Here is a 230,686-nt window from a genome sequence, read left to right as displayed (position 1 = left end):
CAGAACATCCGCAGCTGAAAAAATATTTCCCCTCACAGCGGCTGAAACGGCTGGGAGACTATGTATCCCGCAACCTCGGGGGCATTATCGGAAACATATGTCTTGGTTTTATGCTGGGCTACGCGAGCCTGATCGGCAGTTTTTTCGGCATTCCTTTTGACATCCGGCACATCACCATCTCTACAGCCTATTTCGGCTTTGGTGTAGCGGGACTGGATAACCAGGTGAGTGCCTATGACTGGATATGGACCACAATAGGCGTAATCGGTATAGGTTTTTTCAACTTCGCCGTCAGCTTTAGCCTGGCATTCTTCGTGGCCCTTAAGTCGCGCAGCGTATCTATTACGAAAGTACCTATAGTGCTGCGTTATATCGTACGCTATTTCCGCCGCTACCCGGCAGACTTTATCTTCCCGCCTTCTAAAGAGCGCAGGGAAGCGGATGTATTTGACAAAAAGAGAAAAAAAGAAATGTAAATTATCAGATAGCAATATATTATTATGATCACTTTATTCGGAATACCTAATTGCGACACCGTAAAGAAAACACAGAAATGGCTTGAAGCCCATAAGGTAGACTTCAGCTTTCATAACTATAAACAGGAAGGTATTGATGCCGCTACATTAAAAGACTGGTGTGCACAAACCGAATGGGAACGCCTGCTGAATAAAAAAAGCACTACCTGGCGCGCCCTGAGCGATGCCACAAAAGAAAGTGTAACCGATGCAGCATCTGCCATACCGGTGATGCAGGAACACACCAGCCTGATCAAACGTCCGGTAATCACCAAAAACGGCAAAGTAGTTGTGGTCGGATTTGACGAAAATGCGTTGAACAGCCTGCTCTCCTAAACACTATTTTTCTGTTAAAAACAGTTTCATGACTGTAAAGGAGTAATAATTATTTATTTTTGCTAAAAATTTTTAATATGAAAAAAATCTTCGGAATAATACTGTTCAGTGCATTGACTTACACTGGAGCTATGGCTCAGGGAAATATTACACCTGCTGCTAAAGGCGTTGTATACGGAGCAAATATCGGAGAAAAGAAAGTTGTTGCTGGCAATGACTTTGAACAGAAACTGAAAGGTGAAACTCCTGTAAAAATGCAGGTAAAAGGTAAAGTAACCTCTGTTTGTGAAAAAAGAGGCTGCTGGGCTAACGTTGATCTCGGAAACGGTAAAACGGTTTTTGTAAAAATGAAAGATTATGCCTTCTTCGTACCTATGGACCTGATCGGAAAATCTGTATTGCTGAGCGGCGAGGCTTACCAGGAGAGTACTTCTGTTGAAGAACTGCGTCACTATGCCGAAGATGCTAAAAAATCTAAAGAAGAAATTGAAGCCATTACCCAACCTAAAGTAAATAACCGCTTTACGGCTGCCGGTATCACTGTTTTAGATTAATGTGTCTGTGTTTGCAATAATTTCATGCACGACCATATTAAAATTTACGCTATTTTTGCGGCTCAAATAAAAACTTAAGTATCCATTTATTTTATGGCAACAAACAGAACGTTTACAATGATCAAACCTGATGCAGTTGCAGCAGGTCACATCGGTGCGATTTTAGCTGAAATCAACAAAGCTGGTTTCAAAATCGTAGCAATGAAATACACTAAACTGACTGCAGAAGCAGCAGGTCAGTTCTATGAAGTACACAAAGAGCGTCCTTTCTATGGTGAGCTGGTTGACTTCATGAGCAGCGGTCCTATCGTAGCAGCTATCCTGGAAAAAGATAACGCTGTTGCTGATTTCCGTACAACTATCGGTGCTACTAACCCTGCAGAAGCAGCTGAAGGTACTATCCGTAAAATGTTTGCAAAATCTATCGGTGAAAATGCCGTTCACGGTTCTGACAGCGATGAGAATGCAGCAATCGAAGGTGATTTCTTCTTCAGCAAATTAGAGCGTTTCTAATTTCTGCTGAAACAATATAAATAATAAAGCCCGCAATATTGCGGGCTTTATTATTTATATATAAACTGATCTGATCCTTATCGCAGGTTACATTTCAGTCCCAATGTACACCATCTGCCCGGCAATGGTACTACACCAGTCTCGATATATTGTACATTGTTGATATTATTCACATCGGCATAGATACCAAACTTAGACCAGTTATACGCCACACGTGCATCCAGCAGGTTATAACTACCCAGACGGTATGCGCCGGAAGTCTCCGGAGTATTCAGTCTGCTCAGGTAGCGATTTTTAACCGACAGGCTGAATCCCTTGCCCAATGACAGTTCTACACCAGTCACCCATTGATGTGCCAGGCTGTTGATCGCGTATTTAGACTGCGCCGACCCGTCATCATTCAGCGTTGGCTTCAGATAAGTATAAGCAGTATTCAGGTTTACTTTTACGGTATTGCTGATAGTCCACAGATAGTATGCCTGCGCTCTCAGACCTAGGGTCTGCACTTTGGCATAGTTCTGCGGTTGCCATGGTTGTGCAGTATCTATACGCGTCCAGTCGATAAAGTCTATTCCCTGGCGGTAAAAGCCCGAAAGCTCTGCACGCAATCCGTTTTCAGCATATTTCAGTCCCAGCTCGGCTGTAGTAGCCCATTCCGGAACCAGGTTAGGATTACCTACATTACTTGGCCCTACATAATACAGATCTGTAAACGTAGGCAGGCGCTGGCCGGTACCTACATTGACATACAGGCGCAGCTCCGGCTTGATCTGCCAGCCGATATCCAGTCCCGGATACAGTTTAAAACCATAAACAGAGTTGTAGTTGGCAAATGCACCGATGCTTGCATCAAATTTATCATTAAAGAGGTAGCGGTACTCTGCAAACAAGCCATAATTCTCTCTGGTACCTTTGCCCAGGTTAGTACTATTGATCTGCTCACTTCTGTAATTCAGCCCTACACCCAGCGTTCCTTTTCCGAATGCAACGGCATTGTTCAGAGAGAAATCCATGGTATTGGTCTCATGAATATTGCGGTACACACCAGGATTCTGACGAATGAAGATATAATCGTCTTTTCCGTAACGGTAGCTCAGTATCGGACTGATGGTCCACTTATCTGTAGCTTTTATTTTCCCCGAGATGCTTCCAACTGCAATCTGGGCCTGCTCTGTAGCTTCCTTATCTTTCGGCGCTGCATAAAACAGGTTTGCCCCGAAATCATTATTTACATAACCTCCCATAATATTGAAGGTTGCTTTTTGTGAGGGAGTATAGACACCATTATACATCAGCTTTACATTCTGATATTCGGTATTGTAACGATATCCGTTTCCTTTATCAATACCCAGAGACACCTGGTTGCCCAATTGTTCATTGCCAGAGAAAGAAGCTGTAGCATTAGCACCATAACTCAGGTAAGTCTGCTGTGTGCTATCATCTTTCTGAAAACTGGATCCTGCATATACCATAGCATCTACTCCAGTTTCCATAGGGCTTTGCGTAACGATATTGATCACGCCCATCATGGCATTCACACCATATATTCTGGCTGCAGCACCTTTTAATACTTCAATGCGCTGGATAGCAGAAAGGCTTACCGGCAGATTCATCATATTATGTCCCGTCTGCGGATCGCTCATTTTCACACCATTCACCAGAATCAGCGTCTGGTCAAAGCCTCCTCCATCGATACCTATATCGGCCTGAGACCCATTCGGTCCACGCTGACGCACATCAATACCGGCAATATAACTCAGCAGTTCGTTTACAGAACGCGCCGGCATTTTGGCAATTTCGTCTTTGGACAGCACTACCACATTGCGGTTTTGCTGCGACAAGGGTATGTCCAGACGATTAGACAATACCGTAACATTGTCCAGCACTATTTGTTGATTTTGCTGTGCCCAGGCACCCGAGCTCAGCAGAAACATTCCTGATAATTGACCCAGTAAACGTTTATTCATTTCCAGCTATAAAATTTTAAGGCGCAAAACTACGGCAAGAACACAGATATATAATCAGCCAATTGTCATATATAATATATGAACATAGAAAATGACAGCCGGTTCACATTTGTTTTTACATATTTGAGGTGTTTGATATACGGCAAAGCCGTAACTTTGCACCCAATTAAAGACATAGCGTTTTATGCCCCAAATTTCGAATCGTGGCGAACTGATGCCACCTTCACCTATCAGAAAGCTGACTCCTTATGCTGATGCAGCTAAAAAATCCGGTGCTACCGTATACCATTTAAACATTGGCCAACCGGATATCGAAACTCCTCCGAGCATCCTGGATGCTGTTAAGCATACAGATCTTAAGGTACTGGCGTACAGCCCGAGCGAAGGTTTTGAAAGCTATAGAGAGAAACTGGCTGCATACTACGTCCGTCAGCAATTAAACGTTACCAAAAACGATATCATTATCACTACCGGTGGTTCAGAAGCCATCTCTTTTGCAATGATGTCCTGTCTGAATCCTGGTGATGAAATCATTATTCCGGAACCATTCTACGCTAACTACAATGGTTTTGCTGTTGCGGCTGGTGTTAAAGTAGTGCCGATCGGTTCTACTATTGAAGAGAACTTCGCCCTGCCTTCTATCGAAGCATTTGAAAAAGCCGTAACGCCAAATACCAAGGCGATTATGATCTGTAATCCTAATAACCCTACCGGTTACCTGTACAGCAAAGAGGAACTGATGGTACTGAGAGATATCTGTATCAAGCACAACCTGTTCCTGTTCAGCGATGAGGCGTACAGAGAATTCTGTTATGATGGTCAGAAGCACTTCTCTGCACTGGCACTGGAAGGCCTGGAAGAGCATGCTATCTTACTGGACACTATTTCTAAACGCTACAGTGCCTGTGGTGCCCGTATCGGTGCCCTGGTGACTAAAAATAAAGAAGTATATGCAGCGGTACTGCGCTTTGCACAGGCCCGTCTGTCTCCTCCTACCTTTGAGCAGATCCTGGGCGAAGCTGCCTGCGACCTGCCGGAAAACTACTTTGACAGTGTATTGAATGAATATGCTTCCCGCAGAGACCTGCTGGTTAAACGCCTGCAAGCGATGGAAGGTGTTGTATGTCCTAATCCTGGTGGTGCTTTCTATGCCATGGCCAAATTGCCTATTGAAGATAGTGAGGACTTCTGCGTATGGTTGCTGGAAAGTTTCCGTCATAACAACAGCACAGTAATGATGGCTCCGGCAAGTGGCTTCTACGCGACCCCCGGCTTAGGAAAAAATGAGGTGCGTATGGCATATGTACTGAATGAAGACGCCATCAACAACGCGATGGATTGCCTTGAAGCAGCGCTGAAAGAATATAAAACCCTGAAACGATAATCTCAAAGGCAAAGTCAAAGTTCAAATGAATTTTGACTTTGTTTTTTTAAACATATTTTCTGCTATGTTCCATAAAGACATCTGGATCGACTTTATCCATGATCTGCAAAACCGAATTTGTGCCGCTTTAGAAACCAGCGATGGCCAGGCAAAATTTGTAGAAGATCTGTGGGAGCGACCGGAAGGTGGAGGGGGCAAGACCCGTGTGATCAGCAATGGTGCTGTTTTTGAAAAGGGTGGTGTCAATACATCAGTGGTATATGGTACCGTAACTGACACGATGCGCCGGCAGCTTAATATTGACGGACATACATGGTTTGCCTGCGGCCTGAGCCTGGTATTGCATCCTGTAAATCCTATGGTGCCGACTACCCATGCCAACTGGCGCTATTTTGAATTGTATGACGCAGAGGGCAATGTATGTGACCGCTGGTTTGGCGGTGGTGCAGACCTTACTCCTTATTACCTGGATGAAGGTGATGCCAGACATTTCCACGGCACATTGAAGCTGACACTGGATCATTTCCACACGGATATTTATCCTGTATTGAAAAAAGAGTGTGATGGCTACTTTAATAATGCACACCGTGGTTTTGAAATGAGGGGTATTGGTGGTGTATTCTATGATCATGTAAAACCGGGTGGTGCTGTTCATAAAGAATTGCCACATGTTCAGTTAAGCCTGGATGAGCTGTTTGCCTTCCAGCAGGCCAATGGTAATTGCTTTATCGAAGCCTATATTCCGATTATTGAAAAAAATAAAAACAAGGCGTATACTCCGGAACAGAAGTACTGGCAGGAAATACGCCGTGGCCGCTATGTAGAGTTTAACCTCATTCATGATAGAGGCACTATATTCGGATTAAAAACAAACGGACGTACAGAGAGTATTCTGATGAGTCTGCCGCCGACGGTCCGCTTCGACTATAACTATCAGCCGGAAGCCGGAAGCCCGGAAGCCGTACTTTTAGATGCCTGTATGCATCCTAAAGAATGGGCGTAGTATTATTTATTTGAATTATTGAAATCACTATATTATGTATTTGCAGAGAAGAAATCGTATCAGCAGAAGCAGTACTGCCATCAGAAGCATGCTGGCCGAAACGGTATTAACACCAAGTGACTTTATTTTACCGATATTCATTGATGAGGGTAAGGATATCATCCATGAGATACCCTCTATGCCGGGTTATTACCGCCGCTCACTGGACAAAACCATTGATGAGGTAAAAGAGGTATGGAATATGGGTATCAAATCTGTGCTGCTGTTCATCAAATGTGACGATCAGCTGAAAGATAATACCGGTAAGGAAAGCTGGAACCCGGACGGGCTGATGCAAAGAGCCGTTAAAGCGATAAAGGATGCAGTACCAGGGATGGTTGTCATGACCGATGTGGCACTGGACCCGTATTCTATCTACGGACATGATGGAATTGTAGACCCGGAAAAAGGAACGATCCTAAATGATGCAACGGTTGAAGCGCTTACGCGCATGAGCCTTAGCCATGCCGCAGCCGGTGCCGATTTCATTGCACCGAGCGATATGATGGATGGCCGTATCGGCGCTTTCCGTCATGCACTGGAAACGGAAGGCTATTCCAATGTTGGAATCATGAGCTATACCGCAAAATATGCCAGTTGTTTCTACGGCCCTTTCCGTGATGCGCTGGACAGTGCTCCGGGATTCGGAGACAAGAAGACCTACCAGATGAATTATGCCAATCGCCTGGAAGCACTGACCGAATTATACAATGATGAGGCAGAGGGCGCAGATATTGTTATGGTCAAACCGGCTATGGCTTACCTGGACATTATCCGCGAAATCAAAAACAATACAACCTTGCCCGTATCTGCATACCATGTGAGTGGTGAGTATGCTATGATCAAAGCTGCTGCTGAGAAAGGCTGGATCGACGAACCGAAGGCTATTATAGAAAGCCTGACTTCGATCAAGCGTGCAGGAGCAGATCTTATCGCAACCTACTTCGCCAAAGATGCTGTAGCACTGTTATAAATTACGTTTATTCCCATAATAAAAGAGCGCAGGAAAATCCTGCGCTCTTTTATTATAATTATATCTTTTGCTGCTTACAGTTGTGTAGCACGCATTGGCTTACCTCTTTGAATCTGAGGAGCATCTGCTTTTACCTCTTTGGTATCTTTCTCTACACTTACTGTTTTCTCAGCATCTTTTCCTTTTTTAGCGCAACAGCTTCCACCTTTAGTGCAGCTTTCTGTTTTAGCTTTTTTCTCTTTTTTATCTTTTACACCAGCAAAAGACACTCCGCCTACTAATAATAAGGCACCTAACAGCAATGATACTTTTTTCATGATTATAAATATTTAAACAGTTATTCACTTTAGAACGTGAAGTTAACCATAAGTTTAATACTCCGGCGCATATTAACTAAATTAAAATGTTAAAAAAATGCCCTTAAATAAATAACGAAATACCCTGTTTTTGTATTTAATGCAATGTATAAAGATTCTTAAATTTCCACTGCCGTACAAAGTTTTGCCTACCTTTGTACGCGCTATGTACTAATTTGCGTAGCAGGAATAGTTTATGAATCTGTCTCAGTTATATAAGAAAGCCCTTGATCTGGAGTTTTTATCCGTAGAAGAGGGTATGTATTTATTTGAACATGCGCCATTGACTGAATTGGCTTTTGTAGCCAATGAGATCAGAAAGAAGCAGGTGCCACACGGTAAAGTAACCTGGATCATTGACCGTAATATGAATACGACCAATGTATGTACTGCCAACTGTAAATTCTGTAATTTCTACCGCATTCCCGGACATGCAGAAGGATACATAACCAATATCGAGATCTACAAGCAGAAAATTGAAGAAACCTTTAAATATGGTGGAGAGCAATTGCTGCTGCAGGGTGGTCACCACCCGGACCTGGGCCTGGATTATTATGTAGGTCTGTTTAAAGAATTAAAATCCCTGTACCCTAATCTGAAACTGCATACCCTGGGACCACCGGAGGTAGCACACATATGTAAGGTTTCCGGTATAAGTCATAAAGAAGCATTGATTGCGTTAAAAGAAGCAGGTATGGATAGTATGCCCGGCCCTGGTGCCGAGATACTGGACGACCGTGTACGCCGCCTGATCTCTAAAGGTAAATGCAGCGCGCAGGAATGGCTGGATGTTATGGAAGTCGCGCACCAGGTGGGACTGACCACTACGGCTACTATGATGTTCGGACATATCGAAACAATCAGGGAACGTTTTGAACACCTGGAAAAAATCCGTGCGGTACAGGCCAAAAAACCTGAAGGAGCCAAAGGATTTGTAGCCTTTATTCCATGGACCTTCCAGGATGTAGACACACTGTTGAAAAAGATTCGTCGTGCCAAAAACGATACGACTGCCGAAGAATATATCCGCATGATTGCATTGAGCCGTATCATGTTACCAAATATCAAAAATATACAAGCCAGCTGGCTGACTGTCGGTAAAAAAGTAGGTCAGTTATGTCTGCATGCCGGTGCCAATGACTTCGGTTCGATCATGATCGAAGAGAATGTAGTGAGTGCAGCAGGTGCACCACACCGCTTTACGGCCAAAGGCATTCAGCAGGCGATCCAGGAAGCAGGCTTTGAACCGCAACTGCGTAATCAGCAGTATGAGTTCCGTGCCATGCCGCAGATGGAAGAGCAGGTTATTACTTATTAATTATAGCAGATACATTATGCCATTACTCCAGACACTGGAACATAACGATACGCATATTGCCATCTGGAAGATCACAGAATCGGAAGATTTTTTCAGCCAGGCCCTTGGGTTTGGCTCAGAGCAAAAACATCCCAAAAGGCGACTGGAACATTTATCCGGTCGCTTTTTGTTGCAATTACTGGTACCTGGTTTCCCTTTTGAGCGCATCAGCATTCATCCTCTGGGCAAACCTATGCTGGAGGACAACTCTATCTGGTTTTCCATTTCGCACTCCTTTCCTTATGCTGCAGCCATTGTCAGTACCCAAAAAGCAGTAGGTATAGATATACAGGTATACCAGGAAAAAATACTGCGGCTGCAATCCAAATTTCTTGCTGATGCTGAACAGAAGATTACTGCGGGCGATATGCACCGTATTACACTGGCCTGGTGTGCCAAAGAGGCATTATTCAAATATTATGGCCTGGGGGCGGTAGATTTTAAGGCAGACATGCCTATAGCATCTATGGATCTGCTGAGTGAAGACAGGTTCAAGATTCGCATGTCTTTACAGAAAACACGAGAAGAATGTACGCTGAGCGGGCAATTACATCCCGATTTCGCCATATCATACATGTGATTATTTTTTAATAATCACTTTTTTTAGTTTTTTTGACCACAATTAACGCATCGAATCAAAAAATATTTATACTTTTGCGTACCGGAAGGACAAAAAGTAACATTATTTCTAATTTTTAATAACATTAAATATTTTTCAAATGTCTGCACATCGTTTTGCTTCTATTGATGAAGTGCATTTGCACAACGACAAAAAAATCCTGGATTATTCTGGTAAGAAGATTACAGAATTCTTTGGATCGAATGTATTTACCGGAGCTAAGGTTCGCGAATATTTAAGCGACGAAGCCTACAAAAGCCTGCAGGCTTCTGTAAAAGCCGGAAGCAAGATAGATCGTAAAATGGCAGAGCAGATCGCATCCGGTATGAAAGCCTGGGCCATGTCACAAGGTGTAACACACATTTCACACTGGTTCCAGCCATTAACCGGTACTACTGCCGAGAAGCACGATTCTTTCTTTACCTTAAAATCAGATGGTTCACCACTGGAAACCTTTGATGGTGACGCCCTGATCCAACAGGAACCAGATGCATCGAGCTTCCCTAACGGTGGTATCCGTGCAACATTTGAAGCCCGTGGCTATACCGCCTGGGATCCGGCATCTCCACCATTCATCATGGAGACTGCACAGGGTAAAACTTTATGTATCCCTACTATCTTTATTGCATACAGTGGTGAGTCTCTGGACTACAAAGCTCCATTGCTGAAATCTATTGCTGTTCTGGATAAAGCGGCTGTAGATGTATGTAACTATTTTGATAAAAACGTTTCTAAAGTAACCGCTACTTTAGGATGGGAACAAGAATATTTTGTAATTGATGAGGCCCTGGCTGATGCACGTCCGGATCTGGTACAATGTGGTCGTACCCTGATCGGTCATGCTCCTGCTAAAGGTCAGCAACTGGAAGATCACTACTTCGGTGCTATTCCTGAACGCGTATTTGCCTTCATGCAGGACTTTGAACAAGAGTCTTATAAATTAGGTATTCCACTGCGTACCCGCCACAACGAGGTTGCTCCTGCACAGTTTGAATGTGCGCCGATCTTTGAAGAGGTGAACATTGCAGTAGATCACAACTCTTTGCTGATGGATGTAATGAACCGTGTTGCAAAGCGTCATAAACTGAAAGTATTATTCCACGAGAAACCATTTGCAGGTGTAAACGGTAGTGGTAAACATAATAACTGGAGCTTAGCTACCGACACAGGTATTAACCTGCTGGCTCCTGGTAAAACGCCTAGAACAAACCTGTTGTTCTTAACGTTCTTCATCAACGTGATCAAAGCGGTGCATGATTATGCAGACCTGCTGCGCGCAGCAATCGCATCTGAAGGTAATGACTACCGTCTGGGTGCAAACGAAGCTCCTCCGGCTATTATCTCTGTATTCATCGGTGAATACCTGACCAAAGTACTGGGTGAAATTGAAGAGCGCGTTTCCGGTAAATTTACAGAGCAGGATGAAGTGATCCTGAAATTAGATATTCACAAGCATATTCCTGAACTGCTGATGGATAACACGGATCGTAACCGTACATCTCCATTCGCGTTCACCGGAAATAAATTTGAATTCAGAGCGGTAGGTTCTTCTGCTAACTGTGCTTCTTCTATGAGTACACTGAATACGATTATGGCTAAAACCCTGATCGAGTTCAAGAAAGAAGTTGATGCGAAGATCGCCGGTGGTGAGAAAAAAGAAATCGCAATCCTGCAAACGCTGAGACAATCTATTAAAGACAGTCAGAATATCTTATTCGAAGGCGATAACTACAGTGAAGAGTGGGCACAGGAAGCGGCAAAACGCGGCCTGAGCAATTTCAAAACTACTCCTGAAGCACTGGATGTACTGGCTAAGAAAGAGACTATAGATATGTTTACCGAAATGGGTATCTATAGCGCAAGAGAACTGGCTGCACGTCATGAGATCGTACTGGAAGAGTATGTAAAACGTGTACAGATCGAAGCGCGCGTACTGGGTTACCTGTGTACAAATCATATCTTACCTGCTGCAGTTGAATATCAGAATAACCTGGTAACAAATGTAAAAGGTCTGAAAGATCTGGGTCTGGGTGAAGATACTTATGCTGCACAACTGAACCTGATCAAAGTAATCAGCGGTCATATCCAACAGCTGAATGATAATGTAGAAGCGATGATCGATGAGCGCAAGAAAGCGAATAAGCTGACTGATATGCATAAGAAAGCTTTCGATTACTGCACTAATATCAAAGCGCGCTTTGAAAAGATCCGTTATCATGCAGACAAACTGGAATTACTGGTTGATGATAAGATCTGGCCAATGCCTAAATACAGAGAGTTATTATTCTTAAGATAATCCGAGATTTATAAATAGAATTAAGACAATGCCCGCCTAATGGCGGGCATTGCTTTTTATTATCCAATATACCTGCACTATATTTGCAGCAAACCGAAAAAATTATGATCAGAAAGACCGTATCTCTATTTGCCTTATTTATTTTAACCTCTGCTACCTTGTTTGCACAAGCGGCCAAAATAGGCGCCTGGTATAACTATTTCGGCAACCAGGGATTTGGCAAAGGCTGGAACTGGCATAATGAAATACAGTACCGCAATCATAATCTTGGTGGCGACCTGGATCAGTTACTGATCCGTACCGGTATAGGCTATAACCTTACCCCAAACAATAACAATGTACTGCTGGGTTACGGCTATATTTTGAATCAGCCCTACATTGCAGATACAGATGAAAAAACTGAATTTTCAGAGCATCGCATTTTCCAGCAGTTTACCACGAAACAGGCACTCGGAAGGATTAATCTGCAACACCGTTACAGAATCGAAGAGCGCTTCCTGCAGGACAAATATGCTACCCGCTTCCGTTATCACCTTTCTTTAACCATACCGTTGAACAAAAAGGTTATGGACAAAGGAGTTGTATACCTGAGCGCATATAATGAGCTATTCATTAACGCACAAAAGGAACACTTCGATCGTAATCGTCTGTATGGTGCAGTTGGCTATAATATCCGTAAAGATCTGCGCTTCGAAGTCGGATTTATGCAGCAGGTAGCCCGGGCCAGAACAACCAATCAGTTACAGGTTGCCATTTACAATAATATCCCGTTCAGAAAAGTATCATAATATAAAAAGCCCCGGTTATACCGGGGCTTTTTATATTATCGTTTCGATTTGAAAAAGTCTTTCATCAACTGTGTACATTCATCTGCAAGTACACCATGCGAGATAGTCGTTTTGGGGTGAAAACCATATTGCTCTCCCACCACGCGTTTATAACCACTCTTTATATCTGTACCACCATAGACAACTCTTCCGATCTTGCTCCAGTACAAGGCACCGCAACACATCAGGCAAGGTTCTATCGTAACATAAATAGTAGCATCTGTCAGGTATTTAGCGCCTACTTCGTTGAAGGCTGATGTCAGTGCAATCATCTCAGCATGTGCTGTGCAATCATTCAACTGCTCCGTCTGGTTATGTCCTCTGCTGATGATCCGTTCATTCCATACTACTACTGCACCAATAGGAATCTCTCCCATATCATATGCCTTCTGAGCCTCGCGTAGCGCCTGTTTCATAAAATGTTCATCTGTCATCATACCGTTTGTTTGCTATATTGTTGTTGAATATGTTTACGATGTTTTTTACCCCAGTCGCGCAACATCGCGATTACAGGTTCCAGGCTTTTAGCATGTCTGGTCATTTCATAGGTAACCAGTACCGGTGTACTGTCATGAACGGTTCTTTTGACCAGTAATTGCTGCTCCAGGTCTTTCAATTCTTTATTCAGCACCTTTGGTGTAATGCCCGGAATACTGCGTTCAATTTCGGTAAAGCGATGGTTGCCTGCAGCAATCGCAATAATCACCTGCAACTTCCATTTACCACTGATTGCATCCAGCGCATCTCTCACAGGCAGTAATACATCGGTACATACCGCACAATTGATCTTAGGCATAACTTAAATATTTAACACTTTCCAAAAGGAAAGCACTATCTTTTGGAAAGTAAAGTTACCTAATTTTGTTTAAAATAAATCAACTCAAAAATGAAACTATCCCTGATCGATCTTTCTGTCGTTCCTGTAGGAGGAGATCGTCATCAAGCGGTGCTGAATACTATTGATACTGCACAGAGAGCAGAGGCTTTAGGGTTCGAACGTATATGGCTCGCAGAGCACCATGCCTCTAACGGGCTGATCGGCCGTGCGCCTGAGGTGCTGATTCCTATGGTTGCTGCAAAAACAAATACTATTAAAGTGGGCTCAGGATCTGTGCTGCTGAACCATTACAGTCCTTATAAAGTCGCTGAGAATTTCACCTTGCTGGCCGAAATGTTTCCCGGAAGGATAGACATGGGTATCGGAAGAGCGACCAATGGATTATATGTTGACATAGCCCTGCAGCGTAACCGCAATGATCGGCCACACACCAGCGATTCGGCAGAGCAACTTGCAGAATTAATGGCCTGGATGCACGGTGATTTTGAAACGGATCATCCTTTCCATTTAGTCAACTTCGATCGCAGCTATCAACCCGATGCCTGGTTACTGGGCTCCAGCTCCTGGAGTGCTCAGGCAGCTGCTTATTTAGGCATGCCGTATGCATTTGCAGGGTTCATCAATCCGCAACAGGCTTACTCTATATCCCGTATATATAAGGATCAGTTCCGCCCATCGGAGAAGGCACTGTGTAGCACAACACCTAAAATGATCCTCGCACTTTGGGTATTCTGCGCAGAAACAGAAGAAGAGGCCGCACGCATGGCTGCCCCCATTGCGCTTTCTATGAAACGATTGATGCAGGGTGATACCAGCAGCCTGATGGAAAGTGAAGACCGCGCCATAGAATTGCTCGGAGGTGTTCCGCCTATCGAACCATTGGATGATCCGCGCATGCCGCCACGATTCCTGATCGGCACACCGGAACAGATTGAACAGTCGCTACATGCGATTGCTGAAGTTTTTGAAGTGGACGAGATCATGATCCAATGCGGCTCTCCGCATCATGAAAAACGCATGCGCTCACTGGAGTTATTATCACAACAATTTAAACTGAAGCAATAATAATAAAGGCCAACCTTAATGGTTGGCCTTTATTATTAAAACAAGGTATTCTTTTCTATAAACTTCGGCAGGCGAATATTGATGCCGGCAGCATCGGCCATTTGTTTTGCGAAATATGTATTTAACTCAGGACAGAATTCCTCATCGGGCATATGTGTAAAGAAGTAACATGCTTCTAATCCTTTGTCATACCAGACTTTCAGCCTTCGCACCCAGCTATCGATCCTGTCGTAATCAGTAGGGTGGAGGCTGTTACTGACAAAGCGGACCATTGTTTTATTTGTGGTCAGCCGCATATGGGCACAGTCTCTCCGGCCCGGCGTATCAATGATTACTATCCCGATATTCAAAGTAGAGAGGAAATCAAAAAATGATTGCTGCCCGGCTGCAAACCAATCCCGGTGCCTGAGCTCAAGGAAATAATTAAATCCCTCCGGTAATGCAGACAGGTAATCGGCCAGCTCTTTTTGCCGCGCTGGCGAAAACTGATCACTCAGCTGAATAAAGACCGGCCCCAGATGCGCACCGAACTCTTTCAGTGGATCCAGGAAAGCATAAGTAAGCAACTCTTTTTCATACATAGATCCGGAATGCGTTACTTCTTTATACATCTTAGGCAGAAACAGAAAGTCTTCCTGATCCTTAGCCATTGCTGCCCATTTACGGATAGCAGTATGATCATAAACTTTGTAATGTGTCGCATTCAGCTCAATGCTGTTGAAATGCTTTACATATTCCTTCAGAAAGTCTTTTTCCTTAGTCTGCTCCGGGTATATTTTACCCAGCCATGTTTTGGAAGTCCACTTAGGACAACCAATATAAAGTTCGTGCGATACTGCATTACTGTGTTCCAGTACGGAGGCATTCTGCTCCGGATCGGGAGGTAAAGTAAAATCAATCTTGCTTATGGCTGATGCCGCTACACGTCCGAATTCCATCATTCAAAATAAATAAAAAAGTTTTTATACCAATGGTGCTTTAACAGTTTTAACGGGATTGCCGCGCTCCAGCACATTATGCTCCTGCCAGCGATCCTGCTGTGCTTCTGTAAGCTGCCGGGTATACCAGAGCTCTACTTTCTCTTTCAACCGTGCTGCGCATAGTTTTTTATTCTGCAATTGAGAGCGTGTATCTGCAGCCAGGATTTGGATCCCGGATGGGATGTGCTTTCCTCTTACTGCGGTCTCTACTTTGTTTACATTTTGCCCGCCAGGACCGGATGCTCTGCAGGTTTCAAATACTACATCACTTTCCTTCCAAGCCTGCAATGCATCAACCGGAAAGAAACGCACACCTACAAACCAGTTTTTACGTTTGTGCATTTTGCGATAAGGGCTTTGCGCAATCCATTGCACCGTTCCTTCCCACTCTTTTTGTAATATATCCACATTACCATAAGCCATTATAGTTGCAGAACGCAGCGTTCCTTTTATATCTCCTGGCACGGTATCCGCCACTTCGACCCGGATTCCATTCGCTCTTGCCTGCTTCAGTATATATTCCTGTACTTTGGCTACGACCCTGGTACATTCCTCCGGTCCGCGACCGGAGGTGATCTGTATTATTGTTTTGTCCATTCTAATTAATTTTTAGTCTTTGCACATGCGTACAATTTTAGGCATAAACCGTCCCTGCACTGTTACCAGTTCAGATTGTGCAGCAATGATCTCTTCAATATCTTTGTAGGCTCTCGGGTTTTCTTCCACACTTCCGCCTATAAGGCTTACATCGGCACTAGCCAGCATTTTCTTTAATTCACTGACGGTCATATTTTCTTTGGCACGCTTGCGGCTCATTGCCCTGCCTGCCCCATGTGATGCAGACTGCAATGCTCGTTCATTACCCAGGCCCTCTACAAGGTAAGCAGCGGTAGTCATGCTACCGGGTATAATGCCCAATGTACCCTTGTGTGCTGGTGTCGCTCCTTTTCTGTGCACTACGGCAGATGTGCCATCTGCCAGTACTTCGTTCCAGGCAAAATTATGATGGTGCGATACCTGTGCCAGTGGCTTCAATCCCAGTGCCTGCAAGAGGTTATGATGAATGCGTTCATGACAGGCCTTAGCATAATCACCGGCCAGCTCCATACCCATCCAGTACTCTTGTCCGGCTTCTGCATCAAGATCAAGCCAGGCCAGCGACCTGGCAGATGCGGGCAGTTTGCACTGATCCATAGCAATACGCGTATACTCCATCGCGATATTGGCTCCCAGACCACGTGAGCCTGAGTGTGACAGCAGTGCAGTATAATCGCCGGCAGGCAATCCCATTGCATTATCAGGCTGTAGCGTAATCACTCCAAATTCTACAAAGTGGTTACCGCTCCCGGAGGAACCTAACTGTAATACTGCTTTTCCATGCAGCTTCCGGAACAGTGCTGTCGCCTGAAAGCGGGGATCATCCAGTATCTCATGCTCCTGCGCAAACTCCAGGTGACCATCGGTTCCAAAATGGGTGTATGTTTTTAATGCCTGCTTCAGCTGGTAGGCAAATCGTTTTACATAACTGGCCTCTGCATCAACAATGCTTAATGTCATACGGCAACCGATATCTACCCCAACGGCATAAGGCACGATTGCGTTTTGTGTAGCCAGTACCCCACCAATCGGCAAGCCATAACCGGCATGTGCATCGGGCATCATCGCGCCTTGCAGGCTTATCGGTAATGACATGGCCACTTCCATTTGCTGCCGGGCACTGGCTTCTATATATTTTGCGCCAAATGTGTGTAAGGCACCTGTTTCCTGCAATAATTCATAACTGCGGAACGAACAGGTTTTTTCCTCTGTAATAAAGGTTCTTGCAATCTTTCCCAGGATGGCATCCTGCAGGTATTGCTCCGGTTGCAGCCGTATATCTTTCAGCAGCTGCAACAGCACTGTTGTACTTTCGTGTTTGTAATATTTCGACATCGTCTGTACCACCAGTGCTCTTGCCTGGTTGTCGGTATAGCCCATCTTACTGAGTTCTTTTAATTTTAAATTTCCCATGACTCGGATGGTGGACGGGCATAAATATGCCTCCGGTAGCCACCGTTATTTTTTGTATATATAAAAAAATGAAAATTTCGATTCGTCCTTAAAGGAGATAGTCCCTAAAGAATAATGAAGCAGATAAGTACAGCAGGTATTGCTATTGCAATACGCAGATTTTCGACACCGGAAAACAAAAAGAAAGCTGCCTTATCTAGGCTGCAATAACGAGGGACGATATGTTGAATTGTTCAGTCATGGTATTGTGTATTTAAGAGGTTACACAATGAGATTATATCTGCTGCAAAGTTGAATGTATTTTTTTGAATATAAAAAATTTTTTTTAGCAGCGTATCTTCTTTCAAAAAATAAGGCTGTACTTACGGTGTAAAATCAGGCCGAGAACCTTTATTTTTGTAGATACAACATAGAAATCATGACTGATCATATTTTAGATAAACAACGTTTCTTTTTCGCAGGTGTAGCTGGTGCAGGCATGAGTGCTATTGCCCAGTATCTGAGCGGGAGGGGAAAGCAGGTATCGGGCAGCGACCGCTTGTTCAATACCGATGCTAATGATCACACAAAGGCACAGCTTGAAGCAGAAGGTATACACTGCTTCGATCAGCTGAAAGCACAAATCACTGAACAGGATGAGGTACTGGTGGTCAGTACTGCAATCGAAGACACTAATGTAGAAGTGGCCAGGGCAAAGTCTCTGCATATTCCGATCATTACCCGTGCGCAATTACTGGCACAGATTTGCGCGAGCAAAAAGACGATTGCCATTGCTGGCACCAGTGGAAAAAGTACGACAGCGGCTATGCTGTTTCACTTACTGACGCAAAACGGGATTGATGCCTCACTGATCACGGGTGCGGGCATTGTGTCTCTGATCAAACAAGGCAAAATCGGAAACTGTCATGTTGGAAACAGCGACTGGCTGATTATTGAAGCAGATGAAAGTGATGGCTCCTTAGTGCAATATAAACCTGCTATCGGCGTGCTGTTGAGTATTGATAAGGATCATAAAGAACTGTCGGAGCTGCATGAAATCTTCTCTATTTTCAAAAGCAATACGCAGGAGCATTTTATTGTGAACCGTTCTCACACTTTAGCAGCCAGTTACAGTACCGATACTACATTGGATTTCGGGAAAGGCACGCCTAATGAGGGGCACGATTTCAGACAGGAGGGGTTCAATATTTACTTCGACGTAAACGGCGTTGCCATGCATCTGCCGACCATAGGTACACATAACATGGAAAATGCCCTGGCCTGTATTGCAGTGGCCAGACAGCTTGGTCTGAATGAGGAACAGTGTGCTGCTGCTTTATCCAGTTATCCTGGTATCTATCGCAGACATCAGCTATTAGGTACCGTAAATGGTATAACGGTTATCGATGACTATGCCCATAACCCGGCTAAAATCGCCGCCAGTATTGAAGCCTGTAAACCTGTTGCCGATAAATTGATCGCATGGTTTCAGCCACATGGATTTGCCCCGACAAAGTTTATCCGTACAGAACTGGTAGAAGAAATCAGTAAGGCATTACGTCCGCAGGATGAAATGTGGATGAGCGAAATCTATTATGCCGGTGGTACAACTACCAAAGATATTTCTGCCGCCGATCTGATCGAAGACTTAAAAGCAAAAGGTATCAATGCCTTTTTTGTGGCAGACCGAAACGAACTTATCGCAGCCATGAAACCTCACTTTACAGATGATTGTATTTTACTGTTGATGGGTGCCCGTGATCCTTCACTGGAGCAATTCGGAGATAAGGTGATGAGCAGTTTACAACAACAATAAAAAATGAATGATATGGAGCCGATTTCGGTAAACGATGAATTGCAGGAATTCAAAAAACAAGCCAGGAATTATGGCAAGCAGATTATAAATATAGAAAAGGTCGGTAATGGAAATATGTCTGCCTTCCGTTTGTTCTATAAAGATGCAGGATCGGAAACAGTGAAAGAACAATTTTTCTGGAGACACGATATGCAGAAATTACTGGAGTTGTTTGCAAAAGAAGCACAACAATAAAACAAAAGCCGCTACACTGTAGCGGCTTTAATCTTCTTTACTTCCATCATCTGCCATACGTACCATTTTAGGTTCGAATGTGGCCACAATATCTACAAGATCCGACTGTGCATGCATCACCGCATGAATGTTTTTATAAGCCATCGGCGCTTCATCTTTTCCACCCCCGATCAGGGTTACCTTATGCTGTTGCAGTACCTCCGCAATGGCAGTATTGTCCAGCGTCTTTATAGCCTGTGTACGGCTCATTAATCGTCCGGCACCATGCGCGGCAGAGTTAATCGCAGCTGCAACGCCCTTACCTCTTACCAGGAATCCCGGTGCAGTCATTGATCCCGGAATTATACCCATTACCCCTTTACCGGCAGGTGTGGCCCCTTTACGATGTACGATTACTTCCTCTCCGTTCCATTGCTCTTTCCAGGCGAAGTTATGATGGTTCTCTACGCGGGCCAGTACTTCTGCACCCAGAGCACGGGCTATTTTATGATGAATGATCTCATGACAGGCGGAGGCATAATCTCCGGCCAGGTTCATTGCCAGCCAGTACTCTTGTCCCGCTTCTGAAGACAGGTCAAGGTAAGCCAGGTGCTGTGCTTCATATGGCAGTGTACACAGTTCTTTCGCTAATCGGGTATAATGTCCAGCAATTGTTGCGCCAAGGCCCCGGGAACCGGAATGGGTCAATAAAGCCAGGTAATTGCCTTTCGGAATATTCAAAACTGTATCCTCTTCTTCGAAACGGATAATCCCGAATTCGACAAAGTGATTACCACCGCCGGAAGTCCCTAACTGAGCCCAGGCCTTATCTTTCAGCGATTGGATAAACTGATGCTCTTTAAACAAAGTATTATCCAATACCGCATGCTCAGATCTGTAGGAACCGGTAAATCCTCTTCCTGCGCCGAACATGGATTCTTTTGTCAATATACCCTGCAACAAATCATGGTGCTGAATATAGTAAGACTCCGGCAGGTCATATACAGACAAGGCCATACGACAACCAATATCTACGCCCACTCCGTAAGGAATGACTGCATTTTTTGTAGCTAATACACCTCCTATAGGTAGGCCATATCCCTGGTGGGCATCAGGCATTAAAGCACCAGCCACCGCTACCGGAAGTTTCATCGCGGTATCCATCTGTTTCAGTGCACCCTCTTCGATATTTTCTGCACCATAAGTTACATATGGCAGTGCAGCCGTTCTTAAAGGGATGATATGTGTTTCCTCTTCCACTCCTTTTATGATCAATGCAGCAAGCCTGGCAAAGAGTGGGTCCGCAACAAATTGTTCCGGATGCTCCAGTACCTCTTTATACTTTTGCATCATCTGATCTCGGGTAAAGCCTACTCTTTTCTTATTTATTTTCAGGGCAACACCCAATATGGCATTTTGCTGGTATCCTAATTCAATAAGGTCATTTCCATTTATTCTGTTCATGTTTTTTCGTTTTTAAATTGTTTTAGGGTACGGTTATTATCCGAAAAGTGCTTTATTGTTTTCGCTTTGTATAATGCAAAGATGCACATTCCACTACGCAATGATTCTGCGCAGACAATATTCTATAAATAAGAAATCGGTAAAATACAGTACAGGAAAGGTTATAAATTTAAAAATAAATATTCTTGATCAGATATTGCGCAAATACACTGCGCAGTAAAAAATCAATAGGTAGTAAAAAAAGTTTTAAGAGATGACATGGCATGACGTAGTCCCGCCCTTTCTTTGCTTCAGACACATATTTTAGGATATACAGTACAGCGTAACTAATCCAGGGTCGCGTGCATCTCTGTATCACAGCCATATCATCATCATGCTCCTGTACTGTATGTTCTTTTATGTGTCGTTTTATTAACCCTAAACACCATTTAAAATGCCAACACCATCAGAAAATCCGGCCACCTATCTTATTGAACTGGATGCGTTCAATATTACTAAAGACTGGGTACCGCAGAAACCTTACACCACCAGCGATTACGCTATCGCGAAAAACAATGTTGACGGAATCAACGCTGCTCTTGACTATGCCGTGAATACATTAAATGCATCTATTGTAAAATTGCCCAAGGGCGTATACACGTTTACTTTTTTGAACCGACCACAGGGCCTTCAGGCTGCACGAGAAAACAATACCTGCGTAGCCATTCCTTCCAATACGACATTTGATTTATCGGGTTGCCGTATTGAAATGATGTATGACAGTGTGAATCGCAGTCCTTATGATAATTCGGGTAACCCTGTATATAAATTCTATGGTTTTGCCTTTGGATTCTATCGAGCCAATAATGCCAAAATTATTGGTGGAGAAATTCTCGGTGATGTTTACCAGAGATCATTTGTATCCGGTGAGGTCTATGAAAGTATTAGTTCTGGTATCATCTTTGATCACGGTTCCCGTCACTGTACCGTAGAAAATACAACCATCAGGGGATTTATGAGAGATGCCATTATTATTGGCAATACACCGGTCAGTTATGAAAGCTGGAACCCAGTATTCAGTAAAGGCGATTTACTCACTGAAGGTACTGACAACCTGAATTACGTGCCAGTCGATCTTAACAATACTTATAAAACCAATTTGCTTACCTTATCTGACATTTCTGAGGAGCAACATATTCTGAGTCTTACAAAAGCAATTGGCAATTCTTTAGATGCAGACTTCTACAAAGCTCAAACAGAACTCTTCTGGTATGATTCCATTCAACAATTAATTGCTAAAGAAACAAACCAGGTACTGGAGGAAATTAAACGTCCGGTTAATGCCCAATACCTGCGCATTGTAACCTATAATTATGCCAGCAATGATGCGAATGTATATTTTAATTTTCAGATTGCTTTTGACCCATGTTCCCATTTCACTGTAAAAAACTGTGAGTTGGTTGATAATTATCTGGGCGGCATCAGCGGTGGTACAAATCATACACTCATTGAATCCTGCAAGTTGTATAATAACGGATTGGGCTGGAGAGAAGGAAAAGAAGTCAATGTGTTTGGCCCCGGATACCAGATCAATTTCGGTGGTAGTTTCTGCCTGGACTTAACAGTTAACAATTGCGATATCGGGGAACATCAAGTAGGGATAGTGGCCGGTTCTTATAATACCACTATTACAAATAATCGCTTGTACAATTTAACTACTGCTATTTTTATTGCAGATGCTAATATGGTGCAAATCCATAATAACCAATTTGAGAAAATGACATGGGCTATTTCCTTTAACCAGGATGTCATATATGCGGCACGTAAAGTAAATACTACAAATAACTACTTCAGCAATTTTATTGCCATGGCGTTTCCAAAGGAAATGAACTTTAGCAATAACCATGTTGAAAATGGGAGACTGGATTTTACATTCACCTCAAATATGAAACAAAATACATTTCTGAATTGCAACTTCAACTATTCAAATTTTGGTCCGGGGATAGCGGATAATATTTTTGAAAACAAAATCAGAACAAAGGCATATTTCCAAAGTGCCAGCACGGCTATTCGTAATAACACTTTTAAGAATTACATACTGCAGTGCCTCGCCGGAGACCTTTCTACGATTACTTTCAGTGGATGTACATTTGACAACACAGCCGTTGCCTTTATTGGCTCCAGTTCGATTGCAGAACTGAACTATCTTAACTGTACTTTCAAAAACGGCACCTATCACTTCAATGGCTTTTATGGCAGTCCGCCAAACGGAGCTTATCCGAAAGTATTGTTTGAAGGTAGTACCGTTTACCTGAGTAATGACCGGGGTAGTGATGGGTACGATGCTCAATTCTCTCCGGTAGGTCTTGTGGGTACTTATAACAACAATCCAAGTATGTTTACCAATGAGATCATCCTTAAAAACAGCACCATCTACCTTACTGGTGATGAAACGGCAACAGTATTTGGTTCCAGCTTTGGCTACGGTTACACTTCGATTACCCTGGAGAATGTTACCGTAAAAAAAGAAACAACTAATACGGCTACACCTACCTTCAGATGGTACAATGCGATTGTCGACAATGCTATTACAGTACGTAGTGGTATACATATCGGGGATGGGATTACTTACACGGGCATTCCTGATGCTAAATTCAAAAAGAATACCATTGAACCGGAAAGACTACCGAACTACATTGGTGAGGAGTATATCTGGTTTGATGCAGCAGAGGGTACGACCAACATTCTTAAAGGTATCAATACCAATAATCTTGCTACTGCATGGGTTAAAGTAAATTAAATGCATACCTGCGCCTTAGAAAAGCCGGCCTTATCTGGCCGGCTTTTTGCGTTAAAATCAGTAACTTCACAATGTCTAAAACGCAGTACTTCAATTGATTCGAACACTTATACATAAGCAATGGTTGCCCATATCACTAGATAAGGCTTGGAACTATTTTGCAACTCCGGCTAATCTGCAGGATATTACACCAGAAGATATGACATTTGAGATCATCTCTCCGATACCGGATAAAATGTACCAGGGGCTTATCATCCTTTACGTTATCCGGCCTTTTGCTCATATTCCTATGCGCTGGTGTACGGAGATCACTCATATACAAGAGCATCGTTTCTTTGTGGACAACCAGAAAAGCGGCCCTTATAAGATGTGGCATCATGAACATCATTTTGAAGAACAGGATGGAGGTGTGCTCATGACCGATATTCTGCATTATGACATTGGCAAATCCTTCCTGGGATGGATTGCAGGTGAATTATTTGTCCATAAAAAGGTACAGAATATCTTTACTTACCGTAAAAAGAGGCTGGAACAGATCTTCAGTCCCGATAACAGAGCATAAGAGCATGCTATAGTATCAATTTTCTCTTTAGTGCCATTGAGATTATTATAAATCTCCATTGGTATTTTTTTGTACTTTTGCCATACTCATATACAAAAAAAACATAATCATGTTGAACGCAGCTGGCCATACAATTGTCAGTATTTATACTGAAATGACTCCTAATCCGGAAACAATGAAGTTTGTTGCCAACAAACTTTTGTATCCAGGGCGCAGTATCGATTTCCCGGAAGAAAAAGATGCGAAACCTTCTCCACTTGCTCAGGAATTATTTTCCTTCCCATTTGTAAGAGGTGTGTTTATCGCCAGCAATTTTGTGACATTAACCAAAACTCCGGAAACTGAGTGGACAGAGGTAATCCCTACCATCCGTCAGTTCTTGAAAACATACTTGGAAGAGGGTAAAGAAGTTATTATCGAGGAGCTGATCCCAGAAAAACAAAATGATGGTAACGTAATCAGCGGCGATGATACTGATGTGGTAAAACGCATTAAGGAAATGCTGGAGAATTACGTTAAACCTGCTGTAGAGATGGACGGTGGTGCTATCAGCTTTATCGGTTATGATGATGGTATTGTAAAACTGGCTCTGCAAGGTTCTTGCTCCGGTTGCCCTTCTTCTATGATTACACTGAAATCAGGTATTGAAGGTATGATGAAGCGCATGATCCCAGAAGTAAAAGAGGTAATTGCAGAAAACGACTAAACTCATTCATTATATATTTTAAAGAGGTCGCCGGCTTTAACAGCCGGCGACCTCTTTACTTTGACAGAAGTATAAAAGCCGCTACATTGTTGTAGCGGCTTTTATAATCAGATTAGATATAAGCGGAATCTTTATTTACCAGATTTTTTATACTTAGCCACCAGGTCTATAACTGCCTTACGGTGCATAATATCAGCGTTCAGTTCTTCTACAATTTTAAGCTTGCGTGGCGCTTCTTCCAAAGCATCTTCCAGTTTCAGCATTGCATCTTTGGTTTTGCCTTGTGCAAACAGGATCACAGAGTGATAGTAAAGGAAATCTGCCGATTGCTCACAGAAATTGCGGGACTCGATTAGCTGCTCCAATGCTTCTTCATAGAAGCCGAACAGGTATAAACAACGAATCAAGGCTAACCAGCTTTTCTTAAAATTGGTTTTTAATTTTACTGCAGTAAGGAAGCATGAAATGGCTTCTACACCTTCGTTCAGCGCCAGTAAACAATTTCCTAAAGCCAGGCAATAGGTAACGTTTTCTTTATTCAGTTCATAGGCTTTCGCAAATTGCTTCAGGGCTTTTTCCCATTGCTGCTCCAGGGCATAGGTTTGTCCTATCTTGAAGTATATACCATCATCCGTCGGGTTAAGACGGGTTGCCTCCAGGTAATAGTGCCTGGCCTTGGGATAGTTTTTCTTCTTTTCAAAACAGTGACCGATAGCCTCAAAAATGACATCTTCGGGCTTGCCCAGTTCCAGATTTTTCTCCAGAGACTCGATAGCCTTATCATACCACTTCAGGCGCATATATGCATCAGCCATATTGCGATAAGCAAATTCAAACTTATCATCGATGGCTACACAATATTCGTATGCATCAATAGCTTTTTCATAAAGTTTTAGTCCCTGATATGCCGAGCCCAGGTTGAACCAGGCAAGCGCATTATAAGGAGCATCATCAATCAACTTCTGATGCAGGGCAATACTTTCCTCCTGCTTCTCGGCAAAGTCTGCCCAGTAGCATATTTTATGCAGTGCCTCGTCATTTGAAGGATCGATCTGCAAAATAGCCTTGAGGATATCAAACACAGCATCCAGTTGCTCACATTCATCATATACTTCCGCCAGCTCAAGCATGATCTCAATTTTTTCCTTTCCGGAAAACTGTAACGACATCTGCTCCAGGAACATGGCTGCCTGATCATATTTAAGTTGCGCAACCAGGATATCAGAACGCAGGATTACTGCCTCTAATATAGGCTGGTCTTTTGCTTCCAATTCGTCCAGCACGCTTATTGCCTGCCGGTATTTCTGTGATTGAAAAAGCAGTTCTGCTTTAAGTATATAAAATTCTGAAGAGAAAGGGTGGTGGACCAGGGCAATCTCGCAAGCAATCAGCGCCTCAGCCTCCTGGTTATTTTGATAGAAATAGTCTATGACCAATTCAAATTCCTGCTCGTTCCAGAATCTGACACTTTCACCTTTTTTTATAGATTCGTATTCTTTCAACAGCTCCTCTATACTTCCGGCAAAATCGTCATCATCATTCCATTCATCGTCAAACATATCGTATCATTTAGGTTAAACAAATTTACTTAAATTCTTTTCCTAAAACCAAAACTATTTGATAAAAATAATGTTCCGATCATAGACATAATTTATATATTACACTAAACAATAAAAAATAATAGAAATTGTCTATATGTGTTCCAGACAAGGTTTTAAAGGCCGTTCAAGCGCCTTGGAACATCATAATTTTGTGCTTTTTTATTTGAATAATAGGAATATGATGTACCTTAGCGTTCGCTTTTGACAAAAAGCGGAAATGTTTAAGAATTATTGATCAAAAAAATCTACAAAATTACTGCTAATGAAACTATTAGAAGGTAAAACCGCATTGATCACCGGCGGCAGCAGAGGCATTGGTGAAGCCATTGTACTGAAATTTGCCGAACAAGGAGCGAACATTGCGTTTACATATCTGTCTTCTGAAGAAAGAGCAAAAGCAATTGAGTTAAAGGTTGCTGCTCTGGGAGTACAGGTAAAATCTTATAAAAGTGATGCCGCACAGTTTGCAGAAGCAGAACAACTGGTAAACCAAGTAGTTAAGGATTTCGGTAACATAGATATTTGTGTAAATAATGCAGGAATATCTCGCGATAACCTGTTGCTGCGTGTAACCGAGGATCAATGGGACGAAGTAATGCAGGCTAATCTTAAATCTGTATTTAATCTGACCAAACAAGTAATACGCCCGATGATGAAAGCCCGTTCTGGCAGCATCATCAATATGAGTTCTGTAGTGGGTGTACAGGGTAATGCCGGACAGAGCGCTTATGCCGCTTCTAAAGCTGGTATTATCGGATTTACCAAGTCTATCGCTGCTGAGCTGGGTAGCCGCAACATCCGTTGTAATGCTATTGCTCCAGGTTTTGTAGAAACCGATATGACCCATTACCTGAAAGAGGGTGGCGAAGGAGCCGATAAATGGCTGGCGAAAATACCGCTGACCCGCTTTGCGAAACCGGAAGAAATTGCCAACACGGCATTGTTCCTGGCTTCCGATATGGGTGGCTATATTACTGGCCAGACAATTAATGTGTGTGGTGGTATGACCATGTAAAATAATTAATTCGCTATTTTTTAATATTATTATAAATGAGTAAAACACACGCTGCCATTACTGCAGTAGGAGGATATGTTCCGGATTATGTGCTGACGAACCAGGAGTTGGAAACAATGATCGATACTACTGACGAATGGATCCGCAGTCGCACGGGTATCCTGGAAAGACGCATTCTGAAAGGTGCTGATATGGGTACTTCTGAAATGGGCATTAAAGCGGTAAAGCAAATACTGGAAAAGAAGAATCTTGATCCTACGGAGATTGATCTGATTATCTGTGCTACTACTACTCCGGATATGCAGTTTCCGGCTACAGCTAACCTGATTGCAGCTGGTTGCGGTCTGACCAATTCCTTTGGCTTTGATGTTAATGCTGCCTGTAGTGGTTTTATGTATGCCTTAAATACCGGTGCACAATTCATCGAAAACGGCAGATGTAAGAAAGTAATCGTAGTAGGTGGCGATAAAATGAGTTCTATCATGAACTATGAAGATCGTGCTACCTGCATTATCTTCGGTGACGGCGCCGGTGCGGTATTACTGGAAGCTGATGATTCCGGTAACGGTATCATCGACTCAATCCTGAAAAGTGATGGTAATGGCTGGGTACATCTGCATCAGAAAGCTGGTGGCTCGAGAAGACCAGCTACTATGGAAACTGTAGCCAATAAAGAACACTTTGTATACCAGGAAGGTCAGACAGTATTTAAATTTGCGGTAACGAATATGGCTGACGTTGCTGCTCAGATCATGGACCGTAATAACCTGTCTGGCGAGGACGTGGCATGGCTGGTACCACACCAGGCCAATAAACGTATTATCGATGCAACTGCGAGTCGTATGAACGTTCCGGAAGACAGGGTAATGCTGAACATTATGCGTTACGGTAATACAACTAACGGTACACTACCATTGTGTCTGTGGGAGTATGAAAGCCAACTGAATAAAGGTGATAATATTATCCTAGCTGCTTTTGGTGGTGGTTTTACATGGGGTGCTACCTATGTGAAATGGGCTATCTAAAGAAAGTAGTATATATAAAAAGAAGCGCCGCTATCATAGATTGCGACGCTTCTTTTTATATACGGTTTTTATGTTCTATTTAAGCAGTTCTTCAAGTCTTGCCTTCAGCTCATCTCCCATCAGGTTAATGCCGATTACGTTTCCGCTAGGATCTATAAGCACATTAGAAGGGATCGATTCAATACCATACAAATCTACAATTGAAGACTTCCATCCTTTCAGTTCGCTGGTTTGTGTCCAGGTAATCTGGTCTTCTTTGATGGCGTTCTTCCACTTGTCTTTATCATCATCTAATGAGATCCCGAGAATGTCGAAATTTTTGTCTTTGAATGTATTATACACCGCAACTACATTAGGGTTCTCTTCACGGCATGGAGGGCACCAGGATGCCCAGAAGTCTATGAGCACATACTTTCCTTTATACTTGCTCAATGTTACTGATTGACCGTTGAAGTCTTTAATGTTGAACTCCGGCGCCGGGGTATGCAGTTTTACACTACTGCTTTTAACTTTAGTGCTGCCTCCAAAACTATTGATGAGCTTTTTAAAGTCTGCAACGAGCGTTTGATTACCAAATCGTTTGTCCAGTGAAGTAGTGAACTTATTAAGGAAAGACTGATCATTAAGCAGATCCTCAACACGTAGTGCAGCCAATACTGCTACCGGCAGGAACTTGGTCGTATCGGCATACTGCTTCATATAGCTGCGCATCTCATTCATACGATTGTCGTATTCACTTTGTGCAACAGTCAGCAGGCTGTCATGCTTAGGAGAAGCATTGATACTATCTACAGACATATGCAATGCTTCGAACATTTTGTCATAAGCATACATCTGATTCACCAGTTTTTTAAGGCTGGAAGACCCGGGAGATCCCGCCACTGAATATTGTTCAATATTATCCCAGTCTGCTTTCAGTTTTACGGTCGGTTCGTCATTCAATACCAGGATAAACTTAGTGCCCATTTTCACACGGTACATCTTTTGTTCTTTATCCTTGGTACAGGCAAGCTTAAAACCACCATTAGAACCGCTTTCTGCAGAATCGGTAATCTTTAGTTCATTATTCAGTCCTATTTCTTCCAGATATACCATTGTTTTAGGCATATCCTTAATTGTCCCTTGTACATTAAATGAATCTGTTTTAGGGCTATTGCTACAAGAGCTCAAACCCAGGAAAGCACATCCAATAATAAAAGGAGAATATCTTTTCATACTATCTTACTCTCTGTAAAGGGCAAAAGTACTGAATAGACCGCGTATTTGCATATAAATGTTTGCTAAATTTATATGTTATAAGATTGCTAAATTACACAAGTGTGATAATAGCTCAAATGCAGTACTGGAAAGGGTTTACGTAATAAAAAAGGCCTCCCGGGATAGTTCCTGAGAGGCTTTTAATTCTATTAATATATTTATTAATCCTTAATAAATGGATAATCTTCCTGTACATAGATATGGTTGTACAATTCGCTCATATCCGGCCAAGGGCTTTCTTCTGCAAATTTCACGCATTCATCAACCTCTTTCTTCACCTTTTCATTGATTGCTTCGATTTCTTCTTCTGTAGCAAATTTCTTGTCTTCGATTCTTTTCAGCACGAACTGGATCGGATCCTGCTCTTTATATTTTGCTTCTTCTTCTTTAGTACGGTATTTCGCAGGGTCACTCATAGAGTGTCCACGATAACGGTAAGTACGGATCTCCAGGAAAGTAGGGCCGCCTTTTTCACGTGCACGTGTTACCGCTTTTTCCATTGCCATGTGTACCGCTTCAGGATCCATACCATCAACAGTTTCAGAAGGCATATCGAAAGAATCTGCCATTTTAGAGATATCCAGTACTTTAGATGTACGCTCTACAGATGTTCCCATCGCGTAGAAGTTATTCTCACAAATGAAGATAACCGGCAGGTTCCATAACATAGCCATGTTATAGGTTTCGTGCAGGATACCCTGGCGGGCAGCACCATCACCAAACATACATACAGTAACGCGATCGTTCTCGTTGTAATAATCGGCAAATGCGATACCGGCACCCAGACCGATCTGGCCACCTACGATACCATGACCTCCAAAAAATCTCTTTTCCTTAGAGAAGAAGTGCATTGAACCGCCTTTACCACCGGTGCAACCGGTTGCCTTACCATATAATTCAGCCATACATTCGTTGGCAGTCATTCCTTTTGCCAGTGCCAGACCGTGGTCACGGTAAGCAGTGATCAGGTTGTCATCCGGTCTCAGTGCAGACATAATACCTGCTGATACGGCTTCCTGACCGATATATAAGTGACAGAACCCACGGATCTTTTGCATTCCGTAGAGTTGTCCTGCTTTCTCTTCGAATTTACGCTGTAACAGCATACTTTCGTACCACTCTAAATACTGTTGTTTATCGAATTGTGTTTGCACCTGATTCAATTTTATTTTTGCGAAAATAGTTAAAAATATTGAGTTAGTGTATCAATTTATGCAAATTTGCACTTTACGTAACATTCCGCTTTAATCCGTGAGTTTTCTATCATCCATAAGCCTGACTCAGTTCAGAAATTATGATTTGCAGTCGTTCTCTTTCGACGCAAAAGTGATCGGTATTACCGGAAAAAACGGTATTGGCAAGACCAATCTCCTGGATGCTATTTACTACCTGTGCTTTACAAAGAGTTACTTCCAGTCAAAGGAGATTAATAATGTGCAGCAAGGCAGAGAAGGTTTTCGTATTGAAGGCCATTTTACCGATACAGATGATGCTCGCGAGGCTACCTGCATTGTCTGGAAAGAAGGCAAAAAGAAGATTACGGAAAAGGGTATATTGGTTGAACGGGTTACGGATTATATCGGTAAGCATACTGCTCTGATGATTGCTCCTGACGACATAGAGCTGATCAACGGGGCCAGCGATGTAAGGCGTAAATTCATTGACGGTCTGCTTGCACAAGCAGATAGCCAGTATCTGGAATCACTGCTGTCTTATCAGAAAATACTGATGCAGCGCAACGCATACCTGAAGCAGACTCCGGCTTTTCAAATAAATACAGACCTTCTTGAGGTGTATGATACACAGTTAGCACAGCACGGCAGTTACCTCATCACCAAAAGACAGGAACTGTCGGAACACCTGCCGGAGATGGTCTGCCGGTTCTACGAATCTATTGCATTACATAGTGAAAATATAGGTATAGCTTACAAGCCTTCTACGACTCAACCGGAGCAGCTTAAGGAATTACTGGTATATAATCGCAGAAGAGATATTGAGGCGCGCAGAACCACTGCAGGGCCGCATACCGAAGACTGGCAGATTCTGCTGGACGGTAATCCCTGCAAAACGCATGCCTCTCAGGGTCAGAAAAAATCACTACTCATTGGTATGAAATTGGCGCAACTGGAATGGTTACGCCAATTAGGAAAATCTCCATTGATTTTATTGGATGATATTTTTGAAAAGCTTGACCAGGAACGCTTATCACGCTTCTTTTCATTATTGAATCAACTGGACATTGCCCAGATTTTCATGACGCATACGCAGTCAGAATCTATCGAAATGCTTGCGGGACCTCATTTTGAAGGAGTACAGATTATCAATCTGTAGTGCTACAATTTATCTGCCGCACCTTCTATACTGCCATCCTCATTATTCAATGCTTCGTCTGATTTCTTATTATGGATATGTTCATTAAATAAATAGTTGGCAATAAAAGATAAGGGCCCTTCCATTTTATGCGTACGGTCATCAATCAGGTCTATACCCAAGGTGGAACCGATATTGAGATCGGAAGGCAGATATTTAAGAATATCACTCTGCTGGTTTTCCAATGCACGCATCAGGGCTACTCCCTCTCCGCGATGCTCATCTGTTGCCATCTGGTTTAACACGGCTATAGCTCTTGAAATATATGCTCCGGCTTCTTCTTTGGTGGTGTGTGCGTAATTGGCAATCGCTTCAACCACATTAGAAGATTTCTGTGCAAATACGGTATCCATATCCGGGATATGTGCTGAAGGTTCTTTTTGTTTGGCTAAATGAATGAGGGCTCCGATCAGAACGGAAGGGATAGCCGCCTGTGCCAATGCTTCTGCTTTTCCGGGATGAACGGTCTGATGTAAATCAGGGTCGTTTACATCAATTTTCTCGATATTGGTCTGCAGTCCATGCTGCATACCGGCAATAAGACTATCTGGCATAACGGGAAATTTAAAGGTGAACGATAATTGTTTGTACATTAAAGTTAATCAAATCAACTTATTTATAATGCGTAACATGCCCTAAAGTTTTGTAAAAGCGATGCCTTTAACATAAGAAAAGAGGTGCAGTTATACTGCACCTCTTTTCTTATGTTGTACTGATTATTTTATTTATTTCTGATGGCTTCCACAATGCGACCAGCTCCTTTGGCTAATAGGTCCTGTGCTGCATCGGCCCCTGCTGTCTGCCATTCATGCATAGCAAACGTTTTGCTGGTTTCCAGCAGTTCCTTACCATCCGGGCTACAGATATTTCCCTCGAAAAAGATCTGATCACCATCAATCTGTGCCAGGGCACTGATCGGGGTGGAGCAGCCCCCCATAAGCGTCTTCAGAAAATCGCGCTCTATACGGGTACAGATAGCTGTCACTTCATTATCTAATTTATGGCAGGCATTGAAGGTGTCTTCTTCTCCACTTCTGCAGACGATCATAATAGCGCCTTGTGCAGGTGCAGGCAACATCCAGTCCAATACTTCATAAGTATCCGGAAGTAAATTCATACGGCTGAGGCCAGCCTCTGCAAATATGGCTCCGTCCCAGTCGCTATCCTGCAGTTTTTGCAAGCGGGTCTGAACATTTCCCCTAAGGTTATCTACAGTACAATCCGGATAACGGTGCAGCAGCATAGCTTTTCTGCGTATGGATCCGGTACCAATTTTATCATATTGTTCCTGTCTTTCCTTACCGGAGCGGAACACCAGTATATCTTTATAAGAAGCACGCGGCAGTACTGCAGCCTGCACAATTCCCTGTGCCAGCTGCGTCGGCACATCTTTCATAGAATGTACCGCAATATCAATCTTATCACTCAGTAAATAGGCATCAAGTGTTTTGGTGAATACACCTTCCACACCCATTGCATATAAAGGGGTAACCAGGTCGAGGTCTCCCTCACTTTTAACGGGTACCAGTTCTGCCTCAATACCTGCCGCTGCCAGCAAATCCTTTACCGTATTGGCCTGCCACAGTGCGAGCTGGCTATCCCGGGTACCTATTCTCAATATCTTTTTCATGTAATCTTTTCGTTTTTCTTAAAAGCGGTATACACCTAACCAGTCCATAGCATTTTTGGCCAGGAGCTGCTCTTTCAGTTGCTGGTCTTTAATGTGTGTTTCTATCAGTTTGCCCGGATGGTGCTCTCCCAGCGGGAAAGGGTAATCGCTACCCATACAGATCTTATCTCCACCCATTACATCTACTATAAAGTCAAGCGCTTTTTCATCATGCACCAGGGCATCGATCCAGAACTTACCGATATAGTTACGTGGGTTATGTGGATTATCAATAGCGCACAGATCGAGGCGTACATTGAAGCCATGCTCAATACGGCCTATTGTAGCCGGGAAGCTTCCGCCTCCGTGTGCAAATGCTACTTTAAGATATGGATAGCGTTCGAAAACACCTCCGAATATCATACTGCAGATTGCTCTTGAGGTCTCTGCCGGCATACCAACCAGCCAGGGTAGCCAATAACGCTGCATATCATTTTCGCCCATCATCTCCCAAGGATGCACAAATATGCTGGCACCCAATTTTTCTGCGGCTTCCCAGAATGGATTAAAGTATGGATCACTCAGGTTACGCCCGTTAATATTTGAACCGATCTCTATACCCGGCATTTTCAGCTCTACAATACAACGCTCCATCTCTTTGATGGCCAGATCTATGTTCTGCAAAGGCAATGTACCCAGCCCTACAAAACGGTTAGGGTGCTGCTCTACTACAGAAGCAATATGATCATTAAAGAAGCGGGAGGTTTCCAGTCCGTGCTTAGGATTGGCCCAGTAGTTAAATAGTACAGGAATAGTAGACAATACCTGTACTGTAACTTCAGTATCATCCATTTCCTTCATGCGCACTGTAGCATCCCAACAGTTGTGTTCTACTTCTCTGAAGAATGTATCTCCCTTGATCATTTTGGCACAACAAGGCTTATGATGCTGCAATGTAATAAAATCTCCGTAACCGAATTTTTCAAACCAATTTGGAATCTTATCCGGCATTATATGGGTATGTATGTCTATTTTCATTTGAGCGAAATGTGCTTTAATATTTCAGGTTGTAAAAATACTGAGTTTTAACCGAAGTACCGGGGTTTAACTACCGGTATGTATGCGACAATCAGCCGTTTCTGGTTTTTGCTGATATATTAGAATACCTGAAAACTACAGGAATTCCGGATCAGGGCATTCATTATCCTCATAGAAATATATGATTTGAAAATTATAAAATATGTAATACAATCATTATATTTAAGATATATTTTCCACCTAAAACAAAAAACATGAAAGTACTTAAGAAAATCCTGATCGCCCTACTCATTATTATTGCGATCCCCCTCATCGTGGCATTGTTCGTCAGGAAAGACTATTCTGTAAAGAGAGCAGTCGTCATCAATAAGCCACAGGCTGAGGTTTTTAATTATATAAAGTACCTTAAGAACCAGAATAATTACAGCAAATGGGCTACTATGGACCCCAATATGATTAAAACCTATACCGGTACTGATGCTACTGTTGGGTTTATTTCTGCTTGGGACAGTAAAGATGAGGATGTAGGCAAGGGAGAACAGGAAATCAAGAAAATAACGGAGGGCTCCCGTATCGATTATGAGCTGCGTTTTATTAAACCATTCGAATCTACAGAACAGGCATATATGATCACAGAAGCCGCCAGTCCTGCACAAACCAAAGTGACCTGGGGTTTTGAAGGGAGTATGGCTTACCCTACGAACATCACGATGCTGTTTATGGATTTCGATAAAATGATTGGTGCTGATCTGGCTACTGGATTAGATAAATTAAAAACGGTTATGGAAACACAGCCATAATCCAGGAATATTGATTTTATACATAAAAGGAAGGTCCGGCAATATTGCCGGACCTTCCTTTTATGTATAGTACACTCTTAGTTAAGGGTACGTTTTACTTCTACTTCTTCGTAGCCTTCGATAATATCGCTGACTCTCAGATCGTTGTAGTTTTTCACACTCAAACCACATTCGTAACCTGCATTTACCTCTTTCACATCGTCTTTGAAACGTTTCAGAGATGCCAGTTCTCCATGGTGTACAACTATACCGTCACGGATGATGTTGATCTTCGTATTACGGCTAAATTTACCGTCTAACACATAACAACCTGCGATAGTACCTACGCCGCTGATTTTAAACACTTCACGAACTTCGATATTACCCACAATTTTCTTCTCGATTGTAGGCTCAAGCATACCTTCCATGGCGCTCTTGATCTCATCGATTGCATCGTAGATGATAGAGTAGTAGCGGATCTCAATGTTTTCCTGATCAGCAAGCTTGGAAGCCTGAGAAGAAGGACGCACCTGGAAGCCAAGGATAATGGCATCTGATGCAGAAGCCAGCAATACGTCTGACTCGGTAATCTGACCGACAGCTTTGTGTACGATACTTACCACTACTTCTTCTGTAGACAGTTTTTGTAATGAGTCACTCAATGCCTCTACAGAACCATCGAAGTCACCTTTGATGATTACATTCAGTTCTTTAAAGTTACCCAGAGCCAGACGACGTCCGATCTCATCCAGGGTAATATGTTTACGGGTACGAATACCTTGTTCTCTCAGGATCTGTGCACGACGGTTGGCGATTTCTTTCGCTTCAGCTTCATCGTTATACACTCTGAATTTCTCACCGGCTTGTGGTGCACCATTCAGACCCAGTACCTGTACCGGTGTAGAAGGACCAGCTTCTTTAACGCGCTGTCCTCTTTCGTTGAACATTGCTTTTACTTTACCAAAGTACTGACCAGATACGATCATGTCTCCCATATTCAGGGTACCGTTCTGTACCAGCATAGTTGATACATAACCACGACCTTTATCCAGTGAGGCTTCGATGATAGAACCGGTACCTACTTTTTCTGAGTTCGATTTCAGTTCCAGTAATTCAGATTCCAGAAGGATTTTCTCCAGCAGGTCTTCGATACCGATACCTTTCTTAGCAGAGATCTCCTGGCTCTGGAACTTACCGCCCCAGTCTTCTACCAGGATATTCATTGCAGAAAGTTGTTCTTTAATTTTTTCAGGATTAGCTCCGTCTTTATCTATTTTGTTGATGGCAAATACCATAGGTAAGCCTGCTGCCTGTGCGTGGGAGATCGCTTCACGGGTCTGAGGCATAATTGCATCATCCGCTGCTACTACGATAACCGCTACATCCGCTGCTTTGGCACCACGAGCACGCATCGCGGTGAACGCTTCGTGACCCGGAGTATCCAGGAAGGTAATTTTCTTACCGGAACTTGTTTTCACCTGGTATGCACCAATGTGCTGAGTAATACCTCCGGCCTCACCGGCTACCACGCTCGCATTACGGATGTAATCCAATAATGAAGTTTTACCGTGGTCAACGTGACCCATGATGGTTACCACCGGCGCACGCTCTTCAGTATCTTCAACCAGATCGTCTTCAACTTCTTCTTCATCAGCATCCTGTTGCAGGTTGATGAATTCTACTTCTCTGTCAAATTCGTTTGCTACCAGTTCAATTACCTCTGCATCCAGACGTTGGTTGATAGATACCATAATACCCAGGCTCATACACTTGCTGATCACTTCAGTAAAGCTTACATCAAGCAGGTTCGCCAGTTCGCTTACAGAGATAAACTCTGTAACCTGTATTACGTTGTTATCGCTCTCCGCTTCTGCAGCTGCACGTTTCTCCGCCATTTCCTCACGTTTGTTACGGCGATATTTGGCTTTAAGGTTTTTACCTTTACCACCACCACCTGCGAGTTTGGCCTGTGTTTCCCTGATTTTATCCTGGATTGCTTTAGCATCGACTTCCTGAGGTTGTTGCTGTGCCTGGTTGTTACGACCGGCATGAGGTCCTCTTCTGTCGTTGCCTCTGTTATTGTTGTTATTATTTCTGTTGTTTGGTCCACCCTGGTTACCACCCGGACGATTGCCCTGGTAGCCACCACCGCCGCCCTGGCGATTGCCCTGGTAGCCACCGCCACTACCTTGTGGTCGGTTTCCACCTTGTTGGTTTCCACCACCATGAGGTCGGTTTCCACCACCTTGTCCGGTGTTAGTGTTGTTGTTATTATTATTGTTGTTTCCGCCTGTTTCCGGTTTCTTATCTACAGGAATACGTTTTCTCTTACGTTTTTCTCTGCTATCTCTGCTGTTATCGTTTTTAACCGGCAGTTCAATTTTACCTAAGATTTTTGGTCCGGCCAGTCTCGGTGCATTCATTTCGATATGCTCTGGTTTGGCAGGAGCCGGCGGTGTTGCAGGAGCTGCTGGTTTAGGAGCTTCTGCAGCAGGAGCAGCTTGCGGTTTAGGCGTTTCTGCTACAGGAGCAGGAGGTGCCGGAGCAGGTTGCTCCTCTTTTACCGGAGCTGGCTTAGGAGCAGATGCTTCCTGTACCGGTGCTGCTGGTTTTGGTTCTTCTATCTTTTGAGGCTCTTCTTTTTTCTTGGTTACCGCACCTTTTTTAGGACGGGTAGCCAGGTTCATTGCCTCAAGGTCTATTTTATCTAATACTTTAGGTCCGGAAAGTTTCGGAGATTTTGTGTCGATGTGTTGCGTCTCTTCCTCAGCTTTTTCTGCCGGGGCTGGTGCTGGTGCCGGTTTAGGCGCCTCTTCTGCCACAGGAGCAGCAGGTGCCGGTGCCGGAGCTTCTTCCGCTTTCGGTTGTGGAGCAGGAGCTGGCTTAGGTGCTTCTACTACAGGAGCCACTTCCGGTTTAGGCGTTTCTGCTACAGGAGCAGGTTCAGGAGCCGGAGCAGGTTTCGGAGTTTCCTCTACAGCAGGTTTTTCTTCTGCTTTAGGCGTTTCCGGTGCTTCTGGTTTATCAGAAGGCAGTGCTGCAATCACAACTTTAGCCTTAGGATCTTTCTTGTCTTTTGCGTTAAGATCAAGTTCATCCTTTGGCTTGTTCAGATTTTCCAATAAAGATCCCTTAGGTAAAGCAATGGCATCGCTTTTGCGCTTAGCCGCTTTATCTTTGGCAAACTCGCCCTGCAAGGCACTGTACATGTCTTCGGAGAGCTTAGCACTGGGCTTGGAATCTACTTCAAAGCCTCTTTTTGTCAGAAAATCCACGAGGGTTTCTTTACCAATGTTAAACTCTTTGGCCGCGGCCAGTAGTCTGGGTGTATTTGATGTTTCGGACATTCTTATAATTCGCTTTCAATCGTGTGATTATCGATATTAATCATTTTATAATGTATATATCAAATGTTGGCACGATTGAAAGCCAAAATTCGATATTAATTTTTATGTTTCCATACAATGTTGCTAAAAGTTAACACACATTGCGTATTGTTCAGCTTACTCGGCGGTACCATCATCTTCAAATTCAGCCTCAAGGATGCGGCGTACGTCTTTAACCGTTTCTTCTTCCAGATCGGTACGGCGAGTCAGCTCTTCAACAGAGTGTTCCAGGATACTTAATGCAGTATCGTAGCCCACTTTTTTGAATTCTGCAATAACCCATGCTTCGATTTCATCTGTAAATTCGTCCAGATCGATATCGAATTCTGCAGACTCTTTTACATCACGGTATACATCAATGCTAAAGCCAGACAGTTGCTGTGCCAGTTTAATGTTTACCCCTTTCTTACCAATAGCCAGAGATACCTGATCGGTATCCATGTACACATCAGCATGGTTTTTCTCTGTATTCAGATCTATACGGTTTACTTTTGCCGGAGTCAGCGCACGCTGGATCAGCAGGGAAGTATTGGCTGTATAGTTAATGATATCAATATTTTCGTTGCGCAGTTCTCTTACAATACCGTGAATACGGCTACCTTTCATACCTACACAAGCACCTACCGGATCGATACGGTCATCATAGCTTTCTACTGCTACTTTTGCACGCTCACCTGGCTCTCTTACAATTTTCTTGATCGTGATCAGGCCATCCTGAATTTCCGGAACTTCGATTTCCAGAAGTTTTTCCAGGAAAGAAGAGTGTGTTCTGCTCAGGATAATAACCGGTGCATTGCTGCGCATTTCTACTTTCTTCACTACTGCACGCAGTGGCTCTCCTTTACGGAAAAAGTCGCCGGCGATCTGCTCAGATTTAGGCAATAATAATTCGTTACCTTCTTCATCCAGCAGCATCAGTTCTTTTCTCCAGATCTGGTATACTTCACCATTGATGATCTCACCTACGCGCTCTGCATATTTCTGCAGGATACTGTTTTTCTTTAAATCACTGATACGGGCAGCAAGTGTTTGCTTGGCAGCGAGAATAGCTCTGCGACCGAAGTCCAGTACATCAATCTCTTCATATACTTCTTCACCTACTGAATAATCAGGGTCGATCAGTCTTGCTTCAGATATCTGGATCTCAGCATTATCATCTTCTTCAAAACCATCTTCTACTGCGGTTCTTCTTCTGAAGATTTCCAGGTCACCGGTCTGGTCGTTAACGATTACATCAAAGTTATCATCCGAACCGTATTTTTTTCTCAAAAGCGTTTTGAATACGTCTTCCAGTACTTTCATGAGGGTAGAACGATCTATCCCTTCTGCTTCTTTAAAGTCCTGAAACGATTCAATTAAGTTAATACTAGCCATTGTGATTTAAATATATTGTTTAAAACAAATGCAATTTGCTTTGTAAGGTTTATTAATGTTTTAGAATACAATCTGTACTACTGTTGCTTTGATCGTATCAAAAGGTATTGTCTCAACAACAATCTCTTTCTTTTTACCGACCTGCTTTTCCAGTACTACTGCTTCTTCTGTAGCTGATTGTAATACACCAAGATGTTTGGTATCATCGTTCAGTGTAATCTCCACTGTACGGCCAATATTTTTAGTGTATTGTCTAAAAAACTTCAGGGGCTCATCTACACCCGGACTGGACACTTCCAGAGAAAAATCTCCTTCAGGATACATGCCGGACTCTTCGATCATTTTGTACAAAGCTCTATTGATTTTGGTACAGGCTTCAACATTTACCCCGCTATCCCCATCCATATAAACTTTAATGTTATTGGTGGGTTTCAATTTTACTTCTACCAGAAACAAGGCCGAATCAATAGTCAGCTCTTCTATCTTGTTGGTAACTAAGGTTATGATATCCATTATTTTATTCAACGAAACATGGGGGCTCATGCCCCCAGGTCCTCTTTTTCTGATGCAAAGGTAATACAAATATGATTTACAGCCAAAATATTCTTATTATGAAAGCTATACATGTAAAGATTTTGTGATTTTCCTGTTAAGGCCTGATTTATTAATATTTAATACTATAACTTCACTCAACACTAAATCAAAAAACTAATCGTATGAATTACAAGAACATTATTCCGGCACTGATGATTACAGGTGCTATTGCTGTAATGACTCCATCCTGCTCCTCTAAAGTACCTGATGCAACAGTTAAGACCAATGCTGAAGCTGTTGTAACACCTGGTGTAACCGTAGAGGTGAAAGATGGTGTGGTAACGCTCTCCGGCAACGTAAATAATGATGCAGACAAAGCCAGTGCTGAAACTGCGGTAAAAAACCTGGATAAAAAATCCGGCGTAAAATCTGTGGTAAACAATATTGCTGTAACTCCGCCACCACCACCTCCTCCTGCTTCTGTGACCACTACACTGGACGCTGCTACGCAACAAAAAGTTATGGATGGTATCAAAGATATTAAAGGTGTGACCGTAACCTTTACTGCTGACAAAGCTGTACTTACCGGTGAGGTGAGCAAAGCGGACAGAATGAAAATTATGCAAATGCTTGCTGCTGCCAAAGTCAAATCTGATGTAAGCCAGCTAATGGATAAAAAATAATCTTAAACCTGTAAAAAACGAAATAATTATGTCATTGCAAGATAAATATGCATCATTGCTGGATGCAGCTAAAAATATGGGTGTAGCCAATCTTTCTGTTGCAGAACAAGGAGGAGCGCTGCATGTAAGCGGTACGGCTAATTCAACCGCAGATTATGATGCTTTATGGAATATGTACAGTCAGATCGATCCGAATATGGCCAGCGGAGACCTGATGATGAATATTGACATCAAAGCGGATGCCGGCGCTTCTTTAAAAGTAACTACAGACAGCACAAACCTGAATATCAGGAGTGTGCCGAGCACTGAAGGTGAAATCGTAGGAAAAGCGGCACATAATGAAGTCGTTACCCTGGTTGAAAAAACAGACGATAGCTGGTGGAAGATCAGAACGGCTGCCGGTGAAGAGGGTTATGCTTATGCACAATACCTGTCTCCGATGTAAAAATCAATATCTCAAAAGATACAAAATGCAGATCCTCCGGATCTGCATTTTTATTTCTTACAATAGTGCATTGATATATAATTTACTGTAATTTTAAGAAAATTATATACTTATGGAAAAGAACAGATCTCTTCTCTATGCCGCCATATGGGGCCTGGCTATGATCATTACTGCATTTGTAGTCGGCAAAGGCATTCGTAACCGTAATGCCAACCAGGATGCGATCAATGTTGTAGGCCTGGGTACAAAGGATTTTACTTCTGATGAGATCTTTTGGAAAGGGAGCTTCAGCGCAAGATCTATGGATGCGAAAGAGGCCTATAGTACAATCCTTGCAGACAAGGAAAAGGTACGCCAGTTCTTTATTTCCAAAGGCTTTAAAGAAAGTGAATTTACTTTTGGCGGCGCCAATATTGCAAAGACCTTCCGGACGGTAAGCACCGAGACCAAAGATGGAGATACCAAGTCGGAAGAAGTATTTGACGGATACACTGCTACACAAACTATCAGCTTTTTCTGCCAGAAAAATGATGCACTGATGCGTAAGATCGAACAGGTATCGGATCAGACTTCTGAGCTGATTAATTCAGGCATTGAGTTTAACGGACAGGACATTCAATATACCTATTCTGATCTGCCCAGCCTGAAACATAACCTGATTGAGAATGCCACGAAAGATGCGCGGGAACGCGCACAGAAAATTGTCAAAACGGGCAATGGTGATCTGGGCAAATTGAAAGATGCCAGTATGGGTGTATTTCAGATTACCGGAAAGGGTAGTGTAGAGGAAGACAGCTATGGCGGCAATTTCGATACCCGCAGTAAAGAGAAAACAGCCCGCATTACAGTAAGATTAAGCTATGTATTAGAATAACAGTATATTATAAAACAGATTCCCTACATTTGCAAGACAGGTAAAATATCTCTTGAAGAATGAATATCAGAAAAGCATTAAGACATAAACCGGAAGCACATACATCTGCACTGAACGATGTATTGTTCATCCTTTTATTTTTCTTCCTGATCGTCGCGACACTGGCTAATCCTAATGTCATCAAGCTGGCCAATCCGAAAGCCAATACTGATACGAAGGTAAAACAAACTGTTGTGGTATCGATCAATGCCGATCAGCAATTCTTTGTGGGCACAAAGCCTGTTGCTGCCGATTCCCTGACTGCTGCCATTCAATCAGTTGTTGCTGCGGCACAGGATAAGGAGCCTACTATTGTTATCAATGCCGATAAGCTGGCTACTGCTGATAATATTGTAGCTATTATGCGTTCGGGACAGGAGCTGAATATAAAAACAGTACTGGCCGTACAGAAAGCAGTGGCACAGTAAGATCATATCTAACTATATTTTTATAAATAAAGGGACTTCATTGATGAAGTCCCTTTATTTATTTATCTGAATGAGTAATCTTATGCAAAGCGGCTATGATCATCATGCCATACATTACTCAGTGCACCGATCACGAAATCGTTTTGCAGTTTGCTGATCTGCAGCATTGCCACATCTTCTACCCTTACCTTGCGGTACATCGGATGCATAGTGCCTCCGTTTTGTCCGGCAGGTACAGACGGATCGTACTGAAATGCAGGATCGACCAGGGTGCCTCTCGGATACATAATACCCGGAATGCCTTTTCCCCTGAAATCCAGATCAGTGGGGTGGGCCAGTCCTAAAGTATGTCCGAACTCATGAGCCGCAGTAGTGGAACCTTCGTATAGGTTATCTTTTTTGAAAAATCCGGTATTACACCCCAGCGCATCCACGAAGGAAATGTTTCCGTTTACAAATTCTTCTATTCTGAAGTAATTATTGAGCGGGTTGGTATTCTGCAGGATATCTTCCGGTTGCAGATCGGGTTGCCAGTTGGCTGTAATAGAAAAATTAAGTCTTAATGGCTTGAGGTTATGCAGTATTCTCCCTTCCGGAGCATTCCACATTGCTTCTATCTCAGTCCTGATGCGCTCTGTCAATATTGCATCTGCTGCTGCACCATAGGTTACGATATGGGCACGGAACAATAAAGCATTTGCGGAGATCAGTTCTACAGTACCCATGGTGGGATTATTTACAGGTTGTATTGTTTGGTGGCCTGGCTCATTTCCGCAATCAGGTCAGGATTTTTCTCAATCGCATTACCGACTACCACTACCTGTGCCCCGGCATCTAATGCCTTTTGCAGTCCTTCCACATCGCGGATACCCCCACCGATAATCAAAGGAATCGCAATATTATCGCTTACCTTCTTAATCATTTCTGGTGAGATCGGATATTTGGCACCACTACCGGCATCCATATAGATGAGTTGTTTGCCCTGCATCTCTCCGGCCCAGGCGGTACACAGTGCCAGTTCGGGTTTGTTGTGCGGCAGCGGAGCTGAATGGCTCATATAAGATACAGCTGTAGGCACACCTCCATCAATGACCATATAGCCTGTAGCCATTACTTCCAGGCCGCTGGCTTTAATAGCTGGTGCAGAGATCACATGCTGACCGATCAGCAGATCCGGGTTACGACCTGATATCAATGATAAATAGAGCAATGCATCTGCGCTTTTACAAACCTGTGCCGGACTGCCCGGAAATAAGATCACCGGAATGTCTGATACAGATTTAAAACTGCGGATGCAATCATCCCAATGATCGGATACCATGATACTGCCCCCGAATAATACATAATCGACTCCGGCATCGGCACATTTCTGAGCCAGTATGGCGGCTTGCTCCGGACTGATGTCATCCGGATCGATCAGTACAGCAAAGGCTTTTTTTCCTTCCTGCTTTAACTGCAGCAGTTGCCTGTATATGTTTCGGGTCATTGTAATCATGGTATATAGTTAGTTTTGTTTTATTCTATAATCTTAAGCTTGGCATATTGCAGCATGATTTTCTTCACACCTATACCATTTTCAAAATCAATAGTGGCCATGCGGTTATTAGGATTACCATCGAGGCCACGAATAGTACCAAAACCGAATTTCATATGTTCTACTTTTTGCCCTACTTCCATATCACCAGGATTACTGGCGGTGAAATCGGCAGATGGGGTATGGCTATAAGACGCCGAGGATGCGGTTGCACTCTTCGCCTGAACGATATTACTTCTTTCCTGCGGAGCAGCTGTTTTCGGCTGGATCGCAGCACGCTTACCAAATGTTCCGCCACCACCGGAATTGCCCTGGCCCGAAGAGAATGATCCTCTTGCACCAGCCATTCCTGCATAGCTTTTATCTATATATTCCTGAGGAATCTCATCTATAAAGCGGCTCGGATCATTTTGCACCAGCTGTCCGAAACGATAACGGCTGTTGGCAAATGTAATCCACAGGCGTGCCTTTGCACGGGTTACCACAACGTAGAAAAGACGACGCTCTTCTTCCAGGTCTTCACGGGCATAGAGACTCATTGCGGATGGGAAGAGATTTTCTTCCAGACCAACAGCGAAGGTGCAAGGGAATTCCAGTCCTTTTGCCGCGTGAATGGTCATGAGTTTTACCACATCCTGGTCTTCATCATTTTCTTTATCCGCATCGGTCAGCAGGGTGATGTTCTGCAGATAAGTACCCAGGCTTTTATCTTCTTCCAGTTCTCCGTCTGCGTTTGGTGTCTCTGTATATTCTTTAATAGAGTTGAGTAACTCCTGTACGTTCTCATAACGTTGCAGGCCCTCAACCGTTTTATCTGCGTATAATTCTTTTACCAGACCACTATGCTTACCTACGGCAAATGCCACATCATAGGCATTATGTGTTTTCAGCATGGTCTGTGCACTTTTGACCAGGGTAACGAAAGTTTCTACAGCTGCTGCAGATGCACCTTTAAGGCCATAAGCAGTAGGCGCCTGTATAACTTCCCATAATGGTTTGCCGCTTTCATTTGCTGCGATCACCATTTTCTCCAGGCTGGTTTTACCTATGCCTCTTACCGGGTAGTTGATGATGCGTTTAATCGCTTCTTCATCTCTCGGGTTGGCGGTAACGCGCAGATAGGCGATAAAGTCTTTGATCTCCTTTCTTTGGTAAAACGACAGACCACCGAATATGCGGTAAGGAATGTTCATTCTTCTGAGGCTTTCCTCGAAAGAACGGCTTTGCGCGTTGGTACGGTACAGGATGGCAAAGTCTTTATTACTATAGTGATAACGCAGTTTATGTTCTGCAATAGCATCGGCAACATAACGGCCTTCATCATTGTCGGTCAGGGTTCTGACCAGTTTTATCTTCTCACCTATTTCATTATCAGTCCACAGATTTTTAGGAATCTGGTTCTTGTTGTTTCCGATAATCTTATTGGCTACATTCAGGATACTTTGTGTACTACGGTAGTTCTGCTCCAGCTTGATCACTTTCACATCGTCATAGTCATTCTGAAACTGGAGGATGTTCTGGATTGTTGCACCACGGAAGGAGTAGATACTTTGTGCATCATCACCTACCACACAGATATTTTCCGTTACCGCAGCCAGCATTTTTACAATTTTATACTGCGCAGTGTTGGTATCCTGGTACTCATCAATCATTACATACTTGAACTTATGCTGGTATTTGGCCAGTACTTCAGGCTGTGTTTTCAGCAATTCGTACATTTTAAACAGCAAATCATCAAAGTCCATTGCGCCGTTTTTGAAACAACGGTTGGCATATTGTGCATAGATCTGCCCTGTCAGCGGACGGTTTGCGCGCGCATCTTCCTGGGCAATAGCCGGTTCTCTCAGGTACTGTGCCGGTCCGATCAGACTGTTCTTGGCACCGGAGATACGGCTTAAGATTACATTGGGTTTGTAAATCTTATCGTCCAGGTTATTTTCAGAGATAATGCTTCTGAGCAGGCTCTTCGCATCATCGGCATCATATATAGTAAAGTTGTTGGGATAACCAATTTTTTGCGCTTCGGCACGCATGATTTTGGCAAATACAGAGTGGAAGGTACCGATATACAGATTACGGGCTTCGGAGTTGCCCAGTATTTTCTCGATACGTTCTTTCATTTCTGCGGCAGCCTTGTTGGTAAAGGTCAGTGCCAGTATATTAAAGGCGTCTACGCCATTACGCAGCAGGTGTGCAATACGGGTAGTCAGTACTTTAGTTTTTCCGCTTCCGGCTCCGGCTACGATCATCAACGGGCCGTCAATATGTGTAACGGCCGCTCTCTGCTGTTCATTCAGTTCGCTCAAATATTGGTGCTGCATAAGACTGCGAAGTTAGGTAAAACCCGAGACATAGGGACATAAAAAAAGGGCCATATCTAGACAGATAAGCCCTTAACTAAAACCTACACCTATGAAAAAAACTATTAAAGTACTATTATTTCTTTGCTTTTACATTCATCTGGATTTCGATATCTTTAGAGATACCCCAGTCAGCTGGATTTCCTTCTGTTTTGTAAGTCAATCCCCAATCAGATCTGTTGATTACAAATTTAGATTCAACAGAAACTTCAGTTTCATTTACGCTTACTTTCGCAGGGAAAGTTACGTTAACTGTTTTATCTTTTAATGTCAGGTTACCGCTAACGATGTTAGTAGCACCTTCGATTACGCTTTTCACTTTTGAACTGTCAAAAGGAGCAACGCTGGTAATTTCAAATTTAGCAGTTGGATATTTTGCTACGTCAAAAAAGTCAGGACTTTTCAGGTGGCCATCCAGATCTGTTGATTTTTTACCTTCAGCAGCAGCAACTGCAGCTGTGTCCGTAATCAGGGTGTTCATATCAATGTTGAAAGAACCACCAGTGATTGCATTGTTTTCTACAGAAACAGTACCAGATGCTTTGATGATACCGAAACGAGGATTCAGACCTCCTTTGTGATAACCAGTCCATTTGATAGAACTTGCTGTAGTATCCAGGTTGTACACGGAACCAGATTGTTTCGCTACTTCCTGAGTTTCTGCTGTTTTTGCTTGGTCTCCCTCTGAATTTTTACATGCTGCAAAAGCCAGGGTAGAAGCGGCAGCGAAGATAAAAAACTTTTTCATTAAAAAATATTATTTTTTTTAGTTTTTGTTTCTCTTTGATTAGAATTGCAATGCAAAGATAGAACAAAAGATTGTATCTACAAGTATTTCTTTTTATAAGATTTTTTTCTATTGCGATAGACAAAATCTATTCTCTCCTTTTAGTACCTGAAGCTCATACACTTGTCCGAGCGAAAGGCTAAAATTTTCGTCAATATGTCCGCACGGAATGTCGAAACAGACCGGAATATTCATATCTTTTACGTGGTTCAGGATGATCTCATATACGTTCTGGCCAAACGGACGGGTGGTATCTTCTGTATCGGTAAAGCCACCGCAAACCAGTGCCTTTATGTTAGATAACGCTCCGCTGCGTTTCATATTATATAAAAGACGATCTATATTATATAAATGCTCTCCGATATCTTCTATAAACAAGATTTTATCTCTTGTATTCAGTTCCGAAGCCGATCCGGTAAGGTGTGCCAGCATAGCCAGGTTGCCCCCGACTAATACTCCTTTGGTGGTACCTTCTATATTATATATACATTCCGGAACAGGGTAGTCGACTGCTGTACCCGTAATAACGGATCGGAATGAGTTCAGGAATGACTTCCCTTCATTTTCGGGTTTAAAGCTGCTGCACATAGGCCCGTGCAGGGTGGTGATACCATAATTAGATAATACATGGCTGTGCAGTACAGTTATGTCGCTGAAGCCACATAACCATTTAGGTTGCTGTATAAAGCGGCTGAAATCCAGGTCATCGATAATGCGGCTCATACCATAACCTCCACGACCCATCAGTATGGCCTGTACATCATTGCGGTCCAGGAAGGACTGGAGGTCTCTTCTTCTTACCTCATCCGGTGCGGAGAAGTAATTATCACTTTCGCCCACGGTCTCGCCCAGGATTACCCGGTAGCCCCAGGATTCAAGCATTTGCTGTGCAATGCCTACGGTTTCTTTAGGAATGTAGCCGGAAGGGCAGGTTATGGCAATGGTATCACCTGGTTTCAGGTAGGGTGGTGTTTGCATTGTTGGCAGTTTATTAAACCCAAAATTAGGTACAAATAACCGAAATCATTTACTTTGCGGCTATGAAAAAAATAGCTTTACTCGTCCTTTCTGTTGCCGGCCTTATGCTGGCTTCCTGCGGGGAAGAAAATAATGGTGCCGATAACCAAAAGACACAACAGCAGACGCTCCCTAAACTGAATGTATGGACAGTACCCGCCAAAGGGCAAAAGGTTGCAGATTACTCCAAAGCCATCAAAGATGATCTTAATAAAAGTAAGTTTGAAGTAATTATATCTACTACTGACAGTTCTGCGGCTAACGGTACATTTAAAATTGACCTGAACTACGGTGCCAACCAGAACAGTACAGACAAGCTGTTCCCGAAATGGTATGAAAATAATGTGGTAAAGCCTATTGTAAAAGGTATAGACAGCCTGGAGTACGGTGCGGTGATCGGTTTCGATCCGGGAGATGGTTCTTTTCAGGAATTATACCAGGTAACGGTAAAGGATAAAGAGATCAAATTTCAGCAAACAAAAATGTACGGTACGCAGGTCAATTAAAAACCCGTACTTTTGCATTATGAAAAAATTATCCGCACTGCTTATTGTCAGCGCATGCAGCCTGTCTCAGGCTATTGCACAGGGTTGCGCAGTTTGTACCAAAACCGCTGAAGGTTTCGGTGAGAGTGCAGCGTCCAGCCTGAACACAGGTATTCTGTACCTGGCTGCTATCCCGGTAGGATTTATGGGCACTATGGCTTATTTGTGGATCAAGCGCAGCCGCCAGAAATAAGCCATAGGCTTTTTATAGTTCCTTAATCGTTATTCCCGTAATCTTCCGGAACAGGTCGATGGCGTAAAGATCTGTCATCCCTGAAATATAATCTGTAACGGACTGCAGGTTATGATATAATGATCCCTTCTCCTTATCTATCGGGAACTGCGCCGGTATCAGCTGCAGTACTTTTTCCGACTTGGCATTGCCGGAAGCCAGTAGTGCTTCTACAAAAATCTCCAGTAATTTACCGATTACATTAAAACCGGCAATCTCTATCTCCACCACACTTTTGTGATTGTATATATGCCTGATCGATTGTTCATCTATCTTCTTCAGCAATGCGGTATAGCGCTCCGGCAATACATCCAGCAGGGATTGCTGCAAACCGCCGGCAAGCATTAATGACTCCTGTTGCATAAAGGCGTCTTTACACAGGTCTATCATGCGGGCTATCCACAGTGCACGCAGGTATTCTACTTTGCGGTTGGGATCTATTTTATTGTCCAGCTTCTCTTTTACCTTATTGATGCTATTGTAGGTGTCCCCTTCATCAAAGAATGGCAGGAAGAGTTCCAGTATCTGGTTATAGCTGATTACGCCCAGTCGATGAGCATCTTCCATATCTATGATCCGATAACAGATATCATCTGCTGCCTCGGTGAGGAATACGAATGGATGGCGGGCATACACATCTTCAAATTCATCCAGCTTGGGCAGTGCCAGCTGTGTGGCAATAGCCTTCCAGGCATCACGCTCGCTATCAAAGTAGCCCGATTTTTTGGTGCTGATCAGCCCGGTCTTTTTATTAAAGCCCTCCAGACTGGTAGCCGGATATTTTACAATTGCGGCCAGTGTAGTCTGGGTAATGTTATAGGCAGATGAGGCTTCATTAAAGTTATGGGTGAGTATGCGAAAGGCATTGCTATTGCCCTCGAACCTGCTGAAGTCGGCCCATTGGTTGGGGCTCATATTATCCTTCAGCCTGCGCTGCGTACTATCAGCAAGGTCATTGAAGTAATGCCGGATAGCGTCTTCGCCGGAATGACCGAACGGCGGGTTGCCGATATCATGTGCCAGACATGCTGCACTGATTACCGAAGGTAGCTCGTAAGTATAAAATTCTTTGCCGGCCGGGCTCAGATCATGTGTCTCTGCGATCTGCTGCCCTACAGCCTTACCCAGGGTGCGGCCTACAGAGGCTACCTCCAGGCTATGGGTAAGCCGGTTGTGTACAAATGCCGGTCCGGGCAGGGGGAAGACCTGGGTCTTGTTCTGCAGCCTGCGGAATGCCGAGGAGAAAATAATGCGATCGTAATCGCGCATAAATGAGGTGCGCAGGGTATCGCTATTGGGTGTTTTATCGCTGGCATCATTGGGCCTTGCATCGCTGTAGAGATGTGCCCATTGCATGGTTTGTGGCATAAAATTATTTAATAATCGTGTTAAGATACTGAATTCCTTTGATGCAGGGCTCTTTGAGGGCCTGCACCTCTGGCAATGCAGTATTGGCTTGCAACAGCTCTTTTGCTTTGACAAGGTAGGACTTTGCCTGTTTCAGTTGTTCATTCGTTGCCTTACTATTCCGGGCCAGATCTACACCCTGGTTGTAATAGGTAACGATCAGCGTATTAGGGTTAGCTGGATTATAAGCATATGCGGCTTTGGCCTCTCGCATAGCTCTTGCAGCCGGAGACAATTTCATTGTTTGCTCCGCATAGGCAGTATAATCAACACTATTCAGCGAATGTATACTTTTATCTATAGCATCCAGGCCTGCATTGGTGTAGGATTGCATACTGATCGGGTTGGTCAGTAGTTGAAATGCCGGATCCATAGGAATGGCATGGGTAATATACCGGGCTGGATCGGGCATAAAATAACGGGTGTCCAGTACAGACATGAATCCACTCCGATTTAACATAGTCTGGGTTGAGGAAAACAAGTCACAGATGTACCACTGCCCCTTGATTTTGACCAGGTTCCAGCTTGCATTAGGCTCTTTAAAACCAGATCCTGCAATGTAGTTTTTCATTTTGCTATAGCCCAATACATTCAGGCAGGGTATCTTCAATTCCTTACAAAATGCAGTCGTCAGTTCTGCATAATCTATCCCAAATGCTTTCCTGTACTTCATTATATTGTCCAGCCCTGTAGGCTGATAATTACCGCTATTGTATTTAACCTCATCTACGGTAAGGAAGTTATTCATCCATAACATGAGCAGTCTCAGCTGATCTTCAGCATCTGTTGTTTGTGCGGCAATAGCAGCAGCCAGTTCTTTTACACTCGCGGTTTTGCTCCATTCACTTTTATGGGCCAGGAACATATTGGCAACGGGCATACTGGTATTGTTTTCCTGCGCCGCAGCATAAGATAATACGCCACTACAGAACAAGAGACAACATAATATTTTTTTCATCTGTACTTTTTGAATGGCGCAAAGCTAAGGAAATAGTCTTGTCTTGCTTCTATGCAGGCTACTCTACTCGTCATATCGACTGAAGCGAAGCGAAATGGAGATATCTCCTGATTGCTCTAAGTACTAAGGAGATTTCTCGACGCCGCTTCGCTGTGCTCGAAATGACGGGAACAATACACATAAAAAAACCGCAGGCATAAATGCCTGCGGTCCTGTATATAATTGATTGATGAAAGCTTACATTAAGTTTACGCTTCTCTGTACAAATGCGGTAAGTGCATCGTCGGTAAGCATGCCTTGCGCCAGCAGTGCCAGGTCAAATGCCTGACGGGACAGTTGTTCTTTCTGTGCCTCATCCTGCGTATCAACTATCTTCTGTATCAGTTTGCTGTTACCATTCACCGATACTTTATAGCTATCCGGCAGATTGCCATAGAAGTTCATCATACCACCGCCCATTTTAGACATATCTTTCATGCGGCGCATAAATTCATCCATAGTAATGGTCACCGGCAGATCCTCTGGGCTCATTGCTGTAACCTCTACATTCATCTGCTGGTTGTTGATGGTTTTTTCAAACAGCGCCTTTACTGATTGGCTCTGATCTTCGTTCAGCACGCTTTCGTAATTGTGCTCTTTCTCGATCAGTTTGTCCATCACATCAGCATCTACACGCTTCATGCGGGTCTTTTCCAGTTTCTGCTCCAGCTGTCCGATAAAGTGGTTGTCCAGCGGACCATCCATTAACAGTACATCATAATCTTTCTTGGCAGCGGCCTGGATGAAGGTATTTTGTGCAGCAGGATTGGCACTGTACAGGTACACCACCTCTCCGTTCTTATCGGTTTGCAGCGGGCTTACTTTCTCAGCATACTCCGGCAGGGTATAATATTCTTTTTTTACATTTTCCAGCAGTGCAAAATCTTTGGCTTTATCATTGAATTTCTCTTCAGAGATCATACCATATTTTACAAACAGGCCAATATCTTTCCACTTCTCTTCAAAGCCTTTACGATCGTTTTTAAACATATCGGCCAGCTTCTCTGCTACTTTTTTAGTGATATAGCTGTTGATCTTTTTTACATTACCATCGGCCTGCAGGAAGCTACGGGATACGTTCAGCGGAATATCCGGACTGTCGATCACACCATGCAGTAACATCAGGAACTCTGGTACGATGTCTTTAACCTCATCAGTAATAAACACCTGGCGGCTGAACAGTTTGATCTTATTGCGTTGCAGCTCCAGCTCGTTCTTCACTTTAGGGAAGTACAGTACACCCGTCAGGGTAAACGGATAGTCTACATTGAGGTGAATCCAGAACAGGGGCTCTTCGGAGAATGGATACAGTTCTTTGTAAAAGTTCAGGTAATCCTCATCCTTCAGTTCAGAAGGTGGCTTATTCCAGATCGGGTTACTATTGTTGATGATATTGTCGACAGTAACTTCTTTGTATTGTGGTTTGCCTTCGGCATCCTCACCATCCGGTACATGCTCGGTTTTAGTTCCGAACTGAATGGTTACCGGCAGGAACTGACAGTATTTGTTCAGGATGTTTTCGATGCGCTGCTCTTCCAGGAATTCTTCAGCATCTGCATTAATGTACAGGGTAATGGTAGTGCCACGCTCGCTGCGGCTGCCTTCTGAAATCTCAAAAGAGGTACTGCCATCGCACTCCCAGCGGGCTGCTTCTGCTCCTTCGCGGTAAGACAGGGTATCTATAACTACTTTATCGGCTACCATAAATGCAGAGTAGAATCCCAGACCGAACTTACCAATGATCTCATTAGCGTCTTTGGCATCTTTGAATTTCTCTACAAACTCAGTAGCACCGGAGAAAGCTACCTGGTTGATGTATTTTTTAATTTCTTCTGCGGTCATACCGATACCATTATCATTTATGGTAATGGTCTTCGCTTCTTTATCGACTGCAACAGAAACTTTGAGCTCGCCCAGCTCTCCTTTCACTTCGCCAAGGGAAGAAAGGCGTTTTACTTTCTGACAGGCGTCGACTGAATTGGATACCAGCTCGCGCAGGAAGATCTCGTTGTCTGAGTATAAAAACTTCTTAATAATCGGAAAAATGTTTTCCGTATGAATAGAAATAGTGCCTTTTTCTTGCATTTTTAGTCTCTTTTTACATAAAACAGCTCCAAATTTCGTTCCAATAGCAGAAAATAAGACAAAATGACGCTGTTTGCCTCTAAAGGTGCCATTTTAAACATTTTGTCTATATATGGTTCAGATTCAAGAGACAATACTTATACTAATATTCAGAAATATTTATTTTAAATGATACAAATGTATTGATTTCACATGCTTAACATACTTTATAACAATTATTTCCCCAAGGCTGTACTACCTTTGTACGCATTTTCGGCTTAATTTATAAAGGATCTCTCTCATGTCTGTGGTAAAAAAAATCTTTAAGTTTTTCCTTATCTTTCTAGGTGTTCTGGTGTTACTCTCTGGCGCATTCGCTATATATGTATATAATATCGCTGACGCTACACCACCGGTTCTGACAGAGCAGGAAAAGGTACAGATCGCTGCACCACTGGTTACCGACAGTATGACTACACTGGGCGATAACTGGATCAGCCGCAATGAGCATGGACTATATGAAATGTATGTAAGCGGCAGTCCGTATGAGCGGGGCCTGAAGGCCGGAGCACTGAGCAAGCAGCTGATCGTGGACCAGGAAATAGCCTTTACCAACCAGATCAAATCTATGATACCCTCTGAGGGATATCTCAAATTTCTCAAATACATTATCGGGTTTATGAACAGAGATCTTTCTGATCATATAAGCCGCGAATACAAAATGGAGATCTATGGCATCTCACAATATGCCCTGGACAGCTTTGACTGGATCGGTACCCGATACTCCCGCATCCTGAACTATCATGCGGCACATGATGTAGGCCATGCCATGCAGAATATGATGCTCGTGGGCTGTACCTCTTTCGGAGCATGGGCTAACAAAACGGAGGATAGCAGCCTGATCATCGGTCGCAATTTTGATTTCTGGGTAGGTGATGCCTTTGCCGAAAATAAGATAGTAGAATTTGTGGCTCCGGATTCGGGCTACAACTTTGCCTATATTACCTGGGGCGGCTTTATCGGGGTTGTCTCCGGCATGAATGAAAAAGGACTTACGGTAACCATCAATGCTGCGCCCTCACAGATTCCTTTCGGTGCTGCTACACCGGTATCGTTGGTGGCCAGGGAGATCTTACAGTACGCTAAAAATATTGATGAAGCTATACGCATCGCCAAAACACGCAAAATGTTTGTCAGCGAGAGTTTCCTGATCGGCTCAGCCATTGATAAAAAAGCAGTGGTGATTGAGAAAACGCCTAAGAAACTGGATGTATACTATCCTATTGACAATAGCATAACCTGTACCAATCACTACCAGAGTACAGAACTGCTGAAAGAAGAATCGAACCGGGAGCAGATGAAAAACAGTGCATCTGTCTACCGTCAGAAGCGCCTCTCTCAATTGATGGAGGGTGATTATCCGCTGAATCCTACCAAGGTGGCCAACATTCTGAGAGATCAAAAAGGACTTAACAATTCTGATATTGGTCTGGGCAATGAGAAAGCTATTAACCAACTGATAGCACACCATTCTATCATTATGATGCCGGATAGCCTTCGCTTCTGGGTGAGCACCAATCCCTGGCAGCTGGGCGCTTATGTTTGCTATGATCTGAAAAAGGTGTTTGAACAGAAAGCTAAACCAAGTAAGGGTACCGTGTCTGTAGCACAGTACACCATTCCTGCTGATAGCTTCCTGAATACAAAAGAGTATCAGAACTACCTATACTTCCGCCTGGTCAAAAACAAACAGGCTTTTGGCCATACAGACTATAACTTCAATCCGGATAGCCTGATGTTTGCCAACCCCAGTTATTATGATACTTATCGCATTCTCGGTGACTATTACATGCATTACCGCAATAAAGCCAAAGCTGAGGAGATGTATATTATGGCACTGAAAAAGGATATTGCAACAGAAGGGGAGCGAAAGGCTATACAAAAGAAGCTGAAACAGCTTAAGAATTAATAAATCCAGTACTTTTACCTGATATAATATTTATACATTCAGTATTACATGGGAATTGTAAGAAAGCAGAGTATTTTTTCTTCTATATACATCTTTATCGGGTTTGCACTCGGGGCGGTAAATACCCTGTTGCTGTATACCAAATACCTGAATATGGACCAGTATGGTCTTACGGGTATCTTCAGAGACATATCGGTATTGTTTTCCATGCTGGCAACCTTCGGGACAAATACGGCATTGCTTAAGTTTTTTCCTTTGTACCAGGCCCGGTTGGGGCGGGAGAAGAATGACCTGCCTTTCCTGGTATTAATGGTAGGCTTGTTTGGTTGTCTACTCATCCTGTTTGGCTTCCTGGCATTTAAAGAATTGATTGTACTGAAGTTTGGAGAGAAGTCTCCTTTGCTGGTACAATATTTCAACCTGGTGATTCCGCTGACCATCTCCCTGGTCATGATGGGCCAGATGGAAGGGTTTTCTTTTATGCTGAAACGTACAGCTGTCGGTAACCTGATCAAAGAGATCGGCTTTCGGCTGATACAGACCATAGCTATCCTGCTGTACATTTATAATATCATCAGTATTGATACCTTCTTCCTCATCTTTTCATTGATGTATATACCTTCGGTGATCGCTATGGTCATCCTGATTTCGTATAAGAAGGGTATCAAACTTAATTTTTACATCAGTACGCTTACCAGAAAGATCTACCGTAAAGTGATCAGTTTCTCCCTGTTTCACTTTTCGGGGGTGGTCATCTCTGTTTTACCTTTTGCACTTAACGGTATCCTTATAGCGGGTATCAGTGACAATGGTCTTAAGGATGTGGGTGTTTATACCATTGCTACCTTTATGGTTACGATGCTGGATGTACCGCAAAGGGCCATGCGTGGAATCGGTAGTGCCACTTATTCTGAAGCTTTTCTGCACAATGATCTGGAAAGGGTAGGCCGCATGCAGAAAAGTGCATCTTTAAGCTTACTGATCGTAGGCTTTTGCTTATTCGGACTGATTTTACCTAATATTGAAAATATTGCTTTCTTCAGCAAGGGAAAAGACCTTCACCCGGTGATCAGTATCTTCCTGATAGTAGGTAGCGCAAAGCTGATAGAACTGTCTATGGGTATGAATGATACGCTGCTGAGCTTGTCTAAATACTGGAGAACGGACTTTTTTATTGCGACCATTATCGTTATCCTTTCCATCCCTACCAATATCCACTTCATCAGATGGAACCCATTATTGGGTGCTGCATTTGGTCAGGCGATTATGCTCTTACTCTTCTGCCTGCTGCGTTCGGTAATGATCTGGAGGTATTTTAAGATGCAGCCATTCAGCAGTAAAACACCACTGATTATACTGATCGGTGTCCTGGCCACTTCTGTTGCGTTTTACCTGCCGGATATGCCTAATGTCTGGGCCGACATTTTTGTCAGAGGTACTGTATTTATGGTGCTGTATATCGTACCGGTACTCTACTTTAATATTTCCGGAGAAATGAATGATCTGCTGTTGCTGGCAAAGAAAAAAATCTGGCGCCGGTAGGCATTAGCGGGAATAACAGATATTTTTTCCACAGTTTTTAAGTTGGCAATATTAATGCTTACATTTGTGCCTATTAGTCAAAAAAATATATAAATATATGCAGTGCAGATTATGTGGCGCTCCTTCTACTTTAATTGCAAAAGATCATCATGGTTATCAGGAAGGTAACACCTTTGATATATATGAATGCAAGCAGTGCAATACGAGTTTTGTGCTACCGGTAGATTTCACAACAGAAATATACCAGGCTATTTATAAAAATGCTGAATTTGTACCCGGCTATAACAGATATTACTACTATCGCAAACAAGCGAAGGCCAGTAAAGATGCCTTAAAATTCCTCGCCGATGCAGAGTCTATGTACTGGGCTGTGCAGGAAGTGCTGCATAACTTTAAAGGCAAGAACATACTCGAAGTGGGTTCCGGCTTTGGCTACCTTACTTATGCCATTCATCAGAAAGGATATCATATCAGAGGTGTAGACATCTCTGCCACTGCGGTTGAAGAAGCGACCAATACTTTTGGTGAACTGTATGAATGTGCAGATGTATTTGACTTTTATAAAAACCACCTGGAAGAGTATGACCTCATCATCCTTACCGAGGTGATCGAGCACCTGGAACATCCGGTTGCCTTCATGGAGTGTCTGTACAAAATGTTGAAGAAGGGTGGAAAGATCTTTGTAACTACACCCAATAAATCGGTAAGCAGTCTGAAAGACCCCTGGATGTCGGATTTACCTCCTGTGCACCTTTGGTGGTTCTCAGAAGAATCTGCTGCATACATTGCAAAGCAATTGAACTGTACGGTTTCGCTTGTAGACTTTACTAAGTTTAACCGCAACAATTTCATTAAACCACGCTATAAGATATTCAATGACTATGGTCATATACCGCCACGGTTAGACAGTGCCGGAGCAGTTATTAATCCTGCGCCATGGAATGGTGACCAGATAGGACCGGTAAAGGCACTGGCTCAGAAAATAGTGACCAGGATTATGACAACCAGGTTGCTGGATCCTTTACTTGCCAGACCAACACGCCCTATCGAAAAATCGGATACCCTGGCATTTCTCCTGGAGCCCATCGGCTAACCGGAGCAGGCCAAGCCTAAATTTTTTATCTGACAGCGCTGAGTTTGCGGTATGACTTCATGCCGCTGGTATCAGCCTTAATTGATCACTTCCATTATTTAATAGCAATGATGCCAGTATTAGTTTCCATTTGTATCCCCTGTTATAAAAATGCAGAGAAAGTAAAAAGACTCCTGGAAAGCATAAGGGCTCAAAGTTATACACAATTTGAAATTGTACTGACTGATGACAGCCCTGACGATACGGTAAAGGATATGGTTCTTTCCGATTTTGCAGACCTGCAGATCAGATATTTCAAAAACACACCGAGCCTGGGCTCTCCGGAAAACTGGAACAGGGCCATAGCACTGGCCAATGGGGAGTGGATCAAGATCATGCATCATGATGATTATTTTATGCATCCGCAAAGTCTCCAGCGATTCATGGATCACACCGGCTCGGGTGCATCATTTATATTTTCAGATTATACTTATGTCTACCTGGAATCGGGTAAGCAAGAAGCTGCTTTATTTCCGGAGAAAAGCCTGAAAGATCTGCTGCGTAATCCTATGCTCCTTAATGCAAACAATACTATCGGTAATCCGAGTGTGGTACTTGTGCACAGCAGCCTTAAGGAGGTATGCTATGATAAACGCTTTGTGTGGAAGGTAGATATTGAATACTATATACACCTCATCAAAAAAGGTGCCCGGCTGCAACATATCAGTGAAAATCTGATTGCAGTTGGTATGAGTGAAACGCAGATAACGAGCAGTGTAAAACTGAACCCTGATTTTGAACTCCCGGAAGCCTTACTCTTACTGCAATTATACGGGTTCGATAACCTGAACAATATTGTGGTATATGATGCTTACTGGAGAATGTTCCGAAATATGCATATCTATGATATAGATACCGTGAAGCAGTACGCAGAGGGAGACTGGGGAAAAGCGATTGAACATTTGCTCCGGAGTTTAAAGAAGTGCAATCCCGACCGGCTGAAAAAAGGCGTCTATTCAAAAGCAAAAATGCTGCAATCCTTTGTGGGCAGACCAAGACATTAATGCCGTAATATTCAGAAAAAAACAGATTATGTATACCCAGGAAGAAGAAATAAACCTCAGCAAAACCGCACAGGATTTGCTGCAGATCAATGAAGAACAAACCGATAGTACAAACGTTCCCGATCTCAGGAAGATACTCAACTACCTGGATTGGAAATATTATGTACAGGATAGTCCGGTTCTGGCCGATGTGGAATACGATAAACTGTTCCGCATGCTGAAGCATATCGAAGCAGCGCATCCGGAACTGGTTACAGAAGACTCTCCTACACAGAGAGTGGCCAGGGGCCTGAGCTCCAGCTTTCAGACCGTTGAGCATTTTGTACCCATGCTGAGCCTGGAGAACTCTTATAATGCAGATGATCTGCGGGAGTGGGACAGGAAGTGCAAAGAATTTGCCGGAAAAGAAAAACTGGAATATACCGTAGAACCAAAATATGATGGTGCCGGTATATCTGTATATTATGAAAATGACCGGCTGGCACGCGCCGCTACCCGTGGCGATGGTGTGCGTGGAGAGGATATCACCCTTAATGCGAAACAGATCAAATCTATTCCTTTATCTGCCCATCTTTCTGCCAAAGGCGTATCGGCTATAGAGATCCGGGGAGAAGTGATCATTAAAAAAGAAACCTTCAGGGCCTTTAATGAACAACGTATCGCTGAAGGCTTGTCTATACTGGCCAATCCGCGCAATGCGGCCTCCGGCTCGCTGCGCATGCTGGATGCAGCTGAAGTTGCCAAACGTGGACTGCATGCTGTTTTATACCATGTCAGTTACCATACCAATACAGATAATAAAGAAGATAATGCTGTTCTGGAAAGCCACTATTCAGTACTGAACTGGCTGGATAGTATGGGCTTTGCTACACCTACACGCGATATGCTGCGCACCGATTCTATAGATGATGTGATTGCTTACTGCGATGCCTACGAAACCAAAAGGGATGAATTACCTTTTGAGATAGACGGTATGGTGGTTAAAGTAAACCATCTGTCGGATCAGGAAACGATGGGACAAACATCTCATCATCCACGCTGGGCAATTGCCTATAAATTCAAGGCGAGACAGGCTACCAGTAAATTACTGAAAGTGGAATACCAGGTAGGCCGTACCGGCAATATAGGTCCGGTAGCCAAAATACAACCGGTGCCTATTGGTGGTGTTACCGTTGGTTCCATTTCCCTGTTTAATGAAGATGTGATCCGGGAAAAGGATCTGAAGATAGGCGATACTGTACTCGTTGAACGTGCCGGTGATGTTATCCCTTATATCGTCAAACCACTTACCGAGCTGCGGGATGGAACAGAGACTGACATTATATTTCCTACCAATTGCCCGGTATGTAATGATCCATTATTCAAACCCGAAGGGGAAGCCGCATGGCGTTGCGTGAATATCAATTGTGATGCACAGGTTGTAGAACGACTGATACACTTTGCCAGCAAAGATGCCATGGATATACGCAACCTGGGCGGAGCTAACATTGCCCGCTTCTATGAGCTTGGATTGCTGCGTACGGTTGAGGGCATCTATCAATTGGATTTTGACGCGATCGGACAACTGGATAAGTTCGGCGCAAAATCGGTGGATAATCTGAAGACGGCTATTGAAAACAGTAAAAGCCAACCGCTGCATCGTTTGATCTATGGGCTGGGTATCCGATATGTAGGAGAGACGACTGCCAAGACCCTGGCTAAAGCTGTAACCCATCTGAATGAATTTAAAGAATGGGATGAAGCACAGCTCTGTACGCTCGAAGACATCGGACCAAAAGTAGCCAATGCTGTGTTTCAGTTTTTCCGCAACGAAGACAATATTCTACTGATCGAACACCTGGAACAGCTGGGCGTGAATGTTCAGCGCAAAACATCCGTGAGTACTGAAAGTGCGGAAGGTGGCCTGAGTGGACAGACATTCCTGTTTACCGGTACACTGAGCCATTTCAAACGCAGTGATGCAGAAGCTATGGTGGAAGCCAAAGGCGGAAAGCTTTTGAGCGGAGTAAGCAGTAAGCTGAATTACCTGGTAGTGGGTGCTGATGCCGGCTCTAAGCTGGAGAAAGCAAAAAAACTCACCACCATCAATATACTGACAGAAGAGGCGTTTCTGAGCATGATGGATACCTTATCTTAGGTGCTGGATGTCTGTCGATTATAACGTTTTCGCAAAACGAACGTTAATATAATAGTATACACTTGGTTTTGTAGTTTTATTAACTCAATTTTAGTTTACATTTGTATACTGTTTTTTAATTATATATTATCAAACTGCATTTTATCTAACAAAAAGATTCTGTTACAGGTCGTATACCCGCGTATGTTGCAATTTATGAAAAACAAGATTTTGATTCCCTCTGTAGTATGCGGAGGTTTACTGGCATTTTTATCCTTCCGTTATATCAATGCCAATGCACAGCCCCAGGGCCAGAATGCTATAATCCAGCAGACGGTTATGGCTATTATGCAGGAGGGTCACTATGCTCCGAGAGAAATTAATGACAGCTTCTCCAAAAAAGTATTCGATAAGGTTATCGAAGGGCTGGATTACGATAAGAAATTTCTGCTGCAAACTGATTATGATGAGCTGAAGAAATACCAGTTCATGATCGATGATCAGATTATGGATAATCGTACCGATTTTTTCAATCAGCTGAATGACATATTTGTAAAAAGGATAGCCGAGGCAGAGCAGTATTACAAACCTATACTGAACAAGCCGTTCAACTTTAATGAAAACGATAGCATACAGCTGGATGGCGATAAGCTGAAGTTTGCAAAAAACACAGCGGATATGAAAGCCCGCTGGGAGCAACTGCTGAAATACCGCGTGCTGGCTAAGTATGTAGATCTGAAAAAAACTGAAGAGAAAAAAGCTAAAGACTCTGTAGGTTATGTAGCCAAAACCAGCGCTGTGCTGGAGACGGAAGCCCGCGAGTCAGTGGTTAAGATGCAGGATCGCTATTTCAAACGCCTTAAAAAGCTGAATGAAAATGATCGCTTCTCTTTATATATGAATGGTCTGACCAGTGCCGAAGATCCGCACTCAGACTTCTTCCCGCCAGAAGATCGCAAGCGTTTTGATGAAGCGATGTCCGGTAACTTTATCGGTATCGGTGCACAATTACAGGCGCAGGATGACGGAAAGATTAAAGTACAGATGATTATTACCGGTAGCCCTAGCTGGCAGCAAGGCCAATTAAAAAGCGGTGATATTATCGAAAAAGTAGAAGGAGAGGCAGGACCTGTAGATATCGAAGGATATGAAATAGAAGATGTGGTAAAACTGATCCGTGGTAAAGCGGGTACTGTCGTAAAAATGCACGTAAAACATGAAGACGGTACGAAACAGATTATCCCGATCGTACGCGGAAAAGTAGAAATGGAAGATACCTATGCCAAGTCATCTGTTATAGAGAGTAATGGTAAACGTATCGGTTATATATACTTACCGGAGTTCTATACCAACTTTACCGGAAATGGTGATCGTACCAGCGGTAAAGATGTGGAGAATGAGGTGATCAGACTGAAAGAAGAGGGTGTAGACGGTATTGTTCTGGATTTGCGTAACAATGGTGGTGGTTCCCTGAGTGATGTAGTGGACATGGCCGGTATATTTATCGGCAAAGGCCCTGTAGTACAGGTAAGAGGTCGTGGCGATAATGTCATGACATTAAAAAGCCGCCAATCTGAACCGGTATACACTGGCCCCCTGGCCATCATGGTAAATGGTGGTTCAGCATCTGCTTCTGAAATCCTGGCTGCTGCAATGCAAGATTATGGCAGAGCTGTAATTATCGGTGCCAACACTTTTGGTAAAGGCACAGTTCAGAAACTGGTTCCGCTGGATCCGTTTGTATCTCCTGAGGCCCGTAAGAGTATTATTGATTCCTGGATCGCTGCTAAAAACGGTGATGCTAAATTTGAAGGAATCGGTTCTCTGAAATTAACGATTCAGAAATTCTATCGTATCAATGGCGGTTCTACCCAATTGAAAGGTGTAACCCCGGACATCCTGTTACCAGATGTGTATGAAGGCCTGGATGATATGGGCGAGCGCAAAAATCCTTCTGCACTGACATGGGATAAGATTAAAGAATCTGACTATAGCAAAACAAACAGTATACCTAACCTGGCAACAATGATCGGGGATAGTAAAAAAAGAACCAATACGAGTGAAACCTTTAACCTGGTAAAACAAACCGGTGCCCGATTAAAATCACAGCAGGATCACAATGTATATCCTTTGAATGAGGCCAAGTACATGGCGAAAATTGCGGAAGGTGAGGCTATCAACAAAAAACTGGATCAGATTGACAGTGCTAAAACCAAACTGGTGGTGCTGAACCTGAAAGCTGACCTGGAAAAAGTGAATGTGGACACCAGCACTAAAGAGAAAAATAAAAAATGGATCGATGCGCTGAAAAAAGACGCTTACCTGAACGAAACGGTAAATGTGCTGAATGAGTGGATCAAAGTGGTGGCAATGAAACCAACCACTTCCAACAAATAAGATTTCTGTTCTTATCTATAAAAAGCTACGGGCTGCACTATATAGTGCAGCCCGTAGCTTTTAGTATCAATATATTTATTTAGCGTAATCCTTTACATAAAATTTCTACCAGCATAGAGAGGTTTACCTTAAATGTGCTGAACTTGTTCTGCAGGAAGACTTCCTGTTCAAAACTGCGCAATGCAGTAGTCAGCACTCTCGACAGGAACGTAATATCACGCTCTTTACCGGTATTAATTTCTTTCTGTTCAATAGCCCATTCCAGTATTCTTCTTAATACACTGGCTTCTGCCTCTACCTGCATTTTAGAGATTTCATAAAACACATCTTCATGTGCTTTTATCTCCTCGGCAAGTGAGCTATAGGCAACCAGCAATTCATTGGCACAATCTGCTTTTTTACTGTAATAGTCAATAAGATTATCCTGTATACTTTTTCCTTTGATTACTTCCAGTTCTGCCAGCTGCATAATCCGCTTGAACTCGGTAAAGGCAATGAGTTCAAATACTTCTTTCTTATTTTTAAAATAGTGGTACAGTGTACTCCTGCTTTTCCCTAAAGCCTTGGCAATATCATCCATAGATACTTTATTGTATCCATACTTTATAAAAACAGATTTCGCAGCAACCAGTATCTGCTGTTTCATTTTTTCATATTCAGAAATCGTTTCCATATCGACAAATATAATCATTTTGTCGAACATGTAATTATATAATCGGGAATAAGCATTGGATTAACCAAAAGATAATAAATTATGTAATCAGCCCGTTGGTAGCATCCGAGGGGATATCTGCTCAGAAAAACATATTGTTACAGTCTTTTTTTATATTTGCTATCCTAACATTTTACAAAAACGCGTGCCATGCCACTTTATCCCTGGATTCAATTAAAAAGATACATCGAACAGGTAATTATGTTTCCGTTCGTGCAGGCCGGCAAACTGGTTGCGCGGCTGAATCCACTCCCGGAAAAAGAGTATGATTTATTTTGTTTCTTTCCTATTTACGGACTGGGGGGTGCCGAAAAAGTACATGCTTCTGTTCTGCGGGCTATACCAGATAAAAAAGTAATCGTGTTTTTTACCCGTAAGTCAGACGAGGTGGAAATGAAACGCTTTTTCACCCTGCCGCATGTTACCATAAAAGACATCAGTAGGTATACAGATAATAAATGGCTTTACGGATTCAATTTCCTTTACCGGGGCATATGTGCACAGTACATCAACCAGCAGGATCATGCACCTACAGTCTTTAATGGTCAGTGCAATTTTGCTTATAAATTATTCCCACATATTCGTAAAAGCATATTGAAGACTGAACTGATCCATAATGCCGAAAAGCGTTTTGGCTGGATCACCTTCCCCTACATTCCTGTTATGGATAAGCGGGCAATGATTACACAACTTATCATTGATCAGCATATAAGCTTTTATCGTCAGCTGGGCATCCCTTCTTTGTACGACAGTCGCATCACGCAGATCCAAAATACCGTACCCGTACCGGAGCAATACACGGTCCATTCTCCCGGCGATACTTTAAAAGTATACTATGCCGGCCGTAGCGGATGGCCCAAAAGGTTATACCTGATTTTGGAAATCGCAAGAAAGGCATTAGCCGCTCAGTTACCGATTGAATTTCATTTTGCCGGCAATTTTGAATCTGAGATTCCTGCAGACATACGACCGCATATACACTGGCACGGGCTCATTACTGATGAGAAGTCGATGTATGATCTGCACAAACAGATGGATGTGCTTATTATGACTTCGGCTTTTGAAGGTTTCCCATTAAGCATTATGGAAGCAATGAGTTGTGGTGTCGCTATTGTATCTACTGCGGTAGATGGCATACGGGGAAATATTATTGATGGGGTGGCAGGTCTGTTGATCCATGAAACAGAAGAAGAGGCTATTGTAACATCTGGACTGGAAAAACTAAAAAGATTATCGGCCGACCGGGAATTATTGCAGCAGATATCCCGTAATAATTACGAATATGCAGTAACCCATTTCAGCGAAACGAAATTCAACAAGGCCTACAGAGACTTATTTAATTTTACAGATTAACCATAAGCACTGGCAGCAGGTAAGGAAACCAGGGGATTAGACAAGCTTATAACTGTTTGATAATCACATTAATTATCTAAATATCCTCCCATTCTCCAGAAAACTTTAAACAAGTACGGGCATACATTTGACAATTATATAAATTTAATATAAATTTGCCCCACTTAAAATTATATACAATTCAATAATGGCTCAATCATCTAGAAATAAACCTGGCGTAGAAGTGTTTGGAGAGAACGATAGCAAGATGAAAGCAACAGATGTAGCTTTTGTGATGCAGAACTCTTTTGATAAAAATAAAAAAGTGATTATTGGTGCAGTAGTTGCTGTACTGGTGCTGGTAGGCGGTTACTTTGGTTATAAATATCTGGTACAGGCTCCGGGAGAAGAGAAAGCAATGAAAGACCTTTCTTATGTACAAAAGTGGTTCGAAGTGGACTCTGTAAATACAGTACTGAAAGGAGATGGTCAGCATGCAAGTGCATTATCAGTAATTAAGAAACACAGCGGTACTAAAGCAGCTAACCTGGCTAAATATTATGCAGGTATCAGCTATCTGAAAACCGGTGATGTTAATAACGCAATTAAGTATCTGAGCGAGTTTAATGGTGAAGGTACAGTAGTAGCTAACCTGGCTCAGGGAGCATTAGGTGATGCTTATATGGATGCCGGTAAAACAGATAAAGGTATCGAAAGCTACAAAAAAGCAGCTTCTGACGAAAACGATCAGTATACTTCAGCTTTATATACTTTCCGCGCAGGTCTGGCCAGCGAGAAAGCAGGTAAATTAGAAGATGCTAAGAAATTCTACAAAGAGATTAAGGAGAAATTCCCGAACACATTACAGGCACGCGACGTAGACAAGTACCTGGCCCGTTTAGGCGAAATTTCTATCGACTAATATTATTTATTATTATAGCACATCCCCCAGGGTTAGAACCTGGGGGATTTTTATTTGACATGGTTAAACTTCGGCCAATATTTTAACTCTATGTAAAGAAATTTGCATACCTTAGTCAGCCAAAATTAAAAATTTAACAATTATCTAATTCAAAGATGGATCAAGCAATTCAAGCAAAAAAAGGGCATCCTAAAGGATTGTATCTGCTGTTCTTCACAGAAATGTGGGAACGCTTTTCGTATTATGGAATGCGCGGCATTTTAATGCTCTATTTAACCAAATCCCTTTTCCAGGGTGGTTTGGCAATCGACCCTAAAGACGCCAGTCTTATTTATGGCTTCTTTACCGGTTTTGTATACTTCACCCCTCTGATCGGAGGCTGGCTGGCAGATACTTACCTGGGTCAGCGTAAAGCCATCACTATTGGCGGTACTATTATGATGCTGGGGCAGTTTGTCCTTTTTGCCATGAGCAACCATACTGGTATGTACCTTGGTCTATTCCTTCTTATCATAGGTAACGGGTTCTTTAAACCGAACATATCCACATTAGTGGGTGGTTTATACCAGGATGGAGACAAAAGAAGAGATTCTGCATTCTCTATCTTCTATATGGGTATCAACCTGGGTGCCTTCCTGGCTCCTCTGGTAATCGGTTTACTGACTGATAATATCTTTGCTACCAAAGATGCTGCCGGAACGGTTATCTCCTATGGTTATAAATACGGCTTCCTGGCTTCGGGTGTAGGTATGTTATTAGGCCAGATCATTTTCAATATGCTGGCGGCGAAATACCTAGGCAACCTGGGTCTGAAACCGACTACTAAAAAAGCAAATACAGAAATTGAAGGCGTAAAAAGCAATGCTCCGATGACCAAGGAGGAAAAGCAAAGAATCACTGTTATTTTTGTTTTCTTCTTCTTTGCAATCTTCTTCTTCGCCGGTTTCGAGCAGGCAGGTTCTTCCCTTACTTTATATACAGATAAGTTTATTAACCGTAATGTATTCGGATTTGAAATCCCTACTTCATGGTTCCAGAGTGTAAACCCTGTATTCATTGTATTACTGGCACCTGTATTCGCAGTATTCTGGGAAAGCAGAATCGGTCAGAAATTATCTACTCCTCTCAAAATGGGTTTAGGTATGGTTATTCTGGGTATCGGTTTCTGGTTCATGCTGGGTGCAGTACAGGAAAGAGGTGGCGATATCCCTAATGAAGCGATTAAAGCAAGCATCTGGTGGCTTATCTTAACTTACCTGGTACATACTATCGGTGAGCTGTGTTTGTCTCCTGTAGGGCTTTCTGTAGTAACCAAATTATCACCTCCTAAGCTGGCTTCACTGCTGATGGGTGTATGGTTATTATCCTCTTTCGTAGCAAACATCGTTGGTGGATTCCTGGCTTCTTCTGTAGAAACATTGGGTGCAGGTAAGATATTCCTGTATATCTCTATCTTCGTAATCATCTGCGGACTGGCTATGATCGCCTTAAATAAAGTTCTGGTGAGAATGATGCACGGCGTCAAATAATAAGAAAAATTACATACTTTTAAAGTCTCTAACTCCTGTTAGAGACTTTTTATTTTCATGAATACTAAATCCATTCAATGAGTCAGAATCTTACTTTAGAAGAAATTCAGAGCTTTAAAGGCAAATATCCTAAACAACTATGGCATCTATTCTTTTCCGAAATGTGGGAGCGCTTTTGCTTTTACGGGATGCGCGGCATGCTTACCTTCTTTATGGTACACCAGTTGTCTATGCCAGAAACACAGGCCAATTTGCAATATGGCGCTACTCAGGCATTTGTTTACGCATTTACCTTCATCGGCGGTTTATTTGCCGATAAAATATTAGGATTCAGAAAATCATTATTCTGGGGTGGTATACTTATGATTATAGGTAGCCTTATTCTCGCAGCCGATCCGCATAAATTTTTCTTTCTGGGTATATCCTTTACAGTAATCGGTACCGGTTTCTTTAAACCAAATATCTCTACTATGGTGGGTAACCTCTACAAACAGGGCGATAATCGCCGGGATGCAGGTTTTTCCCTGTTCTATTCCGGTATCAATATTGGTGCTCTGCTGGGCGGTTATGCCTGCGTAGCGATTGGTAAGGGTCAATTATTAGGTAGCATGATACCAGATCATCTGCACTGGAATGTGGCATTCGGTCTGGCAGCTGTAGTAATGGCAATAAGCCTGATTACCTTTCTGAATACCAGAAAACACTTAGGACCAATAGGACTGTCGCCGATTACCAATCCTCCTGTTAATAATACAATGAAACAGGATTTCGATTTCGGCACAATTGGAAATGATCCGAATGCAGCACCGATGAAAGCACGTACAGAATCCGTTAAAAACGGCAAAGCATGGTACGAATATGCTGTGTACATTGGTGCTTTGGCAATGATTCCTGTGGTTATGAAAATGGTAGCTAAAACGGAATATACTGACTGGTTTATGTATATCATTGGTCCGGCTACTCTTATATATCTGATTTATGAAATGACCCGTCATACCGCTGCAGAAGCGAAAAAATTAGGTGCAGCGCTAGTATTTATTATTTTCTCTATTATTTTCTGGGCATTTTTCGAACAAAGTGGCGGATCTCTTAGTTTGTTTGCTGCCAATAACCTGGATGATAAATTATTAGGTGCAATTAAACTGGACCCTAATGGGGTAAACAATGCCGCTAATTCCCTGTTTGTGATCATATTTGCACCTATTGTAGGCCTGATATGGTTAGGCCTTGCAAAGAAGAAAATAGAGCCTAATACCGTTGTGAAATTCGGTTTAGGATTTATATTCCTGGCCCTGGCATTCTATGTATTCTATGCAACACGATTCTTCCAGCTAGTACCGGGTATGGCTAGTCTTGATATCTTTACACTTGCTTACCTGGTAATTACTTTTGGTGAATTATGTTTGTCTCCGATAGGTCTGTCTATTATGACTAAATTATCTCCTGCACGCCTGCAGGGTGTAATGATGGGTATGTGGTTCCTTGCCAGTGCTTATGGTCAATATGTAGCTGGTATCCTGGGTGCTGGTATGGCACAGGCCAATGAGCATGCAAGTCCGGTAGAAAAACTGATTGCCTATACAGATGGTTATAAGCAACTGGCTATCTATGCACTTATAGCCGGTGTAGTATTGATTATAATCTCGCCTGTAGTTAAAAAGCTAATGCAGGAAGTAAAATAAACTATATATTTTAATGAAGTAAAAGATAGTTCTGTATGCAGAACTATCTTTTTTTGTTGCTAAATAAAATACCTTTGCAGCATGAAAAATATCATTTTATTTGCTTCCGGTGCCGGTTCTAATGTACAGGCTATACTTGACTATTTTGAAGGCAAAAACATCGCTAAACCTGTGGCTATTGTTTGTAATAAAGCCGGTGCGGGTGTACTGAATATTGCGGAAAAGCATCATATCCCGGTAGAAATGATCAATAAAGAGCGTTTTTCTTCTGAAGAATTTATAAATAAAATAAATACATATAATCCTGATTTACTGATACTTGCAGGATTTTTATGGAAAATACCATCTGCTTTGGTTGAAAAATACCCAGGTAAAATCATCAATATTCACCCGGCTTTACTGCCTAAATATGGTGGTAAAGGTATGTATGGCATGAATGTACATAATACAGTAATAGAACAGAAAGAGAAGGAGAGCGGTATTACGATTCACTATGTAAATGAACACTATGATGAAGGTAATGTAATTGTACAGGCGCATTGCACCATAGCAGAACATGATACTCCGGAAATGCTGGCACAGAATATCCATAAACTGGAGCATTTCTATTTTCCCAGAGCGATTGAGTTTTTATTGAAATAAAGCAAAAATGGTTTTCAGTGATATACTGAAAACCATTTTTATTATCTATAAAGTCTAGTTTCTGTCTATTATTTCCAGGCCCATTAATTGCTGGTATTTCATCGGAATCAGGGCTTTTTTATCTGTTCCATTCAATTTAAATACATAGGTTTCTTTTGCACTTTTGTCAAATATTTTAACCTCATCTGACCAGGTATTCTGTACATCAAACCGGTCATTAACTTTCAGATATAAGCTTGAAAACAGCTGTGTTTCATAAATCTTATACCCCTTTTCCTGCCTTACTATATACCAATCAGTAATATCCGCTGCTCTGGGAGGATCAAAATTTTCAATTTCATTATTTACCTTATAATATGGTTTCAGGATGGCAATTGCTTCCATTTCTGTACCGGCATGCGCACGGATACTTTTCAGCAATTTAAACTCTTCAGTATACAAATCCACGGTTTCCTTGCCATAGAAAACAGCATAATAATCGAGCCTTTTTTCCTTATCCAGTATCTTAATAATGGAATAATCGGATGCTTTTATTTGTTTATGCAATAGTTTAAAAGATTGATTTGTATTATAAACATCATATCCATCTTTCGACTTTGCAATAATAAATGGCGTGAATAAAAAACTATTTATAGAACTATACAAATAAGGAAAGGTATGGGCTATTTTAAACTGTTGGTCTAAAAGGGCACTTTTATGCTCTTTTGTAGCAATATGCAGATATTCCGTTGTCTTAACATATAAATGGTAATGCTGTTCCGCAGTAGAAAACGGAAATAATTTTCCTGTGGTTTTACTATAAAAATCAAGGTCAGTACCTTTTTCAAAACCCAGATAATCATCAGAAAAAAGTATGTCCTTTGTATAAGAAGGCGCAATATACTCTTCCATGTTTGTGGTATTAACCAGACCAAATTTACTATTTACAGAAAAATCGGTATACTGCTCTTGAGCAGATAAAATGAATGAAGAGGAGAGTGAGGCAAATAGATACAGTAAATATTTGTACATGGATTCAGGGGTTATAATTTTAGGTGTAAATATATTTCAAAAAAAAGAGTTGAGTAATTAGATACCCAACTCTTTTTACATTTTTATAAAATACTATCTTCCCATATGCACCATCAGGATCTGGATGTCGCTCGGGTTTACTCCGGAGATACGACTTGCCTGTCCTAAAGTATGCGGGCGAATTCTGGTAAGTTTTTGTCTGGCTTCGGTAGAGATAGCCTGCACTTTTTCATAATTGAATTGATCCGGAATAATGAGCTCTTCCATGTACCTCATTTTCTCGGCCATTTCTTTTTCTTTTTCCATGTAGATACCATACTTCAAAAGGATCTCCGCCTGCTCAATTTCCTGTTTTGTAAACGGCTTCAGATTTTCCTGGAGCTGGGGTAGGTGCGCAGCGAGCAATTCTATCGAAATGTCGGGCCTTAAGGCCAGTTTTGCCACTTTTTGACGCTCTTTTAGGGCTGTTTGACCATTTTCTTCCAGGAAAGTATTGATTTCTGATGGCTCAATAGGCATTTCAGCCAATATTTGCCTGATTTGCGCTACGTGATCATTTTTGACATTAACCGCATCTAATCTGTCCTGTTTTGCCAATCCCAGGTCAAAACCTTTTTGTGTCAGGCGCACATCTGCATTGTCCTGTCTCAGCAAAGTTCTGAATTCCGCTCTTGAAGTAAACATACGATAAGGTTCATCGGTACCTTTATTGATCAGGTCATCGATCAGTACCCCTATATATGCTTCATTTCTTTGCAGGCTGAATGGCTCCAGTTCGTGTGCATTTCTGCTGGCATTGATACCGGCAATCAGACCCTGGCAAGCCGCTTCTTCATAACCGGTAGTACCATTGATCTGTCCTGCAAAGAACAAATTACGCACCAGTTTAGTCTCCAGTGTAAACTTTAACTGTGTTGGTGGAAAGTAATCATACTCGATGGCATAACCCGGACGGAAGAATTTACAGTTTTCAAAGCCAGGCACTTTAGTAATGGCATTGTATTGAACCTCTTCAGGCAGGGATGTGCTGAAGCCATTTACATAGATCTCAACGGTATTCCATCCCTCTGGTTCTACGAATAACTGGTGGCTATCCTTATCTGCAAAGCGGTTAATTTTATCTTCAATACTCGGACAATAACGCGGACCTGTACCCTGAATTCTACCTTGGAACATAGGAGATTTATCAAATCCGGTTTTAAGAATATCATGTACTTCCTGGCTCGTATAAGTGATCCAGCAATTACGTTGCTTAGAAGGATCGGCTTTAATGATGCTTTCTACATTTTTATAGGAGAATCCGACTACTTCTTCATCACCTTCCTGCACCATCATTTTACTATAATCAAGACTTCTACCGTCTATTCGGGGTGGGGTACCAGTCTTCAGACGGCTTGCTTCAAAGCCTAAACCAACCAATTGTTCGGTAATACCAGTAGCACCACCTTCGCCCATACGGCCTCCTCCAAACTGTTTTTCGCCCACATGAATGATACCATTAAGGAAGGTACCATTGGTCAATACTACTGCCTTACCTCTTATTTCCTGGCCCATTCCGGTCACAATACCTTGTACTGTTCCACGTGAAACAATGAGTCCTTTAACCATATCTTGCCAGAAATCAAGGTTAGGGGTTTGTTCCAGCATCTCTCTCCAGGTAGCTGCAAATACATGTCGATCGCTCTGACAGCGAGGGCTCCACATAGCAGGTCCTTTTGATTTATTCAACATTCTAAACTGTATCATTGACTTATCTGATACAATACCACTATAACCTCCTAAAGCATCTATCTCTCTTACGATCTGTCCTTTACCAATACCACCCATAGCAGGATTACAACTCATCTGTGCAATCGTCTGCATATTCATGGTAACAAGTAAGGTTTTACTACCCATATTAGCAGCGGCAGCAGCAGCCTCACAACCGGCATGTCCTGCACCTACTACTATCACATCATATTCTGGAAACATTGTTTGAAATTAATTTATGCAAAGATATTTATAGTATAGCTATATACCTAATGAATATATCTATATACATATATAATAGGTAGGGTATAATGTAGCAAAACACTGTTCCACGTGAAACAAAATTAACCTCCCACAAGTCAATGTTTCACGTGGAACAATATCAGTTTAAACTATAGTATAATGTTCATAGAGAAAGGTAATACAGTACAAAGTTTCACGTGAAACATATAAGCTATTTTATATTAGCTTAACAATAAAATACGTACTTTTGCGGTTCTGTTTTAAAAAAATAAACAATGTCAGTATTTGATAATTTTGATCCAAACTCAGTGGGATTAAAAGACAACAACATCTTCGGATTGCCTACTACAGAAGACAATTCTTCATTGATCATTATCCCTGCTCCATGGGAGGTAACTGTAAGCTACAGAGCTGGTACATCCAGAGGTCCTGAGCAGATTATGGAAGCTTCTTTGCAGATAGATCTCTACGATCCGGATGGGGTTGATACCTGGAAGAAAGGGTATTATATGTTGCCGATAGATAAGAACATTAAAAAGAAAAGTGATTACTTACGCTCTTGTTCTGAACTGATCATTGGTGCCTTATCTGAAGGTGCACCAATCGACTGCAACAATCAGTTATGTCAAAAACTGACAGAAGTAAATGAAGGTGGCCTGATGTTTAAACAATGGATTAAAGACCTTACCGTATCTTATATGCAGAAAGGTAAAAAGGTTGTTATGCTGGGTGGAGACCACAGTACTCCATTAGGCTATATCCAGGGATTGGCTACAGAACATAAAGACTTTGGTATACTGCAGATCGATGCACATGCCGATCTCCGTATCGCATACGAAGGCTTTACATACTCTCACGCTTCTATCATGTATAATGTATTACAGGAAGTACCGGAAATCAGTAAGCTGGTGCAGGTTGGTATCAGAGATTACTGTGATGAAGAACTGGAGATCATTAATAACAATCCTAAAGTAACTACATTCTTTGATAAGGATATTAAAGAAAGAATGTATGAAGGAGCAACCTGGAAAGTAATCGTTGATGATATTATTGCCAGCCTTCCTGAAAAAGTATATATCAGTTTTGACATAGATGGTTTAGATCCTAAACTTTGTCCGAATACAGGTACTCCGGTTCCGGGCGGATTCGAAGTAGAACAGATATTCTACCTGTTTAAAAAACTGAAAGAAAGTAAAAAAGAAATCATTGGTTTTGATCTGAATGAAGTCAGCTCCGGAGAACATAGTCACGATTGTATAGATCCACTGGTTGGTGCCAGAGTACTGTACAAAATGTGCAACATCCTGATGTCTCAATCTTAATCAAACACTATACTATTATATATGACAACATACCAGCTCTATCTGCAAACAAAAGGAATCAATAAAAAGAATGTAACCTTCTCTCACCTGATGGCCGCATTCTTACTGATTATTATGGGAGCAGTTTCATTCGTGATCATTGCATTATTAGGACAAACCAAAGCTGCTGCTCCTGATGCAGATGCTATGTTATATAAATCCGTTTCAGGCATTTACATAGCTGCTGGTATAGTCTTACTGGCATTGATCATAGGTATGAATAAAAGAATTGTAGAAAAGAAAAACAGTACAATCTTAAGGGTTATAGAAGTGGCTATGCTGCTTCCGGTATGTGTGTTCTGCATCAACAAAGCATGGTATGTACCGGCAGCATTTTCAGGTATTGGTATATTAGGTATTATATATGCCTTCTATTATGAAAATGCTGCTGAGAAACCAAGTATCATTACTATTAATGAAGAGGGGATAGCTATCCCTAATTATCGTACTTCATTCATCAGCTGGGATAAAGTTCTGAGATTAATTGTACGTCACCGTATATTAACTATAGAGGTAAATGGCAATAAACTATTTCAATTAGACCTGTCGGCTGATCAGAATTTAGAAGTTACTGATATAGAAACCTTTGCACTGGAACAGATTAAAAGCAATAAAAAGATAATCAAGAACGACTGGTAATAGTTTGCTTTATTAAAAATATAATCATACATTTATTTATAATAAAACTATTTGATTACCCTATAAAAGCTGTTCTATGACTTTTAATCCGACCCAGGTTTTTGATGAACTTTCCTCAACAACAGAAAAATTATTCAAGGGTTATGAAACCCTGCAGAAAATGGACGATGTAGCTGTAGCTACTACACCTAAAGAATTGGTATTTCAGAAAGATAAAGTTAAGATCTATCACTATTTAAGAGATACACCAGCTACCTGCAAAATTCCTGTACTTGTATCATTCGCCATGCTGAACCGGCATGATGTACTGGACCTCCAGCCAGATAAAAGCTTAATGAAGAAGTTTGTAGATCTGGGACTGGATGTTTATATCATGGACTGGGGTTATCCTACTCAGGCAGATAAATACCTGACTATGGAAGACTATATCGATGGCTATATGAATGATGCCATAGACTTCATCCGTAAGAAGCATAAAGTACCTAAAATCCATAAGATGGCTATATGCCAGGCTGGTACCTATTCAATGATCTATGCATCACGCTATCCGCAAAAGCTTAAAACCTTAACTACATATGTAGCTCCATTTGACTTCGGTGCACGTGAAAACATGCTGTACAAATGGGCAGAATACCTGGATGTGGATACTATGGTGGATACTGTAGGCACTATTCCCGGAGAGATGATAGACAGTGCATTTTCGATGTTAAAACCATCTATGAATATATCTAAGTACTTAGGTATTATGGATAACATCGATGATGAAGATAAAGTATCTAACTTCCTGAGAATGGAAAAGTGGAAATCTGACCTTCCTGCAATAGCAGGGGAGATGTACCGTAAATACATTAAAGATCTGTTTAAGGGCAATAAGCTGATCAATGATGAATTCTATCTTGGAGGAGAACTGGTAGATCTGAAGAAAATGACAGTTCCATACCTGAATGTATATGCTACCGGCGATACCATCATTCCAAATAAAAGTACACTAGCTGTAATGGATAAGATCGGTTCAAAAGACAAAACCGAATATGCCTTCCCTGGTGGACATATAGGTGTATTTGTTGGTGGTAAATCACAAAAAGAACTGGCCCCAACCGTAACCAAATGGATCATGGAAAGAACCAAATAAAGAATATCTATTTAATACTATCAATAAAGCCGTACTATAATAAGTACGGCTTTGTTATTATTAGCAGTTATCAACAGAGATTAAATGTTGATAACTGGTCTGCCAGGCATGTAAAACAACTAACCACTTTTTCCTTAGCACTATACTCCAGGTTAAATAGTGTTCAAAGTAAAGTAAGTAAATATTAATTCATAATAATGAGAATAATAATTATAGACAAATAGATGAGTTATATAGATGAAATACAATACTATAAAGGATTTCAAGCCAAAATACCTTAAATAATAATATGTATAAAATCCAAAAACTACAACATATTATCTCTCAAAAGATATATGTATGTGGATTACCCCTCTAGTTCTTCTATACTTATACACAAAGCAGTGGATAAACCCGTGGGAAGGGTAGCTAATAACTTTAAACAAGTTCCTTAACTTTTCTTTAAATTATAAATAACATTAATTTAATAGTAGAATAGTACACAGATCCCAGGGAAAAATACAGGGTTATCCCAATTCACAAAAAGAATAGTTGTTATACACAGGGCTTATCCACAATGTGGAAGAAGTACAAAGGAATACAGTAAAATCAATACTTACAGCCTGTTCCGATCATGTTAATAATCCACAAACAAGATAGGTATTCTAATAATCGTACAAAGAAGAAGTATAGTTATCCCCTTTTCCACAGTCATAATAATAGTTAGTAATTTTTTTAAAAAAAATATATTATCAACTACTACAGTAAAGGGGAATAGTAAAATTGGCCGCTCATTGTTTTTCGGAATAAACGGCTACTTTTGTCCTCACAACAAACGAAATCAACAGTCTAACCGTAAAAGCCAGAATAATCCAGAAAGAATGCTCACCGTAAAGAATCTCCATATCATGTTCGAAGGCCCGCAGCCCTTCCATGCTTTACAGGGCATATCTTTCCACATCGACAAAGGTCAGACATTGGCACTCATCGGTGCATCTGGTTCCGGTAAGTCACTCACCTCACTGGCCATTATGGGCCTTTTACCGAAGAACACCCAACAGACCGGCTACATCATGCTGGATGATGCAGATGAAGTGATCCTGAATAAGCTCAGCGAAAAGGAATGGCAGAAAGTAAGGGGTAATAAGATCAGCATGGTGTTTCAGGAGCCAATGAGTGCGCTCAACCCTATACAGACTGTAGGCAGCCAATTAAGGGAGTGTATACTGGCACACCAGGACATATCCACAACAGAAGCTAAACAGCAGGCGATTAACTGGTTGCACAAGGTAAAACTACCGGAACCGGCAGTTTTATACGGACGTTATCCACATCAGTTATCAGGAGGCCAGAAGCAAAGGGTTATGATTGCAATGGCGATGTGTAATCATCCAGAGGTCCTAATTGCTGATGAACCTACGACCGCACTGGATGTAACGGTGCAGAAAGAGATTATAGAGCTGATGAAACAGCTGCAGCAGGAGTTCGGTATGGCTATGCTGTTTATTACGCACGATCTGGCGCTGGCTAAGCTTATAGCAGATGATTTCCTGATCCTTGAAAAAGGAAAAGTAGTACAGCAGATGCAAACGCCTGAATTCAGCAGGGAAATTGTGGATAAACCACTTGCAGAAACGATACTTGAAGTAACTAATCTGAAAGTCTATTACCCGACTGAAAAAAACTGGCTTGGGAAAACAACATCCGTATTCAAAGCAGTTGATGATGTTAGTTTTATATTGAACAAAGGAGAGACTTTAGGGCTGGTTGGTGAATCGGGTTGTGGAAAAAGCACCTTAAGCAAGTGTATATTAGGACTACAGGAAGCTACAGACGGGCATATTTTCTTTAAAGGCAAAGATATTACCCATATTTCGCAGCAGGAATGGTCAAAACTGAGAAAAGATATACAGATTATCTTCCAGGATCCTTATGCGAGCCTTAATCCGAGGCTTACAGTAGGTGCCGCGATTGCAGAACCTATAAAAGTTCACCATATACCTGTGGATAAGTCTGTGAAACATAGTGTACTCGAATTACTGGACCAGGTACAGCTGCCAGCCACTGCTTTTGATAAGTATCCCCATGAATTTTCCGGAGGCCAGCGCCAGCGTATATGTATAGCCCGCGCACTTGCATTACAACCGCAATTGGTCATCTGTGACGAATCGGTCGCTGCACTGGATATCAACATTCAGACCCAGATATTGTCCTTACTCAGCGAACTGCAGCAACACCATCAATTGACCTACCTGTTTATAACCCATGATCTGCATGTAGTAAAAGCAATCAGTGACCGTATAATGGTTATGGAAAAAGGTAAAATCATAGAACAGGGACTGGCAGATCAGGTTATGACCAATCCGCAGATGGATTATACCAAAAAATTACTGGCGGCCGCTCCGCGACTTTAAATTATATATAGTATATGGAAAAGAAGCATATATACCTCATCAGCGGCCTGGGTTCCGACGAGCGGGTATTTCGCTATCTGGACCTTGATGCTTATTCAGTACATTATATTCAGTGGATACCCCCGATTCATAAAGAAAGTCTGGCTGCATATGCTGCAAGGCTTATAAAACAGATTACTACTCCCGATCCTGTACTTATAGGATTATCTATGGGCGGTATGATCGCTGTGGAAATCGGTAAGCTGATCTCTACAGAAAAAATTATCCTCATTTCTTCTGCAAAAGGGGCTTCTGAATTGCCCGGTTATTTTGGCTTCTTTGGAAAATTAAAATTGCACCGTTACCTGCCCGATTTTTTACTGCTCCGCCCCAATAAAGTGTTTTATAACCTCTTTGGTGTGTATAACAAGAGAGAAAAAGTGATTTTGCGTGATGTACTGCGCGATACTGATCCAAAATTTGCCCGCTGGGCTATGGATGCGATACTGGAATGGGATAATACAGAAACCAGGGGTACGGTTATCCACATACACGGTACGAATGATAAGATTATACCCCTACGTAATATAGAATCGCCGGATTATATCATTCAGGATGCCGGGCACAGTATGGTTTTTCAACAACCAAAGCTGATAACGACGCTATTGAAAAAAATTATCGGCTGAAGCTAATACGGAAAGAAATATATAAACAGTAATGCCAGACATTGGAAGCCAAGAATACACCATAATGGTGTTTTATCCGGATCACTACTGTCTTTCAGAAACTGCAGTATTTTATTTTTGATGACCATGTCCAGTTTTAATTCCGGATCTGCAAAATCTACATCATCCAGGGAAATACGTTTCAGTGCAAAATGGATAATGCGATTAATCCATTTATGTCCGCCTTCACTTTTAAGCTGTTTGGAGAGCTGTATCCTCACTACAGCAGCATCTATACCTTTTCTTACTGCTCCGGGCTGCAAGGCCTTCGTTCCAGAAATGATTTTATCTAATATCGGAATAATAATAGTTTCCGATTTATCATGCACAATACGGTTTATAAGTTTTGAAATGACGTACTTTCCAGAAAAAAGAAAAACGAGGTATACACATACTAGTATAAGTAACCAAAGTATAGAACCAACCGGTTTTTGGATGAACATTAAAATAAGTGCCGGTGCTGCACCCGCATGACCAGAGTGTCCTGAATCTATATCTTTAAGCAAAAAAAACAGGCCGAGGAAAACACTGATGACAGATATGGATCCGAAAAAGAGATTTAGTTTAAGCCAGGTACCGGTAACCATAGCGGTAAGCCTGGTGAGGTATTTTATATTTTCTTTCATAGTAGTGTAATATAAACAATTTTTACTCCGGTAACTGAACCATAGCCCAGTTTACCTGGTATGGATATTTTTCGTAGAAGCGGCTATCCTCACTAATAGTCATTCCATTATCATAATCGGCTTTTGCTTCGCGTAAGAGGCTGTTATATTTTTCCTGATTTCCGTTTTTTAAGTAACATACTGCTTTATAATATTTGGCATCAGAAAATTGTGGATATTTCCCGATCGACTGCTCAAAGTAATCTATGGCTTTATTATAGTCTCTTAATTCATAATGGATGATGCCCATAAAGAAGAGTTCAAGATAATGCGGAGTATACCCGGAAGGTCTGCCATCGGTTCTTTCTATTTCGGCCAGCAAAACCCGTTTGGCTTCTGCGTACCTTCCTAATTGTAAATGACAGATGGCCATGTAGAAGTCATAAGAGTGATCATTTTCATAACCCAGACCAAATTCTTTTTTTGCTGCTTCAAGGTCGGTAAGTGCTCCACTATAATTTTTCTGGAAAATGCACTTTAAAAATCCTCTCCGGGCCAGATACTCCTTCCTGCTATATTGTACCGCCTTGTCAAAACTGGACAATGCCATTTCATACCGCATTGTTTTCCACAATGGGAGTGCTTTATGATGCCATAAAAGGGCAATTGTAGAATCTTCACCTAAAGCAGCATTAATATAATCTGTCCATTCGTGGCTTGTATAGTGATGCAGGTATGCACCTTTGCTCAAGTACTTTTCTATAATGGCTTCCTGGGCAGGTGTAGCTTGCTGCACCTGAGCTGATAGTTCTGCACAGGTAAACAGTGCTGTACATGAAATCAATGTTATGATTTTCAACATTTCTTTATTATTTATGGTGGAAAAGGGTTAATCCAAATGTAATTCTTAAATGACATCAATTTGTAATCTGGAGCAACGCTAACTTTTTATTTACATAATAGACTGTAGCATAACATAGTACGTAATACAAAGATTTACAGCGCTTAAAATGGAGGTTTGTAATAATTTTTAATTGTAAATCAGTTGCTTAGAAATAAGAAAAAATAAAAAGTTTTCCACATTAAAAAAAAGTGCTATCTTTGTCGACCAAAAATTTCTTATAAAAGGAGGACATTAAACTTGGAAGAAAACCAAATTATTAACAATCAAAACAATGCTCACGACGATTTCGATTGGAGCATTGACAAACGCAACGTTTCTAACTATTCACAGGAGAAGCGTGAAGCTCTTGAAAAAGAGTATGATGGATCATTTAAAGCTATCACTGACGGTGAGTTGATCACTGGTACAGTTGAAGGTCTGACTAAAACTGATGTTATCATTAACATTGGTGACAAGTCTGATGGCTTAGTATCCTTAAACGAATTCCGTGACATGCCGGGTGTAAAAATCGGTGATGCAGTGGAAGTTCTGGTTGTAGAGAAAGAAGACCGTAACGGTAATCTGAATCTGAGCCGCCGTATGGCACGTCAGGTACGTAGCTGGCAGAACGTGGTTGACTACTTCAAATCTGGCGAAGTGGTTACCGGTACGATCACATCTAAAACTAAAGGTGGTCTGATCGTAGACGTTAATGGCCTGGAAACATTCTTACCTGGTTCTCAAATTGATGTGAAACCAGTAACTGATTACGATCAGTACGTAGGTAAGACTATGGACTTCAAAGTTGTGAAAATCAACGAGCAGATCCGTAATGCAGTAGTATCTCACAAAGCGCTGATCGAGAGCGATCTGGAACAACAACGCGGTGAGATCATGTCTAAACTGGAGAAAGGTCAAGTACTGGAAGGTACCATCAAAAACGTAACTGACTTTGGTGCTTTCGTAGATTTAGGCGGTGTAGATGGTCTGTTATATATTACAGATATCAGCTGGGGTCGTATCTCTCATCCGAGCGAAGTACTGGAAAACGGTCAGAAACTGAACGTTGTTGTGCTTGATTTCGATGATGAGAAAAAACGTATCAGCCTGGGTCTGAAACAATTATCTGCTCACCCTTGGGATAGCCTGCCTGCGGAAATCGTAGAAGGTTCTGTAATCAAAGGTAAAGTAGTAAATATCGAAGACTACGGTTCTTTCCTGGAAGTATTACCTGGCGTAGAAGGTCTGGTACACGTTTCAGAAATTACCTGGAGCTCTCAACCAATCAATGCGAAAGAATTCTTCACTATGGGTGACGAATACGAAGCAAAAGTGGTTACTCTGGACAGAGAAGAGCGTAAAATGTCTTTATCTATCAAACAATTGACTGAAGATCCTTGGGAAAACATCGATGATCGTTTCCCGGTTGAAAGCAGACATAAAGGTATCGTTAAAAACATTACTCCTTACGGTGTATTCGTAGAACTGGAAACTGGTATCGGCGGTATGATCCACATCAGTGATCTGAGCTGGACTAAACGTTTCAACCACCCAAGTGAATTCACTAAAGTTGGTGAAGAAATCGAAGTAGTTATCCTGTCTATCGATAAAGATAACCGTAAATTGTCTCTGGGTCACAAACAAATCGAAGACGATCCATGGATCAACTTCGAAGGTATTTTCCCAGTAGGTTCTACTCATCAGGGTAAAGTAATCCGTAAAGATGACAAAGGCGCTAACATCCAGTTAGAGCACGGTCTGGAAGCATTCGTTCCAACCCGTCACTTACGCAGAGAAGACGGTGGTGATATCAATGTAGATGATACATTAGATTTCGTAATCATCGAATTCGATCGCAACGATAAACGTATCATGGCATCTCACGCACGTGTTTGGGAACAAGCTAAAGCTGACGAAAAAGAAGCTCACGCAAAAGAAACCAAAGATTCAGTGAAAAAAGTACAGGATAAAGTTGAAAAACCAACTTTAGGTAACCTGGGTGCTTTAGCGGATATCAAAGCTAAACTGAAAGACGAAGAAGAAGGAAAATAATTCCGACGGAAATCGAAATACTAAAAAGCCCTCACTTGCGTGAGGGCTTTTTTATGTTTATCATATACTGAACAGAACTATCTTTCGGGCAATATGTTTCCATGCTTGTCTATAAGCACCAATGCTCCCTTATACATTACACTGGCATGATCATCAATAAAACTGCCGGCATTATAATACATAAATGGGGTAAGCTCATTGCCCTTCGCATCTATATAACCGTATTGGCCATCTTTATTCCGGGCCAGTATAGGATAATCTGCTTTTTCATCTAGTAAATGCTGCAGGTAATCTCCAATATCGATGTAATCATATTTCTTTACTACTGCATCGGGTTTTGATAAATCAAGTATAAAATGCTCTTTATTCTTGATTACATAAACATGATTGTCAATTACTACTGAAACAATATCATATTTTAACGGCAATACTTCTTTCCCTTGCACATCAACTAATCCGGACAGATTATTTTTGGTGACCAGTGCATAATCACCCGAAAATAGATTTGCTTTGTCATATATAAAATCAGTTACCGGTTTACCCAGTTTATTAATATATCCATAAAGCTGCTTACTGTTTTTCACCGGGGCTATCTTCTTTTTAAATGCAAATGATTCGGCATAATCAAAGGGAATAACCACTTTATTTGTTGCATTTACTACACCCCATAAATTACGGGTATTTTGTACGATGTACATATCCTCATTGATTGCGCTTATTATATGGTATTGAAAGGGGATAACTATTTTACCGGTTCGGTTTACTACTCCGTATATATCCTCTGCATTTTTGACGGCAATATGATCTGCATCCAGAATAATACAGTCCTTATAATCTGAGTTCCATAGTTTCTTTCCTTTATCGTCAAACAGCGTAATCTTCCCATCTTTCATACCTACGTACAGTCCATACTGAGGTCCGGAAATAAATTCGTATTCCTGTGGTACCAGTATTTTATTGCGGATATCGGCCAGTGCGTATTTACCATTATCATACAATAAAAACTGCCGGCTGTATATCGAATTATGGTATACTATGCCATGTTCAAAGGGTATTGCTATACTAAAATCTGGATTCAATACGCCGAATTTGCCCGCATATTTTGCAATATAAAAACTGTCAAAGTGCTGCAGGTGCTGATACTGCAGCGGCAATACTTCTTTCAGATCCCTGTTTAGTATACCGGATTTACCATCTTTACGTACCTGTACAATACTGTCGAGATCATAGATACTGCTGTATGTGGGAGGGAGCAGTATCTGTCCATACTCATTCATCATCCCGGTTTCGAATGATGTTTTGTATATAATATACCGGCCATTTTTAAATTTGCCGATACTCGAATAGGTTGCAGGAACGACTGTTTTACCACTGCGGTCTTTCAGGCCCCAGAGATCCTGTCCCGGAACCTTAAACCGTATGCTGGCCTGGGCAGATAGTATTGCAGGAGTACATAAACCTAAAATGAACAGGTATATTCTTTTCATGACATTCAGATCAATAGTAAATATACAAAAAGAAAACCCCTCGTGAAGAGGGGTTTAAATAATATGTGGTAGTGATTATTTTTTGTTCACTTTGAAATAACCTTTACGGATTTCTATAGTGCCATAATCGTTACCATTAACCCATTTTAAATCTGTATAGAAGTATCCTTCAATTACATCGGTGTTATTAATGGTTATCTTAACACCACCGTTACTTGCTTTATAGGTGCTTAAGACGAGGTTATTTACATTACCAAGCTCTTTATATTCGATGGATACTTTATCAGGGAAGGTATATACCATACCCGGAATAGCATATTCAGGAATAGAAAAAAGCACATTCTTTGTATAATCCACAAAGAATATAATATTATGAAATCCCGGTGTGTGGGCATATTTTACAAAATCTGTGCCAGGTACTTTTAAAGCCCCATTCACTTCCAGGGACATAGGCGCTGTACCGGCCCACCAGGCTCCGGAGGAACTGCTGTTAGGTTCACCATTAATATTCGATTTCTCACAGGAAGAAAAAAACAGGGCTGTAGCCATTACTGCTACGGACAGAATTTTTTTGAACATTGTTTTTTGTTTATTAGTAAAGTATTTAAAATTGCATTTCCCCTTTTATCGCAAAAAAATCCTGTGATAATCAACACTAATAGTGTTTTTAGTACACTATAGAGTGATATTTAGAATTTTCCGCAAAATAATGTTAATATTTCAAATTTTATATTGCAGTAAAGAAATATTAATCCAATAAAAAGTTCCGGCGGGAAATACCCGCCGGAACTTTTTATAAACTACAATTCATTATTTCGCTTTATACACCGGCAAAGGGACAAATTCTGTCTCGCCCGGCACTTTAGGAAAAGTCTGTGCTTTCCAGGCCTGCTTGGCCGCTTCTATTTTCTCCTTATCAGAACTCACAAAGTTCCAGTGTATATAACGCTCTTCAGGAAAGGCATTACCACCGAAGATATACACTGTAGTATTTGGTGCCATATCGAAGCTGCAAAGTGTAGCATCATTGGCGATCAGTATATGCTTTGGTTCATAATTTTCACCATCACTATGTATGCTGCCTTCCAGAATATATAATGCACTTTCGCCAAACAAATGTTCACCAATATTGATCGATGCAGCTTCTTTGTTTTTAATTTCTAAAAAGTATAAAGGACTGTGCACCGGCACGGCAGATTTACGATCAAATAATGTACCGGCAATCAGTTTATAGGACACACCTTCTTCTTCCCAATGCGGAATATCCGCAGCCTCTACATGGCTGAAAGAAGGTTCGCAATCTTCCAGTTCCTTAGGTAGTGCTACCCAGATCTGCAGTCCGTGCATGCTCTTTTCAGAATGACGCAGGTATTCTGGTGTGCGCTCAGAGTGGGTAACGCCTTTTCCGGCCGTCATCCAGTTTACTGCACCCGGTTGAATCTCCATGGCCACACCCATACTGTCGCGGTGCATAATAGATCCTTCAAACAAATAGGTAAGTGTTGAAAGCCCTATGTGCGGGTGCGGAGGTACATCAAGATTTTCATAATCCTTCATTTTTGCCGGACCCATATGATCGATAAATACAAAGGGACCAACCGAACGTTTTTGTGAAAAGGGTAATAAACGACCCACCATGAAATTGCCTATATTGGCCGCACGCTCTTCTATAATTAATCCTACGTTTGACATATTGATTTGAATTTTATGGTTCTAAATATCCGATTTTTATATTATTAAATAGTTAACTGTCCTGTTTATTCCCCTGATATTATACCTGATCTTCCAGGTAGCCAAATTTGCCCTGGTTGTAATCATCAAATGCCTGTAATATTTCCTGCTGATTATTCATCACAAATGGTCCATGTGCCACAATATTCTCCTTGATCGGTTCGCCGCTCATGATCAGCACTACAGCATCTTCGCTAGCCGTTATATGAAAGTCTTCACCCGCATTTCCGAACAGTACAAAATGATCCGTAGCTACCGTTTCCGCATCATTAACTACAATACTTCCCTCCACAACGAGGAGTGCTGTATTATAACTGACCGGAAAACTGAAATCGGCACGACCACCTTTATGAAGGAAGGTATTATACAAATGTACCGGAGTAAAGGTATCGGCTGCACCTTTGCTATCCATATATGATCCGGCGATCACAGCTACCTCACCATTCCCATCGGGCAGGGGTACTCTTGGAATCTGATCTTTGGTAATGGACTGGTATTTAGGTGCAGACATTTTATCCTTAGCCGGCAGGTTTACCCATAATTGTACCATCTGGAACCAGCCGCCTTCTTTGCTGAACTGCTCTTCATGATACTCTTTATGCAATACGCCGGAAGCTGCTGTCATCCATTGTACATCTCCTTCCCTGATCACACCACCACCACCGGAACTGTCGTGATGGGCTACACTGCCTTTGTACGCAATCGTAACCGTTTCAAAGCCGCGGTGCGGATGCACACCTACGCCACGTGGCGTAGCGCTGGGTTCAAAATAGTGCGCCGAGTTGTAGTCCAGCATGATAAAGGGATCCATACGGTACATGCCCGTGCGGCTACCCTGTGGTATAAAATTATGCACCCTGAAGCCGTCGCCTACGAAATGAGGGTCCGGTGGTGCCATTACAGATACAACGTTTTTTATAGCCATAATAATTATTTATTTTTTGTAATACAAAATTACAACACGGCCGGTGCGGTATCCATTGATGTATGGTAATTACTGCTTTTGATGCTTTTTGGTAGCCAGGTCTTTACGTACACGGCTCAGGCTCTCCGGGGTAATACCCAGGTAAGAAGCCACCAATGTCTGTGGCACCCGTAGCAGCAGATCAGGATATATGCGTATGAAATCGAGGTAACGCTCCTCTGCAGTAGCACTCAATAAAAGATTAATGCGGTTTTGCAGATGACGTATATGATTATGCAGCAGTTTATTGTTGAATAAAGCAAAAGACTGATTGTGTAATGACAAGGATGCAAACATATCCACATCAATCATAGTCACTACACTATCTTCCAGTGCCTCAATGAAATACTGTGAGGGCTGGTTGAAAAAAGCACTTTCACGGTCTACTACAAACCAACCTTCCGGTGCAAACTGAAGGATATGTTGTTTACCTTTTTCATCAATAGAATAATACTTTAAAAGTCCTTCTTCCACGAAGAAGGAATGTTTACAGACATCACCCTGGCGCAGCAGAAAATTACCCTTCTTAACCTGTATCTTTTTCAGATTTTCGATATGCTCCCGGATGATCTGTTCATCCATATCTACATTAGAAGTCAAAAAAGTTTTCAGGTTAGAACTGTTCATATCAAAAAAGAGGAATAAGTATACTGCTGTAAAGCTAAGCAGAATGCTGCAACAAATATTTGAACAGGCTTAAAAAATTTGTGTTCCCTGCTTTCGCAGGAAAACAGCATTTTCAGAAGATTCAGTCAGATCAACAAATTCAAAAGCAACATGACGAAAGAACTGTTTGTATAAGTCAAGTTCAATAGAATCTATGTTATGATCGAAAGACCCGTTGACAACCAATCCGACTGCAAGTGCTTTATGTGCCTCTTCAGGCTCAATTGTGAGGCACAAGCCAACGATACATTCTTTGATATTCGGATGAGTAGAATGATAGTGCTGAAATACTTTTTTGAAAGCCTTAAGATCGTCGCGATCAGGTTCTGCGTATAACATATGCGTTTCCTGCAGGTTAACCAGGCCGTTATGAAGATCAGCTTCCGAAAGATTCAGCATCACATCTTCCGTAACATCAACTCCACCTTTATTATTGCAACGGATGTTGGCTATCGTTTTGGTAAGTCCCGGTATGGACCACCAGCCAAACAGGCTGCAAAGGAGATTATATTTTGTTCGAAGTGTTTTTTCTTTATTTCCTGCAGGTACAAAAATGGCAGGAGATATCCGGTGCAGCATGATACCAAGCAGCGAAATGTTATAGGCATAAATCACAAACCGCGCACCATTTTTTATCTCCCGGCGCAGCATATCCATATCGCTGTTTTCAGGTACAATCAGTTTATAAAAGAAAGGCTGCATAAAAATACATTATGCAGCAATATACAGTCTTTGAGGTGTGCAGACAAGCTTTTGCCAGTCTATACCATTTATGCCTTATCAAACTCCCGTATCATCCTGCGGTCATGCCATCTGTGGAAAATAAGCAGGAATGTAATCGCCCCTATACTGGCATACAGCATATCAGATTGGGTATCCCATACATAACCCTGTGTGCCCAGGAAATCTTCAGCAGCGCTGCCGGTGAAGATAGCAATAGCCCATTCGAGGAATTCATAACAAACGCTGATGGTAATACATATACATAAGACGACGTAAGGTATCCAGGATTTGATATTGATTACATTACGGCGGATCAGCAGTTCGCGTATAATAGCAGCCGGTACAAAGCCCTGCATAAAATGCCCTACTTTATCATAGTTATTACGCTCCTGTCCCAATGCTTCTTTGATGGTATCAAAGAGCGGAACCTCAGCATAGGTGTAATGGCCGCCGATAAATAATACCAGGGCATGCAGTAATATCAGTACATAAACGCAGTAAGTAAAACGGAATTTTTCAAATGTAGCAATAAGTACCATAGCACCCAGCAGCGCAGGAAAAACTTCCAGGAACCAGGTAAAGTAATCATGTGGTTGTATACCCGAAATAACAATTCCGAGCACGAAAATAATCAGTAAAAGATAGTATTTCTTCATGTTCCATGCAGTTTTCAATGACCTGGTGTACTATCGGGTATATTATACCGTATTTCGATCAGCACCTGTTTCGTGGTCTGGAAGAAAACAGCATTCTCCTCCCGGTTCGGGAAAAGGATATAGGTAATAACGGGGAATCAATAAAAATGTATATATAAAACAGGTAAATTTTTTAACCGGGATGATTCATGATCCGGAAGGTAAGGTTAATCCGGGGTGCGGATACCTTTGTTGTAGGAGGCAAGCGATGTAGCCAATAGGTCTGTGTGATATCCTTCATCACCAGCAGGCTGCCATGCGCCAGATCCAGTGCTACCGTTTCTTTGGTCTGTTTATGTTTAAATGCAAATTTGCGTACTGCTCCGAAACTGAGCGAGGCTATGGTGCCGTTTTTCTGCAGTTCCCGCTCATCATCACTATGCCATGCCATACCTTCCTGACCATCATGATATAGATTCAGCAGGCAGGAGTTGAATGTCACGCCAAGTATCTTTTCCACCATTGCTTTCAACTCCAGCAGCGGGTCATTCCAGGGTAATGCCGTTTTGGTTACCTGTGAGTAGGTGTAAGAGAACGAATGATCTCCGTACCAGGCTGCCTTCCTTTTGGTCATAATCTTCTTACCGAAAATGATTGCTTCATCATTTTTCCAGTCCACCGTCTGCATCAGCAATTCGTAAAAACGATCGGCCTCATTTGCAGACATAACCGGACCATAATATAATACACAACCCTCGTAAGGAAGCAGGTTGATCGGCTGATCGGCAGAAGAACTAAAGAGGTTGAGCTGGCTCATAATATCGACAATAATGCAGCACAAAAATACGGTATTGTATCGGCTGTCACAATCCGGAACTTGCGGTATAATAAAATAGATGTACGTACAAGTATTTGTGAAAATATAAGGATTATCTTAAACAAGCCTTAACGTTAAAACCGGGTCTTCGGTTTGGCTTATGGGTAACTTTGGCTATCTAAAAAAGCCTCCACCGCATTTTTAAATTCAATAAATTTTTCCAGATGAAAAAATTAGCAGACAAAGTGATCGTCATTACCGGAGCCGGTATGGGCTTAGGTTTGGCGACCGCTATCGTAGCCGCAAAAGAAGGGGCAAAGTTGACATTAGTAGATTATAATGCAGATGCATTAACAGCAGCAGAAGAAGAGATCAGAAAAGAAGCTGGAAATGAGGTACAGATACTGAGCGTAGTAGCAGATGTATCAGATGAAGCTAAGGTGAAAGAATATGTAGATAAGACCGTAGCAATCTATGGTACTATAGATGGTTTTTACAATAATGCTGGTATAGAAGGGCGCCAGGCGCCTATGACGGATTATGACCTGGGCGTGTTTAAAAAAGTAATAGATATTAACCTGATGGGTGTGTATTACGGTATGAAATACATTATACCGGTAATGAAAGAAAAAAATTATGGCAGAATCGTGAATGTCGCTTCTGTAGGCGGTATACGCGGTGTCATGAACCAGACCCCATATGTAGCGACCAAGCATGCGGTAGCCGGTATGACTAAAAATGCGGCACTGGAATATGGTCAGTTTGGTATTACCACAAATGCTATTGCACCGGGTGCTATATTGACACCAATGGTAGCAGAAGCCTTCAAACAGGTCAATGCAGCAGATCCGAAATCTGCGGAGAAAGAATATGCAAAAGCGAATCCGACCAAAAGACTGGGCCTGCCTGAAGAGGTGGCTAAAGTAGTCGTTTTTCTGCTGAGTGATGATGCTTCATATGTAAGCGGACAGGTGATTGCCATTGATGGTGGCCAATCTAATGCTTACGGGAATGTTTAGATAAAATTCAGGATAAATACATAAACGAATAAGCCCGCCACATCGGCGGGCTTATTCGTTTATGTATTTATCTTGACTATCCGCATTTAGTCAACTTATTTTATTCGTCCTTTTGTCCGGCAACAAAAGGACCAAAAATGCCTTTGTTTTCATCAAGGCGATTGTGGAGCACCGCCATTTTGTACCGTTGCGTGCATTGATCGTCTGAGCTTAACGTGTGATGCGTTCGGTGCTCAACGATCGCAGCTCCACTCCAAAATGGCTATCGCTGTGATGAAAACAATAAGCGATCCATACAGAACAGATCGCTCGAAAGGCCTTATAAATCCGGCGTTAATAAAATCATTGGCTCGGTCGATAAAGTCGGAAACCACTGTCTGAGCGCAGCGAGTCTGGTTTGCGACCGGCCGGCACATTGATTTTTAGCCAGGGATTTATACAGCCTTGATTTTTTGGCGATACCTTTTGCATCAAGGCAAAAGGTATCCAAAACCATAATAGCAAATGAAAAATTATGTATGCTTGCTGAAAGCGTATATTCAATTTTTACTTTTTACTTTACATTTTATTGATGCACCTGTGCCTGCTCCCAGCCAATGAGCGCTGTTTTGCGTACCGGGTCCCACATATAACCGCCGAAGTGGCCACTGGACTGTATTACCCGATGGCAGGGTATCAGGAAGGCAACAGGATTTGAGCCAATGGCTGTGCCCACGGCACGTGCAGCCTTGGGTTGATCAATGTTTTGCGCCAGCTTTCCATAAGTGCTTACAGTGCCCATCGGGATTTTTAATAAGGCCTCCCAGACCTTGAGCTGAAATGCGGTTCCTTTCAAATGCAGGTGTATCGGCGTTTCCGGAACAGTATCTGATGTAAAAACCGATAATGCGCTTTGCTGCACAGTATTTTTTTTCATGACTAGTGTTGCATGTGGAAAATAGGCCTGCAGTTTACTCATAGCCTTTTCCCAGTTTTCTTCAAAGGCCATGTAGCAAATGCCAATATCGGTATTGGCAATAATCACCTGTCCGAAAGGTGTGGGATAAAAATCAAATTCAATATGCAATTGGTTACCCCCTGACTTATACACCGCCGGACTCATGCCCTCAATTTTTATGAACAGATCATGCAGCCTGCTGCTGCTGGATAGTCCTGTAGCAAAACTTACATCCAGAAGACTCTGTGCAGGATCTTCTTTCAATAAGGACTTGGCATAATTGAGGCTGATGTACTGCAGGAATTTTTTAGGGCTGATGCCTGCCCATTCCGTGAACATGCGCTGAAAGTGAAAAGGACTCATATGCACTTGCTCTGCAATGGTTTCCAGGTCGGGTTGTTCCTGGAAGTGTGCATTGATAAAGCGTATTGCAGCTGCGATACGCTCAAAGTCCAGGCTTGATTGGGTATGGTCAGAAGAAGTTTGCATCGTTAAATATTTAGTACAAAATTCTGAAAATAAGCCGGCTTGCACAATCCGGAAATTGCGGTATTTACTTTTTGGTATTGCGTGTAAAAACCGACTGAAACGAAGCCGAAAGTATATGTGACCATAAACCATCGCTGCGCTGATAATAATTATACCGCAGGGTCATTCCTTTAAACAGGAAATGCCTGTTCAGTGTTTTGAAAGGATTATAGCGGAAACCCATGCCCACGCTGTAACTATAGAAACGCGAATAATCATAATCGGAGGTATAATGCTGATCCGAAATATCGTGCTGCTTATATGGTTTAAAATAATCAGAAGTACTCTGGGTATAAAAGCGGGCATTGGGTAGTATCGTCAGTACCCGGTTCAGTTTTATGGCCGTCTCCTGTTCCAGTGCCAGTGCGTGAATACCAAAATTGTCTGTATACGCATTAATGCTTTGTTTTAATACGGTTCTGCCACCGGTAAAGCGATTCCATTTCAGTCCCAGGCTGGCCTTCAGCCTTTGCTCCGGTAGCTGCTCCACCATGACCTGTCCGTTGGTAAAATATACCCGGTGAAATGGTGTGGATAACAGGCCCTGTTGCCAGATCAGTTCCGGGTAGATGCCAATTACATTGCGCTTATCCACAATCTGGGTAAAGCCTGCTTTGAAATTGTAAGAATATCGTTTATATCCGTCATACCATTCCCGGTAGCGCAGCTCTTCCGGGTAAATCAGTTTTACCGCTTTATAATAATTTTCATTGATACGGCCCCAGCGCAGATCATCATTGAAGGCCTGTATTTCTGCGAAATAACTACGCTGTTTTTTTACATCCTCTTTCGAAAATCCCAGCCGGCCGCTGTAAGAGAAGTAGTCGCTCTCTATAGAAAAACCCATACCGCCATACAGGTTAAAACCATTGCGGAACTTATGTTCCAGCACACCGTACGTATAACCATGAATATCTGTATAAGAGGCCGAAGATTTTACAAAATCAATATTATCCGTAGAGGCAGAACTAATGATATCCGTACCCACATTAAAAGTGAGGATATTATTTTTCCGGCTGCGTTTAATATTAACAGAAGGACCATACACTGTGAGGGCTTCCGTACCGGTACCACCTGTTACCGCAGAGTGATTGCCATCCTGGATGTAATGGTTATACACCAGTTCAATATCACTCTGATCAACAGTATCTTGCTCCTTTGTATCCTGTGCACTAAGATTATGGCTGCATAATGCAATACTACCCAGCACGATTAATTGTTTGTTCATGTTGCAATAAGATTAGTTACAACCGCAGCCCCCGCTGCCTTTCGGGCCATTGGCCGGAACAGCACCTTCACGAATCGAGTGTACATAGTGATTAAAACGGTTCCCGGCATCATCGCCCATCTGCATTTCTGTATCGTTGACAAATTGCCGCTCATAAGGCTTTACCGTTTTACAGGAAGCAAACAGCAACAAAATTGATAGCCCCAGTATTGTATATGTGGTATATATACTCTTCATAAAATAAATAAAATACAATTATCCTACAGGTTATCTAAATTAGGTAATGCAAATGAATTACCGGGTAAAACTTAGTAATATTATATCCTGATGAGACATAGACTAAAATTACTTCTGGCTGTAATGCTGATGATCAGTGGCTGTACTTATCAGTATACCAAGAATCCTACCTGGGAGCAATGGCATGTCCAGCGAAAAGACGAACCTTCTTTTGTGATCAATGTGAATCTTGAGGATTGCACAGATTGTTTTGATGCCTTTATTGATAGCGGATATGCACTTGTGCCTAAAGATCTAGTTTCTCTTTTCGGAGATACGCTGCGTCGGGATATCATCATTACCGGCATGTTTCCGGACGATCTTTCAGACAATAGCTCCTGGCTATTTGAATCCAGTACTTATGGTTACAGGGTGAAGGGTAAGCTGATTGGCTATGATACCCTTCGCTATCAGGCTACAGCTCCGGTATTTTATATTGAAAGTTGGGAAAAGATTATATGGAAAGATTCAGCTCGGTAGAAGTATGAATGGTATTATATTCATCAATGATGAGGCAATGGGTATGGGGTAATTGATTAATAAAATCCATTCCTTTAGATATACCCTTTACATAAACGGCCGTAGCCAGGGCATCAGACAATTCTGCTGCAGGAGAAAAGACGCTTACACTTTTAATGCCGGATATGGGCAGACCACTATGCGGATCAATATTATGACTGTATCGTCTACCATCATGTATAAAATGCTGTTCATAATCGCCGGAGGTAGCTACAGCCGCATCTTTCAGCGGTATGTATAATAATATCTCTGCAGGATTATCGGGGTTTGCAATACCTACAGTCCAGGGTTGACCGTCCGGCTTGTGGCCAAAAGCACAAAGATCTCCACTGGCATTGATATATCCCGATATTACACCTGCATTTTTCCACAGCATCTTTACCCGGTCTGCAGCATATCCCTTTCCGATTGCTGCAAAACTGATCTGCATTCCTTCTGCGATAAAACCAACAGTCTGTGCAGCTTCATCTGTAAGGATCTTTGTATGTCCGATCGTTTGTAAAGTGCTCCTTATCTCCTCGGGGGTAGGCATTGCAAAAGCAGTATTCTTAAAACGGTATAATTTTTTTAAAGGACCTACAGTAATATCAAAGTCACCTTTGGTAAGTTTCGCCATATCCAGCGATCGTTTGATGATGGCAAAGCATTCTGCAGAAACGGTTACAGGCTTACCTGGCACAGATCTGTTGATCAGACTGGTTTCTGAATCAGGCTTAAACTCAGAAAGTATATCTTCAATACGCCTGATTTCTGCAATGCCCATATCCAGCAGTTGGGCAGCCTGACTATCGGAGGCTGCTGCAATGCCAAGGGTAAAAACAGAACCCATCAGTTTTTCTACTCTGGTATACACCTTCATCTGTTCAAAAATAGGGTATATCTCCAGAATGGAGTTTGTCTTTTTGTAAAATAAAGTGCTGTATTCGCATGTATGAGCAGACCCGATGACATTCCATATATTTTAGATACTTTTGTGTGTCGCTTCAGTGTTTCAAATCGATACTATGGCCTTACTAAAAACTACATACACCTTACGTGCAGCCGCAATGTTGCTCGGACTGTGCGCTACAGCAATACCTGTTGCCGCACAGAATACCTATATCAATTATGGATCTGAAGAGTATGATCTGGTAGACCGGCTGGAAACCCGTTCTGGCTACCTTATCTCTGCTTTCAATACTGCTTCTAAACCCTATTCGCGGAAAGATGTAGTCGACTTCCTTGCCGAAGTGCAGCGCGCGAGCCGCACACGTGGCCTTGTCGTTAATGATATAGATGCCTATAATATAGGCAGGGCTATTTCCATCAGCGGAGAATGGTATACCAATTCTTCAGGAGAGGGCGGAGCCATAGAATCTAGGCGTCCGGTCCTCCGTTATTTTTATAAAAAACAACCGGATCTGCTGCATATTGATAAAGATGACTTCTTCATGGTGGTAAACCCTGTTTTATATCTGCAGGGCGGTTATGAAAAAGACGGCGGTTTCCGTTCTATCAATACAAGAGGGGTAGAAGTGCGCGGCCGTATAGCAGACAGGGTAGGCTTTTATACCATGCTGGCCGATAATCAGGAAAAGGTTCCTGCGTACATAGATGAGTGGGCAACCCGCCACAGGGGACAGTTTCCCGGAGAGCATTACAGTGTAAAGAATGGTAATAATTATGATTTCTTCCTGGCAAGAGGCTATATTGATTTTGCTTTGTGGAGAGATCATGTCGGACTCACCTTTGGCTACGACCGTAACCAGATCGGTTACGGGATCAGGAGCCTGGTCATATCCAATTCAACTGCACCTGCTACCTTCCTGCGTTTGCGCAGCCAGTGGGGAGACTTTTCATATGAAAACCTGTATACAGAACTGGTGTCAAATAATACAGTGCTCTTAAGTGGAGATGGATTGTTACCGCGGAAGTATGCTAGTATTCACCAATTGAATTATACACCCAACCATTGGTTGAATGTGGGTATTTTCGAAAGCACAGTGTTTGCGAAACAGACAGGGGTGCCGGTAGAAATGATTGTACCCGTAATTGGTTATCAGAGCCTGGCGAAACAAATGGGCATAGGCAATACGGTTAATAATAATGCGTGGGGATTACAGTTCAAGGTTTTGCCTTTAAGTGGTCTGCAACTATACGGACAGTTATACATAGATCGTGCCGACTGGTCGGCCCTGGGTAGTGCCTCCTGGAAGAACCAGTATGCAGCCCAACTGGGTGTAAAATATTTCAATGTGGCCGGAGTGCCTAACCTGGATGCACAGGCCGAGTTTAATATCATCCGTCCGTTCACCTATATGGCGCAGGAAGACAGCATAACCAGCTTTACCCATTACAATCAGCCTCTGGCACATCCTATGGGGAATAATTATGCTGAACTGATTGTCCAGCTCAGATACCAGCCGGTACCAAGACTTAATATTACAGCGCGTGCCATTGTATCTAAAAGAGGGGCGGATAGCGCGCAGATCGGAAACGGCATATACGGATTATCAGATCAGCGTATGGCGGGGGACAGCTACCCGATGTTTAGCGGCATTGTAGAAAAAGGAATATTCGGAAATCTGAATGCAGCGTACGAAATACGTCCCAACATTTATGTTGAAGCAGGAGGTAATTATTTCCGTAAAAACAGTGGTGGTATTTCTTCCGGAAACAATTTATTTCTGTATGCCGGTCTGAGATGGAATATCAGCAGAAGGATATATGATATTTATTAGTCAAAAAGATAAACAAATCTATTAAAACGTTAATCAAAATTCAGTTGGTATTATGAGCTTTAATCCCGCAGACAAAATTCAGGATTTACAGTATTTCGGTGAATTCGGAGGAGTCAACCCGTCTATTTCAGATTCTTCTACGTATACCTTTCTTTCAGCCAAAAAGATGTTCGACACTTTTGAAGGCAATGCAGAAGGTTGTTACCTGTATTCAAGACATTCCTCTCCAAGCAACTTATACCTGGGCCAGGCCCTGGCCGCTATGGAAAACACCGAGGCCGCTAATGTAACCGCCTCCGGTATGGGCGCCATTACCGCGACCTTATTACAACTGTGTGGTGCAGGTGACCATATTGTATCAAGCAGGACCATCTACGGAGGTACTTATGCTTTCATGAAAAATTTTCTGCCAAAGCTGAATATACACACCACTTTTGTGGATAGCACCAAACTGGATATTGTTGAAAAAGCCATTACCCCGCAGACCAAAGTGCTGTATTGCGAAACGGTGAGCAATCCCCTTATGGAGATTACCGATATTGCCGGCATGGCAGCATTGGCTAAAAAACATAACTTAAAACTGGTGGTGGATAACACCTTCTCTCCACTGGCTATTGCGCCGGTATCTTTAGGTGCAGATGTAGTCATTCACAGCCTGACCAAGTTTATCAACGGCAGCAGTGATACCGTTGGTGGTGTGGTATGTGGTACACAGCAATTCATCGATGATCTGAGAAATGTAAATGATGGCGCAGCAATGCTACTGGGACCAACCATGGACAGCTACCGTTCGGCCAGTATTCTGAAAAACCTACGCACCCTGCACATCCGTATTCAGCAGCACAGCCGTAATGCTTTGTTCCTGGCAGAGCGTTTTGAACAGGATGGCCTGAAAGTTGTGTATAACGGACTACCAAGTCATAGCGGACATGAACTATACAAGAAAATGTACAATGCAGAATACGGCTTTGGTGGGATGATGACCATTGATGTTGGCAGCCTGGATAAAGCGAATGAGCTGATGGAACTGATGCAGCACCGCAATATCGGTTACCTGGCGGTGAGCCTTGGTTTTTATAAAACACTATTCAGTGCTCCGGGTTCTTCTACTTCGAGCGAAATCCCGGCAGAAGAGCAGGCAGAAATGGGCCTGAGTGATGGTCTGATCCGCTTCTCCATAGGTTTGGATAATGATATCGAACGTACGTACCAGATGATGAAAACCTGCATGCAGGAAGTAGGCGTACTGTAAGAAATAGCGTATAAAAAGAAAGAGGAAATGCACATCGCATTTCCTCTTTCTTTTTATACTTAAGCTTCTCCGTCCATCATATCATCCATTTTGGAATGATCTTTAGGTTGCTGGTTGAAGCGATAATTAAACACCAGTCTTATACTTCTCGGGCGCCACTGGAACATGCTCTCAGAGTAGATCTCAGCAGTTTCTGTAATGCTGCGCCACTTACGGGTATTGAATACATCATTCACATTAAGTCCGATAGTAGCTTTGCTGCGGAGTATGTCTTTTGTCATACCGAAATCGGCAAAATACACTGCCAGAGAGCGACCTTGCGGATTTACCTTAGGCGCTTCATAGTTACCGGATACCTGTATTCTCCAACGTTGAGGCAGAGTAAAGTTAAAGGAAGTCCGGTTTGTCCAGCTAAAGTTATTCACCTCAAAATGTTCGTTCTGGTAGGTACCGAATACTACCTCTTTAAAGAAGTTGAAGCCACTGGTCACGCGTGCCCAACTGCTCAGAGTGTAATTACCATTCAGTTCCAGTCCGTAAGCATTTCTGTCTGCAACATTCAAAGGTATGCGGTATATAATACCGTCACTGCCATAGGATGCCATGCGCTCAATCTTATCGGTGGTTTTGCGGTAGTATACAGATGATAGCAGGGAACCTTTTTCCCAGTTCTGCATAAAGCTGAACTCCAGGGCATCGGTGTACTCCGGATTAAGGTTAGGATTACCCACACGCATTTCACGGTTATCGCCGAATTTCATAAACGGCATCAGATCCCACTGACCCGGACGATTAATGCGGCGGCTGTAGCTCAGCTGGAATGTTTTCTGCTTGCTGTACTGGTATGAAATGGCTGCACTCGGAAACCAGTTCATATACTCCTTTTTGTTCCACTGGCTCTGCGACTGTTGTCTGGTACGGACATCAGAATATTCTCCTCTGATGCCGGCCTGCATACCCAGCTTTCCGAAAGTATTAGATGCCATTACATAGCCTGCATGTACCTTTTCCACATAATCAAAATTATCGTTGAATGCCTGTGGCGTTTCCCAGTTGCCTGCATTCATTTCGCCAAAGCGGAATTCGTTTAGAAAATAACGGTTCTGACTACGGCCACCCAGTTCTACTTTACCATCTTTAGCAAAAGGAATCGTAAGATCGGATTGTATTAATAAGTTCTGTTCCGTTACATAAGCCTTGGAATATTCCAATTCTGTTTCGCTGTAGCGGGTAGAGGTTTCGGTATAATTGGAACGCTCATAGTCCTGGTCACGGAAACCTTTCACTTCCGTTTTCCATTCCATACCCGGTTTGTTGAACTTTCGGGTGTAGGCAATGCTACCTTCAAACAGGTCTTCCATTTCGCGGGCTGTTTCATCCCGCTGATCCGTACTCAGTAAGGTATTATTCAGATCATAGTTTTCATACGTCCGGTAATACACATTATTGCCCAAACCAGAACGTACAGATGCGGTGACGCTGAGGGTATTTTTATCATTGATCATATAATCAAAGCCAAAAGAACCATTATTACCCCATTTTTTGCGTTCATGTCGGTAATCCTGGTGGTAGGCAAAACCTGTATCGGCATTCTGCACCCGCTGATCGGTATAGCTGGTGCCGGGATGTTCTCTGCGACTCAAGGTATAGGAGCCGAAGAAGTTGAATTTCCCCGTACGGTAATTGGCATTAATACCAACACCATGATCGGGGTAGTAACCCGTTCTCAGGGTCACCGAACCGTTAAAACCCGCTTTCTGATTCTTTTTCAGGATAATATTGATGATACCCGATTCGCCCTGTGCATCATATCGTGCAGAGGCATTGGTGATCACTTCGATCTTATCGATCATATCGGATTGCAGTTGCTGCAGCGCATCTGCCGAAGACGCAAAACCTGAAAGCTTGCCGTCAATAAGGATACGCACATTCTGGCTACCCCGCAGACTTACATTGCCTTCAGCATCTACAGTAATAGAAGGAATATTCTGCAACACCTCGGTAGCATTTGCGCCCTGGTTGTTCAGATCTGAGGCCACATTAAATACCCTTTTATCAATCTTGAGCGACATCTGGTTCTGATCTGCAGTTACCGTAACTTCTTTAAGGCCTACAGCAGTTGCTTTCAGGTATACAGAACCGAGATCAACCTCGCCCGTTTGCTTGCTGATAGGAACTATTTTGCTGGACAGACCGAAAAGAGAAACCGTAGCATAGTATTTTCCGTTTTCTGCCTTCATTTCGAAGCTGCCATCCTCTGCAGAAGGCACACCGGATACAAAAGAAGAATCGGCAGAACGGTATAAGCGGATATCGGCATAAGATGCCGGAGCCTTGGTTTCGTCAAATACCTTACCCGTAATGTGCAGCGATGCTGATTGTGCCAGAGACACCATCGGACTTATACACATAAGGCTGACGATCGTATATAGAGATTTCATGGAAATTACTGTTAATATAGTAGTGTAAAAAGGAGCCCGAAATTATTCAATAAATGCTGTTTTTCTGTGATTTATATATTATTTTAGGAATATTTTACATATTTATGTCTTAAAATTGTCACGATCAGTGCAATTTGCTTATATTTTATTAATATATTATGTATCGGAAATTATACATCTCAGCACTTTTATTGTTGCTTACCGCCGGGGCATCTGCTCTGGTACAGCAAAGTTATATCCGCAAAAATATCACCGGAACCTGGCTGCTAAAGGATATTACATTGTCGCCGGATTACTATCGCGAATGTGAGGAATGGAAAACATTCCTTAATGAAATAGAGTATATAGAAGAGGTACCGGATCACCGCCAGTACAGCAGTGTAGAGTCGTATAAAAACTACCTGAAAAAGTATAAATACGATATGATGAAGGAAGAGTTTGAGGAGTATAAAGCCTCAATAGTGGGAAAGTATGCCATGATCATGACCGATCGTAACCGGGTTATTAATATTTTGCCCGATTCCAGAGACACATCTTACTGGTACACCGAACGGCAGGACAGCGTCATCGTGTATGATCCTGCACGTATTGGTAAAGAAGGTGATATTACCCGCTTTATAGTTGAGTATATAAGCGCAGATTCATTGGTTATGCGGCGCATCGATAATGACAATGAAAAAGTATATTATCTTTTTAAGAAGGAAAAGTCTCTGACTGTTAAATAATTATTTTAATTAATATTATTTGTTTATATATTTAGGAATTGGTTAACATCGTAATTCAATCTCATTGACGTATTTCGGTTTTATTATTAACATCTAAAACCGTACAAAATGAAAAAATTACTGGTGCTTATACCCGCCATAGGGATGAGCCTGACCGCCTGTCAAAAAGATGAGGCAAAAAACCCGGCCCGGAGCAAGACTCCAAACATTAACCTCATGACCATACAGGGTCAGGTAGCTACCAGGCATTGGGACAAAGATGCAGAAGATTGTTTAAATGGTGGTAATGACTGTTTTGATGAGGTGGTTTGTACGCCAAGCTTCTGGGATATGTTATGGGATGCCTATTGGAAGTCAAAAAAAGGCGAATACGAAGCATGGAGGGAGTGCTCCACTACCATTTCTGAGGGCACTGACAATCATAATGAAGACTTCCGTAAGCTTATTGGCGAGGACATGTTCCAGAAAGTACTTTCCGGAGAGCTTAAGCTCAAACTCCGCATCAACGAAAACAAGGAGAATGCTTTATTTTTAGGCGTTTTCGATCCATCAGATCCTGCTGCGATCAAACTCGTTATCCCTGTAACCAAATCAAACTAAGCTTATGTCTTTTTGGTTAAAGGATAATAGAAACCTTAATAAACAAGCAGGCAAACCTCTACAATTTTCTGTAGGGGTTTACCTTATTTTTGTACTGTCTGTCACTTTTTTTTCCTGCCATGATGCTCCCGTTAATAAGATAGCACAACATAAACTGCAGTCTACTGATACCTTAAAGATCAGGGCAGAAAATATCTTCAGAATTTATGTAAGCAAGATACCTGCTGCTAACGGAAGGGATTCTTTACTGCTGCTGTTGGATAGAAATGCTTCTTTGCTTTATAAGATTGATGCCTCCAATCAATTGCTCGCTGTAGATACCTTGCCTGAAAAGGTTACGGAGGATCTGAAAGCATTCACTTATTTTAAAGGAAAGTATTGTGTAGAATATGAAGATACATTGAAGATGTTTATGTCTGCTGACTTCAATGCAAAACCCAATGTTTACACATTTAAGAACGGCGATGTATATGCCTACCAATCCATTATCTCTGAATTTAAGATTGACAAGGATCAAAGTTTTTTGATTTTTTGTATGCCAAAGATCAATAATTTAATCGACGCTGCAGGAAGGGAACGATATTTTAGTAGTAAAGTGGTACACAAAGGAGTAATAATCGAAAAAGGTAAAGCACAGATAGAGACAAAGCCAATAGGCGGTATAACTTTTCCTGAGTATTATAAAAAATCATATTATAATGACCTGTATCCTGTTTTCTGCAGCTTTGGAGATAGTATTGCCTACACATACCATTACTGCGATTCCATAGTGCTGATTAGCGGAGGCAAAAAAGAGTACTTTAAGATTCCCGAGCAGTTCTCCGTTATTGCAAAACCAATACCGGCAGAGTATGTACAAAGCAGGACGGAATTAGATGCGTATGCTGCAACACACAGTGCCAACTGCAAATTACTTCAATACAAGCAAAAGATTCTCTTGTTTCAGACCATACGAGTAGACCGGTATTATGATGAGCAAACCGGTATGCTCAATGATTATCTGTCGCAAAAAAAACGGATGCTCGTCTTTGATATGGACAAAAAGCAGTTTGAGCAAACAGCCTATGAGCTGCCGGCAAATTGTGCCCCTGTGAAATCCTGTATTTTTAACGGAATGGTATACCTGCTCTCTACAGACGATACCCGCAAAACAATTTTAGTAACCGCTGTCGAACTGTAACCAACCTTATATCATGATAAAAAAAGCTAGCCTGGCCGTAGTTAGCCTGCTGTGTATTTACTCCTGCCGTAATGCTCCCGTTAATAAGATAGTACAACATAAACTGCAATTTACCGATACCTTAAAGATCAAGGCAGAAAGCATCTTCAGAATTTATATGAGCAAGATACCTGCTGCCAACGGAAGGGATTCTTTGCTGTTACTGCTGGACAGGAATGCTTCTTTGCTTTATAAGATCGATACTGCAACCCACTTGCTCGGTATAGATACCTTACCCGAAAGAGTTACTGATGGGCTAATTGCTTTCACCTTTTATAAAGGGAAGTACCATATGTTGTATGAGAATCTATTGAAAATTTTCCCAGATGGGGACTTCGGGATAAATCCTAAACAGTATTCATTTAGTACTTCAAATGGCGACGCTTATCATTCCGCAATTTCTGAATTTAAGATTGACATTAATGGCAGCTTTCTGATCTATTGCATTCCGAAACTCAATATAGGGGAAGTTACAGGACGAACTCAGTATTTCAGCAGTAAAATTGTACATAGGGGAATCATCAAAGAAGGAAAAGTGCTGATAGAAACACAGCCACTGGAGGATATCACTTTTCCGGAGCGGTATAGGAAGTTTTATTACAACGACCTGTATCCTGTTTTCTGCAGCTTGGGCGAAGACATCGTTGCCTACACTGTTCAGTACTGCGATTCCATAGCGCTGATTAGCGGAGGCAAAAAAGAGTATTTTAAGATTCCTAAACAGTTCTCCGTGGCAGCAGCATCAGCACCTGAAGCCTGTGTGCAAAGCAAGACGGAATCATCTGCATATTTTGCTACACACAGTGCAAACGGCAAGTTGCTCAAGTATAAGCAGAAAATTCTTTTGTTTCAGGTTATTGGAGCAGACCAGTATTATGATGAGCAAAGCGGCATGATAAATGATCTTTTATCAAGAGAAAAGAGGATTGTGATTTTCAATATAGACAAAAAACAATTTGAACAAACAGCCTATGAGCTGCCTAAGCATTGCAACCCCATAAAATCATTTGTTTTTAACGGAAAGGTATACCTGCTCTCAACAGACGATACCCGCAAAACAATTTTAGTAACTGCTTTCCAGCTGTAATCAACCTGACATTATGATAAAAAAAGCTATTCTGGCAATAGTTAGCCTGCTGTGTATTTATTCCTGCAAGCATAAGGACAAAGACACTCTTCTGTTGGAACGATATCTTCAAAAGCAATTTAATAAGGATATTGCAAAGGATAACAGCACCTATGTATTAGTTGCTGATCAGGCGTGCTCCGGCTGTTTAAAATATATTTTTGATAAAGCCAAGTCTCCCCCGGATCATTATATTTTCATCCTGCCAAAGCCCCGTGATAACCATAACTATACCCATCCAAACGTACTCATTGACCCTTCGGGCAACCTTGGACGCCTGAAATTTCATATGGGTAATGTGTGTACGATAAAAACGCAGGATGGCGTTGTTACGGGAGTTCAGGTTTATGACCCTGCACAAGTAGTGAATATTTTTCAATAGGGCAGGTATTCCTGATGTATTTAAAAGCAGAATAAATTATCTGCTACAAAACAAAATAGCCACCCGGATAGAGTGGCTATTTTTAATATAAATGATGAGAAAAATACTATCGTAAATCGATTACTTCAACACCAGGATAAGCCTTTGCATTGAATGTGTATAAAGCATCAGCGCTTGCGCCATTAGCCTGAACACCGGAAAGAGAATAAGTATAGTAGTTACCGTTTTTCTCTTCAACGCTGCCGCTCATAACCATACCGGTCTGATCGATCAGGATTGTTACACTTTTAAAAGTTTTAGCTGCTTTAGGCGTCAGGTAAACGATATCTACTACTTTACCATTAACTGTTTGCTGACCTGCGTAGGTATAATTAAAATCCTTTGCATAGCTTCCGGAAAATAATTTGGCCGGAGACATTGTCATTTCTGCAGGATTGTAGTTAGCTACCTGCACTTCTTTATTACTTTTCATGTAGGTCCACATGGTTTTACCATCAGAGATCATTTCCTGGTTAGGAACGGTCACATGGTATTTCTCACCTTTCATCATGATGGTACCTTTCTGGTTCAGCTGTACCTTACCCTTTGCATCTTTAGCAACAAAGGAGAAGCTGGCTTTAAGGCTGGACATCCCTTTGATTTTCGTACTAAGCTTATCCAGCACGGCCTTAGCTTTGGCATCCTGTGCAAAAGTTGCAGAGGTGCTCAGGGTTAACACGGCCAGGATTAATGCAAATACTTTTTTCATATATTTTGTCTTTTTGTTGTTGATTTAGAATGTAAAAATAAAGCAGCGTTTAATGTATTAAAAGCCAAGCTTATGTGAAATGCTGTTAATTAAACTCCAATGCTCACGGTTTCGGCTACTACGGAACTGAAGTTTTTGGCTGCAGCAACAATGGCCTCCTTGTCATAACCGCATAAATGATGCAGTTCTTCCGGCTTACCATGCTCTACGATTTCATCAGGGATACCCAGGATCGTAACAGATGGTTTATAGTTATGTTCATTGAAGAATTCGAGTACAGCACTGCCCATACCGCCACGGATACAGCCATCTTCTACCGTAATGATTTTGCTGAAACGCTTACCGATCTCATGCAGCATTGCCTCATCCAGTGGTTTTACGAAGCGCAGATCATAATGCGCCGCATCAATACCCAGTGTAGTCAGCTCTTTACAAGCCTCAACTGCGAAGTTACCGCAGTGCCCCAGGGTGATAATCGCCATTTCACTACCGTCTTTGATCTTGCGGCCGGTACCGACAGTGATTTTTTCCATCGGTGTCTGCCACTCCGGCAATACACCTTGTCCGCGTGGGTAGCGGATCACGAACGGATGCGTATTTTCATCCAGTTGTGCTGTGTACATAAGGTTACGCAGCTCTGATTCATTCATCGGGGAGCTAACGATCATATTGGGAATACAGCGCATATAGGCAACATCATAAGCGCCGTGGTGCGTGGCACCATCATCACCTACTACTCCGGCACGGTCCAGGCAGAAGATCACCGGAAGATCCTGGATCGCTACATCATGAACCACCATATCATAAGCACGTTGCATAAATGAGCTGTAAATGTTACAGAACACCTTCATTCCCTGTGTGGCCAGTCCGGCACTTACCGTAACGGCATGCTGCTCGGCAATACCTACGTCCAGTGCACGATCGGGCATCTCAGCCATCATATATTTCAGCGAACAACCCGATGGCATAGCAGGTGTAATACCCATAATCTTAGGGTTTTGTTCTGCCAGCTCAATAATGGTCTTACCGAATACGTCCTGGTATTTCGGAGGCTGAGGAGTATTAAAAACTTTAGTATTGATCTGACCGGTCACTTTATCAAACAATCCCGGGGCATGCCACAGGGTCTGATCTTTTTCCGCCAGGTCATAACCTTTACCCTTAACCGTTTTGATGTGTAACAGTTTCGGGCCAGGCAGGTCTACGATATCTTTCAGCTGATCGGCCAGTTTAACCACATTGTGGCCATCTACCGGTCCGAAATAGCGGAAGCCCAGTGCCTCAAACAGGTTACTGGCTTTAGATACTACCCCTTTCAGGCTGGCTTCAATCTTAGAAGCCATACTTCTCTGGAAGTTCGCCGCCGGCAATTTGCCCAGCAAGTGCCAGAAATCATCGCGGAGTTTATTGTATGTTTTAGAAGTAGTGATGTCGGTAAGGTACTCTTTCAGTGCCCCAACATTCGCATCAATACTCATATTATTATCGTTCAGGATAACCAGGATATTGGCATTAGCCACACCTGCATGGTTCAGTGCCTCAAAAGGCAGTCCGGCCGTCATAGCACCGTCACCGATCACGGCAACATGCCTGCGGTCCGTTTCTCCCTTCAGTTTAGACGCAATGGCCATACCCAGGGCAGCAGAAATAGACGTAGAAGAGTGGCCTACGCCAAACGCATCATATTCACTTTCGCCGATATTCGGAAACCCGCTGATGCCTTTAAATTTACGGTTTGTGTGGAAAACCTTTCTTCTGCCGGTCAGGATTTTATGTCCGTAAGCCTGATGGCCTACATCCCATACCAGTTTATCGTAAGGAGCCCTTAACACATAATGTAAAGCTACGGTAAGCTCCACAACGCCAAGGCTGGCGCCGAAATGGCCCCCGTTTACACTCACACAGTCAATGATAAATTGTCTGAGTTCGTTACATACTTGTTGCAGTTGGAGTTTGTCCAGCTTCTGAAGATCAGAAGGGTATTCTATGGTGCTGAGTAAAGGGCCTGCTGCAATTTCTTCCATTATGTATTTTTTATGCTATGCAAAAATAGGAAAATATACATTGTAATGACAGCGTAAACATAATATTGACAAATTTTATGATTTGTTTTAGCGGTGTGTCTATACTTAAAAAGGGTCGGATATCCGGCCCTTTTTAAGTGAAATATGGTTTAAATTAATACATCAGTGTAACATCACCTTTCTTCACCACTTTGCTGCCATCACTGAAGTACACTACAATATAGTAGAAATATACATCGGCAGCGGCTCTTTTCCCGTTCACATAACCATCCCAACCGCTTTTGTCTCCGGCATTGTAACTGCCGAATACTTTATTGCCCCAGCGGTTGAAGATTTCGAAAGTAACGACATTATAATTACGCTTCATGCGGAACTTAGGTTCAAATATATCATTCTTACCATCACTGTTCGGAGTGAACGCATTCGGCATCATAAAGTCGGTAGAGAAATCGGTACCGGCGATGACCAGCACAGCTGTGTCTGTACAGCCGATATCATTTTTAGCAATAACCTTAACTGTTGCCTGCTCCGGTGCCGGTATACCCTGGCTGTAGGCCTGCTGGTCCGGAAACAGTTCTGCCGGAGACCAGCCGATAACCTGGTAGTTCACATCGCTGGAGGCAGTCTGCAGATTGATCGATTCCCCGATATTAGGATTCGGAATATCGCTGCTCAGGCTTACCGTAAAATGATCAATGATCAGGTTGGTTACATGATAAATACTATCGCAACCGCTCATATTTAAGAGCGTATCCCTCACTATCGTACTGTTAGTATATGTTTTACCCTGGAAGGTGATGCGTTTACAGTCTCTTAAATTCTGGCTGATCACCTGGGCACTGTCTGTAATGCGCAGGTCGAGGAAAATGATACTGTCACAACCATGCACATTGCTTACATATACAGAATCGAACCGGGCGTTGCTCACTGCATTGGAAGGAAGCTGTTTGCCCCTCCATACAGTACCAGGCAGCAGGTTACGGCAGGTACTGATCACCTCAGTCTTAGAAGGAGAAGGGCTTATCGTTAGATTAAGCGTAATCACACTATCACATCCACTTCCCTGTGGTATGGTTACACTGGTATAGTTCGGATTGCTCACTGCAGTAACCGGAATGGTAATACCACGCCATACATAAGGCAGTTGCAGGGCGCAGAGGCTCAGGCTTTCTGTTTTTTGTCCGGAGGTATTGTAGTGTATGGTGAGATCTGCAGTATCCTTATACCCACAGGCATTGTTTGTACTATATACCACCTGCACCAGGTCTCCGTTCAGTAAAGTATTGGAATTGTAAGAAGGAGTAACGGCACCCGGTATCAGGTTACCATTACGATACCATTGGTACGTTCCTCCGGCCACATTATTGATAACCGTAGTACTCAGGTTTATCTGGTTGGAGCATGGAGCCGTAAGGTTATTGATCGTAACTGTAGATTTAGGACAATCGGTCGTCAGCGCAATACTGTCAATAGCTGCCGGGGGTTGTATACCCAGTGTATTACCATTTTTCCAGGTAAATACCAGTCTGCGGCTGGTACCGGCAAGATTGGCCGGTAGCGTCAGGTTTGCTGTAGTGCCCGATGGATTCGTACAGGAGTGAAATGCACCCAGCAAAGTCGCCGTACCGGTTCCGGTCCAGGATGCAGGGTTATTGGAAGTACCATAAGGAGAGTTGGTTACCGGCGTAAGGGTAGTCGGGCAGAGGTATACATACAGTACATCATATGCCTGCGAACTCGTCCCTTCTCCCTTAGCATTCCAGCGGAACTTCAGGTTAATAATCGTTTGTCCGGCCGGAAACGTAACATTTTTATAGAAATGGGTAGTAGAGTATTCATTGATATTATAACTCCAGCTACTACCATTATTCGATTGAGAAATGTAAGCGATGCGGCTGTTGGTAGGCGCAAAAGTACTGCCTGCATTAGACAAGGTACTGTTCCCGATAAACCAGTTATTCCCGTCATTGCCGGAATTATTGACCAGGGTCCAGCCATTGGCTGCAAAGGTAGTGCCCAGTTCAAATCCTCCGTCTGCATGAGGATCTATCACCGTGGTCTGCGCATAGCTGTTATAAGCAAAAGCAATACTTACTATAGCAAATAATACTTTGTAAATTAGTTTCATACGAACGCATATTTTTAAAATGCGAGCGCAAATTACCCTTATTATATACTATAAGATAATATGTTGATCCTATTTAACCATAAGTTCATATTGGGACCTATTCAACTGGCTTGCCGGTGCGGTAAACAGTACCTTTAAAAACACAGATAAGTTTACCTTCCTCATTATAGGTCTTGATATCATACAGGGCAGTCGTCTTACCCAGATTGATCTCCTGTGCCTCTACCGTCAGTCGCTGTCCTTCAAAAGCCGGACGGGTATAAGAAATAGACACTTCCATAGCCACACTCAGTATGCCATGGCTGTTGCAGGCAAATGCCAGTGCTGAGTCTGAAGCAGAAAATAATACCCCTCCATGCACCGTGCCGAATCCGTTCAGCATTTCTGGTCTTATGGTATAATGCAGTTTGCTGTATCCGTGATCTACCTTTTCGATATCCAGGTCCATCCATTGTGAAAAGCCATCTTTCTTCATTAAAATGTCTTTAGCTTGCTCCGGGCTCATAACCATTTAATTTTTGTTGGGTACAAATCTAAACATTTTCCGATCATATTAATTTAGGTGCCTGTTTAAACCCTGCGTAAATTGCACAGTCTTAAATGCACTAAATAGTTAGAGATGAAAAAAATACTATTACTGACAACGATTGCTGCTTCTTTTCTTTTAAGCGGATGTTATAAAGAATATGTGGATCCTTATCCACCAGACAATACCTATGAATTTGTAGATGAGTTTGTAGATAACCGTAATGACTGGAACTTTGCCGATAATGTAAATGATGCTTACGGGGTAGTATCCAACGGAACATTTTCTTTCAATTATCTCGATCCCAACGGAGTAGCTTCTTATGTAGCTAAAAATATACAGTTCAATCCCGATCGCAATTTCGTGGTTCAGACCCGTATCGGTTCTGATAATAATATGGGATTACTCTTTGGTTATGATGCTGCTTCCGGCGCATATGGTTATTCCTTCACCATCAGCGTAGATGGTTACCTCGCCCTTTATGATGAAGGCGGTAACGGAGGTAGTAATGATATTACCACAATCGTGAGTCCGCGTACTGCCAGTTATGTAAACGGTAACGGTAACTGGAATGAAGTTAAGATTGAGCAGTCTGGTAATAACTGGATCGGATATGTAAATGGTTATAAAGCCTTTACCGTACCAGCCAGGTATATTGTAAAGGGTAGCGTAGGCTTTGTAGTGGTTGGTAATACCCGCGGAGAAGCGGATTATATACAGGCCAATTATTACTAAAATAATTCATAAAATAACAATTTCAGGCTATAAAATCGGCATATACCCCCGGGTGTGTGCCGATTTTTTGTGAAAAATGGGTGTACATTTGCTGTAAAATCACATTTTATCACATTATTTTCTATGATGAATATTTTACTGTTGGGATCCGGAGGTCGCGAATCTGCCTTATCCTGGAAAATGAGTCAGTCTCCTCTTTGTCAAAAACTGTTTATCGCACCTGGTAATGCGGGTACGGCTGCATATGGTACCAATATTGCTTTGGGTATCAATGATTTTGAGGCGATCAAGGCTTTCTGTATCGAAAACCAGATCGATACACTCTTCCCGGGTTCGGAAGACCCTTTGGTAAACGGTATTTATGATTTTTTCAAAAGTGACGATGAACTGAAGCATATTACAGTAGTAGGCCCGTCTAAACTGGGTGCAGCACTGGAAGGCAGCAAGGATTTTGCTAAAGCCTTTATGCAACGCCACAATATTCCTACCGCAGCATATGCCACATTTGATGCCGGTAATTTTGACGAAGGTCTGGCTTATCTGGAGCAGCACAGTACACCTATCGTGCTGAAGGCAGATGGTCTGGCTGCAGGAAAGGGTGTAGTCATTACAGAAGATAAAGAAGAAGCGAAAAAAGTTTTTACCGCCATGATCAAAGAAGCACAATTCGGAGATGCAGGTAGTAAAGTAGTTATAGAGCAGTTCCTTACCGGTGTAGAATTATCTGTTTTCGCCTTTACCGATGGTAAACATTATGTGTTATTGCCGGAGGCAAAAGACTATAAGCGTATCGGTGAGGGAGACAAAGGCCTCAATACCGGTGGTATGGGCGCTATCTCACCGGTGCCGTTTGCACAGGGCGAGTTTATGCAAAAAGTAGTAGACCAGGTGGTTGAGCCAACGATCAAAGGTCTGGCTGCAGAAGAAATTCCGTATTACGGATTCGTATTCTTCGGTCTGATCAATGTAAACGGTGATCCTTTTGTGATTGAATATAACTGCCGTATGGGTGATCCGGAAACAGAAGTTGTAATGCCGAGACTGGAAAATGACCTGTTAGAGCTGATCGGACAGATGAAAGCCGGTACACTGGATAAAGCAGAAGTAAAACATAAAGCTGAAGCAGCCTGTACGGTAATGCTGGTAGCCGGTGGCTACCCGGAAGCGTATGAGAAAGGTGATGCCATCAGTGGCCTGGACCAGGTAAAAAGCAGTATAGTATTCCATGCAGGTACTACCACCAGGGATGGTGCAGTAGTCAGCAATGGTGGTCGTGTACTGGCCGTTACCTCTTATGGTAATGACATACAGGACGCACTGCGTACATCATATGAGAATATTGCATCCATATCTTTCCGGAACATGAACTTCCGTAAGGATATCGGGTATGAGTTTAAATAACCTCATCGATAACCGCCTAAATACGAGTACACATGAAAAAAGAAATGAAAAAAGTATTGGGAGCGGTAATGGCAGTAGCCATTGCCGGAAGTGTAGCCGGGTGTTTTAAAAACCCCACTACAGGCAGAACCTCGCTGAACCTGGTACCGGAAGGTACCCTTACCTCACTGTCCAATGAGCAGTACAACACCTTCCTTGCCCAGAACAAAAGAGTGACCGGCACGGCAGATGCGCAAATGGTACAGCGGGTAGGCAATAAACTGGCACAAGGCATTCAGGCCTATTATGCCGGTAAAGGCCAGAGCAGTATATTGAAAGGATTCAACTGGGAGTTTAACCTGGTACAGGATGCCCAGAAAAATGCCTTCTGTATGCCCGGCGGAAAAGTGGTTGTGTATACCGGAATTCTCCCGGTTACGGCAACAGAAACCGGACTGGCAGTAGTCATGAGTCACGAGATTGCCCACGCCATTGCGCGCCATGGTAATGAACGCATGAGCCAGGGACTGATACAGGAGTTTGGCGGAGCAGCACTGAGTGTAGCACTGGCCAATAAACCGCAGGAGACCCGTAACCTGTTCAATACAGCTTACGGAGTAGGAACCTCAGTTGGGGTTATCTTACCCTTCTCCCGCAAACATGAGTCTGAAGCAGATCTTATGGGACTGGACTTTATGGCTATGTCGGGATATAATCCTTCAGAGGCAGTAGGCTTCTGGCAAAGAATGGCAGCCGGTTCGGGTGGTGCCCCGCCGGAGTTCCTGAGTACGCATCCCAGCGATGCAACACGGATCAAAAATATCCAGAGCCATTTGCCACAGTCAATGGCGATCTATAGTACTAAAAAGTAATCATTTTAATATTTCAACAGATCGGGCGGCAAATTGCCGCCCGATCTGTATTATCTATATGTCAAAACGTTGTCCTGCTATGAAGGTAAACGGTAATGCCCTATGATCTCAAATTTGAAGAGGCAATCTTCCAGCACCTGGCCATTACCAATATTGTGTACAACCAGGTAATGCGTTCTGTCAGAGGCCGCCTCCTGGCTCACAATACCGATATGGGTCTGCCCCGCAGGCAGGCGCCAGGCCACAATATCGCCGGGTAAGTAATCGGTACCTTTTTGTGTAATGGCCATTTCATATTTCTTTCGGGAAAAATATGTCATCAGATTCGGTACCCTCCTGTGGTCAATATTCCGGTCGGTAGAGGTCCGGCCCCATATTTGGGGGTAAAGAGAGAAATGAGCCTGCATGTCTTCGTGCACCTCTTTCTGCAGATCGATACCTATCTTACGAAAGCTCCGGATAACGACATCTGTGCACACCCCTTTACCTTTGGGAACATCTCCGTTGGGATAATCAATAGCAAAGTATTGCGGGTCATATACAATCCGGTCATCTACTATGCCTTCTGCAGCCCGGGCCAGTTCATTACCCCTGGCTGTAGCCACAGGCAATACGGCTACGGCCTGCCCTGGAATGTTGTTATACCGGTCTGATTTGCCGGTCGATTTCTGTGCCGGACTATTGGTATTACAGGCATTCAGGAGACCTGCCAGTAAGAGGAAAAATAGATTTCGCTTCAGCATAAGGTATCTATGTTTACAAAAGACGCTAATTTTGTATTTTTCCATAAGTATGTACGCCCCCATTGAGATACGATACCTGACACCACAATTCTATCAATTGTCTAAAAGCACCTTTGTAAAAGGCATGCAGTGTCAGAAGTATTTATACCTCAACAAGCATAAGCCCAAAGAGCGCACCCCCCACGATGCCGCTACCCTGGAGCGCTTCCGGGAGGGCCGCGATTTTGAATACCTGTTTAAAAGCCGTTTTAGCCCGGCAGTAGATGTACCCGCCGTGCTGGGTAATGACGTGTATACAATGGGCGCCTCTTATACAAGCGCAGTATTGGAGCAGGAACCGGCAGTCACTATTTTCGAAGCCTGTTTTATCAGTGGCAAAACACTGGTGATGACCGATGTGCTGGTGAAGGAGGGAGATGCTTATACCATATACGAAGTTAAAAACAGTGAGCAGCTCAAACCCGTTTTTATCTGGGACCTGAGTCTGCAGTATTATATCTGCAGCAGCGCATTACAATCTCCGCTCACTTTCAATATAGTATTGAATGACGGGCAGGACGGATATAAAATCATAGACCTTACAGAAACGTTGCAAGCCAATTGTGCTGCAATGGAAGAGAAAGTAACTGCATTTCAGCAGTTGCTGAAAGAATCCGATGCACCGGCGATACATATGGGCCCGCAATGTGAACAACCCTATGCCTGCGAGTTTAAGGCTTACTGCAGCCGTACGGCCTAAAACAGACAAAGCCGCGCCAGGCGCGACTTTGTTGTCTACTCATACTACTATTACCTAAATAATAACCGGGGTTAGCACTACTAAAACTAAAACCGTTGTGATGCTAAAGTAGTATGCCTTTACGTGTCGGAAAAATAATATAGGTAAATGGCTGTTTTTTGTAGGAATATGTATTTTTTGACTATTTTATGCCGATGAAATACCACTTTTGGTCGCATTTTACATTTTGTATGTTGCGGTATGGACTAATTTTGAAGATCAACCGATCGATATGACTAAAAAGCAACGCACCATAATGTTTCATATACTGGGCAGTATCGGCTTCCTGATGATGCCCGTACTGTTTTCGCCCGATTTTAATACCGGACGAAACCTGTTTGCGATAAGACCTTTTCAGAATGTCTTCTGCCGGCAGGTACTGCTGCTGTTTTTCTTCTATCTCAATTACTATATTCTTTTACCCCGCTTGTTTTTTAAAGATCAGAAGCTACTGTATGTACTCATTAGTATAGCCTGCTTTTACCTGATCCTGAAACTGCCCGACTGGATATTTTTCTTTGAGCGTACCAGACCCAGCATAAGACCTCAGTTTCCGGCGCGGCAGCACCGCAGGGTTTCCCGTTTTGTTATGGAACTGTTTGGTGGCGGTATTGTACAATTCCTCATCATCTATTTTTCATCTATACTGATGAAGGTTAACGTACGTATGGATGAGATGCGTGAGGAGAAGACACAGGCAGAGCTGTCTTACCTCAAAGCACAGATCAATCCGCATTTCCTGTTCAATACCCTCAACAGCCTGTATGCGCTCACGCTTGAAAAATCAGATGGGGCGCCGGAGGCTGTATTGAAGTTGTCTGGCATCATGCGCTATGTAGTGAGTGAGAGTGCGCAGGACTTTGTGGCCCTCAGTAAAGAAATACAATATATCAAAGATTATATCGATCTGCAGAAGTTGCGGATCAGCGATAATGTACAGTTCAGTATGCAGATAGAGGGCAGTCCCGATGGTAAGCGTATTGCGCCCATGCTGCTGATCCCTTTTATCGAGAATGCCTTTAAATACGGAGTGAATCCCGATGAAGATTCTGTAATAGACATCAGGTTTGTGCTCTCCGATTACCAGCTGCACCTGACTGTACTCAATACCATTGCTGCAACTAGTTTTGACGAGCAGCACAAAACCGGTACCGGCATAGAAAATGTACAGAAACGACTGAACCTTGTGTACCCGCAGAAGCATAAACTCCAGTTTGCCACACAGGCGGACGGGATGTATCTTGTAGACCTGAAAATATTCCTGGAATCATGAAAGCAATTGCAATAGATGATGAACCATTGGCCCTTAAAGTAATCACCCATTTGTGTGAGCAGGTCGATTTTGTATCGCTGGAGAAAACATTTACCAGCCAGAGCGAAGCCGTAAAATACCTCAACAAATATCCTGTAGATCTGTTGTTCCTGGATATACAGATGCCGGTAAAGAACGGGATTGAATTTTATAAAATGCTGGAAAACGGGCCTATGGTCATTTTCACCACTGCATACAGTGAATATGCGGTTGAGGGCTTTAATGTAAATGCGACTGATTACCTGCTCAAGCCATTTTCTTCAGAACGGTTTATGCAGGCATTGGAGAAGGCTCGTAATGAGTGGAACTTCCGTAAGAACCAGACGACCCAAAGCCATCTGATGATCCGTGCCGATTATAAACTGCACCGCATCCCATATGAAGATATCCTGTACATTGAAGGACTGGACGATTATATACAGATCTACCAGGTAAATAAACCCAAGATTGTGGCCCGTTTTTCGATGAAGAATATTATGGAGCAGTTACCAGGCAACCTGTTCATAAGGGTGCATCGCTCCTTTATTGTGCCCCTGAAACGGATCGATTCGGTGCAATATAAATCATTGCAGGTAGGTGATATGACCATACCGATAGGGGAGACGTATAAAGATGAGATTCAGAAGCACTTTTAGTGCACCGACAGGCATTTTTACTTTTTATGGCTAAAATATTTAATATGGAAGCCTGTTTACCAAATGATATTATAGGGAATTAGCCTTTCTATTCCAATTTTTATCTTCAAAAACTATTATATTTGCAAAATCAATTTTTTTTAAATCCATAAAAATGAATTTACACGAATATCAAGCGAAAGAGTTATTAAAAAAATACGACGTTCCTGTACAGGAAGGTGTTGCTTGCTCTACCCCGGAAGAGGCAGTAGCTGCTTACGAGAAAATTGCTGCGGAAACTAACAGCAAATTTGCTGTGTTGAAAGCACAGATTCACGCGGGTGGTCGTGGTAAAGGTACAATGAAAGAAGTACCGTCTCAGCATGGTGTACAGGTTGTGAAGAGCGCTGATGATGTGAAAACGGTTGCTACAAATATCTTAGGTAATACACTGGTTACTATCCAAACCGGCGAAGCGGGTAAAGTAGTAAGCAAAATCCTGCTGGCAAAAGATATGTACTATGATGGTCCTAGCGATCGTAAAGAGTTCTATCTGTCTATCTTATTAGACCGCGCTACAAAACAAAACGTTATCATGTACTCTACCGAAGGTGGTATGGATATCGAAGAAGTAGCACACAGCACTCCTGAGAAAATCTACAAAGAGTTCGTAAAACCTGGTTATTCCCTGCAAGGATTCCAGGCGCGCAATATCGCATTCAACCTGGGTCTGACCGGTGATGCACAAAAAAATATGATCAAATTCGTAACCAATCTGTACAACGCTTATGTTGGTCTGGATTGCGGTATGCTGGAGATCAACCCTCTGTTCAAATCTGCTGATGATAAAATCATTGCAGTTGACTGTAAAATGAATATCGATGATAACGCCCTGATCCGTCACAAAGACATCGAAGCGTTAAGAGATAAATCTGAAGAAGATCCTACAGAAGTAGAAGCAGGTGAATTCAACCTGAACTACGTAAAACTGGATGGTAACGTAGGTTGTATGGTAAACGGTGCCGGTCTGGCAATGGCTACCATGGATATGATCAAACTGGCTGGTGGTGAGCCTGCTAACTTCCTGGATGTAGGAGGTACTGCTAATGCACAAACTGTAGAAGCTGGTTTCCGTATCATCATGAAAGATCCTAACGTAAAAGCTATCCTGATCAACATCTTCGGTGGTATCGTTCGTTGTGACCGTGTTGCTGCTGGTGTTATCGAAGCGTACAACAACTTAGGTGATATCCAAATCCCTATCATCGTTCGTCTGCAAGGTACTAACGCGGTAGAAGCTAAAAAACTGATCGAAGAATCTGGTCTGAAAGTACAATCTGCTATCCTGTTGAGCGAAGCTGCTGAACTGGTACAAAAAGCAGTTGCAGTTACAGCATAAGATTTCAGCTCCATAAGGAGTCAATATAAAAAAGACCCGTTCCGATTCCGGAACGGGTCTTTTTTATACCTATATCTCATTGCGATCTGGATCACAATCCAGTGCAAGTTTATACCTTGTGCCGGTAGAGCTGCACGGTTGTACCGGGATATAATAGCAATGAAAAGGCACGCATTCTATAATGCGTGCCTTTTCATAAATATAGTTTCGGGTACAACCCGTTTACCTTTAATCTTTATACTGCGTATTGATCGAGTTGGAAAACAACAGGGAATACAATGCCACAAACAGAAGGCTGGTCACCAGTGAAGCCAGCAGTTTTATCACCAGGTACAGCGGGGCATGAAGGCTCCAGATATCCAGCAGTAAATATGCCAGGTGATGGAGGAACAACAATATGCTGGAATAGGTCATAAACGGCGTCCAGTTCATCGTCTTTACAGAAGGCGACAGGTTCTTATACTCATATATCTTACGCGGCAGAATTGGCTTTAAAACTGCCATACGGGCAAATGCCATAAATACACAAGCCGCTGCATGTATACCACCGGTATTCATAAACATATCTACTGTAAGTCCCAGTCCAAAGCCGGAGATCAGCACAAACCATACAGGTGTGGAGATAGGCAGCAGCAGGATAAATAAAGGGTATACAAAAGGCGTAAAGGTAGGAAAGCCGTTAGGGCTAGTCCACCAGCGTAAAGACAATTTATTGAGCAGCAATACCTGGATACCGATCAAAGCCAGGAAGCGCAGGAAATTTCTTAAATATATACTCATTATTACAGAATCTCAGGTTATTTTTTATGTACCGCATCCATTGCCGCCTTCTCTTTGGCTGCCGCAGCTTTTTCCAGGTCTTTACGCTCTGTACCCAGGTTATCTTTCACCACGTATACATATTTCAGGTTACGGAAGTTGTTGGATAAGCGCAGTTTCAGGTTAAGAGAGTTATTCACTTTATAAGTATCAATTGCGACAACAGTACCTACCGGTACATTTTCCGGGTATACAGAATATGATGTGGTATATGCGGTATCGCCCTTTCTTACTTTAGTACGGATATCTACCTGCGACATCATTACAAAATCCGGAGAGTTATTGGACCAGCTGGTTACCCCTATATTACCACCGGCGATCTGTGTACTGATATTACGGGAACTGAGTACAGAAATGATAGTAGCATAATGATTTGATACATCCGCCACACGACCTACAATACCCTCGCTGGAAACCACAGCCATATCCTTACGGATACCGTCGGCAGCACCGCGGTTGATCGTAATATAGTTGTTGCGGTCATTTACAACAGAGTTATTAATCACACGGGCAGCAATGTATGTATAGGAAGCATAGCCCACAATCTTAGGATTACCAAATGGTCTCAGCTCCTGTACAATAGTCGGTTTTGCCGACTGTGTGCTGTCATTTACAGCAAGAGCGCTGTCTTTTCTGGCCTTAACCGTATCATATACCACCAATGGAACTTTGGCAGAAACATTCTGCAGGGTATCAAAATACTGAAATCCGGAAAGTTCATTATGCAGCCGTGCATTTTCTGCCAGCAACTCTTTATTGACCGTTCTGAGCTGGAAATAAGTAACTACATCATTCTGTTTTTCGTAAAAGAAGCCAGCCAATGCATTAGATGAATTGATCAGGTCAGAACCTTGCATGCTGTTACTTTTCACGATCAGCCGGAAACAGATCAGTTCCAGCAGGACGAACAGGATAACGTTCCAGTATTGTCGTATGAGCTGTATGAGTTTGACCACAAATACCGTCTTTTTATATTGTAAAATGGCTCAATTATTCAGTATTGTCTAATTGAGCCATTACTATGTGTTCTAAAAATTATTTCATCAGGAAGGTGAAACGATCGATGTTTTTCAGCGCCATACCTGTACCTCTTACTACCGCACGTAACGGATCTTCCGCAACATGTACCGGCAGTTTGATCTTATTGGAAATACGCTTATCCAGACCTCTCAGCAGGGCACCACCACCAGTTAAATACAGCCCTCTTCTGTAGATGTCAGAAGCCAGCTCAGGAGGAGTGCTTTCCAGTGCTTTCAGGATCGCCTCTTCAATTTTGAAGATAGATTTGTCCAGTGCTTCAGCAATCTCCTGGTAAGAAACCTGGATCTGCTTAGGAATACCGGTTACCAGGTCACGACCATTTACAGCAATATCATCCGGTGGATTATCCAGCTCTTTCAGAGCAGAACCTACATGGATCTTGATCTGTTCAGCAGTACGCTCACCAATGTTCAGGCTGTGATAACGACGCATAGCTTCCAGGATGTCTGCAGTAAACTCATCACCGGCAATACGGATACTCTGATCACAAACGATACCAGCCAGCGAGATCACGGAGATACCAGTGGTACCACCACCTATATCAATGATCATGTTACCCGTAGGCTCTTCCACATCAATACCGATACCTAAAGCCGCAGCCATTGGTTCATGGATCATGTACACCTCTTTTGCACCAGCCTGTTCAGCACTGTCGCGAACGGCACGCTTCTCTACTTCTGTGATGCTGGAAGGGATACAGATGACCATTCTCCAGCTTGGCGGGAATAACGGTTTCTTCGGATATACCATTTTGATCATTTCGCGCAGCATGCCTTCAGCCGCATCAAAGTCTGCTATCACACCGTCTTTCATCGGACGGATGGTTTTCAACTCCTCATGCGTTTTTTCGTGCATCATCATCGCTTTTTTGCCCACAGCCACTATTTTATTAGTGCTGCGTTCCTTAGCTACGATGGACGGTTCGTCAACCACTACCTGATCGTTATGAATAATTAAGGTATTTGCAGTACCTAAATCGATTGCAATTTCTTGTGTTAAAAAATTAAATAAACCCATTTTTGTTTGTATATCATTACTTGCAACCCTTGTCAGTAAAGCATCTTGCTAAAATGCCGGGAGAAAAAAATCACAATTATTTTACCCTGAAAAATCTCTGTTTTCCTTGTGTGGAAAATACTGGAGAATAAGAAAAGCAAAGCTAATTTTTTTATATATAAATAACAATTTGTTTTTAGAAATAGTGTAAAATTTATGTAAATCTTTAGATCTTAGTTATATGAGATTTTATGTAATGCCGAATAAAATCGTAATTTTGCGGCCTAAATTTCTATAATGATTCAGACAGATATCGCAATAATAGGCGCCGGTCCGGTTGGACTGTTTGCTATTTTCGAGGCAGGTTTATTGAAAATGCGTTGTCACCTTATTGATTATTTACCTCAGGTAGGTGGACAGCTTTCTGAAATATATCCTAAAAAACCAATATATGATATTCCGGGCTACCCTTCAGTAGGCGCGCAGGAACTGGTAGACAATCTGATGGAACAGGCAAAACCATTCCATCCTACCTTTACCCTGGGAGAGCGTGTAGAAGAAGTAGAACGCAGAGGTACTGCAGACTTCCTGATCACGACCAATCTGGGTACGCAGATCGAGGCTAAGGCTATCGTTATTGCTGGTGGCTTAGGTTGTTTCGAACCAAGAAAACCGGCTGTAGCCGATCTCGAAAAATTCGAAAACGGAAAAGGGGTTAATTACATGATCCTGGATCCTGAAAAGTTCAGAGGACAGCGCGTGGTGCTGGCCGGTGGTGGTGATTCTGCCCTGGACTGGACTATTTTCCTGGCAGATATCGTTTCAGAACTGACCCTGGTACACCGTAGCGAAAGCTTCAGAGGTGCTCCGGATTCAGTGTCTAAAGTGATGGAACTTGCTGAAAAGAAAAAAATAAACCTTGTTCTGAACACCAATCTTACTTCAGTATCCGGTAACGGAACCCTGCAGCAGGTAAGTATGGAGAACAGCAAAACCAAAGAAGCAACTACTATCGACGCCGATCATTTAATTCCGTTGTTTGGCCTGAGCCCTAAACTGGGACCAATTGAGAAATGGGGATTAAATATCGAAAAGAGCGCTATTGTAGTGAACACAGAAGACTACTCTACCGGTGTAGAAGGTATCTGGGCTATCGGTGATATTAACACCTATACTAATAAGCTGAAGCTGATCCTGTGTGGTTTCCATGAAGCTGCTTTGATGAGCCACAGTGTGTATAAATACATCAATCCGGGTGTAAAATACACAATGAAGTATACCACCGTAAACGGTGTTAATGAGTTTTAAGCAATAATTATTGTATAAAGGACAAAGGCTGCACATTGCAGCCTTTGTTGGCTTATTGCAATTTTCTTTAATAATATTGTATTTTTAACGCCCGACACTTAACCTGCATTGAAAATTTACTTATGAAAAAGAATACTGTTTTAACCGCATTGCTGATGGCAATGTCTTTTCTTGCTGGCTATAGCCAGCAATGGGATACCGCACATATTACCGCCGGCAACAGTCAGCGGCAGTATAAAACATATCACCACCAGTCGGGTCAGCAACAGATGAAAGTGGTGCTGATGCTGCATGGGCTGGGCGGTAGTATGAATGATGTGGACCTTACCTCATGGAAGGCAATTGCAGATACTGCGAACATGCTGCTGGTATCGCCTCAGGCACTGGATTACACTGTGCCGCTTGCGGGTAATATTGGAGCATGCTGGAACAGCGGCATCGTGCTGGAAAATACCCCTTTGGGAAACCTTGCGCTCAACCCGGATGTCGATGATGCCGGATTCCTGAAGGCCCTGATCGACACGGTTAAGAGCCGTTTCAATGTGGATGGAGATAAGATTTATGTTTGCGGTTTTTCCAACGGAGGATTTATGACACAGCGCCTTATCTGTGAAGCTCCGGGACAGTTTCGGGCAGCTGCCTCTGCTTCCGGTACTAAAGCCCTGGCAATACAGAACTGTGCTGGCAAAACCATACCCATGGCGCATTTTCACGGTACAGACGATGGGGTGGTTACCTGGCAGGGTGTATTCAACTCCGGCATTATTACCGCGCAAGCGGGTATTTCTGTCGATAGCCTGATGCACTACTGGGAGAACCGTCACCAATCGGTTTATGTTGACTCCGTTAACTTCGGAAGTGCAGCAGATCCGGTATGGATGACCCATTATCGCTATGCACATAACGGACGTGAGCGCACTGCTTTATATAAAATACATAACGGCACACATAGCTGGTACAATTATGCCAATACGAATAACAAATTCGATATGGCACTGGAAATGTGGAAATTCTTCCTGAACCAGGATGATGCTTCACTCAGCATCGCAGCACATAAAGAAATACAGTTCAGCATATACCCCAATCCTTCAGGAGATCAGTTGTATATCAGCACAGGCCAGAAAGACTGGAAGCAGTACCGTATTACTGATTTTATGGGCCGAACCCTGCAGCAGGCAGCGTTTCATAACACTGCTATAGACATCACAACCTTAGCAGCAGGAAGCTATTTTCTTACCTTAACCAATGAAAATGGACTGAACTATAGTACCCGTTTCATCAAAAAACCTTCGTAAAAAGCAGCATATATATACATGACAGTTAAGAAAAATCTGGAAGTTTGTTTTTCCCCGGCTTTGTTACATCTATATGATACAAAAGGGAAAGTTGTAGTGATTATTGATATCTTCAGGGCTACCTCTACCATTACCGCCGCACTGGCCAATGGAGCGGAGAAAGTAGTACCTGTAGCATCTGTAGAAGAGTGTATTGCACTGGGTGCATCCACACCGAATAGTATAACAGCAGGTGAACGCAATGGCCAGGTAGCTCCTGGATTGCAATATGGTAATTCACCATTGGAATATCCGGAAGAATTTATTTCCGGTAAAATCCTGAACCTTACTACTACAAACGGTACCCGCTTACTGCACCAGGTAGAGGATGCAGATACAATCATTATCGGGTCCTTCCTGAACCTGAGCGCTGTTTGTGACTTCCTTATTGCACAGGATAAAGACGTGCTGTTAGGTTGTGCTTCGTGGAAAGACCGTCCTAATATGGAAGACAATCTTTTTGCAGGTGCAGTGGTTCGCAAAGTCCAGTCTTACTTTGATATCAAATGCGATAGTGCAATGATTGCCGGTTCTATGTATGATGATGCTTTGCGTCGCCCGGATCTGTTGTCTTATCTGAAAGTTGGTTCTCACTATGAGCGCTTAGCCAATTTCGGATTGCTGAAAGACCTGGAATACTGTACACAGGTAGATATACATCCTGTGGTTCCGATTCTTAAAAATAATGCCTTAGTTTTAGAAAAAGTTACGACTATATGAAAATCATATCATACAATGTAAATGGCCTGCGTAGCGCCATGAGTAAGGGTTTGGTAGAATGGCTGAAAGAAGAAAATCCTGATATTATCTGTTTTCAGGAGATCAAGGCACATAAAGAGAATGTAGACTACAAGCAGTTTGAAGACCTGGGTTATGAAACCTACTGGTACCCTGCACAGAAAAAAGGGTACAGTGGTGTGGCCGTTTTTTCTAAGGTGAAACCGGATGATGTTACCTATGGCAGCGGCTTTGAGCAGAGCGACATGGAAGGCCGTGCCCTCACGCTAACCTTCGGACGTACCAAAGTCATCTCGGCATACTTCCCGTCAGGCACTTCCGGAGATGAGCGCCAGACCTATAAATACCAATGGCTGGAAGAATTTTTCGGGTATATAGATGAACTCAAAAAGCATGATTTCTCTGTGATTGTTTGTGGCGATTATAATATCTGTCATAAACCAATCGACATCCATAACCCTGTAAGTAATAAGAATAGTTCTGGTTATTTACCAGAGGAGCGTGCCTGGATGGATAAATGGTTTGGTAATGGCCTGATCGACACCTTTCGCCTGCATAACCAGGATCCGCATCACTACAGCTGGTGGAGTTACCGTGCAAATGCCCGTGCCAATAATAAGGGCTGGCGTATTGATTATATCAGCGTAACTGAAGATCTGCAGGCAAGAGTTAAGCATGCAGCTATTCTGCCGGAAGCAAAACACAGTGATCACTGTCCGGTAATGGCTGAGATTGAGATGTAATACTGAATCAAGCGCAGACAACGTTATAATAGGTATATGAAGTATGGCTTTCTATGCTTAATCGCAATATGGACCACATTTACCGTTTTGGCTGCTGATAAAGCAGCAGAACGGAAAGGCAAGCCTGCGGCAATCAATATTATGAGTTTGCCGATTGCTGAAATAGAAGCCGGGCAGCATTTGTCTCATGCGCAAGCATACAGTCTGCCGCAATTTGTGGGCTACTATTTAAAAACCGGCGCCAGTGGGCAGAGCAAGAAATATGGTATGGAACATACCAGGATTATCTATACCGACGACCAATTTACCTATTTTGTACGCCAGGTAGAAAACGCTTATATCATTCACTTTTTTAAAGTACTGACGGCCGGGCTGAAACAGGTAGATCTGGATGGGCTGGATGGAAAACAGATCAGAAAGCAATTTATTGATGAAGTGGTATCAGAGGCAGATAAGCTGCACGTGAAGAAGAAAAATCATGGATTTATACATCATTTTGATTCGAATTTTACGTATCATTTTCTACCGGATAAGAAGCAGGTCGAGATTATATACCATTGGAAACTAACTGATGACCTGGGATTTAAAATTATCAATAAGCAATATCGTGCGGTATATGATCTGGAATCAAAACAGTTTTCCGATATCCGCATCAGTTCTGCGAAAAAGAAATAATTGAATACCCCTTAAAAGTAACAGGCTGCTCAAAGAGCAGCCTGTTACTTTTAAGGGGTATTATAACAAACATTAGTTGATCATCATAGTAATATCTCCTGAAGCATTAGGAGACCAGAAAACGGTGAATGGATTACCGCCGTTACACGCAACACCACTTGCACTGGACCCGGATGATGCGCCCGGGCCAACATTTACTTGCTGACCAGTCCACGGACCGGAAGGAGATGTAGCGTCATTCATTACTTTAGCGCTGGTATAAGGTCCGCCGGAGCCACTGGTATATATAGCACCCATCGTTCCCGGGGCAACAAATATGTAACCACCCTGGGTACTGATGCCATAGAAGCATGGTGTGAAATTGTAAATCGTAAGGGTGTTAGCGATTGCATTGGTCATGAAGGCCAGCATCACAATAAGAGAGAGGAGTACTTTTTTCATAAAATTGTTTTTGTTTGATGAATGATACCGTAAATATAAATAATAATTCTCTTAATTGGTAAATAACGAGAATTATTTTATAATAAATTACAATATGTCATACTGCTCTTATAGAATCATATATTTATGCGCAATAGCCCCTGACAAGAATTCTGTCAGGGGCTATTGTACAATAGTAAATTGTGGATTATTTTTTCTTCTTATCCAGAACCAGCAGCAGTGCCGGCAATAAGGTTAGATTGAAAACCATTGCCAGGAACAGGGTCAGGGAAGTAAGGTAGCCCAATGCCTGCGTACCCCCGAACTCGGATACGGCAAATACACCAAATCCGACAACAAGGATGATGCTGGTATAAATAATACTCAGACCGGTATCTTTAATTGTATACCGAACTGTTTCTGCAATAGAACCATGCTTGGGTAATTCCTGTTTATAATTGACCAGGAATCGTATGGTAACATCGACTGTAATACCCAGTGCAACACTAAATACCAGTACGGTAGATGGTTTTAACGGAATATTCAGCCAACCCATTACCCCTGCGGTAATCATGAGTGGAACAATGTTGGTAATAAGGGCCATAAGTACAATCCTGCCGGAGCGGAAGAGTACAATGATACATACCAGGATCATACCGAAAGCCCAGAGCAGGCTCTCCTGCAGGCTATTGATGATGAAGGTGCTTCCCTCAAGATAGATAATGCTGGCACCGGTAATGTGCACATTATACTGCTCTTTATCAAACAGGCTGTCTACAACCGGTTTGATTCGGGTATCAATCAGTTTAGGCATGGCAACCGAACCGATATCGGCCACGTTTACACTCACCCGGATTGTTTGCGCATTACTGTCGATAAAAGAGTACAGCATCTTATTCAGCTGATCGCCGGTTTGCTGCATGCTGTCGGTACCTTCATTATGCTTTTTCTGCTTATTGAAAGTACTCAGCAACTGAGGTCTGATCCCACTGAATTCTGTGGCACCCGGTAAGGAATAATTCTCCGGACCGCCACCGGCAAAACCCTGCTTGACAAATTTTACTCCTTTAATCAGTGTAATACCGCCACCGATTTCCGGTTGTGCTTCCAGGAAATTAGTCAGTACATCCACCTTCTCCCAGGTTTCCAGGGAGGTTAAGGCACCGTATTTCTTTTTGGTATCGATACTGATATCCAGCGGCATAATACCTTTAAAGTTCTTTTCAAAGAAGCGCAGATCCGTAAGGATGATATCTTTAGATGGCAGGTCATCTACCATATGTCCTACAGACTTCAGGCGGAACATACCGGCCAATCCGGCAACACACAATACAATTGTGGCTGTAAATAATGTTTTTTTATGATGAAATACCCAGGTAGTAACCCTGTTCAGGATACCATTCATCCAGCGGCTTTCTGTATACTTAGTCTGTTTGGTATGTGGCGCAGGCAGGAAGCTGAATATAGCCGGAATCAGTATCAGGGATACAAAGAAAAGGGCCATAATATTCAGTCCGGCCACCAGTCCGAACTCTTTCAGAACCACACTGTCCGTAAGGGCAAATACACCAAAACCAATAGCTGCGGTAAGGTTTGTAAACAGGGTTACAATACCCATCTTACCCACCATATTACGCAGGGCAGAGATCTTATCGCCACTTATATTATATTCCGTATGGTATTTATTCAGGAAGTAGATACAGTTCGGTATCCCGATCACCACAACCAGTGGTGGAATAACTCCTGTAAGGATAGAGATTTTGTATCCGAAAATGGCCAATGTACCAAATGACCAGATAACCCCGATAGATACAATGATCATAGAGACCAGCATGGCCGTGAAGGAACGGAAAATGACCAGCAGGATCAGGGCAGTCAGCCCCAGAGATAAAACCAGGAAGAGGTTCAGTTCTTTTTTGATCTTCTCCGCCATCTGAGTACGGATAAAGGGCAGGCCGCTGTAGTGTACATCTGTTTGCTGCTTTACATGAAAGTCATCTCCCAGTTTTACAATGTCATTAATAATGCGGATGCGTTCTTTAGTACCCAGGTCCTGCTTATTGATGGTCACCATCATCAGGTAGGCATTGGTCTCCTTATTGTACAGCAATCCGTTGTAGATCGGCAGATTATCAAATACTACCTTACTACTGTCATATCGCTGAGCGTGATCTTTTTTGAAAATAGGTACAGCACTGAGTTTACCCGCGCTGTCTTTGCCCAGAATTACGGCATCACCTATAGAGAGGACTCCTTCTACAGAAGGAACTTTTTTAATGTCTTCGACCAGTTTAAGATAAGCCTTGAACATTTCGGGTTCAAAAAGCTTGTCGGTTTGTACACCCAGTACAATGGAGTTACCGTTGTTGCCGAACTTATCCTGGAATTCTTTGTAGACTTTGTATTTGGGATTGGATGTAGGTATAGCTCCTGTAGAGTCATAGCTCATCCGCACGGTAGTCATATAATAGCCCATTACCCCGGTAATGGCCAATATTATTATAATTAATAATACCCTGAAGCGCAGCACAAAGTCTGCAATTTTTTGCCACATAATTAATTATTCTGTACAGTTTAATTAAAAAGTAGGCCAGCTCGAGAACGAGCTAGCCCTATAAACCCTATCACCATGAAAACTTGTTAATACCGGTTATACAAACCGGCTGGAAAGATGCTTACTTCTTTTTCTTAGGAGTAAACATAGCCAGCATTCTGCGGCCTTCCATTTTCGGCATCGACTCTAAGGAACCAAATTCGGCTAACTTCTCTGCGAATTTCAGCAGCAACAGTTGACCACGATCCTGGAATAGAATTGATCTACCTTTAAATTGTACAAAACACTTCACTTTATCCCCGTCCTGTAAGAACTTCTGAGCATGCTTTAATTTAAACTCAAAGTCATGATCATCCGTATTGGGAGTGAATCTGATTTCTTTAACCTCAGATTGTTTTGCTTTTGCTTTTTGTTCTTTTTCTTTCTTTTTCCTTTCGTAAAGAAACTTATTATAATCAACTAAGCGACAAACGGGAGGTTCCGCATTCGGCGATATTTCTACTAAGTCTACTTCAAGCTGTTCGGCCAGTTTACGGGCGTCTTCGATTGACATTACACCACCTTCAATATTCTCACCCACAACGCGTACCTGTGGGGCCTTGATCATATTGTTTATCTTGTGTTCCGGTTCTCTTGATCTATTTGGAATTTGCGGTTTCCCTCTTCTCTGCATTAATTGAAATTAGTATAAAATTATGTATTAGTATACAAAGATATTGAAAAAAATAAAAAAATATATATATCAATAACTTTTTATAGTGAAAATCACATTAATATAACATTTAAATGACGAATTTTCACATTGTCTTTAGGTTTTCTATGCCTTTGCTTTAAAAGCACTGATCGCATTTACTGCGAAATCGCTTAATACCAGTCGGCCGCTGATTGCTGCACGGCTGGCCAGCAGCTCGTCCCAGTGATCAGTACCCTGCCATATTACAGCTTTCAAGTCTTTCATCGCTTCAGGACTTGACTTGGATAAAGTGTTGGCCAGTGTCTGAATCGCTTCATCCATTTCTGCAACCGTTTCGTGTACCGATGCATACAGGCCTTTTTCTCTGGCCCAGCTGCAGGTTCTCCAATTCGTAGCATCAATAGATAATTCGGCAAAAGCAGATAAGCCCACTTTACGTTCTACTGCAGGTCCAACCACAAATGGTCCAATACCTACAGCCAGTTCACTCAGCTTAATGCCGGCACCTTTCAGTGCAATAGCATAATCAGCAGCAGAGGCAAGGCCTACGCCACCGCCTACAGCTTTACCCTGAATACGGGCTATAATGAACTTAGGGCATTTGCGCATAGCATTAATAACCATAGCAAAACCGCTGAAAAAACGGTGTCCGTCTTCTTTGTTTGTAATCGAAATCAATTCATCAAAAGAGGCTCCGGCACAGAAAGCTTTTTCTCCCGCGCTGGTTAAAATGATCACTTTTACAGCATCATTATTACCTAACTCAGTCACTGTATCGGCTAACTTACGCAGAATCGCTCCTGGCAGGCTATTGCTCATCGGATGTTGAAACTCAATAGTTGCAATACCGTTTTCTGCGATGGACTGGGAAACGTATCCTTCTTTATTTTCAATCATGTTTAATTACAATTTCAGGGCAAAGATAGTCATTAGCACGAGATATGACGTTAAAAATTGCGGAGAAGGCCAATTTTTTGCTACGGATTAAATTATTTACTTTCGCATTATATGGAAAATACGGTTTTACTGAGCGATGTTACACGCTCGTATATAGAGCAGGAAGAACAATATGGAGCCCATAACTATCATCCGTTACCCGTTGTGCTGAACAAGGGTGAGGGTGTATTTGTATGGGATGTTGATGATAAACGCTACTACGATTTCCTGAGTGGTTATTCCGCTGTGAACCAGGGGCATTGCCATCCAAAAATTATAAAAGCACTGTGCGATCAGGCGCAGGTACTCACACTTACTTCAAGAGCATTTCACAGTAATCTTTTAGGTACTTATTCAGAATATATCACTAAACTATTCGGCTATGATAAAGTATTGCCGATGAATAGTGGAGTGGAAGCGGTAGAGACTGCCTTGAAACTAGCCAGAAGATGGGCATATGTAAAGAAAGGCGTACCACAGAATGAAGCAGTAATCATTACCGCTAAAGATAACTTCCACGGACGCACACTGAACGTGATCTCCTTCAGTACAGATCCTACCGCTAAAGATAACTTCGGACCCTTTATGCCGGGCTATAATGTAGTGAACTACAACGATCTGGCAGCGCTGGATCAGGCCCTGCAAAATAAAAATGTTGCCGCCTTCCTGGTAGAACCTATACAGGGAGAGGCCGGTGTATTTGTACCGGACGAGGGCTACCTGGCTAAGGCATATGACATGTGTAAAGCAGCCAATGTATTATTTATCGGAGATGAGATCCAGACAGGTCTGGCCCGTACCGGTAAAATGCTGGCCTGTGATCATGAAAATGTACGCCCGGATATCCTTATCCTTGGTAAAGCATTATCTGGTGGTACATTGCCGATCTCAGCCGTACTGGCCGATGATGAGATTATGCTGAACATCAAACCGGGAGAGCACGGTTCTACATACGGTGGTAATCCACTGGCCTGTAAAGTAGCTATGGCTGCACTGGATGTATTGCAGGATGAAAAGCTGGCGGAAAATGCCCAAACGCTGGGTGAATATTTCCGGACTGCGCTCCGCGACCTGAACAATCCTTATGTTGCTGAAGTAAGAGGTAAAGGTTTGCTGAATGCAATTGTGATCCGTCATGAGGACAAAGATGCTGCCTGGAACTTGTGCCTGGCGCTGAAAGAAAGGGGATTGCTGGCTAAACCGACACATGGAGATAAAATCCGCTTTGCACCGCCACTGGTGATTACCAAAGAACAGATAGATGAATGTGTTGCCATTATTAAGGATTCTTTAGAACAACTCTAATAATTACAACTAAGATATACAAAAAGGGCGGCTTCTATGAAGCCGCCCTTTTTGTATATCTTACCAGTCTTTCCGGCGGTTTTGTTTGCGTTCGGCATGTTGCTTCTTCTGGTCCAGTCTATTTTCCACTTTAGCTTTAGACGGTTTGGTCGCAATACGCTTTTTCTGTTTTATCAGGGATTTGCGTACCGATTGCAACATCTTTTTAGTTGCCAGTTCCTTATTTTCTAATTGTGAGCGGTTTTCAGATGCTCTAACGATAAGTATACCTTCTCCGTTAATCTGGTTAGCCAGCGCCAGAAATATGAGCGCCTTGTCTTCTTCACTGAAAGCCTTGCTTTCAAGGATGTTCCAACGGGCTTCCACCATAGTTTCTACCTTATTTACATTCTGGCCGCCTTTGCCTCCGCTTCTTGCTGTTTTGTATTTTATTTCCGGGCTGAAATCAATCATATCGCGAAATTACGAATAATAGCGGGTACACGGACTAATGTGGAACAATCAGCTTATTTTTGCAGAGCATCTCAAAATATGTCCTCTATGAAAAGCAACCTCTTTTACCGGTATTGCATGCTTCTGTGTCTGGTTTTACTGGCTTCCTGCAGAACCGGTAAGCACGCAGCAAAGCCTTTGCCGGTTGTAGAAGCCCCGCCGGAGCCGGTTGCACGCCAATTTGCCTGTTCGTTTAAGCCCGGTATTTTTGAGGGCAATGTACCTTGCTTCGGATACGATTGTTATGATAGTAATTTGTTACGCCTTACCCGTATTCAGTTCAGAGAGAATGAAAGTGTAGAGAAGACTTTGGGCGAGGGCGAAAACCGTTTGCAGTATACAGGCCACTGGAAAATTGAAGCGGACTGCCTCATAACGGTTACCTACCCGGAAGTGAACAGGATAGAATATTATCGTTTTGAGCAGAATCATCTTATCCGGCTAAGTGCAGCAAAAGCTGCGTTCAGTGGTATTTTTAAAGACAAGTATACTTTACAGAGAAAAAATTAAGCAATATATGAGCTACCATAATTCGCTGGAGCGCCTGATCAGTATAATGGATGACCTGCGGGAGCAATGCCCCTGGGATAAAAAGCAGACCATTCATACCCTGCGTACACAGACTATAGAAGAGCTGTACGAACTGGCAGATGCGATTACAGAAGAGGATTGGAAAGGAATTAAAGAAGAGCTGGGTGATCTGCTGCTGCATATTGTATTTTACAGTAAGATAGGCCAGGAGCAAAACCAATTCACCTTAAGTGATGTGATCGAGGGTGTTGCTAATAAACTGGTGTTTCGCCATCCGCATATATACGCCCATGTACAGGTAAAGGATGAAGAGGAAGTGAAGAAAAACTGGGAGCAGCTGAAGCTGAAAGAGGGTAAGCGCTCGGTAATGAGTGGTGTACCGCAGTCGCTGCCGGCAGTGGTAAAGGCAACCCGCTTGCAAGACAAGGCTAAGCAGGTAGGATTTGAATGGGAGCTTGCAGATGATGTATGGGATAAGGTGCAGGAAGAATTGGGCGAGCTGAAAGAGGCCTTGACCATAGGCACGAAAGCAGAGCAGGAAGCAGAGTTCGGCGATGTGCTGTTCTCTTTAATCAATTATGGTCGCTTCCTGGGTATCGATGCCGAAACGGCCCTGGAAAAGACCAATAAAAAATTCAAATCACGTTTTGAGCAGATGGAAGACCTGGCCAAAAGTAAAGCACTTGACTTTACTGCATTGAGCCTTGTAGAGAAGGATGCCCTGTGGAATGAGGTGAAAAAAGCGGAATAAAGGGAAAAAAAGTGTATTTTTAGCTTCATCCGTATTGAAAGTGATAGAAATTTGTTGATATGAAAAAATTATTACTCCTGTTGTTATGCTGCGTTCCTGCAGGAATGACATCGGTTTTTGCCCAGAAATTATCTGCCGACCAGTTAAAGGCATTCCAGAAAACGGAAGATTCCCTTATTGTTTCGGCCGATTCTATGTACCGGGCTTATATGTACGAAGACCGTATTGAATACTGCCATAAGTTTGTAAAGCAGCTCGGCACCTTGCTGAAACAGGAAAATGCCTATGCATTTCCATTCGAACGCCTGGGCAAGAAAATTCATATCATCAGCCCGGACGATAAGAGTTTCCGCATTTTTAACTGGACCATTGAATATAAACTGGCTGGCTTCCGCTATTATGGAGCCGTTCAGAAAGCAGACGGACAATTATACCCACTGCTGGATATGTCAGAAAAGATTGAAGGCAATACCCTTTACGGACCGCTTTCCAATAAGAACTGGTTTGGTGCAGAGTATTACCGCATTCTGACGCAGAAAGCAGCGAATGGCAGTCCTTTATATTTTGTATTTGGTTCCAATCAGAACGGAAATGGGTTTAGTACAAAAACAGTTGATGTACTGAATATCGAAGGCAACAAGATCACATTTGGCGGAGATTACTTCCGCGTAAATAATATGCCCAGTAAAAGATTTGTGCTGGAGTACCAGAAAGGTGCACAGGTATCTCTGAACTGGGATAATGAAAAAGGAATGATCATATATGATCGCGTAATATCAGAAGTAAACCAGCCGCAGCGCCGCAATACCATGGTGCCTTCGGGAATGGTAGACGGACTGAAATGGGTCAACTTTCAATGGCAACCGGTACAGGATGTGGTGCCTATAATGAAGCTTAAAGACGGACAGGCTCCGGTAAACGGGGTAATACCCGGACAGTAACCGCTGCACCGCCAGCTTCATTAACCTGATACACCACCGTAAACCCGAACCATTATGCGATTAGAAAAGAGATGGACCTTTAAGCCGACAGATGAGCCATTAGCACAGAGTATTCAGAAAGACCTGAACATCAGTTTATCATTATGCCGCTTGCTGGCTCAGAGAAGTATCCGTGATTTTGCTTCGGCTAAGCATTTTTTCAGGCCACAGCTGGAGCACCTGCATGATCCGTTCCTCATGAAAGGAATGCAGGCTGCAATAACACATATCGATCAAACCATAAGGGAAGGAAAGAAAATCATGATCTTCGGAGATTATGATGTGGATGGTACTACGGCCGTCGCTGTTGTATACGACTTTCTGCGTGGCAATGCTCCAGACCTGTCCAAAGAGCAACTCTGCTATTATATACCGCATCGCTATAATGAAGGGTATGGATTATCTACTAAAGCTATTGATGAATGCGCGGCACAGGGCATCTCACTGATCATTACCCTGGATTGCGGTATTAAGTCAGTTGAGAAAATAGCCTATGCCAGAGAAAAAGGTATTGGTGTCATCGTCTGTGATCACCACTTACCCGAAGAAGGACATTTGCCGGAGGCCTTAGCCATCCTCAATCCTAAACAATCTGATTGTCCTTATCCGTTCAAAGAACTGAGTGGTTGCGGCATCGGTTTCAAACTGATCAGCGGCCTGGCTATGTTCTGGCAACTGGATATGTCGTTGGTATATAATTACCTTGACCTGGTTGCAACTTCTATAGCCGCAGATATTGTACCGATTAACGGAGAAAACCGTATCCTGGCATACTTCGGGGTGGAGAAGGTAAACCTTAATCCATGCCTGGCCATACAGGTGATCCGGGAATTGGTGGATACTAAAAAAGTACTCAAGGTCTCCGATCTGGTCTTTGTCATCGCTCCCCGCATCAATGCTGCCGGCAGAATGGATGACGGCAATAAAGCAGTTGCCCTCTTTATTGAAAAGGATTATGCCACCGCACAGAAAATGGCAGCTCAGCTGCATGAGGATAACAGTGACCGCAGACTGGTCGATAAAAGCATTTCTGATGAGGCATTACTTATTCTCCAGGAAGATCTGGGTTATAAAGACAATTACAGCACGGTACTTTTCCGGCCACACTGGCATAAAGGAGTAGTCGGCATTGTGGCCTCCAGACTGGTAGACTACTATTACAAACCTACTATTGTCCTTACAGAATCCAATAATAAGATTACCGGCTCGGCCCGCTCGGTTACCGGCTTTAATATACACGATGCCATTGCATCCTGCAGCGATCTGCTGGAGAATTATGGTGGACACTACTTTGCCGCCGGACTGACGATGAGCAAGGAAAATTTTGAACCCTTCCGGCAACGATTTGAAGATATTGTACGCCAAACCATTTCTACAGAATCCCGCTGCCCGGAAATACTGATCGACACTGAACTGGAGCTGTCGCAGGTCAATTATAAACTCTTCAATATTTTGCAGCAGTTTGAGCCATTTGGCCCCGATAACCTGCGCCCGGTATTTGTTTCCCGGAGCGTGACAAACTTCAGGCAATCCTGCAAAATTGTAAAAGATCAGCATATCAAATTTCTAATAAACCAGAACGGAGCACAACCGATTAGTGGTATAGGGTTTAACCTTGCTTATAAATTTGACCTGATCAATAGCAACAAGCCTTTTGATATTGTATATACCATTGATGAAAACGAATGGAACAATGAAACATCGCTACAATTAAAAGTACTGGACATCAGAGCCTCGGCCTAAATTAAAGACCTATGGATGTACAAATAGAAACCAGCTGGAAGCACAAGCTGAAAGAAGAATTTGAGAAACCTTATTTTAAACAGATCGTAGACCGCATCAAATACGATCGTGAACAGGGCATAACCCTGTACCCTGCAGGACAGGATATATTCCGTGCCTTTGAGCTTTGCCCGTTTGATAAAGTAGAAGTGGTATTGCTCGGCCAGGACCCCTACCACGGACCGGGTCAGGCCCATGGCCTTTGCTTTTCGGTACGCCCTGGTGTAAAGCCACCGCCTTCCCTTGCTAATATTTACAAGGAGCTGGTCACCGATATTCCGGGTTTCCAGATACCCAATCATGGCTTTCTTGAGTCCTGGGCCAAAGAAGGTGTGCTGATGCTCAATACCAGCCTTACGGTGCAAGCCAGTCTGGCCAATTCTCACAGCAAGATCGGTTGGGAAAACTTTACCAATGCGGTTATTGAAAAAGTATCACAGGAAAAAGAAAACATCGTCTTCATTCTCTGGGGCGGAAATGCCCGTTCAAAGAAAGGACTGATTGATACGACTAAGCACTGCATCATAGAATCGGCGCATCCATCGCCCCTTTCAGCCTATAACGGATTCTTCGGTTCCAGACCATTCAGCAAGACCAATGCCTACCTGGAAGCACATGGCAAGAAGCCGATCGAGTGGCAGGTATAGTAGCAATAAGATTTTTAATAAATAAATGGGCCGCAGTAATCACTGCGGCCCATTTATTTATTAAAAATACTGATTAGTGTTTTATAGAAACTTTTTCCACACGGCTTCCTTTATCAGAGCTATAGGTTAAAGTATAGATACCTGAAGGGAATGCTTCCGTATTCAGTGTGAAATCATTGCCTTTCATCTCTGCAGTGTACACCGCCTGGCCAATAGCATTGGTTAACGTCACGGTACCTTTCTGTATAGAGAGGCCATCTACACGGATGTGCAGTACATCCATAGCAGGATTAGGATACATGTTCAGGTTGATGTCATTTTCCACTTTCAATACACTGGTAGAACCGGTTACTGTGAAGTACTGCGTAAATCCGTTACCCATCCAGCCTTCCAGATTACCCTGGTAAGCAGAAGTTTGGCCATCGCGGTTTTTGTCCAGTGTAATTCTTTGGTTTGTACCCAGGTTTCTTACGATGAAGGTACCCGCAGAGCTAATCAGGTAAGGATTTCTCAGACCTGCACCCAGGGTGCTGCAATCCAGTTCCAGTCGGTAACAACCATTAGCCAGGTGTACAGTATCATTATAAGTAGTGCTATTTGCAATACCATTTCTGGAAGCCACTACATTACCGGTAGCGATATCAATAATTTTCCAGTCCGTACGGTTTTGCTGACCTGAAACGGCTCCGGAAGTTTTCAACTGGATAGAGAAGTTACCACCAGTCCACTCAGGAGAAGGAACAAATTCAGATTTCAGTTCATTATTATCCGGATTCTCATCAGTAGCATTGTTTACAGATAATACTTTTACCACAAAGATGCTGTTGGCTGCTGCTGTTTGCAGAGAAGCCAGGGACGGCAGGTTTACTTCTGCGCTGGCATTAGCGGCCAGGCTGGTAGTATAGGTATAAGTACTCATAGTACCACCTGCAACACCGTATTCAAATTTAATGCTGGTAGCTGTTTCAGAACCATAGTTTTTTACAACGATTTTAGGAGAACCACAGATAGGGTTGTTTCTGTATTCGTTAGCATCTGTAGTAGGGCTGATGATGTGCTCTACGCCTACATCTTTCTGACGGTTGTAATCACCATAGAAAATAATAGCAGAAGATAATTTATACCATGCACCAGGATTACTGGTTGTACCTACGTTGGTATATGGCTGGAAGTCCAGGTCTACCGTAAACGGAGCTGATAAAGCCGATACCGGAACGGATTGCCAGTAAGGCTCTACATGCTCGCCAGGGCACCAGTTGGCACGGTCATAAACCCATGTACCCGACTGCGGATAGGCCTGGTTAGAACCACAACTTGGTTTCCAGATCGATTTTTGCTCTACGTTCTGGTTGTTCACCATCAGGCGGTACCATTTAGAACAGAACTCAGAACAGTAAGCCTGGTTACCGAATCCGTGACCGGACATAATAGTGCGTACTGTAGCAGCAGTAGTACCTGCAGGTGCCGTCAGCGTTCTTTTTACAATTTGAGAGTCGATAGAAACAGCTTCACCGTAAGAGAAACCAGATCCAGGAGACTGCCATAAAGATTGTACACCCAGTACCTCGCGCGGAGGAGTACCTTCGATGAAAGAGAATTTCGTTGTACCGGTAAAGCCACCAGACCAGCCTGCGTAGAAGATACGGATGGTTGCACCGTTTTTCAGGATAGGATACAGATCTGTAATATCATAACGGTAATTTCTTTTCCATGTCCATGGGAACATAGGAAGGGTAGTATTGGCATATGGAGTAATCACCTCGCCCAGTTCAAGCGTATCACCGGCAGCGGTCATGACAATAATATGCAGGTCATAATCCCAGTCAGAACACCAGCCGCTTTTGCCCTGGCTGGTCTCACCTGCTGTAGCCGGATTATAGCTACCGCCACAGTTATACTTACCTAAGGTAAAATCCATAATGATCTTCTGGTAAGAGAGCGAACCGTTCGGGAAGGTAATGGTCGTATCATAATTGGTGTACGTCTGCAGCTGTTTTTCATTGTGCGCTTGTACCACCGTAGTGTCGCCTGTTGCAGCATGGGCAGAAATACCTAAGCCTGCAATAGCGAGCAGATTACATAAAATTTTTTTCATGTTGCTCAAAAATGTAAATGAATAAGGACATAAAATTAGTAAAATTTAACGGTAGTTTATAAGAAATGCGCAGGCAACAATTTGATCACCGCTTAAATCGAAAAAAATCTGTGACAAAAAACTGACAAATCACGATTTATTAGTAATATTGGAAATATATTAAATTTATTACCCTTTCAACTTTCAATAAACAAAGATTCACGCATGAAGAAAAAATTACTTTCCATTGCTTCTATTGGTGTGTTAGCCACTATAGTGTTATCTTCTTACCAGAATGGTACACATGGTACCTTAGGTAACCAGACAAACAGTACCGGTAGTGCTACCGGTTGTTTTAACTGCCATGGTAATCAGAACAATGCTACTACCGCAGCAGTATTGCTGATGGAGGGCACAACACCTGTAACCACTTATGTACCGGGACAGACGTATACGGTTGTACTGGCGGGTAGCAATACCGGCACCGGACATCCTAAGTTTGGTTTTCAGCTGACTTGTGCCAACAGTGGCGGAACCTCTGTAGGTACTTTATCTCCTAATGGCGTGAGCGGCGTGGCTGCACGTGCAAACAATACCCTGCTGGAGCATACTACACCACTTGCCGGTACTCCTAACAGCGGTAATATAGTATATGCGGCGCAATTCCAGTGGACTGCACCTGCTGCCGGAACCGGAACCGTTAAGTTTTATACCGTTATTAATGGTGTGAATGGTAATGGTGCTAACGATGCCGGAGATCAGTGGAACTTCGGAACCAGCGCTAATATTACAGAAGCCACTACCAGCATTCGTAATACAGAACAATTAAAAGGTGTACAGTTATTCCCTAACCCTTCAAACGGTGCGGTAACGGTACAGATTGAAAATACAACTCCGGGCAAATACAGCTTCCAGCTGATGGATATGACCGGAAGAGTGCTGCAGACAGAGCAAGCGATCTTCAGAAGCGGTACCAACCAGTACAAAGCTGATGCAGCTGCATTAAGTACCGGTATCTACCTGATGAAAGTAGGTAATGGTACAAAAGAAACCATCATGAAGTTTCATAAACTGTAGATAATAGTTTTTATTTCGCACAAGACACGCTTTCGCAGCGTGTCTTTTTTTGTTTAAATCAGGCACATATTAAAGGAAAATGTGCAGTTCCGTTAGCTTATTGTATCTTTGCAGGCTTATAAGCATTATAAAAATAAAATTATGCCAGGATTTACGGTAGCCATTGTAGGTAGACCCAATGTCGGAAAGTCAACGTTGTTCAACCGTTTGGTCGAACAAAGGAAGGCGATTGTAGATGATTTTAGTGGAGTTACACGTGATCGCCAATACGGTATTTGCGACTGGAACGGTAAAGTGTTCAATGTGATTGACACCGGAGGTTTCGTGTCCCATTCCGAAGATGTATTTGAAAAAGAGATTCGTACACAGGTACATATTGCAATTGAAGAGGCGAATGTCGTTTTGTTTGTTGTAGATGCCGGTGCGGGTACTACAGAATTAGATAATGAGATGGCCATGGTTTTGCGCCGCTCTCAAAAACCAGTTATTTTAGTTGTTAACAAGGTAGACAATGCTGCACGCCAGCTGGATGCAACAGAGTTTTATGCCTATGGTTTTGATAATACCATAATGATTGCATCTGCATCTGGTAGCGGTACCGGTGATATGCTGGATATGGTTACCTCTTTTATACCTGAGGATTATGTCAATGATGAAGATGTGATCTGGGTAGAGGAAGAAGATGAGTATGGCCAGATGGTCAAGGTGGCTTATCCTAAAAATCCTATTCCTAAAATAGCCATCATTGGTCAGCCTAATGCCGGTAAGTCAACTTTACTGAATGCACTGACAGGTAAGCACCGTACTATTGTTTCTGATATCGCAGGTACCACACGCGATTCTATCCATACCCATTACAATATGTTTGGTAAGGAGTTCGTGCTGATTGATACTGCGGGTATCCGTAAGAAGAAAAATGTAAACGAAGACCTGGAGTTTTACTCTGTAATCCGTGCCATCAATGCGATGGATGAGGCAGATGTGTGTATGTTACTGATCGATGCCGAAGTAGGTATTACTGCTCAGGATGTAAACATTTACAGCCTTGCAGCCCGTAAGGGTAAAGGTATTATTGTCCTGGTGAATAAATGGGACAAGATACAGGGTAAGCAAACCAATACTGCCCGTGATTACGAAAAGCAGCTGAAAGAACGCTTACAGCCTTTCTGTGATGTGCCGGTAGTGTTTATCTCTGCACAGGAGAAACAACGTATCTTCCAGGCAATGGAGCAGGCGCTGGAGGTTTATGAAAACCGTCAGAAGAAAATACCAACATCTGTACTGAATGATGCGATGCTGAAAGAAGTAGAGATCTTTAAACCACCGATGATGCGCGGACACAATGTACGCATTAAGTTCGTGATGCAGATCCCTACTATGGTTCCGTCGTTTGCTTTCTACAGCAACCACCCGGATGAAATAAAGAAACCATACCAGAACTTCCTGGAAAATAAACTGCGTCATCACTTTGGTTTCAAAGGCGTGCCGATCAAGATATTCTTCCGTAATAAATAATTTATTTCTGCTAAAGAGTTGCCAGCTGGCAACTCTTTTTTAATATTGGATATATGAAACTGTTTGCCAAGATACTCCTGGTTACTTTTCTGTATACCAGTGTTGCTGTATATGCCGGAGAGCGATATGAATACGCTAGCCTCTACAAGATAGACCAGAAAAGAAAAGAGATGTTTCTGACCGTAGCGGAAGATACATTGTACCTGGAAATAAGGGCGGTGGATTTACCAACATACTTTGTCGATATCGATACCCTGATATTTAATCCAACTGAAGGTAATTATATTGGTCGTAATACACAGATATGTAAGTCAGATGGTGGTTATTTTGACTTAACCGGAAAGGAATCTTTCCGGAAAGCATACTTCAGACATTTCAGGTCCTTTGCCCTGTTCCGTAAAGCGACTTTGGATGAGTACGAGTCCTACATGAGCCATCAGGTTGAGGCATTAAAAGCTAAGACAGGGACAATATTTTTTGTGGGGGTGAATGAGAGCAAAATAAGTGCTGCACAAAAGGATTCCTTAAGAACTTATGCTGACGAGCTCAATAGAAAAATCTACCATTACGCTGAAAGCCATACTTTCCCCGAATTACTCATCTACAATCAACAGGTCATTGCTGAATTTAAAACGACTGTAGAGCGACTTTCTAATATTAAGGAATGATGCTGCCCTGGCTGTATTGCGCAAACATTTCAGGATTATCTGCCCTTTTTACATATTAGTCTTTATTTTTGGGGCTTCACGTTCAATTTTCTTACATGCGCAACAATATACTCTTCAAAAATGCCCAGATCGTAAACGAGGGCAAAACCATTATCGCAGACCTCTGGGTTAAAGACGGACTGATTCAGAAAATCGGAGAAAATCTGTCGGTGACGGAGCAGGTACAGGAAATAGATGCAACCGGTAAATGGTTAATACCAGGTGTAATTGATGACCAGGTGCACTTCCGAGAGCCGGGGCTTACGCATAAGGCTACCATTGGTTCTGAAGCACGTGCTGCTGTTGCAGGTGGGGTTACTTCCTTTATGGAGATGCCCAATACCAACCCACCGGCAACCACACAAGACTTACTGGAGCAGAAATATACTATCGGCGCCAATACTTCTGTGGCTAACTATTCCTTTTTTATGGGCGTAGCCAATAACAATGTGGAAGAAGTGCTGAAGGCAAATGAGAAATTACACAATGTCTGCGGCATCAAAATTTTTATGGGCAGCAGCACTGGTGATATGCTGGTAGATAACTTCGTTACCCTGAATACCATCTTCTCCGAAACCGGGCACCTGATTGCCACGCACTGCGAAGATGAACGTATTATTGCAGCCAATAAAGCGTTATATCCCAATCCTACCGATGCCTCCTTCCATCCGCTGATCCGTGATGCAGAGGCTTGCTTCTCTTCGAGCTTTACTGCCGTTCAACTGGCTAAAAAATATGATACCCGCCTGCATATCCTCCATATTACTACAGCAAGAGAGCTGCAATTGTTCTCCAATATGCTGCCGTTGAAAGATAAGCGCATTACCAACGAGGTATGTGTACATCACCTGCACTTTACCGCCGATGATTACGCTACACAGGGCAACCTGATCAAATGCAATCCAGCTATTAAAGCACCGGAAAATCGTACCGCACTGTGGGAAGCCCTGCTGGACGACCGTCTGGATATTATTGCGACAGACCATGCCCCGCATACCTGGGAGGAAAAACAGCAGCCTTACGCACAGGCACCTGCCGGCCTGCCCCTGGTACAGCACTCTTTGCAACTGATGCTGCAATATGTACAGGAAGGAAAGATCAGTATGGAGAAAGTGGTAGAAAAAATGTGCCATGCCCCTGCAGATTGCTTCCGGATTGCAAAAAGAGGCTATCTGAAAGAAGGTTATGCTGCCGACCTGGTACTGCTGGGTCAGAAACCATATACTGTGGATAAATCAAATATCCTGTATCACTGCGCATGGAGCCCGCTGGAGGGAAAAACATTCGATTACAGCATTGACCAGACCTATGTGAACGGGAACCTGGTATTTGATGGTGTAAAAGTGATCGATAATATCATGGGTGAACGCCTGACTTTCGACCGTTAATTACTTATATATATCTATTGTTAAAATGTGTTTTGCGCCTTTTTGTCAAGGGAAGGTAAAGATTTGATTTGGATTTCTGACAAAACTGTGATGCCGGGTATGACACAATTTTGACAAACATATATTCAAAATGACAATTAATCGGCTGAAACCCTTGCCAGCATTGAAAAAAAAATTTTAACAAATGTGGACAAAAATTGGATTTCGTGTTGTACTTTTGCAAGCGCGATTGTGTAAATCTTAAGTTAAAAAACAAAAACAATTCTAGTGTCTGCATATTTAAAGTTAAATTTTATGTTTAAACGTGTTAGTATAATGGCTCTGATTGCTGTATTAACGGTATTCGGAAGCTTTACACAGGCTAATGCACAAGACGGGAAAGCGCTTTTCCAGGCTAACTGTGCATCTTGTCACAACCCTATTAAAGATGCAACCGGTCCTGCACTGCAAGGTATCACAGGCCGTGCTCCAAGCACAGAGTGGATCCACAAATGGGTTAAGAACTCTGCTGCAGTAATTGCCAGCGGCGACAAGTACGCAAATGGTATTTATACTAAATGGAACAAAACTGCAATGACTGCATTTCCTAATCTGAAAGAAGAGGAAGTCGATGCAATCATTAAATACGTAGAAGAGTATAAGGCTCCTACTGCTGCCCCTGCCGGTGGCGATACAGCTGGTTCTTCTGCTAAAGAAGCAGATAACACTTGGTTATATGTACTGGTTACGATCGTACTGGCTGTACTGGCCCTGATCCTGATCCGTATCAACAAAGGTTTACATAAAGTTGCCAATACAGAACAAGGTATTCCTAATAAAAAGGATGTGCCGCTGAAAAGAAATAAAGTTTTCATCGCGGTAGTTGGTATCCTGTTATTTATCCTTGCCGGTTACTGGATGGTAAACGGTGGTGTTGAAATGGGGCGTCAGCAAAACTACATGCCTAAGCAACCAATCTTCTATTCTCACAAAGTACACGCCGGTATTAACCAGATCAACTGTCAATACTGTCACGCAGGTGTTAACGATAGCCGTCAGGCAATGATTCCTTCTACTAACGTATGTATGAACTGTCACAAGCAAATCGGTGAGTATACTGGTGAGCAACTGTTCGACCACGAAGGAAACAAAATCGATGGTACTGCACAGATCCAGGAGTTATACAAATACGCTGGCTGGGATCCTGCTAAAAAAGAATACAAACGTGACAACCAGGGTAAAATCCTTGCTACTCCGATCAAATGGACTAAAATCCACAACCTGGCAGACTTCGTTTACTTCAACCACAGCCAACACGTAAGAGTAGGTAAGGTTCAGTGTCAGACTTGTCACGGTCCTATTCAGGAAATGGATGAGGTAAAACAATTTGAGTCTTTATCTATGGGATGGTGTATTAACTGTCACAGAGAAACTAAAGTTGATTTCCAGAATAATAACTACTACAGCATCTTTGAAAAATACCACCAGGAGATTAAAGACGGTAAGAGAGACGGTGTAACTGAAGCTGAACTGGGTGGTCTGGAATGTCAAAAATGTCACTATTAATATTATTTAAAAAATAACAATACATCGTTTAACGAGTATTATATTACAATATAAAGCAGACTTATGAGTCAAAAAAAATATTGGAAAGGTTTAGAAGAGTTGGCGAATACACCAGAGTATCAACAAAGTGTAGCCAACGAATTCAATGAAGAATTACCACTTGACTTAAGTGATAATTTATTGAATGCCACTACTCCGCGTCGTGATTTTCTGAAATTTTTAGGATTCAGTACACTTGCGGCTACTGTTGCGGCAAGTTGTGAAATGCCGGTAAGAAAGGCGATCCCTTATGCAATTAAACCGGAAGATATTATTCCGGGTGTACCTAACTATTATGCGTCTACATTCGTAGATAACGGAGAATGTGTACCGGCTGTGGTGAAAACCCGCGATGGTCGTCCGATCATGATTGAAGGTAACACGCTTTCCAAAATTACAGAAGGTGGTACCTCTGCCCGTATGATTGCGGCGACTTTAAGTCTGTATGATAAAACCAGACTGCGTCAGCCACATGTTGACGGTAAAGCAGTAGATACTTTTGATGCGGTGGACAATGCTGTAATCAGCGGTCTGAATGCAGCCAATGGTGCGATCTACTTACTGACCGGAACAATCATCAGCCCTACTTCAGAGCAGGTTATTGCCCAATTCTTAGCTAAATACCCGGGTGCAAAGCACGTAACTTACGATCCGGTTTCTTATACAGGTATTTTACTGGCCAATGAGGTTTCTTATGGTTCCAGAATGATCCCTAACTTCTTGTTTGATAAAGCTAAAACGGTATTCAGCTTAGGAGCAGACTTCCTGGGTACATGGATTTCTCCAGTAGAATACAGCAAAGGTTATACCAAAGCAAGAAAAATCGTTTCGAAAGACATCAAAGATTTCGAAATGAACAAGCACTACCAGGTAGAAGGTATGCTGAGCATGACCGGTGCTAATGCCGATGAGCGTGCTACCTGCAGACCATCTGAATATGGTAAAGTAGCTGCGGCTTTACATGCTGCGGTAACTACAGGTGCTGCTGCCAATACAGGTTCTAAAAACCTGGATAAATTAATCGCTAAAGCTGCTGCCGATCTGAAGAAAGGTAATGGTCTGGTGGTTAGTGGTAGCAACGATGTAAATGTACAGATCATCATCAACGCAATTAACCATGCAATTGGTGCGAACGGTACAACCATCGACTTCTCTACTCCTGCAAAAAATAAAAAAGGTATCGATGCGGATATGGTTGCATTAATTAATGCAATGAATGCCGGACAAGTTGGTGCCCTGATTATGCACGGTGTAAACCCTGCCTACGAATACTTCGAAGGAGATAAGTTCCTGGCAGGTCTGAAAAAAGTAAAAACTACTGTTTCTTTCAGCGATCGTTTAGACGAGACTGCTAAGGAATGTAAATATGTTGTTTCTGATCACCACTGGCTGGAAAGCTGGGGCGATACAGAAGCTAAAGTAAACCACTTCAGCTTTATACAGCCTACTATTGCTCCATTGTTCAAAACAAGAGCATTCCAGGACAGCTTACTGAAATGGGCTGGTGCTACAGGTACTTACCACGATCTGTTCAATGCATACTGGGTAGGTAAACTGGGTCAGGCAACTTTCGATAAAGCATTACAGGATGGTATTATTGAGCCGGCTACACAAACTGTTAGCGGTGCTTCTTTCTCTGGTAATGTAGCTGATGCTATTGCTAAAGCAACTGCAGTTAGCAGCAAATCAGAATACGAAGTTGAAGTGTTCCAGACTGCTTCTTTAGGTGCAGGTGGCGCATGGAGTAATAACCCTTGGTTACAAGAGTTACCAGATCCGATCACTAAAGTGGCCTGGGATAACTACGCGATGATGTCTCCAAAAACAGCAAAAGAGAAATTTAATGCTGAGCTGACATCTATCAATCAGGTAGATCCTAAAAAACACGTAGTAAAAATCACTGTGGGTAAGAAAGAAGTTTCTTTACCAATCATCGTTACACCAGGTATGCACCACAATGTAATTGCGGTAGCTATTGGTTACGGTCGTGATAAAGGTGTAGGTCTTGCTGCTGCTGATTTAGGTAAAAACGTTTATCCTTTAGTTGGATTCAACGGCCAGTCATTCACTTACAGCGCTGATGCTAAAGTAGAAAAAACAGATGCATTCTATCCGGTAGCGGTTACGCAAACGCACAACAGTGCTGAGCACCGTCCTATCATTTATGAATATACATTAGAAGAGTTCAAGAAAAATCCTTACGAGCTGATTGATGAGCGTAGAGAAGCAATTGAACACTATCTGACCGCTCCTAACGAAGAGCATCATGAAGGTCATGACGCTTATGGTAAAGGAGATAAATTTGACGCGAAGAAATTTGAAGAAGATTTCCGCAAGAATGGTACACACTACCCTGTACACGAGTCTATGGGCTTGCACTGGGCAATGTCTATCGACCTGAACAGTTGTACTGGTTGTGGTGCTTGTGTAATCGCTTGTCATGCAGAGAACAACGTTTCTGTAGTAGGTAAGGATCGCGTGATCAAAGTACAGGAGATGAGCTGGTTGAAAATCGACCGTTACTTCTCCGGAGATCCTAACGATCCGGATACAATCCAAACTGTATTCCAGCCTATGCTGTGTCAGCACTGTGATAATGCTCCTTGTGAGAACGTTTGTCCGGTATCTGCTACCAACCACAGTTCTGAAGGTCTGAACCAAATGGCTTATAACCGTTGTATCGGTACTAAATATTGTGCGAACAACTGTCCATACAAAGTACGTCGTTTCAACTGGTTTGACTGGAATGATGCGGATTGCTTCGAAGATAACCTGTACTCTGATGGCCGTCGTGATGATATCAATGATGACCTGACAAGAATGGTACTGAACCCTGATGTTACGGTACGTTCACGTGGTGTAATGGAAAAATGTTCTTTCTGTGTTCAGCGTTTACAAGATGCTAAACTGACAGCTAAGAAAGAAGGTACTCCTCTGAAAGATCATCATGTAAGTACAGCATGTCAGTCAGCTTGTGGCGGTGGTTGTATCACTTTCGGTAACGTTAACGATAAAGAAAGTGCGGTATTCCAGGACAGATACGTGAATAACAAAGAGCGTCTGTTCTATATGCTGGAGTCTATCCACGTATTACCAAACGTAAGTTATCTGTCTAAGATCCGTAACACTGATGTGGTAATGAGCGCTACAGAGAAAGACGAAGTTTACAATAAACATATTTAATATATCATCAGAGCCGGTCTTCGGGCCGGTTCTAAGAATAAAAAAATTGACATTAGATTTGTATTGCTAAGATCTTTAGCCGTACAGCATTAATAAATCAATTATGCATTTAAAATACGAATCGTTCATTAGAGAGCCATTAGTAGATGGCAACAAGACCTACAAGGATGTTACAGCAGATATCTGTCGTCCCATTGAGCAAAAGCCATCAAAGCTTTGGTACTTTGGTTTAGTAGTCTCTTTATTATTCTTAGGCTTTGGTGCCTTCTCTGTATTCTGGGAAGTGTATTGGGGTATCGGTGTTTGGGGTATTAACCACACTATCGGTTGGGGATGGGATATCACCAACTTCGTATGGTGGGTAGGTATCGGTCACGCAGGTACACTGATTTCTGCGATCCTCTTACTGTTCCGTCAGCACTGGCGTACTGGTGTAAACCGTGCAGCTGAGGCGATGACAATCTTCGCGGTAATGTGTGCGGGTCAGTTCCCTATCTTCCACATGGGTCGTGTTTGGGATGCGATGTATGTATTGCCTTTACCAAATACCCGCGGTCCATTATGGCCTAACTTTAACTCAGCACTGCTGTGGGACGTATTCGCGATCTCAACTTACTTTACAGTATCCCTGTTATTCTGGTACTCTGGTCTGATTCCTGACTTTGCTACTATCCGTGACAGAGCGAAAACTAAATTACGTAAGCGTTTATACGGTTTAGCATCTTTCGGTTGGACTGGTACCGCTAAAAACTGGCAGCGTTTTGAAGCCCTGTCTTTAGTTCTGGCTGGTCTGTCTACTCCTCTGGTACTTTCTGTACACACGATCGTATCTTTTGACTTTGCTACTTCAGTAATTCCGGGATGGCACGCAACCATCTTCCCTCCGTACTTCGTTGCGGGCGCGATCTTCTCCGGATTTGCGATGGTAAATACCTTATTGATCCTGGTTAGAAAAATCTACCACCTGGAAGAGTATATCACGATGGGTCACATCGAAGCGATGAATAAAGTAATCGTACTGACCGGTTCTATCGTAGGTATCGCTTACCTGACCGAGCTGTTTATGGCATGGTACAGCCAGGTTGTATACGAGCAGGAAGCATTTAAATGGCGTGTACTCGGACCATACTGGTGGAGTTACTGGGCGATGATGACTTGTAACGTAGTGTCTCCGCAGTTCTTCTGGTTCAAGAAATTACGTCGTAATATCGTGTTCTCTTTCATACTGTCTATCGTGGTGAACATTGGTATGTGGTTTGAGCGTTTCGTAATTATCGCTACTACACTGTATCGTGATTACATTCCATCTAACTGGTCTTACTATTCACCTACATGGCCTGAGCTTGGATTCTATTTAGGTACATTTGGCTTGTTCTTTACTTGCTTCTTACTGTTCTCTAAATACTTCCCGGTTATTGCTATCGCAGAGATTAAGTTTGTATTGAAAACTACCGGCGATAAAGCACATGAGGATAATCTGGCACTGGAAGAAAAATCTCTGGAAGAGTTTATTCACATTGCTGAACACGCACACTAATTAAATAAAGCATTTTTAACCTGTTGTAAAACTGGTTTATAAATAAAGAACACAAATCATGGCAGTTAAAAAATTTGCAATAGCTTGTTACGATGATGAGGCACCATTATTTGATGCCGTTCATAAAGTACGTCACAGTGGTTATAAATTGCACGATGTGTATACTCCATTCCCAGTGCATGGCCTGGACCAGGCAATGGGATTAAAAGAAACGGATCTGCACGTTGCCGGTTTTATTTTTGGTATCACCGGTACCAGCACCGCATTAGGTTTTATGTCCTGGATCTTTACTTCAGACTGGCCTATTAACTATGGCGGTAAACCGTTCTTCTCTTTACCGGCAATGATTCCTATTACCTTCGAGCTTACGGTAATGTTTGCAGCGGTAGGTATGGTACTGACTTATTGTTATCTGAACCAGATCATGCCGGGTGTAAAGAAACACGTTTTCCATCCGCGTCAGTCAGATGATCTTTTTGTAGTAGTTATTGAAGTTACAGAAGGAACTGATGAAGCTGAGCTGATGAACTTTTTGAATAGTACCAACCCTGTAGAGACTAATGTACAGATTGCTGAAGAAGGCTGGTGGTATGGTAGATTCGATAAAGAAGAAGAATATCAAAAACAATTAGCATAATAATAATTGACTAACCGTAAGGAGTCATTTTATATACAGAATTTTATGAATAAACGTTTTGTTGTAACATTTTTGGTAGGTAGCGCTATGCTGGCTGCTTCTTGTAACAGCGGTAGTATACGTCGTAATCCCGGTAAGATCTATGCTCCGGATATGACTTATTCCCGTGCATACGATGCCTATACGGAAAACCCGAACTTTGAAGATGGTTTGACATCTCGTGAGCCTGTTGCAGGAACTATTGCAAGAGGTCATGACCTGCCTTTACACCTGACAGCTGCCGATACCGGTGCTTATTATGCACTGCAATCTCCTTACAAATTTACCGAAGGAGAAATGGCAGAAGGTACTCGTCTGTACAATATCTACTGTGGTGTATGTCACGGTGATAAACTGGATGGTAATGGTCCATTGTACAAAGATGGTTCTGGCCCGTTTGCTGCTGCTCCGGCTAACCTTAAAGGTGGTGCAGCTTACCTGACTATGCCTATCGGTAAAATGTATTATGCAATCGTTTACGGTAAGAATATGATGGGATCTTATGCTAGCCAGTTGAATGTAAAACAACGTTGGCAGGTATTAGCTTACATCAAGCAGGTACAATCTAAAAACGGTGGTGCAGCATTCACTTTAGCTGCAGGTAGTACAGCTGCAACTGATACTGCTGCTGCGGCAAAAGGAGCTGTTGCATCTAAAGATTCAACTGTTGCAAAAAAATAAGCATAACAACAAATAATTAATTAGATAAAAAAATAGATACATTATGACCGATCGTTTTGAAGTCCCTTCGGGTTTAAAGAAAACAGGTTTGGTATTATCATTAATTGGTATTATTACATTGATCGCTGGTGCTGTCTGCTTTTTAGGAAAGCATGAAGAAGCCGGTCTGGTACGTTTCTGGATGGGGTTAATGCAAAATGGTATTTTCTTCCTGTTCATGGCTATCTCTTCTATATTCATTCAGGCGGCTGCCGGTTTGGCTCAGGGAGGTTGGATTGTTGCCTATAAAAGAGTACCGGAAGCTATCGGTGCTAATGTTTGGGTTTTCGGTCTGCTGGTGCTGATCATTTTATTCAGCATGATCTTCGGTTTAGGTGATCATAATCCTATTTATCACTGGGTAAATCCTCATGGTGATAAAGTACTGGAAGGTAAATCTACGTTCCTGAATAAAGGAATGTTCATCGGATTCTCTGTTGCTGCAGTAGGTCTGTGGAGCTTCTTCGGTAGAAAGTTCAGATCAATGTCCATTGCACAGGAGTCTACTCCAAAAAATTCAACTAAACTTTACTGGAAAACAGTTTCTCTGGCTGGTGCTTTCATGGTAGTTTATGGTTTAACTATGATGAGTACTACTCCGTGGATGTGGATCATGAGTATTGATGCACACTGGTATTCAACACTGTTCAGCTGGCACGTATTCGCAGGAGCATTCGTTTCTGGTATGGCGCTGATCCTGTTGTGGACTGTATACCTGAAAAATCAAGGTAATCTTGTATTGGTAAATAAAGAGCACATCCATGACTTAGGTAAGTTCATGTTTGCCTTCTCTATCTTCTGGACTTATACCTGGTTCGCACAATACATGCTGATCTGGTATGGTAACATTCCTGAGGAAACAACTTATTATAACAAACGTCAAAACGGACCTTACAGCTTCTTATTCTATCTGAATATTGTTGTAAACTTTGTAGGACCGATCCTGATCCTGATGTCCCGCCCAAGCAAACGTAACTACTTTACAGTTGTGTTTATGGCGATGATCATTATCTTTGGTCAGTGGTTAAACTTATATTTATTAACTTATCCTGGTCCTTCCGGTCACAACTGGAATATCAGCTGGTACGAAATGGGTATTTTTGCAGGATTTGCAGGTGTTATGATTCTGACGGTGTCTAAGACATTAACTAAGTCTGACCTGATTCCTCATAATCACATATTCCTGAAGGAGTCTGTTGTCCATCTGAGTTAATATAGCGTTTTAAGTATAATAGGAAAAGAATTGGGGTGTTCCGTTCACCTGCATTTAATAATTAAATAATTAACATTCAACAATGTCGGGATTAATATTAACCGCCTTAGTTATTCTGGTTTTTATCATCATTTACCAGATTGCCAAAGCCAGCGAATATGCTAATATCATACGAGGCGAAGAAGTTGTAGCCAAGAGTACTAATAAGCTGATGGCAGTATTATTAGTAGTTGTCTTCATCCTGGGTCTCTACGGTATTTATAAGTGTCATCAATACCTGGCTCCTTTGGGATTGCCGGAATCAGCTTCTGTACAAGGGCTGGAGTATGAAAAAATGCTGCATGTAACGCTGATCATTACAGGTGCTGTATTTCTTGCAACACAAGCTGTTCTGTTTTGGTTCTCTTACAAATATCAGGCAAGAGATGATAAGAAGCCTTACTTCTATTCTCACAATAACAAGTTAGAGGTAATCTGGACTACTATTCCGGCTTTAACGCTGATGGTCCTGGTTGCGATTGGTCTGAAAAACTGGGTTACCATTACAGGTAAAGCTCCGGAAGGTGCATTAAAAGTACAGGTTATGGGTAAGCAGTTTAACTGGGTGATCCGTTATGCTGGTAAAGATGGCGTGTTTGGTAAAACAAACTTCCGTCTGATCAACGACGCGAACAATATTCTGGGTCTGGACTGGAACGATCCGGCTTCTAAAGACGATATCATTGTTGAAAATGGTGAAGCACACATCATTAATAATAAAGACGTACAATTCATTATCAATTCCCGTGATGTAATCCATGATGTGGGTCTGCCTCACTTCAGAATGAAGATGGATGCTGTTCCTGGTATTACCACTACAATGTGGTTTACACCAAGAAAAACTACTGCTGAAATGAAACAGCTTACCGGTAACAAAGATTTCGTTTATGAAATCACTTGTGATCAGATGTGTGGTAAAGGCCACTATTCTATGAGAGGTACTGTAGTAGTTGAGACTGAGAAAGAATTCAACACATGGTTAGCTGAGCAAAAACCTTATTACGATCTGCAACACCCTGCTGAAGCTGCTCCGGCAACAGCGGTAAAGGAAGGAACTGAAACTCCTGCCCCTGCTGCAGCTCAGGATACTACCAAAACTGTTGCATCCAAGTAATAAAATTTTTAAACATTAAATTATTTTCTGCCTTTTTATAAGGTTTGTAAATTGAATATAAAAATGGGTAACGACGCTACTTTAGCACATGCACACGGTGCGCACGAACATCACGAGGGTCATCACGATCATCCTAAACAGCACTTTCTTACAAAGTACATATTTAGCCAGGATCATAAGATGATCGGTAAACAATACCTGGTTACAGGTATTATATGGGCTGTAATCGGTGCTTTATTCTCCGTATTCTTCCGTTTACAATTAGGTTTCCCGGAGTCTAGCTTCCCTATTATGGAGCAATTCCTGGGTCACTGGGCTAAAGGAGGAAAACTGACTCCTGAGTTTTACTATGCATTAGTAACAATGCACGGTACTATCCTGGTATTCTTTGTATTGACTGCCGGTTTGAGTGGTACTTTCAGTAACTTCCTGATTCCGCTTCAGATTGGTGCACGCGATATGGCATCACCATTTATGAATATGTTATCTTACTGGTTCTTCTTTGTTTCCAGTGTGATCATGTTTATCTCTTTATTTGTTCAAACAGGCCCTGCTGCTGGTGGATGGACGACTTATCCTCCATTGAGCGCACTTAAAGAAGCATCTTTAGGTTCTGGCTTAGGTATGGACTTATGGTTGATCAGTATGGTACTGTTCGTAGTATCTCAGTTATTAGGTGGTTTGAACTATATCACTACTATCCTGAATATGAGAACGAATGGTATGAAGATGACACGCATGCCATTGACAATCTGGTCTTTCTTCTTCACCGCTATCCTGGGTGTATTATCATTCCCTGTATTAGTTTCCGGTGTGGTTCTGTTGATCTTTGATCGTCACATGGGTACCAGCTTCTACCTGTCTGAAATCTTTATCGGTGGTAAAGCATTATCTCACATTGGTGGTTCTGCTATCTTATATCAACACTTATTCTGGTTCTTAGGTCACCCTGAGGTATACATCGTAATGTTACCAGGTATGGGTATGGCTTCTGAAATATTATCTACACATAGCCGTAAACCAATCTTTGGTTACCTGGCAATGATTATCTCTCTGATCGGTATCACCTCACTGGCACTGGTAGTATGGGCGCACCATATGTTTGTATCAGGTATGAGTCCGTTCTTAGGTTCTGTGTTTGTACTGTTAACCCTGTTAATTGCGATCCCATCTGCGATCAAAGTATTTAACTGGTTGACTACAATCTGGAGAGGTAGTATCCGTTTCACTGTACCGATGATGTTTGCAATTGGTTTCGTATCAATCTTCATCTCTGGTGGTCTGACCGGTATCTGGTTAGGTAACTCTGCTCTGGATATTCACCTGCACGATACGTATTTCGTTATTGCGCACTTCCACTTGGTAATGGGTGTATCTGCATTCTTCGGTATGTTTGCCGGTGTGTACCACTGGTTCCCTAAGATGTTCGGCAGATTCATGAACAATACTTTAGGTTATATCCACTTCTTTATCACCTTCATCGGTGCTTACCTGATCTTCTGGCCAATGCACTATGCAGGTCTGGCAGGTATGCCACGTCGCTACTACGATTACAGTGCGTGGGTATCTTATAAGGATTATCAACCAATGAATGCTTTCATTACTGTTGTAGTTGTGATTACATTCTTTGCACAATTATTATTCGTATTCAACTTCTTCGTGAGCATGTTCCGCGGTAGAAAAGTTACCAGCCAGAATCCTTGGAAGGCAACTACACTGGAGTGGACTACACCTGTTCATCCGGAGCACGGTAACTGGGAAGGTCCAATTCCTGAAGTACACCGTTGGCCGTATGATTACAAAGATGATGGTCACGGAAATGACTTTATTCCTCAAAACGTTCCTTTACGTCCGGGAGAAGAAGAGCATTAATAGCATATTATGTATAAATGAGGCAATATATTATTGCCTCATTTATTTTATATATAATTTTGTAGTTTCCAATTAGTTTAAATAAACCCTGCAAGATGAAGCCTGAGGATGAAAATATGAGCACTTATAACTGTCCGGACGACAACTGCAACAATTGTGCGCACAAGCAATCCAGCGTGTTCTGTAATGCCCGCAAGGAGGAGTTGGATCTGATTAGTGAAGAGAAGACCTGTACCAGCTATAAAAAGGGGCAGATCATTTTTCATGAGGGTATGCGTTCTTATGGCATTTATTGTATCAATTCCGGTAAGGTGAAGATCTCTAAGAACGGAGACGATGGAAAGGAACATATATACAGACTTGCCAAACCCGGCGATCTGATTGGCTATAAGGCCTTATTGAGCGATACAAGATACTCCGCATCTGCAATCGCATTAGAAGATACTGCGGTATGCTTTATTCCGAGAGATCAGTTTATGGGTGCCCTGACTAAGGATAATAATCTCGCATTGGACTTCATGAAGCTTATCAGCCTTGAATTGGGCAGAGCAGAGCAGAAGGTTGCACATCTTGCACAGAAACCTGTACGCGAAAGGCTGGCAGAGGCACTGCTATTTGTAAAGGAGACCTATGGCTTTGATGAAGATGGGCAGACCCTTAATGTGAGGCTTACCCGTGATGAGATTGCTAATATAGTAGGTACTGCCACTGAATCTGCCATCAGGCTGCTGTCTGAATTTAAGAAAGACGGCATCATTGATCTGGATGGCAAACGTATTAAAGTACTGGACTTCAATCGCTTGTTAACTACAGCAAACCTGCAGGACTAATTACCTGTTTACTTCTTTTTATTGGAGCGTTTCCACTCCTGCCTGAATCTTCTATAGAGGTGCAGTGCAGGCTGTGCTTGTATTACTGTACCTTTTAACCAGGGTTAAGAGGAATTAATAATTTTTATACATAAAAATGATTGTGTTTACAGATCATTTGTTAAATTTGCTATTGAAACTACATCCAATATTGTTATTCATTTCTTATATAAGTCTTGTATAAACTTATTTCTGAATAATAATGTCCCCAATTTCTATACACTTTCGTAGTGTGCAATAGAGCGTTTTTTTTTAGTGTGCAAATTATACCTATGCAAAAACTAAATGTGAGTTGTATTAGGCCAGTTCCCCCACAAGGGAAAGGGTAAGGGTTTACCACATTTATTCACTCTAAAAACAAAATTATGTTCGGCTTTATTGATCGCAAATACTACGTTGTCGATTTAACTTAGACATTTACTGATCTACTTACTGCTTATGTACGTACGCATGCTTGCGTAGGTATATATCTACTTATTCGCCTTTCCGTATAAGAACGGGATTGCATTTCCGCAATCTTTATTGACGCTTGATGTCCCACATGCGTCAGGGCTTTTTGCGTGCCTTGCTGATCCATTTTATGTATGAGAATATGGAGAGTACATGTTGTTATCAACATTAATTAACCCCTTACTAATTCAAACCAATTATGTCAAAAATTTACGCCAGCCGTACGAGTATCGTCGTCCGGTTATTCACCTTAATCACAGCAATGCTGTTTATGGCCCCTCATGGCTTTGCCCAGGCGCCACTTACCCCTTGTAATGTTCCAACCTCATTGTCTTCGGTTGGTGCCAATAGTGCTCCTGGTACAGTTGTAACGGGTGCTGCCTGGACCGGTGCCAGTGGCCTGGCCAGCTTGAGCTTACAAGGCAATGCTACAGATAACAATGCAGCTAACTTTGCTACATTCAATACACTTCTTTTATCAACTATACGCTTAACCGTAGAAAGTACTGGCGGATATTACGCAGCAGGTACTTATGCCGGTTTCGATGTTCAGAGTACCGGTGGTTTACTGGACCTTGATTTATTAGGAAGTGTTACCATCAAAACCTACCTGGGTACTACCTTACAGGAGCAGGCAACCCTTGGAGCAGGTACACTAGAACTGAACCTCTTATCTGGTACGGGAAAACAAAGAGCTGGTTTCAAAACCACTAAGAACTTTGACCGTATTATGATTGAGCAATTCAGTGCACTGAGCCTGGGTAACAATCTGCAGGTATATGGTGCAGTAGTAGAACGTTATTGTGCAGGTACAGCCCCGGCTTGTAACACTAATCAATACCTGACTACTCCGTCCTATCCGGTATCTACTGAATCTGGTTCTACTGCCTTATTAGGCGTAAACTCTTCTATCAATAATCCTGAATTTGCTATTGATGCTAACCTGACCAACTATGCTACTATCGTACAGACGGTAGGTGTTGCAGCAAATGCACAATTCGAAATCAAGGATGAGGTAACGATGTATAACAATACATTTGCCGGTTTTGATATTGAGAATCCAAGCCTGCTGAACTTAGGCCTGTTGGGCAATATGACTGTAGCGGTATACAGAAATGATACATTGGTACAGTCCGTAACTGGCAATGGCTTACTGGCTCTGAACACTGGCCTGCTGAACAGCACCGGTCGTCAGATCATCGGTTTCGTTCCTACAGGACAGTTCAACAGTGTACGCCTGACTATTAACCAGACACTGGCTGCAGACCTGGGTACTACACGTATCTACGGTGCAATTCTGAAGCAATTCTGTGCTAATGATATCACCTGTGCGCAATCTGTAGGCCTTAAAAATACTGCTAACCCTGATTATCCTGTGTTTGTTAACGCAAGACGTACCGGTGTTACAGGAACAGGCTGTGTATCTTGTGCAATCAACAATACCAACAACCTGATTGATGGTAACAGCAGTACGTTCGCTACTATCGACCTGACTGCAGGTGTATTATCTACTGGTAGTATCGCGGTTAAAAACCAGCTTCAGGATTATCCTGCTGGTTCATACGCTGGATTTGAAATAGAGAGCACAACATTATTAGCTGCTAATGTAGTTGGTAATATCAAATTCAAATTATACAAAGATGATGTCCTGGTTCAGGATGGTACAGGACAGCCGCTGCTGGCTGGTGTAAGTACCGATATCCTTACCGGTGGTACAAGTCCTAAACAAATCGTAGGTATCATCAGTAATGTTGCTTTCGACGAAGTTGTTATGGAAGTAAACAACCTGATTGCTGCAAATGTATTAGGTACAATCAATGTGTATGAAACATACATCGAAACCTCTTGTGCACGCAATGTACCATGTAACACTTCAGAAGTACTGAGCCAGACACAACATGGTGCTGTGGTAAACGGTGCGAACACTGGTGTAAGCGGTGCTGTATGTGCAGGCTGTAAAGTAGATGATCCGTGGAATGCGGTATCTGCTACCAATACAGACTTCTCCAGATTATATAATACTGTGAATGCGCTGTCTACAACTTCTTTGGGTGTAGCTGTACCTCAGTATGTATATCCGGCGGGAACATTTGCCGGTTTCGTAGTAAAAAGAAACAACTTTGCTATTGCGGCATCTTTACTGCCTAACATTACGATCTCTACTTATAACAATGGTGTACTGCAGGAAACCAATACCGGTTCTAACCTGCTTAACCTTTCCGTGCTGGTTAGCCTGATCGGTAGCGATACCAATGTGTATAATGCAGGTTTCATTACCACCATGCCATTTGACGAGATCAAGATCTCGATGAATACGCTGGTAACGGCGCTGGATCAGTATATCGATGTATACGGTGCATTCGTAGATACTCGTTTCCTGCCTGCCGGTACTCCGGGTACAACCTGTAATTTCAGCAGACCAGATTTCAATGTAGGTTACATCAACCAGGCTATTCCGGGTAATGTAAAAACAAATGATGTCGTAACCGGAACAACTACTTATGCAGCTGCGGTTGCACTGAGTGGTAATCCTGCAGTTGCATTACCTTCTGTAAATGCAGATGGTACCTATACCTTCACTACAGCAACAGCTGGTGTATACCAGTTCAATGTACCTGTTTGTGATAACTCTGTTTGTATAAATCAATTACTGACAATCACCGTTAAAGATCAGAGTGTACTTACTTCTGCTCCGGTGATCAATACGGATATTGCTTCCGTTAAAATGGGACAGAGTGTAATCATTCACTCACTGGCCAATGACTATGCCGGAACCGGTGGTTCTGCTTTAGTACCGGCGTCTATAACCCTGACCGACCTGAATGGCGCAACTGCGGGCAACACTGTTTATGGTGGTACTGCAGTAGCAAATACTACAAATGGTAATGTAACCTATACTCCAGCAGCTGGCTTTATCGGTATCGATACGATCCGTTATAATGTTTGTGATAACCAAACTTCAGCACAATGTGGCGGTGCATACCAGATCGTAACCGTTCTGCCAACTACATATGCAAACAGTACCCTGGCTGCTGATGATTATATACAAACCAAAAATGGTGATGTATTAACCACAACTGCTGCGAATGGTGTACTGGCCAATGATTCTGACCCGAATGATGATGCACAAACCGTAACGGCAAAAACAGAGACTATTGTAGGCAAGGGTATCCTGGTGCTGGCTGCAGATGGTAGCTATACCTTTACCCCACTGGCTGGTTATGTAGGCCCTGTAGACTTTACTTATGTTGTTACCGATAACGGTACTACTCCGGCTACAGCAAGTGCTACATTGCACGTACTGGTTGAGCAGGTTCCGGATCTGACCATGTCAACACAAATCAGTGCATCTAACTTTATCATCAGTTCAGGAACCTCTGCAAACTTCCGTTTAAGAATAAGCGAGCTGCAAGGTGTACCGACTAATAATGAGGCCACTCCGGTATATGTTCGTCTGTCTAAAAACAGTGCGATCTACTCTTACACTTTCGATCCGACCCTGACTACAATGAATTTCCCGGCTGCTACCTCTATAGATAACACGAAGTGGGAATTGGTTACCAATTCTGCAACGACCATGTTATTTAAACTGAAAGCAGGTGAGAATATCTCCGCTTATGGTTTGTCTTCAATTGGTGTGACTATGCAGGTATTAGGCACGGCTACAATCAGCCAGCTGAATATCACTCCGGTAATCCTGAACAATTCAGGCGGAGAGCGTAACAGCACCAACAACAGTAGCGTAAGAAAAGTAAATGTTCAATAAATAGTACCCTGATAGTCGTCAATGATCTTTTGGTCATTGACGACTATTCTCTCTCTCTTCAGAAAATAGAATTCATTTATAAACAAACCAAAAAGAAAGAATATGAAAAAATTATCCTTATTAGCAAGCTTAGCATTATTAAGTACTTCTATATACGCACAGATTCCTGCGAATGCAGTGAACGCAGATCCGGCAGGTCCCGGTCCTTTTATGGTAGGTGGCGGCAGCTCGATTAATGGTAGTGGCCAGGTAAACTATTTTGTAGAGAATGCAAGTACTGCACTGCCAGGTACAAATGGCGTAATCCCTGCAGGTAGCCTGGAAGTTACGATCGGCTTCCCTAGCCAGTACGGTATTGCCAACAATACAGTACCAACTGTTAACAACTGGACTGTTGTGTCTTACACAACCGGTCCTAGCGGTCAAATAGTATTGACAAATAATAATGCAATTGATGCAGGAAATACAGAAGACGCTATTGTAAATGTAGCAGGTTTCACTGTAGTAGGTACTCCTCAGAATTCTACTATGACTGTAGACAGATCTGTTCCTATCCAGGTAGGTAATACAAATATCGCCAACGATATCACACAGGTATCTCTGTCAGTAGCAGCACCATTACCGGTAACGTTACGCTCTTTTAATGCAAAAGAACAGTCTTGTGGTATTGTTGTTTTAAACTGGGAAAGTGCAAAAGAAGCAAATCTGAACCGTTACGAAGTAGAATTCAGTGCTGAAGGTCGTGATTATAAAATGATCAAATCTCTGGATGCTCAAAATGCAGCTAACGGTGCTAAATACAGCACTTCTGTACAGCAAAATGCTTCTGGCTACTACCGTCTGAAAATGGTAGACCGCGATGGTATGTTTGAGTACAGCACGGTAACTAAAGTAAACATGAGCGAGTGTGGTAACATTCAGCTGGCTCCAACTGTAACCAGCGGAAATGCGCGTGTTATGGGCTTAACCGGCGGTGAAACCATTAAAGTAATGAACAGCATCGGTCAGATCATGATCAGCCAGCAGGCAAGAGGTGAAAACGAGAGCATCGATATGAGCCGCTTCGCAGCAGGTATGTACCAGGTGATCGTTGTTCGTGGTACGGAACAAGTATTTGCAGGTAAAATTGTAAAACAGTAATTGTTTCATTTTTTAATAGAAAATAGTGCCTCGCCATTCATGGCAGGCACATTATATGCAAAAAGAGGGGGAAGCACTTAGTGCTTCCCCCTCTTTTTTATAGATAAACTATTTATTTAGTGTTTGACGATCTCCTTTACAATACCACCCTGAGGTTCTCTTACCGTCTGCACAAAAATGAATGCTTTCGGGTCAATGGCGTGTACAATATTCTTGATCTTTCTCACTTCCAGGCGGGTCACGATAGTGAATACAATGTCCACTTCCGTACTCTGCTCGAAGCTGTCTTTCATAAATCCGCGTTCGCCTTTATATACCGTAATGCCGCGATTCAGAGAGAGTACAAGTGCCTTCTTAATCGCTTCACTATTGGCAGAAACAATAGTTACGCCGGTATACGCTTCAATTCCTTCAATAACATATTTCGTCGTCTGGCTGGCAATAAAATAGGTCAGCATCGCATATAGAGCCGTCTCCGTTTTCATAAACAAAGCGGCTACGATGAAGATGAGAATATTCATGCCCAATATAATCTCCGTAATCGAAAAGCTGCTCTTCTTAAAGGTAAATAGAGCCAGCACTTCCATACCATCAAAAGTACCACCGCCCCGCATAGAAAGGCCGATACCCACACCCAGGAAAAAGCCACCGAACATAGCTACCAGCAATTTATCATGCGTCAGTTCCGGAAAGTTTACAAACTGGAGGGTTAATGCAATAAGCGCAATAGTAAGACCGCTGCGTATAGCAAAATGCTTGCCGACCAGGTAACGGGATAAGATGATGAACGGAATATTCAGGATTAAAAGAATGATACCCAGGTTTACATGAAACACCTCATGGATCAGCAGAGAAATACCGGTAACACCACCATCAAGAAAGTGATTGGGTACCAGGAAACTCTTTAAGGCAAAACTTGCGGAAAGCACACCCAGCACCAGATATATGATATCAGATAAGGTAAATAGTGGTCCGTGGTGAGTGGTATTGTTGCTCATAATAACTTATAATTTGTCTTTGATCTTTTGTAAATTTTCTTCTTTCTTCTGTTTCCTTAATCGTATTGCTGTATGGGTAAAGTAGTGGTGTGCTTCCAGGAATCTGACCTGCAGTACATTCCAGTCCCATTCATTACTGACCATACCAAATACCGAGAGCTCCTCATATAATCGGTCCCCGATGGTGAAAAAATCATCACGTCCCAGGTAATCCAGGTCCGCATCTGCCAGGATCTCTTCCAATAGGTTCTGCGGAGCCTGTGGTATACGTGTCGCCATAATCATACCGCAGATGCGGTCTATTTGCGATGAATCATAGCCATAACCCGGCAGAATGTCTTTTGCAATATCACAAGACTTCTGTTCATGATCCTTGGCCCCGTGCAGAAATCCTGTATCATGAAATAGTGCCGCCGTGCGCAGGAGAATCAGGTCATCGCCCTGTATACCTTCCTCCGCTGCAATATAAGTAGCTGCTTCTATTACATCCTTTACATGTGCCACACTGTGATAAGATAAATGGTGCGGCAGCTCATGCTGCAATTTATGCAGTATCAGTTGTTCCACTTCTGTGTATTGCATATTCTTTTAAATTTTAGTCCGGCTTGTATAAGCCCTTAATTATTCAACAAAATACATATCCAGCGCCCCTTTTCCTTTCACATCTATCTTACCGCGATAAGTGCAGGTATAATTTTCTTTTACCAGAGAGCAGGTATTTTCCGAGATATTGATCCTGCCCGGTGTACTGTTCTGTTCCATACGGGCAGCTGTATTTACCGTATCGCCCCATATATCATAGGCAAATTTCTTCACCCCGATAATGCCCGCGATCAGTGGCCCGGAGTGAATCCCGATGCGGATATCCAGTCCATAAGGCACCTGATGGCGGCGTGCGGCCACAAAGGCAATAATATCTTTTGCAGCAGCAATAGCATTGACGGCATGCATTTCATTCGCTACCGGCAATCCGCTTACCGCAAGATAGGCATCACCTATTGTCTTTATTTTCTCAAGGCCATGCTGCTCCATAATACGGTCAAACGCTGTAAAATGAATATTCAGCTCTTCCAGTAACTCATCTACACCAAGCGACTCAGAGATTTTGGTAAAGTTAACAAAGTCGGTAAACAGTACCGAAACCTCGTCAAACTGTTGTGCTTTGGAAGAACCTTTTGCTTTTAGTTCCTCTGCAACCTCAAGCGGCAGAATATTCAGCAACAGGTTATCCGACTTAGCCCTTTCGGCAGCGATAAGCTTATTATCCCTGCGTTTTTGGCGGTAAGCATACAGGATAACGCCAGAGGCCAGCAATAACAATACCAGGCCGGCAAGAGATACATTACGGACCGTATTCGCATAGTTTACTTTAACATCAGCAGCATCTGCGACCACCCTGCGCTCCATTTCAGAAAACTGCTTCGCCTTTTCCTGATTGGCAAAACTATCTTTATACCGGTTATATTCAATGAGGTTATCATAAGCCATCTGCGGCCTGCCCAGGAGGTTATTAGCAATAGCCAGGGCCAGATGTATCTGGGTCCAGCGGGAAATGTCGATAGACGATTGCTTGTAGATATCCAATTGCTGGGTTACGGTTGCTACCGTTTGCTCAAACTCCTGGCGACGCCCGGGAATAATGATAAAGCTTCCTGCACCATCCGGCTTCATCATCCCGTACAGATCTACCAGACCCTTTATTACCGAGAAGGAAGAGATATACATGGGATCAGCTGTAGCCTGCGCGGCAGCCATACCTTTGTCTAAAGCTATGTTCAGGTTTGTAGTATCTTTCAGCGTAATGTAAAGATTCGTCAGCATGCTTAGGATAACGGTTTGCTTCCCTTTATTTCCCTGCTCCTCTGCGATCTTTAATGCATCATTCAGGAACGTTCTGGCGGTATCGTATTTCTCCTCCCGGAAGTATTGTTCCCCCATATTCAGCATGAGGTCAGAGATACCCGTTTTATTACCCGACTTACGGTAATATGCCAGCGAGTTCCGGTAATTGTCCATGGCATTACGGTTTTCCCCCATAGTTGCATAAGCAATACCGATATAATGATAAGACTCCGCGATTACATTGTCATTCTGGGTGCGCAGACCAATGGCTAAACGATTCCTGGAATTAGTTAAGGACTCCTTTGTATTACCCATATTGGAATGCGTATAGATCAGAAGACTATAGATCACATTCAGCAGAGAGTCAGATTGTAGCTGTTTGGCCAATGCTTCTGCCTTGTTTAGTGCAATAATACCACTGTCGGTTTGCCGCAGACCATTGATATAAATAACACCAATGCCGAAGTATATTCTGCCTTCTTTTTTAAGGTCTTTAGATTGATGATAATAAGGAAGGCTGGCGTTTAAGTAAGTTAAAGCTTCCCGGTAGCGTTTCCCGGATAAGGCATCGCGGCCCATTTCAAAATGAATATTGGCCCGGTCCGCTTCATTACGGGCTTTAGGTAATGCTGCCAGTAAAGAATCCTTCTTACCGGTTTGCGTTGTTTGTGCCTTGGCACACACGCCATTTAATAATAAAAAACACAATCCGGTCAGGATTGCCCACGTTCGAATCATAATTGCGTTTAAATTTCAGGGTTTGGTTTTCCTGCAAAGTACATATCTAATGCCCCTTTGCCTTTTACTTCAATTTTACCTCTGTAGGTACATGGGTAATAATCCTGTACCAGCTGATGGGTACTCTCCGAGATATTGATCATGCCCGGTATACTGTTTTGTTCCATACGGGCGGCTGTATTTACCGTATCGCCCCATATATCGTAGGCAAATTTCTTCACCCCTATAATGCCCGCGATCAGTGGTCCGGAATGAATCCCGATGCGAATATCCAGTCCGTAAGGCACCTGCAGTTTGCGCTGTGCCACGAAATCGATAATATCGTTTGCTGCAGCGACAGCATTTGTTGCATGCATCTTATTGGCCAGAGGCAAGCCGCTTACAGCCAGGTAAGCATCACCGATAGTTTTTATTTTCTCCAGACCATGTTGCTCCATAATGCGGTCAAATGCCGTAAAGTGGATATTTAGTTCTTCCAGCAGCTCGTCCACACCCAGCGTTTCCGAGATTTTGGTAAAGTTAACAAAGTCGGTAAACAGTACGGAAACCTCATCAAACTGCTGCGCTTTAGAAGAGCCTTTTGTTTTTAATTCCTCTGCAACTTCATGCGGCAGGATGTTCAGCAACAGGTTATCTGTCTTCTGTTTTTCCTCTTCAAGTGCCTGTTTCTGCCGCATCACTTCCTGAGTGCGCACCACTACCTCCTGCTCCAGCGTAATGTTCTGGTTTTCCAGGATGCTTTGCTTTTCTGCCGATAATTGTTCAACCGCAACCAGCTGCTTGCTCAGGTTCTTGTTAGTGGTCGCAAAACGCCAGGCCAGGAAAGAAGAGATAGAAGCCGGTATACTGAATATCGAAAGGACGAATAAGATGGTCAGCAGCATATTCAGCCTTACATTACCGGCAATAAAAACAGTAATAAACAGACCTATAATGAATAACAGACAGAAAAGTATACCAAAACCAAGGATCAGTGAGCCCGGTACCTTTTTGAAAATGGCAATGATGATCCTGACCATGGTATATACAAGGGATACAACCAACAGTGCAGTCATAGTATATGCTGACAAGCCACTTTCATCCTTCTGATCAAGCAGGGCAAGTGCCAGTACAATAACACTTAAGGCCAGTACAATTTTCAGGAAAGTTTTCTTTTTGCTGAATAAGGTAACCGTAAAGGCGCATAATGAAAAACAGATCGTAATACAGGACAGCGCTATGGACAGGATAGTATAGGAATTGTTACTGATGTCTTTTTCCGCGTTAGTACTATAGTAAACGAGGTATAACAAAAAGGCAATGCTCAGGTTAAAGAGCGCAAAGTATAAATTCGAAATTTCTTTCCGGTAGAATAGGAATAATAAGAAATGTATAAAGAATAAGGTGAAAAAGAGTGTTCCTACACCGATAAGCGCCACAGAACCCAGGATCAGGTTATTCCTGAGCATCTGCATTACATCATCCGTATTGAACAGTGCAACAGAGAATCCCCAGGAATCTTGCTCTTTTAAAGCCAGGTTATTTTCATACTGTACCGCCAGTATATGTACTCCGGCCTGTGCTACCGTAAAGAATATCGGGTTCTTATTCATGGATAGATAATCTGCTTTACCCTCCTTGGAAAAATGTCCTCTCTGTGCAATACACTTGCCGTCCAGGTATACCCTCATGGCGCCGTTGCTCCGGAATAGTAAAGTGTACACATATCCTACCTGTGCGGTATCGGCCACTACCGGCACCCGGAACCAGGAAGCTCCTTGCTGCAATTCTTTGTGAGCATTTTCTCCTCCGCTAGACAGAGAACCGCGCACAGACCAGTGGCTGTCTTGATAAGCCGGATCAGCAAACACACTGCTATCAGCATTACGAAATTTCCAGTTCTGGTTTTCGTCTGTGCTGGTCTGGATACTGAAATTCATCCGGCTAAGTGTTTTTTGCAGGGGGATGTCTTTCAGGAAAATTGTATCTATTTTCTGTTCAGCAGCGCTGATCAGAAAATGGCAGAGAAGGGTAAGGAAGAGTAAAAGTCTTTTCATGATTGAGTGATAGTAGTAACATATAGATACTTGGGTACAAAGTAATTAAAAAATAAAATGTTTTGGGGTACCATTCGTAATTTTATTGTGATGATGGCAAATAAAAAAGGAAGCACTCGAAAAGAGTGCTTCCTTTTTTATTTAATTATATATGATTAGTGTTTCAGCTTGTTCGCAAAAACCTTTTTGAATTTTTCAATCTTAGGTTTTACCACCAGCTGGCAGTAACTGTTTTCCGGGTTACGGTTAAAGTAATCATCATGATAAGCTTCCGCATCGTAAAACGGGCCCTTACCCTCGATAGTAGTCACTACCGGATGCGTATATGCCTGCTCCTTGTTCAACTGAGCAATATAATATTGAGCCTTCTCTTTCTGGCTTTCATTTTGCGGGAAGATGGCACTTCTGTATTGCGTACCAATGTCATTCCCCTGGCGGTTCAGCTGAGTAGGGTCATGTGATACAAAGAATGCGGCCAGCAATTCATCATAACTGACTACAGATGGATCATATATAACTCTTACAGCCTCTGCATGTCCCGTAAGACCGGTACATACCTGCTCGTAAGTCGGATTAGCCAATGTGCCACCGATATAACCGCTTTTCACACCCTGTACACCTTCCAGGTATTGAAACTGACCCTCAACACACCAGAAACAGCCGGCGGCAAAAATAGCCGTATCAATTTGTTTAGGTTGTGCATCAGGATTTTGCTGTGGTTCGTTCATTTTCTTAAAAGTATTAGATTGAATAAGGCTGCCGGTATTCTGCCCGCAGGATACCGTTGCAAATGTAAGCAGCAGCAAAGTAATCGCTATGAAATAATTTTTGAGTATCATATACTAATTTACGAAAAATGTGGGATTCAGGTTTTTAGTGTTCCTGCAAATCGGTCTCCGGCGGGGAGGGTAGCATATGGGAAAGTCAATACAGTATTGGATTTTATGCCATGCGTGAAAGCTGTGTTAAGTTTTTTTTCAAAAAAATTTGGTGATTAAGACCGAATACGCTTATTTTGCACCCGGAGAGATGGCAGAGTGGTCGAATGCGGCGGTCTTGAAAACCGTTGACTGTTACAGGTCCGGGGGTTCGAATCCCTCTTTCTCCGCCAGGTCAAATGCTACCCATAGGGTAGCATTTTTTATTTAAGCCTCTTTCTGATAAGGGATCATACAATAATCCCGCTTTTATAAGGCACAGATTTATTTCCTTTATGCCAATCGCTATTCATGCGGACCGGCAAACCCATAGCGTATTGCGGACTCTAGCACATCCAGGTTAATGTCTTTCAGCGTTTTAAACTTGATACAGTACCCGCTCACACTTGCCTTACCCAACTCTTTTCCGTAAGCCTGGTTTAGATATGTTTTATCTGCAATACCCATAATATGTACCGATATGCCGGTTTTGTTCGGACTTAAGCCGATCTGAAAAAAATCCCTGGTAGTTCCCTTGGCATATTTTATAGTGTACAATCCGTACCCGATGGTAGGGTTGCTCACTACCTTGCCCTCTTCGTTGGTGCCATCGAAAAACCATAGCTTAGCTTCCGGCAAAATATGCAGTATGCGTTGATGCAGCATTTCCACCTCACTGCGTTTAGGCTCTGGTTGGCTGGAAATATATGCATCTATCCGTTCTTGAACGTTCATATGAAATAGTATATCAGATTATAGATATCTCAAAGGTAAGTATCAATTAAATGCTGGCTTAATATTAAGCATTACCGGGCTCTCTTATTGCGCAGAATGAAGCCGATAAGTGCTGCAAAAATGAGTGTCAGCACTGCAAATGATTGCTCAAATGTTGTTTTTGCGAAAAGATTGCCAATAGTGTTTAATAAGAACAGTGCAAAAAATACCCAGAGTATTGCATTGATGCCCCGCTTGAGATATGGCCTGATAAATGCTCCCTTGATCAGAAGTAAGAATCCCAAAAATAAATTGATCAGGATAGATACCGCTTCAGAAACATACATTTCTGTATCATTTTGCAGACGACCTCCCCAGGTAATTTCATAAGGGATAATCTTTACAATAATGCAGAGGTGAAATAAGATCACCGCCGAGACCAGTCCCAGCAATATTTTGATAGCTAACTTGTTTGTCATCATAGTGTGGTGCGTGTTCAAGACAATCGAAGTTAAATGAATATCCGGCTTGCCGCTATTTTTTTGTGAAGAGGGGCTGATCGAGGGGTTTAAACTGTCTGTGCATATTCATGATATGCCTAATTCCGTTAATTTTACCCCATGAGCGAGACCAATACCCAAAGCACTCCGATTACCACCCGCGAGCGTATTCAGGCCATTATCGGCGGTTCGATCGGGAACCTGGTAGAATGGTACGACTGGTATGCCTATGCAGCATTTGCCATCTACTTTTCCCATAGCTTTTTTCCTACCGGAAATATGACGGCACAGTTGCTGAATACTGCCGGTATTTTTGCCGTAGGTTTTCTCATGCGTCCGATCGGTGGCTGGATGTTTGGTCGTATTGCTGATAAGGTGGGCCGCAAAAGAGCCATGACGCTATCGGTATTGCTGATGTCCTTTGGTTCATTGCTCATTGCCCTGACACCTGCTTACAGTACCATCGGGGTCTTGGCCCCGGCTTTATTGCTGCTGGCACGCCTGTTGCAGGGCTTGAGTGTGGGTGGCGAATATGGTGTATCAGCTACCTACCTCAGCGAGATGGCCACAGAAGACCGCCGTGGTTTTTACTCCAGCTTCCAGTATGTAACCCTTATCGGTGGTCAACTGATTGCATTGGGCATTCAGCTATTACTACAGAAATTGTTGCTTACCGAGGCGCAGCTCAATGAATGGGGCTGGCGCATCCCGTTTGTGATCGGAGCTATACTCTCCGTTATTGCCTTATACCTCCGCAAAAACCTGCACGAAACGGAGGCTTTTGAGCATCAGAAAAACTCCGTGAAAGATGAGCGAAAAGGCACCATCAAAGAACTGATGAAGCATCCGCGCCAACTGATGACCGTGATCGGACTTACCCTGGGCGGAACCCTGGCCTTCTACACGTACACCACATACATGCAGAAATTCCTAGTCAATACCGTACAATTGACCAAGGAGCAATCCACCTTAATATCCTTCATTACTTTATTGCTCTTTGCCTGTCTGCAACCCGTTTTCGGAGCTTTATCCGATAAGATCGGCAGGAGACCACTCCTACTTGGGTTTGGTATATTAGGTACCCTGTGTACCGTACCACTGTTGACTGCACTCAGCCATACAACCTCTATGATCGCCGCGTTCTTCCTGTTGCTTGCAGCACTGATCATCGTCAGTGGCTATACATCTATCAATGCAGTAGTAAAAGCAGAATTATTTCCTGCAGAAGTAAGGGCATTGGGTGTAGGATTACCTTACGCATTGACTGTAGCCATCTTTGGTGGTACAGCAGAATACCTGGCTTTATGGTTTAAACAAGAAGGGGTAGAGCATTATTTTTACTGGTACATCACCGCCTGCATTTTCTGCTCCCTGCTGGTGTATGCAGGCATGAAAGATACTAAAGAAACCTCTCGTATGAAAGAGGACTAATGCACGGCAAGCATACCATCCGGAGGGGCGATCTGCTCCAGCGAACGGATGTATTCGGTAGGGGTGAGGCCCAGTAATTCCTTGAAGTAGCGGTTAAACGAAGACTTAGCCTTAAAGCCGGAATCCAGTGCTACCGAGAGCATATTGATTGAAATTCCTTGGCCGTGCAGGTAAGCAATTTGCTCCTGTGCGTAATGTACACGCTGCTCGTTGATATACCGGTAAAAGGTGGTATTACCATGATTGTTTAAGGTCTCGGAAAGGTGGTATTTACTGATGTCCATAGCAGCAGCCAGCTTGTCCAGGCTCAGGTCCATATCTGTAAAGAGTTTATGCTGTTGCAGATACCGTTCCAGGTCTGCCCATATTTTTTGTTGCGCCTGTTCCTGCAAGCCATGCTTGCGTTGTACAGCCAATATATGATCTGCTGCAGGTTCCTGCATTTCAAATGCGACCAGAGTCATTTCCGCAGGCGCCTGTTGTGGCAGCACCTGTTCCTTTTCCGGACTTACCTCTTGTACGGTCATGTATTTATGCCGTATAATCAGCACACACATATACACCAGCATACTGTACACTACACTCCTGGACAGGATCACATACTGAGTACCCATGTATTTTCCGGCAATATAAAATCCGAATGCCAGACCGGATATCACCAGGAAACAATATGCCAGCCGCGTAATCAGTTGCTTCTCTTTTATCTTATTGTGTTCATCCTGCCGGATCAGGTGCAGTGTGCTCAGGGCAAAAAACAGATCCGAGCCCACCAGCGTCCAGAAACTGATTTCATTATACCAGTGCAGTAAACGGTAGCCGTCTGCCGGAGCATAAATCAGTACACCGGTAATGCTTGTATATCCGACAAAGCCAATCAAAACGGGAATAAATACATACCATTTCGAAGCCGGAATGAGGGAAGGGTTGTTGCGTTTGAGTGCGTACAGGTACAGCAAAGGACCATAACAATAAGCGATAAACGTATTCATCTGCTGGCGTACCTGCTGGTCCTGTACAAAATTGAAGATGACAAATTTGATGGAAAGATGGGCTGCGATACAGACCATCAGCATGATCAAAAGATTGTCCGCATTACTGCGCAGCTTATTCTGCCATAATAATATTATCGCCAGCAAAGCCTGAAAAATTCCGATTACAATAACGTATTGCATACTGTTATATTGCACTGATCACGATGCAAATGTACTGATGGCATATTACCATAATATTAAGTGTAGGTACAAATATCCCTGCCCGGGCAGTACAATTACCCGGACCTTTAAAGCATAATATTTTGGTAACACAGGTTAAGTGTTTGATTATCAACGTGTATTAGTGCTACTCCAACGATAGCTACCAGCATGTGTATACCTTGTTGGAAGAAGTCGATATAATTTGCCGGCTGTAGCAATTTTGCCGAAATCTTTTTCAAACATATGAAACTAAGTTTTACACAAAAGCAATTGCAGGTACAGCCGGCCGTACCCTTTAAGTGGATTCTGGGTCTGGCTTTTACCGGCTGTGTATCTGTAACAGGGGTGCAGGCACAAACCATTAAAGGTGTGGTGGCGAGTAAAGGAGAAACTTTACCGGGTGCAGCAATTCTGGGTGCCAGCTTTAAGGGAGGCACTGCTACAGACCTCAATGGTAGCTTTACGATTGATGCACTTAAAGAAGGCAAGGCAACACTGACCATCTCTTATATGGGTTATGCTACCCAAACGCTGGAGCTGGATGTGACCAAGGGCGTAAATGATCTTGGTACTATAGAATTACATCCCGATCGGGAAAAAGTAATCGGTGAAGTAATCGTGAACGGTACTATGGCGCCATCTCAGGCAAAAGCTTACAGCATTAAAAAGAATTCTGTAGCAATTATGGATGTACTGGCGGCAGATGCCATCGGTAAACTACCGGATCGTAATGCCGCAGAAGCAGTGCAGCGTATGCAGGGTGTAGCGGTAGCCCGCTATCATGGTGAGGCCGATCAGGCTACCGTAAGGGGCACACCATTTGCCTGGACTTCTACTTTGTTTAACGGCAATCGACTGCCGAGCGCTAACGTGCTGGGCAACCGTTCATCTGTACTCGATGCTGTTCCTTCTGAAATGATCCAGTATGTACAGGTCTCTAAGGCCATTACTCCGGACATGGAAGGCGATGCGATTGGTGGTTCTATCAACTTCATTACCCGCACTGCTCCGGCACAGCGACAATTAAGTATGAGTGCAGCAGCAGGCTACAATACCTTCTCTCAGAATGCAACTTATAATGGTTCCCTTGTATACGGCGATCGATTCTTTAAAGATAAACTCGGTGTAATGGTAGCCGGAGCCATCTGGAATCGCCAGTGGGGTGCCGATGCCTTTGATGTGTCATACAATACCGGCCTGGCCGATATGCAGCAAAAGAATTCGATCAACTCTGTAATGTTCAAACGTTATATGGGTAGTCGCCAGACAATGGGACTGAATGCAGGCCTGGAATATAAATTTGATCCATCCAACAGGATTTACTTCCGCGGTATGCTGAGCAAATTCAATGACATACGTCCCGTGTATGAATCCTATATCGATTATAACAACAGCCGCTACCAATACAACTATCGCTATTCTCATTACCAGACCAGCATTACCGGCGGGGAACTGGGCGGAGAACACCAGTTAGGCAATAAAGTGAAATTTGACTGGGCCGTTACAGACTATGCCGCAAAATACTTCCTGGAGACCCCTCCGACCTATGGCACCAAAGGTTTGCCGATTGCAACCTTCCGTCAGAAAATTACCGGAGGATTTAATAACCTGTCTTCCGATGGAAAACGCTATTGGGGATTTGATTCTCCAAACGGGGTAGGCGGAGATCCGGAACATTTCGATGCCGGGTTAACCAATAGTGCAGAAGTAATGGATCCGGATAAACTGACCTTGCAGCAACTCGTTATCGCACAACTGGACAACAGTGAGCATGACCGTACTGCGCAATTCAACTTTAAAGTAACCGCATCGCCCAAAGTGAATTTTAAATTCGGAGGGAAGTACCGCAGTAAGTATCGTGAAAGCACTTATGGTTCCAGTATAGTATTTATGCCAGGTGCTGCTTTGGGTGTACCTAATGCACCGGCATTACTGAGCCTTTCTCAGCTGAGCACTACAGCCTTCCCTTCTGGCTCTGCCTATTTTGAAGGAATGGCGGGCAGTTACGATCAGTATAAGGTTACACCATTGACCAAAGATCAGCTGTTCAATATGTACAGCAACGACTTCCTGACAAAGAACGGTTTTGTAAATGTGACACCTAAAACCAATCCTACTGCTCTGTATACCGGTACAGAACAAGTTGCCTCAGGATATGTAATGGCAGAAGTAGAAGCCAGCGATAAACTGAAAATTGTAGGGGGTATACGCAATGAATATACACTGATGGAACTGAACGGTTCGAAAGCCACTATAGCAGGCAATCCGGCAGTAACCACCATCAGCGAAAGCAAAGTGAATAATAACTACAACGCTTTATTGCCGATGCTGCACCTGAAGTATACCCCGGGTGAGCAGACCAATATCAGGGCGGCCTATACCAGGACCTTTATCCGTCCCAACTTCGGAGATATGACACCGGGTGTATCTGTAGATAATACCAAAACACCAATGTCTATAGCGCAGGGTAATCCTGATCTGAGACCAACCTTCTCCAGCAATTTTGACCTGATGGGCGAACACTATTTCAGCAATATAGGTCTGCTGTCCGGAGGTCTGTTCTATAAGAATATTACAGACGTTGTATTTACGGACATCAGCATGCAGAATATAGGAGGAAGCGACTACATGGTTACACAAGCCAAGAACCTGAAGAATGCATCCCTGTATGGTTTTGAAGCTGGTATCAATAAGCGTTTCGATTTCCTTCCCGGCTTCTGGAGTGGTTTCGGGGTAGAATTCAACTATACCTTTATCAACAGCCAGGTAGAAGTGCCAAGAGGTACAGGAGCAAACCTGAAGCTGGATAAGACCTCATTACCTAATCAGTCCAGGAACCTGTTCAATGCTATATTGTTCTACGAACGTAATGGTGTAATGGTGCGCTTGGCCGGTAACTATCGTGGCACCTCTGTAGAGACCATCAATCAGCAATTAGGCCCCGACTTTTATATCTGGTCTGCGGCTAACTTTACCATTGATGCGTCAGCAACATTCAGTATCAACAAGCGCATCAAAGCGTTCGTAGAGCTGAACAACCTGAACAATGCCCCGGTGAAATTCTATATGGGCGACAGCAAACGCCTTACCTCCAGCGAATGGTATGGCAGCAGAGGCCAGGCTGGTATCAGATGGAACATTATCAAATAACACAATTCATTCAAAAGAAAATCAAGATGAAAAATATAATCAACTTTAAGCAGATCGCATGCGCTGTAATCATTAGTATTCCTTTCAGTGCACAGGCACAACTGGCCGACAGTACACAGAGGCTGGTACCGGTAAAAGGTGCAGTCAACTTCAGAGATGCCGGAGGCTATAAAACCACAGATGGTAAAACCGTAAAATGGAATAAAGTATTCCGCAGTGCTGCCATTGATAAGCTGACTGCAGAAGATATGGAAGTTATCAGCGCAAAGAAAATGTATACTGTAGTTGATTTCAGAGGTACTAAAGAAGCTGCTGCAGCCCCGGATAAATTGTTACCGGGTGCACAATACACATTATGTCCTGCGGGAAGCGATAACCTGCCCGATGCAGCACAGATGATTACCCTCATCAAACAAGGCGGCTTCCTGGAAAAAATGTATGGTAAAGAAGGTGTTCAGTATTTCGGAGACCGCTACAAACCTATGTTTCAGCAGTTACTGAACCTGAACGATACTGCCGCATTACTGTTTCACTGTACCGGCGGCAGAGACCGTACCGGTATGGCCAATGCCCTGTTCCTTTATGCTATGGGTGTACCACAGGCGACGATCGAAGCTGATTTCGTAGCCTCAAATGCATACCTGGGTAAGAGCATGTCACAGATGTTGAGCGGACTGGCTAAGGCATCGGGTTTGCCTCAGGAAAAGATTGAAGCGGAAATGCAATTGCGTCCGGAATTAATCCGCCTGTTCTTCGGATCGATTAAAGAAAAATACGGCAGTATCGAAAACTTTTTTGATAAAGAACTGGGCATAGATAAGAAAGGAATGGCCCGTTTAAGAAGAATGTATACTGAATAAGTGTATAGTGGAAAAGTGCGGGGAGGCCAGTGCAGGCCTCCCTTTTTTATTTGACCAATCCCATGAGTATCGCCTTCTTAATGAGGCCCGCCATATTTTTTACATCCAGTTTTTGAAGCAGGCCCAGCCGGTAATTTTCTACCGTGCGCACACTCAGGTGAATCTTGTCGGCAATCTCCTGGCTGGTATGCTCATCATAGATCAGTTGCAGGATCTGCAATTCCCTTTCCGAAAGATCTTTATGGAAACCCAGGTTAGTTTTATGTTGCAGTAAGCTATTGGTCAGCAGGCTTTTTACCTCATCAGAAAGATAGAGCTCCCCTTGCATCACCGCCCGTATCGCCGCAGCAATCCTGTCCTGGTTAGTTGTTTTCAGCAGGTAACCCTTCGCTCCCGATTGTAATAGATTACGGATCACCAGCGCTGAATCCATACTGGTCAGGATAATAGTTTTGACAGCAGGATACTTAGCAGTAATTACCGGTAGCAAATCAAATCCGGACATGTCCTGCATCTGTAAGTCCAATAGCAAAACCTCCGGCTGTTGCTCTTTGAATGCCGCCAGCAATTGATTGGCATTAGCATAGCTACCCGTCACAGATATATCTGCCTCCAGTTCCAGGAAGGCCGCAAGCCCGTCCCGCACTACCGGATGATCATCAATAATACCCACACTGATCTTCATAAAGGATTCAAAATTTAGATTTATTACATAGCTGCTTTGGGTACAGATGCAGGTAAAGCCATCAGCTTAGGTACATGTATCGCAAAGGTGGTACCGCTTTGCGCGGTAGATTCTATCGTCAGCGATCCTTGCAGCAGATGCACCCGGTCACGGATATTATTCAGGCCTATGCCTTCTGTTGCGGCATCTTCTTTCTGTATAAATCCGCGTCCGTTATCTTCAACAATGATACAATATTCATTCGGGTATTCATTGATCAGTACAATAATTTCAGATGCCTGTGCATGTTTCAGCCCATTATGTACCAGCTCTTGTATAATACGGTATAGGTTGATCGATTGCAGTTCACTCAACTGATTGAAATAACCGTAATGCTGAAATTCAATATGCACCTGTTCTGTCTGTACCCGTGCTGTAAATTGGGTTACCGCTTGTACAAGGCCCTTGTTAAGCTCGCCCGGGGCCAGGTTATGCGCCATACTCCTCAACTCCTTGCTGGTATGATCCAGTATTTCCTTCACCTTATTATAATAGGACTCTTCTGTAAGTTCGGGAAATTTATTGCCGATAGCCAGCATATAACTTTTTGCTCCCGATAATTGGCTGTTGATTCCATCATGCAATTCCTGGGCCAGGCGTTTCCGCTCCGTTTCTTCTCCCAGTAATATATGCTGCAGCTTTTCAATCTCCTGTGTCTTTTTCTCCATTCGCGCAACAGTCCTACGTTTTAGGCGCCACCAGGTAAATACCCCGGCCAGGATCAGGAAGGAGAGAATGAAAATAGTGATCCAGAGATTTTTCTGAAACAGCTGCTGTGATTGTGTACTGATCTGCGCACTTTTATCAGAGATCTCTTTATCTTTTTCCAGTGTACGGTATTTCGTTTCCAGCTCCTGAACTTTCAGTACAATCTCGCTAGATTCAATACTATCCTTAATCTTACGGAACTGCTCTATCTCCTCATACGCATTTTTATAGTGACCCTGCTCAAAAGCAAGCCTGGCCTGCTGATAATGGGTCAGGTATTTATCGATAGGAGAATTAGTTGCATAGGCATCTGCCGCATCCAGGTAATGCTGGGATAGGGTATATTGTTTCTGCTGAAAATATATATCGCTCAGTTGCCGATACAGGGAATTAATTTCATTGGAAGGAATCCCGTTCCCTGCGGCGAGCAAAGCCCTTGCTTCAGTATAAGTCTTCAGTGCCTGCTCCGGCTGCTTCAGCTCCAGGTGAATATTACCCATGTTCAGCAATACGGTAAACAGCTTCCGGTCAAAATGTTCTTTACGGCATAACTGTGCCGCAGTATCCAGTGTGCGTAAGGCGAGTTCATTTTCCCCCTTAAGATTCTGGTTTAATCCTTTATTCAGGATCAGCGTAGCCAGAAATTTTTGATCCTTGCTTTTTCGTGCCAGAACAATTCCTTTTTCAGTATAGTATAACGCTTTGTCATACTGCTTTTGCTGCGACAATATAGTGCCCAGATTACTGTAAGCATAGCTTGCCGGTATTACAGAACTGGCAATAGATTCACTGTAGCGCGCAGATCGGTTATAATGCCATGCAGCATTGTCCTGATCAGACAGCATGTTATAAGCATTGCCTATTTTATTATGACAAAGGCTGAAGTATGGTGGTGCTTGTGCAGCAAAGCGAAGGGCCGACTGATATTGCTTTAAGGCATGCTGGAAATGGCCTGCCTGCAGCTGTACATTCCCTGATGCTATAAAAGCCTTAATCTGTATTTCCGCATCAGCACCATTTTCGGCAATGATCCGGTGCAGGGTTTGTATTGCAATTGTCGTATCGCTTAACTGCTCTGTTTTATTGATCTCATCAATAATAACCTGTCTGCCTGATGAAGAAGTATGATCTGGAGCATGGTTCTGGGCGAGCAATATCGTTCTGCACAAAACCAGGACCACAAAGAGGAATACACGTATGCTTTTGCTCATGTTTAACGGGATTGTACAAAAATAAAGATATGTATTTTTTGGATTGTCATTTATAAGTCTTTTTTCAGTTGCTAGAGATGTATTGTAATAATTTTAATAAGTATTTCTACTTGTTATAATCAGGGTATAAATGCTCATGACTCCGGTACTGTGGCAGATTAATTTTGCCTGTACCGCAGACCGGGTATTACCGTTTGCTGCAAGACAACAATCTTTTTCTAACTATAATAATTTAATGATGGTAAGGTTTTACAATATTACACCTGCACTGCTCCTGCTCTTGTGTACACTGGGCTTCAGTGCACATGGCCAGCAACAGCAATATGAGTGGTCTGTCAAACATAAGGCGCAGCGCAGTTCCGGTATCATGAATATAACAATGATCAAAACCGATCGCTGGAATAATGTGTATACCGCAGGAACATTTACAGACAGCTTCAACTTCGGAGGCGGAGCGGCAGCACAACTGCAGGTAGGTAACCAGGTGCCGAATGGTAGCGGACAGTATGATTTCTTCATTACCAAACAGGATAAAGATTCAAACCTGGTATGGATAAAGAGATTCAATAAGACGAGCTTTAAATTTAATGATGTCTATAACCAGCCGATGCTGGCTGGTCTGGAGATAGACGATGCCGGCAATGTGTATATAGCCGGTACCTTTCCTGGTGTCATCGATGTAGATCCGGGAACCGGTACGCAGTTACTGTCTGCAGTAACGAATACTTTGACGAGCAGCAAAGATGGTTTCATTGCCCGCCTTAATGGCGATGGCGAATTGCAATGGGCGAAACAGTTTACGAAAAACAGTGTATTGTGGTTCGCGCCATATTACCGTTCCACGGATGTCAACTTCAATCATTTTGTGATGGATAGTAAAGGGAAGCTGTACGTATCTGGATACCTGTTAGAAGCACAGGCAGGAGATACCCTCACCTTCGATCCGGGAGGGGCAAACTATCAGAAAGTATTTACCAACACTACTGCTAAAAATGTAGGCTTCTGGGCAAGGCTGGATACTGCTGACGGTACTCTTGAAAAAATGCAGTTTACCAAAGGAGTGCAGAACGGCAACCTCCTGCGTTTTAAAGTAAACCCAGACAATGCCGGAAAACTATATGTACTCGGACAGGTAAGCGATACCTTCGATATCAATATGGAAGGGCAACCGGCCAATACGATTCACTCGCTGAACACTGGTAGCCTTGCATACAATGCATTCGTGGCCCGCTATGATACAAACGGAGTGGCTTTATGGTCCCGCGTTTTCGAATCCAAAAGATCGAGCCCTGCAGATATGGCCGTAAATGATCAGAATAATCTCGTATTCTACGCAGGCTTCGAAGACTCTGTAAGAATACATGATAACGGCGTATACTCAAACAGCTATGTACAGGCGAAAGGCCTGGTGGTAGGACAATACAATGATACCGGTGCTGTAGTATGGGAAGATAAAATCGGGTTCAACCTGATCAATGATAATGATTATGTAGGAACTAAACTCTCCCTGGATGCCTTCAGTAATGTGTATATAGGCGGAACCGTAAAAGGAAAGATTAATCCGAACGCAGCGGCTACAACCGTTTATGCGCATGCATTTCTGCGCAAATACCTGCGCTCCGGCACCCAGGACTGGACCATGCGTTATGGTACACAATCACCATCCCTCATCCCGAGCGAAACACAGGCGGGTAATACCATTCATGTCGACGGGTCTAATAACCTGTATGCTTCAGCAGCATTCAAAACAACTCCCTTTATCATTAACCCTCTCGATACACCAAATGTGGTGATGATTAATGGCAACAGCACAACCAGCCATTTTGTAGCTAAATATGCCTGTGCCGATACTTCTACAACTGTACTGCCCATACAGGCATGTAATAGTTATAGCTATAACGGCATTAACTATACCCAGAGCGGAGTGTATCGCCATCATTTCTGGAGCCAGGGCGGTTGCGACAGTATTATGATACTGGACCTTACCGTAAACCAGATCCTGGAACCGTTTATTACCATCAATAACTATGAGCTTGGGGTAACAAGTGCTTACGATACCTACCAGTGGCTGCGCAATGACCTGCCTATCACCGGTGCCACGCAAAGCACGTACACCGTTAGCCTGAATGGTGAGTACAAAGTAATTACCGGACTTATCAATGGTTGTTCCGATACCTCGGAAGTATATACTGTAACCAATGCTACTGCTATAAATGAAGTGGACCGCATTGCACAGCAAATACAGATATATCCTAACCCGGTGCAGGATATGGTATACATCAAGAGCCCGGTAGCCGTAAACGCAGCTGTGGTTTCTGTTCAGGGAGTAGTGCTGGCTACACAGCAACAGGCAGGAAAAATTTCAGTGAAACATTTATCTGTAGGTATTTATTTCCTGCAGGTGTTCGATGCAAAAGGCAGACTGATCAAAGTAGAAAAAATAGTAAAACAATAGTTGTTTTTTCAAACAGGTTCCGGATGGCTTTACCGCGTCCGGAACTATAATTTATGGAGTATATGCGTATCGCTGTAATCACATTGTTTTTATCATTACTCTGCCGGCTGTGCCTGGCACAGAACAATGCAGATATAAGACTGGAGGATGGCACAGAATTACCATCCCGGTATTGTTATGGCGATGTTTCATACGGCCTGTCCGGTATTCCCGCAGGGGGTACTTTCGCCGGCTGTGGGGTGATTCAGAAAGAGGGGCGCTGGGTCTTCAATCCGGTTACCGCTACACAGGGTATTACCGTCTTCCCCTATCAGTGCATATTATCGTATACCGTAAATGGGATGACGGTGCAGAAAGTGATACTGGTACAGAAACCATTAACCATTCTGCTGGATAGAAGCAATACCGCCACCTGCGATGGCTCCTTTACATTATGGGCAGAAATGCTCTATGCCGGAGCCTATGACTACAGCTGGCAACCGGCTGCATTGCTGGAAAAACCCGACAGCAGTTATTCTATGGGCCACCTCGGACAGACACAGGAGTTTATAATAGCCGTAAGGGATCGCAGTACCAATTGCACCGGCAGCGATACAATTACGGTACAACGCAGGCCCCAACCGGAATTGATCGTTTTACCTGCAGATACAACTATTATAGCGAGGACGTCAATTCAGTACCGCCTCAGCGGTGCGGCAGAATACTGGTGGCACCAATCGCCCTGGATCAGTAATACGCGCAGCGAGTATCCTGTAGCCTATCCGCAGGCTTCGGTACAGTACACGATCATTGGTAAAAGTGAATATGGCTGCCTGGATACTGCTTATGCAAATGTTACGGTTAAAGACGGTATGCAGATGCCCAATGCATTTACACCGAACGGAGACGGGCTAAACGATGAATTTAAGATTGCCAATTATGGTTACCAGGGTGTAGAAGTGTTCCGCATTTTCGATCGCTGGGGACGCATAGTCTTTGAAACTACTGATGGCAGCAGGGGCTGGGATGGCACGGTTAAAGGGGATCCGGCACCTTCAGGAAATTATATTTACCATATCCGCCTGCGTTTGCAGGACGGTGTTTTACAGGAATTCAAAGGAGACCTTACTTTGATCCGATAGTGTTGTTGTTTATTAAAATGTTACCGGCTGCGTCATACAATGGCGTAGCCGGTTCGTTATTTTACAGGTACTCATATTGTATCTGTATGCATCCTTCCGAAATCAAAGACATCATACTCGGCAACCGGGACAATATTGCCTTTATTATTGGTAACGGCATCAACCGGTATCCCAATAATCCTCATGCCCTCTCCTGGGATGATCTGCTGATGCAGCTTTGGGATAAAGTGGCCTTGCAAACCCTTACCCGGAGGCCCAATGGTATTTCTCTTACAGAATTCTATGATATCCTGGAGCTGGAAAACACCCGTGAATTACAGCTGCAGAAAGAAGTAGCACTAATGTTACAGGACTGGCAGCCTTCAGATCATCATCGCCTGATTACAGAAAATATCTTCGGGCTGAATGCACCCTTACTGACCACCAATTTTGAGGAAACGTTTTCGAGAACGCTTTCCTGTAGCCTGTTGCGTACAGAGTCAGAGGGCTTCACGGATTTTTATCCCTGGAGCACTTATCATGGCCTTGCTCCTTTAGCCTTTCCTACAGACGGTTTCGGGATCTGGTATATCAATGGTATGATTAATTACCATCGGAGCATACGATTGGGCCTGAGTCACTACATGGGCAGTGTGCAACGCGCACATGCTATGTTTTACAAAGGGCAGGAAGAAGAGTTGCATTCCGGCGATCATATGCTGTTATGGAAAGGTGCGAAGACCTGGCTGCAGATTTTGTTCGGGAAATCACTGTTCATATTTGGGTTGGGACTGGAAGAGAATGAAACATTCCTCCGCTGGCTGCTGATAGAGCGAATGAAATTCTACCGGAAATACAGGGATCAGAAACGTAAAGGCTGGTATGTCTGTACACGTGGAGAAATGAATATCGACGCTGGAAAAAGATTTTTCCTGGAGCGCGTGGGATTTGAAATTATTGAAGCTGCCGACTACAAAGATATCTACGAAACAATATGGCTTTAAAACATTTAATACACAAACTGTAACATCATGAAATGGACTATGGAACAAATTAAAACAGCACAACAATTTTTACAACAGCAATCCTTACCGGTAGGTAATGTAGATGGCATACCGGGGCCAAAAACCAGAACAGCGCTGGGGCTGCTCTCCAGCCTGCCTGTACGTTGGGATACCGATCGTAAACTGACCGGCTGTATACAACTATATTGCAAACAATCCGGTTATGATCCCGGGCCGGTAGACGGTATCTGGGGGCCGGAAACACAACGGGCTTTTAACCAGCTATCTGCTATACTCATCTTCCCGCCTGCTGCTCCGGCTGCGGAAAATGTATGGCCGCTACAGACGCAGACTTCGCTGAACCGTTTTTACGGCACCGCATTTGCCGAGCATAATCCTAACCTGGTTACCTATGCCATCCCTTATCCCTTTAAGCTGGCCTGGGATACCACACAAACGGTAGACAAGATTACCACGCATTACAAAGTAAAAGACAGTATACTGCGTGTACTGAACCAGGTACTGGACCATTACGGTTTAGAGGATATTGACCGCCTGCACCTGAACCATTACGGAGGCTGCTTCCAGTATCGTAAGACCCGCAACGGAACGACACTCAGCACACATTCCTGGGGCATTGCACTGGACTTTGATCCGGAGCGAAACCAGTTGAAATGGGGCAGGGACAAAGCTGCTTTTGCCGGAGTGGAATATGAAGCCTGGTGGCAGTTCTGGGAAAAAGAAGGCTGGGTAAGCCTGGGTCGCACCCGCAATTACGACTGGATGCATGTACAAGCCGCAAGATTAAGTGCCTGATAAAATATCCATATAAAAGAGCCGCGAGATTATTTCTCGCGGCTCTTTTATATAAATGTCTGTAGGATTTAAGCGATCAGCAGATCCTGTTTCTTCACGATCAGATCAAATGCAAAATCAACATTACTCGTAGAGATACTGATGGTACGGGTGCCTGCATCATCCCAGTCTCCGGCCAGTGCTGTAAAGCTTTTCATGATTGTAGCGAGTGGACGATCTTCCACTTTGCCCAGGTATTGCCCTACCAGGTGACTCAGGTCCTTAATGCTTTCAATGATCGCACCGGTTGTGGTCGCATTGCGGGTCATCGCCGTAACCTTTTGCAGGAGATTATCATAATGTACATCCTGCTGTAGCTGCTCCAGTATAGCGCCGGCATTACGCATGTCTTTCTTACTCTTCACTACCGTAGCGATAAGATGCAGCTGGCCGGGCATATTGATCCCGTTTTCATCAGCATAATAAAAGATCGTTTCATTAGTCGGCAGACTATCATGATCATCAACTCCCGGAAAGGTAATTACCCGTACCGGCCATAAAGACTGATTGGGAGTATCGCTCAGAATGAAGAATACCAGGTACAGGTTAGCCAACCCGGGGAAAGGCCAGAACTTCATCGTGCGGTTGTTCTTGACAAACACAGAACGGATGCGTAGCTCTATTCCTGATAATTGTTTGCTGTTCGTAAGCCGGCGCTGTACATGCTCGGGACTGAGGATGGGCGCCGAATCCGGCAATTGGTATACACCGGATTCAGATTGCGGATTGAAAATTTGTAAAGCCATAGTGTTTAAGGTTGTTTATGAGTTTGGGTCATCAATAGTTTCGTATAGGGCAAGGTGTGCAGTTTCAAATAATGAGCAAACTGCTGTATGTCGCTGTGGGTATGTAACCGCTTCGTCATGCGTTGTATGGTAGCATCCGATAGTACCCAGTTCATACTGTAATATTCCTTTGCCGCCAGGCTGTCATTCAGATACAGATTGATCTCCTGATAGGCTGGATACAAAGGCATACTGCGCTGGTATTGCTGCAAAGCCGTAACATAAGCCTGCAGGCGAAAATCATTCACCGCCGTTTGTGCATTGTATGAACCCACCAGCGTAATGAAGGGTGCCGCCAGATCGTTCACCATCGTGTTGATCCGTTTTAGTTTTGGTGTACTACGCGGGCTGTTGCTGATGTGTAGTACCTGGTAGCGGATCTTCTGCAAACTCATTCCGTAATGCGCTTTCAGGTAATCATCATGCCGGAACAATTCTTCAATCTCCAGGATCATTTCATGCACCACACCGGCACCCGAATTATCGAAATAACCACCATCTACAAAGTAGTGTTCTTCCAGCCTGGCCTGTGCCTGTTGTGCAATACTGCCTGCCGGACTGATATAGGGGAAACGGGCGCCCAGCACCACTGCTGTGCTGATGCGGATATCCTCCTCAGGAGGTAGCAACGATAATACATCCAGCCTTTTGCCAAAAGCCAGCCGGCTCAGCAATACATTGCTGATTACAGCTGGTTGTGCATCCTGCATACGTGTCGTGTTAATGCATAGAATAGGCAGTAACGTACGGCTAGCGGTGTCGATCCATAGGGTTGAAAAAGGCCGGGCAAAAAATCCGTGTAATACAGATTGTTCCGTTCCGGCCGCTTCCATGCTTTGTTCCAGTGCCCTTGCCCGGTCGGGCAGTATGGGGTAGATGTAATTTACGGGGTCTGCCCCCATCATCCGTGCCAGGCTAAAGCTGAGGAAATCATGATTCAGAAAAACGGCAGCCTCTGCTTCGGTATGCAGCGCCGGTATATGCTGTAGTTGTCGTAAATACAGTAAACTATAATAAGTCGTATTGCCCAGGCTACCTCCGGATGCGCCGGAGAGTGCAAACAGGTGCTGACTGAACTGTGTTTCACTCAGGCTGTCCAGGCGGCTCAATACCCCGGCCACCCAATAGCCGGAGCGGGAGGCACCACCATCGCTGTGTACAAAGATCATAGGGACCACCGGTTGATCGGGGTTGCGTAAAGCCTCTTCATGATGCGCCAGCCAGGAATAGATGTAAGTTTTAAAATCTGGTCGCAGGCTATAGTCTAAACCTTTAACGGGCACCGTTTCTACGCGATGCACATTATGTAACTGCGCACCGCCAAGTGCCAGCAGGAAAAGGAAAAATACAATGTTGATACGGTGCACATAAGCAAATACCCAGACCAGGTTGCAGAGGCCGGTGTAAAATCCGAAAGCCAGCATGAGTACGGTAATACTACCCAATGCAACCGCAAAGGATTGTATGGTAATCGTCAGTACAAAAGTGATGAAAGAAATAAAGGCCAATAACTGTAAGACCAGGAAAGCATGTTCTTCCCGTTCCGGTATACGCTGACGAAAGGAACGGAACAGGCGGTTTAAAAGTCTTTGTAAGCGGTATTTCCAGCACAAGGGAATACGTGTTTCGCTAATCTCTTTGCGGATCATCACCAGCAGCAGGAAACAGATCTGAAGGGACAGGGTGACCAGCATCAGCCAGTAGGCATGATAGGTGCCGGGTATTACAGATGCGATCAGCAATGCACCGCATAATGCTGTAATGCGAAAGGTATAATTGACACCTTTCTGACCAAAGTAAAAGTATATGCGATTGCTCAGTTCTTTAAGCAAAAGATGTAAGGTTACGTATTGCAGGGGAATGCCCATGAGCAGTATGCCCAGCAGGCTTGTGGTATCGAACTGATCCCGATCGGCAGTGCTGATCAGCAAGCCTGAAATAAATATGCTGTAGACCGAAAAGCCCAGCAGGCGTGGAATGTGGAACATCAGCCGGGAAGACTTACGGAATAATTTTTCTTTACAGTAAGAGATCATGCGGCCCGAATACCAGAGCATATAGCTCCAGAAAAAAAGGGAGAGCAGGACCCAGAGTCCGGAATACCAGTGGCTGCTTTCCGTAGTTTTGACCAAAAGGTCTGCTCCTTGAGGGAGGATCATAAGTGACAGGGCAAAAACAGTGAGTAGTAGCAGGGATGGGGTGTAGGCAAGGAACACACTAAGGTAGTGCGTAATCCTGCGGAAAAAACAGCCAGGGTACCGGATTAAATTTGTAATAGTTTTCATGGTGTAGGTTCGGTGTTTCAGGGTTTATAGGGTGTCCGTGTTTATATAGCAAAGAAACGACCTGCCTACGCCAGGACATGTCCAGGCTTTGAGAAAAGGAGAAAATATTTAAAAAAAGACCCCCGGTATCGGAGGATACCGGGGGTGAAAAGATGTTCATAAGTGAAATTACTAACAGAAAAGAGGAGCTAATTTAGTGTAGGCATGTTACTACTTTTATTGAACCACAAAACGTCTTGCTCAATTTGCTTATGGATCAAGTACACACCTTCAAAGATTTCTGGAATGTCTAAGTTGCTCGTTCTATTTCTTACACAATTAGAGAGCTCAATGAATATATCTTTTTGTGAGAATATTAGTGCAGGATATTCATAATTGTCAAAAAAACATGAAAGTAGTTTTCTAGGAGATAGTATTTGAATATCAGAAACCTCAAAAAACAAACGCATAAAGTTATCAATTGATACATATTCTCTTTTAGATACAAACCCTAAGTCTATTAAAAAAGATTCAGGCTTATAATCTAGTCTAAATCCTGTAAAGTATACAAATGAAGTCTGATTTAGTATACTTTCAAAGATATCATTCCATAATATTTCAGAAATGTTTATGCAATGATTTTCGGTTTTGATTGACCATCTATTTTCTGAATAAAAGAATTTATCTATCATTATTTTCTTAAGTATTTTGTGTATTTAAATGGCGCATACCATGGAAATTGAGCAGAGCTGCCATAGGTTTGTCCTTTTATATTAAATCTAAAGGTGGAATGTAACCACATTTCGGTTGATTTATGTTTAAGACCATAATCCCAGCGCAACAGGTTGCCGCCTTTTACTTCCTGTTTTACAGAGAAAAATGTTCCTGTTCCTGCTGTTTCACCTGCATACATAGCATCTATTCTGTATCCCCTAACTTTCCAGCCATTTTCACCGAAAAGACCATACCCTCCTCTCATTCCAAATACCCCATATTTGCCTTCATATCCTATGATTTTAATTCCCAAACTTGCTCCTCTATTAAGCATAATCCCTAGCCCTTCGCCAACAGGTTCAAGTGCAATTTGAAGAGCAACTTCACTGTAAACTCTATTTCTGATTGCTATAATATTATTATATAAATCTAAATTATGTTGCTCGAGACCCCATTTATACAATATTTGTATAGCCCATTTCGCTGCTTTTTCATGTTTTAGCAGTTCTTTTTCATATCCATCATTTAGCTGATACCATAATTTGCCATTAATTTTCCCATCTTTAAACATTTGAAAATTAATGCTAATTAGATCTTTGTATTTGGCAACGTCCTCTAGATGCAATCTTGCAACATTTGCGATATATTCTAATGGTTTAGCACTTTGGTACCCTAATGCTTCATCTGCTCTTATGCTTAAATGTGAATTGGGGTAGAAGTACTTTAATGTTTCAATTTTTTTTGTTGATTCTTTTTGAGAATTAGTATGCTTTTTTTGCTTAGGGGGATCGATTTTTTTTGTTTCTTGCTGTTGAGAATTGGCCTTTTCTCCATCCTTCGGATCGGCTCCACTCAAATCATTCCACATCACCGGGTTATTGAAGCCATAGTTATAAGGACTCATGCCCGCATACTTTGCCTCCATCGGATCTACCGCTGTCCATCGACATAACCAGGGTATATAATAACGGGCACCATGATAATACAAGCCAGATTCCTCATCCCGCTCTTTACCGGTATAGCGGTAGCGTTTGGCTACGGCATTAATACTGGCATTTACGGCCTGGTAAGATGTGGTACCGTAAGGATGATATTCCTCGTAACTAATGATAGATGCGTTTTCATCTAATTCCAGTGATGCCGATTGCAGGTGATTGCTATAAACATATCGGGTGAGGGTAGCTGCAGTATTATTATCGTCAGCAGCCGTGCCGTAAGCCCGGTTTTCGAGCATCGCAATGCGTCCGCTGTCATCGCTTACATGCAGGGTCTCTCTTTCACAAATCAAAGAACTATTGTCGAATTTACGGTAGATTTCATAATCGCCCAAATAAATCCGCTCCTCTGCAATCGTACCTTTTATGGTATGCTTGCGGATGCGTTGTCCACCGCCGTATTGGTAATAAGTGGTGTCTGTACCTTTCACCACCGAAGCCAGTTCGTTGTGATGGTTCCAGCTCATGCTATTGAGGTGTGGTAAGACACTCATATTGCCGCGTACATCATGCGTATAGGTGTAGGTATCGCTACCCACCGTAGTACTCAGTAATCGGTTATGGCTATTGCTGTAGGTATAAGTTCGGGTATAGCTCGCCGTGCCGGCACTATGCTGCAGTTCAAGAATATTGCCCACCTCGTCGTAGGTATAGTATTGCGTATACCTTTGTACCCCTGCGCCATCTCCTTTATGGGCCACCTTCCAGGAGGTGTCGGTGAAATTGTCCGTTACCTCAAAATCATTGGTGCCTTTCTGTTCGCGGCCTTCTGCCTGGATGAGGCGGTAGAGGGCATCGTAGGTAAAGACCTGATCGGGACTCACTACTGTATTGTCGAAGAACAAGGTTTGTTGTGCCGCATCGGTAATACGGGTAATATTGCCCGAAGGGTCATACACATAATTCAGGTCCTGCAACATATCGTTGGTGCTGAGCTTTACCGTAAGCAGGCGACGCAGGCTATAAGTAAAGGGATCGTAGGTATACGAGGTCTTTGTACCATTGCCATACCAGATGGCCTGTCTTTGTCCTTTGGCATCATGTACGATGTCCTGAACATAAATCGTTCCGTTAAGCTTTACTTGCTGCAAGGCACCACTGCGTGCAAAAATATAATGATGTTCGTGCCCGCCGGGATCGGTGGTTTTAGCCGCTCTGCCCAGTGCATCATATTGTATGGTGGCCGTAAATACTTCGGTACTTAAAGCCGGAGCATTGTCCCAGTCTACTTCTGTGATGGTCGCACTGCTGAGTAATCGTTGTGTACTTTCCAGCGGTGCTCCTTTAAAATCGTATTGTACTACCTGCTGTTTGCCACTGGAATCGAAGTGTTCATATAATTGTCCGCGCAGGTTCAGTGCGGTATCGTCAGTCTGCCCTTCACCATAAATCCAGTATTCGGGTTTAGTAGTTGTTCCACCACTTGGTGTTAAATAGCGGGCCAGCGGTCGGCGCAGCACATCATAAGTCATATAGGTGCTGCGGTCCTCTGCATCCCAGGCGTAGAGCGGCTGTCCTGCTATGTCCAGTAAGGTGTAGGCCGTGCCACTGTCGATACTTTCTTGCCGGCAAGGTGCCTGCAGCATATTATAACGGTATTGTAAAGGCTGCAATCCGCGGCCATCGAACATCGAAACCCTTTGTCCCTGTATATCAAGTACTTCATAACTTTCAATAAAGGTTGTCGCATCGCTTTGCTGTATGGTAAAGAAACCACGGGCTAAAGAGTCAGTATGAACGATGGTTGGTGTGTTGGCATGTGCGGCTGCTTTTGTAGCCGCTTCCTGCTCGGCAGTACCTAAGGCGCCACCAATGCGGGCCGTGTACCAGCCACTTTCCAGAACGGTATCATTGGCATCCCAGACTTCCTGCTCCCAGGCGGTCCATCGGGTACGGCTAAAGGTACCATTCGGCATCTGCGTTTCGCGCACACGACCCACCGGATCATAAAATACTTTTGCACTTACACCCTGCGCTGCGGCTTGTTCGGTTGTATCGCAGAGATGGGTATCGCTGAAGTAAGGTTCGTACTGCATAATAGCATTGCCCTTATTATTGTACACCGTTCTTCCGGTACCGATCCAGTCCTTATCCTGTACTGCATCAGCAATCGCTTTGTGCATGATTAATCTGCCGAATCCATCACTGTAACTCAGTCGGATCAATAGTTCTGGTGTATTAATGGCCGTTCCGTACGTGTGCTCTGTGCAGGCAATCATGCCTACACGCACTGGAAGGCTGTTCATATCATAGACACAACGCCAGGTAGCATCCTGTAAGAGTTCCTCTGCAATGCTGTCCGGGTTGCTCCAGAAGGCTTGCTGGTTAGTCAGATCGCTAGCACTATCAATGTCCAGGCCACTCAGTGTATCTCCTTCAGTACCCTCGTCTTTCCCTTTAACGGCCATGGCGACGGCCATACCCAGAGCATCGTACAGCACTTCACTGATATTATTGTTGGCATCTTTCATCCGCTCTGGCTGTAGGGTATACCAGTTGTAGCGCAGGACTTCACTGCTGTTGCCTATCGCATCGGTCACCTTCTTAGGCAGCATGCGATCATTGTCCCAGAATTCTACAACGGTCACATTATACCAGGGATCAGTAAAAGTGGTCGGTGTGTAGAAATGCAGTTGCGGTAAATCATAAGTTGCTGTTCCGGAGGGAATCCACCAGCAGCCATCCATGTCCACATAACCGCCTTCTTCCAGCATGGTATCATTGACCCGACTGTCATAGGCATAGGCTAAGGTGGTTTCCGTAATAGCTTTCTGGTAACTTTCATATCCTAGGCCCAGGGTATCCAGCGCCCCCAAAGCCAATACCGTAGTGGTATCATTACCCAGGAATTTTGTTTTTCCATGGCTCAGCAGTCTGCGCGTACCCAATGTACTGCTTTGACTGTAATCGATTTCAGTTGTATCAGCAATTGCTGCTTTTAGCCCGGAGATGCTATACAGGGGCTCATTTACCGGAGCAGCGATGCGCACTTCATACGCTTTCTGCTCGTATGGTACCCGCAGGCGATAATGCTGTGCTGTGATGGCATCTTCTGTAAAAGTATTGGTACTGTAAGTGATGTGGATCTTTGCCTGCTCCTGCTGTACGATTGTCGGCAGACTGGTATCACTATGCTTACGGGCATAGGCGATCTGTACCTGCTCTTTCGGATTGCCATACGCATCTGTTGCTAAAGTCAGCTGGTGCATGATACGCGGATCTTCCATATTTCCTTCACAACTGAAGGCGATCTGCTGTTCCTGCAAACTCATAAAAGAGGCATGTATGGGCGCATGCCAGTCGGCATTAACCGGTGCTTGCTGTACCAGCTTCACTGTATAGGCAAATGCTGTCACCGTATAAATGTGCGGTAATTCATTTTGGGGTAAAGCATATACTTCCTGTCTCAGCGGACTGCCCTTCAGGGCGCGACAGGCTTCTCTTTGCTGCAAAGTATCCATACCCTGCGGCATCGTAATAATGGGTCTTGATTGGCCATCTGCAAAAGGCGTATCCCAGCCTTCAAATGCTAAATATTCTTTGGCAAATTCCTGGTGAATGGCATCACCGCGCAGCCAGGCCCCGGTATGGTACCAACTTTTGGTCAGTACGGGTTCCTGGTCCATACTGCCTTCGGTATGATCTACCGTTTCGATATCTACCGTTTCTACATATCCGAATCCGCGAAACTCTCGCTCCTCATGATCGTAATAACCATGACGGTAACGATAGCTTTGCGCAAAACGAGTATCGCTCACAACATCATAAGTCGTAACCGTATCGATACAATGCACCGGGAAAGGCAGACGGGTAGCCCATTTCAGTCCATCCTGTTTATCCTGCAGGTAATACTGAGTAGAGGTTTTATAAGATACACTTACGGTTTTACCGGTACCGTTGTGATACTGTATGAGTAAGTGTGGCTTGATACCCGCCATCAGGTCGATATACTGTATGGGTGCATCGGCATATTTAGGTAATGGAGAACTCCATACCAGGCAGGCCGTTCCCGTGCCCAGGAAGTCCATCACCACCAGTTTACTGAATGCATCGGTTGCCGGTAGCGGATTGATCTCTACTGCTTCGGAGAAGGCATTGCCACAATGGTTGATCCAGGCCGTACAGTTATGGCCGTCTGTATAAATAATATCGGCAGCTCCCGTGCCACTAATGTCCGAAAGGCTGATGTATAGCGGGTTGAAGAGATCTGGCTCCGCCATAACCGGTGCATTGCTCATGCTCACTTTTGCTCCGAAACGACCATAGCCCATATTAGGCCAGTAGCAGACTTCACCATTGCGCACGCGCACCAGATCGGTCATGCCATCGCCATTCATATCGGCCAGGAAGATGCTCTGCACTGCATCGCGCAACAGTAAAGAAGGTCCTTTTTCTTCATCTATACATACCGGACTGTTTCCTCCAAAATCAAAACCGGTCTTCCCTTCATTCTCCCACCAGCTCCAGGCGCGGTCTTCGGTGATCAGCACATCGGCACGACCATCACCATTCAGATCGAGCATTTTGGTGAAGGGACTATTCCAGTCAATATTGATATTTTTTTCAAACGTGCGGAAAGGCTCCCATTTGCTTTTGTATTCGGTATAGGCATCCGGTCCGTCCAGCTGCCAGTAGCCTTTGGCCAGCTGTGCATCCACTAATTGTCTGCGGCCGTCTGCATCCAGATCCTGCCACTGCAGACCATTGCCCAAGCCGGAGAAATTAGGCTTTTCTGCGACTTGTTTAGGTGCAGCAAATTGTCCGTTACCCAGGTTATGTTTATAGTACCAGTTGCCCTCCTGCTCGCTCAGGATACCGCTGATGCCTTCTCCCTCCAGATCTGTCCACTGGTAAGGACCTGTTAAGCCCTGTGGTGCACCACGGAAAGATGCCGCATCTACTTTATGAATAGTAGTATCCCATACCAGTGGACTATATTCCATGGTCATTGCCGGTAAGGTTTTGGAAATATAGTTGCCATTGCCATCCAGCTTGTATCCCTTTGATAGGGCTGCTGTAATGAAGTCTGCTTCCAGCGTTTCTGCGGTAGTTTGGGTATCACTTTTGTACAGCAGTTCCAGGCTGCGGACCAGCGTTGCTGCACCATCGTTTAAGTCTTCAAAGCGGTGGAACATCAACACACGCTGAATCTTGCGCCAGGTGCGGATCTCAAAACCTGCATGGAAACCAGAACTGGCATCCTTTCTGCACGCCCAGTTCTGATCAGGAACCAGATTTTCGCCGGAGTGGTCCCCATAGTCTATTACGGCTTCCATCAACCAGTCTGTGTCCGGAAGCACTGGTTTCCACATGTCGGCTTCTGCAATGAAATAAGGAGTACGGTTGCTATAACGAACTGTTTTCAGGTATGTATTGGTGCAGACTGCGGTTCCGTTTAGTCGATTGCGCTCAAATACATGATCCGGAACATTGTCCAGGTTTTCTGCAACGTATACAAACTGCTGCACATTTCCTTTATGGTCTACTATGATATCGGGCAGCCATTGGAAGATACGTGTAGCATCAGCTGGATCGGCGATCCGGCTTGCTGCATTCAGTCCGTAATAAGTAGTGATATTGTCTTTTGTAGTGACGCGCCACCACACCTGTTGTGCCTGGCTGATCTGCTCGATGCGGGCAAATAAACCTTCGATGCGCGGACGATATTTTTTAATCGTGTAGATTCCTTCTGTGGAGATCAGGCGATTTCCCTGTGCATCCAGTTCCGGAATTAAATCCTCGGCACCGGCCAGCAGGAATACGTCACTTTCATGTGCATCATCATATTCCGGCAAACGCTTGTCTGTTTTACGTTGAATAGAAGGCAGGCCCAGGTTCCATCCCAGTCCGCAGATACCATTACCACCACCACTGCTGTAGCTGATCGATAAGGCAGGAGAGAAACCTCCTCTGCCCCCCGTAAGGGGCAGAGGGATTTCTACTGAAGCTGTTCCGTTCACGGCATTTACCGTAAACTTCTCATCTATTCCCCTGATCGCGCCTCCCCCTTTGGGGAGGGCGATAGCGGGCGCAGCGCTTTTGTAATAGGGACTGCGATCCTCGTCCTGCTTGGGCTGGACGCTGTATTGTTCCAGGGGCGAGGCCTTTGCGGACTGGCTCCTGGTTTGTTCTTGATTGTTGTTTTGCTGATCTGTATTTTTCATGGTTCCATCAGGTTTATGCGTTAAGGAATGGGTACTTTGATTTCAGGTAGGTCAGTACAGATTGGATTTCAACATCGGTGAGTACTCGATCATAGACTAATGCTTCATAGAAGTCACCATCAGATGTATAAGTTGGAACGACTGAAGCTCCCAGAACAAACCCTGCAGTTTGTGATGCTCTGATTTGTGTAGCGGCATGTGTTACAGAGTGAACTGTGGCGCCATTTATATCCATGATTTTGACATCAGTATTGCTGGCATTTTGTTTGATCGTATTTACATAAGCGAGATTTTGAAAGTTTCCGCCCACTGAATAATAGGTCATATAATCCTGTGCAGGGTTGTTGAGTACGACTCCACAATGGCTTGGTATGAAGCGATAGCCCCAATCGTTGCCATATCCATTTATAACAGTTTCGATTCCATGACAAAACCATGTATTGCACAAAGCAATAACCGTAAAGGAGGTATTACTCTTTATACCTGTATTGCCAAGTGTAGTAGGTTCGACTAAAATACTTTGGTTGGTAAATACTACTTTTTTACTATCATTCTCTTCCAATACTGAAGGCTTTTCGAAAGTGCCTAATGGTAGCAGGTCTCTTCCATTTCCACTTTCATCTTGAAGTTTGGTTACTTTTCCGGAACTGATTGTATTGTGATCTGAATCAGCTTTCCACCATGCGACCAGATTTTGAGTCAGAATGTCCAATTGCGCTACATCATCCTCTTCCGTATCCGGTCCTGGTGAGGCAATGGTATAATCCAGTACTACGTACAGATCATCCAGTAAGTCAGCTGCATTTACAGGATTACCATCACTGTCTGCTATGGCAATCTGCAGCAGTTTGGCATTGTTCGCGAAGACAACCGGATTTGTCGTTAAACCAAATGTATTGGTGTATTTATTGTCGCTATCGAATGTTTTGCTTACCGTTTTATATCCGTTTGCCGAGGTATAGGTAATGTTTACTGTATAGTCATCCGTTAGATTTGACTTGCCGTTCATACTCATCCTGATCTGTTTTACCGTAATGGTTTTACCTTTGGTAAAGAACGGGAAGTTGTCTTGTGTCATACTCATCTGCAAACGGGCATAGCTGTTGCTTTCAACGTTTTTGGCATAGGCAAACCAGTTATTGCTGAACTCATGACGGGCACTGAAATAGCGGTGTAACATGATGTCTGATGAAATAGCCGCAAGTGTTGTACTGATATTTTCTTCTGCTTTAGTTTTTAAAGTTTCACCACCAGAACGGGCTGTGTACTTGATATGCAGGATAATATCGTTGATAGTATCATAGTCGAACTGACGATAAGTATCCGGGAAGGTAATGCTCCATTCCGAAATCGCACCGGTGCCTTCAAACGGCAGGTAACGCTCATCTCTGAAGTTCAGTTCAAATACACCACTGTCATTTTGCGCACTGCTGGTCGCTACTACACTATTAGATGTAGTGGATACATATTTATCCGAATCGGTATAGTTGCCGGCAGTACTGGCAGACTTGCGGTATTTACTATTCACTTGTCGCAATTCACAGCTGATGGTCGTGTATGGTCCTGCTACACAAGGCACAGAAATGCTTACCGATTTGATGCGGCGCATATAATGGCCCGGATAATCCAGATCGAATAACACTTCCGGAATATCAATGGTACAATTTCCTGATTCGCGCAGTTGAATAATAGAAGCAGGGCTGAACATCGCCATGGATACATGTTTGGTCAGTTCCAATTCGCGTTCGTTAGACTCCATGTACGCCAGTTCCATTTTGCGCAGGTCCATCTGTAATTTCTCTCCGCTCAGTAAACCTTTTTTCAGGCTATCCCAGTAACCATATTTGATGAAACCTCCGGTTGGGTATTTACCTGCCGGCAATTCGCTCTGGAAGCATACATCAGCCTGTTTAGCCAGGTCATAAGCCATCTGGTAGCTCTGGAAGTAGGTAGTTGCTAATTGTGCAATCATCCAGCTGTACAGATCAACATTGGTAAACTTGCTGCGCATGTAGTTGTCTACAGCGATGTTGTGATCCATCTGCAACTCATGGTTGCGCAGTTCTTTATTCGCGATATCCAGTCGGATTTCTGCGGCAAGTATTTGTTGATCCAGTTGCTGCAGTTCTTTCGCTGCTGTTGCCGCCTGCATCTGCCAGTCATCTCTTCTGCGCTCATAACCACCGGTTGTGGCAGCCATAGAGCCTTTTGTATTGTCAATAGCGACTTTAATTCCGGCAGCAGCGCTGGCTGCATTGAAGATATTAGCCATATGCAAACCTCCAAAGCTGGCACCGGATGCCAATGCCTGAGCATGAATTGTCGGAATTGTTGCCGCTATTCCTCCTGCGGTTTGTAAAACGCCCTGTACGATTTGGAAGATCATTGCAGATTGCATTTTGTCCAGATGTTTTTGCTCATTGGCATTCATAAACGGTCTGGAGCTGTAGAAGTCGTAGCGGATCTGCGTATTGCTCTTCGCCAGGCGCAGGTTTTCCAGGTTGCTGGTCGCTTCTGCGATCTGTTGCGTCTTGATCTCTTTTACTTTTTCCAGCAGGTCGTATTCCTGGCCGGAGCGTAATAAAGACAAGGCTTCTGCATCTTTCTTCTCCAGGGCGCTCAACATAGAACCTCCCAGTGATTTTACGTCACCCAGCAGTTCATTGGTTTTTTGTACCATATAGCTGAATCGGTAGAATGGTCTGCCTTTGCCGAAAATGTCATTCATCAGACTTTCCGTGCTCAGGCCCATAGCTTTTGCGCGTACCAGTAATGCCGGATCGATCGGTGGCTCATAGAGGGCCAGCTGGCGTGTAACGCCATCAATGTTCATACAGTTGCGGATCTTAAATAAGCGATCCGCCAGAGTATCCCAGTAAGACAGCAGTTTGTCGTTTTTCGGCAGACAGAAGTAGAAGGTTTGTAAAGGCACACCACCTTCTTCTTTGCGATCCTCACCCTTCTCTGCATCAGTTTGATAGATGTTAACACCCGGAGCCTGATTAGGTGCCAGGAATGATTCGATAGCGACCATTGCATTGGATAATGCATCCAGTCCTTCATCGGCCAGCTCTTCGAAAGTGAGATCGGTACGTTTAACTCTTGCAGGAATTTGTCTCGGACGTTCACCCAGCAGGTTGGCTGCTAAAATGTATAGTTGCGTAGCCTCATTGATGGATTCGATGGTGTCTCTTTTGAAGAGATTATCCGCCCAGGCAATAAGGTTATCCAGGTATTTCATCAGCACATTTTTCATGTACGCCAGTATACGCATACGGGCAATCAGGTGTGGATTGAACGGGTCTTTTTCCCATTTCTTCACCTGTGCCACCGCATCCGGGTTATTGTTATGGATGCTGATCAGCAGATCATTTATCGTCTGGATCGGAGTCCCCGAAATCTCATAGAACTTCTGGAATTTCCAGTAACGCTGCACGCCATTTCCGGTGGTGCTGGTCGGATTGAAGATATAATGATACCATTTTTGTGCTTCGGCAAACTGCTGGTTATTGCTTAGTTGTTGTGCAATCAGCATTGGCGCATGGAAAAACAGTTCCCAGTTATACATGCTGAACGGATCGGAGAAGTCGAACTGCATATTATTCTTCGGATAAGGACTGGTTACCTTAGCTGTTGGTGCATACTTCGCTGCAAATCCCATGCTGTCCGACTGACTTTGATTGGCCAGGGTCAACAGATTGGCAATACCGCCACGGTTCAGTGCTGCCGTAAGTTTCGGAGCCTGTGCATGGTAGAATGTCTGGAATTTATAACCCTTTTCTGCTGTTTTGCTCTGGCCCAGTACCGGTGTATTGCTGATAGCACCGGACTTGGTTGCCGTAGCAGAGAAATTCGCTGCAGAGAAGCGCGTCACATTATCCAGGGAGATATATTTACCCGCATTGATCAGTTTCGGATCGAAGTAGGCGGTGAGTGTACCGGATGTATCTTCAACCAGGAAGGTATTGTTTTCATCTTCATAGAAGAAGCGTTTATTCACCGGGTCAAACATCGTATCCGTTGTCGTAGCGGCACAAGCCGTTAAACGGAACGGTGTCGGCGACTGCTTCAGGATCTGTACCGGAGAGCCGTACACTTTTACAGATGCCTGGTTAGGGTAATAGGTCAGGTACGAATACGTAAAGTACCCGGAATTATTATGGCTATATGCTGCATCTTTCTTGAATCCTGCACCTTGTGCCTTGTCCTGTACAAATTTCATATTATTGAAACGCGTACCGCTTGGAGCCAGCATACTGTGTCCGCGATCGCTGTCTCTTAATACAAACGGATCACGGCTGTTATCTCCTTTCCACAGGAAAGTATGTAGACCAGTTCCGACCTCATTCAATCCCGGAGCGAATAGCAGGTTGAATGCAATACCATCTTCTGTATCTTTTGTCAGATCGAACGGTGTGAACAGGAAGATTCTTTTACGGAAGAATTCTTCAATTGTAATAGACCCATTATTGGTCAGTTTGTAAATGATATCAGCAGCTTGTGCATTATCCGTAATACTCGCCTTATCGTTGCCGTTGATCTGAATCTTCGCCAGATCAATGTCCATAATGTCCTTACTCAGATCATGGCTTAACCATTTTCCGTCCTGGAATTGGCTCCAGTTCAGGGTAATGTTCCAGGTGCTGTAACGGTCGTTGTCCATGTCATTCATGATCGGAGTTCCTGCATTGGCATAGGGATTGGTCATTAATTCGGTCCAGTTGTTTCCAGTGTAGGCAAATTCTCTGACCTTTTTAGGATCGGCGAATCGGTCTGCTTTGCTGTCCATGCTAGGCTTACCATTACCCACAGTAGCGCCAGGTCTGTCGGTAACGCTTAAAGAAGTATCAGTGTTGCTGCTTGTACTTGGTTTTTTCTTCTGGAAAGTCAACCAGAACAGGTACATCTTGTTGTTCCACATTACCGGCACTACGTGTTGGCTCTTGATATCAACAGACACCCGTTGCCATTCAGACCATTCATTATCCTCACGGTTACGGTAATAGTAACGTTGCGGATTGCTGTCTGTGCGACCAAATACGTGCAGGATATCTTTTCCGTAGCTGGTCTGATGGTAAGCTGAAACTGGCTCCAGTCGGGCGATTTCATTCAGTCCGTCCAGGTAAGTACGGAATCCTTCTTCCACACGTGTGTCAGTTACCTCATCCTGTAACAGGTGTGATTCCAGTTCTTTGAATAAACCGGTTTTCTTATCCCGCAGTTCCGGTTCGATCCAGTTCTCCGGATACATGAAGATTTTGCGGTTTGCTTCCCAGATGCGATACCATTTTCTCCAGGACTGCCATTGGGCAATATTGTCTTCTGTAAGAATAATTGACGCGCTTGTAACTGTCGGTGTAGTAGCAGGAGGTACCGGAGGAGTAATTGTATATTTGCGCTCCAGGTTCAGAATAGCACGATCCAAAAATAATTGCAGGCTGCTGATACCCAGTTTCAGACGTGAGGTCTTCATACAGGATTCCATTTCTACATCAATCAGAAGATATGCGAACAAGTCGTTTTCATTCTTCATTTTCATGGTACTGTCTTGCAATACAATAGCCGGATTAGCCAGCAGATAATCAACCAATGCATTACGCTGACTTCTTCTTAATACATCCTGCAATGGTTTTACCACGCCATACCATTCGGTAATCTCATATTTGGCTTTTGCAGCTTTACGCACGGCTACAGATTGCTCTGTTGCTATTTGGGGCAATAAACTCTCGTGTAACGCTCGTGCAGAAAGACCCGTTTTTTTGATGGCGCGCATGATCTTATCGACCTGCAGGAGCAGGCTGGCTTTGCGGTAATTATGGGTATTGGGTACTGCCGGAGAGAAGGTATATTTCAGCACACCTTTATTGGTAATGCCTTCACCCAGTAAGTATACCAGGTCATCGGCACTCCACAGCATGGTATTGACCAGTGTCTGCAGCAGCTGGCTATTGTCCACACCGGTGGTAATCTCCTTCAGGGTGCCGATCAGCTGTGTGTCGGTCAGACGCAAGGTATCTCTCAGCTCAATCCAGTTATTGAGATTGGTAAATCCATCAACAAGATCTTGTCCGGTCTGGAACGCGGCTACCGGAAGATCATTGATATTGAATACTCCCAATGGTGCATTGGCCTGCTGCAATAAGATAGACGACTTAGAGCCTAACAACAGTTTTGAAGTGATCAGTGCTGCTTTAGAACACAAGTGATACGTTCTGTACAGTTCATCAAAAGTGATGAGCCCGGCAATAAAGTCTGTAGCTGTGATGGCTATTGTACTGTTGATAAATTCATCAGATACCAGTATCTCCAGCAATGTTTTTGTACTGGACAGTGGTACGATCAGACCAGATAACAATGCTTTGGTATAATCCAGATCTGTAGCAAATGCAGCGGTAAATTTCTGAATCGTTAGTTTTTCCAGACGATCTTTCATGGCCAGTATCTCATCCGTGTTGCCGGTAAGTTTGCCATCGCCCAGCACCTGTTTCAGCTCCGTTCTCAACTGCTCGTAGAATGCTTGTATGCTGGCATCATCTACGATAAATTTATTGCCACTGTCGCGGTGCTGCAGGAGGAATTGCAGTTCGTCTGTTTTCAGTACACATTTATCGGCAAAGGCTTTTGCTTCCCGGAATTTGCGGAACGATGCAATGGCAGTTGCAGGAGTAGCATCATCAAATGAAAGGTTGAAGGTTAACTGCAGGTTGTAGTATAATTCCTTCAGGGATTCATAACCCGTTAAGCGATACAATAACACATGCTGCTGTATGCGGCTGAGTAATTCCAGCGTGGTGTTCACATTCAGATTGCTGCCGATCGCCATTGTAATATCCTCTTCGGTGGTATTAAATGCGGCAATAATCGTACCCAGGTTATCCTGGATCGTTCCTGAGATCGCACTGTGATCTTCAAAGTTCGGATCTGTAGGATTCGTAACCCCTTTGTTACGGAACAAACGATCATATGCAGACGGATATTCCGGTTGCGTCTCGTTATCCATATTTATATATCGTACGGTATCAATACCACTCCATAAAGCACAGAGGTATTCAGGAGCCAGGGAGTATTGTTCCGACCATTGCTTGGTCAGTGCGACATAGATCAGTTCAATGGTTGTGATATCCTCTGCATCCAGGCTGCGCAGTATTGTGTCCAGCTGGTACACTGTCCAACCGGTAGCATTTATCAGGCGTACAAATCGGTGCAGCTTGTCGAAGAAAGCTACTTTCTTGTCTTTAATTTGTGTTGTATTGTCACCAGGAGTAACATTAAACTCCAGCATTAACTCCTCCAACTTACAGGTATCTGCTTGCGCGCCAGACTTCGAGGTAATTGCAAATGCACGACCATTGATGACTGGTACAACAGGGTTCAGGAAGTCGGTAGTGAGCATTTCCAGGAAGGTCTTGTATTCCACCTGGATATTGTGCAGCAGGGTTTCCAGGTCGGTACGCAGGGTATCATACCAGGTATTTTCGGCAGCAAATCCATAGTATTTCCAGAGATCATTCGAAACGTTTTTGGTAATGATATCGGCAACCTGACTGTTGATTTCCAGTGCCTCGGCAGCAGCAGTGTATGCATTCACTTCTGCATTGTTCCATACCGTATCAAATGTAGTAGACTTGAACAATTGCATCAGGTCTTTACGGGCATGACCCAGGTGCTTCAGGAATACGCGGCTCTCATCTGTGGCCAGGTTGAAGGGTAAGGTATTAGGGAAGATAGCCTTATTCAGACGATCATCATATACTTTTACGTAGTTGTGGTATGCCGTTGGCGTTTTATGTAGTTTGCCGCTAATGGTTTCTACAACATTATAAGTATGCTCCGGATAAGCTGCCAGCTCCTCAGCGGTAGCTGTGGTCTGGAAGGAGTTTGGGACGAACATGTCTTTGTCCGGTCCATTCTGTTTAGAGATGTCTTTCAGGATCTGCAATTCCAGGACCTCATTCACCAGATCAATATATGGCATGAGTGTATTAGCATTCTTACAGCTCAGATCAATGTGTTTCAGATCTGGTCTGCGGCGCACCAGTTCTTCTCCTGCATTGCTCATCAATTTAGTCTTAATAAAGTTGAAGACATCGGTAAAATAAGCTGATGGACTGTACATAGAAGAACAGTCGGAACAGGCACAGAAGTCCATATCGCCGAACAATGTTTCGAGATCGGGATAACTGTATTCAGAACCCGGTTGCGCCTCACTGGTCCATATAGTGGATGCCCAATCGGTAGTTACCTTATCTACAAAGTTGCCCGGTAGCAACTGTACATAAGATTGTTTGATATGTGCATCTACCAGTTTTGCTTTGTTGAAAATGTCGTTGGCAATTGCAGCATATTGCTCCGGCTGTTCACCAGAGAGCTTAGTCACAAAGGAATCTTTACCTTCTGCCACGATAGCACTGGAAGAACGGAAATCGGAAGTAATCAGTTTATGCAGCATGTCAGTTTTGCCTGAAGCCAGTCGGGTCATATTCTGCAGTCCCTGTAGTTCTTTACGGGTCTCTTCATCAACCTCTGGTGCTACATCCCAGATGCGGCTGATGCTGAAATCAAATTCAGGATTTGCATTCAGGAATGCTTTAATTTCTGTTGCCTTCGTGAATTTTTCCATGAAAGTCGTATCGGTCGTCAGCATATCTTTAATACGGCTTACCGTATATAATTCGGAAACGATATTGAAGATTTTTTCACTATAGGCTTGCTTCACCTCAATATTGGTATAGTCTTCCTGAGATACACCATTGCGGATACCATCAGGTACACAGAGCTTCAGATGCTCTTCGCAAACATCGTCAATGTCTTTGTACCAGTCTGTTTGTGATTGTTTCAGGTATTCACTTACATCAGCGGGCAGATCTTTTTCCATAATGAACTGGATCATTTCCGGTTGCATACCTACCACAGCCATTACCTGCAGGCCATCCTGGAAGCGTTTGGTATTGACCGTTCCTACAGAAGAAGCTGCTACGCTTTCCCAGAAATCAGGCATATCCTCTGAATCATTGTTCAGATACATTTTCAGGAACGCTTCTACCACACCAGCATCATTCACCATGGCCAGTAACAGAGTTCTCAGGCTTACGCCGTCAGAGGTAAGTTCTTCGGTAGCCATATTCACGCGGGCCAGGTCAATTTTCTCTACCAGTGTGCTTGTCGAAGTTTCATTGTTGATGACCCATTGATCTTTCGCTTCCTGAACAATAGCTAAAATGCTTTCAGCGTTCAGTGTAGTGATAGCTTCCATTGTTGGGTATCCTTTACGGATCAATGCATACATCAGTTCTGCATTAAGACCATAACTACTGGTCAGTTTGGCTGCTGCAATTCGGTTGCCCACATTTACTGGGTCTATACCAGTTGTGGCTTTCAGCAGGTTTATCTCAGGTTGTTCGCCTTCTGTAATAAAGCCATTGAAGACTGTTTCCCCAAATCCAGAAACTTCTACGATTACCTGTGTTGTGTAATCGTACTCTCTGTAGAAATCACTATACTGACTTGGTGTATCCATTTTCACCGTTATAAACTGCTCCTGTACATCCAGGTCGATCCATGAAGACAGTGCAACCGGACCGGTAATCTCATTGCGCTCCAGTGCAATCTGCAGTTTAGGGATTGCATTGAACTCTTTGGCAGTTGTGCTTTCATACAACAGTCGATACGGAATTTTGAACTCGAAATTGCCAAAAGCATCGATCTGTGTACCTGCAATGGCAATACTTTCGCGGAATAGAGCCTTCTGCAATACCAGCTGCCAGTTATTGGTGTCCAGTGGCACGGCAGCAACACCTGCAGTACCCAGTAATACAGAACCACGGATCACAAAATAATCAGCATGTTCTTTGCCCATCACATCATCCGGTACGGCTGTATCATATTCTGTTGCTGTAATTTCGATTTCCAGGTCTTCTTTGATGCCTTCCAGAGAAAATTGCTTGATCAATGTTTCATTGTTGTAGACATAGATAATCATGTTGTCTGAGGCCGTGCTATCTGTGTTGGCCAGCAGCGTAAAGTTGCCGTCTGCGGCTACACGGGCAGATCCCAGCCATAGCAGGTGTTCCGGTGCGGTACTGATGTAGGTTTGTAATAACAGGCCGGATGGATTTTGGCTGGCCGGTTTTCCACCGGTAATGGTCACTTTACCGGTTAGTTTTTGATAAGTTGTCATAAATAATAGGGTTTTAAAAAATATGGGGTTTATAAGGCAATACAATGACATACCCCCTGTAGGGTGTGGCATCTTATTCTCGCTAGTGCCGAATGAAGAATGCAGGTTTTGGTATGCTTGTATGATTATACTATCAGGTGCCGGAGCAATGCTTTTATACCGGTTTTAATAAGGGCGCTTCAGGCCGAGGAATATATAAAATCATAGGTGTGGTTTTTGGGTGATAGGGTTTTCTGGTTTGTTAGAGCAAAGAAACAACGTGTCTCCGTCAAGCTGTGACGCAGCAAATGATAAATTACTCAAAAGGGCTAAAAACAAGCAGGGAAGCCCTTTTGGAGCTTCCCTGCGGAACGACTAATGTTTTTGTGGTGCTATTTGATAACCTGTAATTTTTCAATTACAGTTCCTTCTTTGGTTTCGATATGGATCAGGTATAAACCGGAAGCATAATCTGTAGTAGCAAAGCTGAATTTCGGTTGATTAACCTGAGCTTGTGTCAGGACATTTCTGCCCAGCGCATCATATACGCGTATACCTTTTATAGATAGGTTACCCTTTTGCTCTACGATTACGGCACCTTGAGCAGGATTAGGATATACACTGAAAGAAGATTTCGTAACCTGCGCATCCTTGGTCGATAACATACCAGAAGTTTTACCTTGGAAGTATAATGACAGCGGGAAGTTTCCTTGTCCGCCGGCAAAGGTAGCCGCTGGTACATTGATCATAAATTTATGCGTACCTGCAGTTACAGGACCTAGGTTCAATACCCGGATGTCGATTTTATCACCAGGACACCAGTTACTGAAAGACTGCCATGTTGCATCCGATTTAGGACTGCTGCCATAGATGCCGTTACCCTGAGTGTTGTATTGTCTGAACGGCTCACAGGAGGTACGTCCCGGCTTGTACGTATGAATCAGGCTGCCGTCATAATATACATAGTGGTTGCGTCGGATATATTCTTCGCCTCCGGAGTTTGCACCATGATTAGAAGTAATCAGGAAGAAAGAAGCATCAGTCAGGTTCTGCGGTACATCAAACGTAAATGTTCTGGTTGTTTTACCCACAGTATCCGTAGCATTTGCATTATAATTATTGAATGATTCTTTAAATGCAATAGGAATAAGCACATTGTTGTTCTGTGATCCGGTAGGGCCGCTGGTCACGAAATCCAGGGATCCGTAGAATACATCGTTTCTGCCGGCACAGCCTGCCACTTGAGTATTAGCTGCATAAGGTACACCGAATAGCTCCAGTTCTACCCATATGTCATATTCCGCATTCAGTGCAGCATCACGCAAAAGGTATGCTACATTGTCCATTGTATAAGTATAGGGCACCTGCTTTGGAGATACATTTTTATTCATGAATGGAGTAATATAACGGCCTATTTCAATCCTGGACACGCTATCCGGACTGTATGTTGTATCGCCTTTAGGCACAAATGCGATGTTTACATTCCCGATACGGTCATAGTTATCACAGGCTGCCTTAATCGTTATATTCATGGTAAGGGTATTGCCGATAGATTGTAATTCCTGCGTGCTGAGCTTGCGTGCATACAGATCGTTACGGTGGCGTATAACACCAGGAGGAGGCAATGGAGTATCTACTCTGTTGGCATAGCCGTCAAAATACAGTACGGTATCAAATACCTTAATGGTTGTGGTCTGTGCGGATGCAGAGAAATGAAGGCCGCAGAACAGCAGACCCAGGAAAAGTAAAAATTTCTTCATGTACTAAATGTTTCCGCTAATATAAGGCTAATTTGATCTTTTTCTGAATCCTGCTACATTCAAAATATATTAATGTGTATAGTATTGTCAGATAATCGTAAAAAATCCCGATTTTATAACAAGAGTTCCTGATTTGACAACTGCAATGCCATTATTGTTAATAGTTTTGCAAAAAATCTTGTAATTGTGCGAAAAGTTATGTTTTTGAAAGGCCGTTCCCGTATCTGTGTACACTTAACTGTATTGTGTATAGGTTTAGCTGGGAATGGACTCTCGCAAACGGCAAATGCACAAAAGCAATCCGACTCTACCCGACATAACCTGGATGAGGTGGTGGTTACCGCACAGTACCAGCCACAGAGCCTGCGTAGATCAGTATATAAGATGCAGGTCATCGATCAGAAAAAGATCGAGGCCCGTGCAGCAACTAATGTGCAGCAGATCCTTAGCGGTGAACTTGGCATTCGTTTTACCAATGACTTGGCTTTGGGTACTGCAGACATCTCTTTAATGGGCATGAGCGGTCGTAATATCAAAATCCTGATGGACGGCGTGCCGGTATTGGATCGCGGCGATATCCGCGAGAGCCTGAACCAGATCAATGCGGCTCAGATCGAACGTATTGAAATTATAGAAGGGCCAATGTCTACTATGTATGGTACAGATGCGCTGGCCGGAGTTATTAATATTATTACTAAAAAACCAGCGGCGAAAACGCTGCAGGTCCAGGCCCAGATTGCAGAAGAGACTGCCGGTAAAGAATACAGCCCGGGCACAGGAAAAGGCCTGCACACACAGCAATTGAGTGCCGGTTGGGATAATGCCGGTTGGAGTGCTCTGGTAAGCCTGTTACATTATGATTTTGGTGGTTTCGGCGCCGATAGTATCGGCCGCAATCACAGCTGGAAGCCTAAGGAGCAGTGGTTACCATCTGTAAAACTGGGTTATCGTGCGAAGCATTGGGATGTATTTTACCGTAATGATTACCTGCTGGAACAGATTGTAGGTAAGGGTGCAATTAATACCGATATTTATAAAGCCACAACACAGACTTTTACGACAAGTCGTATGGCACATCAGGCACAGTTCAATTATCGCTGGAATCCTGATCTGTTCCTGAATGGCAATGTCAATTTTACCGATTATACAAGGTTTACCAAAACAGAACTGATCGACTATAATACCCGTACGATTTCTTTACCGCAAACCAAGGGCGCACAGGATACTGCAAAGTTCAATGCACTTAACTTTAGAACCTCGCTGGTATATAATATTAATGACAAGCTTAGCCTGCAGCCGGGGGTAGAGTATAGCCGTGATGTAGCTAGCGGAGACCGTATTGAAGGCAGACCCGAAATCAGCAATTATGCGGGTTTCCTGTCTGCAGAATACAAACCCACAGACCGTATTAATGTACGTCCTGGTGTACGATTCAATAAGAATTCTAAATACGATGCACCACCGGCATTACCTTCATTAAATACTTTATTCCGCTTCAATAATAATTTGTCCCTGCGCCTGGCCTATGCAAGAGGCTTCAGAGCTCCGTCGCTGACAGAGCTGTATTTCAACTTCCAGGATGCCAACCACAATATTGTGGGTAATGCCAATCTTAAAGCTGAATACTCTCATAGCTTTAACGGATCACTGACCTACCGCAAACCGGTAAATGATAAAAGCGTGTATTCAACAGAGGTAGGTTACTTCTATAATACCTTCGACAATCAGATTGTATTGGCGATGTCATCAGCTAATAACCAGCAATACATCTATGATAATGTTGCCAAAAACAAAACGACAGGATTCTCTCTGGCTAATAAATACACAACACAGAATATCGATTGGAAACTGGGTGGTTTATTATTAGGATTATACAATGAAGTATCTCCTAAGTTTGAACACCAGGTGTCTACTTTTAACTGGAGTCCTGAAGTGAATGTTGAAGTGATGTACCGCATCAATTCAACGAAAACAAAGATCAACTTATTTTATAAATACACAGGCAGACGTAACTCGTATATCTCATCAACAAACGCTCAGGGTGAACAGGAATTAGTGATTGGTTCTACCCAGGGGTATCACCTGGCTGACCTGAATGTACAGCAACGGATCAATTCTGTGCTGAGCATTACTGGTGGGGTGCGCAACCTGTTTAATGTAAACCAGCTGTCCAGCACCGCTTCTTCCGGATCGGTGCATGGTGGTGGGGGTAATATTGCATTTAGTTATGGTCGCTCCTGCTTCCTTGCACTGAATGTAAACTTTAGTAACAAATTAAAATAGTGAGTATGAAATATGCATTCTGGTTGACCGCGCTGGTTCTGTGTTTTGCATCTTGTGATAAAACAAAGATCGAAAATATTAAAGTTCCTGCCTCTACAGGAAATACACTTAAGGTAGATGGAATAGCCGGTTCAGAGCAAGGCTCTGCTGCTGCCAATTCCGTATTTATCGATTTCAGTAAAGATAAGCAGGGTACACTTACACGTTCGGGCTGGGATCTGGCCTTTTACTGCGGTAGCGATTTTCGTGTATTGATCAATAATACTACGGCTGCTATGGCCAAAGTGACCAATAAGACCGATATCAATGCGGTTAATAGTTCAGATGTAGCAGGTGTCAGCTTTGAGCTGGATATCGCCAATCCTTCGCCGGAAGCGTTTGCTATGATAGATGATATTGACGGAGACCTGACGAAAACGGCCATTCCGGTAGTCAGCAGCACTGAGGCAGAAAATAAAGTAATTGTCATTCATCGTGGTACAGCGGGTTCGGTTGCGGCAAGAGATCTTATAAAGATTCGTTTACAGCGTAACGTAAGCGGTGGCTATACTTTGCAGTATGCGCCGATTGATGCTACCACGTTCAATACAATTGAAATTGCCAAAAACGAGGACTATAACTTTAAATACTGGTCCTTTGAGCAGGGTGAAGTAACCGGGGAACCCAGGAAATCTGACTGGGACATTATGTGGACCATGGCGATCTATAAAACACCGCTTGGTAACGATTTCGTAGCATATGTTTTCTCTGATCTGGTAGCCATCAACTATCTCAATGGTACAATGGCTGTAGAAAAGGAATATGCAACCGCAGCAGAAGCTACAACTGCTTTTAATAATTATACCAGGGCTATGGCTGAGGCAGAAACTTTTGTCAGCGAGCGCTGGAAAATTGGTAGCAGATGGCGTAAAACCGCGGCACCAGGTGTTACTGATCCTGGCGTGATCAAGACCCGCTTCTATATTGTAAAAGACAGCCAGGGCAATTACTACAGGTTGAAGTTCCTGAGTTTCACTTCTGAAGATGGTGGAGAAAGAGGACGACCGGAGTTGAGATACGAACTGCTTCAATAATTCATACTTTATTACTTATAAATACTAAGCTTAAATCAATCATTACAATACAAAAAATCATGTTAAGAACATTAGCAATTACGGGGATTTCAGTACTGGCAGCAATCTCTGCCGCAAACGCACAAACAGCAAAAGATCAGGAAGCAATTAAAAACCTGTGCGGCTGTTTCGAAGTTAGCTTCAACTACGCAGAGACATTCACTAACGATACTACAGAAAAACAAACTGTAGGTAAGCTGAATGAGCATGCAGTAGTGGAAATGGTATTGCCTCTGGAAGCTACTCCTAAAAAATATGTAATGCAGCACTTACTGGTTGCCGGTGGTCAGGTGATCAAGCACTGGAGAGAAGACTGGGAGTTTGAAAAAGCAAACTTATGGAGCTATAACGGCGATCAGAAATGGATCAAAAAAGCACCATTAAGCGCAGCTGCTGTAAAAGGTGAGTGGACACAAACGGTATGGGAAGTAGATGATGCACCACGTTACCAGGGTACTTCTAAATGGGTAGAGACTAATGGCCAGCTTTTCTGGTTGAACACTGCAGATGCACCTTTACCTCGCAGAGAGTATACTAAACGCAGCGATTATAACGTAATGGAGCGTACCAATCGCCTGATCGTTTCTTCTAAAGGATATATGCACGAGCAGGACAATAAAAAGATCATTCGCAAAGAAGGAGCTGCTGATAATGTACTGGCATACGAAAAAGGATATAACAAATATGTGCGTGTAGAAGACAGCAAATGTGCCGCTGCCGCTAAATTCTGGACTGCTGAGAAAAAAGAATTCTGGAAAGATGTAGTAGCTGTATGGAATGAGCAAATGTCTAAAGGCAATACCCTGACCCTGGTTAAAGCGGTAGATGATAAATTAATGTATGAGGCACTGGATGTAGTTGAGCAAAAACAACTGAAAGATGCAGCACGCAAAAAAGAAATTGAAAAAGTAATGATGAAGTACATCACAATCAAATAAACTTTCTTTTCACAATGTGATGGGTACCCTGAATAGGGTACCTTTTTTTATTTCATAAATGATGGTTAATAGATGTTTTATTAATATCCTGATTCATTAAATTTGTGGAGAAATTATCTGGACGTTGGAGAGGATATAATAAAATATGATCATTTATGAATCAGATCGCCTTTTACCAATCATTGAAACAGTTTATGCCCGTCTATGTGATCAGTTTTATAGCGCTGGAATTTGCATACAATCTTTATAATAACAAGCGCTTCCTTTTAAAGGAAGTCCGCATCAATGTCCTGTCCGGTCTGTTGGTCATTGTGACCCAGACAAGTCTTCAGTATATACTGCTTGCCCGGGTTAATCCCTATTTGTATCAGCATCGTTTTATAGACCTCCCTCCGGGCTGGTACCAGTTTACTTTATGCTTCTTCCTGTACACATTCCTGCAATACTGTTCCCATTACCTGAGCCATAAAGTGCGTTTTTTCTGGTGCCTGCATGAGGTACATCACTCTGCATTACATATGAATACCTCTACGGGGGTGAGGAACTCTATATTTGACGTCATCAGTACGGATGCATTATACCTGCTTATACCTTTGTTTGGTGTAGAGCCGGTCGTCTTCGTGATCACATACTCATTGCTTAAGATCTGGGGTACATTTATACATATCAATGAAGATCTGGTGTCCAAAATACCATTGGTGAACTGGATTATGATCGACCCTTCTGCACACCATGTACATCATGCACGCAACCCGGAGTATATCGATAAGAATTACGGCGAGTTTATGAATGTATATGATAAGCTTTTCGGAACTTTTGTGGCAGAAGAGGAAAAGCCGGTATACGGCTCTATAGGCCATGAGCCCAAGGGATTCTGGGATGTACAGTTATATGCTTTCCGGAAACTGTTTGCAGAGATGCGGGCGGCAAAAACGATCCGGGAAAAATTCCTGTTGGCCCTGATGCCACCGGAGTGGAGTACTAACAGAAATGCAAAATTTCTCCGTTAAACACCCATATTTGCAATACAAGCCGCATAAATTCACTAATTTGCAAGGTTCAATAAGTTGAGTATGGCATTTAAGAAATATGTGGATATAGATAAGATCTTCCGGGATAAAAATCCGGCTGCCCATAAGTGGACGCCCAGCTTTCTGGTTAACTACATCAAGAATATTGTACATGAAGAGGATATCAACCGCTTCGAAAATGCAAATCACCATAAGTTTGAATTTGAATACCTTGATGCCGCACTGGAAGAGGTAGATGCAAAGATCACCTGGTCGGGCCTGGAAAATGTACCGGCAGATGGGGGTTGCATTATCGCCTCTAATCACCCGCTTGGTGGTATAGATGGCATGGCATTAATACAGATTGTAGGTAGAGTAAGAAAAGATATTCACTTCCTGGTTAATGACATCCTTACGCGGTTAGAAAACTTTGGTTCTCTTTTCGTGCCTGTAAATAAAGTAGGCGCTAATGCAGCCCAGAACCTGCGTCGGATAGATCAGATATATGCCGGTGGTAATGTAACGATGATCTTCCCTGCCGGACTGGTAAGCCGTAAAATAGATGGCGTGATACAGGATCTTCCCTGGAACCGCAGCTTTATCAGAAAGGCGGTACAATATAAGCAACCTGTTATCCCTGTTCTGGTACAGGGCAAACTCAGCAAATTCTTTTACCGACTCAGCAGCTTCCGTAAAATGTTAGGGATAAAGGCCAATATTGAAATGCTTTATCTCCCAAATGAAATGTATAAGCTGCGCAATAACAGTACGCACATACATTTTGGGAAGCCCATACCTTATACCGTATTTGACAATAGCCGCAAGCCGGATGAGTGGGCAGAGTGTATGAGAACATACGTATATGCAATGGGCAAAAATCCAGAACTCAGCTTTGAAGAGTATGCCCGTACCTTTGTGTACCAGCAGCCCTCAAAGGGAAAATAAGGTCATAGAGATTACAAATATTAATATTAAATTTAGACCTGAATAACTTTTAACCTATTCTATATTCTACAAGATTTTGATGGAAGAGATCATAGCACCGGTATCCAGAGCATTATTAGAGCAGGAGCTGAACGAGCATACCTTTTTGCGTAAAACCAATAAGGGAGGCAATGAAATATATATTGTAAATGCAGACAATGCTCCTAATGTATTGCTGGAGATCGGCCGCCTGCGCGAGTGGGCCTTCCGTGACGGCGGCGGGGGCACCGGAAAACCTTATGACCTGGATGAGAATGATGAAGGACCATACAGTTATCAGCAACTGATTGTATGGAACCCGGAGGATAAGGAAATTATTGGTGGATATCGTTATATTAAATGCAAGGATGCCATTGACGAAGCAGGTAAAGTACACCTGTCTACCACACACTACTTTGATTTTTCAGAACAATTTATAAAGAATTACCTGCCGGATACCATAGAATTGGGCCGCAGTTTCGTGCAACCTTTGTACCAGGGAAAAGACGGAGGTAAGAAAGGACTTTTCAGCCTGGATAATCTTTGGGATGGACTGGGAGCACTTGTAGTATTGCACCCTGATATTCAGTATTTCTTTGGTAAAGTGACCATGTACAAGACCTTCGACCTGTTGGCCAGAGATCATATTATGGCCTTTATGCAGTATTACTTCCCTGACAAGGATAATTTGCTGCAGGCAAAACCGGAGCTGAAAGTGAATATTGTGAGTCCCGTGAGTGATTTTCTGAATCAGCTTCAGGGGCAGGAGTACAAGAAAGGGCACCTACTGCTCAATAACTTTGTGAAGGAGCGTGGTGAAAATATACCTCCGCTGATCAATAACTATATGAACCTGAGTAGCACGATGAAAACATTCGATACGGCCAATAATCCTGATTTTGGAGATGTAGAGGAAACCTGTATCCTGATTACCATTAAGGATATTTTTCCGACCAAAGCGGAAAGGCATGTCGGTACTTTCCAGCAACAATAAATAATCAAAACACGATAATAAAAAGCGGCTCCTGTACAATACAGGAGCCGCTTTTTAATTGAACATCTTATTTTGTAACCGGTTCGGTTCTTACCTTTCCGGGTGTTATGCCATATTTCTTTTTGAACGCAGTAGAGAAGTGCTGGGGCGTTTTAAATCCGGTATCCAGCGCAATGTCTGCTATAGAAGCATCACTTTCCTGGAGCATTTTATAAGCCTTTTGCATTTTCAGATCGTTCCAGTAGCTGTAAACGCTGGTATCCAGTAAAGCACGGAAACCTTTTTTGAGCGTGCACTCATTAGTACCTACCTGGTGTGCCAGATCAATCAGCGAGCAGGGATGGCCTATATTGGCTTCGATAATTGCCTTTGCCTGGTAAATCTTGTCTACATGATATTTATGTACCGCAGCTTTGTCTTCAGCCGCAGATTTAAGGTAGCTTTCGATCTGGAGGAGTAAGAGTTCTTTCACCTTACTTTCGAGGAATAAATGCTGTAATGCACCACTGCGCTTACTGTCAAAGATGCTGTCGATCACCTGCTGCATCGGAACAGAAACAAGACCTTTCGTGCCGGACAATACTGCGTTTTTCTGCTCCTTTATGCGGGAGAGAAATTTGCTGAATATTGTCTCGTTAGGCAGGTAAGGAATCAGGAAAGACGGTTTGAAATTGACCTCCATGAACTTTTGCTGTTCACAACCGGAATAATGTACCTGGCCGGCATTGATATTAGTATACAGGAGTGTATGGCTGTTGCAGGACATTTCCACATCTTCTTTGAATCCATCGATCTTTACAATCCTGGATCCACAGAACTGAAACAACATTTTTACACTGGGCTCTGCATACTCATAGCTAATCAGGCGTTCGCGCATCATATCTACATTACCATAGCAGATTGAAAAGTCTTTCAGAAACACTTCCTGAACAGAGCCTTTCCCGATATGGCACACATGCATACTGCCAGCATCCTGGGCAACACATTTAGAGCAGTTTTCAAGGGTAAGTGATGGTGTATTTTCTCCTATCGTTTTCATGTCAAATCTGAATTAACTAAGTGAATCACATCACAGGCATAATCCGGCAAAGATAGTACATAAAGTCTGTTTTCGGAGTCCTGTGATACATCTGGCTTTGTCATTTTTTGTTATAAATGTTAAGAAACAATTAAATAGCTGAGATGTATAAATCCGTTTGTATTATGTATTTTGCAGTCCTTACAACCGATTTTTCATGGCATCAATAGGTATTTTCGATTCAGGCTATGGCGGGCTTACCGTGTTTAAGTCCATTGCTGCCCGTATGCCGGAGTACAACTATATTTATCTCGGCGACAATGCCCGTGCACCTTATGGAAACCGCTCTTTTGAAACGGTATATGAATATACGCTGGAATGTGTGGAATGGCTGTTTGCCGCTGGTTGCGAACTGGTGATCCTGGCCTGCAATACTGCCTCAGCAAAAGCTTTGCGTACCATTCAACAACATGACCTGCCCCGCCTAGGAGCAGAGAAGAGAGTGCTGGGCGTCATTCGCCCCACGGCAGAGGTAGTCGGACAATACTCCCGTAGTAAGCATATCGGTATATTAGGTACAATGGGTACGGTACAGTCAGAATCTTACCTGATCGAGATCAAGAACTTTGCCCCCGACATGGAAGTGCAGCAGCATGCCTGTCCTCTCTGGGTGCCATTAGTTGAGGCGAATGCCTACCAGACCGAAGCCGCACAATTGATTATACGCAGTGATGTATCACAATTGCTGGAACAGGATGAACAAATTGATGCTATACTGCTCGCCTGCACACATTATCCCATTTTAACACCCATATTACAACAATTCGTGCCGGATTCCGTTAGTATAATCAGCCAGGGCGAATTAGTAGCCGATAGTCTTGCCGATTACCTGCAAAGGCACCCGGAAATGGAGACGCGCATGGACAAGAACGGAGCGGAATTATTCTTTACCACAGGCGATGCCGGTGATTTCGAGGCACATGCCAGCCTCTTTTTTGGCAAGGAAATCAAGGCCAGAACCTGTAATGTTGTAAAGAAATAGTGAAAATTGGCCATTAAAGACCTGCTTTCATTAAACTTAAAGTAATTTAGTGCATCCAAAAGCAAAAAATATCATGATGAAAAAACTAATCGTTGCCGCTTTACTGTTCATCGGTACCGGATTTGCCGCACAGGCACAGAAATATTGTGTAATTGATTCTAAATATATCCTGGAGAAAATACCGGAATACAGTTCTGCACAAAAGCAACTGGACAATATCTCTGATGGCTGGCAGAAAGAAGTAGATGCTAAAATGCAGAGCGTAGACCAGATGTATAAAAGCTATCAGGCCGAACGTGCCATGCTTTCAGAAGCTATGAGGGCTAAAAGAGAAGAAGAGATTGTAACCAAAGAGAAAGAAGCCAAAGATCTGCAGAAGAAATATTTCGGTTATGAAGGAGAATTGTTCAAAAAACGCCAGACACTGATCAAGCCAATTCAGGATAAAGTATTTAACTCTGTTCAGTCTTATGCAGCTTCCAGAGGTTATGATATCATTTATGATAAATCGGGTGGAATTACCATATTTTACGCTGATCCTAAGCTGGATAAAAGTGAAGATATTTTAAAGATGATTACCAAAAAATAAAATATATTACTATATATTTGCACACACAAAAAACCAAATAAATTAAACAAGAAATGAGAAAAATCTTTGTATTAGCCATTGTTGGGGTTCTGATGACGATTGGCGCGAGTGCACAAAAAATCGGTTATGTAAATGCTTCTGAACTGTTAGCAACCATGCCGGATATGGTAAAGGCAAATAAAGATTTGGAGGTTTATGCCAAAACTTTTGAAGACGCTGGTAAAACAATGATGACTGAATACCAGACTAAAGCTGATGCATTCACTAAAGGTGAAAAAACAATGTCTGAAGCAGTTAAAGAAGTAAAATATAAAGAAATCATGGACCTGCAGAAACGTATTCAGGATTATGATCAATCTTCTCAGGATAAAATTGAGAAAAAACGTGAAGAATTAATCAAACCAGTACTGGAAAAAGCGCAAAAAGCGATCAAAGATTACGGTACAGCAAACGGTTATGATTACATCCTGAACTCTGAAGGTATCCTGTATGCTAAAGATGCAGATAACGTAACTGCTCAGATCAAAGCTAAATTAGGCGCTAAATAAGCCTTTAAATATTTTTTGTAAAAAGCCTCTTCTTTCTGAAGAGGTTTTTTTATTGTATGTACCTTTGTTGCCGTATATGTTGGAGCAACTGATTAATATTATAGATCGATATAACTGGCGGCACAGTAAGATTATACTGGCCGTGAGCGGAGGACTGGATAGTATGGCTATGGCCAGCCTGTTTGTTCAGGCTAAAAAATACTTTGCGCAATCGCCATACGGGCTTGCCGGTTTTGATATTGCTGTAGCACACTGCAATTTTCACCTGCGGGCAGCCGCATCAGATGCAGACGCTGCCCTGGTGCAGGAATGGTGTACTGTCCATGCAGTGCAGTACTACGGCAAAGATTTTGATACTACAGCAGTTATTGAAGCAGAAGGAGGAAATATACAACTGGTCGCACGACAATTACGCTATGACTGGTTTGAAACCCTGCGAAAAGAGATTAACTACGACTGTATCGCTACTGCCCACCATCAGCAGGATAGCGTAGAAACATTATTGATGAATTTCTTTAAAGGCACAGGTATGGCTGGTCTGCATGGTATATTGCCGGAGCAGAAATGCATTATTCGTCCTTTGTTGCCATTTACAAAAGAACAGCTTAAAACATACGCAGAAGAGATCAGTCTTGAATGGAGAGAAGATGCCAGCAATGAGAAAGATGATTATCTGCGCAATAAAGTAAGGCATCACCTGCTGCCGCAAGTGCAGGAGATTTTCCCCAATGCACAGCAAAGCCTTTTCGACAATACCCTGCGCTTCGCAGAAGCAGAAGAGTTATACCGCCAGGGTGTGGAGCGTTACCGTAAATCATTGCTGATGCAATCGGGCAAGGATTGGCGCATACCGCTGCGTAAGCTGGTACACTGCAAGCCACTGGCTACGATTACCTATGAATTGCTGAAACCATTAGGGCTTACACCGGCACAGGTGCCGGATGTGCTGCATATGATGCACAGCATTTCGGGACATTATATACCTATGGGCAATTACCGCCTGATCAAGGATCGCAATTTTTTTATCATTACAGCACGGAAAACAGAAGACAGTGGTCATATCCTGATAGAAGAAGGGCAGCAACAGATACAGGGGCCAGGTTTCGATATACAGATAAAGTCTGTCAATGAACTGCCCGTAGCGACACAGATCGGTCCAAATGATTTATATTTGAATGCAGACCAGTTGACCTTTCCGTTAATCCTGCGACCATGGAAAGAAGGAGATTATTTCTATCCCTTCGGCATGGGAATGAAGAAAAAGAAAGTCAAGAAAATACTGATCGATGCTAAAGTCCCATTGCATGAAAAAGAGCATATATGGGTACTGGAAGATAGCAAGAAAGTAGTGTGGGTGTGTGGCATGCGTAGCGATGAGCGATATAAAGTGCGTGCCGGTGCACAAAAAATAATACACCTGAGTTATTGTAAACAAGACTAATTTATTTTCGGAACATGGATATTGTTTCTTTATATAATCTATACCTGAAGCACCCGGACGTGCAAACCGATACCCGCAAACTCAAATCGGGAGATCTGTATTTTGCCCTTAAAGGAGCTAATTTTAACGGTAACCGTTTTGCAGCAACAGCTTTAGATGCCGGAGCTGCTTACTGTATCGTAGATGAAGCCGATGCTGTCGTTGATGAGCGTTGCATTTTAGTGACAGATGTATTGGAGACCCTGCAACAACTGGCCCTGCATCATCGTCGTCAATTCTCCATCCCTTTTATTGCCATTACCGGTACCAATGGTAAGACAACGACTAAAGAACTGGTGACAAAAGTGCTGTCGGCAAAGTATTTTACCTATGCTACAGAAGGCAACCTAAACAATCATATCGGCGTGCCGCTGACCATACTCAAAATCAGGAAAGATGCAGAAATGGCCATTATAGAGATGGGGGCCAATCACCAGAAAGAAATCGCCTTTTACTGCACCATCGCTGAACCGGATTTTGGTCTTATCAATAATGTAGGGAAAGCCCACCTGGAAGGTTTTGGTAGTGTGGAAGGGGTGCGTAAAGCCAAAGGTGAGTTATATGATTATATACGTGAACATCAGGGGACGATCTTTATCAACAGCGATCTGGATTACCTGGGCGAAATGGCTCAGGGCATAGCCCATCAATATACATACGGTACGACAAATGCTAAAATTATCGGCAAGCCCTTGCAAAGCAGCGGACTGCTAAAGCTGGCCGTACTGAGCTCGGGTATGGAAACCACCATACAAACCCAATTGGTAGGAGATTATAACCTACCCAATGTGCTTGCTGCCGTAGCGATCGGTACCTATTTCGATATGGATATTGATACCATCAAATCGGCATTGGAAGCTTACCAACCCTCTAACAGCCGCTCACAATTACTCGAAAAAGGAACCAACACTATTATACTGGATGCCTACAATGCCAATCCGAGTAGTATGAAACTGGCACTGGAAAATATGGCTACCCTGCATACAGACAAAAGCAAATGGTTATTGCTGGGTGCTATGAAGGAAATGGGAGAGAGTTGCTATGAGGAGCATAAATCGCTGGTCGATCTTGCAAAGCATCTTAATTTTGAGCAGGTGCTGCTGGTCGGCGAGGAGTTTGAATCGGTGAAGGACCAGTACCAATGGTTTGCTACATCTGCAGAGGCCTATGACTGGATCAGTCGTAACCCTATTGTCAATAGCGTGATCCTGGTAAAAGGCTCCCGCGGTTCCAAAATGGAAGTAGTGCTGGAGGCCCTTTAGCCTGAACTTTAATTAATAAATAATCCCCTTTATGGATCAGCAGATCGAGATCGTAGGTTACCTGGCTATGGCCTTCCTGGTTATCTCATTTATGCCCAGGCAATTGAAAATCGTACGTATCATCAACCTGGTGGGCTGCATCTTATTCGTGGCTTACGGTATCCTTCTGGGTTGGAAAATGCCCATCATTATCTCCAATGGCCTGATCGGGATCATACAGATCTATCATTTAATTTTTCCTAAGAAAACAGCCTGATTGCTGCTATTATATGCTGACCGGTACCTTATGGTGCCGGTTTTTTTTGTGATAAAATTGTAAAAAAATAAACCAATTAAACGTTTGTTTAGTTTTTTGTTTTACTTTTGCTTTTCAAACAAACGTTTAATTACTATGGAAAGTCAGTATAACGATAAGCAGTTGCACCTCATGGAGGTAGCATTGCGGCTCTTTGCTGACCAGGGTTTCACTAAAACCTCGGTACGTAATATTGCCGATGAGGCTGGTGTTAATCTTGCGATGATCTCTTATTATTTCGGGTCCAAACAAGAACTGCTGGAAGCTATTTTCGATCAGCATTTAAGCGAAAAGACCTCTAAGATTGATGCTATTATCGCTAATGATAAGCTGGAACCCTTCCAGATGATCGAGCGTTTTGTAGATTTCTTTGTGACCTCATTCTATAAAAGCCGCCAGTTCAATAAGATCATGATCCGCGAAACGACTAAAGAAGTGGATAAGGATTCTGTGATTTTTGCTAAAGTGGTGAAGAGCCGGATGGAAAACCGTAAAACCATAGAATCTGTGATCAGAAAAGGACAGATGACTGGTCTGTTTCGTAAAGATATTGACGTAATAATGCTGGCGTGCGTAATGATCGGGGCCATAAATCAGGTGATCTCCAATACTCCGTATTACAGCCTGGTATATAATATTCCTGATGATAACGAAGAGCTGTACCAGCAGAAAGTGGTGAAAAAATTAAGTAAAGAATTAAAAATAATGCTAAAAGCATATTTAACCAATGATACAGAAAAATAGATTATCCGTATGTGCATTTGCGGCGCTGATGACTTTTAGTACAGTTGCCGGCGCTCAGGAGCAGCGCAATATGGGCCTTACTGAAGCCATTGAATTGGGTATTCAGAACAACAAAGCATTGAAAAGAAGCAACATTGCTGTGGACAAGGCTTCTGCTCAACTGGAAGAAGCACGTGATCGTCGCCTGCCGGATCTGAAGATCAACGGGCAATACATGCGACTGAATACACCGACTGTAACAGGACCACTACTGAAGGCCATGTCTTCAGAAGATGATGGAGGACAGTCTGAGGGTGGAAGTATTAAAGTAAACCAGATTGCCTTAGGGATGGCGACAGCATCTGTTCCGATTTATGCAGGTGGCAAAATCAATAATGGTGTACAGGCAGCAAAATACCTGCAAAAAGCAGCAGTGCTGGATGTAGAACATCAGAAAGATGCAGTTGTAGAAAATACCATTGAAGCGTATTACAACCTGTATAAAGCGCAAACATACCTGGACCTGGTAAAAGAGCATTTAAAGACCGCACAACAAAGGGTTGTAGACTTTTCTAATCTGGAAAAGAACGGCCTGATTCCGAGAAATGACCTGCTGAACATTCAGCTGCAGGAAAAAAACATGGAATTATCAGTGCTCGATGCAGAGAACAATAAAATGATCGCAAACTATAATTTCGATCTGATGGTGGGTATTAATGAGCAGACTGATGTAACGATTACCGGAGATAAAGAAGTGATACAACCAGAAGCGCAATCTATGGATTACTATGAATCTGCAGCGCTGGCCAACCGTTCCGATATGAAAGCCCTGGACAATAGAGCTCAGGCAGCGGCATATAATACCAAAGTTACAAAAGGTGGCTACCTGCCTACAATAGCAGCCAGTGGCGGTTATGCAGCAGTAGATATACATGATGCGCTTACCGTAACCAATGCGATGAATGTTGGTGTAGGACTGAGTTACAATATAGCAGATCTGTATAAAAACAAAGCGAAGGTAAAGCAGAGTGTAGCACAGCAGGAAGATATACGCCTGGCTCAGGAAGAACTGAAAGATGGTGTAAAACTGCAGACACATAAAGCATACCAGGATTACCTGGAGAGCGTGAAGAAAGTAGAAGTATTGTCCCGCGCTATTGACCTCGCAAATGAGAACTACAAGATCGTAAAAAATAAGTACGACAATAGCCTGGCTACCGCAACCGAATTACTGGATGCTGATGCCAGCAAACTGCAGGCTAACGTAAACTACGAATTCGCTAAAGTAGACAGCAAAGTGGCTTATCAGAAATTACTGCTCACTACCGGTACACTGTACCAGTCTTATTATCCTCAAAAAAAATAATTCATTTAAAAAATAAAGTACAATAAATATCAAAATGAAAAATAATCAAGCACAACACGACGTGGAAACTGCTTCAAAGAAAAAGCAAAGCAAAAAATTTGCAGTCATATTCGGGGCGTTGGTAATATTAGGCGGTGGTTACGGTTTCTATAAATACTCAGAAGGACAGAAACATGAAGATACAGATGACGCACAGATCAGTAGCCGTATCAGTCCGGTAATTCCGCGCGTAGGAGGTTATGTTGCCGATATTAGAGTTCAGGATAACCAGATGGTTAAGAAAGGAGATACACTAGTTATCCTTGATGACAGAGATTACGTAGTTAAACTGGAAGAGGCGCAAGCCCGACTGGTATCTGCAAAAAGTAATGTCAGCGTAGCTGCAGCAGGTTCTTCTGTTACAGAGACCAATGTAATTTCATCACAAGCCAATACCGGTACTATCGATGCACAGATCGAAAGTGCAAAAGTAAACCTGTGGAGAACACAGAAAGATTATGAGCGTTTCCAGAATCTGATCAAAGATCACTCTGTTACACAACAACAGTTTGAGCAGGCAGAGGCCGCATACCAGATTGCACAGAAACAATTGGGTATTCTGAATGCACAGAAACAAGCAGCAATGAAGCAAACTGCTTCTGTAGCTTCTCAGAGTGGTATAAACCGCGGTCAGGTAGCAGTAGCTAATGCAGCAATTGCTCAGGCCGAAGCAGGCATCGCTTCTGCAGAACTGAATCTGAGCTATACCGTAATCTTAGCCCCTGTAGATGGTTATGTAGGTACAGTAAATATCCAGCCTGGTCAAATGGTACAACCTGGACAGTCTTTATTTCAGATTATCCCAGATGATAAAAAATGGGTAGTAGCGAACTTTAAAGAAACACAGCTGACCAAAATGAAAATCGGACAGCGCGTAACGGTAACGGTAGACGCATTCCCTGGTCAGAAACTGGAAGGCACACTGACCTCTTTCTCACCGGCAACAGGTGCAAAAACATCTCTGTTACCTCCGGATAATGCTTCTGGTAACTTTGTAAAAACCGTACAAAGAGTTCCGGTAAGAATCGACTTTACCGATAAGGTAAGCCCGGATTTCCTGAAGAAATTAAGTTCAGGTATGAGCGTATTTGTCGATGTGCATTTGAAATAATTATTTAATCATCCATTCAAAATTTTATGGAACAAGATTCTTTAGTAGAGTACGGCAGCAGGCGGGTGATTATCGTAGTTACCGCTATCATGTGTGCGCTCTTAGAAATCGTGGATACGACGATCGTGAATGTGGCCCTGAATGAAATGAAAGGCAATATGGGCGCAACATTGAGCGAGATCGGCTGGGTGATTACTGCATATGCCATCGGTAATGTAATCATTATCCCGATGACAAGCTGGTTGTCACAACAGTTTGGCCGTCGTAACTATTTTGCCGGATCTGTTATTCTCTTTACCATATGTTCTTTATTATGTGGTAATGCGTCAACGATGTGGGAGCTGGTATTGTTCCGCTTCCTGCAGGGTGTCGGTGGCGGTGCCTTACTCGTAACTTCTCAGACAATTATTACCGAGGTATTCCCTAAAGAAAAGCGCGGTATGGCTCAGGCCTTATATGGTATGGGTGTAATTATCGGCCCTACTTTAGGACCACCATTAGGCGGATACCTGGTAGAGAACTACAGCTGGCCTTATATCTTTTATATCAATATTCCTTTAGGGATTATCGCGGCTATACTGGCATTGCAATATGTACGTAATCCGAACTATGGTGGTACCAAAAAAAGCGCAAAACAAGTTGACTGGTGGGGAATAATATTCCTTACCGCCGCAGTAGGCTGTCTGCAGTTTGTGCTGGAAAGGGGGCAGGAATCTGACTGGTTCAGTGATCCGACGATCCTGATCACATCCATTGTATCAGCAGTAAGTTTCTATCTGTTCATCTGGAGAGAAATGACCTGTGCCAACCCTATTGTAAACCTCAAGGTGCTGAAGGATGGTAACCTTAAGATCGGGGTAGTACTTACCTTTATCCTCGGATTCGGACTCTATGGTTCCACATTCATTATCCCGTTATACCTGCAGAGCTCTTTAGGCTGGACCGCCTTCCAGGCAGGTCTGATCATGGTTCCGGCAGCATTAATGACCGCCTTCATGATGCCTATTGTAGGCCAGATGATCCAGAGAGGAGTAAAGCAGCAATATATTGCCGCTACAGGATTTTTTCTCTTCTTTATCTACAGCGTATGGGGGCACAACATCCTTACACCGGATACCGGTAAAGAACACTTCTTCTGGTTACTGATGTTCCGTGGCTTCGCTTTAAGTATGCTGTTCATCCCGATCACCACACTTTCACTGAGTACATTGAAAGGAAAAGAGATCGGAGAGGGTGCTTCCTTTACGGGTATGATGCGTCAGTTGGGCGGATCGTTTGGTGTGGCACTGATTACAACATATATGAGCCATCAGAACGCCGTGCACCGAATGGATATGATTGGTCATATACGCCCGGATAATCTTGCATTCCAGCAACGATTTGACGGTATGGTCGCACAATTTATGAGTTCAGGTAGTCCTTTGAATATAGCAAGACAAATGGCATACACTGCACTGGAAGGAAATATCATGAAACAGTCAGTAGTATTATCCTACATGGATGTATTTATGGGCATTGGTATTGTATTCCTGGTGGGTATCCCGATTATACTTTTTGCAAAAAGCAGTAAAGCAAAGGTAGATATGAGCAATATGCATTAGCATATTGCTCATATGCATTATAAGCATTCTGGAATATTTCGATTATCTTTACTGCTTATAAAATTTCCTTTTATAATGAAATATGTTTATACGCTTCTGGTCATTTTATGCAGCATAGGCGGCAAAGTAATGGCACAACCCGTATCTGCTTACACCAACTTTCAGAACCAGTTTATGGTTTGGGATAATGGCATTGACCGTAAAATTGAAAGCCTGCTTCCGGTTCGGTATGATATAGGCAGAGTGGCCATTCCTTACCTGGACAATACCCGCAATTTTAAAATTTACAGCAAAGGTGGAGTACAACTGATCAACCAGGGCTTTACATCCGATTTTAAAGTGACTGACAACCTGGTTGCATATCGTAATAACAATGCCCTGTTTGTATGGGAAAACGGCACAACGACAAGGCTGTCCAATTATATGTCTACCTATGCAGTAGGGGATAGTGTAGTGCTCTTCTTCGATAATGTACGTTCCCTGTACAAGGCATATTACGGTGGCAATATTGTAGAGATTGAATCCTTCCTGGGTGGAGGAAATACCCTGGATATTGATACCAGTGTAGTAAATGATGGCCTGAGCATTGCAGATGGGCAGTTGCCTTCTGTAAAAGTATCGGACAATATTGCTGCATTTGTAAACTATGCCAATCGCTTTAAAGTTTTTTATAAGGGTGAGCTGAATGAACTGGAAACCTATACTGTTACCAGCTTCGACGTGGGTCGTAATGTGGTTCCTTATGTAGATGCTAACCGTAACTTTAAAGTGTTCTATAAAGGAGAGGTTACCGAGCTGGAATCTTTTACACCGACGAGCTATAAAGCCGGAGATAACCTGGTTGCTTATGTAAGCAATGACGGCTATTTTAAAATATTCTATAATGGAGCAACCAATACTGTAGGCTATTTCAACCCTGATTATAAAGTCGGAGATAATGTAGTGGCCTATAAGGATGCGAGTGGTTATTTTAAAGTATTCTACAAAGGAAAGATCTATACCCTGGATGCATATTACCCGCAATCCTATAAGGTAGCTTACAACTCACTGGCCTATGTGAATACTGCCAATGTACTGCGTGTGTTTACCGAAGGCGATATTTTTGACGTGACCAGTGCTTCCGTAGCAGAATGGAGATTGGACTATGATGTGATCCAGTACCGTTTCGGTCAGAATATGTACAAAGTATTCTATAAAGGCAAAACATTCTAAAGACTGATTACTTTATATAAAAATGGCACTATCTCTGATAGTGCCATTTTTATATAAAGTAATCAGACTATCCACATTTAGGTAACTCTTTTATTCGTCCTTTTGTCCGGCAACAAAAGGACCAAAAATGCCTTTGTTTTCATCAAGGCGATTGCATAGCACCGCCATTTTGTACCATTGCGTGCATTGATCGTCTGAGCTTAACATATGATGCGTTCGATGCTCAACGATCGCATCTCCACTCCAAAATGGCTATCGCTGTGATGAAAACAAGTAAGCGATCCTTACAGAACAGATCGCTGGCCTTATAAATCCGGCGTTAATAAAATCATTGGCTCGGTCGATAAAGTTGCAAACCACTGTCTGAGCGCAGCGAGTCTGGTTTGGGACCGGCCGACACATTGATTTTTAGCCAGGGATTTATACAGCCTTGATTTTTGGGCGCTACCTTTTGCATCAAGGCAAAAGGTAGCAAAAGATATAAATAGACTATTTAAATCATAATATTAGCTTTTGTTTCCTTTAAGCGGATACTCCGTTAAAGGAATATCACCGCATTATTCCTCCGGTTGAATCGCTTTGAATACCATTAGTGGAACATGAGTGTGAAAAGCAAGTTGCTTGGTTACAGAGCCTTTAAATAAGGATTCCAGGAATCCGAGTTTATGTGTTATCGAGATCAGCATCTGAACTTCATGCTGCTGTACATAATCAGTAACCCTTTCCACAACACGATCTTCGCCCAGGAACTCAATGCTTGCATTTATATCATCGAACATCAGGTGTGTCGCTGTAAGGCCGGATTGTATATTCTGCGGGTTTACCCTGTGGTTTTCATCTGCAACATTCAGGATCACCAGCTCTGCATTCAGATCTTTGATCATATTACGGATATGATCGTAAGGCGTTTCATCCAGGATACCCGCCTTAAACTTCATAGACAAGGCTACCTTTTTTACCTCCTTAAAACTGGCCTCGGAAGGCACAATCAATACCGGGCAGGCCGAATCGCTGGCCACACGTAGCGTATTGCTGCCAATCAGTTTATGCTCAAGCGCATTTTTACCGGTTATACCCATCACAATCAAGTCAGCATTATATTTATCGACCAGTTCCAGTACCTCGTCTATCAGGAAGCCGTCACCGGCCACCAGTTCAAATTTCACTTCATTTCCGGCAAGTGGAATCAGCGCATCAGAAAGATGTTGTAACTGGGAGTTGATTTCAGAACGAATAATCTCGGTACCGGCATCCAGGATCTGGTAAGAACCACCGTAGGTATGGTACAATACTATTTTATCAGCCTGCATGTGACCGGCCATCTGGCTGGCATATTCTGCAGCGTTTACAGAAGCATGCGAAAAATCTACCGGAACTATAATCGTTTTCATAAAAAATCCATTTTAGTTTATACCGTAAATTTCGCAAATTTTAGCCACTATAAATGTGATAAATCTCATAAAATGAAGAGGTAATAATAAATTCAAATAGTAGAAATAATCGGATATCCAATACCATACATCTTCACGCTTAATGCGTAGCTTTGTACTCCAAAATAATATACATCCCATGCTTACGGATTTAGAGATTGCGCAAAGTGCGCACATTAAACATATTCGCGATATCGCAGCTACTATTGGTATTTCAGCCGATGACCTGGAATATTATGGTAAGCATAAAGCTAAACTACCACTTAGTTTTATCGATGAAGAAAAAGTAAAAAACAGCAACCTGATCCTGGTGTCTGCTATTACCCCGACCCCAGCCGGAGAGGGCAAAACTACTGTAAGTATTGGCCTGACCGACGGACTGAATAAAATAGGCAAAAAAGCTATTGCAGTACTGAGAGAACCTTCATTGGGACCAGTATTCGGCATTAAGGGTGGTGCTGCCGGAGGCGGATATTCTCAGGTAATTCCAATGGTAGATATTAACCTGCACTTTACCGGAGATTTCTCTGCGATCGAAAAGGCAAATAACCTGCTTTCTGCACTAATTGATAATGATCTCCAGCATCGTTCCAGCGGTGTTGATATCGATCCGCGTACCATAGTCTGGAAGCGGGTAATGGATAATAATGACCGTGCGCTGCGCCAGATCGTAATAGGATTGGGCGGTAAGGCAAATGGTGTGCCGAGAGAAGATGGGTTCAACATTACCGCGGCTTCCGAAGTAATGGCGATCGTTTGTCTGGCTAAGGATTTTGAAGACCTGAAAAACAGACTGGGTAATATCTTCGTTGGCTATACCTATGACCGCAAACCCGTATTTGCCCGCGACCTGAAAGCACAGGGTGCTATGGCGATCCTGTTGAAAGATGCGATTAAACCTAACCTGGTACAAACCCTGGAAGGGAATCCTGCAATCGTACATGCCGGACCATTTGCCAACATTGCGCAGGGAACGAATTCTATTATTGCTACCAAGACGGGTATGTCTCTTGCAGATTATGTAGTGACAGAAGCCGGATTTGGCGCCGATCTTGGTGCAGAAAAATTCCTGGATATAAAATGCCCTACCGGAAATATTGCTCCTAAGGCGATGGTACTCGTGGCTACTATCCGGGCCCTGAGACATCATGGTGGTGCCAAAAAAGAAGA

At 43.1% G+C, this 230,686-nt stretch carries 185 protein-coding genes, 1 tRNA gene and 1 pseudogene (2 of these 187 only partly in view); 112 read left to right on the top strand and 75 right to left on the bottom strand.

Annotation, left to right across the window (positions count from 1 at the left end; genetic code table 11):
* The 4 genes from FTD44_RS07035 to FTD44_RS07020 form a co-directional block, all read left to right on the top strand.
* Positions 1–476 carry the 3' end of a site-specific recombinase gene (locus FTD44_RS07035; protein WP_222165788.1) on the top strand. It extends 1,591 nt beyond the left edge of the window, so only the last 476 of its 2,067 coding nucleotides appear in the window; its start codon lies off the left edge, out of view; it ends in the stop codon at positions 474–476.
* A gap of 24 nt (positions 477–500) precedes the next feature.
* Positions 501–851: an ArsC family reductase gene (locus FTD44_RS07030; protein ID WP_222165787.1), complete on the top strand. Its 351-nt coding sequence runs from the start codon at positions 501–503 to the stop codon at positions 849–851.
* Positions 852–928: 77 nt separating this feature from the next.
* Positions 929–1,405 (top strand): DUF4920 domain-containing protein, encoded by a 477-nt coding sequence (locus FTD44_RS07025; RefSeq protein ID WP_222165786.1) that lies wholly within the window; start codon positions 929–931, stop codon positions 1,403–1,405.
* Positions 1,406–1,498: 93 nt separating this feature from the next.
* Entirely contained in the window at positions 1,499–1,918 is a 420-nt protein-coding gene (locus FTD44_RS07020; RefSeq protein ID WP_129020366.1) for a nucleoside-diphosphate kinase, read from the top strand.
* Between the two features lie 77 nt (positions 1,919–1,995).
* Here the strand turns inward: FTD44_RS07020 and FTD44_RS07015 are convergent, their stop codons facing one another.
* Positions 1,996–3,885 (bottom strand): TonB-dependent receptor plug domain-containing protein, encoded by a 1,890-nt coding sequence (locus tag FTD44_RS07015; RefSeq protein WP_222165785.1) that lies wholly within the window; start codon positions 3,883–3,885, stop codon positions 1,996–1,998.
* 184 nt (positions 3,886–4,069) lie between these two features.
* Here FTD44_RS07015 and FTD44_RS07010 point away from each other — a divergent pair, with 184 nt between their 5' ends.
* From FTD44_RS07010 to hemB, 3 genes are all read left to right on the top strand, one after another.
* Complete coding sequence (locus FTD44_RS07010; RefSeq protein WP_222165784.1) at positions 4,070–5,269, top strand: pyridoxal phosphate-dependent aminotransferase; 1,200 nt, start codon at positions 4,070–4,072, stop codon at positions 5,267–5,269.
* A gap of 64 nt (positions 5,270–5,333) precedes the next feature.
* Positions 5,334–6,272, top strand: coding sequence for an oxygen-dependent coproporphyrinogen oxidase (hemF, locus tag FTD44_RS07005; RefSeq protein ID WP_222165783.1), 939 nt, complete (start codon positions 5,334–5,336; stop codon positions 6,270–6,272).
* A 34-nt stretch (positions 6,273–6,306) separates the two neighbouring features.
* Positions 6,307–7,284: a porphobilinogen synthase gene (hemB, locus tag FTD44_RS07000; protein ID WP_222165782.1), complete on the top strand. Its 978-nt coding sequence runs from the start codon at positions 6,307–6,309 to the stop codon at positions 7,282–7,284.
* A 74-nt stretch (positions 7,285–7,358) separates the two neighbouring features.
* Here hemB and FTD44_RS06995 read toward each other — a convergent pair whose 3' ends face one another.
* The gene (locus FTD44_RS06995) at positions 7,359–7,601 is read right to left on the bottom strand and encodes a hypothetical protein (protein ID WP_222165781.1); all 243 of its coding nucleotides are present in this window, start codon (positions 7,599–7,601) and stop codon (positions 7,359–7,361) included.
* A 235-nt stretch (positions 7,602–7,836) separates the two neighbouring features.
* On the opposite strand from FTD44_RS06995, the gene mqnC reads away from it, so the two are divergent.
* The 4 genes from mqnC to FTD44_RS06975 all read left to right on the top strand — a co-directional run bounded on the left by mqnC (position 7,837) and on the right by FTD44_RS06975 (position 12,700).
* Complete coding sequence (gene mqnC / locus FTD44_RS06990) at positions 7,837–8,958, top strand: cyclic dehypoxanthinyl futalosine synthase (protein ID WP_222165780.1); 1,122 nt, start codon at positions 7,837–7,839, stop codon at positions 8,956–8,958.
* A 16-nt stretch (positions 8,959–8,974) separates the two neighbouring features.
* Positions 8,975–9,577, top strand: coding sequence for a 4'-phosphopantetheinyl transferase family protein (locus FTD44_RS06985; RefSeq protein ID WP_222165779.1), 603 nt, complete (start codon positions 8,975–8,977; stop codon positions 9,575–9,577).
* Between the two features lie 139 nt (positions 9,578–9,716).
* A complete protein-coding gene (locus FTD44_RS06980; protein WP_222165778.1) occupies positions 9,717–11,912 on the top strand; it encodes a glutamine synthetase III family protein in 2,196 nt (731 codons plus the stop codon).
* A gap of 104 nt (positions 11,913–12,016) precedes the next feature.
* Entirely contained in the window at positions 12,017–12,700 is a 684-nt protein-coding gene (locus FTD44_RS06975; protein ID WP_222165777.1) for a DUF2490 domain-containing protein, read from the top strand.
* Positions 12,701–12,735: 35 nt separating this feature from the next.
* On the opposite strand, the gene FTD44_RS06970 is transcribed toward FTD44_RS06975, so the two are convergent.
* On the bottom strand, positions 12,736–13,176 hold the full coding sequence (locus FTD44_RS06970) for a nucleoside deaminase (protein WP_262707771.1): 441 nt from the start codon (positions 13,174–13,176) through the stop codon (positions 12,736–12,738).
* Entirely contained in the window at positions 13,173–13,535 is a 363-nt protein-coding gene (locus FTD44_RS06965) for a winged helix-turn-helix transcriptional regulator (RefSeq protein ID WP_129020356.1), read from the bottom strand. Before FTD44_RS06965 ends, FTD44_RS06970 begins: the two co-directional genes overlap by 4 nt.
* 90 nt (positions 13,536–13,625) lie before the next feature.
* Between FTD44_RS06965 and FTD44_RS06960 the strand changes: the two genes are divergently transcribed.
* Positions 13,626–14,642 carry an MsnO8 family LLM class oxidoreductase gene (locus tag FTD44_RS06960; protein WP_222165776.1) on the top strand — a complete coding sequence of 339 codons (1,017 nt, stop codon included), beginning with the start codon at positions 13,626–13,628 and terminating at the stop codon, positions 14,640–14,642.
* A gap of 35 nt (positions 14,643–14,677) precedes the next feature.
* On the opposite strand, the gene FTD44_RS06955 is transcribed toward FTD44_RS06960, so the two are convergent.
* From FTD44_RS06955 to FTD44_RS06945, 3 genes are read right to left on the bottom strand one after another with little or no spacing between them, the layout of a single operon-like run.
* On the bottom strand, positions 14,678–15,583 hold the full coding sequence (locus FTD44_RS06955) for a DUF72 domain-containing protein (RefSeq protein ID WP_246625366.1): 906 nt from the start codon (positions 15,581–15,583) through the stop codon (positions 14,678–14,680).
* 21 nt (positions 15,584–15,604) lie between these two features.
* Complete coding sequence (gene prfH, locus FTD44_RS06950) at positions 15,605–16,219, bottom strand: peptide chain release factor H (RefSeq protein ID WP_222165775.1); 615 nt, start codon at positions 16,217–16,219, stop codon at positions 15,605–15,607.
* A gap of 12 nt (positions 16,220–16,231) precedes the next feature.
* Positions 16,232–17,632 (bottom strand): RtcB family protein, encoded by a 1,401-nt coding sequence (locus FTD44_RS06945; protein ID WP_222165774.1) that lies wholly within the window; start codon positions 17,630–17,632, stop codon positions 16,232–16,234.
* Between the two features lie 418 nt (positions 17,633–18,050).
* Between FTD44_RS06945 and FTD44_RS06940 the strand changes: the two genes are divergently transcribed.
* Entirely contained in the window at positions 18,051–19,427 is a 1,377-nt protein-coding gene (locus FTD44_RS06940; protein WP_222165773.1) for a UDP-N-acetylmuramate--L-alanine ligase, read from the top strand.
* Positions 19,428–19,439: 12 nt separating this feature from the next.
* Positions 19,440–19,661, top strand: a complete 222-nt coding sequence (locus FTD44_RS06935; protein WP_222165772.1) for a hypothetical protein — start codon at positions 19,440–19,442, stop codon at positions 19,659–19,661.
* A gap of 27 nt (positions 19,662–19,688) precedes the next feature.
* Here the strand turns inward: FTD44_RS06935 and FTD44_RS06930 are convergent, their stop codons facing one another.
* Complete coding sequence (locus FTD44_RS06930) at positions 19,689–21,104, bottom strand: RtcB family protein (RefSeq protein ID WP_222165771.1); 1,416 nt, start codon at positions 21,102–21,104, stop codon at positions 19,689–19,691.
* 433 nt (positions 21,105–21,537) lie between these two features.
* Here FTD44_RS06930 and FTD44_RS06925 point away from each other — a divergent pair, with 433 nt between their 5' ends.
* From FTD44_RS06925 to FTD44_RS06915, 3 genes are all read left to right on the top strand, one after another.
* A complete protein-coding gene (locus tag FTD44_RS06925; RefSeq protein ID WP_222165770.1) occupies positions 21,538–23,883 on the top strand; it encodes a right-handed parallel beta-helix repeat-containing protein in 2,346 nt (781 codons plus the stop codon).
* A gap of 124 nt (positions 23,884–24,007) precedes the next feature.
* Positions 24,008–24,445, top strand: coding sequence for an SRPBCC family protein (locus tag FTD44_RS06920; RefSeq protein WP_222165769.1), 438 nt, complete (start codon positions 24,008–24,010; stop codon positions 24,443–24,445).
* 109 nt (positions 24,446–24,554) lie between these two features.
* On the top strand, positions 24,555–25,151 hold the full coding sequence (locus FTD44_RS06915; protein ID WP_237559475.1) for a NifU family protein: 597 nt from the start codon (positions 24,555–24,557) through the stop codon (positions 25,149–25,151).
* Between the two features lie 131 nt (positions 25,152–25,282).
* Here FTD44_RS06915 and FTD44_RS06910 read toward each other — a convergent pair whose 3' ends face one another.
* Positions 25,283–26,710 carry a tetratricopeptide repeat protein gene (locus FTD44_RS06910; protein ID WP_222165768.1) on the bottom strand — a complete coding sequence of 476 codons (1,428 nt, stop codon included), beginning with the start codon at positions 26,708–26,710 and terminating at the stop codon, positions 25,283–25,285.
* Positions 26,711–27,014: 304 nt separating this feature from the next.
* Between FTD44_RS06910 and fabG the strand changes: the two genes are divergently transcribed.
* Together fabG and FTD44_RS06900 are read left to right on the top strand one after the other, a co-directional pair.
* Positions 27,015–27,767: a 3-oxoacyl-[acyl-carrier-protein] reductase gene (gene fabG, locus FTD44_RS06905; RefSeq protein WP_129020347.1), complete on the top strand. Its 753-nt coding sequence runs from the start codon at positions 27,015–27,017 to the stop codon at positions 27,765–27,767.
* 35 nt (positions 27,768–27,802) lie between these two features.
* Complete coding sequence (locus FTD44_RS06900) at positions 27,803–28,792, top strand: beta-ketoacyl-ACP synthase III (RefSeq protein ID WP_129020346.1); 990 nt, start codon at positions 27,803–27,805, stop codon at positions 28,790–28,792.
* A 75-nt stretch (positions 28,793–28,867) separates the two neighbouring features.
* Here FTD44_RS06900 and FTD44_RS06895 read toward each other — a convergent pair whose 3' ends face one another.
* A complete protein-coding gene (locus FTD44_RS06895) occupies positions 28,868–30,007 on the bottom strand; it encodes a TlpA disulfide reductase family protein (RefSeq protein WP_222165767.1) in 1,140 nt (379 codons plus the stop codon).
* A gap of 203 nt (positions 30,008–30,210) precedes the next feature.
* Positions 30,211–31,203: a pyruvate dehydrogenase (acetyl-transferring) E1 component subunit alpha gene (pdhA, locus tag FTD44_RS06890; RefSeq protein ID WP_222165766.1), complete on the bottom strand. Its 993-nt coding sequence runs from the start codon at positions 31,201–31,203 to the stop codon at positions 30,211–30,213.
* Positions 31,204–31,300: 97 nt separating this feature from the next.
* Between pdhA and recF the strand changes: the two genes are divergently transcribed.
* Positions 31,301–32,380: a DNA replication/repair protein RecF gene (gene recF, locus FTD44_RS06885; protein ID WP_222165765.1), complete on the top strand. Its 1,080-nt coding sequence runs from the start codon at positions 31,301–31,303 to the stop codon at positions 32,378–32,380.
* Between the two features lie 2 nt (positions 32,381–32,382).
* On the opposite strand, the gene FTD44_RS06880 is transcribed toward recF, so the two are convergent.
* The 3 genes from FTD44_RS06880 to FTD44_RS06870 form a co-directional block, all read right to left on the bottom strand.
* Positions 32,383–32,973: a hypothetical protein gene (locus FTD44_RS06880; RefSeq protein ID WP_222165764.1), complete on the bottom strand. Its 591-nt coding sequence runs from the start codon at positions 32,971–32,973 to the stop codon at positions 32,383–32,385.
* 167 nt (positions 32,974–33,140) lie between these two features.
* The gene (hemC, locus tag FTD44_RS06875) at positions 33,141–34,049 is read right to left on the bottom strand and encodes a hydroxymethylbilane synthase (RefSeq protein WP_222165763.1); all 909 of its coding nucleotides are present in this window, start codon (positions 34,047–34,049) and stop codon (positions 33,141–33,143) included.
* An 18-nt stretch (positions 34,050–34,067) separates the two neighbouring features.
* Positions 34,068–35,066: an amidohydrolase family protein gene (locus FTD44_RS06870; protein WP_222165762.1), complete on the bottom strand. Its 999-nt coding sequence runs from the start codon at positions 35,064–35,066 to the stop codon at positions 34,068–34,070.
* 254 nt (positions 35,067–35,320) lie between these two features.
* Here FTD44_RS06870 and FTD44_RS06865 point away from each other — a divergent pair, with 254 nt between their 5' ends.
* Entirely contained in the window at positions 35,321–35,866 is a 546-nt protein-coding gene (locus FTD44_RS06865; protein WP_222165761.1) for an SRPBCC family protein, read from the top strand.
* Positions 35,867–35,943: 77 nt separating this feature from the next.
* On the opposite strand, the gene infB is transcribed toward FTD44_RS06865, so the two are convergent.
* The 3 genes from infB to FTD44_RS06850 all read right to left on the bottom strand — a co-directional run bounded on the left by infB (position 35,944) and on the right by FTD44_RS06850 (position 41,118).
* Entirely contained in the window at positions 35,944–39,192 is a 3,249-nt protein-coding gene (infB, locus tag FTD44_RS06860; RefSeq protein WP_222165760.1) for a translation initiation factor IF-2, read from the bottom strand.
* 156 nt (positions 39,193–39,348) lie between these two features.
* On the bottom strand, positions 39,349–40,605 hold the full coding sequence (nusA, locus tag FTD44_RS06855; protein WP_129020337.1) for a transcription termination factor NusA: 1,257 nt from the start codon (positions 40,603–40,605) through the stop codon (positions 39,349–39,351).
* A gap of 60 nt (positions 40,606–40,665) precedes the next feature.
* Positions 40,666–41,118 carry an LSm family protein gene (locus FTD44_RS06850; protein WP_129020336.1) on the bottom strand — a complete coding sequence of 151 codons (453 nt, stop codon included), beginning with the start codon at positions 41,116–41,118 and terminating at the stop codon, positions 40,666–40,668.
* A gap of 203 nt (positions 41,119–41,321) precedes the next feature.
* On the opposite strand from FTD44_RS06850, the gene FTD44_RS06845 reads away from it, so the two are divergent.
* The 4 genes from FTD44_RS06845 (at position 41,322) to FTD44_RS06830 (ending at position 43,608) form a co-directional block, all read left to right on the top strand.
* Positions 41,322–41,822: a BON domain-containing protein gene (locus FTD44_RS06845; protein ID WP_246625365.1), complete on the top strand. Its 501-nt coding sequence runs from the start codon at positions 41,322–41,324 to the stop codon at positions 41,820–41,822.
* A 28-nt stretch (positions 41,823–41,850) separates the two neighbouring features.
* Positions 41,851–42,267 (top strand): SH3 domain-containing protein, encoded by a 417-nt coding sequence (locus tag FTD44_RS06840; protein ID WP_129020334.1) that lies wholly within the window; start codon positions 41,851–41,853, stop codon positions 42,265–42,267.
* Positions 42,268–42,379: 112 nt separating this feature from the next.
* Positions 42,380–43,141, top strand: coding sequence for an SIMPL domain-containing protein (locus FTD44_RS06835; protein ID WP_222165759.1), 762 nt, complete (start codon positions 42,380–42,382; stop codon positions 43,139–43,141).
* Between the two features lie 59 nt (positions 43,142–43,200).
* Positions 43,201–43,608: an ExbD/TolR family protein gene (locus tag FTD44_RS06830; protein WP_222165758.1), complete on the top strand. Its 408-nt coding sequence runs from the start codon at positions 43,201–43,203 to the stop codon at positions 43,606–43,608.
* A gap of 80 nt (positions 43,609–43,688) precedes the next feature.
* Here FTD44_RS06830 and FTD44_RS06825 read toward each other — a convergent pair whose 3' ends face one another.
* The 5 genes from FTD44_RS06825 to FTD44_RS06805 form a co-directional block, all read right to left on the bottom strand.
* A complete protein-coding gene (locus tag FTD44_RS06825; RefSeq protein WP_222165757.1) occupies positions 43,689–44,333 on the bottom strand; it encodes a peptidase M10 in 645 nt (214 codons plus the stop codon).
* Positions 44,334–44,344: 11 nt separating this feature from the next.
* Positions 44,345–45,094 carry a geranylgeranylglyceryl/heptaprenylglyceryl phosphate synthase gene (locus FTD44_RS06820; RefSeq protein WP_222165756.1) on the bottom strand — a complete coding sequence of 250 codons (750 nt, stop codon included), beginning with the start codon at positions 45,092–45,094 and terminating at the stop codon, positions 44,345–44,347.
* Between the two features lie 29 nt (positions 45,095–45,123).
* Complete coding sequence (locus FTD44_RS06815; RefSeq protein WP_222165755.1) at positions 45,124–47,463, bottom strand: ATP-dependent helicase; 2,340 nt, start codon at positions 47,461–47,463, stop codon at positions 45,124–45,126.
* Between the two features lie 115 nt (positions 47,464–47,578).
* Positions 47,579–48,250, bottom strand: a complete 672-nt coding sequence (locus tag FTD44_RS06810; protein WP_222165754.1) for a YceI family protein — start codon at positions 48,248–48,250, stop codon at positions 47,579–47,581.
* A 108-nt stretch (positions 48,251–48,358) separates the two neighbouring features.
* Positions 48,359–49,267 (bottom strand): S66 peptidase family protein, encoded by a 909-nt coding sequence (locus FTD44_RS06805; RefSeq protein ID WP_222165753.1) that lies wholly within the window; start codon positions 49,265–49,267, stop codon positions 48,359–48,361.
* A 62-nt stretch (positions 49,268–49,329) separates the two neighbouring features.
* Between FTD44_RS06805 and FTD44_RS06800 the strand changes: the two genes are divergently transcribed.
* Positions 49,330–49,812 (top strand): hypothetical protein, encoded by a 483-nt coding sequence (locus FTD44_RS06800; protein ID WP_222165752.1) that lies wholly within the window; start codon positions 49,330–49,332, stop codon positions 49,810–49,812.
* A gap of 19 nt (positions 49,813–49,831) precedes the next feature.
* A complete protein-coding gene (locus FTD44_RS06795) occupies positions 49,832–50,044 on the top strand; it encodes a hypothetical protein (protein WP_129020325.1) in 213 nt (70 codons plus the stop codon).
* A gap of 12 nt (positions 50,045–50,056) precedes the next feature.
* Here FTD44_RS06795 and dgt read toward each other — a convergent pair whose 3' ends face one another.
* The 3 genes from dgt to htpG form a co-directional block, all read right to left on the bottom strand.
* Positions 50,057–51,451, bottom strand: a complete 1,395-nt coding sequence (gene dgt / locus FTD44_RS06790) for a dGTP triphosphohydrolase (RefSeq protein WP_246625364.1) — start codon at positions 51,449–51,451, stop codon at positions 50,057–50,059.
* Between the two features lie 4 nt (positions 51,452–51,455).
* The gene (locus FTD44_RS06785) at positions 51,456–52,448 is read right to left on the bottom strand and encodes a transglutaminase domain-containing protein (RefSeq protein WP_222165751.1); all 993 of its coding nucleotides are present in this window, start codon (positions 52,446–52,448) and stop codon (positions 51,456–51,458) included.
* A gap of 237 nt (positions 52,449–52,685) precedes the next feature.
* Positions 52,686–54,572, bottom strand: a complete 1,887-nt coding sequence (gene htpG, locus FTD44_RS06780; RefSeq protein WP_222165750.1) for a molecular chaperone HtpG — start codon at positions 54,570–54,572, stop codon at positions 52,686–52,688.
* A 280-nt stretch (positions 54,573–54,852) separates the two neighbouring features.
* Between htpG and FTD44_RS06775 the strand changes: the two genes are divergently transcribed.
* From FTD44_RS06775 to FTD44_RS06750, 6 genes are all read left to right on the top strand, one after another.
* Complete coding sequence (locus FTD44_RS06775) at positions 54,853–56,520, top strand: C45 family autoproteolytic acyltransferase/hydolase (protein WP_222165749.1); 1,668 nt, start codon at positions 54,853–54,855, stop codon at positions 56,518–56,520.
* 48 nt (positions 56,521–56,568) lie between these two features.
* Positions 56,569–58,062, top strand: coding sequence for a lipopolysaccharide biosynthesis protein (locus FTD44_RS06770; protein ID WP_222165748.1), 1,494 nt, complete (start codon positions 56,569–56,571; stop codon positions 58,060–58,062).
* Between the two features lie 97 nt (positions 58,063–58,159).
* Entirely contained in the window at positions 58,160–59,155 is a 996-nt protein-coding gene (locus tag FTD44_RS06765) for a class I SAM-dependent methyltransferase (protein ID WP_222165747.1), read from the top strand.
* 107 nt (positions 59,156–59,262) lie between these two features.
* Positions 59,263–60,198 carry a glycosyltransferase family 2 protein gene (locus FTD44_RS06760; protein ID WP_222165746.1) on the top strand — a complete coding sequence of 312 codons (936 nt, stop codon included), beginning with the start codon at positions 59,263–59,265 and terminating at the stop codon, positions 60,196–60,198.
* A gap of 28 nt (positions 60,199–60,226) precedes the next feature.
* Positions 60,227–62,335, top strand: coding sequence for an NAD-dependent DNA ligase LigA (gene ligA / locus FTD44_RS06755; RefSeq protein ID WP_222165745.1), 2,109 nt, complete (start codon positions 60,227–60,229; stop codon positions 62,333–62,335).
* 195 nt (positions 62,336–62,530) lie between these two features.
* Positions 62,531–64,711 carry a carboxy terminal-processing peptidase gene (locus FTD44_RS06750; protein ID WP_222165744.1) on the top strand — a complete coding sequence of 727 codons (2,181 nt, stop codon included), beginning with the start codon at positions 62,531–62,533 and terminating at the stop codon, positions 64,709–64,711.
* Positions 64,712–64,790: 79 nt separating this feature from the next.
* Here the strand turns inward: FTD44_RS06750 and FTD44_RS06745 are convergent, their stop codons facing one another.
* Positions 64,791–65,384, bottom strand: a complete 594-nt coding sequence (locus FTD44_RS06745) for a TetR/AcrR family transcriptional regulator (RefSeq protein WP_222165743.1) — start codon at positions 65,382–65,384, stop codon at positions 64,791–64,793.
* Between the two features lie 189 nt (positions 65,385–65,573).
* On the opposite strand from FTD44_RS06745, the gene FTD44_RS06740 reads away from it, so the two are divergent.
* The 5 genes from FTD44_RS06740 (at position 65,574) to purN (ending at position 71,530) form a co-directional block, all read left to right on the top strand.
* Positions 65,574–66,776: a glycosyltransferase family 4 protein gene (locus FTD44_RS06740; protein WP_222165742.1), complete on the top strand. Its 1,203-nt coding sequence runs from the start codon at positions 65,574–65,576 to the stop codon at positions 66,774–66,776.
* 187 nt (positions 66,777–66,963) lie between these two features.
* The gene (locus FTD44_RS06735) at positions 66,964–67,677 is read left to right on the top strand and encodes a tetratricopeptide repeat protein (protein ID WP_222165741.1); all 714 of its coding nucleotides are present in this window, start codon (positions 66,964–66,966) and stop codon (positions 67,675–67,677) included.
* A 155-nt stretch (positions 67,678–67,832) separates the two neighbouring features.
* Positions 67,833–69,206 (top strand): peptide MFS transporter, encoded by a 1,374-nt coding sequence (locus tag FTD44_RS06730; RefSeq protein ID WP_222165740.1) that lies wholly within the window; start codon positions 67,833–67,835, stop codon positions 69,204–69,206.
* A gap of 77 nt (positions 69,207–69,283) precedes the next feature.
* Positions 69,284–70,888, top strand: a complete 1,605-nt coding sequence (locus FTD44_RS06725) for a peptide MFS transporter (protein WP_222165739.1) — start codon at positions 69,284–69,286, stop codon at positions 70,886–70,888.
* A gap of 81 nt (positions 70,889–70,969) precedes the next feature.
* Positions 70,970–71,530, top strand: a complete 561-nt coding sequence (purN, locus tag FTD44_RS06720) for a phosphoribosylglycinamide formyltransferase (protein ID WP_222165738.1) — start codon at positions 70,970–70,972, stop codon at positions 71,528–71,530.
* Between the two features lie 54 nt (positions 71,531–71,584).
* Here the strand turns inward: purN and FTD44_RS06715 are convergent, their stop codons facing one another.
* Together FTD44_RS06715 and mnmG are read right to left on the bottom strand one after the other, a co-directional pair.
* Positions 71,585–72,421, bottom strand: a complete 837-nt coding sequence (locus FTD44_RS06715) for a hypothetical protein (RefSeq protein WP_222165737.1) — start codon at positions 72,419–72,421, stop codon at positions 71,585–71,587.
* A 213-nt stretch (positions 72,422–72,634) separates the two neighbouring features.
* Positions 72,635–74,512, bottom strand: coding sequence for a tRNA uridine-5-carboxymethylaminomethyl(34) synthesis enzyme MnmG (gene mnmG / locus FTD44_RS06710; protein WP_129020306.1), 1,878 nt, complete (start codon positions 74,510–74,512; stop codon positions 72,635–72,637).
* 296 nt (positions 74,513–74,808) lie between these two features.
* Here mnmG and FTD44_RS06705 point away from each other — a divergent pair, with 296 nt between their 5' ends.
* From FTD44_RS06705 to FTD44_RS06685, 5 genes are all read left to right on the top strand, one after another.
* Positions 74,809–75,855, top strand: coding sequence for an agmatinase family protein (locus FTD44_RS06705; RefSeq protein ID WP_222165736.1), 1,047 nt, complete (start codon positions 74,809–74,811; stop codon positions 75,853–75,855).
* Between the two features lie 21 nt (positions 75,856–75,876).
* Entirely contained in the window at positions 75,877–76,533 is a 657-nt protein-coding gene (locus FTD44_RS06700) for a hypothetical protein (RefSeq protein WP_222165735.1), read from the top strand.
* Between the two features lie 76 nt (positions 76,534–76,609).
* Entirely contained in the window at positions 76,610–77,665 is a 1,056-nt protein-coding gene (phaC, locus tag FTD44_RS06695) for a class III poly(R)-hydroxyalkanoic acid synthase subunit PhaC (protein ID WP_222165734.1), read from the top strand.
* Between the two features lie 860 nt (positions 77,666–78,525).
* Positions 78,526–80,058 (top strand): ABC transporter ATP-binding protein, encoded by a 1,533-nt coding sequence (locus tag FTD44_RS06690; RefSeq protein ID WP_222165733.1) that lies wholly within the window; start codon positions 78,526–78,528, stop codon positions 80,056–80,058.
* A 14-nt stretch (positions 80,059–80,072) separates the two neighbouring features.
* Positions 80,073–80,723 (top strand): alpha/beta hydrolase, encoded by a 651-nt coding sequence (locus tag FTD44_RS06685; RefSeq protein ID WP_222165732.1) that lies wholly within the window; start codon positions 80,073–80,075, stop codon positions 80,721–80,723.
* Between the two features lie 2 nt (positions 80,724–80,725).
* Here FTD44_RS06685 and FTD44_RS06680 read toward each other — a convergent pair whose 3' ends face one another.
* Positions 80,726–81,388 carry a hypothetical protein gene (locus FTD44_RS06680; RefSeq protein WP_222165731.1) on the bottom strand — a complete coding sequence of 221 codons (663 nt, stop codon included), beginning with the start codon at positions 81,386–81,388 and terminating at the stop codon, positions 80,726–80,728.
* A gap of 22 nt (positions 81,389–81,410) precedes the next feature.
* Positions 81,411–82,229, bottom strand: a complete 819-nt coding sequence (locus FTD44_RS06675) for a tetratricopeptide repeat protein (RefSeq protein ID WP_222165730.1) — start codon at positions 82,227–82,229, stop codon at positions 81,411–81,413.
* A 279-nt stretch (positions 82,230–82,508) separates the two neighbouring features.
* Here FTD44_RS06675 and rpsA point away from each other — a divergent pair, with 279 nt between their 5' ends.
* Positions 82,509–84,302, top strand: a complete 1,794-nt coding sequence (gene rpsA, locus FTD44_RS06670; protein WP_237559473.1) for a 30S ribosomal protein S1 — start codon at positions 82,509–82,511, stop codon at positions 84,300–84,302.
* A 77-nt stretch (positions 84,303–84,379) separates the two neighbouring features.
* Here the strand turns inward: rpsA and FTD44_RS06665 are convergent, their stop codons facing one another.
* From FTD44_RS06665 to FTD44_RS06630, 8 genes are all read right to left on the bottom strand, one after another.
* Complete coding sequence (locus FTD44_RS06665; RefSeq protein ID WP_222165729.1) at positions 84,380–85,789, bottom strand: WG repeat-containing protein; 1,410 nt, start codon at positions 85,787–85,789, stop codon at positions 84,380–84,382.
* 75 nt (positions 85,790–85,864) lie between these two features.
* On the bottom strand, positions 85,865–86,368 hold the full coding sequence (locus FTD44_RS06660; RefSeq protein ID WP_222165727.1) for a hypothetical protein: 504 nt from the start codon (positions 86,366–86,368) through the stop codon (positions 85,865–85,867).
* A gap of 231 nt (positions 86,369–86,599) precedes the next feature.
* Positions 86,600–87,481, bottom strand: coding sequence for a pirin family protein (locus FTD44_RS06655; protein ID WP_222165726.1), 882 nt, complete (start codon positions 87,479–87,481; stop codon positions 86,600–86,602).
* Positions 87,482–87,560: 79 nt separating this feature from the next.
* Complete coding sequence (locus FTD44_RS06650) at positions 87,561–88,445, bottom strand: pirin family protein (RefSeq protein WP_222165725.1); 885 nt, start codon at positions 88,443–88,445, stop codon at positions 87,561–87,563.
* A gap of 69 nt (positions 88,446–88,514) precedes the next feature.
* The gene (locus tag FTD44_RS06645; protein ID WP_129020293.1) at positions 88,515–89,111 is read right to left on the bottom strand and encodes a Crp/Fnr family transcriptional regulator; all 597 of its coding nucleotides are present in this window, start codon (positions 89,109–89,111) and stop codon (positions 88,515–88,517) included.
* 69 nt (positions 89,112–89,180) lie between these two features.
* On the bottom strand, positions 89,181–89,852 hold the full coding sequence (locus FTD44_RS06640) for a hypothetical protein (RefSeq protein WP_222165724.1): 672 nt from the start codon (positions 89,850–89,852) through the stop codon (positions 89,181–89,183).
* A 68-nt stretch (positions 89,853–89,920) separates the two neighbouring features.
* Entirely contained in the window at positions 89,921–90,529 is a 609-nt protein-coding gene (locus FTD44_RS06635) for a DUF2238 domain-containing protein (RefSeq protein WP_222165723.1), read from the bottom strand.
* A gap of 172 nt (positions 90,530–90,701) precedes the next feature.
* Positions 90,702–91,325, bottom strand: a complete 624-nt coding sequence (locus FTD44_RS06630; protein ID WP_222165722.1) for an alpha-ketoglutarate-dependent dioxygenase AlkB family protein — start codon at positions 91,323–91,325, stop codon at positions 90,702–90,704.
* 224 nt (positions 91,326–91,549) lie between these two features.
* Here FTD44_RS06630 and FTD44_RS06625 point away from each other — a divergent pair, with 224 nt between their 5' ends.
* Entirely contained in the window at positions 91,550–92,344 is a 795-nt protein-coding gene (locus tag FTD44_RS06625; RefSeq protein ID WP_222165721.1) for an SDR family oxidoreductase, read from the top strand.
* A 565-nt stretch (positions 92,345–92,909) separates the two neighbouring features.
* On the opposite strand, the gene FTD44_RS06620 is transcribed toward FTD44_RS06625, so the two are convergent.
* The 3 genes from FTD44_RS06620 to FTD44_RS06610 form a co-directional block, all read right to left on the bottom strand.
* A complete protein-coding gene (locus tag FTD44_RS06620) occupies positions 92,910–93,770 on the bottom strand; it encodes a bifunctional transcriptional activator/DNA repair enzyme AdaA (RefSeq protein ID WP_222165720.1) in 861 nt (286 codons plus the stop codon).
* A 64-nt stretch (positions 93,771–93,834) separates the two neighbouring features.
* On the bottom strand, positions 93,835–95,037 hold the full coding sequence (locus FTD44_RS06615) for a DUF3570 domain-containing protein (protein ID WP_222165719.1): 1,203 nt from the start codon (positions 95,035–95,037) through the stop codon (positions 93,835–93,837).
* A 12-nt stretch (positions 95,038–95,049) separates the two neighbouring features.
* A complete protein-coding gene (locus FTD44_RS06610) occupies positions 95,050–95,274 on the bottom strand; it encodes a DUF4266 domain-containing protein (protein ID WP_222165718.1) in 225 nt (74 codons plus the stop codon).
* A 90-nt stretch (positions 95,275–95,364) separates the two neighbouring features.
* Here FTD44_RS06610 and FTD44_RS06605 point away from each other — a divergent pair, with 90 nt between their 5' ends.
* A complete protein-coding gene (locus tag FTD44_RS06605; RefSeq protein ID WP_222165717.1) occupies positions 95,365–95,793 on the top strand; it encodes a hypothetical protein in 429 nt (142 codons plus the stop codon).
* Here the strand turns inward: FTD44_RS06605 and FTD44_RS06600 are convergent.
* Positions 95,768–96,691 (bottom strand): FAD:protein FMN transferase, encoded by a 924-nt coding sequence (locus FTD44_RS06600; protein WP_222165716.1) that lies wholly within the window; start codon positions 96,689–96,691, stop codon positions 95,768–95,770. The two genes, FTD44_RS06605 and FTD44_RS06600, sit on opposite strands and share 26 nt — an antisense overlap.
* A gap of 145 nt (positions 96,692–96,836) precedes the next feature.
* Between FTD44_RS06600 and FTD44_RS06595 the strand changes: the two genes are divergently transcribed.
* Both FTD44_RS06595 and FTD44_RS06590 read left to right on the top strand, forming a co-directional pair.
* Positions 96,837–98,552, top strand: a complete 1,716-nt coding sequence (locus FTD44_RS06595; RefSeq protein ID WP_222165715.1) for a hypothetical protein — start codon at positions 96,837–96,839, stop codon at positions 98,550–98,552.
* 52 nt (positions 98,553–98,604) lie between these two features.
* Positions 98,605–99,804: an aminotransferase class I/II-fold pyridoxal phosphate-dependent enzyme gene (locus FTD44_RS06590; RefSeq protein WP_222165714.1), complete on the top strand. Its 1,200-nt coding sequence runs from the start codon at positions 98,605–98,607 to the stop codon at positions 99,802–99,804.
* 59 nt (positions 99,805–99,863) lie between these two features.
* Here the strand turns inward: FTD44_RS06590 and FTD44_RS06585 are convergent, their stop codons facing one another.
* Positions 99,864–102,245, bottom strand: coding sequence for a TonB-dependent receptor domain-containing protein (locus FTD44_RS06585; RefSeq protein WP_222165713.1), 2,382 nt, complete (start codon positions 102,243–102,245; stop codon positions 99,864–99,866).
* Between the two features lie 158 nt (positions 102,246–102,403).
* On the opposite strand from FTD44_RS06585, the gene FTD44_RS06580 reads away from it, so the two are divergent.
* The 5 genes from FTD44_RS06580 (at position 102,404) to FTD44_RS06560 (ending at position 106,297) form a co-directional block, all read left to right on the top strand.
* A complete protein-coding gene (locus tag FTD44_RS06580) occupies positions 102,404–102,970 on the top strand; it encodes a hypothetical protein (protein ID WP_222165712.1) in 567 nt (188 codons plus the stop codon).
* A gap of 108 nt (positions 102,971–103,078) precedes the next feature.
* The gene (locus tag FTD44_RS06575) at positions 103,079–103,570 is read left to right on the top strand and encodes a hypothetical protein (RefSeq protein WP_222165711.1); all 492 of its coding nucleotides are present in this window, start codon (positions 103,079–103,081) and stop codon (positions 103,568–103,570) included.
* 4 nt (positions 103,571–103,574) lie between these two features.
* Complete coding sequence (locus FTD44_RS06570; RefSeq protein WP_222165710.1) at positions 103,575–104,750, top strand: hypothetical protein; 1,176 nt, start codon at positions 103,575–103,577, stop codon at positions 104,748–104,750.
* A gap of 13 nt (positions 104,751–104,763) precedes the next feature.
* Positions 104,764–105,876: a hypothetical protein gene (locus FTD44_RS06565; protein ID WP_222165709.1), complete on the top strand. Its 1,113-nt coding sequence runs from the start codon at positions 104,764–104,766 to the stop codon at positions 105,874–105,876.
* Positions 105,877–105,889: 13 nt separating this feature from the next.
* Positions 105,890–106,297, top strand: a complete 408-nt coding sequence (locus tag FTD44_RS06560; RefSeq protein WP_222165708.1) for a hypothetical protein — start codon at positions 105,890–105,892, stop codon at positions 106,295–106,297.
* Between the two features lie 106 nt (positions 106,298–106,403).
* Here the strand turns inward: FTD44_RS06560 and lolA are convergent, their stop codons facing one another.
* The 4 genes from lolA to FTD44_RS06540 form a co-directional block, all read right to left on the bottom strand.
* Entirely contained in the window at positions 106,404–107,045 is a 642-nt protein-coding gene (gene lolA, locus FTD44_RS06555; protein WP_222165707.1) for an outer membrane lipoprotein chaperone LolA, read from the bottom strand.
* A gap of 89 nt (positions 107,046–107,134) precedes the next feature.
* A complete protein-coding gene (gene dxs, locus FTD44_RS06550; protein WP_222165706.1) occupies positions 107,135–109,069 on the bottom strand; it encodes a 1-deoxy-D-xylulose-5-phosphate synthase in 1,935 nt (644 codons plus the stop codon).
* A 154-nt stretch (positions 109,070–109,223) separates the two neighbouring features.
* Complete coding sequence (locus tag FTD44_RS06545) at positions 109,224–111,197, bottom strand: T9SS type B sorting domain-containing protein (protein WP_222165705.1); 1,974 nt, start codon at positions 111,195–111,197, stop codon at positions 109,224–109,226.
* A gap of 97 nt (positions 111,198–111,294) precedes the next feature.
* Positions 111,295–111,702 (bottom strand): hotdog fold thioesterase, encoded by a 408-nt coding sequence (locus FTD44_RS06540; RefSeq protein WP_129020277.1) that lies wholly within the window; start codon positions 111,700–111,702, stop codon positions 111,295–111,297.
* 114 nt (positions 111,703–111,816) lie between these two features.
* On the opposite strand from FTD44_RS06540, the gene FTD44_RS06535 reads away from it, so the two are divergent.
* From FTD44_RS06535 to FTD44_RS06525, 3 genes are all read left to right on the top strand, one after another.
* Positions 111,817–112,458 (top strand): hypothetical protein, encoded by a 642-nt coding sequence (locus FTD44_RS06535; protein WP_222165704.1) that lies wholly within the window; start codon positions 111,817–111,819, stop codon positions 112,456–112,458.
* 123 nt (positions 112,459–112,581) lie between these two features.
* Positions 112,582–113,859, top strand: a complete 1,278-nt coding sequence (purD, locus tag FTD44_RS06530) for a phosphoribosylamine--glycine ligase (RefSeq protein ID WP_246625363.1) — start codon at positions 112,582–112,584, stop codon at positions 113,857–113,859.
* 32 nt (positions 113,860–113,891) lie between these two features.
* Positions 113,892–114,710, top strand: a complete 819-nt coding sequence (locus tag FTD44_RS06525; RefSeq protein ID WP_222165703.1) for a M48 family metallopeptidase — start codon at positions 113,892–113,894, stop codon at positions 114,708–114,710.
* Positions 114,711–114,787: 77 nt separating this feature from the next.
* Here the strand turns inward: FTD44_RS06525 and FTD44_RS06520 are convergent, their stop codons facing one another.
* Positions 114,788–115,453 (bottom strand): DUF1287 domain-containing protein, encoded by a 666-nt coding sequence (locus FTD44_RS06520; protein ID WP_222165702.1) that lies wholly within the window; start codon positions 115,451–115,453, stop codon positions 114,788–114,790.
* Between the two features lie 49 nt (positions 115,454–115,502).
* Here FTD44_RS06520 and FTD44_RS06515 point away from each other — a divergent pair, with 49 nt between their 5' ends.
* The 4 genes from FTD44_RS06515 to sucC all read left to right on the top strand — a co-directional run bounded on the left by FTD44_RS06515 (position 115,503) and on the right by sucC (position 119,556).
* On the top strand, positions 115,503–116,192 hold the full coding sequence (locus tag FTD44_RS06515; RefSeq protein WP_222165701.1) for a hypothetical protein: 690 nt from the start codon (positions 115,503–115,505) through the stop codon (positions 116,190–116,192).
* A gap of 271 nt (positions 116,193–116,463) precedes the next feature.
* Entirely contained in the window at positions 116,464–117,504 is a 1,041-nt protein-coding gene (locus FTD44_RS06510) for a sensor histidine kinase (protein WP_222165700.1), read from the top strand.
* Positions 117,501–118,178, top strand: a complete 678-nt coding sequence (locus FTD44_RS06505; RefSeq protein ID WP_222165699.1) for a LytR/AlgR family response regulator transcription factor — start codon at positions 117,501–117,503, stop codon at positions 118,176–118,178. Before FTD44_RS06510 ends, FTD44_RS06505 begins: the two co-directional genes overlap by 4 nt.
* Positions 118,179–118,332: 154 nt before the next feature.
* Positions 118,333–119,556, top strand: coding sequence for an ADP-forming succinate--CoA ligase subunit beta (sucC, locus tag FTD44_RS06500; protein ID WP_129020271.1), 1,224 nt, complete (start codon positions 118,333–118,335; stop codon positions 119,554–119,556).
* A 228-nt stretch (positions 119,557–119,784) separates the two neighbouring features.
* On the opposite strand, the gene FTD44_RS06495 is transcribed toward sucC, so the two are convergent.
* The 3 genes from FTD44_RS06495 to FTD44_RS06485 form a co-directional block, all read right to left on the bottom strand.
* Entirely contained in the window at positions 119,785–120,336 is a 552-nt protein-coding gene (locus FTD44_RS06495) for a rod shape-determining protein MreD (protein WP_129020270.1), read from the bottom strand.
* 17 nt (positions 120,337–120,353) lie between these two features.
* Positions 120,354–121,331 (bottom strand): rod shape-determining protein MreC, encoded by a 978-nt coding sequence (gene mreC / locus FTD44_RS16135; RefSeq protein ID WP_222165698.1) that lies wholly within the window; start codon positions 121,329–121,331, stop codon positions 120,354–120,356.
* Between the two features lie 79 nt (positions 121,332–121,410).
* Positions 121,411–122,433 (bottom strand): rod shape-determining protein, encoded by a 1,023-nt coding sequence (locus FTD44_RS06485; RefSeq protein ID WP_124636459.1) that lies wholly within the window; start codon positions 122,431–122,433, stop codon positions 121,411–121,413.
* A 276-nt stretch (positions 122,434–122,709) separates the two neighbouring features.
* Between FTD44_RS06485 and FTD44_RS06480 the strand changes: the two genes are divergently transcribed.
* The 5 genes from FTD44_RS06480 to FTD44_RS06460 all read left to right on the top strand — a co-directional run bounded on the left by FTD44_RS06480 (position 122,710) and on the right by FTD44_RS06460 (position 127,210).
* Complete coding sequence (locus FTD44_RS06480) at positions 122,710–123,720, top strand: NAD(P)/FAD-dependent oxidoreductase (RefSeq protein ID WP_222165697.1); 1,011 nt, start codon at positions 122,710–122,712, stop codon at positions 123,718–123,720.
* Between the two features lie 122 nt (positions 123,721–123,842).
* Positions 123,843–125,015 carry a T9SS type A sorting domain-containing protein gene (locus tag FTD44_RS06475; RefSeq protein ID WP_222165696.1) on the top strand — a complete coding sequence of 391 codons (1,173 nt, stop codon included), beginning with the start codon at positions 123,843–123,845 and terminating at the stop codon, positions 125,013–125,015.
* 18 nt (positions 125,016–125,033) lie between these two features.
* On the top strand, positions 125,034–125,774 hold the full coding sequence (locus FTD44_RS06470) for a 2-phosphosulfolactate phosphatase (RefSeq protein ID WP_222165695.1): 741 nt from the start codon (positions 125,034–125,036) through the stop codon (positions 125,772–125,774).
* Entirely contained in the window at positions 125,771–126,535 is a 765-nt protein-coding gene (locus tag FTD44_RS06465) for an exodeoxyribonuclease III (RefSeq protein WP_222165694.1), read from the top strand. The genes FTD44_RS06470 and FTD44_RS06465 overlap by 4 nt, the downstream gene beginning before the upstream one ends.
* A 36-nt stretch (positions 126,536–126,571) precedes the next feature.
* Positions 126,572–127,210, top strand: coding sequence for a hypothetical protein (locus tag FTD44_RS06460; protein ID WP_222165693.1), 639 nt, complete (start codon positions 126,572–126,574; stop codon positions 127,208–127,210).
* 72 nt (positions 127,211–127,282) lie between these two features.
* On the opposite strand, the gene FTD44_RS06455 is transcribed toward FTD44_RS06460, so the two are convergent.
* From FTD44_RS06455 to FTD44_RS06440, 4 genes are all read right to left on the bottom strand, one after another.
* Positions 127,283–127,651 (bottom strand): hypothetical protein, encoded by a 369-nt coding sequence (locus FTD44_RS06455; protein ID WP_222165692.1) that lies wholly within the window; start codon positions 127,649–127,651, stop codon positions 127,283–127,285.
* Positions 127,652–127,838: 187 nt separating this feature from the next.
* A complete protein-coding gene (locus FTD44_RS06450) occupies positions 127,839–130,184 on the bottom strand; it encodes an efflux RND transporter permease subunit (RefSeq protein ID WP_222165691.1) in 2,346 nt (781 codons plus the stop codon).
* A gap of 121 nt (positions 130,185–130,305) precedes the next feature.
* On the bottom strand, positions 130,306–130,857 hold the full coding sequence (gene infC, locus FTD44_RS06445) for a translation initiation factor IF-3 (protein ID WP_222165690.1): 552 nt from the start codon (positions 130,855–130,857) through the stop codon (positions 130,306–130,308).
* Positions 130,858–131,001: 144 nt separating this feature from the next.
* Complete coding sequence (locus tag FTD44_RS06440) at positions 131,002–131,775, bottom strand: enoyl-CoA hydratase/isomerase family protein (protein WP_129020261.1); 774 nt, start codon at positions 131,773–131,775, stop codon at positions 131,002–131,004.
* Between the two features lie 111 nt (positions 131,776–131,886).
* On the opposite strand from FTD44_RS06440, the gene rocD reads away from it, so the two are divergent.
* Positions 131,887–133,119 carry an ornithine--oxo-acid transaminase gene (gene rocD / locus FTD44_RS06435; protein WP_129020260.1) on the top strand — a complete coding sequence of 411 codons (1,233 nt, stop codon included), beginning with the start codon at positions 131,887–131,889 and terminating at the stop codon, positions 133,117–133,119.
* A gap of 60 nt (positions 133,120–133,179) precedes the next feature.
* Here the strand turns inward: rocD and arfB are convergent.
* Positions 133,180–133,569: pseudogene (arfB, locus tag FTD44_RS06430) on the bottom strand (alternative ribosome rescue aminoacyl-tRNA hydrolase ArfB); the annotation flags it as partial.
* Between the two features lie 90 nt (positions 133,570–133,659).
* On the opposite strand from arfB, the gene FTD44_RS06425 reads away from it, so the two are divergent.
* From FTD44_RS06425 to ung, 5 genes are read left to right on the top strand one after another with little or no spacing between them, the layout of a single operon-like run.
* On the top strand, positions 133,660–134,121 hold the full coding sequence (locus FTD44_RS06425; RefSeq protein ID WP_222165688.1) for a hypothetical protein: 462 nt from the start codon (positions 133,660–133,662) through the stop codon (positions 134,119–134,121).
* Between the two features lie 7 nt (positions 134,122–134,128).
* Entirely contained in the window at positions 134,129–134,893 is a 765-nt protein-coding gene (mazG, locus tag FTD44_RS06420) for a nucleoside triphosphate pyrophosphohydrolase (RefSeq protein WP_222165686.1), read from the top strand.
* 59 nt (positions 134,894–134,952) lie between these two features.
* Positions 134,953–135,834 carry a hypothetical protein gene (locus FTD44_RS06415; RefSeq protein ID WP_222165685.1) on the top strand — a complete coding sequence of 294 codons (882 nt, stop codon included), beginning with the start codon at positions 134,953–134,955 and terminating at the stop codon, positions 135,832–135,834.
* A 54-nt stretch (positions 135,835–135,888) separates the two neighbouring features.
* Complete coding sequence (gene recJ / locus FTD44_RS06410) at positions 135,889–137,616, top strand: single-stranded-DNA-specific exonuclease RecJ (protein ID WP_222165684.1); 1,728 nt, start codon at positions 135,889–135,891, stop codon at positions 137,614–137,616.
* An 11-nt stretch (positions 137,617–137,627) separates the two neighbouring features.
* Complete coding sequence (gene ung / locus FTD44_RS06405; RefSeq protein WP_222165683.1) at positions 137,628–138,302, top strand: uracil-DNA glycosylase; 675 nt, start codon at positions 137,628–137,630, stop codon at positions 138,300–138,302.
* Between the two features lie 73 nt (positions 138,303–138,375).
* Here the strand turns inward: ung and FTD44_RS06400 are convergent, their stop codons facing one another.
* Positions 138,376–140,397 carry a peptide-N-glycosidase F-related protein gene (locus FTD44_RS06400; protein ID WP_222165682.1) on the bottom strand — a complete coding sequence of 674 codons (2,022 nt, stop codon included), beginning with the start codon at positions 140,395–140,397 and terminating at the stop codon, positions 138,376–138,378.
* Positions 140,398–140,601: 204 nt separating this feature from the next.
* On the opposite strand from FTD44_RS06400, the gene FTD44_RS06395 reads away from it, so the two are divergent.
* From FTD44_RS06395 to FTD44_RS06325, 15 genes are all read left to right on the top strand, one after another.
* Positions 140,602–141,453, top strand: coding sequence for a T9SS type A sorting domain-containing protein (locus tag FTD44_RS06395; protein WP_222165681.1), 852 nt, complete (start codon positions 140,602–140,604; stop codon positions 141,451–141,453).
* Between the two features lie 141 nt (positions 141,454–141,594).
* Positions 141,595–142,968 carry a ribosome biogenesis GTPase Der gene (gene der / locus FTD44_RS06390; protein ID WP_222165680.1) on the top strand — a complete coding sequence of 458 codons (1,374 nt, stop codon included), beginning with the start codon at positions 141,595–141,597 and terminating at the stop codon, positions 142,966–142,968.
* A 53-nt stretch (positions 142,969–143,021) separates the two neighbouring features.
* The gene (locus FTD44_RS06385) at positions 143,022–143,636 is read left to right on the top strand and encodes a hypothetical protein (protein WP_222165679.1); all 615 of its coding nucleotides are present in this window, start codon (positions 143,022–143,024) and stop codon (positions 143,634–143,636) included.
* A gap of 95 nt (positions 143,637–143,731) precedes the next feature.
* Positions 143,732–145,063, top strand: coding sequence for a dihydroorotase (locus FTD44_RS06380; protein WP_222165678.1), 1,332 nt, complete (start codon positions 143,732–143,734; stop codon positions 145,061–145,063).
* Between the two features lie 315 nt (positions 145,064–145,378).
* The gene (locus tag FTD44_RS06375; RefSeq protein WP_246625362.1) at positions 145,379–146,608 is read left to right on the top strand and encodes a c-type cytochrome; all 1,230 of its coding nucleotides are present in this window, start codon (positions 145,379–145,381) and stop codon (positions 146,606–146,608) included.
* A 63-nt stretch (positions 146,609–146,671) separates the two neighbouring features.
* Complete coding sequence (locus FTD44_RS06370; RefSeq protein WP_222165676.1) at positions 146,672–149,830, top strand: TAT-variant-translocated molybdopterin oxidoreductase; 3,159 nt, start codon at positions 146,672–146,674, stop codon at positions 149,828–149,830.
* Between the two features lie 103 nt (positions 149,831–149,933).
* A complete protein-coding gene (gene nrfD, locus FTD44_RS06365) occupies positions 149,934–151,367 on the top strand; it encodes an NrfD/PsrC family molybdoenzyme membrane anchor subunit (protein ID WP_129020246.1) in 1,434 nt (477 codons plus the stop codon).
* 58 nt (positions 151,368–151,425) lie between these two features.
* Positions 151,426–152,004 carry a DUF3341 domain-containing protein gene (locus tag FTD44_RS06360; protein ID WP_129020245.1) on the top strand — a complete coding sequence of 193 codons (579 nt, stop codon included), beginning with the start codon at positions 151,426–151,428 and terminating at the stop codon, positions 152,002–152,004.
* 45 nt (positions 152,005–152,049) lie between these two features.
* On the top strand, positions 152,050–152,724 hold the full coding sequence (locus FTD44_RS06355; RefSeq protein ID WP_222165675.1) for a c-type cytochrome: 675 nt from the start codon (positions 152,050–152,052) through the stop codon (positions 152,722–152,724).
* Positions 152,725–152,767: 43 nt separating this feature from the next.
* Positions 152,768–153,976: a quinol:cytochrome C oxidoreductase gene (locus FTD44_RS06350; RefSeq protein ID WP_222165674.1), complete on the top strand. Its 1,209-nt coding sequence runs from the start codon at positions 152,768–152,770 to the stop codon at positions 153,974–153,976.
* Between the two features lie 82 nt (positions 153,977–154,058).
* On the top strand, positions 154,059–155,129 hold the full coding sequence (locus FTD44_RS06345; RefSeq protein ID WP_129020242.1) for a cytochrome c oxidase subunit II: 1,071 nt from the start codon (positions 154,059–154,061) through the stop codon (positions 155,127–155,129).
* Between the two features lie 63 nt (positions 155,130–155,192).
* On the top strand, positions 155,193–157,001 hold the full coding sequence (locus FTD44_RS06340; protein ID WP_222165673.1) for a cytochrome c oxidase subunit I: 1,809 nt from the start codon (positions 155,193–155,195) through the stop codon (positions 156,999–157,001).
* Positions 157,002–157,096: 95 nt separating this feature from the next.
* Positions 157,097–157,831, top strand: coding sequence for a Crp/Fnr family transcriptional regulator (locus FTD44_RS06335; protein WP_246625361.1), 735 nt, complete (start codon positions 157,097–157,099; stop codon positions 157,829–157,831).
* A gap of 688 nt (positions 157,832–158,519) precedes the next feature.
* The gene (locus FTD44_RS06330) at positions 158,520–162,086 is read left to right on the top strand and encodes an Ig-like domain-containing protein (protein WP_222165672.1); all 3,567 of its coding nucleotides are present in this window, start codon (positions 158,520–158,522) and stop codon (positions 162,084–162,086) included.
* 102 nt (positions 162,087–162,188) lie between these two features.
* Complete coding sequence (locus tag FTD44_RS06325; RefSeq protein WP_222165671.1) at positions 162,189–163,226, top strand: T9SS type A sorting domain-containing protein; 1,038 nt, start codon at positions 162,189–162,191, stop codon at positions 163,224–163,226.
* A 116-nt stretch (positions 163,227–163,342) separates the two neighbouring features.
* Here FTD44_RS06325 and FTD44_RS06320 read toward each other — a convergent pair whose 3' ends face one another.
* The 5 genes from FTD44_RS06320 to msrA form a co-directional block, all read right to left on the bottom strand.
* Positions 163,343–164,224: a YitT family protein gene (locus tag FTD44_RS06320; RefSeq protein ID WP_222165670.1), complete on the bottom strand. Its 882-nt coding sequence runs from the start codon at positions 164,222–164,224 to the stop codon at positions 163,343–163,345.
* Positions 164,225–164,230: 6 nt separating this feature from the next.
* Positions 164,231–164,806, bottom strand: a complete 576-nt coding sequence (locus FTD44_RS06315; RefSeq protein WP_222165669.1) for an HD domain-containing protein — start codon at positions 164,804–164,806, stop codon at positions 164,231–164,233.
* Positions 164,807–164,845: 39 nt separating this feature from the next.
* A complete protein-coding gene (locus tag FTD44_RS06310) occupies positions 164,846–166,804 on the bottom strand; it encodes an adenylate/guanylate cyclase domain-containing protein (protein WP_222165668.1) in 1,959 nt (652 codons plus the stop codon).
* A gap of 8 nt (positions 166,805–166,812) precedes the next feature.
* Positions 166,813–168,840, bottom strand: coding sequence for an adenylate/guanylate cyclase domain-containing protein (locus tag FTD44_RS06305; RefSeq protein ID WP_222165667.1), 2,028 nt, complete (start codon positions 168,838–168,840; stop codon positions 166,813–166,815).
* A gap of 155 nt (positions 168,841–168,995) precedes the next feature.
* Positions 168,996–169,679 carry a peptide-methionine (S)-S-oxide reductase MsrA gene (gene msrA, locus FTD44_RS06300; RefSeq protein ID WP_246625360.1) on the bottom strand — a complete coding sequence of 228 codons (684 nt, stop codon included), beginning with the start codon at positions 169,677–169,679 and terminating at the stop codon, positions 168,996–168,998.
* Between the two features lie 184 nt (positions 169,680–169,863).
* Here msrA and FTD44_RS06295 point away from each other — a divergent pair.
* Positions 169,864–169,951: transfer RNA gene (locus tag FTD44_RS06295), tRNA-Ser, on the top strand.
* Positions 169,952–170,063: 112 nt separating this feature from the next.
* Here the strand turns inward: FTD44_RS06295 and FTD44_RS06290 are convergent.
* Both FTD44_RS06290 and FTD44_RS06285 read right to left on the bottom strand, forming a co-directional pair.
* On the bottom strand, positions 170,064–170,492 hold the full coding sequence (locus tag FTD44_RS06290) for a DUF1801 domain-containing protein (protein ID WP_222165666.1): 429 nt from the start codon (positions 170,490–170,492) through the stop codon (positions 170,064–170,066).
* 71 nt (positions 170,493–170,563) lie between these two features.
* The gene (locus FTD44_RS06285; RefSeq protein WP_222165665.1) at positions 170,564–170,953 is read right to left on the bottom strand and encodes a hypothetical protein; all 390 of its coding nucleotides are present in this window, start codon (positions 170,951–170,953) and stop codon (positions 170,564–170,566) included.
* Between the two features lie 138 nt (positions 170,954–171,091).
* Between FTD44_RS06285 and FTD44_RS06280 the strand changes: the two genes are divergently transcribed.
* Entirely contained in the window at positions 171,092–172,402 is a 1,311-nt protein-coding gene (locus tag FTD44_RS06280) for an MFS transporter (RefSeq protein ID WP_222165664.1), read from the top strand.
* On the opposite strand, the gene FTD44_RS06275 is transcribed toward FTD44_RS06280, so the two are convergent.
* Entirely contained in the window at positions 172,399–173,574 is a 1,176-nt protein-coding gene (locus FTD44_RS06275) for a helix-turn-helix domain-containing protein (RefSeq protein ID WP_222165663.1), read from the bottom strand. The two genes, FTD44_RS06280 and FTD44_RS06275, sit on opposite strands and share 4 nt — an antisense overlap.
* Positions 173,575–173,838: 264 nt before the next feature.
* Here FTD44_RS06275 and FTD44_RS06270 point away from each other — a divergent pair, with 264 nt between their 5' ends.
* Both FTD44_RS06270 and FTD44_RS06265 read left to right on the top strand, forming a co-directional pair.
* On the top strand, positions 173,839–176,745 hold the full coding sequence (locus FTD44_RS06270) for a TonB-dependent receptor (RefSeq protein WP_222165662.1): 2,907 nt from the start codon (positions 173,839–173,841) through the stop codon (positions 176,743–176,745).
* A 26-nt stretch (positions 176,746–176,771) separates the two neighbouring features.
* A complete protein-coding gene (locus tag FTD44_RS06265; protein ID WP_222165661.1) occupies positions 176,772–177,605 on the top strand; it encodes a tyrosine-protein phosphatase in 834 nt (277 codons plus the stop codon).
* A 46-nt stretch (positions 177,606–177,651) separates the two neighbouring features.
* On the opposite strand, the gene FTD44_RS06260 is transcribed toward FTD44_RS06265, so the two are convergent.
* Both FTD44_RS06260 and FTD44_RS06255 read right to left on the bottom strand, forming a co-directional pair.
* A complete protein-coding gene (locus FTD44_RS06260) occupies positions 177,652–178,290 on the bottom strand; it encodes a response regulator transcription factor (RefSeq protein WP_222165660.1) in 639 nt (212 codons plus the stop codon).
* Between the two features lie 23 nt (positions 178,291–178,313).
* On the bottom strand, positions 178,314–180,248 hold the full coding sequence (locus tag FTD44_RS06255; protein ID WP_222165659.1) for a tetratricopeptide repeat-containing sensor histidine kinase: 1,935 nt from the start codon (positions 180,246–180,248) through the stop codon (positions 178,314–178,316).
* 136 nt (positions 180,249–180,384) lie between these two features.
* Between FTD44_RS06255 and FTD44_RS06250 the strand changes: the two genes are divergently transcribed.
* The 4 genes from FTD44_RS06250 to FTD44_RS06235 all read left to right on the top strand — a co-directional run bounded on the left by FTD44_RS06250 (position 180,385) and on the right by FTD44_RS06235 (position 185,623).
* Positions 180,385–182,703, top strand: coding sequence for a T9SS type A sorting domain-containing protein (locus FTD44_RS06250; RefSeq protein WP_222165658.1), 2,319 nt, complete (start codon positions 180,385–180,387; stop codon positions 182,701–182,703).
* A gap of 62 nt (positions 182,704–182,765) precedes the next feature.
* Positions 182,766–183,824, top strand: coding sequence for a gliding motility-associated C-terminal domain-containing protein (locus FTD44_RS06245; RefSeq protein WP_222165657.1), 1,059 nt, complete (start codon positions 182,766–182,768; stop codon positions 183,822–183,824).
* Between the two features lie 86 nt (positions 183,825–183,910).
* Entirely contained in the window at positions 183,911–184,807 is an 897-nt protein-coding gene (locus tag FTD44_RS06240) for a hypothetical protein (protein WP_222165656.1), read from the top strand.
* A gap of 27 nt (positions 184,808–184,834) precedes the next feature.
* On the top strand, positions 184,835–185,623 hold the full coding sequence (locus tag FTD44_RS06235; protein WP_222165655.1) for a M15 family metallopeptidase: 789 nt from the start codon (positions 184,835–184,837) through the stop codon (positions 185,621–185,623).
* 68 nt (positions 185,624–185,691) lie between these two features.
* On the opposite strand, the gene FTD44_RS06230 is transcribed toward FTD44_RS06235, so the two are convergent.
* From FTD44_RS06230 to FTD44_RS06205, 6 genes are all read right to left on the bottom strand, one after another.
* A complete protein-coding gene (locus FTD44_RS06230; protein ID WP_222165654.1) occupies positions 185,692–186,408 on the bottom strand; it encodes a hypothetical protein in 717 nt (238 codons plus the stop codon).
* A 5-nt stretch (positions 186,409–186,413) separates the two neighbouring features.
* The gene (locus tag FTD44_RS06225) at positions 186,414–188,606 is read right to left on the bottom strand and encodes a hypothetical protein (protein ID WP_222165653.1); all 2,193 of its coding nucleotides are present in this window, start codon (positions 188,604–188,606) and stop codon (positions 186,414–186,416) included.
* A 314-nt stretch (positions 188,607–188,920) separates the two neighbouring features.
* A complete protein-coding gene (locus FTD44_RS06220; protein WP_222165652.1) occupies positions 188,921–189,403 on the bottom strand; it encodes a hypothetical protein in 483 nt (160 codons plus the stop codon).
* Positions 189,403–196,584 carry a SpvB/TcaC N-terminal domain-containing protein gene (locus FTD44_RS06215; protein ID WP_222165651.1) on the bottom strand — a complete coding sequence of 2,394 codons (7,182 nt, stop codon included), beginning with the start codon at positions 196,582–196,584 and terminating at the stop codon, positions 189,403–189,405. Before FTD44_RS06215 ends, FTD44_RS06220 begins: the two co-directional genes overlap by 1 nt.
* A gap of 13 nt (positions 196,585–196,597) precedes the next feature.
* Positions 196,598–206,761 carry a Tc toxin subunit A-related protein gene (locus tag FTD44_RS06210; RefSeq protein ID WP_222165650.1) on the bottom strand — a complete coding sequence of 3,388 codons (10,164 nt, stop codon included), beginning with the start codon at positions 206,759–206,761 and terminating at the stop codon, positions 196,598–196,600.
* 371 nt (positions 206,762–207,132) lie between these two features.
* Positions 207,133–208,500 (bottom strand): peptide-N-glycosidase F-related protein, encoded by a 1,368-nt coding sequence (locus FTD44_RS06205; RefSeq protein ID WP_222165649.1) that lies wholly within the window; start codon positions 208,498–208,500, stop codon positions 207,133–207,135.
* A 186-nt stretch (positions 208,501–208,686) separates the two neighbouring features.
* On the opposite strand from FTD44_RS06205, the gene FTD44_RS06200 reads away from it, so the two are divergent.
* The 6 genes from FTD44_RS06200 to FTD44_RS06175 all read left to right on the top strand — a co-directional run bounded on the left by FTD44_RS06200 (position 208,687) and on the right by FTD44_RS06175 (position 215,800).
* Positions 208,687–210,783 (top strand): TonB-dependent receptor plug domain-containing protein, encoded by a 2,097-nt coding sequence (locus FTD44_RS06200; RefSeq protein ID WP_222165648.1) that lies wholly within the window; start codon positions 208,687–208,689, stop codon positions 210,781–210,783.
* A gap of 5 nt (positions 210,784–210,788) precedes the next feature.
* On the top strand, positions 210,789–211,856 hold the full coding sequence (locus tag FTD44_RS06195; RefSeq protein WP_222165647.1) for an HmuY family protein: 1,068 nt from the start codon (positions 210,789–210,791) through the stop codon (positions 211,854–211,856).
* Between the two features lie 59 nt (positions 211,857–211,915).
* Positions 211,916–212,833, top strand: a complete 918-nt coding sequence (locus FTD44_RS06190) for a DUF6607 family protein (protein ID WP_222165646.1) — start codon at positions 211,916–211,918, stop codon at positions 212,831–212,833.
* Between the two features lie 155 nt (positions 212,834–212,988).
* Positions 212,989–213,843 (top strand): sterol desaturase family protein, encoded by an 855-nt coding sequence (locus tag FTD44_RS06185; protein ID WP_222165645.1) that lies wholly within the window; start codon positions 212,989–212,991, stop codon positions 213,841–213,843.
* Between the two features lie 63 nt (positions 213,844–213,906).
* On the top strand, positions 213,907–214,788 hold the full coding sequence (locus FTD44_RS06180) for a 1-acyl-sn-glycerol-3-phosphate acyltransferase (RefSeq protein ID WP_222165644.1): 882 nt from the start codon (positions 213,907–213,909) through the stop codon (positions 214,786–214,788).
* Positions 214,789–214,867: 79 nt separating this feature from the next.
* The gene (locus FTD44_RS06175) at positions 214,868–215,800 is read left to right on the top strand and encodes a GNAT family N-acetyltransferase (protein ID WP_222165643.1); all 933 of its coding nucleotides are present in this window, start codon (positions 214,868–214,870) and stop codon (positions 215,798–215,800) included.
* 67 nt (positions 215,801–215,867) lie between these two features.
* Here the strand turns inward: FTD44_RS06175 and FTD44_RS06170 are convergent, their stop codons facing one another.
* Positions 215,868–216,839, bottom strand: coding sequence for a helix-turn-helix domain-containing protein (locus FTD44_RS06170; RefSeq protein WP_222165642.1), 972 nt, complete (start codon positions 216,837–216,839; stop codon positions 215,868–215,870).
* Positions 216,840–217,035: 196 nt separating this feature from the next.
* On the opposite strand from FTD44_RS06170, the gene murI reads away from it, so the two are divergent.
* The 11 genes from murI (at position 217,036) to FTD44_RS06115 (ending at position 228,086) form a co-directional block, all read left to right on the top strand.
* On the top strand, positions 217,036–217,860 hold the full coding sequence (murI, locus tag FTD44_RS06165) for a glutamate racemase (protein WP_222165641.1): 825 nt from the start codon (positions 217,036–217,038) through the stop codon (positions 217,858–217,860).
* A 73-nt stretch (positions 217,861–217,933) separates the two neighbouring features.
* Complete coding sequence (locus FTD44_RS06160) at positions 217,934–218,449, top strand: OmpH family outer membrane protein (RefSeq protein ID WP_237559463.1); 516 nt, start codon at positions 217,934–217,936, stop codon at positions 218,447–218,449.
* 53 nt (positions 218,450–218,502) lie between these two features.
* Complete coding sequence (locus tag FTD44_RS06155; protein WP_222165640.1) at positions 218,503–218,997, top strand: OmpH family outer membrane protein; 495 nt, start codon at positions 218,503–218,505, stop codon at positions 218,995–218,997.
* A 76-nt stretch (positions 218,998–219,073) separates the two neighbouring features.
* Positions 219,074–220,438, top strand: a complete 1,365-nt coding sequence (tilS, locus tag FTD44_RS06150; RefSeq protein WP_222165639.1) for a tRNA lysidine(34) synthetase TilS — start codon at positions 219,074–219,076, stop codon at positions 220,436–220,438.
* A 14-nt stretch (positions 220,439–220,452) separates the two neighbouring features.
* On the top strand, positions 220,453–221,739 hold the full coding sequence (locus FTD44_RS06145; RefSeq protein ID WP_222165638.1) for a UDP-N-acetylmuramoyl-tripeptide--D-alanyl-D-alanine ligase: 1,287 nt from the start codon (positions 220,453–220,455) through the stop codon (positions 221,737–221,739).
* Positions 221,740–221,770: 31 nt separating this feature from the next.
* The gene (locus FTD44_RS06140) at positions 221,771–221,995 is read left to right on the top strand and encodes a uroporphyrinogen decarboxylase (protein ID WP_129020175.1); all 225 of its coding nucleotides are present in this window, start codon (positions 221,771–221,773) and stop codon (positions 221,993–221,995) included.
* 135 nt (positions 221,996–222,130) lie between these two features.
* Positions 222,131–222,778 (top strand): TetR/AcrR family transcriptional regulator, encoded by a 648-nt coding sequence (locus tag FTD44_RS06135; RefSeq protein ID WP_222165637.1) that lies wholly within the window; start codon positions 222,131–222,133, stop codon positions 222,776–222,778.
* A complete protein-coding gene (locus FTD44_RS06130; protein ID WP_222165636.1) occupies positions 222,762–224,123 on the top strand; it encodes a TolC family protein in 1,362 nt (453 codons plus the stop codon). The genes FTD44_RS06135 and FTD44_RS06130 overlap by 17 nt, the downstream gene beginning before the upstream one ends.
* A gap of 34 nt (positions 224,124–224,157) precedes the next feature.
* Complete coding sequence (locus FTD44_RS06125) at positions 224,158–225,273, top strand: HlyD family secretion protein (RefSeq protein ID WP_222165635.1); 1,116 nt, start codon at positions 224,158–224,160, stop codon at positions 225,271–225,273.
* Between the two features lie 26 nt (positions 225,274–225,299).
* Positions 225,300–226,874, top strand: a complete 1,575-nt coding sequence (locus FTD44_RS06120; RefSeq protein ID WP_222165634.1) for a DHA2 family efflux MFS transporter permease subunit — start codon at positions 225,300–225,302, stop codon at positions 226,872–226,874.
* Between the two features lie 75 nt (positions 226,875–226,949).
* Entirely contained in the window at positions 226,950–228,086 is a 1,137-nt protein-coding gene (locus FTD44_RS06115) for a hypothetical protein (protein WP_222165633.1), read from the top strand.
* Between the two features lie 557 nt (positions 228,087–228,643).
* On the opposite strand, the gene FTD44_RS06110 is transcribed toward FTD44_RS06115, so the two are convergent.
* Positions 228,644–229,477, bottom strand: a complete 834-nt coding sequence (locus tag FTD44_RS06110; protein WP_222165632.1) for a universal stress protein — start codon at positions 229,475–229,477, stop codon at positions 228,644–228,646.
* A 178-nt stretch (positions 229,478–229,655) separates the two neighbouring features.
* On the opposite strand from FTD44_RS06110, the gene FTD44_RS06105 reads away from it, so the two are divergent.
* Positions 229,656–230,686, top strand: the 5' portion of a protein-coding gene (locus FTD44_RS06105; protein ID WP_222165631.1) for a formate--tetrahydrofolate ligase. The gene runs 640 nt beyond the window's last position; 1,031 of the gene's 1,671 nt are visible here — the first part of the coding sequence; the start codon lies at positions 229,656–229,658; its stop codon lies beyond the right edge, outside the window.

This window comes from Edaphocola aurantiacus, assembly GCF_019797745.1.
GTDB classification, from domain to species: Bacteria; Bacteroidota; Bacteroidia; order Chitinophagales; family Chitinophagaceae; genus Edaphocola; species Edaphocola aurantiacus.
Note: the sequence above shows the minus strand (reverse complement) of the source record. Positions and strands in the feature narration are given on the sequence as shown.

Excerpts from the sequence above, each read along its gene's own strand:
- FTD44_RS06395 (WP_222165681.1), top strand. The coding sequence starts at position 140,602 with ATGAAGAAAAAATTACTTTCCATTGCTTCTATTGGTGTGTTAGCCACT.
- FTD44_RS06895 (WP_222165767.1), bottom strand. The coding sequence starts at position 30,007 with ATGAAAAGATATTCTCCTTTTATTATTGGATGTGCTTTCCTGGGTTTG.
- FTD44_RS06825 (WP_222165757.1), bottom strand. The coding sequence starts at position 44,333 with ATGGGTACTGTAGAACTGATCTCCGCAAATGCTTTATTGTTCCGTGCC.
- FTD44_RS06340 (WP_222165673.1), top strand. The coding sequence starts at position 155,193 with ATGGGTAACGACGCTACTTTAGCACATGCACACGGTGCGCACGAACAT.
- FTD44_RS06655 (WP_222165726.1), bottom strand. The coding sequence starts at position 87,481 with ATGTCAAACGTAGGATTAATTATAGAAGAGCGTGCGGCCAATATAGGC.
- FTD44_RS06115 (WP_222165633.1), top strand. The coding sequence starts at position 226,950 with ATGAAATATGTTTATACGCTTCTGGTCATTTTATGCAGCATAGGCGGC.
- FTD44_RS06725 (WP_222165739.1), top strand. The coding sequence starts at position 69,284 with ATGAGTCAGAATCTTACTTTAGAAGAAATTCAGAGCTTTAAAGGCAAA.
- FTD44_RS06745 (WP_222165743.1), bottom strand. The coding sequence starts at position 65,384 with ATGGAAACGATTTCTGAATATGAAAAAATGAAACAGCAGATACTGGTT.
- FTD44_RS06570 (WP_222165710.1), top strand. The coding sequence starts at position 103,575 with ATGTCTTTTTGGTTAAAGGATAATAGAAACCTTAATAAACAAGCAGGC.
- FTD44_RS06740 (WP_222165742.1), top strand. The coding sequence starts at position 65,574 with ATGCCACTTTATCCCTGGATTCAATTAAAAAGATACATCGAACAGGTA.
- rocD (WP_129020260.1), top strand. The coding sequence starts at position 131,887 with ATGGAAAATACGGTTTTACTGAGCGATGTTACACGCTCGTATATAGAG.
- FTD44_RS06425 (WP_222165688.1), top strand. The coding sequence starts at position 133,660 with ATGAAAAGCAACCTCTTTTACCGGTATTGCATGCTTCTGTGTCTGGTT.
- prfH (WP_222165775.1), bottom strand. The coding sequence starts at position 16,219 with ATGGACAAAACAATAATACAGATCACCTCCGGTCGCGGACCGGAGGAA.
- FTD44_RS06440 (WP_129020261.1), bottom strand. The coding sequence starts at position 131,775 with ATGATTGAAAATAAAGAAGGATACGTTTCCCAGTCCATCGCAGAAAAC.
- FTD44_RS06370 (WP_222165676.1), top strand. The coding sequence starts at position 146,672 with ATGAGTCAAAAAAAATATTGGAAAGGTTTAGAAGAGTTGGCGAATACA.
- FTD44_RS06415 (WP_222165685.1), top strand. The coding sequence starts at position 134,953 with ATGAAAAAATTATTACTCCTGTTGTTATGCTGCGTTCCTGCAGGAATG.
- FTD44_RS06240 (WP_222165656.1), top strand. The coding sequence starts at position 183,911 with ATGCATCCTTCCGAAATCAAAGACATCATACTCGGCAACCGGGACAAT.
- FTD44_RS06930 (WP_222165771.1), bottom strand. The coding sequence starts at position 21,104 with ATGAACAGAATAAATGGAAATGACCTTATTGAATTAGGATACCAGCAA.
- FTD44_RS06730 (WP_222165740.1), top strand. The coding sequence starts at position 67,833 with ATGGATCAAGCAATTCAAGCAAAAAAAGGGCATCCTAAAGGATTGTAT.
- FTD44_RS06940 (WP_222165773.1), top strand. The coding sequence starts at position 18,051 with ATGACTGATCATATTTTAGATAAACAACGTTTCTTTTTCGCAGGTGTA.
- FTD44_RS06315 (WP_222165669.1), bottom strand. The coding sequence starts at position 164,806 with ATGCAATACACAGAAGTGGAACAACTGATACTGCATAAATTGCAGCAT.
- FTD44_RS06675 (WP_222165730.1), bottom strand. The coding sequence starts at position 82,229 with ATGTTGAAAATCATAACATTGATTTCATGTACAGCACTGTTTACCTGT.
- FTD44_RS06205 (WP_222165649.1), bottom strand. The coding sequence starts at position 208,500 with ATGAAGAAATTTTTACTTTTCCTGGGTCTGCTGTTCTGCGGCCTTCAT.
- FTD44_RS06775 (WP_222165749.1), top strand. The coding sequence starts at position 54,853 with ATGTCTGTGGTAAAAAAAATCTTTAAGTTTTTCCTTATCTTTCTAGGT.
- FTD44_RS06805 (WP_222165753.1), bottom strand. The coding sequence starts at position 49,267 with ATGCAAACACCACCCTACCTGAAACCAGGTGATACCATTGCCATAACC.
- msrA (WP_246625360.1), bottom strand. The coding sequence starts at position 169,679 with ATGATACTCAAAAATTATTTCATAGCGATTACTTTGCTGCTGCTTACA.
- FTD44_RS06335 (WP_246625361.1), top strand. The coding sequence starts at position 157,097 with ATGAAGCCTGAGGATGAAAATATGAGCACTTATAACTGTCCGGACGAC.
- FTD44_RS06260 (WP_222165660.1), bottom strand. The coding sequence starts at position 178,290 with ATGAAGATCAGTGTGGGTATTATTGATGATCATCCGGTAGTGCGGGAC.
- FTD44_RS06350 (WP_222165674.1), top strand. The coding sequence starts at position 152,768 with ATGACCGATCGTTTTGAAGTCCCTTCGGGTTTAAAGAAAACAGGTTTG.
- FTD44_RS06575 (WP_222165711.1), top strand. The coding sequence starts at position 103,079 with ATGAAAAAATTACTGGTGCTTATACCCGCCATAGGGATGAGCCTGACC.
- tilS (WP_222165639.1), top strand. The coding sequence starts at position 219,074 with ATGTTGGAGCAACTGATTAATATTATAGATCGATATAACTGGCGGCAC.
- purN (WP_222165738.1), top strand. The coding sequence starts at position 70,970 with ATGAAAAATATCATTTTATTTGCTTCCGGTGCCGGTTCTAATGTACAG.
- FTD44_RS06510 (WP_222165700.1), top strand. The coding sequence starts at position 116,464 with ATGACTAAAAAGCAACGCACCATAATGTTTCATATACTGGGCAGTATC.
- FTD44_RS06195 (WP_222165647.1), top strand. The coding sequence starts at position 210,789 with ATGAAATATGCATTCTGGTTGACCGCGCTGGTTCTGTGTTTTGCATCT.
- mazG (WP_222165686.1), top strand. The coding sequence starts at position 134,129 with ATGAGCTACCATAATTCGCTGGAGCGCCTGATCAGTATAATGGATGAC.
- FTD44_RS06600 (WP_222165716.1), bottom strand. The coding sequence starts at position 96,691 with ATGAAGGTGTATACCAGAGTAGAAAAACTGATGGGTTCTGTTTTTACC.
- FTD44_RS06375 (WP_246625362.1), top strand. The coding sequence starts at position 145,379 with ATGGCTCTGATTGCTGTATTAACGGTATTCGGAAGCTTTACACAGGCT.
- recJ (WP_222165684.1), top strand. The coding sequence starts at position 135,889 with ATGCGATTAGAAAAGAGATGGACCTTTAAGCCGACAGATGAGCCATTA.
- FTD44_RS06900 (WP_129020346.1), top strand. The coding sequence starts at position 27,803 with ATGAGTAAAACACACGCTGCCATTACTGCAGTAGGAGGATATGTTCCG.
- FTD44_RS06715 (WP_222165737.1), bottom strand. The coding sequence starts at position 72,421 with ATGGAAGAGTATATTGCGCCTTCTTATACAAAGGACATACTTTTTTCT.
- FTD44_RS06355 (WP_222165675.1), top strand. The coding sequence starts at position 152,050 with ATGAATAAACGTTTTGTTGTAACATTTTTGGTAGGTAGCGCTATGCTG.
- FTD44_RS06945 (WP_222165774.1), bottom strand. The coding sequence starts at position 17,632 with ATGGGAAATTTAAAATTAAAAGAACTCAGTAAGATGGGCTATACCGAC.
- FTD44_RS06460 (WP_222165693.1), top strand. The coding sequence starts at position 126,572 with ATGAAGTATGGCTTTCTATGCTTAATCGCAATATGGACCACATTTACC.
- FTD44_RS06400 (WP_222165682.1), bottom strand. The coding sequence starts at position 140,397 with ATGAAAAAAATTTTATGTAATCTGCTCGCTATTGCAGGCTTAGGTATT.
- FTD44_RS06645 (WP_129020293.1), bottom strand. The coding sequence starts at position 89,111 with ATGAACAGTTCTAACCTGAAAACTTTTTTGACTTCTAATGTAGATATG.
- FTD44_RS06865 (WP_222165761.1), top strand. The coding sequence starts at position 35,321 with ATGAAAGTACTTAAGAAAATCCTGATCGCCCTACTCATTATTATTGCG.
- FTD44_RS06735 (WP_222165741.1), top strand. The coding sequence starts at position 66,964 with ATGGCTCAATCATCTAGAAATAAACCTGGCGTAGAAGTGTTTGGAGAG.
- FTD44_RS06525 (WP_222165703.1), top strand. The coding sequence starts at position 113,892 with ATGAAAAAAGAAATGAAAAAAGTATTGGGAGCGGTAATGGCAGTAGCC.
- FTD44_RS06480 (WP_222165697.1), top strand. The coding sequence starts at position 122,710 with ATGATTCAGACAGATATCGCAATAATAGGCGCCGGTCCGGTTGGACTG.
- FTD44_RS06330 (WP_222165672.1), top strand. The coding sequence starts at position 158,520 with ATGTCAAAAATTTACGCCAGCCGTACGAGTATCGTCGTCCGGTTATTC.
- FTD44_RS06770 (WP_222165748.1), top strand. The coding sequence starts at position 56,569 with ATGGGAATTGTAAGAAAGCAGAGTATTTTTTCTTCTATATACATCTTT.
- FTD44_RS06160 (WP_237559463.1), top strand. The coding sequence starts at position 217,934 with ATGATGAAAAAACTAATCGTTGCCGCTTTACTGTTCATCGGTACCGGA.
- FTD44_RS06110 (WP_222165632.1), bottom strand. The coding sequence starts at position 229,477 with ATGAAAACGATTATAGTTCCGGTAGATTTTTCGCATGCTTCTGTAAAC.
- FTD44_RS06470 (WP_222165695.1), top strand. The coding sequence starts at position 125,034 with ATGACAGTTAAGAAAAATCTGGAAGTTTGTTTTTCCCCGGCTTTGTTA.
- FTD44_RS06845 (WP_246625365.1), top strand. The coding sequence starts at position 41,322 with ATGAATTACAAGAACATTATTCCGGCACTGATGATTACAGGTGCTATT.
- FTD44_RS06235 (WP_222165655.1), top strand. The coding sequence starts at position 184,835 with ATGAAATGGACTATGGAACAAATTAAAACAGCACAACAATTTTTACAA.
- FTD44_RS06880 (WP_222165764.1), bottom strand. The coding sequence starts at position 32,973 with ATGCCAGATAGTCTTATTGCCGGTATGCAGCATGGACTGCAGACCAAT.
- purD (WP_246625363.1), top strand. The coding sequence starts at position 112,582 with ATGATGAATATTTTACTGTTGGGATCCGGAGGTCGCGAATCTGCCTTA.
- FTD44_RS06980 (WP_222165778.1), top strand. The coding sequence starts at position 9,717 with ATGTCTGCACATCGTTTTGCTTCTATTGATGAAGTGCATTTGCACAAC.
- infC (WP_222165690.1), bottom strand. The coding sequence starts at position 130,857 with ATGCAGAGAAGAGGGAAACCGCAAATTCCAAATAGATCAAGAGAACCG.
- FTD44_RS06935 (WP_222165772.1), top strand. The coding sequence starts at position 19,440 with ATGGAGCCGATTTCGGTAAACGATGAATTGCAGGAATTCAAAAAACAA.
- FTD44_RS06595 (WP_222165715.1), top strand. The coding sequence starts at position 96,837 with ATGGCCTTACTAAAAACTACATACACCTTACGTGCAGCCGCAATGTTG.
- FTD44_RS06960 (WP_222165776.1), top strand. The coding sequence starts at position 13,626 with ATGAAACTATCCCTGATCGATCTTTCTGTCGTTCCTGTAGGAGGAGAT.
- FTD44_RS06450 (WP_222165691.1), bottom strand. The coding sequence starts at position 130,184 with ATGTGGCAAAAAATTGCAGACTTTGTGCTGCGCTTCAGGGTATTATTA.
- FTD44_RS06620 (WP_222165720.1), bottom strand. The coding sequence starts at position 93,770 with ATGCAAACTTCTTCTGACCATACCCAATCAAGCCTGGACTTTGAGCGT.
- FTD44_RS06765 (WP_222165747.1), top strand. The coding sequence starts at position 58,160 with ATGCAGTGCAGATTATGTGGCGCTCCTTCTACTTTAATTGCAAAAGAT.
- ligA (WP_222165745.1), top strand. The coding sequence starts at position 60,227 with ATGTATACCCAGGAAGAAGAAATAAACCTCAGCAAAACCGCACAGGAT.
- FTD44_RS06995 (WP_222165781.1), bottom strand. The coding sequence starts at position 7,601 with ATGAAAAAAGTATCATTGCTGTTAGGTGCCTTATTATTAGTAGGCGGA.
- FTD44_RS06985 (WP_222165779.1), top strand. The coding sequence starts at position 8,975 with ATGCCATTACTCCAGACACTGGAACATAACGATACGCATATTGCCATC.
- FTD44_RS06245 (WP_222165657.1), top strand. The coding sequence starts at position 182,766 with ATGCGTATCGCTGTAATCACATTGTTTTTATCATTACTCTGCCGGCTG.
- FTD44_RS06475 (WP_222165696.1), top strand. The coding sequence starts at position 123,843 with ATGAAAAAGAATACTGTTTTAACCGCATTGCTGATGGCAATGTCTTTT.
- htpG (WP_222165750.1), bottom strand. The coding sequence starts at position 54,572 with ATGCAAGAAAAAGGCACTATTTCTATTCATACGGAAAACATTTTTCCG.
- FTD44_RS06280 (WP_222165664.1), top strand. The coding sequence starts at position 171,092 with ATGAGCGAGACCAATACCCAAAGCACTCCGATTACCACCCGCGAGCGT.
- FTD44_RS06680 (WP_222165731.1), bottom strand. The coding sequence starts at position 81,388 with ATGAAAGAAAATATAAAATACCTCACCAGGCTTACCGCTATGGTTACC.
- mqnC (WP_222165780.1), top strand. The coding sequence starts at position 7,837 with ATGAATCTGTCTCAGTTATATAAGAAAGCCCTTGATCTGGAGTTTTTA.
- FTD44_RS06275 (WP_222165663.1), bottom strand. The coding sequence starts at position 173,574 with ATGCAATACGTTATTGTAATCGGAATTTTTCAGGCTTTGCTGGCGATA.
- lolA (WP_222165707.1), bottom strand. The coding sequence starts at position 107,045 with ATGAAAAAAGTATTTGCATTAATCCTGGCCGTGTTAACCCTGAGCACC.
- FTD44_RS06785 (WP_222165751.1), bottom strand. The coding sequence starts at position 52,448 with ATGAAAAAAATATTATGTTGTCTCTTGTTCTGTAGTGGCGTATTATCT.
- murI (WP_222165641.1), top strand. The coding sequence starts at position 217,036 with ATGGCATCAATAGGTATTTTCGATTCAGGCTATGGCGGGCTTACCGTG.
- FTD44_RS06560 (WP_222165708.1), top strand. The coding sequence starts at position 105,890 with ATGATAAAAAAAGCTATTCTGGCAATAGTTAGCCTGCTGTGTATTTAT.
- FTD44_RS07020 (WP_129020366.1), top strand. The coding sequence starts at position 1,499 with ATGGCAACAAACAGAACGTTTACAATGATCAAACCTGATGCAGTTGCA.
- FTD44_RS06255 (WP_222165659.1), bottom strand. The coding sequence starts at position 180,248 with ATGAGCAAAAGCATACGTGTATTCCTCTTTGTGGTCCTGGTTTTGTGC.
- FTD44_RS06630 (WP_222165722.1), bottom strand. The coding sequence starts at position 91,325 with ATGAGCCAGCTCAACCTCTTTAGTTCTTCTGCCGATCAGCCGATCAAC.
- FTD44_RS06360 (WP_129020245.1), top strand. The coding sequence starts at position 151,426 with ATGGCAGTTAAAAAATTTGCAATAGCTTGTTACGATGATGAGGCACCA.
- FTD44_RS06795 (WP_129020325.1), top strand. The coding sequence starts at position 49,832 with ATGAAAAAATTATCCGCACTGCTTATTGTCAGCGCATGCAGCCTGTCT.
- FTD44_RS06635 (WP_222165723.1), bottom strand. The coding sequence starts at position 90,529 with ATGAAGAAATACTATCTTTTACTGATTATTTTCGTGCTCGGAATTGTT.
- FTD44_RS06210 (WP_222165650.1), bottom strand. The coding sequence starts at position 206,761 with ATGACAACTTATCAAAAACTAACCGGTAAAGTGACCATTACCGGTGGA.
- FTD44_RS06485 (WP_124636459.1), bottom strand. The coding sequence starts at position 122,433 with ATGGGTTTATTTAATTTTTTAACACAAGAAATTGCAATCGATTTAGGT.
- FTD44_RS06180 (WP_222165644.1), top strand. The coding sequence starts at position 213,907 with ATGGCATTTAAGAAATATGTGGATATAGATAAGATCTTCCGGGATAAA.
- FTD44_RS06975 (WP_222165777.1), top strand. The coding sequence starts at position 12,017 with ATGATCAGAAAGACCGTATCTCTATTTGCCTTATTTATTTTAACCTCT.
- FTD44_RS06800 (WP_222165752.1), top strand. The coding sequence starts at position 49,330 with ATGAAAAAAATAGCTTTACTCGTCCTTTCTGTTGCCGGCCTTATGCTG.
- FTD44_RS06380 (WP_222165678.1), top strand. The coding sequence starts at position 143,732 with ATGCGCAACAATATACTCTTCAAAAATGCCCAGATCGTAAACGAGGGC.
- FTD44_RS06385 (WP_222165679.1), top strand. The coding sequence starts at position 143,022 with ATGAAACTGTTTGCCAAGATACTCCTGGTTACTTTTCTGTATACCAGT.
- FTD44_RS06810 (WP_222165754.1), bottom strand. The coding sequence starts at position 48,250 with ATGAAAAAGTTTTTTATCTTCGCTGCCGCTTCTACCCTGGCTTTTGCA.
- FTD44_RS06835 (WP_222165759.1), top strand. The coding sequence starts at position 42,380 with ATGGAAAAGAACAGATCTCTTCTCTATGCCGCCATATGGGGCCTGGCT.
- FTD44_RS06565 (WP_222165709.1), top strand. The coding sequence starts at position 104,764 with ATGATAAAAAAAGCTAGCCTGGCCGTAGTTAGCCTGCTGTGTATTTAC.
- FTD44_RS06925 (WP_222165770.1), top strand. The coding sequence starts at position 21,538 with ATGCCAACACCATCAGAAAATCCGGCCACCTATCTTATTGAACTGGAT.
- FTD44_RS06750 (WP_222165744.1), top strand. The coding sequence starts at position 62,531 with ATGAAAAACAAGATTTTGATTCCCTCTGTAGTATGCGGAGGTTTACTG.
- hemC (WP_222165763.1), bottom strand. The coding sequence starts at position 34,049 with ATGAAAAAGATATTGAGAATAGGTACCCGGGATAGCCAGCTCGCACTG.
- FTD44_RS07030 (WP_222165787.1), top strand. The coding sequence starts at position 501 with ATGATCACTTTATTCGGAATACCTAATTGCGACACCGTAAAGAAAACA.
- der (WP_222165680.1), top strand. The coding sequence starts at position 141,595 with ATGCCAGGATTTACGGTAGCCATTGTAGGTAGACCCAATGTCGGAAAG.
- FTD44_RS06455 (WP_222165692.1), bottom strand. The coding sequence starts at position 127,651 with ATGAAAAAAGTACTCCTCTCTCTTATTGTGATGCTGGCCTTCATGACC.
- FTD44_RS06250 (WP_222165658.1), top strand. The coding sequence starts at position 180,385 with ATGACTCCGGTACTGTGGCAGATTAATTTTGCCTGTACCGCAGACCGG.
- FTD44_RS06820 (WP_222165756.1), bottom strand. The coding sequence starts at position 45,094 with ATGACCCGAAACATATACAGGCAACTGCTGCAGTTAAAGCAGGAAGGA.
- FTD44_RS06145 (WP_222165638.1), top strand. The coding sequence starts at position 220,453 with ATGGATATTGTTTCTTTATATAATCTATACCTGAAGCACCCGGACGTG.
- FTD44_RS06285 (WP_222165665.1), bottom strand. The coding sequence starts at position 170,953 with ATGATGACAAACAAGTTAGCTATCAAAATATTGCTGGGACTGGTCTCG.
- FTD44_RS06520 (WP_222165702.1), bottom strand. The coding sequence starts at position 115,453 with ATGCTGAAGCGAAATCTATTTTTCCTCTTACTGGCAGGTCTCCTGAAT.
- FTD44_RS06190 (WP_222165646.1), top strand. The coding sequence starts at position 211,916 with ATGTTAAGAACATTAGCAATTACGGGGATTTCAGTACTGGCAGCAATC.
- FTD44_RS06540 (WP_129020277.1), bottom strand. The coding sequence starts at position 111,702 with ATGAGCCCGGAGCAAGCTAAAGACATTTTAATGAAGAAAGATGGCTTT.
- FTD44_RS06610 (WP_222165718.1), bottom strand. The coding sequence starts at position 95,274 with ATGAAGAGTATATATACCACATATACAATACTGGGGCTATCAATTTTG.
- FTD44_RS06220 (WP_222165652.1), bottom strand. The coding sequence starts at position 189,403 with ATGATAGATAAATTCTTTTATTCAGAAAATAGATGGTCAATCAAAACC.
- nrfD (WP_129020246.1), top strand. The coding sequence starts at position 149,934 with ATGCATTTAAAATACGAATCGTTCATTAGAGAGCCATTAGTAGATGGC.
- dxs (WP_222165706.1), bottom strand. The coding sequence starts at position 109,069 with ATGGAAGAAATTGCAGCAGGCCCTTTACTCAGCACCATAGAATACCCT.
- FTD44_RS06545 (WP_222165705.1), bottom strand. The coding sequence starts at position 111,197 with ATGAAACTAATTTACAAAGTATTATTTGCTATAGTAAGTATTGCTTTT.
- FTD44_RS06700 (WP_222165735.1), top strand. The coding sequence starts at position 75,877 with ATGACAACATACCAGCTCTATCTGCAAACAAAAGGAATCAATAAAAAG.
- hemB (WP_222165782.1), top strand. The coding sequence starts at position 6,307 with ATGTATTTGCAGAGAAGAAATCGTATCAGCAGAAGCAGTACTGCCATC.
- FTD44_RS06265 (WP_222165661.1), top strand. The coding sequence starts at position 176,772 with ATGAAAAATATAATCAACTTTAAGCAGATCGCATGCGCTGTAATCATT.
- FTD44_RS06705 (WP_222165736.1), top strand. The coding sequence starts at position 74,809 with ATGTCAGTATTTGATAATTTTGATCCAAACTCAGTGGGATTAAAAGAC.
- FTD44_RS06535 (WP_222165704.1), top strand. The coding sequence starts at position 111,817 with ATGAAAAAAATACTATTACTGACAACGATTGCTGCTTCTTTTCTTTTA.
- ung (WP_222165683.1), top strand. The coding sequence starts at position 137,628 with ATGGATGTACAAATAGAAACCAGCTGGAAGCACAAGCTGAAAGAAGAA.
- FTD44_RS06615 (WP_222165719.1), bottom strand. The coding sequence starts at position 95,037 with ATGAACAAACAATTAATCGTGCTGGGTAGTATTGCATTATGCAGCCAT.
- FTD44_RS06955 (WP_246625366.1), bottom strand. The coding sequence starts at position 15,583 with ATGATGGAATTCGGACGTGTAGCGGCATCAGCCATAAGCAAGATTGAT.
- FTD44_RS06760 (WP_222165746.1), top strand. The coding sequence starts at position 59,263 with ATGATGCCAGTATTAGTTTCCATTTGTATCCCCTGTTATAAAAATGCA.
- infB (WP_222165760.1), bottom strand. The coding sequence starts at position 39,192 with ATGTCCGAAACATCAAATACACCCAGACTACTGGCCGCGGCCAAAGAG.
- fabG (WP_129020347.1), top strand. The coding sequence starts at position 27,015 with ATGAAACTATTAGAAGGTAAAACCGCATTGATCACCGGCGGCAGCAGA.
- FTD44_RS06505 (WP_222165699.1), top strand. The coding sequence starts at position 117,501 with ATGAAAGCAATTGCAATAGATGATGAACCATTGGCCCTTAAAGTAATC.
- FTD44_RS06230 (WP_222165654.1), bottom strand. The coding sequence starts at position 186,408 with ATGGCTTTACAAATTTTCAATCCGCAATCTGAATCCGGTGTATACCAA.
- FTD44_RS06215 (WP_222165651.1), bottom strand. The coding sequence starts at position 196,584 with ATGAAAAATACAGATCAGCAAAACAACAATCAAGAACAAACCAGGAGC.
- FTD44_RS06660 (WP_222165727.1), bottom strand. The coding sequence starts at position 86,368 with ATGTTCAAAAAAATTCTGTCCGTAGCAGTAATGGCTACAGCCCTGTTT.
- FTD44_RS06915 (WP_237559475.1), top strand. The coding sequence starts at position 24,555 with ATGTTGAACGCAGCTGGCCATACAATTGTCAGTATTTATACTGAAATG.
- FTD44_RS06580 (WP_222165712.1), top strand. The coding sequence starts at position 102,404 with ATGTATCGGAAATTATACATCTCAGCACTTTTATTGTTGCTTACCGCC.
- FTD44_RS06965 (WP_129020356.1), bottom strand. The coding sequence starts at position 13,535 with ATGCCTAAGATCAATTGTGCGGTATGTACCGATGTATTACTGCCTGTG.
- dgt (WP_246625364.1), bottom strand. The coding sequence starts at position 51,451 with ATGCCACAAACCATGCAATGGGCACATCTCTACAGCGATGCAAGGCCC.
- FTD44_RS06225 (WP_222165653.1), bottom strand. The coding sequence starts at position 188,606 with ATGATCCTCCCTCAAGGAGCAGACCTTTTGGTCAAAACTACGGAAAGC.
- FTD44_RS06270 (WP_222165662.1), top strand. The coding sequence starts at position 173,839 with ATGAAACTAAGTTTTACACAAAAGCAATTGCAGGTACAGCCGGCCGTA.
- FTD44_RS06910 (WP_222165768.1), bottom strand. The coding sequence starts at position 26,710 with ATGTTTGACGATGAATGGAATGATGATGACGATTTTGCCGGAAGTATA.
- sucC (WP_129020271.1), top strand. The coding sequence starts at position 118,333 with ATGAATTTACACGAATATCAAGCGAAAGAGTTATTAAAAAAATACGAC.
- FTD44_RS06465 (WP_222165694.1), top strand. The coding sequence starts at position 125,771 with ATGAAAATCATATCATACAATGTAAATGGCCTGCGTAGCGCCATGAGT.
- FTD44_RS06305 (WP_222165667.1), bottom strand. The coding sequence starts at position 168,840 with ATGAAAAGACTTTTACTCTTCCTTACCCTTCTCTGCCATTTTCTGATC.
- mnmG (WP_129020306.1), bottom strand. The coding sequence starts at position 74,512 with ATGTTTCCAGAATATGATGTGATAGTAGTAGGTGCAGGACATGCCGGT.
- nusA (WP_129020337.1), bottom strand. The coding sequence starts at position 40,605 with ATGGCTAGTATTAACTTAATTGAATCGTTTCAGGACTTTAAAGAAGCA.
- FTD44_RS07015 (WP_222165785.1), bottom strand. The coding sequence starts at position 3,885 with ATGAATAAACGTTTACTGGGTCAATTATCAGGAATGTTTCTGCTGAGC.
- FTD44_RS06155 (WP_222165640.1), top strand. The coding sequence starts at position 218,503 with ATGAGAAAAATCTTTGTATTAGCCATTGTTGGGGTTCTGATGACGATT.
- FTD44_RS06310 (WP_222165668.1), bottom strand. The coding sequence starts at position 166,804 with ATGATTCGAACGTGGGCAATCCTGACCGGATTGTGTTTTTTATTATTA.
- FTD44_RS06125 (WP_222165635.1), top strand. The coding sequence starts at position 224,158 with ATGAAAAATAATCAAGCACAACACGACGTGGAAACTGCTTCAAAGAAA.
- FTD44_RS06175 (WP_222165643.1), top strand. The coding sequence starts at position 214,868 with ATGGAAGAGATCATAGCACCGGTATCCAGAGCATTATTAGAGCAGGAG.
- FTD44_RS07025 (WP_222165786.1), top strand. The coding sequence starts at position 929 with ATGAAAAAAATCTTCGGAATAATACTGTTCAGTGCATTGACTTACACT.
- FTD44_RS07010 (WP_222165784.1), top strand. The coding sequence starts at position 4,070 with ATGCCCCAAATTTCGAATCGTGGCGAACTGATGCCACCTTCACCTATC.
- phaC (WP_222165734.1), top strand. The coding sequence starts at position 76,610 with ATGACTTTTAATCCGACCCAGGTTTTTGATGAACTTTCCTCAACAACA.
- FTD44_RS06170 (WP_222165642.1), bottom strand. The coding sequence starts at position 216,839 with ATGAAAACGATAGGAGAAAATACACCATCACTTACCCTTGAAAACTGC.
- FTD44_RS06325 (WP_222165671.1), top strand. The coding sequence starts at position 162,189 with ATGAAAAAATTATCCTTATTAGCAAGCTTAGCATTATTAAGTACTTCT.
- FTD44_RS06585 (WP_222165713.1), bottom strand. The coding sequence starts at position 102,245 with ATGAAATCTCTATATACGATCGTCAGCCTTATGTGTATAAGTCCGATG.
- FTD44_RS06185 (WP_222165645.1), top strand. The coding sequence starts at position 212,989 with ATGAATCAGATCGCCTTTTACCAATCATTGAAACAGTTTATGCCCGTC.
- FTD44_RS06690 (WP_222165733.1), top strand. The coding sequence starts at position 78,526 with ATGCTCACCGTAAAGAATCTCCATATCATGTTCGAAGGCCCGCAGCCC.
- FTD44_RS06870 (WP_222165762.1), bottom strand. The coding sequence starts at position 35,066 with ATGAAAATAGACATACATACCCATATAATGCCGGATAAGATTCCAAAT.
- FTD44_RS06590 (WP_222165714.1), top strand. The coding sequence starts at position 98,605 with ATGAGCTTTAATCCCGCAGACAAAATTCAGGATTTACAGTATTTCGGT.
- FTD44_RS06650 (WP_222165725.1), bottom strand. The coding sequence starts at position 88,445 with ATGGCTATAAAAAACGTTGTATCTGTAATGGCACCACCGGACCCTCAT.
- FTD44_RS06605 (WP_222165717.1), top strand. The coding sequence starts at position 95,365 with ATGAGACATAGACTAAAATTACTTCTGGCTGTAATGCTGATGATCAGT.
- FTD44_RS06970 (WP_262707771.1), bottom strand. The coding sequence starts at position 13,176 with ATGATGACAGATGAACATTTTATGAAACAGGCGCTACGCGAGGCTCAG.
- FTD44_RS06850 (WP_129020336.1), bottom strand. The coding sequence starts at position 41,118 with ATGGATATCATAACCTTAGTTACCAACAAGATAGAAGAGCTGACTATT.
- FTD44_RS06665 (WP_222165729.1), bottom strand. The coding sequence starts at position 85,789 with ATGAAAAGAATATACCTGTTCATTTTAGGTTTATGTACTCCTGCAATA.
- FTD44_RS06495 (WP_129020270.1), bottom strand. The coding sequence starts at position 120,336 with ATGAGTATATATTTAAGAAATTTCCTGCGCTTCCTGGCTTTGATCGGT.
- FTD44_RS06120 (WP_222165634.1), top strand. The coding sequence starts at position 225,300 with ATGGAACAAGATTCTTTAGTAGAGTACGGCAGCAGGCGGGTGATTATC.
- FTD44_RS06320 (WP_222165670.1), bottom strand. The coding sequence starts at position 164,224 with ATGAGCAACAATACCACTCACCACGGACCACTATTTACCTTATCTGAT.
- FTD44_RS06135 (WP_222165637.1), top strand. The coding sequence starts at position 222,131 with ATGGAAAGTCAGTATAACGATAAGCAGTTGCACCTCATGGAGGTAGCA.
- hemF (WP_222165783.1), top strand. The coding sequence starts at position 5,334 with ATGTTCCATAAAGACATCTGGATCGACTTTATCCATGATCTGCAAAAC.
- FTD44_RS06830 (WP_222165758.1), top strand. The coding sequence starts at position 43,201 with ATGAATATCAGAAAAGCATTAAGACATAAACCGGAAGCACATACATCT.
- FTD44_RS06625 (WP_222165721.1), top strand. The coding sequence starts at position 91,550 with ATGAAAAAATTAGCAGACAAAGTGATCGTCATTACCGGAGCCGGTATG.
- FTD44_RS06140 (WP_129020175.1), top strand. The coding sequence starts at position 221,771 with ATGGATCAGCAGATCGAGATCGTAGGTTACCTGGCTATGGCCTTCCTG.
- FTD44_RS06290 (WP_222165666.1), bottom strand. The coding sequence starts at position 170,492 with ATGAACGTTCAAGAACGGATAGATGCATATATTTCCAGCCAACCAGAG.
- FTD44_RS06515 (WP_222165701.1), top strand. The coding sequence starts at position 115,503 with ATGTACGCCCCCATTGAGATACGATACCTGACACCACAATTCTATCAA.
- FTD44_RS06685 (WP_222165732.1), top strand. The coding sequence starts at position 80,073 with ATGGAAAAGAAGCATATATACCTCATCAGCGGCCTGGGTTCCGACGAG.
- FTD44_RS06815 (WP_222165755.1), bottom strand. The coding sequence starts at position 47,463 with ATGCAGCACCAATATTTGAGCGAACTGAATGAACAGCAGAGAGCGGCC.
- FTD44_RS06130 (WP_222165636.1), top strand. The coding sequence starts at position 222,762 with ATGATACAGAAAAATAGATTATCCGTATGTGCATTTGCGGCGCTGATG.
- FTD44_RS06840 (WP_129020334.1), top strand. The coding sequence starts at position 41,851 with ATGTCATTGCAAGATAAATATGCATCATTGCTGGATGCAGCTAAAAAT.
- FTD44_RS06640 (WP_222165724.1), bottom strand. The coding sequence starts at position 89,852 with ATGCAGCCTTTCTTTTATAAACTGATTGTACCTGAAAACAGCGATATG.
- FTD44_RS06345 (WP_129020242.1), top strand. The coding sequence starts at position 154,059 with ATGTCGGGATTAATATTAACCGCCTTAGTTATTCTGGTTTTTATCATC.